Raw genomic sequence first — 202,619 nt, 5'->3', positions numbered from 1 at the left:
GGGCGGCGGGTGGGGGGTTTTGTCCCCCCCCCCCTGGGGGGGTCCGTACCCTCAGGGGGCGTGTGCGGGGGGGGGGGGGGGGGGGGGGGGGCCGGGCGTGGACGCCCGGCCCCGCACGGTGCGCCGCCGCACCGGGACCGGTGTCAGGGCCGGCGGTTTCCGGTGCGGCGACGCGGCTCAGGAGGCGGGCTGGTGCCCGCCGTTGTCCGTGTACGCCTCTTCGCGGTGGAAGCCGAGGGAGCGCATGACGGGGAAATCGTTGAAGGAGAACAGGCAGGCGTCCTCGGACTGGTCGAGGTTGTGGTGCTCGTGCCAGGCCCAGGACGGGACGCAGAAGACGTCCCCCCGCTTCCACTCGAAGCGCTGCCCGGCGATCACCGACACCCCGCGCCCCTTGGCCGCCGTGTAGATCACCGACCCGGTGTGGCGGTGGGCCTTGGTGGCCTGGCCCGGGAGCAGCAGCTGCATGTGGGCGCTCATGGTGGGCATGACCGGGCCGCCGGTCACCGGGTTGGTGTACTCCGCGATGGTCCCGTCGTACGGGGAGCCCCCGGTCGCCCTGGCGAGACCGAGCAGGGCCTCGTACGTCTGCTCCCACGGGTAGGCCAGCAGCGGGGAGTAGGGCCGGGTCCACTTCTCGGCGCCGTACGGGAGCAGGTTCGCGGCGTAGGTCAGCACCGAGGAGTTGACCACCTTGCCGGGCTGTTGGTGCAGCTCGGGGTGGACCTCGTAGAAGCCGGCGTCCAGGGCGTTGACCAGGGGGATGTCCAGGCCGTCCTGCCAGATCACGGGGGCGTCCGTCCCGTCGTTGCCGTGCTCGTGCCAGGTGCCGTTGGGGGTGATGGCGAAGTCGCGGGGGCCGACCTCCAGCCTCTGGCCGTCCACGATCGTCCACGCACCGGTGCCCTCGTGGACGAAGCGCAGGGCCGCGGCCTGGTGGCGGTGTGCGGTCATGGCCTCGCCCGGGCCCATGATCTGCAGGCCGGTGTAGAGGAGTCCGGCGGCGGCGCTGACGTCCTTGCGGCCGGGGTTGACCAGCATCACGACACGGCGGCCCGCGTCGTCGGCCCGGACGAGCCCGAGGGCCTTGTGGACGAGGGGCCGCAGCTCCTCGTAACGCCACAGCGCCGGAACGGACTTGGGCTGCGGGTACCAGGGCTCGATGTCGTTGGCCACGGTCCACAGCGCGCCGGCCTCCAGGGCTTCGAGTTCGGCGTAGTAGTCGGCGAGCTCGGGCGTGTCGGCGACCCGGGCGCGGCCGAGCGCGGTGTCGTCCTGTTCGATGGTCATGAGTCCTCCTCGGGGACGGCGGGCAGCGGCCGGGACGGCGGAACGGTGAAAGTGACGGGCGGGCGCGGTCGGTTGTCGACTTCGAGGCGGAAGACGTCGAAGCGGTTGTAGTACCCGGTGATGTCGTGCATCTGCTTGGGCTGGATGCACCGGGCCAGGTCGATCTCGGCGTAGACGATGCCCTCGACGTCCACGAGCGGCTCCGTGACCGGACGGCCGTCGGGCCCGAAGATGCCGGACAGGGCACTGCGCGGCCGGCTGAACAGGGCCCGGACCTCCTCGTCGTCCCCGGCCACGGTGTCGACGATCTCGGGGGAGACCGTCGAGCAGGCGACGACCGAGAAGACCTTGCCCTCGAAGCTGTGCGCGGCCGTCCGCACGGCGATGGCGTCGGCCATGTCGTAGTCGGCGGGTGCCACCGGCAGGGAGATGTAGCAGGCGGCGTGGACGAGTTCGCCCTGCGCCAGGAGCGCGAAGCGGGCCAGGGTATTGGTGTTCTCCCCGCAGGCCAGAGCGCCGATCGGGCCGATGGCGGTCTGGTGGACCCGCAGCGAACTGCCGTCGCCGCCGGTCCAGGTGAGCTTCTCGGCCCAGGTGGGCACCAGTTTGCGGTGCACGCCGAGGAGTTCCCCGTCGGGGCCGATGGTGAGCAGGGTGTTGTAGAGCACGCCCAGGCTGTGCGGCGCGCGTTCGTTGACGCCGATGACGAGGACGACCCCGTACTGCCGGGCCGCCGCGCGCAGGGTGTCGACGTGCGGGCCGGGGACGTCGATGGAGGAGCGCTGCAGGCGCTCGAACCAGGGCGAGCCCTGGACCGGGTTCATCGTCCAGTTCCAGTACGGGTAACCGGGGACGAACGCCTCCGGGAAGACGACGAGTCCGGCGCCGTTCCCGGCGGCCTCGGCGATCAGTGAGACGGCCTTGTCGACGGTGGCGGCGGGGTCGAGGTAGACGGGGGCGGCCTGTACGGCGGCCGCGGTGAAGCGGGGCAGGTCGCGCTGGGGAGGGATCTCCATGGGTCTCGGCCGTTCCGTTCAGAGGGCAGGCGCGGTGACGCGCGGCAGCCATCGCTGGTGCACCGGTGCGACGGGCTGCCGCAGCAGTTCGAGGCGGGGCGCGACCCGGTCGGTGCGCGCTGCCGGCGGCCGCGCGCTGCCGGCCCGCCAGGACCGGGCCCAGGGAGCGGCCGGCCCCCGGTACCCCTGGGCGGCGGCAGCGTGCAGGGTCCACAAGGGGTCGTGGAGCTGTGCGCGGCCCACCGCGCACAGGTCGGCCCGGCCGGCCAGGATCACCGAGTTCACGTCGTCGTACGTGGAGAGCGCGCCGACGGCGACGGTCGGCACGCCGGTCGCGTTGCGGATCAGGTCGGCATAAGGGGTCTGGTAGCTGCGGCCGAAGCGGGGCCGCTCGTCCGCCACGACCTCGCCGGTCGAGACGTCGATCGCGTCGGCGCCCGCCGCGGCCAGGGCGCTGGCGATGTGCACGGCGTCCGCCTCCTCCAGGCCGCCCTCGGCCCAGTCGGCGGCCGAGATCCTGACCAGGAGCGCCTTCGAGGCCGGCCACACCGCCCTCACCGCTGCCAGCACTTCGACCGGGAAGCGCAACCGGCCGTCAACGGCCCCGCCGTATTCGTCGGTGCGCCGGTTGGTCAGCGGCGACAGGAACCCCGACATCAAATGGCCGTGGCCGTACTGGAGTTCCAGAACGTCGAAGCCGGCCCGGTCGGCGCGCTCGGTCGCGCGCACGAAGTCCCGTACGACCAGGTCCATATCGGTGCGGCTCGCCTCGTGGGGCACCGGGCTCCGCTCGTCCCACGGCAGCGCGGAGGCGGCCAGCAGCGGCCCCTCGGCCGCCCGGCGGCCGGCGTGGGTGAGCTGGATGCCGAGGCAGGCGTCCGACTGGCCGTGGGCGAAGCCGGTGATCCGCCGCCAGGCGGCCTCCTGCTCGTCGGTCCACAGCCCCGGGCAGCCCGCGTCGGTCCGGCCGCCGGCGCTGACCGCCGTCATGCCGGCGATGACCAGGGCCGCGCCGCCGAGGGCATGGGTACCCAGGTGCACGAGGTCGAAGTCGCCCGGGACCCCGTCGCGGGCCGTGGACAGTGCCATGGGGGGCACGACGATCCGGTTGCGCAGGCGCAGGCCGCCGAGCCGGAAGGGCCGGAACATCGGCGGGACCGGCGCCGAGGCGTTGACGGCCGTCGTGAACTCCTCGTCCCGTACCCGAAGGTTGTCGTAGGTGACCCGGCGGCTGCGCGTCAGCAGGTTGAATGCGAACTGGTGCGGGTCCTGGCCGGTGTACCGGTCGATGTTCTCGAACCATTCGAGGCTGGCCTGGGCCGCACGCTGGGTGGACTCCACGACCGGCTTGCGCTCGTCCTCGTAGGCGGCCAGCGCGCTCGTGACGTCGGGGTGCTCGTGCAGGCAGGCGGCCAGCGCGAGGGCGTCCTCCATGGCGAGCTTGGTGCCGGAGCCGATGGAGAAGTGGGCCGTGTGCGCGGCGTCCCCGAGCAGCACCGTGTTGGCGTGCCGCCAGGTGCGGTTGCGCACGGTGGTGAAGCGCAGCCACTTGGAGTTGTTGGGGATGAGCCGGTGCCCGTCCAGGTGCGCTGCGAGGATCTCCTCGCAGCGGCGGATCCCCTCCTCGTCACTGGCGCCGGGCGCCAGGTCGCGGCCGGCGGACTGCGCGAAGCCGCCCCGACGCCAGGTCTCCTCGTCCATCTCGACGATGAAGGTGGATCGGGTGGCGTCGTACGGGTACGCGTGCACCTGGAGGGTGCCGAAGTCCCGCTCCTCGACGATGAAGGTGAAGGCTTCGAAGACCTTGTCGGTACCGAGCCACATGTAGCGGCCGGAGCGCTCGTCGAGATCGGCGCCGAAGGTGTCGGCGTAGGCGGCCCGCGTGGCCGAGCGGACCCCGTCGCAGGCGACCACCAGGTCGTATTCGGCGGCCAGTCGCTCCGGAGAAGGGGCCTGCGTGCGGTAGCGGACGTCCACCTCCAGGGCGGCGCAGCGCTCCTGGAGGATCTCCAGCAGCCGGCGCCGGCCCAGGGCGGCGAAACCGTGCCCGCCGGAGGTCAGCGTCCGGCCCCGGTGACGGACGTCGATGTCGCTCCAACGGGCGAACTCCGCCGACATCGCGGCGTGTACGGCGGGATCGGCCTGGGCGATGCCGTCGAGGGTCTCGTCGGAGAAGACGACCCCGAAGCCGAAGGTGTCGTCGGGAGCGTTGCGCTCCCAGACGGTCACCTCCCAGTGCGGGGACAGCTGCTTGGCCAGGGCGGCGAAGTACAGGCCGCCCGGCCCGCCTCCGATGACTGCTATGCGCACGGGGCGCCTCCTCGGTTGTTCTCGATCAGTTCGGGGGCCTGCCGGCCGGCCTTCGTGAGGACCTCGCGGACCTCGGCCGGCCAGGGGGTCGTCCCCGTGGCGCGGGCGGCGGAGTGGGCGATGACCATGCGGCCGGTCGCGGCCTCCGCTCCCTCCTCGCCGTGGACGGTGAAGGCGTAGTGGAGGGAGCTCGTACCGACCTTCGTGACGCGCAGCTCGGTCCGCACGGCCTCGCCGAACCAGAGCCGAGCCCGGTAGTCGGCCTCGAAGTGGACGCGGGGCGTGCTGCCGAAGAGGTGAGACAGGCCCAGGCGGCGCAGGAGCACGGCCTCGGCCGACTCGACCCAGCGCACGACGGTGGAGTGGTGGTAGTGACCGGCGGCGTCGGTGTCGGTCCACTCGACGCGCCGTTCGACGACGACGCTGGGCAGGTCCGGCACCCGGGCCTCGGGGCACCCGGCGGCGCAGCCGCCGTCTTCGGCCGGCCCGGGTGCGGAGCCGACCGTGGCCGTCGTGGCCGTCACGGGCTCCGGCCCGGCCGTGGGCGCCGACTCCTGCCCCCGGGTGCGGAGTTCGGAGCGGCGGAGCTTGCCGGTCTCCGTCCGGGGGAGTTCGCTGACGAACTCCACGGCACGCGGGTACTTGAAGGGCGCGATCGCGGCCTTGACGTGGTCCTGGAGCTCGCGGACGGTCGCCGGGGAGGCCGGGACGCCGGCGCGCAGCACCACGTACGCCTTGACGAGCATGCCGCGCCGCTCGTCGGGGACGCCGACGACGCCGCAGTCCGCCACGTACGGATGGCCGGTCAGCGCCTTCTCGACCTCGGGCCCCGCGATGTTGTAGCCCGAGGAGACGATCATGTCGTCGCTGCGGGCCACGTACCAGAAGTAGCCGTCGGCATCCCGGATGTAGGTGTCACCGGTGATGTTCCACCCGCTCCGGACGTACGTGGACTGGCGCGGGTCGTCCAGGTAGCGGCAGCCCGTGGGCCCGGTGACGGCCAGCAGACCGGGCTGCCCGTCGGGGACGGGTGACCCGTTCTCGTCGACCACGGCGGCGCGGTAGCCGGGGACGGGCCGTCCGGTGGAGCCGGGTCGGATGTCCTCGTCGGCCGCGGAGATGAACACGTGCAGCATCTCGGTGGCGCCGATGCCGTCGATGATGCGCAGCCCGGTGGCGGCGTGGAACTCCTCCCACACGGAGGCGGGCAGGGGTTCACCCGCCGATACGCAGCGCCGCAGGCCGGCCAGGCGGCCGACCGCTCCCGCGGCCATGATCGCGCGGTAGGCGGTGGGCGCGGTGAACAGGACGGTCACCCCGTGTGCGGCGACGAGGTCGGCGAGCTGCCCCGGCGTCGCCGCCTCGACGAGCAGGGTGGCGGCACCGACCCGCAGCGGGAAGACCACCAGACCACCGAGTCCGAAGGTGAACGCGAGCGGCGGCGTACCGGTGAACACGTCGTCGCAGCGCGGCTGCAGGACGTGCCGGGAGAAGGTGTCGGCGTTGGCGAGCACGTCGCGGTGGAAGTGCAGGGTCGCCTTGGGGCGCCCGGTCGTGCCGGACGTGAAGGCGATCAGCGCAACGTCGTCCGCGGCCGTGTCCACGGTGGTGAAGACGCCGTCCTTGGCGGAGCAGCGGGCGGTGAGATCGTCCTCGCCGGGCCCGCCGTAAGCGATCACCCGGGCGCCGGGGACCCCGGTGGGAGCGGCGCCGCCCGTGGTGGCGGCTTCGAGTTCATCGAGGTAGCGGTGGTCGCACAGGGCGACGACGGGCCGGCTGATCTCGCACAGGCCGGTGAGCTCGGCGGCGCGCAGCAGCGGCACCGTCGTGACGGCCACACCGCCCGCCTTGAGCACGCCGAACCAGGCGGCGACGAGCCAGGGGTTGTTGGGACCGCGCAGCAGTACGCGGTTCCCGGGGCGCAGGCCTACGTCCTCGGTGAGTACCTGGGCGATCTGGTTGGCGCGCTGCAGCAGTTCGCCGTACGTCCAGCGCTCGTCCTGGGTCAACAGGCAGGGGCGGTCGGGGCCCCAGCGCTCGACGGCGTCGTCGAGGAGGCTGCGGGCGCAGTTGAGCCGGTCCGGATAGTTCAACTCGGGCAGGTCGAAGTGGAGTTCGGGCCAGAGGTCGAAGGGCGGGAGCCGGTCGCGGCAGAAGGTATCGGCGTGCGCCGAAGGGGAGAGCTCCATGGGGCGGCACCTCAATCAGGGAGCAGCGGGGGAGATGGGGCAAGTATCTCGATAAATTGGCGGCCGTCAATTCCTCGCGATATTTTTGTGAGGCGATCGTCTCTCTCGGCATCGCGTCCGGCGCCCGCTCCGGCGGGGTCCGGGCCCTCTGTGGAGCCCTGGGAGTGCGCTTCGCCGCGCGTCAGGCGGCCGGTACGCGCACCCGCACGCATTTCCCGAACTCGTCCGCCTCGACGCTGAGCCGGCCCCCGCTCTCGGCCGCCATCAGCTGCACGATCAGCAGGCCGCGCCCGTCCTCGGCGTCCGGGTCCACCTCGCTCCGGGGGTGCGGCAGCCGGGGCAGCGCGGCGGCTCCGTCGGCGACCTCGAGCTGCAGCCAGCCGGCCCGGAGGGAGATCGCGACGCGCAGTCGACCGGCGTCGGCGGCGTGCACGACGACGTTCCCGACCAGCTCGCTGACGGCCAGCAGCAGGACGTCCGCGATCTCGGCGGCGATCCGCCAGCCGGCGAGCGTGGTGCGGACGCGGGACCGGAGCAGGGGGACGGCCGCCGCTGTGGGCTCCGCGGCCCAGTGGCCGAAGCCGCGGACGCCGGAGACGGCCGGGGTGACCGGGCCGACGACGGGCGGTGTGGGGGTCGGGACTGAGGTGAGCATGACGTGCTCCCGGAGGGGGAAGGTGACGACGTCCGCGCTGTATCTCGTGTAACTCGCGGGAAAGTGGGACTGCCCGTGCTCTTGTGGTCTGCGGAAATGCGTCGCTAGAGTCGTGATTACACGTGTAACACGCTAAGCCTCCGCCGCGGCTCGCGCAAGCATTTCGGACATACGTTACGAAGCCTTGTCCGTAGTCGTGGCCGCAGCGGGACACTCGCGTGCAGGTGCACGTGAACCCCGAAGACATTGGAAGGGCCGCAATGACACAACCGCTCCCCGCCGCGATCGACCTGGCGGACATGACCTGGCCGCCTCCGCCGTTCCGCACCCCCGTGCCCGCGGTGGTGGACGCGGACGGCGTCCGCCGCCTCGACGGGGTCACCTACGCCACGTCACCCGGCTACCGACCGCGGCTGCTCGACGTACTGGTGCCGGCGGGCGAGGGGCCCTTCCCGGCGGTGGTCTGGATCCACGGCGGCGGCTGGCTGGACGGCGACCGGCGCTATCCCCCGCCGACCGTGCCCGTGGAACTGCTGCACGGGTCGGTGCTGGCGGCGGGCCTGGCGCTCGTCTCGATCGACTACCGGCACAGCCTGGAGGCCCCGTTCCCGGCCCAGTTGCACGACGTGAAGGCCGCCATCCGCTACGTCCGGCAGTTCGCCTCCGTGCTGGGCATAGACCCCGACCGGATCGGCGTCTGGGGCGAGTCCGCCGGAGGCCACCTCGCGGCCCTCGCCGGAGTCGTCGGCGCCGACACCCCGGACGCGGAGGCGCTGGAGGGCGTGCAGGGCGTGGGCGCCGGGAACACCGCCGTACGGGCCGTCGTGGACTGGTACGGCGTCCACGACCTGGTCACCCTCGCCGGGCACCCCATGCCGGCGATGCCGGCGATGCCCGCCGGAGCCGAGTTTCCCGACCCCTACGAGGCCCTGCTCGGCGCGTCCGTCGCCGAACGCCCGGAGCTGGCGCGGGCCGCGAGCCCCGTCACGTACGCCGTCGAGGGCTCGGACCCGCCGCCGTTCCTGCTGATCCACGGAACGCGGGACGGTCTGGTGCCCTACAGCCAGAGCGAACAGCTCGCCGCGGCCCTCGCGAAGGCCGGGGGCGAGGTCGTCCTGACGCCCGTGGAGGACGCCGACCACATCTTCCTCGGCTCTCCCGACATCGACCGGATCGTCGCCGACAGCGTCGCCTTCCTCGCCCGCCACCTAGCGCAGTGACCGGAAAGGTCCACCGGATCGCGGCGCCCGGCACGGCACCTCGCCGCGTTGTCGGACCCCGCAAGTACGTCCGGTACGAGCCGCGGCCCTCCGCCTTGCGATGCACCGCACCGGACACCGCGACCGGGGGCGCCTGACATCCCGCGGCCGGGCGAGCGGCCCGCCGCCGTGGTGGGCGCCGCGCCCGCTGTCGGCGCCGGTCCGCTTCCGGCGGGGTGCGACCGAGGTGCCCGTCCCATGAGTGATCACTGATGCGATGCTGGTGGGGGCGTCTGTCGCCCACGCCGGCCGGAGGGCCCGTGTGCCCTCGGGGACCAGGACGGTCTGGTCCTAGACGAGGCCCTCTCCCACACCGCTGCCGGGCGGTCCGTGCGCTGCCGGCCGACCTCGCCGACTTCGGCGGCACTGCGGCCTGCGGCGCGCAGCCGTCCCGGGAGGGGTGGCGGGTGTGGGCGCCGCTGGAGACCCGGCTGCCCGTCCGCCGCACAGCGGGGTGACCCAAACCGGCCGCCGCTTCCGTACTCAAGCCGCACGGCGGCGGGCGGCAGGAGGCCGGGATGCCACCGGCATCTCGTGGGCGTCGCCGATCTCCCCGACGGTGGCCTCGCCGCTTGGTTGGCCACCGCTTCCGTCCCCACGGCGTACGCACGTCGCGCGGGACGTGCCGCAGGACCGCCTCGCCGGCACGGTCCGTGCTCCGGCGCCGCCTGCCGTGCGCGCGGCGGCCCGGCAACCCGCAGCCGCGCGCCGCGGGCCCGGCAGGATCCGGAAGGGACGGCTGACCGGCCGCCGCCCTACGAGGTCTCGCGGTGGACGAGGACCGCCTCGACGTCGGGCATGGGCGGCGTCGTCCCCGTCTCGATCAGCTCGTGCACCGCGTCGGCGACGAGGGAGGGCGCGAGGAGTTCCAGGCGGATCGAGGTCAGCGGGGGCTGCTGCAGGGCTGCGAGGACCAGGTCGTCGGAGCCCACGACGGCCACGTCCCGCGGCACCTCGATGCCCTCGGCCCGGAGCGCGTGGAGCAGCAGCGCGGCGTACTCGTCGTTGTAGGCGAACACGGAGTCCAGGCCGAGGCTCGGCCAGCGTCGTGCCAGCGCGGTCGCGGACTCCCGGGTGTAGGACAGCTCCACCGGGGTTACGGTGGCCATGTGCCGGGCGGCGACCGACTCGGCGCCGGCGAGCCGCGGCGCGGCGAGCGTGCCGAGGCCGCGCTCCTGCGGCATGACCACACCGATACGGGTCCTGCCGCGGGCGATCAGGTGCTCGGCGGCGATGGCGCCGATCCGGGCGTGGTCGAAGCCGATGGTGTGTACGCCCGGCACGGGGTGGGCCGCGAAGGCGAGCACGCCGCGCACCCCGGCGCGCCGCAGCACGTCGGCGGCCTGCGCGGTGAGCCGGTCGCCGTCGAGGGCGATGACGGCCGCCGGCCGCAGCTCGGCCCAGGCGCGGGCGGCGTCGAGGGGGTCGGCGAAGCGCCCGGCGTGCAGGACGGCGGTGTAGCCGTGCCGCTCGAGCTCGCTGTGCAGTTCGTCGACCCAGTCGCTGACGAGCCGGCCGACCGCGGAGATCGACGAGGGCATCAGGACGAGGTTGCTGCGGCCGGCCCGCAAGGACCGGGCTGCGGCGTGCGGTACGTATCCGAGCTGTCGGGCGGCGTCGAGGACGCGGGCCCGGGCGGCCTCGCCGACACGGTGGCCCTGGGTGTCGTTGAGGACGAAGGAGACCGTGGCGCGGGACACGCCCGCGAGGCGGGCCACGTCGGCGCTGGTGGGGGACGCCGGAACGGGAGTGTCTTTGGCCATGACGTCGATCGACGCTCCTTGTGATCGGCTTGGTGCCTGCCCTTCCGAGGTTACACGAGTTAGATCAAGGGAGCGCGGGCCCGCCCGGATGTGCGGAGCCCCCAGGAGGCCAGGGGAGCGCCGGCGCGGGCCGGACGGGCCGTAGGGCGCCGCGGGAGGGCCCGGCGGGACGCCGCGGGAGGGCCCGGCGGGACGCCGTGGGACGGACCGGGGGAGACCTGCGGGAGCCCGGGGCCGGGAGGCCGGGGCCGGGAGGTCGCGGGCCGGCGGGACGTGGGACACCCGCCCTCACGCGGGCCGGTCGAGGGCCCTTTCGTGCAGCCGCAGCGAGTCCCCGGCGAGATCGCCGAGCGCGGTGACGACGGAGTCGAAGCGCATCGTCGTGCGGGATTCTTTCTCGTACGGGTTCCACGTCGGCATGCCCGGATGGTTCGGGTCGCCGGTGCGGGCGAAGGCGATCCAGGCCTCGTGCATCGTGTGCGCGAGCCCGTCCCGTACGGCGGGGTTCAGCCCGGCCGTCAGGGGCGCGTGGGCCCACTGGTCGAAGTTGGCGAAGGCGAAGGGCAGTTCGAGGCAGTGCGCGGCGCCGAGCCGTCCGTCGTAGGCGGCCGCGGGGAGGTCGAACTGGTAGGCCCACACCGGGCTGCCCGACGCGGCCCGGGCCTCGGCCAGTCGAAGCGCGGGGACGCGGAAGAGCTCGTCCGTGATGAGGTCCATCAGGACGTCGGCCGGCCGTGCGCCCGGCCGGGCGCGCTCGTACGCCGCGTACACGCCGGGGGCGGCCTCGGGGCCGAAGGTGTCCGCGATCCGGGCGGTCACCTGGTCCCGGTCGGCCGCGGCGTACACCTCGTTGAGGGCGAACCCGAAGTTGGCCTCCTCCCGGGTCCAGCCGATCATCACCTCGATGCCGGCCGTGGCCCCGTGCAGCAGGGCCTCGGCCGGGTGTCGGCGGAGGCTGACGCCGTCGACCACGGGCAGGAACGGCGTGGGCCAGTAACCCCAGCGCGTCGTCCGCGCGAAGAGACCGCCGACGGCGCCGATCAACTCGGGCCAGGGGACTGCTCGCGCCTCGGCCGGGGTTCTGGCCCCGGTGGGCTCCAGGTACGCGGCGGTGCGTTCCAGGGCGGCGCCGGGCTCCGGGAGGTCCAGCCCGAAGGGCGGGCTCATCAGGATGACCCGCTTGATCAGGCCCTGGGTTTCGGGGAGTCCGGCGAGGGCGGCGGTGGACACCGCGCCGCCCGACTGTCCGGCGACGGTGATCGTGTCCGGGTCGCCGCCGAAGGCGGCGATGTTGTCGTGCACCCAGCGCAGGGCGGCGAGCTGGTCGGTCAGCCAGTGGTTGGCGCCGGAGCCCGCCGCGTCGTCCTCGGGGTCGTAGTAGAGGTAACCCAGGGGCCCGATACGGTAGTTGATGCTGACGACGACCAAATCGCCGTCGCGGGAGAAGGGCGCGCCCGAGTAGTTCGGCAGGGAACCGGAGCCGGACACGAAGCCGCCTCCGTGGATCCAGACGAGGACCGGCCGCCGGGCGTTGTCGGCCGCGGGCGTCCAGACGTCGAGGGTCAGGCAGTCCTCGTCGAAGGGCGGCTCGCCGTGCCCGCCGAGGACCGGGTCGCCGCCCTCCATGTACATCTGCGGTGCGCTGGGGCCGTCGGCGGTCGCGTCCCGCGTGCCGCTCCAGCCGGGGTGCGGCCGCGCGGGACGCCAGCGCAGTTCGCCGACCGGAGGCGCGGCGTAGGGCACGGCCCGGAAGACGGCGAGCCCGTCCTCGAACGCGCCGTGCAACCGGCCCGCCGGCGGGTGCGCCACGGGCTGACCGGGTCTTGGGGTGGGTGCCATGAGTCGATCCTTCCTGGGCCGCGCGCCGAACGCGCGCCGACCTTTCGAGAGTATGGCGTGAATTCGGCGACCGTCAATCTTGCTCGATATCCTGAGCGTGCGGCGCGCCGTACCGGCCGGGAAGGCCGTCAGAGCCAGAGGGTGTCGGCAGCCATCCGTTCCGCCTCCTTCTCCAGCAGGGGCGCGAAGGCCCGCCACAGGAGCAGGCAGGCCCCCGCGGCGGCCATGGCGCCGGCGAAGGTGTCGCTCAGCCACTGGGCGTGCTGCCAGGTGCGGCTCCACATCATGGCGCCGGTGTACCCCGCGCCGACGAGCCACCACCAGCGCCGGCCGCCCGGCGGGAACAGCACCACCGCGGCCGCGATCACCAGGGCCACCGCGCTGAAGACCTGGCCGGAGGGGTACGAGCCGTCGTTGACGAGGACCCAGGTGTGCGGTGGCCGCGGCCGGTCGGCCAACTGCTTGAGGGGCAGCACGACGAGCACGTTGGCCAGGACGGCGGTGGTGAAGACGAAGAGCGCCGAGCGCCAGCGCCCGTACATGCACAGGCAGCCCATCAGCATCAGCGGCACGATCGTGCCCAGGGGGCCGCCGAGGCGGTCGAGCACGGTGGCGAACCCTGTGGCCGAGTCGGCGGGCGAGCCGTTGAGCGAAGCGGCCCAGGCGTCGTCGAGGCCCTGGAAGAAGGGCCGTTCGTTCACCCGCAGGAGCAGGCCGAGCAGCACGGACAGCAGCGTCAGTGCCGCCCCCCAGGCGAGGGCGTGGCGGGGCGGGGCCGCGGGCACCGGGCGCCGGGGCGGCCGGGCGGGGAACTGTGGCGACGAGGGGGCGGGGACGGGAGCGGGAGCGGGGAGTCGAGGCATGGCAGGACCTTTCGCGGTCGCCTCCCGGGCGGTGGGGCGTGCGGGGGCGGTGTGCGGGCACGGGGCGCGGAAATGCGCGGAGGGTCGGAGCGGGCCGGAGTGGGCCGGAGTGGGCCGGCATGGCCGGAGCGAGCCGGAGCGGGCCGGGCGTGTGAGGCGGGGGAGCCCGTAGGGGATGTGAGGGGGAACCGCAGAGGTGGGAGGGTCGCACGGGTGGGAGAGCCGCAGGGGTGGGCGGGCCGCACGGGTGGGAGGGCCGCAGAGGTGGGGGGCCGCACGGGTGCGAGAGCCGCAGGGGTGGGTGGGCTCTTCGGGGGCGCGGGGCGTGGGGCGCGGACGTGCGTGGAGGGGGGCCGGGGCGAGCCGGGGTGACGGGGAGCCGGCAGGGGTGGGTGGGGTCTTCCGGTGCGCCGCGGAGGAGCCGTCGCGGTGCGGCACGGAGTATTGCGGAAGCGTGACCGTCGCCACAAGAGCAAGAGGCTTTTAGGACGGTGCAGGCCTGTCCTGTGGCCGCATCCAGGTGGTTACACGTGATCGAGCTGCCGTTCGTCCCTCGGTCACGATCTGGGCGGAGACCTGCCCCAACCCTTGGCGAGACCCGGGAACGGGTGCTACACAGTGTCCAGGCACCGCGAGTGACACGTGTAACAACATAGGTCGTCCGCACTGCACCGGCCTTCCCCTGCTCCCCCCGGAATCCCCGCATCCACCGCGGGCCCTGCCCTGAGCAACCGCACCGCAGGCCCCGCACCGACGCACCGAACCGAGCAACCGCACCGAGAACCCGCACCGCGTCATCCGCGTCGCGCTCGGCGCGGCACTTCCGGCGACGCCCCGTGCACGACAGCACCCTCGGCGTCTCCGTCCCCCGCGCACCGCACCCCGGCGGTCCCCCACGCCACCTCCCCGCTCCGTCCCCCGAGGAGTCGTCATGGCCACGAACGAGATCACCGACCCGCCCGCCCTGGCGGACCCCCAACCTGCCCGCGGACGCGGGCTCCTGTTCCTCCTGCTGGTCGCGAACTCCGCGATGATGGCCGTCTACATGGGTGTCGGCTCCGTCCTGCTGCCCACCCAGATCGCCGCGATCGCCGGCGACGACAAAGTCGCCGTCCTGGGCCTCATCGGCGGCATCAGCGCGATCTTCGCGACCGCCTTCAACCCGATAGCCGGCGCCCTGTCCGACCGCAGCGGACGCCGCAACCCCTGGGTGCTCGGCGGCGCCCTCGCCTCGCTCGGCGGCCTCGCGCTCCTCGGCAGCGTCAGTACCGCCCTGCTCGTCGGGATCGGCTGGTGCCTGGTCCAGGCGACCATGAACGTCTACCAGGCCGCCGTCACGGCGATCGTGCCCGACCGGGTCCCCGCCGCCCGGCGCGGCACCGCGTCCGCGCTGGTGGGACTGGGCCTGCCCATCGGCGGCACGGTCGGCGTACTGATCGCCTCCCAGACCGCGGACCACCTGCGCACCGGCTACCTCGTCTTCGGCGCGGTCCTCGCCGGGGCCGCGCTGCTGCTCACCACCTTCTGCCGGGACGTACCGCGCTCCGAGCCCGCCCCGGGCACGTCCGCCCCGGACGCGCCCGCCGCCCCCAAGGGGGCCCAGGTCAAGGCCTTCCTCTCGGCGCTCGGCAACCACGACTTCCGGTGGGCCTTCATCGGGAGGGCGCTGATGGTCCTCGGCTACTTCTCGGTCGTCGGCTACCAGCTCTACATCCTGGACGACCACATCGCGCTCCCCGAGGGGCTGACCCCGCCCGCCGCGATGGCGGTGCTCACCCCCGTCTCGATGGTCGCGATGGCCGTCTCCACGGTTCTCGGCGGACTGCTGTCCGACCGCTGGAACCGGCGCAAGGTGTTCGTCGGCGTCTCGGCGGCCCTCGCCGGGCTGGTCATGGTGGTTCCCGTGGTCAGCCCGACCTGGACGGGCATGCTCGTCTTCAGCGCGCTCAACGGCCTCGCCTTCGGGTGTTTCATGGCCGTCGACACCGCGCTCGTGACCCTGGTGCTGCCCCGGGCCGAGGACGCCGCCCGCGACATGGGCGTCCTGAACATCGCGAACGCCGGGCCGCAGATCATCGCCCCGTTCGTCGCCTCCGCCGTCGTCACCGCCCTGGGGGGATACACCCCGCTGTTCCTGGTCGGCGGCGCCCTCTCGCTGATCGGCGCCCTGGCGATCCTCCCGATCCGCAGCGTGCGCTGACCCGCAGTCGGCGCACCGTCGCCGGGCCGCCCCCTGCCAGCCCCGGGCGGCGGCCCCCACCGCACTCCGGCGGGCCCGTGCCGAGGGTCGCGCGCCCGCCGGTAACCACCCTCACCTGCCCTCATCCCGTCCCGACCCCACTCCCTTTCCGAAGGAGCGTTCTGTGCGACGCAAGCGAGTTATGCCGTTGGCCGCCCTGCTGCTGTGCGCGCCCGCCCTCGCCGGTACGGTGCCCGCCGCCGCGGCGGCCGAGCCGCACGCCGGGCCGGCGCCCGCACCGGTGCCCGCGGGCCCGCTGCGGATCCTGCTCACCAACGACGACGGCTACAACGCGCCCGGCATCCGTATCGCCTTCGAGCGGCTGACCGCCGCCGGACACGACGTCACCATCGTCGCCCCGCTCACCAACCAGAGCGGCACCGGTACGAAGATGATGAGCGCCCCCTCGGTGACGGTCCGCCACCCCGAGCCGAAGGTGTGGGCCGTCGACGGAACGCCCGGTGACTCGGTGGCCTTCGGGCTCTCCGAGGTGTTCGAGGGCCGCGCCCCCGACCTGGTGGTGTCGGGGACCAACTTCGGACCGAACGTGGCCGGCCTCGCCACTCACTCCGGAACGGTCGGCGGCGCCGTCACCGCCCTGGAGGCCGGTGTACCCGCCATCGCCCTGAGCACCGGCGGCGTCACGGCTCCGGATCCCGTGACCACGGTCAACGCCATGGGGCCGACTCTCGACTTCGCCGTCAAGCTGATCGACCGGCTGCGCACCCGGGCGAGGTCCGGGCCCCTGCTGCCCGAGGGTGTCGGACTGAACGTCAACCACCCGGTCGTCGGAGCCGACGGCAAGGGCGCGCCGGCGGGGGTGGCCACCACCTTCCAGGACGCGCAGGTACTGCTGAAGGCCGACTTCACCGACGCCGGCGACGGCACCTGGAAGGTCGGTGTGAAGGTCGACCTGCGGACACCGGCCCGGGGCAGCGACGTGGAGGCCGTGAGCGCCGGGAAGATCGCCGTCAGCCCGATGAACGCCGACTGGAACACGGGACCGGCGGACCACGCCGTCACCGCCGCCCTCATCGCCGGGCTGCGCCCGTAAGCCCTGCGCACTTCCGCTTGCGGGGCGGGGCGCGCGGCGCCGCGCCCCGCCCCCGGATCGCCTTCAACCCAGGAGTAAGGATGCAACGGCAGCGGCTCTCGAGCCTGATCGCCCGGTTTTCCACGGCAAGGGCCTTACTCGGTACGGCACTCGCTCTGACCGTCCTGGCCGCCACGGTGCTCCCGGCGGCAGCCGCTCCCGCGGGCGGGACCCCCGGCCCGGCCGGTTCGCCCCGCCCCGTGGTCTCCGTCGCGCAGGGCGCGCTGCGGGGCCGTGTCCACGACGGGGCGCAGGAGTTCCTCGGCGTCCCCTACGCGGCGGCGCCGATCGGGGAGGACCGGTTGCGCGCTCCCCGGGAGCCGCGGCGTTGGAACGGCGTGCGCGAGGCCGCCGAACAGGGTCCCGCCTGCCTCCAGTTCTCGCCGTTCGGGCTGCGGGACCCCCTGGCCGTCAGCGAGGACTGCCTCTACCTCGACGTGTACCGGTCGCGGGGCGCCCGTGCGGGGGCCCGGCTGCCGGTGATCCTCTGGATGCACGGGGGCGCTTACAGCCAGGGCACCGGTACCCAGTTCGGCGGGCGCACGATGGCGGAGCTGACCGGCAGCATCGTGATCAGCATCAACTACCGGCTCGGTCAGCTGGGTTATCTGGGCCTTCCCGAACTGGGCCGCGAGAACGCGCTGCGCTCCGGATCCTTCGGCCTGATGGACCAGATCCGGGCATTGCGCTGGACGCGGGAGAACATCGCTGCCTTCGGCGGGGATCCGGGCAACGTCACGGTGTCCGGCCAGTCGGCGGGCAGCGGTTCGGTGTGCGGGCTGCTGGCCGCCCCGTCCGCGGCGGGCCTGTTCCACCGGGCCGTGCTGCAGAGCGGGCCGTGCACGCTGCTGCGTACTCCGGACGCCGCACGCGCCGAGTCCGAGGCGCGGGCCTTCGCGGCGAGCGCGGGCTGCGCCGATCCGGCCGCGCTCGCGGTCTGCCTGCGGGCCGCCTCGGGGCCGGCGCTGGTGCAGGCGGCCCGTACGCACCCGACCTCGGGCCCGGCGTCGGGCGACGGGCTGCTCCCGGTGGATCCTGCGGCCGCGATCTCGGCGGGGAACTGGAACAAGGTCCCGGTCCTGATCGGGAGCACCCGCTCCGAGGCGCGCTTCTTCGTCGCGCTGACCCAGCCGGGCCTGACCGCCGAGCAGTACGCGGAGCAGGTCCTGTCGGGCTACGGCGCGGCCGGCCCGGAGGTCCTCCTGCGCTACCCGGTCTCCGCGCACGGGTCCCCGTACCTGGCGCTGTCGGCCCTCATGACGGATTCGGGCTTCGCCTGCCAGACCGCTTGGACGGGGCAGCTGTTCGCCCGGCAGGTTCCCACCTTCGCCTACGAGTTCGACGACCCGGACTCGCCCACCCTGGCGGGCGCACAGGTCCCGGGCCTCGACGAGTCGAACGCGCACAGCGCCGAACTGGCCTATCTGCACGACTTCACGATGGGCGAGCGGCCCCTGACCCCCGTCCAGGTCGCGCTGGCGACGCGGATGAAGCGCTACTGGGGTTCCTTCGCGCGCTACGGGACTCCCGCGGCGGGCGGCCAGACCCGGTGGCCGGCGACCGGCCCGGGCGGAGCGGTACTCGAACTCAGCCCCACGGGGGACCGGCTCGACCAGGAGTTCGCGGCGGAGCACCAGTGCGGGTTCTGGCGGACCCAGCCGGCCCGGCCCCTCTGACGGGCGAGGAGACCCGGTGATCCGAACCGGGGTGATCCGGGCTCCCGCCAAGGCGGGAGCCCCGGCGCTCATCCTTCGGTGATCACCGAAATGGCGGCGGCCCGGGGGGTGCCGCCACGCCGCCGGGTGCCCCGCGGACCACGGTCCACCGGGCATCCGGCGGTTCACCACGCCCGCGCCGCGGGGGCGGGGCGCGGGAGGCCGGTCCGGTCCGGCTACCGCACGCCCGCGGAGGCACGGGCCGGCGGCGCGGAGCCCGCGGCCGCCGTCGCCCGCGCCGCGGAACCGAGCTGCGCCTCCATGTCGTCGAGCGCTCCGCGCACCGCCGCGATCCGCAGGAGGAGTTCGTCGGCGGCGTCCGCGGCGGCTTCCACCCCCTGCTCCGCGCGCAGGTTCTGCTCCTCCATCTCCCTTGCTTCCTCCAAAGCGTTGAGTACGACCCCGATCAGTACGTTGACCAGGACGAACGAGGCCAGGAGCACGTAGGAGGCGTAGAAGAGGATGCTGAAGGGGGACACGGCGAGCCCGGCGTGGACGGCGTCCCCGAGTCCTTCCAGCGTGATCAAGAGGAAGAGCGTCAGGCCGGCCCGGCCGATCGAGCCGTAGTGCCCCGGGTCGTGGCCGGAGAAGCAGATCCACCCGATCATCGCGTACACGTAGAGGATCAGTGCGCCGACGAACAGGAAGCTGACGGTCCCGGGCAGGCTGCGGCCCACGGCCACAAGGAGGACCCGCAGCTGGGGCATGAACCGTGCGGTGCGCAGCACGCGCGCGAGGCGCAGCAGGCGCAGCAAGGTGGTGTTCTCCCGCAGGAACGGAATGAAGGCCGAGGAGACGACCAGCAGGTCGAAGATGTTCCACGGGTCCCGGAAGAAAGCTTTCGGCCGATCGGCGTAGGCGCCCAGGCGGATCAGCATCTCCAGGGTGAAGGCGATCACGCAGAAGCGCTCGGTCATCCCGAGGAGCCGGCCGTACTCGGTGCTCAGGCCGCTGTACGTCTCGACGCCCAGGAGTAGGGCGTTGAAGAGGATCACCGCGAAAACGGCGAGCGAGAAGGCGGGCGCCTCGCACACGTCACGGCAGTGCGCGGCCAGCCTTCCACGCCTGGTGTCCACCGCGGTCGGGTCGGTCATCGTGCTCCCTCGTACGGGCCGCCGGCCTCCCCGTTCCGCACGCGCCGGCGTGCGCCGCTACGGAAGACGAGGCTGCCGAGGCGGTGTTCATGTTCCGCGTCGTGTAACGCGGGGCGGCGCGTATCGAGACGCTTTGGAGCGCGACATCGCCCGATCGGGTAACGGCGCGCACCAGGTCATCGGGGGTGCGCGGCCGCGGTCGCGGAGGACCGGGCCGTGACGGGTCGCGACGCTGGTACGGCGCGGGCACGGGCCGGGACGACGAAATGCCCCCCGGGCGACCGAAGTCGCCCGGGGGGCACGGGGCCCGTCGGTCAGACCGCCGGAGCCGGGTAGGTCGGGTACTCCACCCCGGAGACGTACTGGACGACCCGGATCACCTGGCACGAGTAGCCGAACTCGTTGTCGTACCAGAGGTAGAGGATCGCGTTGTCCCCGTCGACCTTGGTCGCGCCGGCGTCGACGATCGAGGCGTGGCGCGAGCCGATGAAGTCGCTGGAGACCGCGTCGGGCGCGGTGGTGAAGTCGATCTGGCGCTTGAGCGGCGAGGTCAGCGACACGTCGCGGAGGTACTCGAGGACCTCGTCGCGGGTGGTCTCGCGGCCCAGGCGCAGGCTGAGGATCGCGATCGAGACGTCCGGCACCGGGACGCGGATCGAGCTGCCGCTGATCGGAGCCTTGAGGTCCGGAAGCGCCTTGGCGACGGCGGACGCGGCACCGGTCTCGGTCATGACCATGTTGAGCGGCGCGGAGCGGCCGCGCCGGTCGGCGCTGTGGTAGTTGTCCAGCAGGTTCTGGTCGTTGGTGAACGAGTGGACGGTCTCCACGTGGCCGCGCAGAACGCCGTACTCGTCCGCCATCGCCTTCAGCGGCGGGACGATCGCGTTGGTGGTGCAGGAGGCGCAGGACAGGATCTGCTCGTCCGGCTTGATCGTGTCGTGGTTGACGCCGTGCACGATGTTCGGGACGTCGCCCTTGCCGGGAGCCGTCAGGACGACCTTGTCGACACCGGGGCGCAGGTGCTTGGACAGACCCTCGCGGTCGCGCCACTTGCCGGTGTTGTCGATCAGGATGGCGTCCTTGATGCCGTACGCCGTGTAGTCGACCTCGGACGGGTCGTTGGCGTAGATCACCTTGATCGCGTTGCCGTTGGCGATGATCGTGCTGGTCGCCTCGTCCACGGTGATGGTGCCCTGGAACTGGCCGTGGATCGAGTCGCGGCGCAGCAGCGAGGCGCGCTTGACGATGTCCTGCTCGCCGCCCTGGCGGACGACGATGGCGCGCAGGCGCAGGCCGTTGCCGGAACCGGCCTTCTCGATGAGCAGGCGGGCGACGAGGCGGCCGATGCGGCCGAAGCCGTAGAGGACGACGTCGCGGCCCTCGCCGCGCTCGATCTTGTTGGCGCCCGTGGCGCCGGAGACGGCACCGGCGGTGAACTCCTCCACCGACAGACCGCGGTCGTCGGCGGCGTACGTCGCGGCGAGCATGCCGATGTCGATCTGGGAGGGACCGAGGTCGAGCGAGGTGAGGGCCTGCAGGAACGGCAGCGTCTCGGTGACCGAGAGCTCCTCACCGGCGATCTGACGGGCGAATCGGTGGGTCTTGAGGATGCTGACCACCGACTTGTTCACCAAGGAGCGGCTGTGGAGGAGGATCGTGACGTCCCGCTCCCTGTGCAGCTTCCCGATGATCGGGATCATCGACTCCGCGATCTTCTCGCGGTTCTTCCACTCGGTGAACGAGTCGTCATTGACAGTCACAGATTTGTCTTTCGAGCTAGGCGGCGCTCATATGCTAACCCGGGGTCGCGTTGACCCTTCAAGCACCCCCTGAGCAGGCCTCACCCCTCGGCACGCTGAGTGACCGGGGCGCTGCTCTCGTCGCCGAGGAACTCGTACCAGCGGCGCTGGAGGCACAGGTAGCGGGTGTCGGCCTCGGCCAGGGCCAGGAAGGAGTCGACCGTGTCGCCCAGCCGCTCGCGCAGGCCCGGCTCGGTCAGCTCGCCGTCCTCGCCGAAGGCGGCGTGCGCCATGGCGAGGCTGAACATGTCGGGGTAGACCCGGGCTCCCAGGTGTTCCAGCGGCACGCGCAGGGCCCACAGCCCGCGGTTCCCCCCGACCATCGACGGGGAGGCGGACACCAGCAGCGTCTGCTTGTCCTTGAAGGGCTGCGGCCGGAACCGCGAGACCCAGTCGATGGCGTTCTTCACCACGCCGGGCACCGATGCGTTGTACTCGGGCGAGGCGATGACGAGGGCCTGCGCGGCCAGCAGCCGTTCGCGCAGCGAGGCCGCCCCCTCCGGCGGGCCCTCCGCCGCCTCGGCGTCGCCGTCGTACGTGGGCATCGTGAAGTCCCCGATCCGGGCGAGGTCCACGACGGCTCCCGAGCGTTCCACCTGCCCGGCGACGAGGGCGGCGAGCCGGGTGTTCACGGAGCCCTCGCGGGAGGACCCCGACAGGACGAGGACCTGGAGCGCTCCCGGTCCGTTGGTGATGTTCAAGTTGTCCGGGTCGGCGGGCCCGGCCGGGTCGTTCGCGTCGTTCGCGTTGGTCGCATCGGTCACGAGCGGGACCGTACGGGACGGTGCGGGGCCCCGGCCGTCCGCCCGCGCCGGGGCGCACGGGCTGTCACCCGGACGGGGTCAGTTGGCGCCCCAGCCGCCGTCCAGGGGGAGGGAGGAGCCGGTGACGTAGCCCGTGTGCGGCCCGCACAGCCAGACGGCGGCCGCGGCGACCTCGTCGGGCTCGATGAGCCGCTTGATGGGCGAGCGGGTCAGCAGCACCTCGGAGAGGACGTCGCCCGCGGCGATCCCGTGCGCGGCGGCCTGGTCCAGGATCTGCCCCTCGACCAGCGGGGTGCGGACGTACCCCGGATTGATGCAGTTGCTGGTCACGCCGTAGGGAGCCCCCTCGATCGCGGCGACCTTGCTCAGCCCCTCCAGCCCGTGCTTGGCCGCCACGTAAGCCGATTTGTACGCGCTGGCGCGCAGCCCGTGGACGCTGGAGATGTTGACCACCCGGCCCCAGCCGGCGGCGTACATGTGCGGCAGGACGTGGCGCAGCAGGAGGAAGGGCGCGGTGACCATCACCTGCTGGATCAGGGCGAAGCGCTCCGGCGGGAACTCGGTGATGGGGGCCACGTGCTGGAGTCCGGCGCTGTTGACCAGGATGTCGACGGCTCCGGGCAGCTCTTCGATGGCGGTGGGATCGGCCAGGTCGGCGACGTGGGCGTGCCCGCCGACGAGTCCGGCGACGGCCTTGGCCGCCGCCGCGTCGATGTCGACCACGTGCACGGTGGCCCCGGCCTCGGCCAGGGCCACGGCGCACGCCCGGCCGATGCCGCTGCCGCCGCCCGTCACCAGGGCGACGCGCTCCCGAAGCGGCGCGGGGGAAGGAAGTTCGCTCGTCATGGCTCGAAGCGTAGGGAGGGGCCGGGGCGGCGCCCACGGTGTCGCGCTCCATACTCGCCGCCGCGGGTATGGAGGCGAGCACCATGCGGCCGCACGGGGGCCACGGTCGCCCGGAGCCGTCAGGCGTCGAGCGGACAGCTGGTCAGCAACGTCGCCGGGTCGGCCGCGGGATCCCGGGGGACGGTGTGGCCGAGCGGTGGCCGCACACCGCGGCCGATCCAGTCCTCCAGCGCGGTGAACGCGGCGCGGTGGCAGGGCGTGAGGGGGCGCAGCCGGTCGGGGAAGGCGTCGACGAGCGAGTCCACGTGGGTGCCGCCCTCGACGCGGTAGTAGCGCAGCAGTGCGCCCCGGCCGGAGCGCCGCACCATGTCGGCGTAGACGTCGGAGTCCTGGCTGATGGGGAGCAGGACGTCGAGGGTGCCGTGCAGGGTGATCAGGGGTTTGCCGATGCGGCCGGTGAGCGCGGTCCTCGCGACGGCGCGGCGGACTTCGGCGGGCCGCTGCGCGTAGGCGTAGTCCGCGTCGCAGGCGGGAGCGCCCGGCGTACAGAAGGGGGTACCGGCCTCGACGGGACCGTCGAAGCCCGGATCGAACTCCTCGCGGTAGATCCGCTGGGTGAGGTCCCAGTAGTAGGCGTGGTGGAAGGGCCACAGGAACTCCGACCCGGCCGGATAGCCGGCGGCGAGCAGCTGCGCGTGGGCCTGCTCCGCGTCCGGGCCGCCGGCCGCGTAGCGGGGGTAGGCGGCCAGCGCGGGCGGCAGGAAGGTGAGCAGGTTCGGGCCGTCGGCCCGCCACAGGGTGCCCTCCCAGTCGACCCCGCCGTCGTACAGCTCCGGGTGGTTCTCCAGCTGCCAGCGCACCAGGTAGCCGCCGTTGGACATGCCGGTGGCGAGCGTGCGGGACGGCGCCCGGTGGTAGCGCTGCGCGACGACCGCGCGGGCGGCGCGGGTGAGCTGGGTGACCCGGGTGTTCCACTCGGCGACGGCGTCGCCGGGCGCCTGCCCGTCCCGGTGGAAGGCGGTCCCGGTGTTGCCCTTGTCCGTTGCGGCGAACGCGTAGCCGCGCGAGAGCACCCAGTCGCCGATGGCCCGGTCGTTGGCGTACTGCTCGCGCACGCCGGGGGATCCGGCGACGACGAGACCGCCGTTCCAGTGGTCGGGCAGCCGGATCACGAACTGCGCGTCGTGGTTCCAGCCGTGGTTGGAGTTGCCGGGGGCGCCGGCGGCCGGGGTGTCGGGGAAGTAGCCGTCGATCTGGATGCCCGGCACCCCGGTGGGGACGGCGAGGTCCTTGGGGGTGAGGCCGGCCCAGTCGGCGGGGTCCGTGTGGCCCGAGGCGACCGTCCCGGCGGTCGTCAGCTCCTGCAGGCAGTCGGCCCGCTGGAGTTCGGCCCCCGGTACGCGCAGGTGGGCGCGACGGGCGCAGTGCGCGTCGGCCGCGGCGGCGCCGGCCGGGGGCGCGGTGGCGGTGAGCAGGGCCGATACGACGGCTGCGGCGGCGACGGCGCAGGTGGCGGCTTTGGCGCGGGTGGTCGCGGAACGGGTGGCCGGTGGCATCGAGGAGCCTCCAGAGAACGGCGGGACGGGGGACTGGCCGGAGGCTACGGGCGCCCGCCCCGGCGCCGACACGGCTGCGCCCGCCATGTTCGCGGCCGCCCCGGTGGGGGCGGCCGCCATGGCGGGCGCGCGAAGGAGGAGCGGGCCGGTCCCTACGGGCAGCCGGCGTCGGCGATGACGAAGTAGCCCGCCGGCGCCTCCTTCAGCGTGTGCGTGACGAAGACGTTGTAGAGGCCCATGTCCTGCTGCGAGCCCTTGGCGCGGACACGGCTGCCGTCGGTCGTGGCCCGTCCCGCGAGCACCTGCTGGTAGTTGTTCGCCGTCCAGCACACCGCGGCCGCACCGGTCGTGCTCACCGAGACCGCGCCGGAGCGGGCGCCCGCCGTGCCCGCGCCGTCGCGGGCCGCCACGGTGTAGGTGTGGCGCGTCCCGGGAGCGAGCCCGGCGTCCCTGTACGCGGGCGCGGCGGGCGTGGCCACCTGGGTCCCGTCCCGGTACAGCACGTAGTCGGCGGCGCCCGCCACCGCCGTCCAGGACAGGGTGACGCTCGTGTCGTCGGCGCCGGTCGCGATGAGGCCGGCGGGAGCCGGCAGGGTCCCGGGGCCCGGCCCGGGACCGGCCGCGTCGAGGCCGAAGAACCGCGTGATCCAGTCACTGGAGCAGATCGAGGCGATGAAGTTGGCGGTCCCGGTACGGCCGCACTGGCCGGGACCGGTCCCGGGGTCGACCGGGGTGCCGTGGCCGATGCCCGGAACCCGGTTCACCTCGACGGCCACCGTGCCGTCCCCGGAGAGGTACTCCTCGTGGCGGGTGGCGTCCGGACCGATGGAGGTCGTGCGGTCCGGGACCGTGGTCAGGCCGTGCAGCGCGGTCCACTGGTCGCGCAGCTCGTCGGCGTTGCGCGGCACCACCTTCGGGTCCTGGTCGCCGTGCCAGACGGCCAGCCGCGGCCAGGGGCCGGTCCACGACGGGTACGCGTCGCGCACGCGCTGCGCCCACACCGCCGGGCTCCGGTCCACGCCCGGGCTCATACAGGCGAGGGCGCCGGTGTCCCTGGTGCAGTCGTAGGGGAGTCCGGCGATCACGGCCCCCGCCGCGAACACGTCCGGGTAGGCCGCCAGCATCACCGAGGTCATGGCGCCGCCGGCCGACAGGCCGGTGACGAACGTGCGGGCGGGGTCGGCGCCGTAGGCAGAAGCCGCGTGGACGGCCATCTGCCGGATCGAGGCGGCCTCGCCCTGGCCGCGCCGGTTGTCCGTCGACTGGAACCAGTTGAAGCACTGGCTGATGTTGTTCGCCGACGTCGTCTCCGCGAACACCAGCAGGAATCCCCGCCGGTCGGCGAGCTCCGTCAGCCCCGAGTTGTCGGCGTAGACCCGGGCGCTCTGGGTGCATCCGTGCAGCGCGACCACCACGGGCGGCCGGGCCGGGAGCGCCGCGGGCCGGTACACGTACATGTTCAGCGCGCCGGGATTGGCCCCGAAGTCGCCGACGCGCTCCAGGGAGACGGCGGCCCCGGCGGGTGAGGCGGGCCCGGCCAGGACCCCGCCGACGGCCAGGAGTACGAGCGCGAGCAGCCGTACGAGGGCCCGGCGCGGGCGCGCGGGTCGGCGGCGGGATTCACGCGGCACGGCGGCCGGGGCTTCGGACGGTCTGCGGTGCGATGACATGGCGGCTCCACGGGGTGACGGCCACCGCGGGCCGGCGGCTCCACGGTGGCCGTCACCGTAGGAGGGCCGCCACCAGCGGGGACATGGCGCGGACCGACACAATCGAGCCGTCCGTTGGCGGATCGGCCAGGGTTGCGCGGAGGTCCCCGGGTTGCTAACCGGAAACCGTCGCGCCCGGCCCGGCACCCGGCGCCACGCCCGGTCCCACGCTCAGTCCCCGCCCCGGACCGGAGGACACGCTCAGCTCGGCACCCGTCGCCGCGCGGACCTCGTCCACCGAGACACCCGGGGCGAGTTCGCGGAGCACGAAGCCCTCCGGGGCGATGTCGAGGACCGCGAGGTCGGTGATCACCCGCTGGACGACGGCCCGGCCGGTCAGCGGCAGCGAGCACCGTTCCACGAGCTTGGGCGTGCCGTCCTTCGCCGTGTGCTCCATGAGCACGATCACCCTGCGGGCGCCGTGCACCAGATCCATCGCGCCCCCCATCCCCTTGACCATCTTTCCCGGGATCATCCAGTTGGCGAGGTCGCCCGAGGCGGACACCTGCATCGCGCCCAGCACGGCGGCGTCGATGTGCCCGCCGCGGATCATGCCGAAGGACAGCGCGGAGTCGAAGAACGACGCCCCCGCCCGGACCGTGACCGTCTCCTTGCCCGCGTTGATCAGGTCCGGGTCGACCTCGGAGGCCACCGGGTACGGGCCCACCCCGAGGATCCCGTTCTCCGACTGGAGCACCACCTCGACCCCCGGCGGAAGGTGGTTGGGGATCAGGGTCGGCAACCCGATCCCCAGGTTCACGTACGTACCGTCCGCCAGCTCGCGGGCGGCGCGGGCCGCCATCTGCTCACGCGTCAGAGCCATGTCACACGCCGCCTTGCTGCTCGGGGAGGAGGGGACGGACGGTGCGGCGCTCGACGCGCCGCTCCGCCGCGGGGTCACCGGGGTGCACGCGGACCACGCGCTGGACGAAGACGCCCGGCAGGTGCACGGAGTCCGGATCGAGCTCTCCCGGCTCGACCAGCTCCTCCACCTCGGCGATGGTGATCCTGCCCGCCATCGCCGCCAGCGGATTGAAGTTGCGCGCCGAGGAGTGGAAGACGAGGTTGCCGTGCCGGTCCCCGGCCGCCGCCCGCACCAGGGCGAAGTCGGTGGTGATGCCCTCCTCCAGCAGGTACTCCCGGCCCGCCCAGCTGCGCAGCTCCTTGGGCGGCGAGGCCACGGCGATTCCCCCGTCGGCCCGGTAGCGCCACGGCAGGCCGCCCTGCGCGACCTGCGTACCGGCCCCGGCCGGCGTGTAGAACGCCGGGATGCCCGCGCCGCCCGCCCGCAGCCGTTCCGCGAGCGTGCCCTGCGCGACCAGCTCGACCTCCAGCTCGCCGCTCAGGTACTGCCGCGCGAACTCCTTGTTCTCGCCCACGTACGAGCTGGTCATCCGGGCGATCCTGCCCTCGCGCAGCAGCAGCCCGAGCCCCCAGTCGTCCACCCCGCAGTTGTTGGAGACCACCTCCAACGCGACCGCCTCCGCCCGCTCCAGCAGCGCGCCGATCAGCACGCCGGGAACCCCGCACAGCCCGAAGCCGCCCACCGCGAGCGAGGCCCCGGCGGAAATGTCCGCCACCGCCCCGGCCGCGGTCGCGACCTCCTTGTCCAGTCCCATCACATGCTCCTTCGCCCGACCCGTGGCCGCCGGCCACCTGACGGGTCGGTGCGGCGGGGCCGACCCGAACGACCCTAGGAACCGCCGGTGCGCCCTGGCCATGGCGCCCGCGCACACACCCGGCCGGGCAGCTGTGTGGCCCCGGCGGCCCGGGAACCGGGGGTCCGCCCGGCGCGTCCCAGCGGAGCCGGTCCGGCAGCGGAGCATGAGGAGGCAGCCCGTGAGGAATCGAACGCGCCAGATGTTGAAGGGCGTTGGGAGAAGGGTGGCGTCAGTGCCGGTGGTCGGGGCGGTGGGCGCCGCCGTACTGCTCACCGGCTGCGGCGACGCAGCGCCGAGTGACCTGGTAGGGCCCGGCGTGAGCGTCCGGCCCCCGGCCGCTCTGCCGTGCCCCGTGCCGGACCCCGCCGCGCCGCAGGCGCCGCCGACGCTGATCGACGCAACCCCCGCCAACACCCCCGAGGCCGCGAGGCTCTCCCAGGCCGTCGGCGCGCAGGGCGACGGGGCCTTCGCCGACGTCTACGCGACCCAGATCACCGACCACCCGGCGGGCCGGGTGGCCCTGTGCGTCACCGATCCGGTCCGCGGCCGCCTCCTGGTGGAGGCGGCGCACGCGGCGGATCCGGGCGCGGACCCGACCCGGGCGGACGTGTACGTGAGCACCTACTCCCGCCGGACCCTCGACGCCGCCGCTGCCAAGATCATCGCGCTGAGGGCGGACTTCCCGCTCTACAGCGTCTCCGGCGGGCACGGATCGTCGGTCGAGGTGACCACCAGCCAGGAGGGCGTACGGTCCGCGGAGTTCAGGACTCGGCTGGAGAAGGCCGCCGGGGGCGTTCCGGTCACGGTCAGGAAGGGCGAGGCCGCCCGGCCGCTGGTCGGGGACATGCCGATGAGCCCCCCGCCCTGAGCGCACCCTAAGCCGCCTGCGCGCAGCGCGTGGTGACCGGCGCGGCACGGGCCGCGAACGGCCGCGCCACGCACCGGCACTACTCCGGGCTGTCGCTGCCGCTGTCGCTGTCGTCGGCTCGGCCGTGGGCCGCGCGCGCGATCAAGTCCTCCATCGCCGCCCGCGGCAAGGAGGGGTTGGCCGCCGCGGCCTCGGCGATCTCCGGGGAGTCGTGGGTGAGGAGTTCCACGAGGACCGGTCCGGACAGTGCGGGGTGGCGCGCGGCGTCCGGACCGGCCTTGTGGTCGACCAGGCACGGCAGCAGCGCCGTCTCCGTGGCGTTCGCGTGCACGGCGATCGCGCGCCAGGCACGCAGCGCCGGCGGATCGTGCCGGGCCAGTTCCTCCAACAGGCCGGCCGGTGCGTCCGGGTTGGCCGCCACCTGCGCGTGGACCTGTACGCCGTGCCGCGCGACCATCGCGCGCAGCCGGTCCCCGGACAGGCCCGTGTGCGGGGCGACCGCGTTGGCCACCACCGCGTCCGCGTCGTCGGCCAGTGCGTCGCGCAGCTCGGGCGGAAGGGCGCGGCTGCGGGCCGCGAGCTTGCGTACGGCCGCGTGCGGGGAGACGGCCAGCTCCGCGAGCTCCCCCGGGGTGGCGGACGCGATGCGGGGCACGGGCTCCGGACGGATCCGGACCCTGCGGGCCAGGTCCGCCAGGACGTCGAGGGGTACCCGGGGCTGGTGGGCCAGTCGCCGGAGCAGGTCCGCCTCGCGGCCCGCGGCGAGCGAGCGGATCAGCGGTGCCTCGAGAGCGGTGTTCGCGGCGGCGTCCAGTCGGACCACCGACTCCGGGTCGGAGGCGAGCAGCGCGTACGTCTCCTGCGGCAGGTCGGACCGTTCGGTCAGGGCCCACCGGATCATCTTCGACGGGTGGCCGGCGAGGGTGGCCGCGACGTCGGGCGGTGTGGAGGGGTTGCGCGCGGCCCGTTCCAGGGTGGAGAGCACGGTCGTCTCGTGGCCGCCCGCGCAGGCGTCGCTGCCGAACAGTTCGCAGTCCTCGCGCTCGCAGTAGGGGTCGTGCGTGAAGGGGATCTCCTCTTGGTCGCAGACCAGGCACGAGAGGGCCGGTTCGAGCCCCTCACCGGTGATCAGCGCCGCCAGCGCGACGCCGGGCACCGCCTCGTTGACGGCGGCCGCCATCCGCACCTGGGCGTGCGGGTGCGTCGCGAGGCGGGCGGCGAGTTCCGGTTCGGCGGTCCAGATGCCGAGCTCCGCCACCACTGACACGTCCGGGTCGGCGGCGAGGGTCTCCTGGACGTCGAGCGGCAGGCCGGGCCGGGAAGCGAGGTCCCAGCGGACCTGCTGCTCGGGGTGGGTGGCGAGCGCCCGCGCCCACTCGGCCGGCCCGAAGCCCTCGTCGAGCATGGCGAGTGCCACCGACGGCCGGGCGAGGGGGTCCACGTCGGCGGGGTCGAGGCAACCCGCGCGCCCCAGCAGGCCCGCGGCGAGCTCGTCGGCGGCCGCGAGCGCGCGTGCCTGGCCGGGGGAGAGGTCCGGGCGGTCGCTCAGTTCCCAGGCGAGATGCCCGTCCGGATCGTGCACCGAGCCGTGCAGGGCGATCAGCCGGTCCAAGAGCCCGGGCGGCAGGGCCGGGTTGGCGGCGAGGCCGCGGAGCAGGTGGTCGATCACGAGGCCGGCGGGCTCGTCCGGGCCGGCGGGCTCGGGCACGGCCCGCGGTAGGAGAGGCGGCCGTACATCGGTCATAGGGCTTCCTCACGGGTGGTCGGCCGCACGGGGTGTGGCGGGCTTGCGCAGGGCCGCGGCCCGGTAGGACCGGCGCCCGCGCCGGGACGCTACAGCGGTGAGGCCCCGCCCGCGAACGATTTCCGGCGGACGCCGTCGGGCGGGGCGGGGCGGGGTTCCTCCCCGCCCCGCCCCAGCAGCCGGGCGCTCGTCGCAGGTGCCGGACAGGCGCGTGGTGCCGCCAGATCGCCCCGGTCCCCGCCCATCGCCACCGCGCCGGTCCGGCCCCGGAGCCCCTCCCGCCAGGTCCCTCGCACTGCGCTGCCGCGGCGGTCCGCCACGCGGTCCCTCACCCTCGTGGCGGCTCGGTCCGTGCCGCTTCGGAGTCGGCCGGCTCCTTGCCGAGGAGGCAGCAGACCATGCCGCCATCCGCGACGGCGACGCTCTCGTACCAGCCCTCCGGCGAGGCCGGCAGGACGACTCGGCGGGGCAAGTCGAAGGGCCCGCTCCTTCTTCCGCCGTTTGGCCGGGTGGCCCTCCAACCGGGCGGGACGGACGGTCGGGGGACGGGACGGGACGGGACGGGACGGACGGGACGGGATGGGCGGGACGGGGCGGGGCGGGACGGACGGGACGGGATGGGCGGGACGGGGCGGGGCGGGACGGACGGGACGGGATGGGCGGGACGGGGCGGGGCGGGACGCAACGGGGCGCGGGCCGGGCCACCGAGGCCGAGGGTGCCGGAGGGTTGGCACCGGCGGCGCCGTGCGCGGCCGCGGGCCGGGCCACCGAGGCCGAGAGTGCCGGAGGGTTGGCACCGGCGGCGCCGTGCGCGGCCCGGCCGAGCGACGGGGGTGGGGCCGCCGGTCGCGGACTCGGTCGGTCGCGCCGTCGGTCGGTCGCGGGGTCAGTCGGTCAGGTCGAGGAGCCGCAGGATGCCCTCCACGTACGCCGCCGAAACGGAGCCGGGTGCGCCCGTCGAGCGGCGCAGGCCCGGAAGGCCCGCACGGATGTGGGCCGCGCACTGGCCGTACAGACCGGCCTCGTGCGAGGTGCCGTCGTCCTCGGCGCCCAGCAGCCGCAGCAAGGCCCACAGCAGCGCCTCACGGGTGGCCTGCCGGGGCGGCCCGGCGGACCACACGGCCATCAGCGCGCCGCACACCGCCGGTGCGGGCGCCCGCAGCCGGCCGTTGTGGAAGGCATGGCCCTCCATCGCGTGGAAGGCGGCCGGGTGTCCCTCGGCCGCGTCCCACAAAGTGTCCACGAGGTGCCCGGCCGGGCGGCCGCAGCCGCACGTGAAGGCGTCCCAGTCGTGCCGGGAGATCTCGCGGGCGACCGCGTCGGGCACCAGCGGACTGGTGCGGGGCTGCTTATCCGTCGTTCTCACGGGAGAAGTATGGGATCAGGCCGGTGGCCGGTCCAGAGCGGCCCTCCCCGCGGGGACCGAGGGCGTCGACCCGACAGGCGTCGACCCGGCGGGCGGCGGACCGGCGGGCGGCGGACCGGCGGACGTCGAACAGGTGGGCGGAACCGGATCGGGGGCGCCGCCGTCCATAACCGCATGTGGACGAAGCCGCGGAACAGACGAAGGGCCGGCGTACTGGTGTGCGCGCTGCTCGCTACCCAGCTGGGGTCCCTGATCAGCCCTGCCTACGCCTGTGGCTGCGGGGCGATGGTCCCCGACGCCGCCTCCCGGATCGGGGTGTCCCGGGAGGCGTCCGTCGTGCGGTGGGACGGCCGGACCGAGCAGATCGCCATGCGGTTCACCGTCGGCGGCGACGCCAAGCGGGCCGCGTGGATCATGCCGGTGCCGGGGCGGGCCACGGTGCGCCTCGGTGACGCCGGGCTGTTCCCGCAGCTGGCGGACATGACCGGGCCCGAGTACCGGACCCGTGGCTACTTCTGGCCCCGCCGGGGCGATTGGCCCCTCACCTCCGACAGGGGGGACACCGCCGGAGCCCCGCTGCCCGGAAGCCGCGAGGCGGGGGTCGGCGTCGTGGGCCGTGAGCGGCTCGGCGACTTCGACGTCGCCCGCCTCACGGCGACCGACCCCGAGGCCCTGCGCGGCTGGTTGGACGCCAACGGGTTCGAACTGCCCGACGGCCTCTCCGCCGAACTGCAGCCGTACGTCGACCAGCACTGGGAGTACGTCGCCGTACGCCTCGCCCCCCGGGAGCCCGGCGCGGTCCTGCGGGGCACCCTGGACCCGCTCCTGATCCGCTTCGAGAGCGAACGCCTCGTCTACCCCATGCGGCTGTCCAGGCTGGCCAAATCCGCGCAGTCCCTCGGCCTGTACGTGCTGGCCGACCACCGGATGGAGCCCGCCTCCCCGATCGGCGGGAGCACCCCGAAGGTGACCTTCGCCGGACGGATCACCCCGACGGGCTCGGTCGCCGAACTCGCCGGCAGCGCACCGGTGTTCCTGACGGCGATCGACCAGAGCTTCCCCGTGCCGTCCCGGATCGACGCCGACCACGAACTGCGCGCCGCCGCCGCGGACACCCCCTACCGCCGGGTCGAATACCGAGACGAACTGCGCACGGCCGCCGGCGTCCCGGTCTGGATGCTGACGGTGGCGGGCGTGCTCGCGGCGGCGGGCCTGGCGGTGCTGCGGCTGCGCGGCCGGCGACGGGCGGTACGGGAGCGCGCGCACGGGTGAGCGCGGGGCGAGGGGACACCGCCCGGACCACGGGCCCCGCCCGGATCTCGGGCCCCGCCCTGACCTCTGGGGCCGCCCCGGATTCCGGCCCCGCCCGAGCGGGGACCCGTACCGTCACCCTGCGGCGGGTACCCGTTCCTCCGCCTCCCGGCGTCCGCGCGTCCGCGCCGCCTCCCGGGCCAGTGCCGGAGCGCAGATCCACCACGCCAGCAGCCCGGCCCCCGCGCCGGCCAGCGCCCCGGCGGCGGTGTCGCTGAGCCAGTGGGCGTGCAGCCAGGTGCGGCTCCACATCATCGCCAGCGTGAAGACGGCCCCGCCGGTCCACCAGGCCCGGCGCCGGGCGGCCGGCACGAGGAGCACGCCGACGAGGACGACGAGGAGCGCGGCGCCGGCCGCGTGCCCGGACGGGAAGGAACCGTGGTCGACCCGGACCAGCGGGTCGGCCGGGCGCGGCCGGTCCACCAGGTGCTTGAGCCCCTGGACGACGAGCATGTTGCCGATCGCGTAGACGCCGAGGAGGAACCCGGCCGCCACCCAGCGGCGGCGGACGAGCAGGAAGCACAGCAGGGCGAGCGGGACGACGGCGCCCAGGGGGCCGCCGAACCAGTTCAGTCCCGCCGCGACCGCCGAGTAGAGCCCCTCGTGCGGCCCGCCCATCCACGACAGCCAGCGCTCGTCCAGGTCTTGGAAGGGCGGACGCGCGACGTCCCGCCGTACGACGGCGCCGAGCACGGCGGCGGCCCCGAGGAGCCCGGCTCCGAGGGCGAGCGTGCCGGTACGCCGACGCCCCTCGTCCGGTACGGGCGCGCGGCGCGCGTCGGGTCTGGCGGGCGGGGCGGCGTGGATCGTGGACATGGCTGTGCCTCTCGCGGCTCGGGGAGGTGAGGGTGGCGGTGGGAAGGGGGCACACCGGGGCGAAGGGCGAGGGGCGCGCGCGAGCGGGCGGGCGATCCGGACCCCGGCGTGGAAGCCACTTCTTGCTTACACGTGTAATCAGGGACTGTAGCGACGCACTTCCGCCCACCACAAGCCTTCGGCCTGCGGGCTTTACCGAGGGATCCTGGTCCGCCTCGCGGTGCCGGGCCATCGCGTGCGCCGACGACTCAGGCCGTCGCCCCGGACGGATGACCGTGACCCGCTACTGGGGGCCGTGTCCAGCGCGGCCGGCGCCGCCCGGGTCGTGTCCACGGCCATCACCCGGGCTCCCGCGGCGGCCATCGCGACCATCACGGCCGACGGGCCCCCGCCGTCACGGCCGTGCACCCGCGACCCACTCGCCCGCCGCCGCCCGTCCCCGGGCGACGACCGCCCGGAACGCCGTCGCGAAGCGGCACGCCAGCCGGTTCGTGGCCCGGCACGTGCGGCAGCGTGATGTCGGGGTCGTGTCCCATCCACCCGTGCCAGTCGCTGCGGCACAGCCCGGTCGCCTCGACCCGTACCACCACCCCGCCGACGGCCGGGGCCGGATCGGCCACCTTCCGTACACTCGCTCGTCCGGTCCCGTCCCGGCCCCGCCGGGCCCCGTCAGCGGCGAGGCCGCGTCACGCGACGGCGGTCCCCTCGAGCTCGACCATCTGGCCGGGGACCGCCAGCCGTGTCACTCCGAGCATCGTGGTGGTCGGCGCCACCCCGGCGGCGCCCAAGCGCGCCCCCAGTACGCCGTAGTGCCGCAAGAGCAGATCGACGTCGGTCGTGTAGACGTTGAGCCGGACGAGGTTCGCCGGCGACATGCCGGCCCCGGCGAGCACGGCCTCCAGGTTGCCGATGCTCAGCGCCAACTGCGCAGCCATGTCACCGTCATGCAGGGGCTTGCCGTCGCCGCTCATCGCGGTCTGCCCCGAGATGTACAAGGTCCGGGTGTGCCCGGAGACGACCTCACCTTGGTTGAATCCCATCTCCACCGACCACGTCACAGGGTTGATCGCCGTTCGTTCCATCGCCACGTCAGCTCCATTCGATCCATGGGGAGTACGCACGTCCGTCCGTCGGCTCGGGAGCCGCCGGCTTCGACGTCGCGTTGACGAGCCTCGCAACGAATCACGACATCCTCGGTCAGGTATTGCCGATAAAGTTCCCGCATGCGCGCCGACCGGTTGGTCTCGCTGGTGTTGCTCCTGCGTCAGCGCGGTCGGCTGACCGCGGACACGCTGGCCCGCGAGCTGGAGGTATCCACCCGTACCGTGCTGCGCGACATCGAGGCGCTGTCGGCGGCTGGCGTCCCGGTCTACGCCGAACGCGGCCGGCACGGCGGTTTCGCGTTGTCGCCCGGTTTCCGGACCGAGCTCACCGGTCTGAACCACGAGGAGACCCTCGCCTTGCTGACCGCCGGACCGGGGCGCGGCGAGCGGGTGTTCGGCCTCGGCCCTGCGCTCGCTTCGGCCCTGCGGAAGGTGGTCGACGCGCTGCCCGAAGGCCACCGGGTCACCGCGAACGACGCGGCCCGGCGGTTCCTCGTCGACCCGGAGACCGACCTGCTCTCGCGTCGGCTGGTCACCGAGGACGTACCCGACACCACGATGATCGAGGTCCGGCGCGCGGTGCTCGCCGGACACAAGCTGCGCATCCACTACGCGGCCACGGGCCAGACGCCGCAGTGGCGCACGGTGGACCCGATCGGTCTGGTCACCGTGCGCGACCGGGGCTACCTGCTGGCCACGAGGGCCGGCGCGGACCGCACCTACCGGCTGTCGCGGGTGTCGGCCGCCGAGGAACTCCCCGAAACGGCAGAGCGGCCCACCGGGGTCGATCTGGACCGGATCTGGCGGGAACGCTCCGCGCGGTTCCTCTCCGACGGCGACCACATCACCGTGCTGCTACGGGTGGACCCGGCGCGGCGGGAGGAACTGCTGGACACGGCGCTGGCCGTCCGCGCGGAGGAGCCCGACGCGGACGGCCGGCTGCGGCTGGAGGTGACCTTCCAAGACGCACGTCACGCCGAGTGGGCGCTGTGGCAGCTCAGCACGGACGCGGAAGCCCTGGCCCCGCAGTCGTTGCGCACCGCCCTGCGCGACCGCGCCGCCGCGATCGCCACCCGCTACGGAGCCCCGTCCGAGGTCGACGTCCTGGCCGCGCGCGCCGAGTCGTAGGCCGGTGCGTCTCTGCCGGCCGGCCGCATGTGTGCCGAAACCGGAGGGCGGGCGGGTGCGTCGGCGGCCCTCAGCGGCCCCGCGCCCGGCGCAGGGCCAGGGCCGCCAAGGCCTCTGGGGCGCCCTGCTGTTCGCGGATGCCGGGGAAGGCGTTGACGTCGACGATCAGGGGGGACCCGTCGGCGGTCTCGATGACGTCCACGCCGTAGACGTCCAGGGAGAAGACCTCGCCGACCCGGCGGGCCAGGCCGGCCCAGCCGGCGGGGAGCCGCGGCAGCGGCAGGGTCGGGCCACGGCCCTCGGGGGAGAGCTCGGAGCGGCGCAGGGCCGCGAAGACCCGTTCGCCGATCGCCCAGATCTTGTGGTCCCAGCCGCTGTTCGGGGCGAAGTCCTGTACCACCACCGGCTCGTCGGGCCACGCGCCCGCCAGCTCCTTCAGCTCCTCGGCCCCGTCGACCACGGACACGAGGTCCTCCCGGCGGCTGTGCCGGCTCTTGACGACGACGGGCGCGCGCAGGGTCGCTCCGTCGGCCCACCGCGCGAGCGCGTCGAAGGTACGGGTCGCGGCGAACGGCAGCCCGGCGCGTACGGCGAGCTCCGCCATCAGCGTCCGGTCCTGGCAGAGCGTCGTCGCCGCGGCCGAGTTCACCACGGGCGCCCCGCGACGCTCCAGGCTCCGGGCCAGGTCCAGCCCCTGCGGGGTGTGCGCCTTGAGCAGGTAGACGTCGGCCGGTGGTGCGGCGGCCGGGTCCGGCGCGCCCGGGTCCAGCACCTCGATCCCGTGGCCGGCGTCCCGCAGCAGCCCGGCGGCCGCCGAGAGCAGCGGGTGCCCGGGCTTGTCCGTGATCAGGCCGATCCTCATCCGGCGTCCCCCGCCGTCGCGGCGGCGGGGGCGACCGCGGCGGCGACCGTGGCGGCGGAGGCCTGGGCCGGGATCGACACGGGCAGCCCGGCCCGCCGGGGGAGTCCATCGCCGGAGCGGGCCCCGGCGACCGTACCGGCTCCGGTACCCGTGCCGGTCGCGGGCCCGGGCACGATTGCGCCGGCCGCCCCCGCTCCGGAGGCGCCCTCGCGTGCGAGGTCCAGTACCGCACGCGCCACCCGGGCCGCCGCGTCCGGGACCTGACGGAAACTCGGGAAATCGTTGACGTCGACGACCACCGGCCCGTCGGGGCCCAGCAGCACGTCCACTCCGTACAGATCGAGCCCGTACACCGCCCCGACCCGCGCACCGATCTCCGCGATCTCCGACGACAGGGGGACGAGCCGCTCGGGAACCGGGCTCTGCGGGTGCAGGGGGGAGCGGCGCTCGGTGGCGAAGAGTTCCCCGCCGACCGCGTACACCTTGATGTCGGTGCCGGAGTTCGGCACGTACGGCTGGGCGATGAGCATGCCCTCGCCGGTGAGTGCGGGGAGCAGCGCCGCCAGCCGCTCCGGCGAGGAGACCAGGTGTACGGCCCGCCCCGAACTGCCGTCGGCGGGTTTGACGACGAGCGGGTACTGCGATGCCGGGATCTCCGCCAGCAGTTCGGGCCGGGCGGCGGCGTACGTCGGGGGCAGGGGCAGCCCGCGTCCCCGGCCGATGGCGGCGGCGAGCGCCTTGTCCCGTACGCCCCGGATCGCGCGGGCGTCGTTGACCGTGGTCATCCCGGCCGCGGCGGCGGCTTCGAGCAGGGTCAGCCCGGGGCCGCCCGACACCGTTTTGAGGACCCAGGCGTCATGGGCGCCGGCATCCACCGCCTCGCTCATCCTCAGGAGCGAACCGCCCGGCCGCAGCACATCCACGCGGTGGCCCCAGGAGCTGAGTTGCCGGACCACCTCGTTCGGCATGCCGTCGTGGCGGTAGTGCTCCTCCACCAGGAAGCAGAGCCTCATGGACCTTCCCCATATTCCCCGGACGTCCGCCGATCCCGTCCGGCGAGTTGTGACGTCACAGGATGTCATGGACCGCAATGTGATGATCGGTCCGTGTGGGTGGCATCCGGCAACAGGCCCCGCGTCCCCGTCGGCGGTCCGTCCGACCTGCCTCGCGGCAGCTCCGAGTGTGCGATGAACCCGTACGTAGAACGTTCCAAAAGGACCCTTAACGGTCACAGTTGACTGGAAAATTTGTCAGGAGCTGTCCAAAGCGATCAACAACTCTCCTATAGTGATGCCTCGTTGCCAGGAACCTTCTCCTCCATTTACGCCCGGTATGAGGCTTTGATTGATGACGGCGCCGCCCTCCCCCCTTCGCCCCTCCGCGCTGGCCCTGCTGATCACAGCAGCGGCCGGCGGCGCGCTCACCACGGCGGCGGTGGCCGCGGCCCCGTCGTCCATCGGCGCTCCCCTCGCCTGGTTCTCCGGCGCGGGCGTACTGCTCCTCGCGGTCGCCGCCTTCGCGGTCACCTGGACGTCGCGCACCGCGCGCACCCAGCGGAGCCGGATCTCCGGCCTGACCGCCGAACTCGCCGCCCGTGACGGGCGCATCGCGCACCTGATCGCCGACGCGGCCCGTGACGCGGCCGCCCGCACGGCCGAACACACCCGCCTGGCCCACGACCACGCCGCCGTGCTGGAACGCATGGCCGCCGCCCACGCCGCCGAACTCGACGGCCTCGCCGCCGCCCAGAACGCCTCCCGCGAGCGGCTCGGCGGCGAACTGCGCCGAGCCGAGTCGGGCCGGGCCGCCGCCATGGCCGCCGCGGCCAACGCCGCCGGCCGGATGCAGGCCCTGGCCACCGGGATGCTCGCCGACCTCCGCGAGATGGAACACCGGCACGCCGACGAGGACGTCCTGACCGACCTCCTCCACCTCGACCACCGCACCGCCCAGGCGGGCCGCCTCGCGGACTCCATCGCCGTCCTGACCGGAGCCCGGTCGGGCCGCCGCTGGGCCAAGCCGATCGTCATGGAGTCGATCCTGCGCGGGGCCATGGGCCGCATCGGCGGCTACCAGCGGATCCGGCTGCACTCCACCTGCGACGCCGCCGTCGCCGGGCACGCCGCCGAGGGCGTCATGCACGCCCTCGCGGAACTCCTCGACAACGCGGCGAACTTCTCCCCGCCGACCGCCGAAGTCCACGTATACGTGGAGGAGGTGCCGTCCGGCATCATCGTCACCGTCGAGGACAGCGGCCTCGTCATGAGCGAGGTCCAACTGCGCCGCGCCGAACAGGCCGTGAGCGCCGAGTCCTTGGACCTCGCCGGGCTGTCCGGCACCCGGCTCGGCCTCGCGGTCGTCGGCCGGCTCGCCCGCAAGCACGGGCTGACGGTGTCCTTCCGGCCCTCCGCCCGCGGCGGCACGGGCGCACTGATGATGCTCCCGCAGGAGCTGATCAGCCGTACGCCCGCCGAAGCCCCCGCCCCGGCCCCGGCGGCCGTGATCCCGGCGCGCCAGACAGCGCCCTCCACGGCCCCCGCCGCCGCTCCCGGGCACGCCGCCGGCGAGCCCGACGCCGTCCACGACAGCGCCGCCGGGCCCCTCGACTCGGCCCGGGCGAAGGACCGTACGCCCGTGCCCGACACCGACGGCCCGCACGCCTCCGGGTCCGGATCCACCGGCGGGCACTCCGACCCGGGTGACAGCGGCCTGCCCCAGCGCCGCCGCGGCCGGACCCTGGCCGCCGCGCACCCCGAGGGACCGGACGCCGCGGGCACGCAGCCTCGTATGACGGCCCCGCCCACCGGGGCGTCCCGGTCGGCCGCGCGCTTCGGCAGCTTCCGCCAGGCCGTCCGCGGCTCAGGGGCCCCGAGCGGCGCAGGCGGACCCGACGACGAGCAGCAGCCCGCGCACACCACAGACCCGGAAGGCAACACGCGATCATGACCGGCTTCACCACCGACGAGACGCTCAACTGGCTCCTGGAAGGCCTCCTGGAGCGCACACCGGGCGCCCGCCACGCCCTCGTGCTCTCCCGCGACGGCCTCAAGCTGTGCCGGACGCCCGAGCTGTCCGTCGACCAGGCCGACCAGCTCGCCGCCATCGCCGCCGGCATCCAGAGCCTGTCCCACGGCGCGTCCATCGAGTTCGGCGACGGGACCGGCGGCGTCCGCTCGGCCATGGCCGAGTTCTACGGCGGCATCCTCTTCATCGTCGAGGCGGGGGAGGGCGCCCACCTCGCGCTCGTCGCCAACGAGGACGCGGACGCCGGCCTCGTCGGCCACAACATGTCCGAACTGGTCGAGCAGCTCGGCGAACACCTCATCGCCAGGCCCCGGGGATGAGCCGGTCCAGGCCGGGCCGGGACGACTCCCCGGACCGGCTCTACACCCTCACCGGTGGCCGCACCCGCTCCGGATCCGACGTCTTCGACCTGGTCACCCTGGTCATCGCCGAATGCGATCCGGTACCCGGCATGCAGTCCGAGCACGCCGCGATCCTGCGGATGTGCCGTTTCCCGACAGCGGTCGTGGAGATCGCGGCCGAGCTCGGGCTGCCGGTGTCGATCGTACGGATCCTGCTGGCCGACATGCTCGGCACCGGACGGATCAGTGCCCGCCACCCGCGAACCGCGAGCTCGGCGTACAGCCTTCCCGACCCCGACATCCTGGAGCAGGTGCTCGTTGGACTCCGCAATCTCTGACGCGACGACCCCCGACGCCGCGTCCACGCACGCGTCCGAACCGCTCCGGCCCCGCAGGGCACTGCACAGCACCGCCGACAACGGACTGAAGATCGTCATCGTGGGCGGTTTCGGCGTCGGCAAGACAACCATGGTCCGCTCGGTCAGCGAGATCCGCCCGCTGAACACCGAAGAGACCATGACCAAGGCCGGCGAGGCCGTCGACGACGTCGACGGGATCGCGGGGGTCGCCGGGAAGAGCGCCACCACCGTGGCCTTCGACTTCGGTCGCATCACCCTCGACGCCCGCAACGTGCTCTACCTGTTCGGCGCCCCCGGCCAGGAACGGTTCTGGTTCCTGTGGGACCGGCTCTTCTCCGGCACCCTCGGCGCCGTCGTCCTCGTCGACACCCGGCGCCTCGCCGACTCCTGGTACGCCATCGACCGGCTCGAACACCACGGCACGCCCTTCGTCGTGGCCTGCAACGACTTCGGCGGACCCGAGCACACCCCCGAGCAGATCCGCGCCGCCCTCGACCTGCCGGCCGCCGTCCCGCTGGTGTTCTGCGACGCCCGCTCCCGCGAGTCGAGCAAGCACGTCCTGATCTCCCTCGTCCAGCACCTCCAGACGGCCGCCCCGCACCGGCCCGCGTCGAGCCCTCTGCCGAGCCCCCCGTCCCAGACCCCGGAGCCCACCCCGTGACCTGCCCCGCCGCCCCCGAGCACCAGCCCGTCTACCTCGGCGGCCCCCGGTTCCAGACCGACCCCGTCGAGCTGTACCGGGACATGCGCCGCGACCACGGCGCCGTCGCCCCGGTCCTCCTCGACGGCGACGTACCGGCCTGGCTGGTCCTCGGCTACCGCGAGCTGCACCAGGTCACCAGCGACCCGGTGCTCTTCTCCCGGGACTCCGAACTGTGGAACCAGTGGGACCGCATCCCCGCCGACTGGCCGCTGCTCCCCATGATCGGCCGCAAGCAGCCCTCGATCCTCTACACCGTCGGCGAACGCCACCGCGAGCGGGCCGGCGTCATCTCCGACGCCCTCGAATCCGTCGACCCCTTCGAACTCAAGGGCCACGCCGAGCGGTTCGCGGACGAACTGATCGACCAGCTGTGCGGCAGGGGCTCCTGCGACATCGTCGGCGAGTACGCCATGCTCCTGCCGCTGCGCGTCCTCGCCCGCCTCTACGGGTTCTCCGACGCACAGGGCCCCGGCCTCGTCACGGCCATGAACGACATGATCAACGGGCGGGAGGGCGCCCTGGAGGGCCAGCGCCACCTCGCCGAGTCGATGTTCGGGCTCCTCTCCGCCAAGCTCGCCGACCCCGGCCACGACGTCGTCTCCCGGATGCTCGCCAACCGGGCCGGCTTCACCGTCGAGGAGGTCGCCCAGGACCTCATGGTGATGATGGCCGCGGGCCACCAGCCCACCGCCGACTGGATCGGCAACTCGCTGCGCCTCATGCTCACCGACGACCGCTTCGCCGCCTCCCTCGCCGGCGGCCGCCACAGCGTCGGCGAAGCCATGAACGAGGTCCTGTGGGAGGACACCCCCACCCAGAACGTCGCCGGCCGCTGGGCCTCCCGCGACACCCATCTCGGCGGCCAACGCATCGGCAGCGGCGACCTGCTCCTGCTCGGCCTCGCCGCCGCCAACGGCGACCCGCACGTCCGCACCGACGCCGGCGCCCTCACCGGCGGCAACAACGCCTTCTTCTCCTTCGGACACGGCGATCACCGCTGCCCCTTCCCCGCCCAGGAGGTCGCCGAGGTCATCGCGCGCACCGGCATCGAGGTGCTCCTCGACCGGCTCCCCGACGTCGACCTCGCCGTCCCCGCCGGAGAACTGACCCGCCGCCCCTCGCCCTGGCTGCGCGGCCTCGCCGCCCTCCCCGTGACCTACACCCCGACCCCCGCCCTTGGAGCCACCCGATGACGTGCCCGATCGACCACAGCGGCCCCGCGGCCATCACTCTCGACCCCTTCGTCGCGGACCTCGACGCCGAGAGCGCCGCCCTGCGCGCCGCCGGCCCGCTGGTACGGGTGGTCCTGCCCGGCGGTGTCGGCGTGTACGCAGTCACCCGCCACGCCGAGGCCCGCAAGCTGCTGACCGACCCTCGGATCGTCAAGGACATCAACGTCTGGGGCGCCTGGCAGCGCGGCGAGATCCCGCTGGACTGGCCGCTGATCGGCCTCGCCAACCCCGGCCGCTCGATGCTGACCGTGGACGGAGACGAGCACCGCCGCCTGCGCACCCTGGTCGCGCAGGCACTGACCGTACGCCGGGTGGAGAAGCTGCGCTCCGGCATCGAGGCACTGACCACCGGCATGCTGGACGAGCTCGCCGCGCTGCCGGCCGGCGAGACGGTGGACCTCAAGGCGCGTTTCGCCTACCCGCTCCCGATGAACGTCATCAGCGACCTGATGGGCGTCGACACCGAGGAACACCCCCGCCTGAAGGCCCTGTTCGAGAAGTTCTTCTCGACGCAGACGCTGCCCGAGGAGGTGCCGCAGATGATGGCGGACCTCGGCGCGCTGTTCTCCCGCATCGTCGAGTCCAAGCGCGAGAACCCGGGCGACGACCTCACCAGCGCGCTCATCGAAGCCTCGCAGGACGGCGACCACCTCACCACCGAGGAGATCACCAACACCCTCCAGCTGATGGTCGCCGCCGGCCACGAGACCACCATCAGCCTGATCGTCAACGCGGTCGTCGCCCTGGAGAGCCACCCCGAGCAGCGTGACCTCGTCCTCAAGGGCGAGGTCTCCTGGGAGAACGTCATCGAGGAGACGCTGCGCTGGTCCACCCCGACCTCGCACGTGCTGATCCGCTTCGCCGCCGAGGACGTGGAGGTCGGCGACCGCACCCTGCCCCGGGGCGAGGGCCTGATCGTCTCCTTCGGCGCCATCGGCCGCGACGAGGCCCAGCACGGCGAGACGGCGGGCGAGTTCGACGTCACCCGCACCCCGAACCGGCACATCTCCTTCGGCCACGGCCCCCACGTCTGCCCCGGCGCGGCCCTCTCCCGCCTGGAGGCCCTGGTCGCCCTCCCGGCGCTGTACGCCCGCTTCCCCGGCCTCGCGCTGGCCGTCGCCCCGCAGGACCTGCGCAACAAGCCGATCCTCACCCAGAACGACCTCTACGACCTCCCGGTCCGCCTGTCCTGACCCCTCGCCGCGCCCCCGGCCCGGCGGGGGCGCGGCGTCCGAATAAATCGGATGTGCCCGCGCCGACGGGTTGTTAGGTTCGCGGTGTGCCGAAGCTGAATCAGATCATCGCAGTGGAAAAGGGCGTCAAGTCCAAAGCCCTCCAGGAGCTCACCCAGGCTCACCAGGACGTGCAGAAGCCCGCCCTGCTGGCCGGCATCTCCCGGACCTACCAGCCCAAGGACGAGGAGGGCGAGCAGCTGCCTCCCGAGTCGACGCGGGTGCAGGTCAAGGCGGAGGACGCCCTGAGGGCGACCGCCGGGACGCTGACGCGGCTCTTCGACGTGACGGCGACGAAGGACTGGGCGAACCGCTCCGCGGTCGCGGACGTGGTGGTCGACGGCACGGTGCTCCTGCCGCAGGTGCCGGTCCCGTACCTGCTGTTCCTGGAGAAGCAGCTCACCGACCTGCACACCTTCGTGCGCAAGCTCCCGGTGCTCGACGCCTCCGAGTCGTGGAACCTGGACCCCTCGACGGACTCCTGGAAGACGGAGCCGGTGCGGACCATCCGCACGAAGAAGGTCCCGCGCAACCACGTGAAGGCCGAGGCGACGGAGAAGCACCCGGCGCAGGTCGAGGTCTACTACGAGGACGTTCCGGTCGGCTACTGGACCACCGTGAAGTTCTCCGGAGCGCTGCCCGCCCGCCGGGTCAACGAGCTCCTCGACCGGGTCGAGAAGCTCCAGCAGGCCGTCAAGTTCGCCCGAGAGGAAGCGAACAACACCGAGGTCACCGACCAGCGGATCGGCGACGCGGTATTCGGCTACCTCTTCAGGTAGCCCCACATTCGCCCCCCGTCGCGAGCGGGGGGTGCGCGATGAGCGCAAGCTGAAACTGATGTTGAAGCTGATGAAGGGGTGTCAGGTGGGGGTTCGAATCCCTCCCCCCGCACACGTGCGGGGGTGGCCCAAGTCCGGTAGAGGCGGCCCCGTCAAACTCAGATTCTCGCTCCAGTCTCAGTATTCGCCGCCGAACACCGGATCGACCGGGCGCGGGCGATCACCGTCGGATGGGGGTTCAAGTCCCCTCGGCGCCTCTCTCGTGGCGCTGTAGTTCAAAGGCAGAACACGTCGGTCTCAAAATGATCCGCGGCTCTTAAACGCCGCCGGTGTGCGCAAATGGGTGGCAAGCTGGAGCCCGGGAGCTGGACATGCTCCCGGGCTCCGTCACGTTCCGGCTCCGGACCCGGCGCGCCCGGCGGCCACGGGGCCGCCGCCCCCGACGGCCACGCGGCCGGGTTACGCGGGCACCGGGACCGACACGTAGGTCGTGCCCGACTCGTTCTCCACCAGGACCGTCCGGACGTCCGCAGGGTCCACAGCCGCCGAGCCGTCCAGCGCCGCGCCCTTGCCCTCGCCGTGCGCCGCCGCGCCTACCACCCAGCCGCCCGCCGTGGTGCGCGTACCGTCCCGCGCGACCACCACGAGGCGGCACCGCTCACCCGGAGGCACACCCGTCACCGCCGCGTGCACCCGTACCCACTTCGCCGCGGGCGTCACCTGTACGGTCATCCGCGCGCCCGTGCCCACGTCCGTCGCGGAGGCCACCTTGGTCCCCTTCACAGGCGGCGACGGCTGCGCCGAGACCGTCGGTGTCGGATTCGGCGGCAGCGCGACGGGTCCGCCGTCTCCGCCGCCCACCTGGGTCCCGGCCCAGAACACCGCGGCCAGCGAGGCCGCCGCCGCCAGTCCCGCGAGGGCGGTGCGCCGGCGACGGGCCCCGGCCACCTCCTGGCGCATCTGCCGCAGGGTGCGCTGGAGCAGCAGGTCCCCGCCGTGCGGCGGACCGTCGAGGAACGCCTCGGCCGGCACCTCGCCCAGCGCCGCCTCCATCTCGCGCAAAGCGGTCACCTCCTGACGGCACTGCACGCAGCCGTCCACGTGTTCCTCGACCCGGTGGAAGTCCGCGTCGTCCAGGACGCCGAGGACGTACGGGCCGAGCAGTTCCTCCTCGTGCCGCTGCCGGTTCACGCCACCACCTCCTGAAGTCCGCCGGGCCGCTGGGACGCCCCGCCCGTTCGTCTGTCTTCCCCGAAGACCTCTCGGAGTGCCTTGAGCGCGTAGTGCGAGCGCGATTTCACCGTGCCGGCGGGAATGCCGAGGGTGTCGGCGGCCTCGGCGACGCTGCGCTGGCGGTAGTACAACTCCGTGAGCACGTCGCGGTGTTCCGGTGAGAGCCGGTCGAGGGCGCCCAATACCGTCATCGTGTCCACCACCGCGTCGGCGTGGTCGGCCTCCACCGGCGGATGCGCCGGCGAGCCCGAGACCTCCGGCGGCCTGGCCGCCTTGGCCCGGAACCGGTCGGTGATGATGTTGCGGGCCACCGTGAGCAGCCAGCCGCGTACCGAACCCTTCCCGTTGACCAGGACGTCCGAGTGGCGCCAGGCCCGGATGAGGGTCTCCTGGACCACGTCCTCGGCCGCGGCCCGGTCGCCGGTCAGCCGCGTGGCGTAGGCGAGCAGGGCGTGGCCGTGCTCCTCGTACACCGACTTGATCAGTGCTTCGTCCGCCCCGCCCCGCCGAGCGCGGGGCCACAGTGGTCCGGCCATCTCACCCTCTCCGTCTTCCTCGGTTGCGTGGTGCGGTCACAACACGGCCTGCGCGGAGGGCCGGTTCACGTGACCTGCGTCACGTGGCACCTGTCGCGGGCGGCCCCCGGCCGGTCACGCACGGCAGGAACGGCCCTGGTTGAGGCAGTCCACGACCTCCGCCATCCGCTGCCCGGTCATCACGTTCACGAACATCGCGTGGTCCGTCTTCGGGCTGTGCCGCTGCTCGGGAAAGGAGTCGAGGGCGAGCGGGGCCCCCGGCGGCACGTCGTAGGCGAGGAAGATCCGCAGCCGGGGCACCGGGAAGGTGTCCCGCGGGCACACACCCCGCGCCGTCGGGAAGAGCAGGTGGGAGCGGTGCCCGGCGCTGGTCGTGTCCAGGCCGTTCCAGCAGCTCGGGAAGGTGAGCGTACGGGTGAGGCGCTCGCCCGCCGGGCAGCGCGGATAGCGGGTGGTGGAGCGGTCGGGGGAGCCGGAGCAGCCCCAGCGGGCCCGCACGTCCTCGTCGGTGCCCGCGGTGAAGGCCACCGCGTCCCCGGTCATCGCGTGCAGGAACCGGGGCATCGCCACCACCTTGCCGACGGGGCTGCCGAGGAACTCGACCGTGACCGCGGCCTCCGGCAGGATCCGTCCCGCGTTGGTGTGGCCGGCGGAGTCCTCGTGTGCGCCGGTGCCCGGCAGGTCCGTGCGGCGCAGCACCGGCCAGTAGTACGCGGAACGGTCGCCGCCGGCGCAACTGGTGGCGGCCGCGTCCAGGGAGGCGTCGGTGGAGAAGGCGTCCGTCGACCGGTTCCCGACGTAGGCGTGCGTATGGTGCGCGCCGGAGCGCAACCCCGGCGAGACCACCAGGTTGTCCTCGTTGTAGTGGCCCTCGGCGTTGCGACCGCACTCGACCGACATCCGGCCCGTCGAGGCGTCGGGGCCGCTCGTACGGGGCTCGACGGGTCCCGGCGGGACCTCGCGGATGTCGACGAAGTCGCCGGGCCCGGAGCCCGCGCCCCGACCCGCCGGGAGGGGGCCGCCCGCCCGCGCGGCCCCCAGTACGGCGGCGGTCAGTGCGCCGCCGAGCACCAGGCAGATCAGCAGCGTGAGCAGTCGGTGTCCGTTCGCCATGCGGTCACGGTTGTCGCCCGCGGCCGCCCCGTCAAGGCACGCCTTCGACGGCTTCTGCTCGACGAGGACGAACCGGTCCGGATCGCCGCCCGCTCGGTGCACGCCGTAGCGCGCGGGCAGGCGGAAGGCACCCCTGCCCGCCACCGCATGGCCGGTCCGGTCCTTGTCCGGAGCGCGCCGACCGCGCACAGTACGCGGTATGACTCCCGATGATCTCCTCCGGGCCCTCGCCCGCACCCGTGCGTCCCTCGACGGCGCCGAGGTCACCTTCTGGTGGACGGGCGACGTCTACTCCTCGGCCCCCGGCGAGCCGTACCGGCGCCTGTTCGGCTTCGAGGGCGTCAACGTGGCCCGTCTGGTCGGGGAGGAGACGCCCGGGTCCTATCAGCTCCTCACCCGGGAAGCCGCGTTCTACCTCGATCCGCTGACCCGCGAGATCCTGGAGACCTGGCAGGACAAGCCGGTGATCCACGTCTGGAACGACCCCGCGAACCAGAAGTGGCGACCCTTCCCGGTCCCCATGACCGAGCTGGGCGACCAGGTGTGCTTCAGCCTGGAGGTCCCGCTGGCCTACCCCTCCCCGCTGCCGGTCGCGCAGTATCCGCGGCACTCGGCGGACGACACCTACCGGGCCCTGGAACTCTTCCAGTTCTTCGCCCCGGCCTCGGTGCTCACCACCGATGCGCCCGGCGTCCCGTCCACCATGTCCTGGACGCGTTCGTCCCCCTGGCTGCCCTGGATGGAACAGGGACCCCGCCCCGGAGGGCTCACCTTCCACTGCCGGGGCCGCAAACTGGCCGCCTACGCCGAGGTCCCGGACCGCACCCGCGCGTACATCGAGGCACACCACCCGGAGTTCGCGCACGCCCCGGAGAAGTGGACCGAGCCGAACGAGACGAGCTGGACGTACTTCCGGCGCCTGCACCCCCCTCAGGCCTGACGGGCGGGGCCGGGGCCGTAGCCGCCCGACCTGCTACCGGTTCCCGTTCGCGAACCGGTCGAGGGCGCGCAGTACGTGGTCGCGGGTCGTCGCGTCGCCCAGGTGTCCCGCCTCCTCGACCACGGTCAGTTCGGCGCCGGGCCAGGCGCGGCGCAGTTCCCACGCGGTGTCGAGCGGTCCGCCCATGTCGAGCCGGCCGTGGATCAGGACGCCCGGGACGCCGGCCAGCCGGTGTGCCCCGCGCAGCAGCTCGCCCTCCTCCAGCCACGCACCGTGGGAGAAGTAGTGCGAGCAGATGCGGACGAGGGCGAGCCGGGCCGCCGGCGGCCGGCCGCTGTAGGGGAGGGAGGCGCCCCGCGTCTCCCCGGAGAGCACCGCGTCCTCCCAGGCGCACCAGTCGGCCGTCGCCTTCGCGCGGACCGCTTCGTCCGGATGCCCCGCGAGGCGGGCGTAAGCACCGACGAGGTCGCCGTCGCGCGGTGTGCCGCCGGCTCCGGCGACGAAGTGCTCCCACTGCTCGGGGAAATACCGGCCGACCCCCCGGTAGAGCCAGTCGATCTCCGAGCGCCGGGTGGTGGTGACGCTCGGGATGACGATCTCGGACACCCGCTCCGAATGCCGCTGCGCGTAGGCCAGGATCAGCGTGGATCCCCACGAGCCGCCGTACAGCAGCCAGCGGTCGATGCCGAGGTGGGATCGCAGCCGCTCCATGTCGGCGATCAGGTGCGCCGTGGTGTTGTGCCGCATGTCGGTCGCCGGATCGCTCGCGTGCGGGGTGCTGCGTCCGCAGCCGCGCTGGTCGAAGAGGACGACCCGGTAGCGGGCCGGGTCGAAGAACCGGCGCGCCTGCGGTCCGCATCCCGATCCCGGACCGCCGTGGACGACGAGTGCGGGCTTTCCGTCCGGATTGCCGCAGACCTCCCAGTGGACGAGGTTGCCGTCACCGACGTCGAGCATGCCCTCGTCGTAGGGCTCGATCGGCGGGTGGAGCTCGCCCATGTCCTCATCCCCTCATCTGCTCGTGCCGCAGGTCCAGCCAGCCTACGCCGCCGGTCGGCGGGCCGACGGCACTGGGACGAGGGGGCCGCCGGGGGAGCGGCAGGGGGCGGACAAGGGTTTTCCCCGTATCGCGTTCATCCCCCCGTTGCCTACTGTCTGCCCACCGGCGATCCTCCCCGTCCGAACAGCCCCCGCGCCCACCCCACATGGCGTGAAGCTATAGGGTCGGCTCTTCGCCGGTGCCACCGTTGCCCTGCCCCGACGTCGTGGCGGGGCAACACAGTGGTGAGCAGCGGTGGCCGGGCGGGTTCGACCAGCCCGTCCCGGTCCCGCGGCCGCCGGTTCACCTCCCACACTGCACCAACCGGCCGTTGCGGCGCGCCTTGCGACGGCTCGCGAAAGGGAACACCGTGCACGCATCCAGACGTAGGCTCATATCCGTGGTGGCGATGTCCGTCACTCTGCTCGCCGGCTCCGCCACCACCGCGGTGGCGCTGTCCCCCGCGGATCCCGCCCCGGCCGCCGCCACCGCGACCGCACCGGTAGAAAACCTCATCGTCGGGTACAAATCCACCGCCGCCGAGGCCAGTTCCAACACCGCGGCAGCCACCGACGCGGCCGTCAAGGGCAAGAAGGCCTCGAAGAAGGCCAAGTTCGAGCGCCGCCTCGGTACCGGCGCCGCCCTCGTCAACCTGGGTGGTGCGACCGCCCCGTCCGACGCGGCCGCCGTGATCGCCCAGTTCCGCGCAGACCCCGACGTCGCCTACGTCGAGCCCGACTCCCGTGCGTACGCCCTGGCCGTCGCCCCCAACGACACCGAGTACGCCAAGCAGTGGGACCTCTTCGAGGCCACCGCCGGCATGAACGTCCAGGCCGCCTGGGACAAGTCCACCGGCTCCGGCGTCACCGTCGCCGTGATCGACACCGGCTACGTCGCCCACTCCGACGTCGCCCCCAACGTCGTCGCCGGTTACGACTTCATCTCCAGCTCCACCGCCGCCCGCGACGGCGGCGGCCGCGACAGCAACCCCGCCGACGAGGGCGACTGGAGCGCGGCCGGCGAGTGCGGCACCGGCTCCCTGGCCAGCGGCTCCTCCTGGCACGGCACCCACGTGGCCGGCACCATCGCCGCCGCCACCAACAACTCCAAGGGTGTCGCGGGCATCGCGTACGGCGCGAAGATCCAGCCCGTGCGCGTGCTCGGCAAGTGCGGCGGCGCCACCTCGGACATCGTCGACGCCATCACCTGGGCCTCCGGCGGCACCGTCCCCGGCATCCCGGCGAACGCCACCCCCGCCAAGGTCATCAACATGTCCCTCGGCGGCTCCGGTGCCTGCACCAGCAGCTACCAGAACGCGATCAACGCGGCCGTCGGCCGCGGCACGACCGTCGTCGTCGCCGCGGGCAACAGCAACGCGGACGCGGCCGGCTTCACCCCGGCCAGCTGCAACAACGTGATCAACGTCGCCGCCAGCAACCGCGCCGGAGACCGCTCGTACTACTCCAACTACGGCTCGATCATCGACATCGCCGCCCCGGGCGGTGAGACCCGCCGCGCCACCGACACGCCCGGCACCGTCACCACCCCCGAGAACGCCATCCTCTCCACCCTGAACAGCGGCGCCACCACGCCGGGTGCCGAGACCTACAAGCCCTACCAGGGCACCAGCATGGCCGCCCCGCACGTCGCGGGCCTCGCCGCGCTCCTCGTCTCCGCCAAGTCCTCGCTGACCCCGGCGCAGATCGAGTCGGCCATCAAGACGAACGCCCGCCCGCTCGCCGGCACCTGCACCGGCGGCTGCGGCGCCGGTCTCGCCGACGCGGCCAAGACGGTGACGGCCGTGACCTCCACGCCCACCACCCCGTCGTTCACGAACACCACGGACTTCGTCGTCGGCGACAACACCACCGTGGAGAGCCCGATCACCGTCAGCGGTGTCGCGGGCAACGCCCCGGCCACCCTCAAGGTCGGCGTGAACATCGCGCACACCTACATCGGTGACCTCAAGGTCGACCTGGTCGCGCCCGACGGCACCGTCTACACGGTCCACAACCGTGCCGGCGGCAGCACCGACAACATCAACCAGACCTACACCGTCAACGCCTCCTCCGAGGTGGCGAACGGCACCTGGAAGCTGCGCGTCAACGACAACGCCGGCGGCGACACCGGGAAGATCGACTCCTGGAGCCTCGGCTTCTGAGCCGGATCCCCAAGAGGCTCCAACTCGCTCTGACGGAGCGATAGTACGGACCAACAAAGCCCGTCGGACCTGCTGATACACCGCGTATCGGCAGGTCCGAAGGGTTTTCCTGCCACGTGACTGATTTCTGCGTCACAATCCGGGCCCGCCGGGCATCCGACCTCGTATTGTCGCGTCTCACAGGAAGGGCACAGGAGCGCGGACCGAGAGGCTGGTGGCTGTGCGTGGTGGCGGCTACGGGGAACGCCGACGCGACCGTCGGACACGGAGAACTGATCAAGGCGGTCGACCGGGCGCTGACCGCGCACGGACGCGCCCTGCTCACCGGTCCCGCCGGCTCGGGCAAGACCGAGGTGCTGCGCGCCCTCACCGAAGCCGCCGCGCTCCGCCACGAGACCGTCCTGCACCTGGCCCCCGAAGCCACGGACCGCTGGATACCCGAAGCCTCCGCCGCCGCCCTCCTCGCCTCCGTCCCCGCCCTCGCCCTGGAACGGCTCTCCGGACCCCAGCGCACCGCCATCGCCCTCCTGCGCCGCGAGACCGACGCGCCCCGCGCCGGCCGCGACCACGTCGCCCTGCGCCTCGCCGTCGTCGAAGTGCTGCGCACCCTCGCCGCCCGCGGCCCCGTCCTGCTCGCGCTCGACAACGCCCAGTGGCTCGACGCCGAGAGCACCGACCTGCTGCGCTTCGCACTGCGCCTCACCCCACCGCACGTACGGGTCCTGGTCGCCGAGTGCGTCCACGGCGGAGCCCCGCTCGCCGAACCCCTCTGCGGACCGGACACCCCCCAGATACGGGTTCCCCCCCTCGGCACCGACGAGATCGCCGAACTGCTGGTCCGCCGCGGCCTGCCCGCCCGCCTCGCCGGCCGGATCCACCAGGCCAGCGGCGGCAACCCGCGCCTGGCCCTCGCGCTCGGCCACTCCCTCGCGGAAGCCGCCGGGGCCCGCGACGGCTGCGCCCACCACGCCGATCCGCTCCCCGTCTCCGGCCAGGCCCGCGAGGTGGCCCGCCGGCTCCTCGGGGTCCTCCCCGTCCAGGCCCGCCGCACCCTGCTGCTCGCCGCCCTCGCCGCGCGCCCCACCACCGCGCTGCTGCGCAGGGCCGGCCGGCCGGGCGCCGAGGCCGAGCTCGCGCTGGCCGAACGGGCCGCACTGGTCACCGTGGAAGAGGACGGCGCGGTCCGGTTCACGGCCGGCGCCCTGCCGACCGCGCTCGCCGCCGACGCGGGCTGGCCCGAGCGTGCCGCCGGACACGCCGCGCTCGCCGACGCCGTGGACGACCCCGTCCAGGCCGTACGCCACCGGGCGCTGGCCGTGGACACCCCCGATCAGTGGCTCGCCGCCGAGATCACCGAGGCCGCCGCGTCGTGCCGGCGCCGCGGCCAGCGGGCGCTCGCCGCCGAGTTGGGCCTCCTCGCGGCCGAGCGCACCCCCTCCCACCTGCCCGGAGAGGAACTCGCCCGGCTCGTGGCCGCCGCCGAGGACGCCGGCTGGGCGGGCCGCGCGGACCTCGCCCGCCGAGCCAGCCGAGCCGTCCTCGCCCGCGACTCCTCGCCCGGCGACCGGGTCCGCGCCCGCCTCGCCGTCATCGACGCGGCGGGCCAGGCCCTCGCGGACCTCGACGAGACCTTCGCCTACGCCATGGCCGACGCCGAGGGCGATCCCGCGCTCCAGGCGGCCGTCCGGCTGCGGACCGCCTGGAAGCACAACCTCAGCGACGGCGACCCCGTCCGCTCCCGGGACGCCGCGGCCCGGGCCGGAGTGCTGGCACGCAGCGGAGGGGACCAGGTGGCCGAGGCGATGGCGCTGACCGTGCGGGCCCGTATGGGCCGCATCCTCGGGGATCCGGACGCCGAGGAGATCCTCGCCGAAGCGCTCGCCCTGCCGGCCCCCGAAGTGCCGCTCGGCATGCGCAACGCCCCGCAGTACCTCGCCGTACGCCACGCCCTCTTCGACGACCGGGTCGACGACGCCCGGCGCCAGCTGCTCGTCCTGCTGCCCGCCGTGCGGCGCACCGGCTCCGCCGAGGACGTCTTCGAGGTGCTGCGCAGCCTCACCGAGGTCGAACTGCGCCGGGGCAGGTGCGCGGCCGCCACCGCGTACGCCCGCGACGCCTTGGAGCTGACGGTCGAGGCCGGACTCTCTCCCGGCCCCGCCTGGTACCTCGCCGCGGTGGCGGAGGCCATGGGCGGAAGCTTTCCGCGCGCCGCCGGGTACGCCCGACGCGGCATCCAGGCCTCCGAGGAGGAACACGACCAGGTCTTCCTCTCCCGCGGCCTGTACGCGCTCGGCCTCGTGGAACTCGCCACGGGCGAGGCCGCCAAGGCCGTCGCCACCCTGCGCCGTGTCGCCGAACTGGAGGCCGCCCAGCAGGTGGTGGACCCCTCGATCCTGCGCTGGCACGGGGAGCTCGCCGAGGCCCTGGTCGCAGCCGACGCACCCGACGAGGCCGCCGAGCTCCAGGCCGGCGTCCGTACGACGGCCCTGGCGCTCGGCCGCACCAGCGTGATCGCCGCCCTCGACCGAGCCCGCGGCCTGTGCCTCTCCGCGCACGGCGACCCCGAGGCGGCGGTGGCCCTGTTGGAGGACACCACCGAGCGCTTCGCGCTCCTCGGACTCCCGCTGGAGCGGGCCCGCACCCTGCTCGCGCTCGCCCGGGTGGAACGCCGCCGGCGCCGGCGCGCACCCGCCCGCGCCGCGCTCCAGGCCGCCGCCGAGGCCTTCGCGGCGGCCGGAGCCGCTCCTTGGACCGAGCTCGCGCGCGAGCCGTCCGCCGGCGAGGGGGGCGGTGCGGACGGGGCACGCGCCCTGGCCGCGCTCACGGAGGCGGAGACCCGCCTCGCCGTGCTCGTGGCCGAGGGCGCCAGCAACCAGGAGGCGGCGGCGAAACTCTTCGTCAGCGTGAAGACCGTGGAAGCCCGCCTGACGAGGATCTATCAGAAGCTCGACGTCCGCTCCCGGGCCCAGCTGGCCACGACGCTGCGTACCCGCTGACCTTCGGCCTCAGCAGCTCAGGTTGTTCCCCGGGCTGACGCCCAGGATCTGGGTGAAGCTCTGGTAGGCGTTCACCCGGCTCTGCACCTGGGCCGGGTTGCCGCCGTTGCACTCCAGGGAGCCGTTGATGGAGCGGATGGTCTCGCCGAAGCCCGCGCCGTTGACCATGGCCGCGTGGGCCGTCATGGTGCCCGGTCCGTTCTGCGTGTTCCAGTACCAGAGAGCCGTCTTCATCGCGACGGCCGGGTCCTGTTCCACCAGGTAGGGGTTGGCGAGCAGGTTGATGCCGAGCGCGTCCCCTGCGGCCTTGTAGTTGAAGTTCCAGCTCAGCTGGATGGGTCCGCGCCCGTAGTAGGCGGCCTGCCCGGCCGGACAGCCGTACGGCTGACCGGCGTCACAGTAGTGGGGGTAGTTGGCGGTGTTCTGCTCGACGATGTGGACGAGGCCGCCCGTCTCGTGCGAGACGTTGGCCAGGAAGGCGGCCGCTTCGCGCCGCTTGACGGTGTCGTCACCGGTATGGGCGAAGCCGGGGTACGCCGACAGAGCCGCGACCAGGCCGTTGTAGGTGTAGAAGGGGTTCCGGTTCGGGAACATCTGGTTGAACTGGGCCTCGCTGACCACGAATCCGGAGGGGTTGCCGGTCCCCGGGTCCGGGTCGACGGGGCCTGCGCCGCCGCAGACGCCCTGGTCGGACCAGACGCCCCACTGGCCGGTGGTGCCGGGCGTCTCGCCCTGGGTCCACCACTTCGCCTGCCAGTTGTGTCCGCCGAGAGAGGCGCTCATGCCGTTGGTGTAGACGGCGGACGCGGCCCACGCACCGGCGCAGGCGGGAGCCGCGGCGGCGGGTGAGGAGGGCAGGGCGATTGCCAGGCCGAGTGTGACGGCAGCGGCGGCGGCCAGCGAGAGGGCGCGGCGGCGCAGGGTGGATTTCACGGAAGTGCTCCTTCAGTGGGGGGAGTTGCCGTGGGGGGCAGCTACGGCCACTGAATCGAAAATGGTCTGAACCTGTCAAGGTCTAGACCAAAAGAACGCGCCGATGCCAGGCCCCGGAGGGCGGCACCGGCGCGGTCGCGCGGGGTATCAGCTGCCGACGGTGCCGTTGCCCGACAGGACCGGGATGTTGTCCACGATGTGCGAGAGCGACTCGTCGCCCTTGGCCTGGGTGGAGTTCTCGGCGCACTGCTGGTTCTGCGGGTTCGACAGGACGTTGATGTCCTGCACGCCGACGTTGATCGCGGCCAGGATCGACTGGGCGTTGATCTTCGCCGGCAGGCCGACGCAGAGCTTGTTGAGCGAGCCCTGAACGGCGGACAGCTGCGGGCTCATCGCGCCGCTGGTCTCCTGGTTGCCGTAGATCTGCGAGGCGCCGTTGCCGTTGACCGTGTTGACACCGTTGTCGTTGCCGATCGCCATCGCCGGGGAGGCTACGGCGGCACCGGCACCCAGAACGGCGGCGGTGGCGGCGGCGGTGGCCATGAACTTCTTGAGCATGTGGGGGATCCTTCTTCAGTCGCACGGTCGCGTGAGATAGCTGCCCTCGGCGGGACGAGCTGCTCAACTGCCGTGGACACCGGGGGTTATCGCCCATCACCCGACTGGAGCAACATGCCACCCCGCAGGTGACGTCCGACGTCGGCCGGTTGACCCGGGCCGTCCGTCGGCGGATCCCCATCCCCGTACGTGCAACCTGGTTGCCGCCCTCGACCGGATCGGGACCCGTGCGGGTTCCTGACCCCGTCGAGGCCGGCCGGTGCGGGGTCGCGCTGCCGCGACCGCGCCGAGGTCAGCCGGTCTTGCGGCGGACCTTCTTGTTCTTGCCGCCGGGGTTGCCGCCGGCACCCTGGATCTTCGCCCGGCTCTGGTGCGCCTGCTGCGACTGGGCATTGGCGGCGTTGCGCTCCAGGGCCTCCTTGAACTTTCGCTTGGCTTCCTCGGCCGGCGACTCGTTCTGCGGGGTGTCTGATTCTTCTGCCATGTGTGTCCTCCTGGAATGTCTGAAGCCGTTGCAGTCTGTCAGGTGGTGTTTCCCCTGGCCAGCGCGTTCCGGCGGAGCGACCTCAGGCGTCCTTCTCCAAGGTCGGGCGCAGTCGCTCCAAAAGGGCGTAGAGCGTCGCGCTCTCGGCGTCGTCCAGGGTGTCGAGCGCGCCGTGCGTGGCCTGCATCTCCTCGCGCACGCGGCGCATCACCTCGCGGCCCGCGTCCGTGGCCACCACGTTCTTGACCCGCCGGTCCGTGGGGTCGGGCTCGCGGCGCACGAGCTCGCGGGCCTCCAGCCGGTCCACGATCCCGGTCACGTTGGACGCGTCGCACACCAGGAGGGCGGCCAGGCCGCGCATCGGCAGGGGGCCGTTCAGCTGGGCGAGGACCTTGGCCTGGGTGGAGGTGAGGCCGTGACCGGCGGCGGCCGAGGCGAAATCCCGCCACTGGGCGGTGCCGATCGCGGCGAGCAGCTCCAGGAGCTCCAGCTTGGTGGGGGTGGCGTGGGGGGTGGTGGCGCTCATGCCGGGAGCGTACTCAAGGTGCTTCACATTATCAACCTTTTACTTGACCACCTTAACTATTGACGTCTACCGTCTGGTGGAGTCGAAATACTTGATGACGTCAAACATCTGCGATCTGAAGCACTGAGAAGGTCTCCTCACTCATGAGTCCCACCCCCTCCGCCACCGCCCCGGACAGCGGCTACCGGAACGAGACGGTCATCGTCTTCGCCCTGAGCCTCGCCGCCATGGTCGTGTCGATGATGCAGACGCTGCCCGTCCCGATCCTCGGGCTGATCCGCAGCGATCTCGGCACCACCACCGCCAATGTCAGCTGGGTGACCACCGCGACCCTGCTGTCCGCCGCCGTCTTCACCCCGCTGCTCGGCCGCTTCGGCGACCAGCACGGCAAGAAGCCGACACTGGTGGCCGTACTGGGCGTCATGGTCGCGGGCTCCGTCATCGCCGCGCTGGCCTCCTCGCTGCCCCTGCTGATCCTCGGCCGGGTCCTGCAGGGCGCCGCCACCGCGATCTTCCCGCTGGCCCTCTCCGTCCTGCGCGAAGAGGTCCGCCCGCACAAGCTCCCCGGCGCGATGGCCCTGGTCAGCGGCACGCTCGCGTTCGGCAGCGGCCTCGCGCTCGTCGCCACCGGCCTGCTGACCTCGGGCGCCGACGCCGACTACCGCAACGCCTTCTGGATGGCCACCGGCTTCGCGGTGCTCGCCCTGCTCGCCGTGCTCTTCCTGGTCCCCGCGACCCGGCACAAGACGGGCGGCCGCACCGACGTCCTCGGCGCGCTCACCCTCGGCATAGCCCTGCTGCTGCTCCTGCTGCCGATCTCCCAGGGTCACGAGTGGGGCTGGGCCTCCGGCCGCACGCTGGGCAGCTTCGCGGGCGCCGCCCTCATGACCGCCGTGTGGGTGATCACCGAGCTGAAGGTCCGCGAGCCCCTCGTCGACATGCGGATGTTCGTCCACCGCCCGGTGCTCATGGCCAACCTGGCCGGCATCCTCGTCGGCTTCGGCATGTTCGCGAACTTCCTGGGCGTCTCCTACCTCGTCCAGATGCCCGAGGCCCTGACCGGCTACGGCTTCGACGCGTCCATCCTGCGCGCCTCCGTGGAGTTCCTGCTGCCCGGCGCGATCGTCTCGCTCCTCGCCTCTCCGGTCGGCGGCCAGCTGGTCCGCCACCGCGGCCCGCGCGTCGCGCTGGCGATGGCGGCGGGCCTCGGCGCCGTCGGCTTCGGCTGGCTGGCCCTCGACCACGGTCACAGCGCCTCGGTGATCGGCGCCGGTCTCGTCGTCGGCGCGGCCGTGAGCTTCGGCTACGCCGCCATGCCCGCCGTCATCATGGCGAGCGTTCCGCCCCACCAGAGCGGCATCGCCAACGGCATCAACTCGATCTCCCGCTCCACCGGCAGTGCGATCGGCAGCGCGATCGTCACCACCATCCTGGCGTCGAAGACGATCGAGCACCTTCCCGCCGGAGTGCCCGCGCTGCCGGCCGAATCGGGCTTCACCCTCACCTTCGCCATCGGCGCCGTGGCCTTCGGCCTCGTCGCGGTGATCAGCGGCTTCGGCCTGCGAGGAGCGAGCGGTCCTCGGACCGCCCCGGCGCAGACCGTCCCCGTCGCCGCCGGCCCGGCGGACTCGGGCGCGGCGGACTCCGCCGCGGCGCCCGTCGTGAAGGCGCCCGCGAAGCCGGTCGAGAAGGCCGACGCCTGATCCGTCCCGCGCACCGACGAGCCGCCCCCGGGTCTGCACACCGCAGCCGCCCGGGGGCGCTTTCGCGTACCGGTGGTGCGCACCGGCCCGGCCGGTCAGGCGTCCAGGGGTCGCCAGGCCGGGCCGGCTCCGTCCTGCCGGACGTGTCCGAACACCACATCGGCGAAGTGGACGCCGAAGCCGATCGTGCCGGGCTCCGCCAATTCGGCGACGAGGCGCCGGCGGTGGTCGGCGGTCCTGGCCGGGTCGTGGTCGAAGGCCGAGGACCACTCCGGGTGGTCGATCTGGATCGGCGAGTGCACGGCGTCACCGAAGGCGATCAGGCGCCGCCCGCCCCCCGTGATGACGTACTCGGCGTGGCCCACGGTGTGACCCGGGCTGATCCGCACGCGTACGCCGGGGAAGACCTCCTGTCCGTCCGTGACCGTCCGTACGCGCGGGGCGAGGGCTGCGACCTGCTCGGTCATGCCCTGTGCCTCCAGGAGGTCGCGCCGGTCCCATTCCGGCTCGGAGACCAGGTACTCCGCATGGGCGAACACGGGCCCGTCACCGCCCGGGGCGGGATGGCAGGCCCAGCCGAGGTGGTCGGAGTGGAGGTGCGTGAAGGCCACCGCCTCGATGCCCCGGGGGCCGCGACCGAGCTCGGCCAGGCCGCGGACGAGCGCGCCTCCGTGGACCGTGCTGATGGGGCCGTCCGGGGCCTCGTGCGCCTGCGGGCCGAAGCCCGCGTCGATCAGCAGTGCCCGCTCTCCGTGCTCCACCAGCAGAGCGCCGACGCTGCCCACGAGGTGGCCCGTGGCGTCCAGGTACTCCGGGTGTGCGGCCCACACCTCCTCGGTGGTGTCCGGGAGCATGCGCAGCGGCCGGAGGCGGACGTCGCCGTCCGGTACGTACGACACCTTCGTCTCGCCCAGCCGTATCGAGCGGATGCCCGCCGGCCGGCGCAGTCGTGCGTCCTGGTCCACCGTCAAGTCAGCCATGTGTTCTCTCCTGTGAGTCGTCGTCAGGCCGTCGCCCTGGTGTCGCGGCGACAACGCCACCATAAACATCAAGTTCGAATGATTCAAGCTGTAAATATGTTGGCTTGACGGACTTGCTAGGGTGGTGGCATGACGACGTCCCCCGACTCGCAAGCCATCGCCGAGCGGCAGCTGTGCGGTCTGGTGAACGGGCTGGCCCAGCGGATCGCCGAGCACGTGCGGGACCGCGCCGCCACCCTGGGCCTCACCGCGGCGCAGGCGACCGCGCTGCGGGAGATGAGCGGGCCGATGACCATGCGGGAGCTCGCCGAGCGCATGAGCTGCGAGCCCTCCAACACCACCTTCGTCATCGACAAGCTGGAGAAGCAGGGCCTCGTCGAGCGGCACCCGCACCCCACCGACCGCCGCGCCAAACGCCTCGTCCTCACCGCCGAGGGCGCCGCGCTGCGCGCACGGCTCCTCGGACTCCTCGCGGTGGACTCCCCGCTGTCCGGCCTCACCCCGCAGGATCAGCGCGTCCTGCACGGCCTCCTGGAACGGGCCGTCGCCTCGCCTTGAGCGGCGCCGGACCGGTCACCGGGTCATCGGCCGCGGCCACCACCCGGAACTCCCGCGCCGCCTTGCGGATAGGCTCGTCCGGGGCCGGGAGGTACCTACCCGGGGCCGGAAGGGTGTCATGACCAGCGAAGCAGCGATCCGGATCCTGAGGGCCGCCGACCGTCCGGCCGCTGCATGGAAGAACGGCGGAGGCGTCACCCGCGAGATCGCCGCCGGACCCGAGGGTGCCGGCATGGACGACTTCGCGTGGCGGGTCAGCCTCGCCGAGGTGACGGCCGGCGGCCCCTTCTCCGTCTTCCCCGGCGTCGACCGCACGCTCACCCTTGCCGAGGGCGCCGGCATGGACCTCCGCACCGGGGGAGTACGGCGCCTCGTGGACCGGCGGCTTGAACCCCAGCGGTTCCCCGGAGACGAGCCCACCGACTGCCGGCTGCTGGGCGGCCCCGTGGTGAACTTCAACGTCATGCACCGCCGCGGCGCCGTGACCGCCGGGACCGCCGTGGTGCGGGGCGACCTCGCACTCACCGTCCGGCCCGGCGAGACGGTGCTGGTCGTCGCCCTGGAGGGCGACGTCGCGCTGGGAGGTGCCGGCGAACTGGGCCCGTACGACGCCGCCTTGATGACCGGACCGCGCGAGCTCGGGCTGCGATGCTCCGGGTGCGCGGCGGTGGTCCGGCTGGCTCGGCCGGAGTAGCGGCTCTCGCTCCACCAGGATCCGGGGCGAGCCGGCGCGAAGCGCCCCGCGGGCCGCGGACGTCGCCCCAAGGGTGCCGGGACCGCCGCCGGCCCGAGGGTCGATCCCTCGTCTTGTCGCCCGCCCGATCCGGCATCTGATCCGGCGCCTGCTCCGCTGCCCTCCAACGGCCTTACGTGTGCGGAGCGTTGACAAAGTCGCCATCTTCTAGAAACCTGTGCCGCGATGGCCGCATATTTGAGATGAGATCACTCAAAAACCAGAGAATGGTCTGCAAGTTCGCGGCAGGCACGCCATCCGCCTGCTGAAGTTCCACGCTCGGCCCCTCCGCCCCGTGCATCACCACCGGGCGGGTCCCCCCATGGAACAGAGGACAGCATGAGATGGAAGCAAGGCGGCCGGCTGCTGCTGGCCGGCACCGTGGCAGCCGGACTGATGACCGTCGGACTCCTGCCCGTCACCGTCGCCGCCGCCGCGGGCGGACCGAACCTCGCACTCGGCAAGGCGGTCACCGCGAGCGGATCCCTCGGCGGCTACGGGGCTCCGGCAGTCACCGACGGCAACCAGGGCTCGTACTGGGAGGGTCCCTCGGGGACCTTCCCGCAGTGGGTGCAGGTGGACCTCGGCGCGAGCACGGCCGTCGACCAGGTCGTGCTGAAGCTGCCCGCCTCGTGGGAGACGCGCACCGAGACGCTGACCGTCCAGGGCAGCTCCGACGGAAACTCCTTCAGCACCCTGTCCGCCTCCGCCGGGCACCTGTTCAACCCGTCCCGTTCCAACGCGGTGACCATCGGCTTCCCGGCCGCGACCGCCCGCTACGTGCGGGTGAGCGTCACCTCCAACACCGGCTGGCAGGCCGCGCAGATATCCGAGCTCGAGGTGTACTCCGCCGACGGCGGCGGGTCTCCCGGAGATCCGGGAGACCCGGGGACTCCGCCCCCCGTCGGCGTGAACCTGGCCAAGGGGAAGCCGATCGAAGCCTCCTCCACCACCCAGGCGTTCGTCGCGGCCAACGCCAACGACGACAGCGTCACCAGCTACTGGGAGGCGGGCGGCCAGCAGTCCACGCTGACGGTGAAGCTCGGCTCCAACGCCGACGTCACCGGGATCGTCCTCAAGCTCAACCCCGACCCCCTCTGGTCCGCCCGCACCCAGAGCTTCGAGGTCCTGGGCCGCGAGCAGTCGGCGAGCGGGTTCACCTCTCTGAAGGCCCGTGCCGACTACGCCTTCAGCCCGGCCGGCAACCAGAACACCGTGACCGTCCCCGTGACCGGCCGGCTCGCCGACGTCCAGCTGAAGTTCTCCGGCAACACCGGGGCCGGCGGCGGCCAGGCCGCCGAGTTCCAGGTGATCGGCGCCGCCGCGCCGAACCCGGACCTGACCGTCACGGACCTCTCCTGGTCCCCGTCCGCCCCGTCCGAGAGCGACGCCGTCACCCTTGGCGTCACCGTGCGCAACACCGGTACGGTCGCCTCCGCCGCTACCGCGGTGGCCGTCAGCCTGGAAGGCGCGGCGGCCGGCACGGCTCCGGCGGGCGCCCTCGCAGCCGGCGCCTCCGCCACCGTCCCGGTCTCCGTCGGCAAGCGCCCGATGGGCGTCTACACCGTGTCGGCCGTCGTCGACCCGGCGGACACCGTGCCCGAGCAGGACAACACCAACAACAGCCGCACCGCCGCGGCGAAACTCGTCGTCGGCCAGGCCCCCGGACCCGACCTCGAGGCCCTCTCCATCACCACCAGCCCGGCCGATCCCGCCGTCGGCGCCCCGGTCTCCTTCACCGTGGCCGTACGCAACCGGGGCACGACCGCCGTGGGCGCGGGCACCGTCACCCGGCTGGTCGCGGGAGGCACCACCCTGAACGGCCCCACCCCGGCGATCGCCGCCGGCGAGACCGTCAACGTGGCGGTCAACGGCACCTGGACGGCGGTCAGCGGCGGAGCCACCCTGACCGCCACCGCCGACGGGACGGCGCTCGTCGCCGAGACCAACGAGAACAACAACAGCTTCTCCCGGGCCGTCGTCGTCGGCCGGGGAGCGGCGCTCCCGTACACCGAATACGAGGCGGAGGCCGGCGTGCACACCGGCACACTGCTGCGGAGCGATGCCCGGCGCACCTTCGGGCACACCAACTTCGCCACGGAGTCATCGGGCCGCGAGTCGGTCCGCCTCGACTCGACCGGCCAGTACGTGCAGTTCACGTCGACCGGCGCGACGAACTCGATCGTCGTGCGCAACTCCGTCCCCGACTCCCCGAACGGCGGCGGCGCGGACGCCACCATCAGCCTCTACATCAACGGCGGTTTCGCCCAGAAGCTCAACCTGTCCTCCAAGTACAGCTGGCTCTACGGCAGTACGGACAGCCCCGAGGGGCTCACCAACACCCCCGGCGGTGATGCCCGCCGGCTCTTCGACGAGTCCCACGCCCTGCTCGCGCGGAGCTACCCGGCCGGCACCACCTTCCGCCTCCAGCGCGACGCGGGCGACACCGCCGCCTTCTACGTCATCGACCTGGTCGACCTGGAGCAGGTGGCCCCTCCGGCGTCCAAGCCGGCCGCGTGCACCTCCATCACGGACTACGGCGCGATCCCGAACGACGGCGTCGACGACACGGCGGCGATCCAGCGGGCGGTGACGGCGGACCAGAACGGTCAGATCGCCTGCGTCTGGATCCCGCAGGGCCAGTGGCGCCAGGAACAGAAGATCCTCACCGATGACCCCCTGAACCGGGGGCAGTTCAACCAGGTGGGCATCAGCAACGTCTCCATCCGCGGTGCGGGCATGTGGTATTCGCAGCTCTACACGCTGACCGCCCCGCAGAACGCGGGCGGAATCAACCACCCGCACGAGGGCAACTTCGGCTTCGACATCGACGACAACACCCAGATCTCCGACATCGCCATCTTCGGCTCGGGGACCATCCGCGGCGGCGACGGCAACGCCGAGGGCGGAGTGGGTCTGAACGGCCGCTTCGGCAAGAACACGAAGATCGCCAACGTGTGGATCGAGCACGCCAACGTCGGCGTCTGGGTCGGCCGCGACTACGACAACATCCCGGCCCTGTGGGGTCCCGGCGACGGCGTCGAGTTCACCGGCATGCGGATCCGCGACCTCTACGCCGACGGCATCAACTTCGCGAACGGCACGCACGACTCGACCGTCTTCAACTCCTCCTTCCGCACGACCGGCGACGACGCCCTAGCGGTGTGGTCCAGCAAGTACGTCAAGGACCAATCGGTTGACATCGGGCACGACAACCACTTCCGCAACAACACCATCCAGCTTCCGTGGCGGGCCAACGGCATCGCGGTCTACGGCGGTTACGGCAACACCATCGAGAACAACCTGGTCTACGACACCATGAACTACCCCGGCATCATGCTGGCGACCGACCACGACCCGCTGCCCTTCTCCGGGCAGACCCTGATCGCGGGCAACGGCCTCTTCCGCACGGGCGGCGCCTTCTGGGGCGAGGCCCAGGAGTTCGGGGCGATCACGCTCTTCGCGGCGAACCAGCCCATCCCGGGCGTCGTCATCCGCGACACCGACATCCACGACTCGACCTACGACGGGATCCAGTTCAAGACCGGCGGCGGCGCCGTACCCGACGCGAAGGTCACGAACGTGCGCATCGACAAGTCCAACAACGGGGCCGGAATCCGCGCCCACGGCGGGGCGCGCGGCAGCGCGACCCTGTCGCACGTCACCATCACGGGCTCGGCCGCCGGGAACGTCGTGGTCGAACCGGGTTCGCAGTTCGTGATCAACGGAGGCTGGTGAAAGGGCGGTTCACCGCCTGCCGAGCTTGACCCACTTCGCCGTACTGGGAACGCCCTTCGCGTCGAGGAGGAAGAGCATGTAGTAACCGGGCGGGGCGTCGGCCGAGGTGGCCGGCGCCCGCAGTCCGATCGCGCGGCCGCGGACGCCGGTCATCCGCAGCTCCAGGTGGCGCTGGCTGGTGTTCACCGCGTGGGTGACGGTGGTCGGCGCCAGCAGCACGGCGCGCCGTACGCCGGCGGCCGTCGGGCTCTGGACGGAGAACTCCGCGCCGTGGGCGATCTCGCCCGCGGGAACCCGGTCGAGGACCGGCCGGACACCCCGGTGCAGGTAGGAGGGCTCGTAGATCTCGATGGAGCCGTCCATGTCGTCCCTGATGTCGGGATCGTTGGCGATCTGCTGCAGCTCGTCCCCGGTGACCATGACCCGGCCGTCCGGCAGGACCAGGGCATTGGAGTGGTAGCCGCGGGGCAGTCGCTGGGCCGGTCCCAGCCGCCAGTGCCCGTCCGCACCCCGCAGTTCGGTCTGCCGGTACTTGAGGTCGGCCTTCGGGTTGAACGGCCCGAAGCCGTAGTCCCGGGTGTCCAGCGCCCCGTTGACCGTCAGCAGCGTGCCGTCCGGCATGATCAGCGTGTCGTCCTGGGTCCGCCCGAAGGCCCGCGGCTCCTCGGTGGTCCAGGTGCCGCCCGCCCCGCCCGACAGCCGGTAGGTGTTCGGGTCGCGCGGGTCGCCGCCGAGTACGAGCACCGAGTCGGGGCCCCGCAGGCCGGCCGGGAGCGGCACGGCGGAGCCGTAGCCCCGGAAGTCGGCGGGCCGTCGGGGCAGGTCCGTACGCGTCTGCGCGCGCGGGTCGAAGAGCCACTGCTGGTCGGCGTCGCGGCCCAGACCGTAGATCATGCCGTCCCGCAGCGAGAACAGGTGCGGATAGTCGTTGCGGAACGGCGCGTCCGACCGCAGCCGTTGCGAGGCGATGTCCAACGGGATGTCGAACGGCCGCCAGGGCACCCGCTGCCCGAGTGCGGGGAACCGTTCCACCACCGGGGTGGGCGTCCCCGTCCCGCGTTCGGACTGGCCGGACATGATGATCTGCCGGCCGTCGGCGCCGGTCACCACCGAGGGGTACCAGCGGCCCACGGCCATGTCGCGGTTGCGGTACCAGCCCTCCGTCCACGGGTCGAAGACGAAGGACAGCTTCGCGCCACTGCCGCCCTTGCCGCCCGTGTTGCCCCCGAAGACCCCCAGCATCCCGTTGGGGAGGAAGGAGTGCCCGGCGCAGAAGAACGGCGCGGGCCGCGGCGTGTGCGTGCCGTCGGGCATCAGCACGACGGGCGGCGTGACCTTCTTGAACGCCCGCGCCCCGGTTCCCCGGGCCGGGTCCCACAGGTACGCGCGGCCCGCGTTCGTCGGGCCGATCCGGTCCGTGGGCCCGGTCTCCTTGGTGGGATCGGTCTCCACCCGCGAGAAGGAGAAGAGCAGTACCTTGCCGGTCGGCAGCTGGGCGACGTGCACGCCGAAGTCGGGAGACGGGAAGTAGTCGGTGAACCGGCCCGAAACCGCCGTGTCGAAAGCGGAGTTGGCCTCGCGCTGTGAGGCGGCGAGCGCCGCCAGGCTGGTGGTGCGCCGTGCCTGGGGATACGCGCCGGCACCCTCGGCCGCCCGGCGCAGCTCGGCGTGGGCCCGTGCGTGGCCGGCGCCGACGACGGCGGCCTCGGCCCTCTCGCTCCCGCCGTCCGCGTCGTGCACGGGGGCCGCGGCGGCGGCGGGCGTGGCCGCGAGGACCAAGGCGCAGACGATTGCGGCGGCGGACAACACGGCGGACCGTTGCAGGCGGCGCATGGGACTCCTCGGCGCGGGCGGCTCCCTCGAGGCGCTCATCATAAGAAATGCCCGCATAGATCCCCGGCGTGACGCGGCCCGCGCCTCACCCGTGCGCCATTCGGCCGTCCCGTTCGCGCTGCCCGAACGTTTCTGCGGTGAACGGGCCCGGCCATCGGAGTGAGGCCGCGCATCCGGTCACGGGCAGGCTCCCCATGGACGGCTTCCATGGCGGGGTGATCAAAACACTGCGCACCGCGCTCGGCGCCGCTGCCGTGACGGGCGGCCTCCTCGCCCTTCTGCCCGCCTCCGCGGGGGCCGCCGCCGGCCCCGCCACCGTCGCCGCACCATCGGACAAGGTGACCGTGGACGTCGCCACGGTCAACGGCTCGGGCTGCCGCCCGGGCAGCGCCGCCGTCGCCGTGGCCGAGGACAACTCGGCCTTCACCGTCACCTACAGCGAGTACCTGGCCGCCGCCGGCGGCAACACCTCACCGACCGACAGCCGCAAGAACTGTCTGCTCTCCCTGCTCGTACACGTCCCGCAGGGGTTCACCTACGCCGTGGCCCAGGTCGACTACCGGGGCTTCGGCAGCCTCCAGCAGGGGGCGATCGGCACCCAGAAGGCCAGCTACTACTTCCAGGGCATGAAGCAGACCCAGTACCGCACGCACAAGTTCCACGGCGCGCTCGACGACAACTGGCAGGCTTCCGACACCACGGACGTCGAAGCCCTCGTCTTCGCCCCCTGCGGCGAGCTGCGCAACTTCAACATCAATACGGAGCTGCGCGCCGAGGTCGGCACCTCGGACCCCTCGAAGACCAGCTACATGGCGCTCGACTCGACGGACGGCAGCATCAACAGCGTCTACCACTTCTCCTGGAAGAAGTGCCCGGCCCGCTGAACCCGGCCGGTGCCAGAGGCGCGAGGCGGCCGTGCGAGGCTCCCCTCAGGAGGTTCCCCGCGCGGCCGCCTGCCGCTGCCGTTTGGCGAGCGGAGCCAGCGAGAGGTCCTGGGCCGTCGAGGTGAGCCGCTTGAAGCCGTACCCGCGCTCCGTCAGCCACGTCTCTGCCGCCAGCTCGGCACGGGCCGTCGCGTCCAGGATGTCCTCCTCGGCCTCGCCCTCCGCCAGGAAGCGGAAGGTGAAGAAGGGCCGGGCGGCCACGTCGTACGTGAGGTGTCCCTCGGGGGTGAACGTCGCGTTCAGCATGTCGTGGCCCGCAGCGTCCGCGAGGAGCACGGCGCGCTGCTCGTCGGTGAGGCCGTCGAAGGACCCCCGGACGGTGATGCGGAAGATGCGGTTGCTCATCCGGTCAGCCTAGGTCGCGCTCCCGGCCCCCCGCACCGGGTTTTCCGGGCGGCCGGCCACTCGGACGGCCCAATGCCCGCCCGCCGCCGCGACCCCGCCGCCGCCCGGGTCGTCCCTCTCTGACCTGGGCGATCGAGCATTCGCCCGGCATGCCGGGCGAGTTGCCCGCCGCTAGCGTCGGCAGCGTCCGGAGTCCCCTGGATTCCGGGAGGGGGGTCCGTCATCCGCCTGTGCGAGAGGCCGAGCCGATGCTGAAGGACGCTCCGATAGCCCCGATAGCCAGCCTGCTCCGAGTGGAGAAGGGCGTGGCCGCCCCAGAGGAACTCGCCGCCATCGCGGTGGTGGTCGCCTGCTTCGCACGCCGGAACTCCGGAGAAGCACCGCAGACGACCGCCGGGACCGCCCGCCGACGGCGCCCCCCGCACCACGGCTCCGGCTGCTGGGCGGGCTGCTGGACCTGCGGCTGACGGCCGCCCGGAACGCCCCCGGCGGGGCGCGGGGAACGCTCGCGGGCTCTGTTGCATTGCTCCTGCGAGCACCACGGAACACCGCTGCGGACACCCCGAAACGCCCCTGCCCCCGGCCCGCTTACGGGCCGGCGGCAGGGGGACCATCCGGTGGGCGGGCCCGTCAGGCCCGGTGCAGCAGCTCCGACATCGCCGCCGACAGTGCGGCCCGCGGATCGGCCGCCGCGCCGTGCGAGCGCCACGCCACGAACCCGTCCGGCCGCACCAGCAGCGCGCCCGCCTCCGTCAGACCGTGCACCTCGGTCCAGTCGACGCCCGCCTCCTGCACCAGATCGGCTTCCGGATCCGATCCGATCGCATAGGCGTCCAGCTTCGCCGACAGCCGTTCGGCCACCGCTCCGGCCGCCGCGCTCCACGGCGTGCCCGCGCCGCTGAGCAGCACGAACGAGCGCTCGTACAGATCCAGCGTGGAGATGCGCTCGCCGTCGGGCCGGGTCAGCCACATGTGCGGGGCTCGGGTGCCGACGTCACCCCTCATCCGCAGCCCTTCGGGGATGATCGGGCGGTCCGGGTCGGCACCGACGACCGCGCCGCGCGGATACGCGTACGCCATCGCCGTCGTCAGGACCCCGCTGCCCGGTCCGCCGCCCATGGTCGGCGGCGGCACGTACCCCGGGTGGCTGTGCTCCGCCGAGCGGGCCGAGGCTCGCTCGCTCGTCGCCCGCGCCACCGGCAGCCGCTCGGCCTCGTAGGTGTCGAGCAGCTCGATGCCCGCCGACCCGTCGAGGACCGCCGCGATCTTCCAGGCCAGGTTGTGCGCGTCCTGGATACCGGTGTTGGAGCCGAAGGCCCCGGTGGGGGACATCTCGTGGGCAGCGTCCCCGGCCAGGAACACCCGACCGGACGAGTACCGCTCCGCGACCCGTTCGGCCGCGTGCCAGGGAGCCTTGCCGCCGATCTCCACGTCCAGGTCCGGTACGCCGATCGCGGCGCGGATCTGCGCGATGCAGCGCTCCTCGGTGAAGTCCTCCAGGGTCTCGCCCCGGTCCGGGTGCCACGGCGCGTGGAAGACCCACTGGGAGTCGTTGTCCACCGGCAGCAGCGCCCCGTCCGCGCCCGGCTTCATCAGGTAGCAGACGATGAAGCGCAGATCGCCCAGCACCTCGACGAGCCGCCGCGAGCGGAACGTGATGCTGACGTTGTGGAACAGCTCGCCGCTGCCCGTCTGCGGGATGCGCAACTGCTCGCGTACGGGGCTGCGCGGCCCGTCGGCCGCGATCAGGAAGTCGGCGCGCACGGTGAGGTGCTCACCCGTCTCCCGGTCCTTGACCAGGGCGCTCACCCCGGTGGAGTCCTGGTCGAAGCTCATCAGCTCGGTGGAGAAGCGCACGTCGGCGCCCTGTGCGCGGCTCTGCGCGGCAAGGATCGGCTCGATGTTGTTCTGGCTGCACACGCACCACCCGGTCGGGCTGAACTTGCTCAGTGCACCGGACGGGTCGATGGCCTTGACCAGCCATTTGTGGTCCCCGCCCAACAGGGACTGCGTCTGCAGGATGCCCATGTTGTTCTCCAGAGCGGAGGCCGCCTGCCGGATCGCGGTCTCGGCCCGCGCGACCCGGAACAGCTCCATCGTCCGGGCGTTGATGCCCCGGCCGCGCGGGTGTTCCGAGGTGCCGGCGTGCTTCTCGACGAGCATGTGTCTGACGCCGTGGCGGCTCAGGAACAGTGAGGTGGACAGACCCACGAGGGAGCCACCCACGACGAGAACCGGTACGCGGACATCTGCGGTGTCTTCCATCAGCTGCGAGCTCCTGATTTCTGTGTGGGGGAGTGGACTCTTCTATGCCCCCGATCGACAGCCGAGCCCGGGAGATACGCCGGTTGTCACCCACTTGATCCGGAGATGTAGCGGTACATCCCCACCCGGATGACGATGAGCGACAGCGGTTCCCCCGAAGACGCCCCGGCGTGTCCGACCGAGACGGCCGCCGGGCCGGGCGGCCACCGCCGACGACGGACCAGGGTCCGTACGCGATGGAACTCCACGCCCTCACGAAGGGCCCTCACCAAGGAGTGAGCAGATGACGACCACCCTGTCCGAACGGGTGTCACAGTCCGCCTTCGACGGCTCCATGCTCCGCGTCGTCCTGCTGATGGACCTCCACGAAGGGGCCCAGCAGAAGTTCTTCGAGGCGTACGAGCAGTTGCGACACGACATCGCGTCGGAACCCGGACACATCAGCGACCAGCTCTGCCAGTCCTTCGAGAACCCCTCGCAGTGGCTCATCACCAGCGAGTGGGAGAGCGCCCCGCAGTACCTCGCCTGGGTCAACAGCGAGCACCACGCCGAACAGGTGCGCCCGCTCGGCGCCTGCGCACGCGCCATGCGCCCGCTGAAGTACACCGTCCTGCGCGAGACCGGCCGTGGCTACCAGGAGGCACGGCGGCCCACGAGCGCCCGACTCCAGGCAGCGCCCCGGCTCGGAGCCGGCATCGTCCGCCACGCCCTGACCTTCACGGTCAAGCCCGGCAGCGAGAAGGAGGTCGCCGCCATCCTCTCCAGCTACGCCTCCCCGGCAGCCGACGTCGACGGCCACACACGGCTCCTGCGAACCTCGCTGTTCATGCACGGCAACCGCGTCGTACGTACGGTGGAGGTGCGCGGCGACCTGACGGCCGCCCTGCGCCACGTCTCCGAACAGCCCGAGGTGCGCGCCGTCGAAGAGGCCATCAACCCGTACCTCGAACAGGACCGCGACCTCGGCGACCCCGAGTCCGCACGGATGTTCTTCATGCGGGCCGCCCTCCCCGCCGTCCACCACGTCGCCGCCCGCGAAGCCGGCGCCGCCGACCACTCCGACGTGCGAAGGCACGCGCTGTTCTACCCGGCCAAGCCCGGCTGCGGGCCGGCACTGGCCCGGTTCCTGGCCCGGCAGGACGAGGACGCGGCCCACCGGGCCGACACCGCCACGGTCAGCAGCAGCATCTTCCAGCGCGACGACACCGTCGTACGCCTCATCGACGTGCGCGGCCCCGAGCGCGCCGGACTGGAGACCGCCTTCGGGGTGCGCGGCCCGCGCAAGGCGGCCGTCCTCGCCCGCCTGATGGCCCCTTCCGAAGACGGCGCCGCCGCGTCGGCGGTCCGGCACACCATGAGCCTGATCACCGACCGCCGGGCACCCGCCGAGAGCTGACCGCAGCCACCCGCAACCCCGCCCCACCGCCAGGAGGAACCCCCGCCATGACCAGACAACGCCCACCGCACATCGTGGACCTCAGCGAGACGCAGCCCAACACCAGGCGCGGCGGCGACCTGAGGGCCGTACTCACCCCGACCTCGGTGGGCTGCACCAGCGGCTTCATGGGCCTGGCCGTCATGGCGCCGGGCGAGCACATCGCCGAGCACTACCACCCGTACTCCGAGGAGTTCGTGTACGTGGTCAGCGGGACGCTGGAGGTCGACCTCGACGGCGAGGCCCACCCGCTGCGCACCGACCAGGGACTGCTCGTTCCCCTGAACGTGCGCCACCGGTTCCGCAACGTCGGCGACACCGAGGCCCGGATGGTCTTCCACCTCGGACCGCTCGCCCCGCGTCCCGAACTCGGCCACGTCGACACCGAGGAGGCCGTCCACCCGGAGGGCTCCGCGTGGGAGCGGCCCCCGGACCGCACGGGGGTGGTGTCATGACCCGCCGTCGGGTGGCCGTCACCGGGGTCGGCGTCGTCGCACCCGGTGGCATCGGCGCCGCCGCCTTCTGGGACCTGCTGTCCAACGGCCGCACGGCGACGCGCGGCATCACCCTCTTCGACCCGACCGGCTTCCGCTCCCGGATAGCCGCGGAGGTCGACTTCGACCCCGCCGAGTACGGCCTCGACGCCGACGAGGTGGCCCGCGCGGACCGGTACATCCAGTTCGCCCTGGTCGCCGCGGGCGAAGCGGTACGCGACGCGGGCCTCGACCTCACCACCGACGAGGCGTGGCGCACCGGAGTATCGCTCGGCACCGCCGTGGGCGGCACCACCCGCCTGGAACACGACTACGTCGCCGTCAGCCAGTCGGGCGCCTGGTGGGACGTGGACCACCGGCTCGCCGGACGCCACCTGCACCGGGCGTTCACCCCGGCCACCCTGGCCTCCGCCGTGGCGGAGAAGACGGGAGCGCGCGGACCGGTCCAGACCGTCTCCACCGGATGCACCTCCGGACTCGACGCCATCGGATACGCCGTCCACTCCATCGCCGAAGGCCGCATGGACGTGTGCATCGCCGGCGCCTCGGACTCACCCGTCTCGCCCATCACCGTGGCCTGCTTCGACGCCATCAAGGCCACCTCGCCGAACAACGACGACCCCGCCCACGCGTCCCGGCCCTTCGACGCCGACCGCGACGGCTTCGTCCTCGGCGAGGGCGGTGCCGTCCTCGTACTGGAGGAGCTGGAACACGCCCGCGCCCGCGGGGCCACCGTCTACTGCGAGATCGACGGCTACGCCACCTTCGGCAACGCCCACCACATGACCGGGCTGACCACCGAGGGCCTGGAAATGGCCCGGGCGATAGAGACGGCCCTGGCGCAGGCCCGGATCGGCGCCCACGAGATCGACTACGTCAACGCACACGGCTCCGGGACCAAGCAGAACGACCGCCACGAGACCGCCGCGGTCAAGCGGGTCCTGGGCGACCACGCCTACAAGACGCCGATGACATCCATCAAATCCATGGTGGGGCACTCCCTCGGCGCGATCGGGGCGATCGAACTGGCCGCCTGTGTGCTGGCGATGACCCATCAGGTCGTACCGCCGACGGCCAACTACGAGACGCCCGACCCCGAATGCGACCTGGACTACGTCCCGCGCGTCGCCCGCGAGCGGACCCTGCGCAGCGTGCTCTCCGTCGGCAGTGGCTTCGGCGGCTTCCAGTCCGCGGTCGTCATGACCCGGCACGAGGAGTCCAAGGGATCCAGGAAGTCCCAAGGGTCCAAGGAGTCCAAGAGGGCGAAGGAATCCAAGGAGGTGGTGGTCTCGTGAGCGGACGCACGGTCATCACGGGCATCGGGGTCGTCGCACCCAACGGCATCGGCGCCGAGGCCTTCTGGAAGGCGACCCAGGCGGGCACCGCCGTCCTGGGCCGGGTCACCCGCCAGGGCTGCGAGCACCTCCCCCTGCGCGTCGCGGGCGAGGTACGGGGCTTCGAGCCGGCCTCGATGGTCGAGGAGCGCTTTCTCGTCCAGACCGACCGATACACCCACCACGCCCTCGCCGCGGCCGACCTCGCCCTGGAGGACGCCCGGCTCGGTCGGGCCGACTACGAGGACGACCCCTTCTCGGTCGGCGTGGTCACCGCGGCCGGCTCCGGCGGCGGTGAATTCGGCCAGCGCGAACTGCAGCATCTGTGGGAGCAAGGACCGCGGTATGTCGGCCCCTACCAGTCGATCGCCTGGTTCTACGCCGCCAGCACCGGCCAGATCTCCATCCGCCGCGGCCTCAAGGGCCCGTGCGGGGTCGTGGCCGCCGACGAGGCGGGCGGGCTCGACGCCTTCGCGCACGCCGCCCGGGCGATCCGCCAGGGCAGCCGGGCCATGCTCGTCGGCGCCACCGAGGCGCCCCTGGCCCCGTACTCCATCGTCTGCCAGCTCGGCTACGAGGCGCTGAGCACGCACGACGATCCACAGCGGGCGTACCGGCCGTTCACGGACAAGGCCTGCGGCTACGTACCCGCCGAAGGCGGCGCGATGTTCCTGGTCGAGGACGAGCGGACGGCCCTGCGCCGTGGCGCGTCCGTCCGGGCCGTCCTGGCCGGGCACGCCGCGACCTTCACCGGACCGCACCGCCCTGAGACGGCCGAGACGGCCGGCGAAGGGCTGGCCCACGCCATCCGGGGCGCTCTGCGGGACGCCGGCTGTGAACCGGAAGAGGTCGACGTGGTCTTCGCCGACGCGCTCGGCACGCCGCAGGCCGACCGGGCCGAGGCGGCCGCGATCCTCTCCGCCCTCGGGGCGCACGGCCGCAAGGTACCGGTGACCGCCCCCAAGTCCGGTACGGGCAGGGCATATTGCGCGGCTCCCGCCCTCGATACCGCCGCAGCGGTCCTCGCCCTGGAGCACGGCCTCGTCCCGCCCACGCCGAACGTCTTCGACGTGTGCCACGACCTCGACGTGGTGACCGGCAGCGCCCGCACCGCGGAGCTGCGCACCGCGCTCGTCCTGAGCCGGGGCCTCATGGGCTCCAACGCCGCGCTCATCCTCCGTATCCCCTCCTAGAGACAGAAGGAGCCGCTCATGTCCGAACGACTGACCGTCGAGGAGCTGGCCGCTCTGATGAAGTCCGGCGCCGGCATCACCGTCGACCCGGCCGACATGAAGAACCGTCCGGACTCCCTGTTCGACGACTACGGCCTCGACTCGCTGGGCCTGCTCGGCATCGTGGGCCTGCTGGAGAACCAGCGCGGCCGGGCGCTGCCCACCGACGCGGACCGCTGCAAGACGCCGAGGGAGTTCCTCGACCTCGTCAACGCCAGCCTGATGACAGGAGCTTGAGATGGCAGGACACACGGAGAACGAGATCACCATCGGTGCGCCGATGAACGTGGTCTGGGAGATGACCAACGACCTCCCCACCTGGCCCGAACTCTTCAGCGAGTACGCCTCGGTGGAGATCCTGGAGGAGGACGGGCTCACCACCCGCTTCCGGCTGACCATGCACCCCGACGAGAACGGCACGGTGTGGAGCTGGGTCTCCGAGCGCACCCCGGACCCCGTCACCCGTACCGTGCGCGCACGCCGCGTCGAGACCGGGCCGTTCGAGCACATGGACATCCACTGGCAGTACTTCGAGGTGCCCGGCGGCACCCGGATGGTGTGGACCCAGGACTTCGCGATGAAGCCCCAGGCGCCGGTGGACGACGCGGGCATGACCGCACGCATCAACCAGAACTCGAAGATCCAGCTGGAACTCATCCGGGACAAGATCGAACAACGCGAACGCGAGAGCCGCACGCCCGCGGTCAGCCGCGTCTGAGACGAAAGGCACTCCTTCGGATGCACCGCGCTCTCATCGTCGCCCGCATGGCGCCCCAGTCCGCCCCCGACATCGCCGAGCTCTTCGCGGCCTCGGACGCGGGCGAGCTGCCCCACCTCGTCGGCGTCACCCGCCGCAGCCTCTTCCAGTTCGGTGACGTCTACATGCACCTCATCGAATCCGACCGCCCCCCGGGCCCGGCCATCGCCGAAGTGACCGGACACCCGGAGTTCCGGGACCTCAGCGACCGGCTCACCGCCTACATCAGCCCGCACAATCCGGAGACCTGGCGCAGCCCCAAGGACGCCATGGCCAAGGAGTTCTACCGCTGGGAGAGCCCGGGCCGCTCCCGTACCCCCTGACCGTACGAGGCGCCCCGCGCGACCGGCAGGCCCCGGGCCCCGCACCCACCTGGTGCGGGGCCCGCCACGGTTCCCGCACCCACCGCGTACCCGCGCCCACTTCCGGGCGCTCACCACCGCCTCCACGCCACCGCCGCGCAGACCACCGTCAGCGGCAACTCCGCCCCGGCCGCCAGGAGCAGCGCCAGGGTCTGCTCGCCCCCGGCCGAGGTCGTGACATCGAACCAGGCGTCGGCAACGAGCAGCGCCGCCGTCGCCGCCGCCACGGCCACCACCCGCGAGTCCTGCCGGCGCAGCAGCAGACCCGTCCCCGTGAGACCCGCCGCCAGCATCACGTCCAGGCCTATCCACGCGGTCGCCCAGTTCGACACCTCGGCGCTCTGCGGCAGCGTCTTGGCCAGCACCAGCATCCACGGCACCAGGGCCAGCCCGGCGCCCGTGAGCACCGCGGCCGTCCGGGGAGCGGTCCGGACACGCGCGAGGGCCGGCACACGGGACTGCGTACGGAGGCGGTACTGAGGGGCGACGAGGGCCATGGCGGAATCTCCTTCGGCCCGCCGGTCCTTCCGCCGGGCTCCTCAAGACTCGCTCCGCGGGCCCCCGGAATCAGTAACCCCACTGTCCGAACCGGTGGTGGTGCCAGCTACACCCCAGACCGGGCACCAGGGTGGTGGAATCGCTCTGGCCAGGGCGATTACCGTACGTACATGGCAAGTTCCGGCGCGCTGAGGCGTGCACTCGGCTGGACCATGGCGCATGGGCCCTGGTCCGCTTGGGCATGGCGCAACACCGCCTTCACGGTGGCCGCCATCCCGCCCGCCCTGCCCCTCACCCTCGGCTTCCTCCTCCTCTTCACCCTCCCCGGCCACAGCCCCGTCCCGCTGCTGCTCGTCATCGCACTGGCACCGCTGCTCACCGTCCTCCAGCGCAGCCGCTGCTGGTCGCTGCTCGGCGTCGACATACCGCCCGTGGTCCGCGCCCATCCGTGGCTGAGTGTCCGCGGCCTGATCGAGCGGCTGCGCTCCGAGGCGACCTGGCGGCAGTACGGCTACCACATCCTCGTCAGCCCGATCGTCGCCCTCGGCGGCGGCCTGCTGGTCCTCACCTGGGTCGCCGGCGTCGTCTGCGCCAGCGTCTACGGCTGGGGCTGGGCCCTGCCCGAGACCTCCGGGCCCGGCTGGACCCGCGAGTACGACCTGCTCACCACGGTCGGCGCCCTGCTCCTGCTCGCCGCGCCCTGGTTCGCCGCCCTCCTCGGCCGGCTCGACACCGGCGCTGCCGTCGCGCTCCTGGGCCCCAACCGGGCCCGCGAACTCGAACGCCGCGTCGAGGACCTCGCCGAGAGCCGGGCCGGCGTCCTGGACGCCGCCGACCTCGAACGCCGCCGCATCGAGCGGGACCTGCACGACGGAGCCCAGCAGCGCCTGGTCGCCCTCGCCATGAACCTCGGCATAGCCCGCGCGACCCTCCCCGGGCTGCCTCCCGAGGCGAAGGCCGTCATCGACGAGGCCCACCGCGAGGCGAAGGAGGCCATCGAGGAACTCAACAGCCTCGTCCGGGGCCTGCACCCGGCCGTCCTGGAGGACCGCGGACTCGATGCCGCGCTCTCGGGGATCGCCGCCCGCGCGCCCCTGCCCGTCGAACTGTCCGTGGACCTCGCCGTCCGCCCCGGCCCCACCGTGGAGGCCGTCGCCTACTTCGTCGTCTCCGAAGCCCTCGCCAACGTCGCCAAACACGCCCGCGCCAAGCGCTGTTCGGTCGACGTCGCCCGGACGGCCGACGGCCTGCTGCGGCTCACCGTCACCGACGACGGGATGGGCGGTGCCGACCCGGCGGGGGGCACCGGACTGACCGGACTGCGCAAGCGCGTAGGGTCCGTGGACGGAAGCATCGTGATCGACAGCCCCGCCGGGGGCCCGACCACCCTGACCGTGGAGCTGCCGTGCGCGCCGTGATCGCCGAGGACTCGGTCCTGCTGCGCATCGGGCTGGTCAAAGTCCTCGAGATGGCCGGCTTCGAGGTGGCCGCCGAGACCGGAGACGCCGAGAGCCTCCTCGCCGCCGTCGAGGAGCACCATCCCGACCTCGCCCTCGTCGACGTGCGGATGCCGCCCGGTTACACCGACGAAGGCGTCCGCGCGGCCCTCATGATCCGCCGCCAGAGCCCCGACACGGCCGTCCTGCTCCTCTCCCAGTACGTAGAGGAGCGCTACGCCGCAGACCTGCTGGCCACCCAGAGCGGCGCCGGCATCGGCTACCTCCTCAAACAACGCGTCGCGGACGTCGAGGAGTTCATCGACGCGCTGCGCCGGGTCGCCGGCGGCGGCACCGCGCTCGACCCGCAGGTCGTCGCCCAGCTCCTGCTGCGCCGGGGCGGCGGACCGGACCCGCTCGAACGCCTCACCCCGCGCGAGCGCGACGTCCTGGCCCTCATGGCGGAAGGGCGCTCCAACGCCGGGATCGCCGCCGAACTGGTCGTGAGCGAGAGCGCCGTGGCCAAGCACATCAACAACATCTTCGCCAAGCTCGACCTGCCCGTCGCCGACGGCGACCACCGCCGGGTCCTGGCCGTCCTGCGCTTCCTGGACGGCGCCCCGTGACGCCCACCCGAGCCGCGGCCCCCGCACCCGCCGGCTCCACCGGTGTCGCCGGTGCCGCCACCCCGCCACGCCCCAGGCACCGTCTCGCCTGGATCCTCGCGGCCCTGCTCGGCGCGGTCTTCGTCGCGCTCCCCGCGGCCTGGCAGGCCGGGGCCTACGGAGCCACCCGCACCGGCACCCTGCACGGCAGCAGCGAAGGCCGCCCGGTGACCGCCCTGCACATCGAGGGCGGCGGCGCGAACATCACCGTCTCCCCGCGCGGGGACGAGCAGGTCGGCTACCGGGCCGAACTCAGCTGGTCGCGTGCCAGGCCCGTCATCGCGGAGAGCTGGCAGGACGGCGCCCTGACGCTCACTCCGCGCTGCCCCGACGACGATTCCTGGCTGACGGGCGCCCTCTCCTGCTCGATCCTGCTGAGGGTGACCGTGCCCGCCGGCCTCCCTGTCACCGTCACCGCGGCCGCGGGCCGCGTCGACATCAGCGGACTCGGTGGCGCCGTCGACGCGCGGGTCGAATCCGGCCGGATCAACCTCACCGGCTTGCGCGGCACCGTGCGCGCCCGGGTCGGCTCCGGCTTGCTGAACGCCACCGTCCTCACCTCGCCCGAGGCCGAGTTCCACGTCGGATCAGGCCGCGCCGTCGTCGGCTTCACCACCCCGCCCGACCGTGTCCGCGCCGACATCGGCGACGGGCGCCTCGCCCTCACCGTCCCCGAGGCCACCCGCTTCCGCGTCACCACGAGCACCGGCTGGGGCCGCAACGAGGTCGAGCCCGAGCTGTCCGACCCGGCCTCCGCGCGCACTCTGGAGCTCGCGGTCGGCTCCGGCCGCATCGCGGCCGGCTATCCGCGGCCGACGCCCTGACCTGCCGCCCACCGGCTACGGCGCCAGGCCGCCGCGGGCGATGACGTCCGCGTACCAGTGCGCGCTGTCCTTGGGCGTACGGCGCTGCGTGGCGAAGTCGACGTGAACGATGCCGAACCGCTTGCTGTAGCCGTAGGTCCACTCGAAGTTGTCCAGCAGCGACCAGACGAAGTACCCGCGCACGTCCGCCCCGTCCTCGATGGCCCGGTGCACGGATTCCAGATGGCTCCGCAGATAGTCGATCCGCTCCGGATCGTGCACCGCCCCCTCGGGATCCGCGTAGTCCCCGTAGGCCGCGCCGTTCTCGGTGACCAGCAGCTGCACGTCGGGCAGCTCGTCACGCAGCCGCGTCAGCAGTTCGTAGAGGCCGCCGGCGTCGACCGGCCAGTCCATCGCCGTACGGGGGCCGGGGGCGGGCAGGAACCGCACCAGTTGCTCGGTCCCCGGCCAAGGTGACGGCGGTGACGGTGCCGAGGGCGTGCCGTCGGACGTTCCCGGCCCGGCGGCCGCGACCACGGTGGGGGAGTAGTAGTTCAGGCCGAGCCAGTCGATCGGCTCGGAGGCCGCCGACAGGTCGCCGTCCCGGACGAACGACCAGTCCGTGAGCGCGGCCGTGTCCCGGACGAGGTCGTGCGGAAGCCGACCGTGGAAGACCGGGTCGAGGAAGACCCGGTTGCCCACCGCATCGATCCTCCGCGCCGCGTCCAGATCCGCGGCCGAGTCCGTCAGCGGCCGGACCGCGTGCAGGTTGAGCGTCAGCGAGACCTCCGCGGACCGGGGCAGCACCGCGCGCAGCGCCCGTACTCCCAGTCCGTGGGCCAGGTTGAAGTGGTGCGCCGCCCGCAGCGCGGCCGCCGGTTCCGTACGGCCCGGGGCGTGCATCCCGGACGCGTACCCGAGGAAGGCGGCGCACCAGGGCTCGTTGAAGGTGGTCCAGCTCGCCACGCGGTCCCCGAGTGCCACGGCGACGTGCCCGGCGTACTCGGCGAACCGCTCGGCCGTATCGCGGTGCGGCCAGCCGCCGTCGTCTTCCAGTTCCTGTGGCAGATCCCAGTGGTAGAGCGTGGCGACCGGCCGGATCCCGGCCTCCAGCAGCGCGTCCACCAGCCGCCGGTAGAAGTCGAGGCCCCGCTGCGCGGCGGGCCCGCGACCGGTCGGCTGCACCCGCGGCCAGGCCACCGAGAAGCGGTAGTCGCTCACGCCGAGCCGTTTCATCAGGGCGACGTCGTCGGCCAGCCGGTGGTAGTGGTCGGCGGCGGTGTCCCCGGTGTCTCCGTTGAGGACCTTGCCGGGCGTGCGGCTGAAGGTGTCCCAGATCGAGGGCGTACGCCCGTCCAGCGCGGCCGCGCCCTCGATCTGATAGGCGGCCGTCGCGGTGCCCCACCGGAAGCCGGGGGGAAAGCGGAGCGCCGCCCCCGTCGCGGGGGAGGCGTCGACAGTGGTCATGGAAGGACTCCTGGAGGGAAGGTTGGGGGAGGAGGGCCGCTCAGCCCTTGACCGCGCCCTGCATGATGCCGCCGACGATCTGCCGGCCCAGCAGGCCGAAGACCAGCAGCACGGGCAGCGTCCCGAGCAGCGTGCCGGCCATGATCACGGACTGGTCGTGGACGTAGCCGCCGCCCAGCTGGCGCAGGGCGACCTGCACGGTCGGCTCCTGCGAGGACAGTGCGACCACCGGCCAGAAGAAGTCGTTCCAGGCCGTCATGAAGGTCAGCAGCCCGAGTACGGCCATGGCCGGCCGGGCCACCGGCACCACGATCGACCAGAACACGCGGCCGTACGAGGCTCCGTCGACGCGGGCCGCCTCGATCAGCTCGTCCGGCAATGACTGCGCGAGGAACTGCCGCATGAAGAAGACACCGAAGGCGGAGACGAGCCCGGGCAGGATGACGGCCTGGAGCTGGTTGACCCAGTGCAGCTTCACGATCAGCATGAACAGCGGGATCACTCCCAGCTGCGGTGGGATCATCATCGACGCCACGACGGCGCTCAGCAGCGCACCGCGCCCCCGGAACCGCAGCTTGGCGAAGGCGAAGCCGGCCAGTGTGGAACACAGCACCGTGCCGACGGTGATCGCGGTCGACACGATCAGGGAGTTGAGGAGGGCCTTTCCGATGTCGGCCTCGTCCAGCACCGACTGCAAGTTGACCAGCAGGCGTGGACCCGGCAGCAGCGAGGGCACCGGCCGCGCCAGATCGGCGTTGGAACTGCTCGCCGCGACCAGGGTCCAGTACAGCGGGAAGGCGGAGACGAGCACCGCGCAGACCAGTACCGCGTAAGTGAGGCGGCCTCCGCGGCGGGCACTCGGGGAGGAGCTCATCGGCCGGCCTCCTTGTGGGAACGGCGGCGCACGAGCAGGGCGTTGACCCCGACCAGCGCCACGATCAGCAGGAACATCACCCAGGCGATGGCGGCCGCCCGACCGAGGTGGAAGAAGCCCCAGCCCTGCTCGTACATGTACAGGCCGAGGGTTTGGTACTGGTGGGAGATGCCACCGGACATGGACCCCTCGAAGAGCAGGGGCTCTCCGAAGAGCTGGGTGGCGCCGATCGTGGAGACCACCACGGTGAAGACGATGGTGGGGCGCAGTCCGGGCAGCGTCACGTGGAGGAACTGGCGCCAATTCGAGGCCCCGTCCACCTCGGCGGCCTCGTACAGCTCACTCGGGATGGACTGCATGCCCGCCAGGTAGATCAGCGTGTTGTAGCCGGTCCAGCGCCACACCACGATGGTCGAGACGGCGATCTGCGAGGCCACCGTGCCGCTCTGCCAGTCCACCGGGTCGAGACCGGTCAGTCTGAGGAGCTGGTTGACGAGCCCGAAGTCCCGTCCGAAGAGCTGGGCGAAGATCAGCGAGGCGGCGGCGACCGAGGTGGCGTAGGGCAGCAGCAGGGCGGTGCGGAAGAAGGTCCTGGCCCGCAAGCGGTAGTTGAGGAGGTGGGCCAGGCCCAGGGCGACGAGCAACTGCGGCACGGTGGACAGGACGCCGATGGTGAAGGTGTTGCGCAGGGCCGTCCAGAAGAACGGATCGGTGAACAGGGCGGTGTAGTTGTCGAGGCCCCGCCACTTCATCTCCCCGGGGTTCTGGAGCTCGACGCGGTAGACGGAGACGTACGCCGTGTAGAGGAGCGGGAACAGGCCGAACGCGGCGAACAGGGTGAAGAAGGGGGCGACGAAGGCGTACGGGGCCATGGCCCGGCGCGGTCGCGCGGAGGGCGGCGCGAGTGCGGTCACGGTGGATCAGCCCAGGGCGTTCTTGACGGCCTTCTTGGCGTTCGACCAGGCGGTCTCGGGCGCTGTGCCCTTGCGCTCCACTTCGCTCAGCGCGTTGTCGATCTGGTCGGCGACGACCTTGTCGTGCACCCCCAGGACCTGGACGGGCGCCTGCTCGGCGGCGTCACCGAATATCCGGCCGATCGGCGCGTCCGAGAAGTAGGGGTCCGTGGCGTCGGCGACCTGGCCGATGGCCTTGACGGCGGAGGGGAAGTTTCCCTGCTTGCGGAAGAGCTTGGTCTGCTGCTCGGCGTCGGTCAGCCACTTGACCAGCTCGTACGCCTCCTTCTTGTGCTGGGCGGCGCGGGGAACGGCGAGGTAGGAGCCGCCCCAGTTCCCCGCCGCGCCGGGCAGCTTGGCCACGTCCCACTTGCCCTTGCCCGCGTCGCCGGCCTGCCCCTTGATGTAGCCGAGCATCCAGGCGGGGCAGGGCATGGTGGCGAAGGCGCCGGAGGAGAAGGCCTGGTTCCACGGCGGCGACCACTGGTCCAGCTTGGCGCTGAGCCCGTCCGCCGAGGCCTTGACCGAGGCCTCCCAGGCCGACTTCACCGCCGGGCTGTTCTCGTAGATCAGCGCTCCCGAGGCGTCGTAGTACCGCTCCTTGGCCTGGCCGACCATGACGGCGTTCAGGCTGCCGACGCTGTCCAGCCAGGTACTGCCGGCCGGTGCCTTGGCCTTGTACTGGAGCCCGAGTTCCAGATAGCCGTCCCAGGTGGCCCACTTCGTGGCCAGTTCCGTACGGTCGGTGGGCAGGCCGGCCGCCCTGAAGAGGTCGCTGCGGTAGCACATCGCCTCGGGTCCGACGTCGGTGCCGAGACCGAGCACCTTGCCGTCCTTGGTGGTCGCGGCCGCCCACTTGGCGGCGGCGAACTCGTTCTGGAGCGAGGCCGCCCCGAACTCCCGCAGATCCGTGAACTTGTCGGCCTGCTTCTGCGTCACCGACGCGATGCGGCCCACCTCGAGGCCTTGGACGTCCGCGAGTCCGCCGCCGCCGGCGAGGCGGGTCTGGAGCGACTTCCAGTAGTCCTGTTCGTCCTCGGTGTCCGTCTGCTTGATCTTCACGTTGGGGTGGAGCTGCTCGTACTCGGCGTAGAGCCCGGCCTCCTGGTAGCCGAAGGCGCCGAACAGGTCGACGGTGAGTGTGATCTTGTCGCCCGAGCCGGCGCCTTCGCCGGACTTCGCGTCGGATCCGGAACCGCAGGCGGCCAGGAGGGATCCGGCGAGGACGAGGGCGCCGAAGCGGAGCGGAGCTCTTCGGGCGGCTCGGGGAATGGACATGGTGCGGCCTCCTCGGCTGGGCGGATGCGTCGTGCGGACGTGGGGCGGGGGCGTGCGGTGTTCGGGGGCACCGCTTCGGGGGGAGCTGCCTTGAGAGCGCTCTCAGAACGCGACTGGAGCGTGCACCCCGCAGCCGTCCCACGTCAAGAGCCATGCGCGCGACGGCCGGGAATCGCCCCATTCACCCCGGGAGGAAAGGGCGTTGCGTCCCGCTCAGGCGGAGCCGCGCAGCACCAGCGAGGTCGCAGTGATCACCGAACCCGGAACGCCCCCCGTACCCTGCTCCTTGTCCAGGGTCCGCAGCAGCAGGCGCGCCATCAGCCGCCCCATCCCCTCGATGTCCTGGCGTACGGTCGTGAGCGGCGGATCGGCGCTCTCCGCCACCAGCTCCGCGTCGTCGAAGCCGACCAGCGCCACGTCCCCCGGCACGGACCGGCCCCGCTCGCGCAGCACGTCCAGCGCGCCGGTCGCCATCAGGTCGTTCGCGGCGAACACCGCGTCGAGGCCCGGGCAGCGCTCCAGCAGCTCCGCCATCGCCCGGGCCCCGCCCGCTGCCGTGAAGTCGCCCTCGGCGATCAGCACCGGACCGGCGTCGACCAGTACGTCCCGGTACCCGTCCAGCCGGTCGGTCGCCGAAGTCTGGTCCATCGGACCGGCGATGTGGGCGATCTGCCGCCGCCCTTGGGCCAGCAGGTACCGTACGGCCTCGCGCGCTCCCCCTCGATTGTCCGCGTCGACGTACGACACGGGCCCGTGCTCCCCGGCGCCGCCCGTCCAGCCGGGCCGGCCGCCGTAGACCGTGGGCATGCCGATGCGGCGGGTGATCGCCGGCAGCGGGTCGTCGGTGTGCAGGGAGAAGGCGAGCGCGCCGTCGACGTGGCCGCCCGCCAGATAGCGCTCGATGCGGTCGTAGTCGCCGCGGTCCTCCACCAGCAGCAGCACCAACTGGGTGTCACTGGCGGTCAGTTCTTTGCTTATGCCGCGGATCTGGAGGGAGAAGAAGGGGTCGGAGAAGATTCGGATCTCCGGCTCGGCGATGATCACGGCGACGGCACCGGTGCGCCGGGTCACCAGCGTGCGCGCCGCGTGGTTGGGCACGTACCCCAGCTCCCGGATGGCCGCCTGGACCTTCTCCACCAGCGGCGGCCGGACGCCATCGCCGCCGTTCACGACGCGCGAGGCGGTGGCCCGGGACACCCCGGCACGCGCCGCGACCGCCTCCAGCGTGGGCCGGCCGGCGGGAAGCTGTTCGGCCACGGGCGCTCCTCATGCGTGTCCGGGGGCGGCGTCCCGGGCCCTGCCGGCCCGGGCTGTCGAACAGCAGGGTAACCCGTACCGCCGGGCCGCTGAGAGCGCTTCCCGACGGTACGGCCCGCGGGCCTACCGGCCGATGCCGACGGTGAGTCCGGTCGGCGGGTTCGCGTGGTGCGCGGACGTGTGAGCGGCCGGGTCCGTAGCCGGATCCGCGGCCGGGTCCAGAGGTCCGCTCAGGGATGTGTTCACGGGGCTTCCGCGGGCGCGTTCCTCTGTCCCCTCAGTGCCCGAACTCGAACCAGTTGAGGTTCACGAAGTCGGCCGGCTGGCCGCTGGTGAAGGTCACGTACACGTCGTGCCTGCCCGTGACGCCCGTGATGTTCGCCGGCACGGTCTTCCAACTCTGCCAGCCCCCGGTGCCGGCCACGGCGAAGCTGCCGATCGGTGGGCTGGTGCGGCTGTCCAGGCGGACCTCCACGAGTCCGCTGACCCCGCCGGCCGCCCCGCTGGCGACACGCCCGCGGAACTGCGTGGCTGCCCCGGCGCCACCGAAGTCGACGCCCCGGTACAGGGCCCAGTCGCCGTTGCCGATCGTGGTCAGGTCCTGGCCGCCGCCGGTGTCCGCGGTGGTCTCCTTGGCCGTACCGCCCTGGCCGTCGTAGGACTCGGCCTGGATGGCCGAGTACGCGTCGCGGCCGCCGCCCGGCGGCGTGGTGGGAGGTGTGGTCGGCGGGGTGGTCGGCGGAGTCGTGGGGGGTGTGGTCGGCGGGCTGGGGGTGCCGCCCGCGGACTGGAGTACGGAGACGTAGTCCACGACCATCGGGTATCCGGGCTGGGTCCCCGCGTCGGGGCCGCCTCCGAAGGCCGCCGGGAACTCCCCGCCCATGGCCACGTTCAGGATGATGAAGTACCCGTGGTCGGTGGCGTTGGTCCAGGTGGCGGCGTCGACCTGACTGGCACGCACGGTGTGGTAATTGAACCCGTCGAGGTAGAAGCGCATCTCCTCCACGGCGGTGGACCGGTCCCACTCCACGGCGTAGGTGTGGAAGCCGCCCTGGCAGGTGGTGCCCGTGCAGACGCGCTGCCCGCCGATGCCCGACTTCTCGTTGCACGGGCCGCCGGGGCTCGTACCGCAGTGCATCGTGGCCCATACGTTGTCGATGCCCTGGACGTTCTCCAGGATGTCGAGCTCGCCGACGCCCGGCCAGTTCCACCAGTTGCCGCGGTAGGGCGCGCCCAGCATCCAGAAGGCCGGCCAGTACCCCTTGGCCGCCGCGCCCGTGACGTTCGGCATCTGGATGCGGGCCTCTGTGCGCAGGGTGCCGCCCGCCGGGGCCTGGAAGTCGGAGCGCTTGGTCTCCACGCGTCCGGAGGTCCAGTTGCCGGCGGCGTCCCGGCGCGGGGTGATGCGCAGGTGGCCGGCGCCGTCGAGGGAGACGTTGTCGGTGTTCGCGGTCATCGTCTCGACCTCGCCGGTCCCGAAGCCGGCCGGGCCGCCGGGGTAGCTCGTCCCGGTGGTGTACTGCCAGTCGGTGGTGTCGACGCCCGAGCCCGAAGGCCCGTCGAAGTCGTCCAGGAAGACCTGGGACCAGCTCGCGGGGACCGCCGGGGCGGCCGCGTTGGCGGGCAGGGTGACGACCGCGGCGGCCGCGGCCGCCACGGCCATGGTGCTCAGTGCGGCGATGACGGCCCGTCGTGCCGGCCGTCGTCTTCTGTCCGGTGTCAGACGCATGGGGGCCCTCTCCGAGGGGGGTGGGGGGAGTGGTGCAGGTTTTGAGAGCGCTCTCAAAGCCTGCCGGTGGCCACTGTGCTCCCCGCCCAGGAGGCCGTCAAGGGATGGCGCCGCAGACGCTGCCGGCCTACGGCCCGTCCCGCCGGGCCGGCTCTCCGCCCCTCTTATCCGCCGGTGGTCATCGTGGCAAGCCTGATTACGGACGTTTGCCGTCCTCTCGTCAACTGCGCAGGCCCTCTTGTGAGTTGAAGCCCACCTCTTAACAATGCGCATGACAACCGAAGGATCTTCGGTCGCATTGTCACCAGAGGGGAACCCCCACATGAACAAGCCTCTCGCCGGCGCCGTGTTCGCCCTGCTCCTCACCGGAGCGGCGGCGGCCCCGGCCGTGGCCCAGGCACCCCGGGACACGGCCGCGCAGGCCGTGGCGGTCAACTTCGCCGGCACGGTAGCGCTCAGCAACTGCTCCGGCTCGGTCGTCCGCGTGCCCGACTCGCTGCCGAGCGACCCCGCTCTCGTCCTGTCCAACGGCCACTGTCTGGAGTCCGGCATGCCGGCGGCCGGTCAGGTCGTCAAGGACAAGGCCTCCAGCCGCTCCTTCTCGCTGCTGAACGCCTCGGGCACCAAGGTCGCCACGCTGCGCGCGAGCAAGATCTCGTACGCGACGATGACGGACACGGACATCTCGATCTACCAGCTGACCAAGACCTACGCGCAGATCAGCAGCCAGTACGGGATCAGCGCCCTGACCCTGAATGACGCCCACCCGGTGCAGGGGACCGCGATCAAGGTGGTGTCCGGATACTGGAAGCGCACGTACAGCTGCAACGTCGACGGGTTCTCCTACCTCCTCAAGGAGGGGGCGTGGACCTGGAAGGACTCGCTGCGCTACACCTCGTCCTGCAACACCATCGGCGGCACCTCCGGCTCGCCCGTGATCGACACGACGACGGGCAAGGTCGTCGCCGTCAACAACACGGGCAACGAGGACGGCGGCCGCTGCACGATGAACAACCCGTGCGAGGTGGACCAGAGCGGAGCGGTGACGGTCCGCCAGGGCATCAACTACGCGCAGCAGACCTACACCATCGTTCCCTGCGTCGGCCCCGGCAACAAGATCGACCTCGCCCGCCCCGGCTGCACCCTCCCGAAGCCGTAGCGCTTTTCGTCACAGTGGCCGGCTCCACTGTGACGACAGGCCCTGGCGCAACGCGTCGGGGCCCGCCCGGAAACCGGACGGGCCCCGACGTTCACCGCGGGTCAGTTCTTGGGGACCGTGATGACGACGGTGTTGCACACCTTGTCGGCGAAGGTCTGCTTCTTGGCGTCCCACAGCGGCCACAGCCACCCGATGTAGCAGGCCAGGGAGTCCAGGAAGTGCGCCAGCTTGCGCACGAAGGCCATGCCGAAGCCGAGGGTTCTGCCGTCGGCCTCGCGGCGCAGGCTGATCCCGAGGACCTTCTTGCCGATCGTCTGACCGGTCGAGCCCTCCTTGAAGAGCTGGAAGAAGCCCATCGCCACGGCGTAGATCGCGCCGATGGCGAAGAACACGCCCGGCTCGGAGTTGGCCGGGTCGTCGCTCATCGCGAGGTCGATGAAACCGAGGGCGTACATCGGGCCCACGATGATGAGCGCGTCCAGGAGGTACGCACCGAAGCGCTGACCCCAGTGCGCCAGCGGCGGCATGCCGGCGCCCGGCATGCCCGGCATGCCGGCCTGCGGGTAGGCGCCGTACGGCTGCTGCGGGGGCATGCCCATGGGGGGCTGCTGCGGGTAGCCGTACTGCGGGGGAGCGTCCTGCGGGGGCTGCTGCGGGTAGCCGTACTGCGGGGGCACGCCCTGCGGAGCCTGCTGCGGGTAGCCGGGCTGACCCTGCGGGGGCTGCTGCTGGCCGTAGGGATTGTTCGGGTCGCCGAAGCTCATGGCGAAGTCTCTCCAGGGTGTGACGGGGACGAGCGGCCCGCGCGGAGGGACATGGCGATCTGGGCGGTTGACCCCCGGCGATTCCGCGAACTTGCGGCCCCATCGTGTTAGTAACATCGACCACTTGTCCAATCCGTTGTCCATGACCCGAACAGGTGGAGGGGTTTGCCTCCCAGGTGGGGGAAGGGACGGGTCCGGTGCCCGGAGCCGGCACCTGTCCGGGGCACCCGCGCGGCGACGGCACGGAGTCCCGGACCCTGACGACAGGTCCGGGACTCCCGGGGCCACTTCGCTGACCGCCTCTACAACGACCGGCGGCCCTCTCGGTCACCGGCGCGGCGCCACCGCGACGCCGGCTACTTCGGCATCAGGACGGTGTCCACGATGTAGACGGTCGCGTTGGCGGTCGGGACGCTGCCGCAGACGACGGTGGACGTGCCGTTGACCTTGTAGGCCTCACCGGAGCCTGCCGTGGTCACCTTGCCGGTCTGCAGGGTGGTGAAGGAACCGGTCTCCAGCTGCTTCGGGGTCAGCTTCTGACCGACCACGTGGTAGGTCAGGATCTTGGTGAGCGTGGCCTTGTCGGCGAGGACCTTGTCGAGGTCGGCCTTGGGGATCTTGGAGAAGGCGGCGTTGGTCGGCGCGAACACGGTGATGTCCTTGGCGTTGTTGAGGGTGTCGACCAAGCCCGCCTGCTTGACGGCGGCCACCAAGGTGGACAGCGCGGGGTTGTTGGACGCGGCGGTGGCGACCGGGTCCTTGGCCATGCCGTCGAAGCTGCCCGCGCCGGTCTCGGGGACGCCGGCGCACGCCGGGCCGAAGGGCCCCTCCGTAGTCTTCGACGCGGCGCCGTCCGTGGCGGGCGAGGAACCGTCCGTGCCCGTCCCGGCGGCCGGACCGGCGGCGGTGTCCGTACCGGAGTCGGAGTCGGAGCAGGCGGCGAGCGCGAAGGGCAGCACGGCGGCCGTGGCGACGGCGACGGCGGTACGGCGGAAACGAAGGGTGCTCATGGCGTGTTCTCCAGGGATGCGAGGGTGAGGCTCGGAAAAAGGGGTGTACGGGTGCGGACCGGTGGATGTCCGGTAGTGGTCCGGTCAGTCGGCGGTGACGAAGACGCTGTGCCGGCCGCTCGCGCCGTCCGGGACGGTGCGGGTGCGCTGCTCGGTCTGGACCTCGCCCGTGCCGTCCGTGGCACGGACGCTCAGGTGGTGTCCGCCGGGCGTCGTCCGCCAGGGGAAGGACCACTGGCGCCAGGTGTCGGTGGTGGCCTGCGCGGCGAGGCCCGCCTCCTGCCACGGACCGTCGTCGACGCGTACCTCGACCCGTTCGATGCCGCGGTGCTGGGCCCAGGCGACTCCGGCGACCGTCACCGTCCCGGCCGGAGTACGGGCGAAGGGCTTGGGAGTGTCGATGCGGGCCTGGGTCTTGACCGGCGCCCGGCGGGCCCAGCCGCGCTTGACCCAGTACGGGTCGTAGGCGTCGAAGGTGGTGAGCTCGATGTCCCGGACCCACTTGCAGGCCGATACGTAGCCGTAGAGCCCGGGAACGACCATCCGGACCGGGAAGCCGTGTTCGAAGGGGAGCGGCTCGCCGTTCATGGCGACGGCGAGCATCGCGTCCCGGCCGTCCATGACCTCCTCGACGGGGGTGCCCAGCGTCATCGCGTCCACCGAGCGCGCGATCAGCTGGTCGGCCGGGCCGCCCTGCGACGGCGCCGCGACACCCGCTTCCCGCAGGAGGTCCGACAGGCGTACGCCGAGCCAGCGCGCGGAGCCCGCGTACGGGCCGCCCACCTCGTTCGACACGCAGGTCAAGGTGATGTCCCGTTCGATCAGCGGGCGTTGGAGGAGGTCGGCGAAGGAGTAGGAGCGCGGGCGCGCGACGCCCTTGCCGTGGATGCGCAGACGCCAGGTGTCCGCGTCCACCTCGGGGACCACGAGAGCGGTATCGACACGGTAGAAGTCCTTGTTCGGTGTGGTGAAAGCACTGAGGCCGGGAACGCGCGGCGACGCCCCCGCCGGGATCGGCGCGGCCGCGGAGGCGGGCGCGGGCAGTCGTACGGCGGCGCGGGAAGCGGCGGCGCCCGCGCCGCGCCGGCCGGTGAGGGAACGGCCCAGGGTGCCCACCGCCGTGGAGGCGAGGGCGGTGGCGCCGGCCGCGACGAGGAAGCCGCGCCGGTTCCGGACGGCCGGCCCGTCGCCGTCCGGTGTGGCGGCCGCGGCGCCGCCCCCGCCCGAGGGGCGGGCAAGGGGGCCGACCGCCTTCCCCGCCAGGAGGAACAGCACCGGCGCGCCGGTCACCGCCCCCGCCAACGAAGGCAGGGCGTCGCCCACGCCGGCCGCGTCGGGCCGGCTGAGGGCCGCGGCCGCGCCGAGGGCGCCGAAGGCCAATACGCCCGCAGCACCCGCACGTCGGTGACGCAGGGCGAGCATCCCCAGCAGGGCCGCGAGGAGGCCGACCGTGGCGAGGATGCCGAGCCGCAGGACCAGCTTGTCGTTCTCGCCGAAGGTGCGGATGGCGAAGTCCTTGAGCGCCGCCGGCGTGCGGTCGACGGCCGCCCCGCCGATCACAATGACCGGCCCGGCCTGCGGACGCACCAAAGACGCGGTCAGCTCGGCGGCGGCCAGTGCGGCGTACCCGGCCAGCAGGCCGCTCGCCGCGGCGAGGGCGCCGCGCCCGAGGATCCTTCGGTTGATGCTCACGACCGTCATTCGGCGCGGGACCGCCGCTGGACGGGTCCGTCATCCCGATTCTTTTTCCGACCGCCCGCCCATCCGTGAGGCGTCCGGCTCCGAAGACAGGAAGAGAAGACAGGAAGAGACGGCAAGGCTCCGGAGCGCACCGGACACTCGGAGGACGAGGGCCCGGTACGCCTGCTACGAAGGATCGTTCATGCGATGGATGGACCGGCGAGACCCGCTCTCGGCCCCGGCGTGCGCACCCGGGCCCACCCGCACACGGGGGGCGCTCGAATGAACCCCGAAAGGCTGCGCTTCGCCGCAACGGGTCCCGGCTCCGGTCACGGCCCCGGTTCCGCCAGGACGGAGCCGGCGGAGCTGATGGCGCGCGTCGCGCAGGGAGACCAGGACGCCTTCTCCGCGCTGTACGACGTCGTGGCGGCAACCGTCTTCGGCATCGCCGTCAAGGTGCTGCGCGACCGCGCGCAGTCGGAGGAAGTCGCCCAGGAGGTGATGATCGACGTGTGGCGCCAAGCCGCCCGCTACCGCCCCGACCGGGGCAGCGTGATGACCTGGGTGGCCACGATCGCCCACCGCCGGGCGGTCGACCGGGTGCGCTCCGCCCAGGCGTCGGCCACCCGCGAGTACGACGTCGGCGTACGCGAACAGGTCCGGCCCTTCGACGAGGTGAGCGAGCAGGTGGAGAACCGCCTGGAGCGCGACCAGGTCAAGCGCTGCCTGCGCGGGCTCACCGAGCTCCAGCACCAGGCCGTCACCCTCGCCTACTACCAGGGGCTGACCTACCGGGAGGTCGCCGAGACCCTCCGGACGCCCCTTCCCACCATCAAGACCCGGATGCGCGACGGACTGATCCGGCTGCGCGACTGCATGGGGGTGACCACATGAAGCACGAAGACGAACTGCACACCCTCACCGCGGCCTACGTGCTCGACGCGCTCGGCCCGGGCGAACGCGACGCCTTCCGCGCGCACTTGACCCGCTGCGAGCCCTGCTCGCAGGACGTCGCCGGATTCTCCGCCACGGCCGGCAAACTGGCCGTCGCCGTCGCCCTCGCGCCCCCGCCGCACATCAAGGCCGCCGTCCTCGGCCGCATCGAGAACGTCCGCCGGCTGCCCCCGCGGATCGGCACCCGCCGGGCGGCAGGGTTCCTCGGCCGACTCCCGCGCAAGGCCGGTGCGTTCGCGGTCGCCGCGTCCCTGGCCGGAGCGGCGGTCTTCGGCGGCGCCGCGCTGTGGCAGGCCGGCCAGACGGACCGGGCCCGCCAGGACGCCCGGCAGGCCGTCGCGCGGAACCAGGAGCTGCGGGCCGTGGTCACGGCCCCGGACGCCCGTACCGTCCACGGCCGCACCAGCGGCGGAGCCGCCGCGACGGTGATCGCCTCCCCGGGCCGCGACCGGGCCGTGTTCCTCACCGACCGGCTGCCGCCCGCGGGCGAGGGAAGGACGTACCAGCTCTGGCTGGCCGACCGCGGCACGATGCGCCCGGCGGGCTTCCTCGCCGGTGACGGGGCCGCGGTGCTGAACGGCGGCCTCGGTACGGCCACGGCGGTCGGCCTGACCCTGGAGCCCGCCGGTGGCTCGCCCCGGCCGACGACCAGCCCGCTGGTCCTGCTCACCCTCCCCGCGTAGGGGGTGTCTACTCGAACGGGTGGCCGGGGGCGAGGGTCACGGCCAGCCGTTCGGCGATGTTCTGCGCCGCGTTGCCCTCGGGCGCGCCCGGCTCCACGGTCGCGGTGACCGCGATGGCCAGGCGCTCGGCGGGCAAGTACGCCTGGATCGCGGCGAATCCGCTGAACGACGGGTTCTGCAGGACCCAGCCCTTCGACACGATGAGGCCGAACCCGAAGTGCCTGTCCTCGACCTGGGCGCTGCACACGGTCGCCGGGCAGTCCTTCGTGGAATGCCCGAGACCCACGGTGCCGGGGTCGAGCTGGGTCGTGAAGGAGGCCGGCGAGAGCAGTTCGCCCGACCCGATGGCCTGCGCCGAGCGGGCCAGGTCGCAGATGTGCGTGGTCTGCACCGCGCCCGGGGCGGTGGTCCAGGAGGGGTCCCAGTACGTGGACTCCTCGTACGTGCCGCGCTCGGCGTCGTAGGAGTGCAGGACGGGGGCCGGGATCTGCGGGGTGAAGCCGTTGGCCGTGCCCTTGAGTCCGAGCGGCCCCATGACGCGCTGTTGGAGCAGTTCGTCGAGAGGGATGCCCGAGATCTTCTCCAGGGCGGCGCCCAGGAGGACGAAGTTGATGTGCGAGTAGCTCCAGTTGGTGCCCGGCTCGTACCACAGCGGGTGGGCGAGGGGATACGAGAGGAGGTCGCCGGTCGTCCAGTGCCGGAAGGGGGCGGCATAGAGAGCGGCGATGAACTTCGGGTCGCTCACGTAGTCGTGCAGGCCCGAGGTGGTGCTGCCGAGCATGCGCAGGGTGATCTTGTCCTTGCCCGGCAGGTCCGGCAGGTCGGGCAGCCAGCGCGTCACGGGATCGTCGAGACCGGCCTTTCCCTGCTCGACGAGCTGGAGCAGCACGGTGGCCATGTAGGCGATGGCGACCGAACCGGACCGGAAGCGCATGTCCGCGGTGACGGGTACGCCCGACATCGACTCGCCGAGCGCTCCGGTGACGACCTCCCGCCCGTCCCGGGTGACCCGGAGGATGACGGACTTGAGGGCGAGCTCGCCCTTCGCCCGCCGGGCGATGTCGAGGATCTCCCGGGCCTCCCCGCCGACGGGTCCGGAGGTGGCGGCGCAGCGCCCGGGAGCGGCGGGCGCGGCGGCGGCCGGGACGGTCTGGAGGGCCGTGGCCATCAGGGCGGCGGCGCACAGCAGCGCCGTGCGGCCACGCGTCGCAGGGCCACGGTTCGCACGAGCACTGCGACCGTGCGAACCGCCACGATCATCGGACATCGCATTCACCCGCCCACCGGGGTGCCGGCCGTGCCGAGCAGCGCGGTCGTGTGGTCACCCTTCGATGGAACGCCCTGCCCCGCGCGTCCGCGAATCGGGGGCCGCGACACCGTCACCCCCCGGGGTCTGGTCCCCGGCCCGGGCCGCGGGGATCATGAGGGGGCGCCGGCGCGAAGGGGCTCCGGCGCCCGCCACCGAGCCCAGGGGGTCCATGTGCCGTCCGTCGAGTCGAGCTACGCGTCGGGGGCGTGCGGGGTGCCGCTGCTGGGCGACACCATCGGGGACAACCTCGACCGCACCGTACGCAGGTTCCCCCGCCGGGACGCCCTCGTCGAGGTGGCGACAGGGCGCCGGTGGACGTACGCGGAGTTCGCCGCCGACGTCGACGCCCTCGCGCTCGGACTGCTGGGCCTGGGCATCGTCAAGGGGGACCGGGTCGGCATCTGGGCGCCCAACCGCGCCGAGTGGACGCTGGTGCAGTACGCGACCGCCAAGATCGGGGCGATCCTCGTCACCGTCAATCCGGCCTACCGCTCCCACGAGCTGGAATACGTCCTGTGCCAGTCCGGGATCCGGCTGCTGGTTGCGGCGGACCGGTTCAAGACCTCCGACTACGCCGCCATGATCGAGGAGGTCCGGCCGCGCTGCGCGGCGCTGGAGTTCGTGGCCCTGCTGGAGGGCACGCTCTGGAACTCCCTGCTGGAGCGCGGCCGTCAGGGAAATCCGGCCGAACTCGCGCGCGCCCAGGCGGCTTTGAGCCCCGACCAGCCCGTCAACATCCAGTACACCTCGGGGACCACCGGCTTCCCCAAGGGTGCGACCCTCTCGCACCACAACATCCTGAACAACGCCTACTTCGTCGGTGAGTCGTGCGGCTACACCGAGCTGGACCGGGTCTGCATCCCGGTCCCGTTCTACCACTGCTTCGGCATGGTCATGGGAAACCTCGCCTGTACCAGCCACGGCGCGGCCATGGTCATCCCCGCGCCCGCCTTCGAACCGGGCGCCACCCTGGCCGCCGTCCAGGCGGAGTCCTGCACCTCGCTCTACGGCGTCCCCACCATGTTCATCGCCGAACTGGCCCGCCCGGACTTCGCGTCCTACGACCTCTCCAGTCTGCGCACGGGGATCATGGCGGGCTCGCCCTGTCCGGTGGAGGTGATGAAGGAGGTCATCGACCGGATGGGCATGCGCGAGGTGTCCATCTGCTACGGGATGACGGAGACCTCGCCGGTCTCGACCCAGACCCGCGCGGACGACTCGCTCGAGCGGCGGGTCTCGACCGTGGGCCGTGTCGGACCGCACTTGGAGGTGAAGGTCGTCGATCCGGCCTCCGGCAGGACCGTCCCGCGAGGTGAACCGGGTGAACTGTGCACCCGGGGCTACTCGGTCATGCTCGGCTACTGGGACCAGCCCGAGCGCACCGCCGAGGCCGTCGACGCGGCGCGCTGGATGCACACCGGCGATCTCGCCGTCATGGACGGCGAGGGCTATCTGAGCATCACCGGCCGGATCAAGGACATGGTGATCCGCGGCGGCGAGAACCTGTACCCGCGTGAGATCGAGGAGTTCCTGCACGGGCACCCGGACGTCATGGACGTACAGGTGATCGGCGTGCCCGACCCGAAGTACGGGGAGGAGCTCATGGCGTGGGTACGGATGCGAGAAGGGGCGGAGCCGCTGACCGCGGAGGCCGTCCGCGCGTACTGCGACGGCCGGCTGGCCCACTTCAAGATCCCGCGCCACGTCCACGTCGTGGAGGAGTTCCCGATGACGGTGACGGGCAAGATCCGCAAGATCGAGATGCGGGAGATGGCGGCACGACTGCTGGACCCGCCCCCGGGCCCCTAGGCCGGCCGCGGTGGCGGACGCCGGTCCCCTCCGGTGGCCGCCCCGTCCGGTGTCCGACCCGCCCCTCGGCGGGCCGGACACCGGACGAGTGCCGGCATCGGCTCAGCGCCCTGCCCCGGCTCCCTTCCCCGCGACCACGTTGCCGGTGACCGTGCCGTCGCCGGCCAGGGTCACCGCGTGCCGGACCCCGTCGGAGCCGAGGACCACCACCCGCCACGCGCCTCCGCCGCCCTGCTGTGCGACCACCCGCAGCGATTCGGCCTTCCCGCCGGGCACCGCGGCCTGCGCCTTCTCCAAGGCCTGCGCCGCCGGCAACGCGGGAAGGGGCACGGGTGCCCGGTCGGCCCGGTCCACGACGGTTCCGTCGGGCCCGTCCGGCAGGGCGGGGCGGACCGCGCCGTCCTTCCGGTCGCCGCCCTTCTGGCCCTTCAGGCCCGGCTGTCCCGGCTGCCCGGGCTTCGCGGGGCGCACGGGCGGCGCCGCCATCGAACCCTCCGCCTGCCGCTCGACGTCGAACCGGTCCCAGAGGCGCTCCGCGCGGGTGCGCCGGACGTCGTGGTCGTGGTCCGCCACGGCCACGGCCGTGGCCCCCGCGCCGCCCGCCGCCACGACCACGAGCCCGAGCGCCACCCAGCGGCCCCGGCCCTCACGGGCGAACCGGGCGAGCCGGGCACCGCGTCCCGGCGCCTTGACGGTCGCGGCTGCGCCGCCCTCGCCCGGATCCGCCGGGTACTCGGGCTGCTGGGGTATGGACTCGGTCATCTGGATGCTCCTCGCGTTCTCCGGGCGACGCGCCCGGCTCGGCCGATCCTGCGGCCAGGACCCTGAAGCCCCGCTGAAGCGAGCTGAAGAACCCTTCAGCTAGCCCGCGACGCGACCTGAGAACCTTGCCCCATGCGCGTACTGGTAGTCGAGGACGAACGGCGGCTGGCCGCCGCCCTGCAACGCGGCCTGCGGGCCGAAGGCTTCACGGTGGACACGGCACACGACGGCCCGCAAGGCCTGTGGATGGCCGGCGAGCACGACTACGACGCCATCGTGCTCGACATCATGCTGCCCGGACTCAACGGCTACCGGGTCTGCGCCCGGCTGCGCGCGGCCGGCTGCGAGTCCGGCATCCTCATGCTCACCGCGAAGGACGGCGAGTACGACGAGGCCGAGGCCCTCGACACCGGAGCGGACGACTTCCTCTCCAAACCGTTCTCCTACGTCGTCCTCGTGGCCCGCCTGCGCGCCCTGATCCGGCGCACCGGCCGCCGCAGCCCGCAGGTCATGGAGTTCGGCGACCTCGTCGTCGACCCGGCACGCCGACGCTGCACGCGCGGCGGTGTCGAAGCCCGGCTGACCTCGCGCGAGTTCGCCGTCCTGGTGCACCTGGCGAGCCGGGCCGGGGAGGTCGTGCCCAAGCGGGAGATCCTGGACCACGTCTGGGACGCCGCGTACGAGGGCGACCTCAACGTCGTCGAGGTCCACGTCAGCGCGCTGCGCCGGAAGATAGACGCCCCCTTCGGGCGGGCCGCCGTGGAGACGGTCCGGGGCGCCGGCTACCGGCTGGCGGCCGACGGTGGCTGAGTCCTGTGACGGGGACCGGGCGGACCTCCCGCGCGACGACCGGGCGAAGGCCCCGCACCGCACCCCGGCCCGCCTGCGCGAAGCCGCGTACCGGCTGCGCGAAGCGGCGTACCGGCTGCGCGCAGCCGCGTACCGGCTGCGCCCGAGGTCGGTGCGTGCCCAGGCCACTCTCGGCGCTTCCGCCGTGGTGGCGCTGGCCCTCGGTGCGGCCGCCGTCGCGCTGCTGGGTGCGCTGGAGGCCAATCTGACGCGCGGTGCCCAGGCCGACGCCGAACGCCAGGCCGTCAACATCGCGGCGCTCGTGGCCGCGGGCCGACTGGACAACGGCCCCCTCCCGGGCCGCGGGACGGATTTCCTGCAGGTCGTCGACGCGCAGGGCCGGGTCCTCGCGGCCAGCCCCAACCTCGCCGGCCGCCCCGCCCTCGCCCCCGCCCCTCCCCGCACGCCCGGCACCGTCCGGGACACCTGGAAGGGCGTACGGGTACGCGAACAGCACCGCCAGCGCGTCGTGCAGGTCACCACCGTCACCTCGAAGGGCCTCGTCACCGTCTACGCCGGGACCTCGCTCAGGGACGCCGACACCGCCGACGACACCATCATGGCCGCGCTGTTCGTGGCGGTCCCCCTGCTCGTGCTGGTGGTGGCCGCGATCACCTGGCGGGTCACCGGCTGGGCGCTGCGCCCCGTAGAGGCCATCCGCGCCGAGGTCGCCGAGATCGGGGACCGCGAACTGCACCGCCGGGTGCCCGTCCCGCGCACCGGCGACGAGGTGGCCCGGCTCGCCGTCACGATGAACGCCACCCTGGACCGGCTGGAGGCCTCCGGCGTCCGCCAGCGCCGGTTCATCGCGGACGCCTCGCACGAGCTGCGCAGCCCGATCACCGTGCTCCGCACGCAGTTGGAGGTCGCGCAGGCCCACCCGGATCCGGCCCTGTGGGGCGAGCTGCTCAGCGGCGCGCTGGAGGACACCGTACGGCTCCAGGACCTCGCGGCGGACCTGCTCCTGCTGGCCCGCCTGGACACTTCGGAGCCGCCGCCCGACGCCACCGTCGACCTCACGGAGGTGGTGCGGGAGGCCGCCCGCCCGCGCACGGGCGAACGGGTTCCCGTACGGGCCGACGTCGCACCGGGGATCGTGGTGCGCGGCAGCACCGGCTGGCTGTCGCGGCTGGTCACCAATCTGCTGGACAACGCGCGGCGGCACGCCGAGGACCGGGTCGTGCTCGTCCTCGCCGTCGACGAGGTCCGCGGCGAAGCCGTACTGGAGGTCATCGACGACGGCGCGGGCATAGCCCCGGCCGACCGCGAACGCGTCTTCGAACGCTTCACCCGGCTCGACGACGCCCGCGCCCGCGACGAGGGCGGCACGGGGCTGGGCCTGGCCATCGCCCGCGACATCGCCCTCCGGCTGGGCGGAACCCTCGCCGTCCGGGACTCGCCGAAGGGCGCCCGGCTGGTGGCCACCCTCCCGCTGCGCTCCTGAGCCCAGGTCAGCAGACCGGCCGGCGGCCCGCGTCCCGGGCGGCCTCCTCCTCCGCCGCGACGGGCGTGGGCAGCGCCGGCACCGGATCGGCCGGCGTCGTCAGCAAGCCCTCCGCACCGGGCGCCAGGTGCGCCGCGCCCTTGGCGGTGACCCGGCCCGTGGAGACGGCTTCCAGAGTGCCGAGGGCCGTGACGTACGCGGGGAAGCCCTCCACGTCGCGCCGGTGGCGGGCCGGCTCCCGGTACGTGCCGAGAGCGGGGTAGCCGTCCTGTCCGGTCAGCGTGTACGAGGTGGTCACCACCCGGTACGCGGCCTCCGGGCGCAGCGCGGCGCCGCCGATGAGGACGTCGCCCGGCGCGACCCGGTCCCCGGCGGGCCGCGTGGCGTCGAAGGAGTAGCGGACGTTGTCCGACACCGCGAGCGGTGCGTAGGTCAGCTCGCCGGAGCCGTTGACGGCCCACTGCTGCTCCAGCGCGTCGTGGATCTGCCGGCCGCTCACCTCGGCGCTGACCAGCGGGCATCCGTAGCCGACGGACCTCCAGGCCCGCTCGAAGGCAACCGGGTCGTCCAGCGCGGGCCCGGCGAGCAGGTCCGTGTTGATGACGCTGCGGCCGACGCGCGGAGCGAGCGCGATGAGCGCCAGGTCCGCGCCGGAGCGGGCGGGGCGGGGGCTGGTGTCGAAGGAATCGGGTTCCTGCTCGGCCGCCCACAGCGCCCAGTCGGCGACGAGGTTGCCCATCGTGGACTCCCCGGCCGGCGAGAGGCGGCGGCTGAAGGAGGCGCGCTGGCGTCCGATGACCTCCGCCGCGTGCTGCCTCGCGTAGCCGTTCCAGTGGTCGACGACGTCCTGGAGCGCCGGATCGGGCGGCACGTCACGCGTGTTGGGATGGTTGACGGAGGTGGTGAGCTCGCGGACGACCGTACCCGTGTCGGCGTCGAGCCGCAGGACGATCTCGCCCACGATCTGTCCGTGGCAGCCGGCCTCCACGAACGGCCTCGGCCGCCCCTCCGGGTCCGGCAGCATCATGTTGAAAGCGCAGTGCCAGTGCCCCGTCACGATCGCGTCGATGTCCGGGGACACGCGCAGCGCCAGTTCGTACGCCGGACCGCTGGGCTCTTCGCCGGAGTCGAAGTCGCTTCCCGCCACGGCCCCGTCGTGCATGCTCAGGACGATGGCGCCGACCCCGAGCGCCTTGAGGCGGGCGGCGCAGAGGTTGGCGGCGGACAGCTCGTCGAGGGTGGTGAGGCCGGGTTGGAAGGAGTTCGTGAAGGATTCGCTGCCGACGGCCGTCAAATGGATGAAGCCGATGGGCAGGCGGCGCCCGCCCGGGGCGTCGACCCACTCGATGTTGTAGGGGGGAAGCACGGTTTCCCCGGTCGCGGTGGACACGGCGTTGGCGCTGTAGTAGCGGAAGTCGGCGCCGTGGAAGAGGGCGCCGCCCGAGTCCGGGAAGGTGTTGGTCCGCCCCGGCCCCTCGTAGGGGCGCCCCTGCTCCATGTGCCGGCGGAGGAAGCCGGGCGTACGGTCGAACTCGTGGTTGCCGGCCGTCGCGAAGTCCAGTCCGAGCCGGTTCAGGGCCTCGATCGTGGGCTCGTCGGCGAGGGTGAACGCGGGGAACTCCCAGCCTGAGAAGAGGTCGCCCGGTGCGAAGAAGAAGGAGTTGGCCCGGCCTTCCCGCAACCGCGCCAGGTGCGTGGCCATGTAGGCGACCCCGCCGACGGTGTACCTCCGGCCGCCCGCGCCGGTGATGACGGCATCGCGGGCCGGGGGCGCGGTGAGGTAGCCGTGCAGGTCGGTGATGTGGAGCAGCTGTACGTCGACGTACCCCGCCGCGCTCGCCGCGTCGCGCGCCGCTCCGGTGGCCGCCGCCGCGACGCCGGTGAGGGCTTTGACGCCGCTCGCCCCGGCCGCGCCGAGGGCCCCGGCCCCGCCGAGCGCGCCGGCGGCCCGGGCCAGGAACCGGCGACGGCCGAACTCTTCCATCCGAGACCCCGTCTCCACTGGTGGCGGGCCAACTCCCGCCCGTACGCGAGCAGTCTGCGGGCTCCGCGAGCCGTCCGTTGCGCGGTGTACGTCTCCCGCGCGAATGTCCGGGAAACTTCATCCCGTCGCCGTGTCCGTACGCGTCCCGCACGTCCCGGCGACCCTCCCGGCTCGACCCGGGGGCGTGCAAGGCATTTCCCCCGCGCTCCGTCGGGATCCGGCCGTTCTCGCCCCTCGGCGGGCACCGGACGGCCGCCCCCGGCCCCTCGCGCCGCCGCCCCCGCGGCTCCGGCACGAAGGCCGGTTCTCGTTACTCCTCCTTCCCGGCTCGGATGTACTCCCTCACTCACGGTTCCTCCAGGGCGCTTGGCGGCCCCGCTCCGCCATGGCGTGGCGGGGGTCCGCGGCAGGGGGCCGCCGTGGTTCGACGACGACGTGAAGGAGCTGCACGTGGCTGAGAAGACGCAACGGCCGACACGGGGAGCGGTGCCCGCGCCGCGCGGACATGCGGCCGGGGACCCGCCCGAGTTCACCTTCGCCTGGGGCACGCACAACCAGGCCATGGAGCAGCTCTCGCTCCGGGAGATGGCCGCGCGGCTGCCCGCCGCGCTCGCCCAGACCGCCCGGATGGCCTGGCGGATCGACCGCGCCTGCGTGACGTGGCTGCTGGCCGGCCAGGTCCTCGCCGGGGCCTGTACGGCGGCCACCCTCGCCGGGGTCGCCGACGCGATGGGCCCGCTGCTCGCCGCGGGCGACGCGGGCGAGCGCATCACGGCCGCTGCCTGGCCGCTGGCGATCGCGGCGGTGGCGGCCGGAGCCGGGACGACGGCCGAGATCGCCGCCGGCAGCGCCGCCCGCCGGCTGACCCCGCGCCTGAGCACGGCGGCCGACCTGGAGATGGTCGACGCGCACATGGACGTCGAGGTCTCGGCCTATGACGAGCCCGGGTTCTCCGACCGCTCGGAGGCCGCCGAGATCGGCGCCGCCCGCTCGTCCCTGCTCGTCAAGGACGCCATGGCCTTCACCAACGGCCTGATCAACCTCATCGCGGTCGCCGGCGTCCTCGCCGTCGTCCACCCCCTCCTGATGCCACTGCTCCTGCTCTGCGTCGTACCCCGCGGCGTGGGCGCCGTCATCGCCGCCCGCCTCGACCACGCCCTCCACAACGAGACGATCGCCTCGCGCAACATCCGGGGCATGATGCGCTGGTACCTGACCACCCACAAGCTCGGCGACGAACTGCGCTGCAACTCCATGCGCCCCTATGCCCACGCCTGGTACGCCGCCGTCTGCGGCCGCATCGACGCCAAACTCGTCGACTCCGCCCCCCGGTACCTGCGCGTCTCGCTCCTCGCCGCGGCCCTCGGCGGACTCTTCCAGGCCGGCACGTGGGCGGCGCTCGCCGCCCTCGTCCTCACGGGTTCCATGGCCCTCGCGGCGGCGGGCACCGCGATCGTCGCCATGCGGACCTCCGCGTCCGCGCTGTCCAGCCTCGTGGTGTACGGGGCGGCCATGTTCCAGCACGCCCTCTACCTGGAGGACTACCGCCTCTTCCTGGACCAGGCGCGCGAACTGGGCACCACCCGGGGCCGCGTGCGAGCGGCGCCGCCCCGCGACATCAGCCTGGAGAACGCCTCGTACACCTACCCGGGCAAGGACGCACCGGCGCTCGGGCCGGTCACCCTGTCGCTCACCCGCGGCGAGATCGTCGCCGTCGTCGGCGAGAACGGCGCCGGAAAGTCCACCCTCATCCGCCTGCTGACCGGCCTCACGGTACCGAGCGAGGGGGAGGCGCACTGGGACGGAGTCCCGACCCGGGACCACGACCAGCGGACCCTGTGGACGCATGTGGGCCTGGTCGCACAGTCCTACGCGCAGTGGCCCTTCACGGCCCGCGAGAACGTCACCCTCGGCCAGCCCGGCGAGCGCGGCGAAGCGGCCGTCTGGGAAGCACTCACGGCCGTCGGCCTGGGCGATGCGGTACGGGAGTACCCGCAGGGCCTCGACACGCTCCTGGCCCGCTCGCTGTGGGGCGGCCACGAACCCTCCGGCGGCCAGTGGCAACGCCTCGCTTGCGCCCGGGCCTTCCACCGCAGGCCCGCCCTCCTGATCATGGACGAGCCGACCTCGGCCATGGACGCGCGCGGGGAGCACCGGATCTTCACCGGGCTGCGGGAGATGAAGGACGACCGGATCACCATGATCGTCACGCACCGGCTGGAGAACTGCCGGCTGGCCGACCGCATCGTCGTCCTGGAGAAGGGCCGCATCACCGAGACCGGCACCTTCGCCGAACTGACCGCCCTCGGCGGCACTTTCGCCGAGCTGTACGGGCTCGCGCAGGACCGCTGATCACGGCCGCCGCCCCGGGCCCGCAAGCCGGGGGCGGCGGCCGGCGGCCGGCGGCGCTGGTCAGCCGGTGAGCTCGTCCACCGGGGCGGCGTACCGGGCGAGGAAAAGGTCCACGCCCGAGGTGACGACGCGGCTGAGCTCCGCCGGATCGGTCTCGGCGTCGGGCGCGAAGGTGTGGACGAGCTGCGGGACACCCACGGTGGCGGCGACGAGCTGCTGGACGGCGAGCGCGGGGTCGGGCATGTCGAGCCTCCCGCTGTGGTGGAGCGCGGTGAAGGCCTCGGTGAGGGGACCGTTGCACGTGTCGTACGTGACCCGGTACCAGAGCCGGCCGAGCTGCGGGAAGCGGTCGACCTCGCCGATGACCAGGCGGCGAAGCGACATGACGTCGGGACGCAGCAGCAACGTGGCCCAGTCGCGGGTCAGACCGATCAGGGCGGCGCGCAGGTCGTCGGCGTCCGCGAGTGTGGAGCCGTAGGGTGCGAGGCCCGCGTACGTGCGCCGCAGGATCCCTCCGATGACGGCGAGGAACAGCCGCTCCTTGGTGCCGAAGTGCTTGTAGACCGTGGCCTTGGAGACACCGGATCGGCTGGTGATCGCATCCATGGAAGCGGCGCAGTAGCCCTCCGCCAGGAACTCGGCGGCAGCCGCGTCCATGATCGCCTGCTGCTTGTGCCGCGCGGCGTCGGACGGGCCGGGGACGACCGGGATGCCGTAAGCGTCCGTGGCGTCGGCCGTCTCGGCTTCCATGGGGCGTCCTTCGCGTCTGCGCGGTGCGGTGAAGCGTGCCGTCCCAGTGTAGGAACCGAACCGTTCGGTGCGTGCCGCGCGCTCCCCACCCGGTGCCGGCCGGCCGGGCTCGCGCCGGCCGGCAGCCGCGTGGCTCAGCCCTGGCCCGCTTGGCCGTTCTTGATCATCTCGGTCATGTCGGCCGTGTCGTCCACCGGCGGGGCGGCGATGTCCTTCGCGACGCCGAAGGACTGGAACTCCACGTCGGCGCTGACGCTGCCGTAGGTCTGGCTCAGCCGCGCGGGCATGCCCTGGTCGTCGACCCAGACGTCGGCGACCAGCTCGTCGGCACTGCCGCCGCCCACCGCACCGAACAGGGAAGCGGCGTCGCCCAGCCGGTCCTTCGGAATCGTGGCGTGGTAGTGCACGGCGCTCTTGCCGTTGACGGTCTCCGTGCCGACCTTGGTGACGTCCTTGGCCCACTTGAGCGTCTTGAGGCCGGCCGTCGGGTCGCTGTTGCCCGTGTTCATGGCGGAGGCGCCCTTGTCGCCGAGGACGGCGGAGGCCTCCACCTTCAGCCAGCTCTTGCCCTTGAACGGGCCGTCCGGCGCCGGGTCGATGCCGTAGTAGTACGCGCCCTGCACGAGCCGCATCGTCACGGTGCCGTCCGCGACCATGTCCTCCATCTGGAGGTCCTTCGCCGGCATCTCGGCCTCCATCGCGAGGCCGTTGCCCCACGAGTAGACGCCTTCCATCGTCACCGGCTTGCCACCCGTGTCGGGCATCGTCACGGTCATCTTGACCTTGGCCGAGCCGGCCTTCGAGGCCTCGTCGGAAGCCTTCGTGAGCGTCGCGACCAGCGTCTCCGCGGTGTCGGCGGCCTGCTTGCCCACCGAACTGCCCGCGGTGCAGGCGCTCAGGCCCACCGTCACGATCAGTGCCGCGGTGATGCCCGCGGCGGCCTTCCCTGCCTTCATTCCCACCCCTTGGTCGTATGCCGACTCGGTCCGAGCCCGGTCCCCCCGGACAGGAAAACATCGTCGCACGCCCCGCTGACACTCCGGCCATGAGGCCGACTTCAGCCCGCCGGCAGTCCGCGACGCTTCCACGATGTTCCCCGCGACGAGCCATGAAAATCCTTTGGAGCCCGGGTGCGCGGCTCGTATACGCTCCGGACATGCTGCGACTCGAGAGGCTCCGGGCCGACCACGGAGACATCCTGCTGGCCTTCGAGCGGGAGAACAGGGAGTACTTCGCGCGGTCCGTGCCGGACCGGGGGGACGCGTACTTCACCGGGTTCGACGCGCGGCAGGGCGCGCTGCTCGCCGAACAGGACGCGGGCGCGTGCCACTTCCACATCGTGTTGGACGCGCACGGAGAACTGGTCGGCCGGGTCAACCTCGTCGACGTCGAGGACGGCTCCGCCGAACTCGGCTACCGGATCGGCGAACGCGCCGCGGGCCGTGGCACGGCTACGGCCGCCGTCGAGGAAGTCTGCCGGCTCGCCACGTCGCAGTACGGGCTCCACGTGCTCACCGCCGTCACCACCCTCGACAACGCGGCATCCGCGGGGGTCCTGCGCCGGACCGGGTTCACGGCGGTCGGCGACCTCACGGTCGACGGCCGCCCCGGGCGGAGCTACCGGCGCAAGCTCGCCGCCACCGGCTGACCCGCCCGGCCGGGCGCCGCGGCGCGCAAGTGCGGCGGGCACGGCCGGGACGGTCGGGAAGGCGCGGCCCGGAGGCGGGCGACGGATGCGGGCCCGTCACCCCATCGGTGCGCCCGGCGCGCGCGGGCGGCGGTGATCACGGAGGGTGTTGATCACTGGCAGCGCGCGCTGCCGGCCGGCCCCCGCACCGAGGAGTCCTCGACCCCATGGTTGTTGCCGCCGCCATCGCCGTCACCGCCGCGGCACTGATCGCCGTCTGCGCCCTGGCGGGCGCCTGCCAGGCGTACCGCACCAGGGCCGGCACCTTTATAGAGCGCTGCCCGGCTGCCGACGGGATGCCCGCGCGGGCGCGCGGCCGCTACCGAAAGCGTGTGCGCATGCGCGTCGGCTCTCGCCGCGAGTGGCCGGAGGTGCGCGAGTGGCCGGAGGTGCTGGACAGCGCCGCGGAGGACGCGACCCGGGCCGGGGCGTACCGACGCTGCGAGCCGGCCGCCGAAGTCCCGCCGCGGACACCGCCGAAGGCCGTACGGGACGTGGCGCCGGCGCCCACCGCCACCGCCGTGCACGCGCGTGGCCCCCGCCGGTGGCGGACACCGCCGAAGGCCGTACGGGACGTGGCGCCGGCGCCCACCGCCACCGCCGTGCACGCGCGTGGCCCCCGCCGGTGCCACGCGGACCTGCGCGTCGAGCGGCGCGCGGGCGGCGCCCTCACGCTCCAGGCGCCGCCGAACGCCACCGCCGCGCCGCCCCGTCACCGCGCGACCTTCCCCCTCGACGCCAAGGGAGATCCCGGCGTCGCTCGGCGGATCAGGCACGACGCGGGGTTCTCCGCCGCGCCCTTCCGCTGATCCTGCCCGACGACCCCTCCCGCTGATCGCGCCCGCCGACCCCGCGGCGGTGAGCCCGCTGCGGTGCCCCCGCTCCCTGAACCCGCTCCCTGAACCCGTCGGCTGGACCCGTCCGCCGAGTCCGTCCGCCGAGTCCGTCCGCCGAGTCCGTCCGCCGGGTCGTCCGCCGAATCCGCCGCGCCTTCGCCCGTCTTCGCGCCCGGCTCTGCCCGCTTGGACCGGCCCGAACCGCCTTCACCCCCGTTCCCGCGCCTCCCCGTACCCCCTTCCCCTTGGAGTAAGCCGATGGTCTTCGCCCCGTCGCCGTCCCCGGGCTGCCCCCACGCCGGACCCGCTCGCAGGACCGTGGTCCGGACGGCGGCCCTCGCCGCCGCCGGCATCACCGCGAGCCTCGCCCCGACGGCGTGGGCCGCGTCGGCGACCGCCTCCACGGCGGGGCCGGCGGTGGAGCCCGTACGGGCGGCGGCCGCCCCGGAGCCGCTCCCGCTGCGCACCGACCGCCACAGCCAGGGCGACATCCTCGCCGGCTTCCGCAAGGACCACGCCTGCCTGCTCTTCCTGCACTTCCGCGACGCCGCCAAGGCCCGCCAGTGGCTGAACCGCCTGCTGCCCTCCATCTCCACGACCGAGGAAGTGGCGCGCTTCAACAAGGCTTTCAGCAAGGCCCGTCGGCGTGCCGGCGGCATCGACCCCGCATCCATGTCCTGTCTGTGGACCGGGCTCGGCCTGACCCATCCGGGACTCCGCCTCTTCGCGGGCAAGGAACCCTTCCCGGCCGCCCCGGCCGGCTCGAACGCCGAGGCGTTCACCCAGGGCGCCGCAGCCCGCGCGCAGGACCTCGGGGACACTGGCGCCAGCGCCCCGCAGTCCTGGCTCTTCGGTGCCGAAGAGCCAGGGCGCGCGGTGCACGCCGTCCTCACCCTCGCCGCCGACGACCCCGAACGCCTCGCCACCGCCGTCGCCGAACACCGCGACGGCGCGGGCAAGGCCGGCGCGACCGTCCTCTTCCGGCAGGACGGCGCCACCCTCCCCGGCGCACTGCGCGGACACGAGCACTTCGGCTTCGCCGACTGCATCAGCCAGCCCGGCGTTCGGGGCTTCGACGAGCCCGACCCGGCCACCGGCACGACCGTCCTCGGCAAACCGGGCACCCGGCTGATCCCCGCCGGCGAGTTCGTCGTCGGACCCGAGCGGGTCGGGCAGCGGCCCACCGGCCTGCCCGCATGGGCCACCGGCGGAGCCTTCCAGGTCGTACGCCGCCTCGCGCAGGACGTGCCCGGCTGGTGGACGCAGGTCGCCCTGCGCCTCGCGGAACTCCAGCGCGCCGGCTCCGCGCCCGCCGACGCAGGCCGGGAGTGGCTCGGGGCCCGCATGATGGGCCGCTGGCCGGGCGGGATGCCCGTCGCCGTCTGTCCGGCCGCCGAACGGCTCCCCGGGCCCGGCGAGGACCCGGACGCCACGCTCGACTACAGCCAGGACCCCCAGGGCTGGCGCATGCCGCTGTTCGCCCACATCCGCAAGGGCAACCCCCGCGGCGGCCTCGTCCTCACCCCGGTCCGCCCTCCGCTGGCCCAGGCGGACCTCGACGGGCGCCGCCTGATGCGGCGCGGAATCCCGTACGGCCCCGTCTACGACTCCGACTCGGGGGCCGGCCACGGCGCCGAGGCCTCGCGCGGACTGCTCTTCGTATGCCATCAGGCGGACCTCGTCGGGCAGTTCGAGTTCGTGGCGCGCAAGTGGCTGAACGAGCCGGACTTCCCGCCCGGCCGCAACCCCCGCACGGGCGCCGACCCCGTACTCGGCCCGGACTCGCCCTGCGCCTTCGAGACCCCCTCGGCGAACGGCAGCCGGGCCGACACCCTCCATTTCGGCCGGTTCGTGCGCACGGAGGGAGCCGTCTACGCCTTCAGCCCCTCCCTGCCCGTCCTGCGCGGCCTGACCACCGGAGCGCTCGACGATTCCATCGAGTTCCACCCCGGCTCCGTCCTGCGCGCCGGCGACGTCCTCGACGCGGGCACGGTCCGCCTGACCCTCGACAGCGCGGGTGACCTCGTCCTACTCGACGCCCAGGGCCGCCGGACCTGGCACACCGACACCGGCGGCGCCGGCCGCGACGCCGTCTTCACCCGGGACGGCGAGCTGGTCCTGCGCACCGCCGAGGGCCGCCCGGCCTGGTCGAGCGGCACCACCGGCCACCCGGGCGCGCGGCTGCTGCTGCGCCCCGCCGGGGAGCTGGTGATCCGGGACGGCGACCGTGTGCTGTGGAAGGCGTCCGCCTCATAGGGTGAACGCATGACGACCACGGCATCTGTGACAGGCGACACCCGGTTGATCTACGGCTGTATGGCTCTCGGCGGCAGCTGGGAGCCCGGCCCGTACCGGCCCGAGGACATCGACGCCGCCGAGGCGGCGATCGAGGCCGCCCTCGACAGCGGCGTCACGATGTTCGACCACGCCGACATCTACCGGCACGGAAAGGCGGAAGCCGTCTTCGGCGAGGTGCTCGCCCGCACTCCCGGCCTGCGCGAGCGCGTCACGCTCCAGACCAAGTGCGGGATCCGCCTCGCCGACGGCGAGCGCCCCGGCATGTACGACCTGCGGGGCGCCACCATCACCCGCCGCGTCGAGGAGAGCCTCACCCGGCTGCGCACCGACGTCATCGACGTCCTGCTCCTGCACCGGCCCGACCCGCTGGCCGATCCGCGGGAGACGGCCGAGGCCCTCACCTCACTGCGCCGGCAAGGCCTCGTAAGGGAGTTCGGCGTCTCCAACATGAACGCGTCGCAGAGCGCGCAGCTGCAACGCCACCTGGACTTCCCGCTCGTCGCCAACCAGCTGGAAATGAGCCTGGACCGGCGCGACTGGCTCGAGGAGGGGGTCCTGGTGAACACCCCGGCCGCGGCGTCCGTCGGCTTCCCGGCCGGCACCGTCGAGTACTGCGTGACCAACGGAATGCGCATCCAGGCCTACGGCGCGATGGCCCAAGGCCGCTTCACCGGACGGCAGGAGAGCGTACGGGAGCGCGCGACCGCCGAGCTCCTGCAGACCCTCGCCAAGGCGAAGGACACGACGCCGGAGACGATCCTGCTGTGGTGGCTGCAGCGCCACCCGGCCCGGATCGCCCCCATCGTGGGCACCGGCCGCCCGGACCGCATCCGCGCCTGCCGCGACGCGGGGCTGCGCGCCCCCGACCTCAGCCACGAGGAGTGGTACTCGCTGTGGCTGACGGCCCGGGGCGCGCCGCTCCCGTAGCAGGCAGATTCGATACGGAGTAGGTGGAAGTAGCGGTTACGCGCGATTGCGGCTGAATCCAAGTCCACCTCCTCCGGCACATCTTCAAGCTGCTCTGAGGGAAACGGCCTGGGCGCTCCGGCCCCGGCAGCATCACGAGGCGACAGTAGGACCTGAAACCTCACTCCATTACCGCAGTCACTCTCTTCTCGTGCGGATTGGCCGGCAGATCCGTTCAAGAGAATTCGGTAGGGCCGATGCCTCTTGTGCGAAGCCCCGGGATGGCATTATCGGTCCACCGATATCTGACGTGCCGTAACACTGCGACGGGGGCAGTATGGACGTGCTGACGATAGCCAACGAGATCACGCCCTATGTCAGCGCCGCGGCCGGCGCCTACGGCACGGCCGTGTTCACCCGCGCGACCGATGCCACTGCGGACGCCACGCTCTCGCTCGGGCAGCGCATCCTGCAGCGCATCTGGCACCGGGAAGCCGACCGTCCCGCCATCCGGCAAGCTCTCGCCGACACGGTCGAATCGCCCGACGACCCCGACTTCCAGGCCGCACTGCGTGTCCAGATCAGGAGGGCCCTGGCCGCGGACCCCGGTCTGGTCAGCGACCTCGCCCGGCTCCTGGGCGGTGCGGGTGTGAACATCACAGCGTCCGGCGAACGCTCCGTGGCCGTCCGGGACAACTCAGGGGTCATCAGCACCGGCGACAACGCCCGCTTCCAGCCGTGACCAGCCCCGTTCCGGGGCTGGAGCCCCCCGCGCCCGCCCAGTCCGGCGGGGCCTCGGGCACGCGGTCCGTGGCCGTCGGCGTGAACGGCGGGGTCATCAGCACGGGTGACCGGGCGAGCATCGACGCGCGGACGCAGGTACTGCCGCGCGAGGCGTTCTTGTCACCTGCCGAAGTGGCGGCTTCCGCGGGACTGAACAACCTTCCCCTGCCTGCCAGCGCCCTCTTTTTCGGTCGAGATGACGCCATGAGGAAACTGTGGACGGCCATGCGGGGGACTGCCGCCGTCGTGACGCAGGCCGTCCACGGCCTCGGCGGGGTCGGAAAGAGTACTCTTGCCCTGCATTACGCCCATGCCCACCGTGACCAGTACACGGTCGTGTGGTGGCTCACCGCATCAAGCCCCGACACGATAGCCGCCGGGCTCGCGGAGCTGGCCCTACGGCTGCACCCGGCCCGGAGGAGTCTTCCCGACACCTCGACAGAGGACCACGCACAATGGGCCACGGGCTGGCTGCAGGCCCACCCCGGATGGCTGTTGATCGTGGACAATGCCGAACATCCCGACCACATTTCCCCACTCATCGGCCAGCTCGCCGGCGGCCACCATCTGATCACCACTCGTCGCGCTATTGGATGGCACCACTTGACCACCCACCCCATTGCCCTGGACGTGCTTGCTCCCGACGCCGCCGTGGAACTCCTGATCAACATCACCGGCCAGACCGGCGAACGAGATCGCCAGGACGCCGCGCATCTCGCAGCCGAACTCGGCTTCCTGCCTTTGGCCTTGGAACAGGCCGGCGCCTACATCCAGCACAACCAGACCACTCACGCCCGATACCTCGCCCAGCTCACCAGCCGCCCTGCCCGGATGTTCGCCACCCCCGCCGGAGGCGGTGCCCACGCCCGCACCATCGCCCGCATCTGGCGCATCACCCTGGACACCATCGCGGTCACCGATCCCTACGCCGTGGACCTGTTGCGCGTCCTGGCCTTCTTCGCCCCGGACCACGTCCCCCGCGACCTCCTCGAAAGCTCCGACGAAGAGGACTCCCCGACGGTCGACGAAGCCCTCGGGCTCCTGCACAGCTACAGCATGATCACCCTGGGTCCCGAGGCCATCGCCACGCACCGGCTCGTCCAGGCCGTCGCACGCACCCCGGACCCGCAGACCGGCCCCGGCGCCGATCCCCACCGCACTCCCGAAGCCACCGCCACCGCCCGAGGCCGAGCCACTGCCCTGCTCCTCGACGCACTGCCCGATGCCCCGACCACCAACGTGGGCGGGTGGTCCCGGTGGCAGACCCTCATTCCTCACGTCGATGCGCTGATGGCCGCGACCACCCCGGACCAGGACGATGAGAGGAGTGCCGTCCTCCTGTACGAGTCGTCCTGCTTCCTGAACGGTCAAGGCCGGCTCAACCGGGCCGTCCTGTACGCCAAGCGCGCACTGGCCGACAGGGAACGCCTACTGGGCCACGATCACCCCGACACCCTCGCGACCCGCAACCACCTCGCCTACGTCCACCGGTCGGCGGGGGATCTGGACCGGGCGGTGGAGCTGTTCGAGCGGACGCTGGCCGACCGGGGAACGGTGCTGGGCGACGACCACCCCGACACCCTCACCACCCGGCACTACCTCGCCTACACCCATCAGTTGGCGGGGGATCTGGACCGGGCGGTGGAGCTGTTCGAGCGGACGCTGGCCGACCGGGAGACGGTGCTCGGTGACGACCACCCCGACACCCTGCGCTCGCTGAACCACCTCGGCTACGCGTTGCAGACGGCGGGGGACTTCAGCCGGGCCATCCCGCTGCACGAGCGGGCGCTTGCCGACAGGGAACGGGTGCTGGGCGGCGATCACCCCGACACGCTCGCCACCCGCAACGACCTCGCGTACGCCTACCGGTCGACAGGCGATCTGGACCGGGTCATCGAGCTGTTCGAGCGGGCGCTCGCCGACAGGGAGCGCGTACTGGGCGGCGATCACCCCGACACGCTCGCCACCCGCAACGACCTCGCGCACGCATACGAGTCGGCAGGAGATCTGGACCGGGCCGTCCCGCTGTACGAACAGACCCTCGCCGACCGAGTACGGGTGCTGAGCGGCGACCACCCCGACATCATCGCCTCCCGCAACAACCTCGCGGGCGTTTACCAGATGGCGGGGGACCTGGACCGGGCCGTCCCGCTGTACGAGGAGACCCTTGCCAGTGCCCTCAGGTGCCTGGGCAGCGCCAGCCCGACCACCCGGACCGTTCGCAGCAACCTCGACGACGCCGAACTCGCCCGCAGCACGGGTTCGTCGCAGACCCGCCGGTACCGGCACTTGGCCTGACGCCGCGCGGGAGCGGGCCGGTGGTGCCCGGGGGCCGACACCACCGGAGACCGCTCAGCGGCGCAGGGCCTCCGCCGGTTCGATGCGGGCGGCCCGCCAGGCCGGGTAGAGGCCGGCCAGGACTCCGGTGACCAGGCCCAGCAGCGGGGCCGCCGCGACGGTGGCCGGGTGGATGACCGGGGTCCAGTCGCGCACGAGGGCCACCGCCACCACGGTGGCCGTGCCCAGCGAGGTGCCCACCAGGCCGCCGAGCGCACCCAACGCCCCTGATTCGACGAGGAACTGAAGGGTGATGTGGCGCCCCCGGGCGCCGAGCGCGCGCCGCAGGCCGATCTCCCCGGTGCGCTCCAGGACAGCGACGAGGGTGGTGTTGGCGATGCCGACGGCGCCGATCACCAGGCAGATCCCGGCCAGGACGAGGAAGAGCTGCTCCAGGTCCGAAGTGACCCCGGAGCGCAAGGTCTTGGGGTCGGGCGGCGGTACGGCCCTCAAGTACTCGGGGTGGTCGGGCCGGAGCGCGGTGGGCGCGAGCCGGGCCACCTGCTGGGCGGCTCCGGGCGCCGTCGCGATCAGCATCGTCGTGCCGGTCCCCTTGGGCGCCCCCCAGACCTCCTCCGCGGTGGTGCGGGGGACCACGACCGACAGGAGGAGGTCGGCCTTGCGCTCGACGTCCTCGATGACGCCGATGACGGTGAACGGCTCGTCGCCGATGAAGACCGCGGGCTGGGTGTCCAACGTGGTGATCCCGAGCCGGGCGGCCGTGCTCGCGCCGAGCAGGGCCACCCGCTGGCGGGTACCGGAGTGGTACTCGTCGTACAGGCGGCCCCTGGACAACCGGGGCCCGGCGGCGAGCAGCGCGCCGGGAGAGGCGGCGACGACGTCGATCCGCTCCGACCCCCCGGACCCGCCGACCGGCGCGGCCCGGACACCGGCAGTGCCGTCGAGGTGGACGGTGTGGTAGACGCCGGCGTGGCGGACACCGCCGAGGCGCCCGATCCGGGCGTCGGCGTCCGCGGGGAAGCCCGGCCCGGCGAACTCGTTCTGCGCGTACGCGACGTCCTCGACGGTGACCTCGGTCGCGGTGAGCAGGTTGAAGCGGCCGTCGATCTGCGACGAGGTCGTGACGGTCAGTCCGAGGACCGCGACGAAGGTGCCGACCCCGAGGACCGTGCCGAGGGCGGTCAGCGCGGAGCGGGCCGGCCGCTGGAGCACCCCCGCGAGGGATTCGCCGAAGGCGTCCCGGGGTGCGAGGCGCGAGGGCTCGACCCGCCGGCGCGCGTCCGGACTCCGCCTCGGCCCCCGCGGGAGCCGGAGCCTCATGCGCGCACCTGCTCGCGCAGTACGCCGTCGCGGATGGCGACGGTGCGGCCGCCGTGAGCGGCGACCTCCCGGTCGTGGGTGATCACCAGAACGCTCATTCCCTCCCCGTGGAGTTCGTCGAGGAGGGCGAGCACGGTCTCGGCGTTGACGGAGTCGAGGTTCCCGGTGGGCTCGTCGCACAGCAGCAGCGAGGGCCGGGCCACCAGGGCCCGGGCGATCGCGACCCGCTGCCGTTCACCACCGGAAAGGCGGCCCGGGACGGCGTCGACACGGTGGCCGAGGCCGACGCGGTCCAGGGCTTCGCGGGCGCGTCGGGGCCGTTCGCGCCGGGGTACGCCGTTGTAGAGCATGGCCAGGCTCACGTTCTCCAGGGCTGAGCGGTGCGGCAGCAGGTGGAAGGACTGGAACACGAAGCCGACTCGGCGGCCGCGCAGCGCGGTCCGGTCGCCGTCACCGAGCGCGCCGGTGTCGATGCCGTCCAGCAGGTAGCTGCCGCTGGTGGGGGCGTCGAGCAGCCCGACGATGTTCAGGAAGGTCGACTTCCCCGATCCGGAGGGGCCGACGACGGTGACGAACTCGCCCCGCCGCACGGTGAGGTCGCACGGCCGGAAGGCCGCCACGGGGGGCGGCCCGGGGTAGGTCAGGCCCACCTGGCGGAACTCGATGACGGGCGGCACGGGCGGCACGGATGGCACGGCGGACGCGGCAGCCCCGCCGGTCCCTCCGGACTCCAGGGCGTCGGCGGCGGTCACGAGTCCACGCCCGCCGTCGAGCCGTAGCGCACGGCGCCGGCGGCATTGCCGCGTACGCCCTTCGGGCCTCCGCTCCGCGAGCCGCCGGCCTTGTTTGCGCCGTCCTTGCCGTCGCCACCCTTGCCGGTCTTGCCCGCGACCCCCGGGTTGACTCCCGTGACCACGTTGTCGCCCTCCGCGAGCTGCCCGTCGCCTACCGGCTTGACCTCCACGTATCCGTCCCCGGTGGTGCCCGGCCGTACCTCGACCCGGCGCTGGGTCCCCGTACCGTCGACCACGGTCACCGTCGTACGGCCGTCCGCTCCGGCCGAGACGGCCGACACCGGGACGACCAGGGCGTCGCCGTCGGTCGCGGCGGCCTCCACCGTCAGCCGGACGTCCTGCCCGACGAGTTGCGCGTCGAGCGCCTGCAGCGGCCGCACGACCAGCGCGTACCCGGTCGCCGTCGCGGGCGCCTGCTGGTTCTGTCCGCCCGTGGTGGTTCCCGTACCGCTCTGGCCCGGCGGCGTCTGCGCCTGCGCGGTGTCCGCGACGGACAGCACCTCGGCGGCGGCGGCGAGCCCGCTGAGCTCCGACAGGATCTCCACCTTCTGGCCCGGGCGGACCAGCCCCCGCTGGTGCTCCTGGAGCTGTCCGCGGACGACGAGGGCACCCGCCGACAGGGACATCGCGCTGCCGCTGACGGGGGAACCGGGGTGCACGGAGACGGAGTCGGCGCGCCCGGGGAATGATTCCAGGAAGACCACCTCGCCGGCCGGCAGCATGGGCCCGGCGGCCGCCTTCGCGTCACCGCGCCGCTTCTGCGCCTTACGGAGGTCCTCCTGGGCCCGGGACACCGCGCGGGCCGCGTCCTGGCCGCCGGATCCGCCCGGCTTGCCGCCCGAGGTGCCGGCGGCCGCCTTGCCGTCCCCGGATCCTCCCTCCGTACCACCGGTGGACGTTCCCGGGGCCTCGCCGCGTGCCGCGGAGCTGCGGGCGTCCTCCAGGGAGCGCTCGGCCGCGGTGACGGCTTCCTCGGCGGATGCCACGGCCTCGCCCCGGTCCGCCACGGCCGGCAGCGGGTCGTAGCCGATCGAGGTGTAGAAGGCGGTGAGGGCGGTCTTGGTCCCGGACCCGAAGGTGCCGGCCGGGTCGCCGCCGACGGGGTGGCCCAGTGCGGCGAGGGCCTTCTGGAGCTGCTTCACGTCGTCGCCGGTCGCACCCGGTTTGAGATCGCGATAGACCGGCAGGCTGCCCGGGAGGGCGAACACCGGCCGACCGGAGACCTCCAGCAGGACCTTCCCGGCGTCTATCCGGTCGCCCTGTCGGACGGGAACCTTGGTGACCACGGGCGTGCTCGCCCCTTCCGCGCCCGTGACCGCCGGGACGACCTGGGTGCTCTGGGCGGCGCTGACGGTTCCCCGCACGATGACGGTGTCGCGCAGGACGCGCTTCTCCACGCGCGCGACGAGTACGTCGAGGGGTGGCGGGGCGGCGTCCGCGGCCTTCTGGGCCGGGGACTTGATCACCAGTGTCGCGGCCACCCCGGCGCCCGAGAGCAGCACGGCCCCGCCGACGACCGCGGCCACCCACTTGCGCCGCCGGGTCAGGCCGGCGGACGCGCCGCCGGTCGGTGACTGCGCGGACGGCTCGTCATGGCCGTCCGCCCCGTCCGCCCCGTCCGCCCTGTCCGTCCCGTCCGTCCCGTCCAGCGCGTCGGGACGGCTCCCGCTCGCGGAGCGCGTGGGAGCGCCGCTCATCCGCCGACCTGCCCGCCCGGCGTGCCACCGCACTTCTGGAGGGCGGCGGGACCCTGCGCGGAGCCCTTGACGTCGACCTCGCCCATGTCGTGCCGCGCCGTGCGCGGATCGGGATCGGGGAAGTCGGGGAAGCCGTTCTCGCGCATGCACGCCGTGAACTTCACTGCCTGCGCCATCTGTTCGTCGCCGACGGGCGGAACGACCCGGTGGCTCTCGCAGGACCGTTCGGCCTCCCGCACCTTCGCCGGGTCCGCTGCGGACTCGTCGACGACCCGCACTCCGGAGCCGGTGTCGCGCATCGGCACGCCCTGGTCCTCCATGCAGCGGAAGAAGGCCGCCTGCCGCGGATCGGCCTCGTCCTTCTTGCCGGGCGAGGACGGTTTCGCGGTCGGGGTGGAAACCCCGCTCGCCGCACCGCCGGAGGGTAAGTCGTCATCGCCCGAGCACCCGGCGAGGAGCAGGGTGAGGGACAGCAGCGCGGGGACGGCAACCACCGCGTGTGCGCGTCGAAGTGCCATGGCAAACTCCTTAACGATGCTCCAACCGGAATCCGGAACGGAGCCAGGGCAGGGCTTCGACCGTGCCTCGTTGGCACCATAGATCACCTTCGATCCTCGGCGCCCTGTCCCAAGGGACAGTTGTGGCAGGTCAGTTGAGATGGTTGATTCCTCGTCAGCTGGGGGGCTGAGGTTGCGAGCTGATGTCCTCCGGTCGACAGCACGCATCTGATGGCCAATGGAAAGGAATGCTCGATGAGCATCCGCAACTCTCTGCGTACCCTCGCGGCCGCCGGTCTGGTTCTGGCCGCCGTCGGAGTGGGCGCCGGAACGGCCTCCGCGGCGGGCAAGGACGGCTGGCTCACCTCCGGGGAGCTCGGCCTGTTCTGCCAGGGAGGCCAGAGCAACTCGGTCTTCGACCTCTACGTCACGGACGAGGGCTTCCAGGACGACTACTTCGTGGGCTCCCGCAGCTGCGCCGGGCACACCACGAACGACTACACCGAGTCCTTCTCGAACCAGGACAGCAAGCGCTGGACCGTGCACACCGACTGGTACGGCTACGGGTACGGCGCCTACATCAACGCGGGCACCAAGGGCGATCTGGCCTCCACCTACTGGAACCAGCTCTCCTCGGCGTACTACAACCGCTGATCCGGCCAAGTCCCGCACGTGAACATGGCTGCTCCGCCCGTAAGCGCCGGGCGGAGCAGCCATTCACGTATCGTAGTCGTTCCCGTAACGGAGTCACCATGTTCTCGCCACGTCCCGTGCCGACCGCAATGACCGTTTCCGCCATGATGCTCGTGCTGCTGCTCTCCGGCTGTTCGGACGCTGGTGACGGCGGGGGCGGGGGCGGCGGTGAGCCGGCCGCCGAAGCCGCTCTCACCCGGCTCGAAAGCAGGGACCTCGTCTTCCCGCTCGCCGCCTATCTGCCGACACCCCAGCAGCACGGCGTGCTCGACGGGGCGCAGGACGCGCTCATCGACCAGTGCATGAAGCGTTACGGACTGCGGTACGACCAGCGGCGGAAGGCGGATCCCGCAGCCGCGCCCGACGAGGCCCGCCGTTACGGCGTGTCCAGCGAGGCCGACGCCACGCGGTACGGGTACGCGAACCCGCAGCTCATCAGGGACAAGCCCGTGCAGCCGCCCATGGGACCCAACGAGCGGCTGATTTTCGCCGGTCCGGAGGCCGACATGTCCAAGCCGGGGCCGAAGAGCCAGGAGGAGGCGGAGAAGTCGCCCGGGGTTACGTCGACGGTCGCCGGCCAGACGGTGCCCGCGGGCGGTTGCCTGGGGGAGAGCGCCCGCAAGCTCCACGCGCCGACCAACGACACGGTGGACGTCATGGCCGTGCAGGGCTTCGGCCTGGACTCCTTCGCCCGCTCCCGGGAGGACAGCCGGGTCCGGGCGGTGCTGCGGGAATGGAGCGCGTGCATGGCCGAGCAGGGGCACAAGGTCGACGATCCGGTCAAGGCTCCGAGTCAACTCGGTCTGAAGCCAACCGACTTGAACGGTCCGCGCGCGATCGCCGCGGCGCAGCAGGACGTCGCCTGCAAGAAGAAGACCAACCTGGTCGGCGTCTGGTACAGCGTCGAGACGGCGTACCAGAAGCGGGTGATCGAGCAGAACGCCGAGATGCTGGGCCTGGCCAAGAGGCAGCACGAAGAGCGCATGCGGCTGGCGGCGACACTGGCCGGCTCCGGGGCCTGAGTGGCAGTGGATCCACTGAACACGGCCTGAGCGAACCGGACGCGAGCGGCTCCGGAGCCCGATCGACCGGCTCCGGAGCCGATGGGCTCAGCAGTGTCCGACGGGACAAGCCCCCATGCGCCGGTGAACCGAGAGGATGCAAATCTGGAGCCTCGAAAGGTCGCCCAATTTGATCCGGACGTTCTCCATGTGGAACTTCACGGTACGGATGGTGACTTGCAGCTGTTCGGCGATCTCCTGATTCGACGGCCCGCAGGCCATCAGCCCGAACAGCTCCTGCTCCTTCTCGGTCAGTTCCGGTAATCGGGAAAAACCGCGGCGCAACCATGAAGCGTACGCGTCGTGATTCCCGGCGCCGCTCAGCAGGCAGCAAGGACAGTAGCTCTGCATGGACCCCCCCATTTTGCAGTAACGCCCCGATTCTATCGGTTGGTTATGTCGTGTCCAGGGCATGATCGGCCGTCGGCCGGGGAAAGGATCAGTGCCCGCGACCCCCGGTGCGGCTCGGGCATATGCCGGAGAAGGCCATTCACCGTTTATCGGCTGCGCGTGTCCGACCGCCGGATAAAGATCATTCCTTTGAACCGGACCGAGGACCGCGAAATGCGCACGGACCCGCGCACGGGTCGCCGGCCGACCCGGCATCGATCCTCACGTAAGCGGACGCAGCCGGGACGGGCCGTGCGCAGGGGCCTGAGCCTGCGCCTTCGAGGGCGCCGACGCGAGCGGGGACTCCGCGGAGGCGTTCAGGGCGCTGCCGGCCCGCCATGCCGCCCAATCCAGGTTCCAGTCCCCGAAGCCGTTGTCGAAGGCGGTCATCTGCGCTCCTCCGCTGTTTACCACCGACACCAAGTCCCCCTCCCGCACCGTGTTGAAGAACCAGGCGGCGTCCGCCGTACTCATGCCCGTGCAGCCGTGGCTGACGTTCTCCTCGCCCTGCGACTCGACCGACCAGGGCGCGGCGTGTACGTACTCGCCGCTCCACGTCACCCGCGTCGCGTAGAAGACGGGCAGGTCGTAGAACTCGCTCGTCCCGCGCTTGATTCCGACGGTGTCCCCGCGCATCCGGACCTTGTACTCCTTGCCCAGGACGACCTTGACCCCGCTGCGCGTCAGGAAACCGGCCTTGCCCGTGGTCACCGGGATCGTCCGCAGTACCGTGCCGTTGCGCCGCACGGTCATCTCGTGCTCGGCGGCGTCGGTGACCGCCTCGATCCGTTCCCCGATGGAGAACCGCAGGGGCTCCGAGGCCCCGCCGTACTCGCGGTCCGCGACTTCGACCCCGTCGAGGCCGCTGATCACCTGCACCTCGGTGTGGGCGGGCCAGTACGCACGGGGCCGGTAGTGCAGCGTCGAGTCGTCGACCCAGTGCCAGGCCCCCTCGACCGCCGGCTCCGAGGTGACCTGCAGCGCCCGCTCCAGCCGGGTCCGCGCCGCCGGGTCGGTGGCGGGTACCGGGTGGCTGAGGGAGGCCGTCACGATCTGCCCCGCTCCGTAGGTACCGGGCTTCGGCCCGAACTCGACGGTGAGCCTGCCGTCTTCCGTGGCGGGCGCGGTCCGGAAGGCCATGGTCACACCGACCGGAGTGCCCGCCGCGTCCTGCGCGCCGACCCGCACCGTGTAGGTCTCACCGGCCCGCAACGGCTCGGTGTTCATCCAGCTGTGTCCCCTGGCTCCCAGCGCGCCGCCCACGTACCGCCCGTGACCGTCGTGGACGGTCACGTACGTGAGCAGGCCCGGGCCTGCGAGGGTGATCTCGAGGGGGCTGGCGGCGTCGGTGGGCAGCACGACCGTGTGCGCCGCCGCCCGGGCCGCGCCCCTTGACGCGGGATCGCGCACCACGGAACCGGCCCCGCGCGCGGTGGCCCGTACCAGCCGCTGATCCAGCCCGCCGCACCACTCGGCCCGGAAGGCCTCCACCGCGCACCGCCGGCCGCCCTTGTCCAGCACCCGGCCGACCAGCAGTTCCACGGAGGCCGTCCGCTCGGCTCCGGCCGGGGGCCCGCCGTCGGACTGCGGCGCGGCGGCGACGACGAGCAGCGCCCCGGCCACCGCCCCGGCCACGCTCCACGTCCTGCCCTGCCGCCGCAGTCGTACACGGTGTGTCGATGGCATCGTCGTCACGCAGCTCTCCCAGATCACCTACGGCCGATGGCAGCATCAAACGATTTCCGGCCATCATGATGATCATGAACGCGCCCCGTGGGGCCGAACGGGCACAGAAGAGAACTCGTACGGAGCACACACCCGGTCGGATAGGGGCGAGGCCCGCCGCCGCTCAGCCGCCTCCCGGCGCGAAGTCCAGTGACCGGCGGACCGTTTCGGGGCCGCGGACCCGGGTGCCGAAGACGACGAGCTCGCAGGCGCCCCGCGCGCGGCAGTCGACGGTACGGCCGTCGACGGAGGTAAAGGTCGCCGACAGGGCGACCTCCTCGTCGAGCCGTCCGCCGTCGGTGGTCGCCGGGGGCCTGCCGCGGGGCCGGCAGCCCCGGGTGTCGGCGGATCCGGCGGCGCACTGCATGATCAGGGAGTGGTAGCGCGGTTCGTAGCCCGTGCCCGTAGCCCGTACGGTCCGGCCGTCCACCAGCCCCCCGTCCGGCTTCACGCGCAGGGTGGGAGGCGCTTCCGGACCGCCGTGCGGACGGAAGCGCAGGGGGACGGCGGCTAGCACGGACCCGTCGTTGTCGGTGAGGGTCAGCGTGCAGGGGGCGGTGGCGGACGCCGTACGGCAGTCGAAGTCCCCCGCCGGGGTACCGAGTCGGGCGTACAGCTTCTTCGGCGAGAGCTGGTGGGTGCCGTCCGGAAGGACACGGAACTGGCGGCCGGTGGCATCGTCACAGGTGGCCGCCGACGCCGAGGGGCCGCACTGCTTGACCCAGACGAAGGCCTTGGGCGGACCGCCCGCGAGCGTGAACTCGACGATGTCTCCGTCCAGCAGCCCCGAGGTCCGCTCGACCTCCAGGCGCGCCGTGCCACCATGGGCGGCCCGCGGTCGTGCCACCGGATCCGACGGGAACCGGACCCCCTCCAGGTCCGGGGCCGGTGCAGGTCCGATCCTGTCGGTGGCGCTCCAGGCGCCGCCCGCGTGCACCGTGCGGCAGAGCGAGCCGCCTTCGGTGAACAGCACCTCCAGTTCGCCCCCCGTGTTCTCGAAGGCGATCGGGGAACGGCCTCCCGGATCGACGGCCGTGGCGCTCACCCGCCGCCATGGTCCGTACGGGCTGTCCGGCGCGTCCTGCTCCCGGTGCCAGACGAAGCCTGCCTCCGGGGCGGTGGCATCGGAGAAGACCTGCACCTGGCTGATCCGGCCGTCGGCGCGGTCCACCGGGACCAGGCTTCCCGGCACCGCCGCGCCCGCCGGACCGCGCGCACCGGCATCCACGCCGCACGCCACGGAGCCGGGACCGGCCGCCCGCGCCGCCACGGGTCCCGCCACCACCCCCGCACAGGCGAGCAGCAGCGTTGCCGCACCCCGTACGAGCACTCGGCCCCGGCCGCCCCGCGGCCCCCTGCGTCCTGACTCCATCGGCTCCCCGCCCTCCCCGCCCTCCCCGGCCGGCCCGCCCGGCCGGGGAGCATCCTCGTGCCGCAGGACCGCTCCCCGCCAGCGCGCCTTTCCGGCCGCGGGCCCTGAGCGGGGCTACGACACGGGGGGCGGCGATGTACGGTGCCCGGTGCGAACGCCGGGCACGTCCCGGTGGTCGTGCACCAGGTGGACGGATACGAGGCAAGAGGTGTGGGCGATGGACGACGCGGCCGTGGTGATCCGTGCGTTGCGGGAGCTGGCGCGGGAGCGGGCGGACGAGGTCGAACTGCTCGACGGGTTCACGGACGCCGAGCTGGACGCCTGGCCGGTGGAAGTGCCGGACGACCTGCGGACCCTACTGCGGGAGATCGGCGGGGTCGAGACCGGGGACGAGCGGTACGCGTTCGGGCCGCGCGGCCGGCAGGTCTTCGAGGACGGCTACTGGACGCTCGGCGACCTGGACTTCGGCGAGGGCTCGCTGATCGTCGGCGCCGGGACGGGCCGGTGGGGGCCGGTGGTTGCCGTCTATCCCTACCGACAGGACGATCGCGAAGTCACGGTGGAGGCACCGGAGTTCCTCGGATGGCTGGCCGCCTTCGCGGCCCGCCTGACCGCCTGCGCGCCGCCGACCGTGCCACGGGTCTTCGTCGAAGCGGTGCCGAGCGTCGCGGTCGCGGAGGGCGCGGACGCGGAGCTGGCGGCCCTCGTCGGACCCGGCGACCCGCTCACCGATGTGGTCGACCTGCGCGAGCTGCCGCACTACCCGTGCGGGGTCGCTTGGGAGCCCTGCTTCTCCACCGCCTACGACACGGCCGACACCAGTGGCAGCGAGATCCAGTTCCGCCTGGCCGGAGACGGCCGGGCGCTGCTCCTGCGTTCCGTCGTGAGCGGGGACTTCCTCGGCCGCCCCGTGCGCCGCCCCACCCCGCCCGAGGACGCATCGCACCGCGCGGTGGCGGAGCTGCGTGAACTGGCTTCCCGCTACCCGGACTTCGTCGTACTCGACGCGGGCTGCGAGGAATCCTCCCTCGACGCCTGGCCCGTCCCGGTCCCCGAGGACATCCGGGTGGTGCTCCGCGAGATCGGCGGGGTCACCGTCACCGGACTGCCCCCGCTGCGCCTGCTGCCGGGTGCTCCGGAACTCGCGGTGGACCCCGAGCTCCACCGGATCCTGGGCGGGGACGGCACGTACTGGCCGCTCGCCGAGATCCGCTACGGGCGCGGCCGCGCGCTCGCGCAGGTCCGTATCGATCCGGCGACGGGGCAGTGGGGGTACGTGGTCTGCGTTCCCTCCGAACCGGATCGGCTCCGCGAGCATCCCGAGCTCAAACTGGTCGCGGAGTCACTGCCGGCCCTGCTGCTCGCCTTCGCGCGGCGGGCCCGGCAGGCCGCCGGGGCGGGACCGGGCGCGGCCCTGCGGGTCGCGGGCGACGGGGGCTGGCTGTTCCCGAACACCGGCGAGCCGTGGCCGCGGCCGGTGCCCGTGAGCGCCTGGGCGTCCTCGGCCGATCCCCTGCTGGTGGCGACGGCCGCGGCACTGCCCGACGGCGCGCACGCGGCCGACCTGCGGGAGGTGCCGATCCCGAGCGACCTCTGCTTCCACCGGGTGCGCGAATGGCCGTACGCGGCCCGGCTGGACCGGCTGTACTTCCCGGCGGGCGGGCGACTGGCCGCGGCGGTGCCGCTGACGGGCTGAACAGGGCGGCGGGCGGGCCCGTGAGCCCGCCTGCCTGACGCCTCGCCCGGCCTGCCCGCCCGCCTGACGCCTCGCCCGGCCTGCCCGCCCGGCCTGCCGGAGCGGGGCCGCGGTCCGTCAGGGCGAGTCCCCTTCTGTGCCCTCACCCTCCGCGGGCTCTCCCTCCGCGGGCTCTCCCTCCGCGGGCTGCCGCTCGGCGGCCGCCGCCCGCTCCGCCGTCTCGGCGACGCGTTTGATGCCCGCCAGCCTGCGGTCCCAGTCGGCGGCGAGCGTGGCCATCCACCGCGCCGTCGTGTCCAGGGCCGCGGGCCGTACCGTGTACCGGACTTCGCGCCCTACCCGGCTGCCGCGGACCAGGCCGGCGGCGTCCAGGACGGCGAGGTGCTTGACCACCGCCTGCCGGGAGACGGGAAGGTCTTCGGCGAGCGTCGTCGCCGTGACCTCGCCCCGTGCGGCGAGCAGGTCGAGCAGCTTGCGCCGGGTCGGGTCGGCCAGTGCGGAGAGGACGTCGTCCACCGCCTGGCCGGTGCCCGATCGTTCCTCGGTCACGCGGGCGGCTGCTCGGCGCGCTTCTTGAAGGCGTCGAGCACCTGCGGCCATCCGCCGGTGTTGTCCTCCAGCGCCTTGCCGCGCAGTTCCGCGGACCCGGCCAGCGTCGCGAACCCGCTCTCGACGACACGCAGCCGCGTCTTGTCGCCCTCCTGGGTCAGGGTGAACTCCACCAGGGTGCTGTTGTCCTCGCGCAGCTCCTGACCGGGGAACGCGCTGGCCCAGCGGTAGGCCAGGTACGTCGGCGGTTCGACTTTCTCCACGCGCACCGGGAAGTCGCCGTACTCGGAGTTCCTCGCCACGATCGACTCTCCTTCCCTGGCCATGGTGCCGGACACGCTCGCTTCGTCGGCCACCCAGAAGCCCGGCTCGGCCACCAGGGACCAGACGCGCTCCAAGGATGCCTCGATCAGGGTTTCGCGTTCGATTCGATCCGTGCTCATCAGGTGACTCCTTCGTCGCCGCCATTGGATGCAACTCCAGAGTTGCACATCGATCGATCTCGCGCAACCGAGGGGTTGCACCAATGGGGGAGACGATGATTCCGCGTGTCCGGGCAAGAAGAAGCGGGCCGCCGCCGGGCCCGCGACGCGTTCGACCGGCTGCACTCGATGACCGGTCCGTGACGTGCGTCGGGTCGTGACGTGGGCGTGGTGAGCCGTCGTCAGAGGCCTACGGCTTGATGTTCTGGTTCAAGTGGAACAGGTTTCCCGCGTCGTACTTCCCCTTGACCTCGACGAGGCGGTCGTAGTTGGACTTGTAGTTGGCCCTGATCCGGTCCTGGTCGTCGTCGGCCATGAAGTTGACGTATCCGCCTTCCTCCGAGTGCGGGGCGGTCGCTTCGTAGTAGTCGCGCACCCACCCGATGTTGGCCTCGTTGTCGGCGGGCTCGGGCCACATCCCGGCGATGACGGTGGCGAACGAGGCGTCCCGGTAGGCGAAGGCCGTTGCCTCCGGCGCGACGCGGTGGCAGGCACCGTTGATGGGGTAGATGTGGACCGTCGAGTTCACGGCCGGCAGCCGTGGCCCGTGCTGCCCGTGCGCCGCGATCGCGGCGTCGCTCAGCTCGGTCACGAAGTTGGCCTTCCAGTAGTGCTGGAGACCGGGCGGTACCAGTGCGTCGAAGGCGCTGTTGAGCGCGGGGTACGGCATGGGTCCGACGTGCTCGGCGACCACCGGCGCGAAGTCGTGGAAGGCCTGGAGGGCGCGCTGCCCCTCCTCCAGCGGTCCCGCCCAGCACGACACGATCAGGACGAAGGGGTCGCCGTGCCGGTCCTCCGGGATGAACGGGAGCGGCGGCGCCAGCTGGAAGGCGGGGAAGGCGCCGAGTTCCTCCGGCGCATCGGCGATGTACTCGCTGAAGGAGCGCAGTACGGTGGCTGCGTCTTCCGGTTCGAAGAGCATCGGCCCGCCGTAGATGTCCTTGACGGGGCTGAGCCGGAACTCGAAGGAGGTCACCGCGCCGAAGTTCCCGCCGCCACCGCGAAGTGCCCAGAAGAGGTCGTCGTTCTCCTCCTCGCTGGCGACGAGCAGCCGGCCGTCCGCGGTCACCACGTCGGCGGAGATCAGGTTGTCGCAGCTCAGCCCGAGTCCGCGGGAGAGATAGCCGATGCCGCCGCCGAGGGTGAGCCCGCCGACACCCGTGGTCGAGATGATCCCCCCGGTCGTCGCCAGACCGAAGGCGTAGGTCGCCGCGTTGAAGTCACCCCAGGTCGCGCCGCCTTCGGCGCGTGCCGTCCGGCGCCCGGGGTCGACGCGCACGCCGCGCATCCCGGACAGGTCGGCTACGACGCCTCCGTCGCAGGTGCCGAAGCCGGGCACGCTGTGCCCGCCACCCCGCACCGCGAGGTCGAGTTCGTTCTCGCGCGCGAAATCGACCACGGCCATGACGTCGCCCGCGTTGACGCAGCGCACGACGGCAGCCGGCCGCCTGTCGATCATGGCGTTGTAGACCACGCGCGCCTCGTCGTAGGCATCGTCGTCAGGGGTGGTGACCACCCCGCGGACACGTTCACGCAACTGCTCGATCGAGAGCTTTCCCATAGCGATCGCTCCTCGTGCCTGTATGCCGCCACGCGCCTGTCACCGAGCTCGGCTCCCTTTCACGCTACGCCGATGGCGCGAGGCCTCAACCCGAGACCGTGGAGGGCCGTCCCGTCGGCCCGCCGGTCCGCGTGCGCGGCCTGTCGTGCGCGCGATGACCGGTCGGCGGAACGCGTGACGCCCCGGACCGGGCGGTCCGGGGCGTCATCGTGGGCGTCGTCCCCGTCAGTCGAGGACGTCGGGGATCGGCTCGGTGTCACCGCGCTGCAGGGCGGTCTTGGAGCCGGCCGCCGGGCCCAGGGCCCAGTCGGAGAGCTTCATCGCGTCCGCGTAGCGCTCCTCGTCGTTCAGCAGGACTCCGATGACCGTCTTGCCGTTGCGGGTCACGGAGAAGACGAGGCACTTGCCCGCGGCCGTGCCGGTGCCGGTCTTGACGCCGATCGCACCCGGGAACGCGTATCCGGTCGGGCGGGGCTGGACCAGCAGGTTGCTGTTCGTCCACCTGGCGTCGGTCGAGGTGCCGCCGCTACTGATCGAGGTGGTCTTCACGAGCTTCTGGAAGGTACTGCTGCCCATCGTGTACTTGGTGAGCTTCGCCAGGTCGCGGGGGGTGGTGAGGTTCTTGCCGGTGGGCGAGATGCCGTCGAAGGAGTCGTAGACCGTGTTGGTCAGGCCCAGCTTCTTCGCCTTGGCGTTCATCTTCGTGATGAAGTCCGCCGTGCGGGCTGCCGTGGTCGGGCCCGTGCCGAAGGTGTCCGCGATCGCGTACGCGGCGTCGCAGCCCGAAGGGAGCATCAGTGCGTACAGCAGTTGGCGGACCGTCGGTGTGGCGCCCACTTTGAGGTGGGCCGAGCTCGCACCCTCCCGGGTGACGTAGTCCAAGTACTCCTGCTTGACGGTGACCTTCTTGTTGAGGTCGGCGCCCGGTGTGGTGATCACCACGACGGCCGTCATGATCTTCGTGGTGCTCGCCATCTGGCGCTTGGTGTCAGCCGCCTTGGAGGAGAGCGTGGCCCCCGTGGTGCCGTCCATCAAGAACGCGCCCGAGGCGGTGACCGGCGGCGCGGCGGCGGCCTGGGCCGGCGCGGTCGCGGTGAGGAGGGCTCCGGTGGCGATGGTGACGGCGAGTACGCCGCGTCCGCGGCGCATCAGATTGCTTATCAAGTCAGTTCCCGTGTTGGCTGAAGAATCCCCGAAGGGGCGGGGACACCGAGGTGTCCCCGCCCCTTCGGGAGCTTATGCGGCCGCGCGCCGCCCTCGGCGCACGCCGCCGCAGCGGGGTGGGATTGACCTGATTTCCCATGGTCCGGGCGATGTTGGATGCGGAGCGGTGAGGTCGGCTCGGCGCGGTGGGGCGAGGGCGGTGGGGCGCGGTGCGGTCCGCCTCGGTTCAGGCCCGGGCCCGGCCGGAGTCCGGGTCGGATGCCGCGTCGGGCGCCACCCGGTCGAGAAGGGCCAGGTCGCGGCTCAAGCCGTCCAGCCAGGCCATCGCGGCGAAGAAGACGGGGGGCGCGACGGCGGTCGCGCCGCCCGTGCCGGTCGGGGCGGGCGGCGCGGAGCGAGCGGACGGACTCGTCGCGCCGGCCGGATCGACCGGCACGGTGGCGTACGGCGGTCCGGCGACGCGGGCCGTGTCGCGCAGGCCCGCCGCCACCCGGATCCCGTACTCCCGGACGGTGGCGTCCTCGCGCGGCCCGGGCCGAGGTCCGGCCTGGGCGCCGAGGAGCCGCAGGTTGCCCCAGAGCACGTGGTGGCCGGCCATCATCGCGGCGTGCCAGTCCCGGCCGGGTCCGGCCGGGCGCTGCCGCTCGGTCTGGTACTGGGCGTAGGCGGTCTCCGCCATGATCAGCGAGTGCCGCACCCGCTGGTCGGCGCCCTCGGGTCCGGTCCGTCCCACGGCGGCCGTGATCGCCTGGACGTCGTCCGCGGCGGCGCGCAGCAATTCGGAGACGGCGCGCCTCAGCTCGTCGTGCGCACCGCGAGGCCAGGCCAGCAGCCCGCACACGCTGCCGATCACGCTGCCGATCAGTACGTCCATGAACCGGACCTCGGCCAGCTTCCAGGTGACGGGCGCCAGTTGGGCGAACGCCATGGCGATGACCAGCGTGAACATCGCCTGCGCCCAGCCGACTCCGCGGACCGGCCCGACGCAGAAGGCAAACAGCATCAGGGGCGGCAGCACCATCTCGTACACGACGTTCGCCTCCCCGGCCAGCGCCAGGACCGAGCCGGCCGCGAGGGCGCCCGCGCCGGTGCCGATCAGGGCCAGGCGGACGGTGGCCCGGGTCTGCACGGCGGTGGTACGGGTCAGGCTGAGGACCGCGAGCATCGCCCAGAACCCGTGCGGCAGGGAGACGAGTCCGGCGACGGCCCGGGCGACGGAGAGGGCCAGGCCGAGCCGGACGGCGTTCTGGAAGTGCACGGACCTGGGCCCGCCGTGCGCGGAGAACCGGATCCACCAGAGCCGGAGCGTGCTCTGCCGGGCGTACCAGAACCGGTCGGGCGGCTGCGGGCCGGATGCCGATCCCGGTCCCCGTGCCGATCCCGGTCCCCGTGCCGATCCCGCTTTCCGTGCCGATCCCGTTCTCCGTGCGGTCGCCGTGCCCGGTTCCGCTCCCGTGCCCGTGCCCGTGCCCGCGTCCGGTGTCGGCACCGGTTCGGGCGGCAAGGTCGCCGCGCGCCCCCGTACGGCGATCTCCGCGGCCCCGCGAAGGACCAGCGCGGCGTCCGCCACCTCGACGAGCTTGGCGTGCCGCAGCCCCGAGCCGGGCTCCGTCACGGACGTCCGGGCGAGGGAGGCGCGCAGGCTCCGCAGGGTGGCGGAGCCGGTCGCAGGCGTACGCCCCGCCCCGAGCAGGGCGGCGGTCCCGGCCGCCGACTCGCGTACGGCCCGTACGAGGTCCAGCCCGGCCGGCTCGGCCCGCCGGCCCGCCGGTGGCGGTGGCAGGGCCTGGAGGCAGCTGAGCAGGGTTCGGGCCGCGAGCCCGGTGTGGGTCAGCGCGCGCTCCCGCAGACCGGGCCCGGCGGGCCGTTCCGCCTCCGGGACCCGGGAGGGGCGCAGGGCCTGGGCGAGCTCCGAGGCCCGGGCGGTCTCCCCGTCGGGAAGGGTGTGGGGCGGCTCCTCCAGTGCGGCGGCGCACCGGGCGGCTTCGGCCGCGGCTTCGGCGGCCCGGTCGCGGTATCGGGGGACGGGCGGGTCGGGAAGCAGGAACGTCTCGGCGAGGATCAGCAGCAGGATGCCGGTAACGGTGCCGGTCAGCCGTTCGCCGAGGGTGTCCGGGGCGTAGGGCGGGAAGCTGGGCAGGATGTACAGCAGCTGGAGTCCGGGCGCCGCGCCCGCCGGGCGGGGTCCGGCCACCGCGCTGAAGGCCACGCCGAAACCGATGACCAGCATTCCGGTCACGGCGGCCCAGGTCCGTACGGAGAGCAAGGTCCCCACGACGACGAGCGCGCAAGCGGCGGGGAGCAGGCGGGCGATGAGGGAGGCCCGCTGGCGGCCGGTGCCCGGTATCCGCGACAGACCGCCCAGCGAGACGGCCGAGAAGAGCGCGTAGGTGGCGGTGACGGGCTGGTCCAGCCCGTACAGGAACCCGTAGAAGCCGGCGCAGGCGGCGAGGGTGACCCGGACGGCCCGGCGCGCGGCCGCCGGCAGGGGGCCGGTGCCCGTCCGCAGCTCCATGAGGGCACGCACCATCTCAGCGTCCCACGCACCGCCCCGGCCGACCTGCGCGGGCGTTGTCGCCCACCCTTCCCTACGGCGGATCAGCGGGTGTCAACAGCAGGGCCGGCAGGCGCTTCGCCCCTTGTGCGCCGCGGATCCGGACCGTCAGGGCGCACTCGTGAAGGAACGGCGGTAGGAGCGGGGCGGTACGCCGCGGCGCCGCACGAACTGTTCGCGCAGTACGGCCGCGCTCCCGTAGCCGACCCGCCGAGCGATCTCCTCGACGGGCAGGTCCGTGGTCTCCAGGAGTTCCTCGGCGCCGCTCAGCCGCAGGTTCCGCAGCCAGGCGTGAGGGGTGGTGCCGGTCGCGGCGGTGAAGCGGCGGGCGAAGGATCGCTTGCTCATCATGGCGCGCCGGGCCAGTTCGGCGACGGGGAGCGGCTCGTGGAGGTGCTCCCGGGCCCAGGCGAGCACTTCGGCCAGGCGCTCGTCCTCGCAGTCCTCGGGGACGGGGGCGGCCAGGTACTGGGCCTGTCCGCCGTCGCGGTGGGAGGGCAGCACCATGTCCCGGGCGACGGCGTTGGCCAGCGCGGCCCCGTGCTCCCGCCTCAGCAGGTGCAGGCACAGATCGAAGCCGGCGGCGGCCCCCGCACCCGTGATGATGCGGCCCTCGTCGATGTACAGGGCGTCCGGTTCGACGGTGACGTCCGGGTGGCGCCCGGCCAGCAGTTCGGCGAACCTCCAGTGGGTGGTGGCCCGTCGCCCGTCGAGCAGCCCGGCTTCGGCGAGCGCGAACGTGCCGACGCAGTGGGCAGCGACCAGCGCGCCGCCCTCGTACGCGGCCTCCAGCGCGCCGAGTACCGACGGGCCGGGCGGAGTGCGGAAGCCGGCCCCCGGCAGGGCGATCACCAGGTCGGCGGCGGCCAGCCGGTCGAGTCCGTGCGCGATCGCGAGCGGCACGCCGATGTCGGTGGGGACCGGCCCGGGCCGTTCGGCGCACAGGGCGAAGTCGAAGCCGGGCACCCCCTGCCCGTGCGGTCCGAAGACCTCGGTGACGATGCCCACGGCGAGCATGCCGACACCGGGAGGAACGTACGCGGCGACGGTGGTGAAAGGAGGCACCGGAGCAGTGTGGCACGGCGGCGCGAACGATGGCACGAATCCTGCGATCACTGGCAAGTGTGCCACTCGTGAGCGCTCGGACGGGGCGGCAGGATGACAGCCATGACGAACACGAAGACCGACACCGCGACCGACACCGCGACCGACACCGCGACCGACACCGAGACGGCGACCACGATGAACACCACCACCAACACCCCTGCCGGAACCGACACCGAGACCGGCATCCGGACCGACGCACCGCTCGGCCGCAGCGCCGTGTTCACGATCCTGACCACCGGCTACGTCGGATCCACCGGCCCGGGCGTCGCCGCCACCGTCTCCTACGTGTCCGATGCCGGCCGCCACGTGATCTTCGACCCGGGCATGGTCTCCAGCCGCGAGGACATCCTCGGCCCGCTCGCGGAACTGGGGCTCGGCCCCGACGACATCACCGACGTGGTGCTCAGTCACCACCACCCGGACAACACCATGAACGTCGGCCTGTTCGGCAAGGCTCGTGTCCACGACCACAAGGTGGAGTACCTGGGCGACAAGTGGAACAACCGGGACGCCGAAGGCTACGAACTGACCCCGTCGCTGCGGCTGATCCGCACTCCGGGACACAGCCTCGAGGACATCACCCTGCTGGCCGGCACCGACTCGGGCGTGGTGGCGTTCGCCGGCGACCTGTGGTGGCACTCGGCCGGTCCCGCCGACGACCCGGTGGCTCCGGACCGCGAGGTACTGCGCGCTTCCCGGCGGCGGGTGCTGGCCGCGGCGGACCTGATCGTGCCCGGGCACGGCGGCGCGTTCGAGGCCGACGGCAGCGTGCCGCTGTAGTCCGGCCCCGCCGCACCCGCCACAGGGGTATCGCCGGATATCCGCGCGGCGATACGGATTTGCCTCAACTCTGGCTATTCGTCGCTGAGTTGTCGTTGTGCTGATCTATGTTCTCTGGGGTCAACCGTTCGCCCCAGGAGGTCAGATTGCAGTCCAGGCGCTCCCTCGCCTTTCCCCGCGTGTTACGCAGGTCCCGGTTGCTCATAGCCTTCGGCCTCGGCTCGCTGCTGCTCGGTCTCACGCCGTGGCTCGGGGTCGCGAGCCCGGTCGGGGCCGGCCGCGCCCCGGTGCCCCGGCCCACGCCCGCCGACGGCGGCGCGGCAGTACAGTCCCCGCACCACGGCATCGCACCGGCGAACGCCATGGAACCCACGGCCCCGGTTCTCGACCGGGCCGGATGGACGGCCGCGGCGAGCGACGAGGAGACCGTCGCGGAGGACGGCCGCGCGGCCAACGTGCTCGACGGCGACGCCAACACCATGTGGCACAGCCGGTATGCCGGGACTCTCCTCCCGCTGCCGCACACCCTCACCATCGACATGCACCGCACGGCGGTGGTCTCCGCGCTCGTCTACCGCCCCCGCGCGAGCGGGGCCAACGGCCGCGTCGGTGAGTACACGATCAGTGTCAGTACGAACGGACAGGACTGGGGGAGCCCGGTCGCCACCGGCACCCTCGCGGACGACGCCGCCACCAAGACGCTCGGGTTCGCCCCGCAGGGGGCCCGGTTCCTTCGGCTGACGGCGCTCACCGAAGCCGGCAACCGAGGGCCGTGGACCTCCGCCGCCGAGATCAACCTGCTCGGCGACCCCGGAACCCCGGCGGCCACCGTCGACCTGCCCCGGACCGGATGGACGGCCGCGGCGAGCGACGAGGAGACCGTCGCGGAGAACGGCCGCGCGGCCAACGTGCTCGACGGCGACGCCGGCACCATCTGGCACAGCCGATATGCCGGCACCCCCGTCCCGCTGCCGCACACCCTCACCATCGACATGCACCGCGAGGCGGCCGTCTCCGCGCTCGTCTACCACCCCCGCGCGAGCGGGCCCAACGGCCGGGCGGGCGCCTACACCATCACCACCAGCACGAACGGCACCACCTTCGGCGCGCCCGTGGCCGTGGGCACCTGGCGGGACGACGACACCGTCAAGACCGCCACGTTCATCCGGACCGAGAACGCCCGCTTCGTCCGTCTGACCGTGACCACCGAGGCCGGCAACCGCGGGCCGTGGACCTCCGCGTCCGAGATACGCCTGAGCGGCCCGGCCGGCCCGGCCGTCCACGGCTCCTGGGGCAAGATCACCGGCTTCCCGCTGGTTCCCGTGGCCACCGCCGTCCTGCCGGGCGACAAGTTGCTCGCCTGGTCCGCCTACGCGGTCGACCGCTTCGGCGGCAGCAACGGCTACACCCAGACCGCGATCCTGGACCTGAAGACGGGCAAGGTCACCCAGCGGCGCATCGACAACACCGGCCACGACATGTTCTGCCCCGGCATAGCCATGCTGGCCGACGGCCGCGTGCTCGTCACCGGGGGCAGCAACGCGGAGAAGGCCAGCATCTACGACCCGGCCACCGACCAGTGGTCCTCCACCACCAGCATGAACATCGCCCGCGGCTACCAGGCCATGACGCTGCTCTCCACCGGCGAGGCCTTCGTCCTCGGCGGATCCTGGAGCGGAACCCCGGGTGACAAGGCCGGCGAGGTCTGGTCGCCGGACACCCGCACCTGGCGGGGGCTCCCCGGCGTCTCCGCCCTGCCGGCGATGACGGCCGACCCCGCCGGCGCCTACCGCGCCGACAACCACATGTGGCTGCACGCCACCTCGGGCGGCAAGGTGCTGCAACTCGGCCCGAGCAAGCAGATGAACTGGATCACGACCGCCGGCCAGGGCGGTATCACCGCCGCCGGCACCCGGGCCGACAGCCCGGACGCCATGACCGGCAACGCCGTCGCCTACGACATCGGCAAACTGCTCACGCTGGGCGGCTCGCCCGCCTACGAGAACACGCCCGCCACGCGGCGCGCCTACACCGTGAGCTTCACGGGCAGCCAGGTGGAGGCCGCCCGCACCGGCGACATGGGGTACGCCCGGGCCTTCAGCAACAGCGTCGTCCTGCCCGACGGCAAGGTGATCGTCTTCGGCGGACAGTCCTACCCGGTGCCGTTCAGCGACGCGACGTCGGTCCTGACCCCCGAGCTGTGGGATCCGGCAACCGGCACCTTCACCCCGCTCGCCACCATGGCGATCCCGCGCAACTACCACAGCGTGGCCAACCTGTTGCCCGACGGGCGGGTCTTCTCCGGCGGCGGGGGCCTGTGCGGAGACTGCGCGACCAACCACGCCGACGGGGCCGTCTTCACGCCGCCGTACCTGCTCAACGCCGACGGATCTCCGAAGCCGCGTCCCGTCATCACCGGAGGCGTGCCCGCCACGACGGCCCCCGGCACCTCGCTCACGGTGACGACCCAGGGCCCGGTGGCGTCCTTCGTCCTGGTGCGGTCCGCGGCGGCGACCCACTCCACCGACAACGACCAGCGCCGGGTCCCCCTCGTGTCGACCCCCGCGGGAACCGGGGCGTACACCGTGTCCGTACCCGCCGACACCGGCGTGGTCCTGCCGGGGACCTACATGCTCTTCGCCCTCGACGCGCAGGGGGTGCCGAGCACCGCCCGGTTCGTCACCGTCTCCTGACCCGCGCCCCGGGCCGCCCGAGCGGTGTCCGGTGCCCGAGCCCGGTCCGGCATCCCGCCGGGCCGGGCTCGCCCCCGTTCCGGCGGCGAGGGGGCGCCCGGTGGTCCTTGTGCCATCGACATGCGACCTACGGCGTAGGTGCGGTTACACCGGAAAGATGACAAATCATCGCTTTCGTTCCGATTGGATGGAAACCGAGGCGCCCGACGGGGGCGCCCGGACGGAGTGGTGATGAGTGCTCGGTACGCGGCCTGCTGTGCGATACCACTGATCGTGGTCGCGATCGGCTTGGCGGCGCTCTTCGGGGCGGCCCGGGTCGGCGGCAACCTCGGCAAGGCCTGGGCGATCACCTACACGGCGGATGTGACCGGATCGAGCGCGTACGGCTTCACGTACCAGGACACCGAGGGCCGCTACCCGTGGAAGGGCACCGGCCTGCGCGAGCACACCGAGGCCGACGCGGTCGGGGAACGGCGGGCGGAGGTCGTGATCGCCGACGGGAAGAAGGCCAAGGTCACGGTCACTCCCGCCAAGGGCGCGGTCGCGACCTGCTCGATCCTCCTCGACGGCCGCAAAGTACTCGCGAAGGGCACCTCGCCCTCGCCCGGCCGGCCGGCCGTCTGCGAGAGCGCCATCAGCCCGTGATCCCGGACGGCGGCCCCACCTCGCCGTCCGCCGCCGATGACCCGTCTCGCGGAGGCCGGGGGAGGGGACGCAAGTCCCGCCCCGGTCAAAGGCGTTGCGCGGGCCGCGAGGCGCGTGCGCCGGCCGCGGAGGGAGGCGAGTGGTTGTGGGACTACGACGGGGAACCCTTCGACGTGGTCTTCGCGGACACCTGGCCCGGCACGTTCACGCACCTGGAGCGGGCCTTGGCACTCGTGGCCCCCGTCGGAACGCAGGGTCGCCGGGCGCCCGCAACGGACGGTCACGAGAACGTTCCCGCAGCAGGCGCAGCAGGCGCAGCAGGCGCAGCAGGCGCAGCAGGCGCAGCAGGCGCAGCAAGCGCGGCAGGAGCATCGGGCTGACGCGGCCGGCGGAGAACCTCAGCCACCCGCCGTGCGCCGGGCCAGGGCGCGGCTTCCGCCCGCGATCGCGAGCGCGACGAGGACCAGGACCGCGGCGACCGCGAAGGTGACGCGCATGCCCGTCGCGACGGCCGCGGAGGGCGCCGTGACGACGTCCGTCGTCCCCGAGCCGAGTGCGAACACCGCGCCCATGACCGACGTGCCGGTGATGAGCCCGAGGTTGCGTGACAGGTTGAGCAGGCCCGAGGTGACCCCCCGCCGGTCCGGGGCGACGTCCGTCATCACGGCGGTGTTGTTGGCCGTTTGGAAGACCGCGTAGCCCGCGGTGACCACGACGACGGGGACGAGGTAGCCGGCCGCGCCCGGCGTTCCCGACGCCATCGACAGGACGACCGTACCGACGGCCATCGCCACGAGCCCGGCGACGGTCGCGCGCGGTGCGCCGAAACGGTCCGCGAGGCGCCCCGCCGGGACACCGGTCAGTGCGGCGACCAGGGGACCGGCCGACAGGACCAGCCCGACGAGCGCCTCACCGAGGCCGAGCGCACGGGAGAGGTAGAACGGGCCGACGACCAGCGTCGCCATCATCACCGTCGAGACGAGCGTGCTCATGACGAGGCTCGCGCTCAGCGCCGGATCACGGAACGTCGCCGGCCGGATCAGGGGTGAGGCCGCTCGTGACTGGGCGCGTACGAAGAGGGCGACCCCGAGTGCGGCACCCGCCAGGAGGGCGGCGTTGAGCACGCCGGAACCGCCGCGCCCGACCGTCATGGCGAGGGCGTAGGCCCCGAGCGCCAGAGCGAGCAGCAGCGTGCCCACGAGGTCGAAGCGGGCCCGGCCGGCCTTCGCGGGTCCCTGCTCCTGCTCCCGCTCCCGGTCGGCGGGCAGGTGGCGGAGGGCGAGGACGAGGGTCAGGACGCCCAGGGGGGCGTTGACGAGGAACAGCGCCCGCCAGCCGGGTCCGGCGATCAGTACGCCTCCCAGTGACGGACCGAGAGCGGTTCCGATCGCCGACATCGTCGCGAGCAGCCCCATGGCCCTGCCGGTCCTCGCCTGCGGGACGGTCTCGCCCACGAAGGCCATGGTCAGGGCCATCATGACGGCAGCGCCGAGGCCCTGCGCCGCGCGGGCGGCGATCAGTAGCCACAGCGAGGGTGCGAGGCCGCACAGGACCGAGGCCACCGTGAACAGGAGGATGCCGCCCAGCAGCAGCCGGCGCCGTCCGATGAGGTCACCGAGCCTGCCGACGCCGACGATCAGGGTGGTGACGGCGAGGAGGTAGGAGAGGACGATCCACTGGACTTGCTGGAAGGAGGCCGAAAACGCCTCCGCCAGCGTCGGAAGGCCGACGTTGGCGATGCTGGTGCCGAGAGAGGACAACAGCATCGAGAGCGACAGGGCGCTGAGCGCCCACCGGACCGAAGCCGTCGGCCTTCCCCCGTCGCCGGCTGCCGCGGTTCCCCGCTGTCCGGCGGTGACGGGTCTGATGGGACTCATGGTGGACTCCGTTTCCTGGTGACTCCCGCGGATCCAGCCCCTGCTCCCGAGGTCTACGCCCCGGCCGCCGGATCCGCTGATGTCCGGGAGCGTGGACCCGGCGAACGGCAGCGGCAACTCTTGTTGCCATTTCCGGGACGGCGGGATGGAATGGCGGCATGGACGAAACACCGCCCTACCGAGCGGTACTCGACGAGGTGGCCCCCCGACTGCGGCGGCTCCGCGCCCAGCGAGGCCTCACCCTGGCGGCCCTCTCCGAGGCCACCGGCATCTCCAAAAGCACCCTCTCCCGGCTGGAGTCCGGGCAGCGCCGCCCCAGCCTGGAGCTGCTGCTCCCGCTCGCCGGTGCCTACCGGGTGGCCCTGGACGACCTGGTCGGGGCGCCGGAGGTGGGGGACCCCCGCGTGCGGCTGACCCCGCACGCCCTGCCGAGCGGCGGATCGTTCATCCCCCTGACACGGACCCCGGGCCCTCTCCAGGCGTACAAGATGATCATCACCGACAGGGGCGGCGAACCGGACCACCGCACGCACGAGGGCTACGAGTGGCTGTACGTGCTCAACGGCCGGCTGAGGCTCGTCCTCGCCGACCACGACCTGGTCCTCGGCCCGGGCGAGGCAGCCGAGTTCGACACGCGCCTGCCGCACTGGTTCAGCAGCGCCGACGGCCGGCCGGTCGAGATCCTCAGCCTCTTCGGCAGGCAGGGAGAGCGCATGCACGTCCGCGCGAAGCCCAGGAGCGGCACCAGCACCTGACCGGCACCCCGAGCCGGACGCCGGGCACCCCAGCGGCGATGCGAAGCCGCCGACCGGTCACGGCGATCACGGTGCGTCGCCGCCTGCGTGGCGGTCCTCCGAGCGCGCCGCGAGAATGGAGGGGCCGCAGAGCGGGCGGCCGGGCCACGTACGGCATGTCCACGCGTGGGCACCGGGACCCGCCGATCACGTGGAGGGTTGATGCGCCCTTATCCGCCCATCGCCGAGCACGGCCTGATCGGAGACTTGCAGACCTGCGCACTCGTCTCCTCCGAGGGGGTGCTCGACTGGTTCTGCTCGCCGCGCTTCGACTCGCCCAGCATCTTCGCGGGCCTGCTCGACCACGACCGCGGCGGCTACTTCGGCATCACCGTGGACGCCCCCGGAGTCCCTGACGCGCAGGGGCCGGCACGCGGGGACGCCGACGTCGTCACCCGTCAGCTGTACCTGGCCGACACCGCCATCCTCATCACCCGCTTCCTCACCGCGGACGGCGTCGGCGAGGTCGTCGACTTCATGCCCGTCCCCGAGCAGCACACCCCCACGGACCGGCACCAAGTGGTGCGGTACATGCGCGTGGTACGCGGCACCGTGCGCTTCACGCTGGAGTGCCGTCCCCGCTTCGACTACGGCCGGGCACCGCACGAGCTCGTCCTGGACGGCTCCACCGCACGCTTCGACGGGCCGGGCGTGAGCGCATGCCTGCAAGCCGTCGGCCCCGTGACCCTGGAGGGCGACGGGCAGGACGTGCGCGCGGCCATCACCCTGCACGCCGGTGAGCACGCGGCCGTCGTGCTGACGGTCTGCGACGCGGGGAGCGAGGCACCGCCACCCCTCGGCATGGCCGAGCCGGTGCAGCAGTTCGTGGACGTGCGCCGCTTCTGGCACGACTGGATCGGCCGCTGCACCTACCGCGGCCGCTGGCAGCACATGGTCAACCGCTCCGCCATCACCCTCAAGCTCCTCACGTACGCTCCCACCGGCGGGCCCATCGCCGCGGCCACCATGGGCCTGCCCGAGCAGCAAGGCGGGGAGCGCAACTGGGACTACCGCTACACGTGGGTCCGCGACGCCTCCCTGTCGGTACGCGCCATGCGCGACCTCGGCTTCACCGACGAGGCCCACGGGTTCCGCCGCTGGTTGCAGCAACGGCTGCAGGCCGGCGGCGCCCCCAACGGCGAACCCCTGCAGATCATGTACCGCGTCGACGGCGACCCGCACCTCACCGAAGAGATCCTCGACCACCTGGAAGGGTGGCGCGGCTCGTCTCCCGTCCGCGCCGGCAACGGGGCCGCCGACCAACTCCAGCTGGACATCTACGGCGAGGCCGTCTACGCCCTCGCCGAATCCGGTCAGACCAGTGACGTCGTCGGCTACGACGCCTGGCAGCGCTCCGCGGGCGTGCTCGACTGGCTGTGCGACAACTGGGACCGTCCCGACGAGGGCATCTGGGAGACCCGCGGCGGCCAGAAGGACTTCACCTACAGTCGCCTCATGTGCTGGGTCGCCTTCGACCGCGGCATCCGCCAAGCGGTGGCCAACGCCCGTCCGGCGGACCTGACCCGCTGGACCGCCGTCCGCGACGCCATCATGGAACAGATCATGACCCGTGGGTGGAGCGCGGAGCGGCAGGCGTTCGTCCAGCACTACGGCAGCACCGTCCTGGACGCCTCCCTGCTGCTGATGCCGCTCGTCGGCTTCATCGCCCCCAAAGACCCGCGCTGGCTCTCCACCCTCGACGCCATGGACGCCGAACTGGTTTCCGACAGCCTGGTGTACCGCTATGACCCGGAGGCTTCTCCCGACGGTCTGCTGGGCTCCGAAGGCACGTTCTCCCTCTGCAGCTTCCACTACGTGTACGCGCTCGCGCGGGCGGGACGGCTCGAACAGGCCCGCTACGCCTTCGACAAGATGCTGACGTACGCCAACCACGTCGGCCTGTTCGCCGAGGAGATCGGCCCCACGGGGGAGCAACTCGGCAACTTCCCCCAGGCCTTCACCCACCTCGCCCTCATCACCGCCGCCCTCGCGCTCGACAGCGAACTCGACCAGCTCGCGAGGCCCGCGCAGTGAGAGCGGCGCGGATGACGTCCCGGACCTTCCCGCTAGCGGCCGGGAAGCAGGGGTGCGGGGTGCGTGGCCATGGTGCTTGACCTGCTTCTCATCGGCTTGGCCGTCACGCTCTTCCCCTTGCCGATCATGGCCTTCGTGCTGGTCGTCTCCGCACCCCGCGGAGTGCGGAAGGGGCTGGTCTTCGTCCTCGCCTGGCTGGCCTGCCTCGTGGTCGTCATCGCCGTCGTTCTGCTCCTCACCGGCGGGCAGCCGCCCCCGCCCCGTTCCCCGCCCTCCATCGCAGCCCTCGCCGCCACGCTGGTCATCGGTGTGGGTCTGATCGTCTACGGCGAGCACCGTCGCCGGCGCCGCCGTACCGCGACGAACGGGGCGCCCTTGGAGGAGCGGCAGCCGACTGCTTCCGCGACCTCGCTGTCGTCACGCGTGGACGACACCACCGGATGGTCCGCGGCAGCTCTCGCCGTACTCCTCCAGCCCTGGGGGATGGTCGGTGCCGCTGCCGCAACCGTCGTGCAAGCCGACCTCTCCCACACCGCGTCCTATCTGGCCCTGATGGGCTTCTGCCTCCTGGCCACCTCCAGCCTGCTGGCCATGGAGCTGTACATGGTGTTCGCGCCCGAGAAGGCCCAGCTCGCCCTGGCCGGCCTGCGCGGATGGCTCGAACGCCACAAGGACCCGGCGATCGTGGTCACCTGCCTCGCCCTCGGCCTGTGGCTCGTCGGCAGGAGCCTCTACCAGCTCACGGGATGACGGGCCGGCCAAGGAGCCGGACACGACTCACACGAGGGCGGCGGCGACCTGGGCGCCGTAGGTGTCGAGGCCCTCGGCTCCGCTGCCCGGCAGGCCGGTCAGGCCGGGCAGCAGGTCGCCGAAGGCATTGACCTCCGCGACGGCGAACCGCCGCCAGCCGACGGCGGGCAGCAGGTCGACGCCGACGCACAGGGTGCCGGGGAAGCAGGCCGCGGCCCGTTCGCAGATGTCCAGGGCGTCGGCCCAGCGGGGGCCCGCGGCCTCGACCACGGCGGACAGGTCGCCCCGGCTCCCGCCGAGGTGGAGGTTGGTCATGGGCGAGCGGCTGGTGCGGACCACGGCGTGGGTGGCCCTGCCGGCCACGACGACCACGCGCAGGTCGGCGGCACGGCCCCCAAGGGAGGCCTTGGGCCACCAGCGCTCCACGTGCAGTCCGTCCGGGGCCAGCGCGTCGACCAGCGCGGCGGTCTCCCGTTCGCTCGTGAGGCGGCGCACCCTCAGGGAATTGTGCAGGCGTCCGTCCTCGGCGGTCTCGACCGAGGTGGTGGCACGGATACGGCCCCCGCCGGCCCTCTCGACGGCGACGATGCCGGACGCGGAGGAGCCGTGGGCGAGCTTCACGAACACGCGGGGCATGCCGTGATCGTCCATGAGGGTGCGCACGTCGTCCCAGCCGCGCACCGGTGCGCCGCCGCCCGAGGTCGGGGAGCGGGGCACGGGTACCCCGGCGTCGTCCAGGGTGCGGTGGCAGCTGCGCTTGTCGAAGAGGACGGCCAGCTCGGCGGGGTCGTCGAGGCGTACGCCGCCGGTGAGGCTCAGTACGGCCGCGTTGAACCGCGCGAACCAGCGGGCACCCCCCTCCACGCGGGTGGGATCGTCCAGTCCGCGCAGGGCCCGGTCCACCTCGGGATTCTCCCCCGGCGAGTCGAGGCGGACGAGCTCGTCGGGAGCGAACGCGGCACCGCCCTCGCGCAGGACGGAGATCCAGGGCACGACGCGGGGCGCGGGCAGCCCGGCGTCGAGGACGGCCCGGGTGAACAGGGCGACGCGGCGGTTCTCGGGGTTGCCGACGACGGCCCAGCGCGGCGTGTGCTCCGTCATGACGGCCGCGCTACTCGCCGACGGCGACGAAGCGCCAGACATGGCCGTCCCACTCGTCCTCGTCCGCGTTGCCCCGGTCGAGTTCCAGTCGCACGCCGGCGCTCTCCAGGGTGTCGCGCAGGCGCTGCTTCAGCGGCTCGCTGAGGTAGTTGTGGTGGAGGTCGAGTGCCGTGAGGTGGGTGAGGGGCTGGCCGCCGAGCAGCGCGGTGCCGCCCTGGTCGGTGAGGACTCCCATGGACAGGTCGAGGGTCTCCAGGCGGGCCACGACGGGCGCGGAGGCCATGGCGGTGGCGATCTCGTCCTGGATGTCGCTGTTGCACAGCCCGAGGTGACGCAGGCTCGGCAGCCGGCCGCCGTCCATGATGGGTTCGAGGTCGCTCAGCGCGCAGTCCCCGCCGTAGTTCGCCGTGCCCAGCCAGAGGTCGAGGCGGCGCAGGGCGGGCAGGTCGCAGGCGGCGACGTCGCGCACCGCCCGGGCGGGCAGGCCGCCGGTCTGAACCGTGAGGGAGCGCAGCCGCTGGTGGGTGAGGGGAGGGATGACGAGGCCGGTGCCGCCGCGGACCCCGAACTCCTCCAGCTCGGGGAAGCCGTCGAGGAGCGGTCCGACGTCGCCCTGGCTGATCCAGGAGATCTCGCACTCCTCGGACTCCATGTCCCCGAGGAACAGGGCCCGCAGGGCGGGCAGTCGGTCGCGGGCGCCGAGGAGCGCGGCCATGATCTCCTCCGGGCCGCTGTCGTACGCGTCCTCCCACGCGCCGACCACGATCGCGCGGACGCGGGTGGTGTCGACGGCCGCGGTGAACCGCGCGAACGCCTCGGGCCAGCTCTCCTTCGCGTCGTAGGTGTCGCTGGAGACCCGCCACGCGACGGAGTCCGCCTCGGGCAGCCGGCCCAGGCCCTTCTCGTCGTCGTGACCCGGGAAGTCGTAGACGGGCAGTCCGTACGACTCCCGCAGATGGCTCGCGTCCCTCATGTTCCCGCCGTTCCTCGCCTGTCGTGTCCGCCGCGTTGCCGTCCCCGGTGCGTGCCGGGTCCGGTGGTCCGCGCCGGTGTGCCGCGTCAGCGCCGCTCGCAAGTTGTAGCAAGCGGCGCTGACAACGGCCGCGGCAGGGGCGGTCGGAGAGCTGTTGTCAGACCCCCGCCCTAGCGTGGGAAACGACGCGGCGCACCGGGCGGCGCGCAGGAGGGGGACCGCATGTACCGGCAGGGAGACGTACTCATCGTGCCGCTCGAGGAACCGGCGGTGCCGTCCCGCGCCGCTGACACGCCCTCGGAGCCGCGGGACGGGCGCGGGCGGCTCGTCCTGGCGCTGGGCGAGGTGACGGGGCACGCGCACGCCGTACTGGGGCCGGGCCGACTGGTGCGGGAGCCGGGTCCGTTGGCGCCCCTGCTGCTGCATCTGCCCGACGGGGGGCGGGTGGTGCACGAGGAGCACGCCGCGATCGTCCTGCCGAAGGGCTGGTACCGGGTGGTGAGACAGCGGGAGTACGTGCCGGGCTCGGTGCGGATCGTGGCGGACTGACGCGTGGAGAGGGCTGGGGCGGCGGCGGGCATGACGGGGATGACGGAAGTGGCGGACATGGCTGAAGTGACGGAAGTGGTCGGCGCGTTCCACGGGGTGGACGTGTGGCGGGGGGTCGCGGCGGCGACCGGACCGGCGGACCGGGCGGCAGCGGAGGCGGGCGTACTACTCGGCTACCGCGCGGCTGGGCTGCCCGAACCCGAGCGGGTGGTGTGGGCCGACTCGCCCCTGGCCGCGATGGGCCTCCTGGGCGATCAGGACGGCCCGTGCGGGACGGACGTCCGGGGGCGGAGCGTGCGGGAGGAGGTCCGCAGCGCGCCGTGGGCGGCCGAGCGCGCCCGCTTGCACGAGGGGCTGGGCCCCCTGGGCTGGGGCCGGAGGTGGGCCCTGACGGGAGCCCGGCTGTGGGAGAACACCGAGCGGCTGGCCGGCCGCATCCGCACCGGCCTCGTCGAGGAGCTGGCCGAGGACGCCGCCGGGGAGGCGGAGGTCCGGCTTCTGCTCCTGGACGCCGTGCTGGGCCAGCACGACGCGGCGTGGCTGTCCGCCTTCGACACGGGCGCGGGAACGGAGCTGGAGGGGCTCGCCGAGGTGGCCCGGGCGGCGGGCTGGTGGTGGCCGTACGAGCGGCTGGCCGTCCTGTGCGAGCGCCCGTCGGTGCTGCACCGGGACGAGGCGGGACGCCTGGACCGCGGAGACGGCCCCGCCCTCGCGTTCCCGGACGGCTTCGCCCTGTACGCGTGGCGCGGGATGCCCGTGCCCGCGGATTTCCTCGCCGGGCTGGAGGCGCTGACGCCCGAGCGCATCCGGGACGAGGAGAACGCGGAGCTGCGCCGGGTGATGCTGGAGCACTACGGCTACGAGCGCTACCTCGCCGAATCGGGTGCCGAGCCGGTGCACCGGGACGCGACGGGCGTCCTGTGGCGGATGCCGCTTCCGGGTGACGAGGACGTCGTGATGGTGGAGGTGGTCAACTCCACGCCGGAACCGGACGGCACGAGCCGCACGTACTGGCTGCGGGTGCCGCCGGACACGCGGACCGCGAGGCAGGGGGTGGCGTGGACCTTCGGGCTCGACACGGAAGCGTACGCGCCGCTCCGGGAGACCTGACGGGCCCGGCCCCCGGCGCCGGCGCGCCGGCCATACGGCACCGCACGGCATCCAGGGCTCGCAGGGGTCGGCCGGGGCCGCACCCCGGCCGGGGTGCGGCCCCGTCGCAGCCTGGATGGCCAGACCGCACCCCGTACCAGGCTCCTACCCACGTTCGCGCCGTCCATGGCCGTGTGCGGGCACGGCCGGAGCGGAGCGGCCGCGGACGGACGCCGCGGCCGGCTCAGGGGCGGAAGCGGAGCGGGTGATCGGCCGGTACCTCGACGACGGCGATGTGCACGCCGTCCGGGTCGGCGAGCCACATCTCGATCAGGCCCCAGGGCTCGCGCAGCGGGGGCCGCAGCACCTCCGCGCCGCGGGCGCGCAGTTCCTCGTACGCCGCCTGCGCGTCGGCGACTTGGAGCCACAGCCGCATCCCGGGCGCGGGCGGTGCCTCGGCACGTCCCGAGAGCTCGAGGAAGCCGCCGCCGAGGAAGTAGACCGTGCCGCGCTCGGGGCCGGTGCCGAACTCGCGGTAGACGGCGAGGCCCAGGACGTCCCCGTAGAAGACGCGCGAGCGCTCGGGATCAGTGGGGCGCAGCAGAACCCTGCTGCCCAGTACGTGCACCATGGCCGGACCTTCCCTCACCCACGGCCCGAAGGCAACGGCACGCCGTCCTGCGCGGGAGCCGCGCCGGGGCCCGCGCCGCCCTCGTCCTGCCGGATCGCGGCGGTCCTCACCGGCGCGGGCCCGCTTCGAGGACCGCCAGGACCCGGTCCGGGGTGAGGGGGAGCTCGCGGATCCGGTGGCCGCTCGCGTGGTGGAAGGCGTTGCCGACGGCCGCCGCCGTACCGACGATCCCGATCTCGCCGATGCCCTTGCTGCCCATCGGATTGAGGTGCTTGTCGTGCTCGTCCACCCAGTGCACCTCGATGTCGGGCACGTCGGCGTGCGCGGGGATGTGGTAGGAGGCGAGGTCGTTCTCGGCGAAGTCCCCGAAGGCGGGGTCCACGGTGCTGTGTTCGGTGAGGGCCATGCCCAGTCCCATGATCATGCCGCCGACGAGCTGGGAGCGTGCGGTGAGCGGGTTGAGGATGCGGCCCGCGGCGAAGACGCCCAGGAGCCGCCGGACCCGGACCTCGCCGGTGACGGTGTCGGCCTGCACCTCAGCGAAGTGGGCGCCGAAGGCGTGCCGCGCGAACGGGGACTTCTGCTTGGCGGAGGCCGTCGTATCCGCCGGGACGGACACCCCGGCCTCCGGGAGCGGTCCGGTGCGCCGGGCGAGGAGGTCGAGGAGGCTCGTACAGGCGTCGTGGACCGCCCAGCCCCAGGAGGCGGTGCCCGCCGAGCCGCCGGCCACCGAGCCCTGCGGCAGCGCCGAGTGTCCGATCTCCACCGCCACCCGGTCCAGGGGGACCCGCAGCGCGTCGGCGGCGATCTGCGCGAGGACGGTACGGGCGCCGGTGCCGAGGTCGGTGGCGTTGGTCTGTACGAGGTACGTGCCGTCCGGGAGGGCGTGCGCCCGCGCGGAGGAGGGGGCGATGTACACCGGGTAGGTGGCGGAGGCCACCCCGGTGCCGATCAGCAGCGGGCCGTCCCGTCGGGGTGTGCGCCGGGCCTTCCAGTCGAAGCGGGCGGCGCCCTCGCGCAGGCACTGCACCAGATGGCGGCTGCTGAACGGGTGCCCGGAGTCCGGTTCGGCGTCGGGCTCGTTGCGGACGCGCAGCTCGACGGGGTCCATGCCGAGGGCGTCGGCCAGTTCGTCCATGGCCGATTCCAGGGCGTACATGCCGGGGCACTCGCCGGGTGCCCGCATCCAGGAGGGCGTGGGTACGTCGAGCGGGACGACGCGGTGGGTGGTGAGCAGGGCCGGGGTGGCGTACATGACGCGGGCGGGGACGGCGGCCTGTTCCACGAACTCGCGGACGCGGGAGGTGTGGGTGGTGGCCTCGTGGGCGAGGGCCGTGAGGGTGCCGTCCGTACGGGCCCCCAGGCGCACGCGGTGCAGGGTGGGCGCGCGGTGGCCGACCACGGCCGGGAGGTGGCGCCGGGGCAGGGCGACGGTGACGGGGCGGCCGGTGTGCCGGGCGGCCATCACGGCGAGGACGACGTGCGGGCGGGGGGTGCCCTTGCAGCCGAAGGCGCCTCCGACGTGCTCGGAGACCACCGTGACGCTGTCCTCGGGCAGTGCGAAGAGCGTGGCGAGGGTGGAGCGTACGAGTCCGGAGCCCTGGCTGGAGTCGTACACGGTGAGGGTGCCGTCGGCGTCGCCGTCCGCTCCCGGGGCGGTGCCGGGCTCCCAGAGCGCGGTGGCGGCGTGCGGCTCCATGGGGTGGTTGTGCAGCGGCGGCACGGTGTACGCGCAGTCCACCCGGACCGGCGACGCGGCGAAGGCGGCGGCCGCGTCGCCCCGTTCGCGGTGGGCGGGGTAGCCGCCGTTGACCTGTTCGGGGGTGTAGGCGTCCGGGTGGCCGGTGTGCAGGACCGCGTCGTGGGGCTCGGTGTCGTAGGTGACGCGGACGGCCGCCGCCGCGGCGCGGGCCGCCTCCGGGGTCTCGGCGACGGCCAGGGCCACGTACCAGCCGCGGTGGGGTACTTCGGGGTTCTGGAGCACGAGGAGGGTGGGGTCGTCCGCGGGGCCCAGCCTGGGCGCGTCGTACGGGGTGAGGACGGTGAGGGCGCCGGGCAGCGCGAGGGCTTCGGAGGTGTCGACGGCGGTGACGCGTCCGCGGGCGACGGTTGCCGGTACCGGCCATCCGTACACCCGCCCGGGCGGGGCGTGCTCGGCCGCGTAGAGCGCCCTTCCGGTGACCTTCTCCGGGCCCTCGCGGCGGGTGGCGGGGCTGCCGAGGGCGGGCGCCGGGGCGGCGGGGCTGGAGTCCATGGCGGGTCCTCGCGATCCGGGAGGGAGTGGGGCGGAGGGCTGGTCGGGAGGGGGCGCCCGGGAGGGCCGCCGCTCGCGGGCGCCGGGGAGGTTCAGGGGCCGGCGCCACGGGCGGGGGGTTGCGCCACGAGGGAGTTCAGCACGTCGCAGGCGAGATTGCGGGCGAGGACCACCTTGAAGGCGTTGTCGCGCAGCGGCTCCGCCGCGGCCAGCTCGGCCTCGACCGCCTCCCGTACGGCGCTCTCGGTGGGCTCGGCGCCCAGCAGCCGCTCCTCGGCGGCGGTGGCGCGCCAGGGCCGGTGGGCGAGCCCGCCGAAAGCGAGCGCGACATGGCGCACGCGTCCCTCGGCGATGTCGAGCACGGCGGCGACGGAGGCGAGCGCGAAGGCGTACGAGGCGCGGTCGCGGGCCTTGCGGTACCGCGAGGGCAGGCCGGCGCGCTCCGGGGGGAGCGTGAGCGCCGTGACGATCTCGCCGGGCTCCACCACGGTGTCCCGTTCGGGGTGGTCGCCCGGGAGCCGGTGGAACGCGGTCGCCGCTACGGAACGGACGCCGTTCGGGCCCTGGAGCTCGACGGCCGCGTCGAGCGCGGCGAGCGCCACCGCCATGTCGGAGGGGTGGGTGGCGACGCACCGCGCGGAGTGGCCGAGGACGGCGTGGTCGCGGTTGACCCCGTCGCGTGCGCCGCAGCCGGTGCCGGGCTCCCGCTTGTTGCACGGTTTGGCCACGTCCTGGAAGTAGGGGCAGCGGGTGCGCTGGAGCAGGTTGCCGCCGGTGGTGGCGACATTGCGCAGCTGGGCCGAGGCGCCGGCCAGGAGGGCCTGGGACAGGGCGGGGTAGCGGGCGCGGACGAGGGGATGGAGCGCGAGGTCGCTGTTGCGGACCCCGGAGCCGACGCGCAGGCCGCCGTCCGTGGTCTCCTCGACGGAACCGAGCGGCAGACCGGTGAGATCGACGAGGGTGTCGGGGACCTCGACCCCGAGCTTCATGAGGTCCACGAGGTTGGTGCCGCCGCCGAGGTAGCGGGAGCCGGGCCGCCCGCCGTGGGCGGTGACGGCCTCCGGGACGCTGCCGGCGCGCACGTAGGCGAACGGCTTCACGCGACCACCTGTCCGTTGCCGGGGCCCTTCGCAGGGGTGGCGTCCGCGGCCGGGGAGGAGTCCGCGGCCGGGTCGGCGCCTTCCGAGGCCGCCACCACGTCCCGGACGGCGTCCACGATGCGGGGGTACGCGCCGCAGCGGCACAGGTTGCCGCTCATCGCCTCGGCGATCCCGGTGCGGCTGAGGTCCGCGGCCGCCGGGTCGGCGGCGGCCTCGGCGAGCAGGCCGGCGGCGGAGCAGAGCTGTCCGGGCGTGCAGTAGCCGCACTGGTAGGCGTCCCGTTCCAGGAAGGCCTCCTGCAGGGGGTGGGGTCCCCGCGTGCCGTCGGCGAGTCCTTCGACGGTGGTGACCCGGGTGCCGTCGTGGGCGACGGCGAGCAGCAGGCAGCTGTTGGCGCGCCGCCCGTCGACGAGGACGGTGCAGGCGCCGCACTGGCCGTGGTCGCAGCCCTTCTTGGCGCCGGTCAGGCCGAGGTGCTCCCGCAGCAGGTCCAGGAGCGTGACGCGGTGGTCCACGTCGAGCTCGTACCGCCGGCCGTTCACATGCAGCCCGACGCGGGAGCGGGTCTCCTGGATGGGATGCGCCACGGTTTCCCCTTTGTCATGGAGTGTGGAGGTACCTCCTCTCGGATAACCGGTCGGAGCGGATCTCACACCTCATGTGTGCGGCAAGCGGGTGCCCGGGCCGGTCGTGCGGCCCGGCGGTGGCTCACCTCACCGGCCGCGTCACGGCTTCCGCGGGGGCCGGATCAGGCGGCGGACGGACTCCACCACCGTCTCGCGGTGGTGGGCCAGCCGCGCCGGGGGCCAGGTGGCGCCGGGCCCTCCCGGCGCCACGCCCCCCACCGCGCCCGTCCAGGCCCCGGCCAGGCCCATCACCAGCGTGAGCAGGTCCGCCGGATCGAGCGCCGGGTCGATCAGCCCCGCCTCCTGTGCCCGCTCCACCGCCGCGATCTTGCCCCGGTAGGCCTCCGCCTCGGCGTCGGTCGAGCCGGGCTGTTCCAGCTGCTTCCACTGCACCAGCCGCATCAGGTCCGGCCGTGCCACCAGGTGGTCGAAGACCGCGCCCGCGTATCCGGGCAGGTCCTCCGCGTCGAAGGGCACCGACTCCGAGCCCGTCTCCAGGGCGCGCCGGAGCACGGCGTCGAACAGCTGCTCCTTGTTGCCGTAGTAGACGTAGATGAGCCGCTTGTTCGCCTGGGCGGCCTCCGCGATGCGGTCGACGCGCGCCCCGGCGATGCCGTACGCGGCGAATTCGGAGAAGGCCGCGTCGAGGAGGCGTGCCTTCGTTGCGCTGGAATCCCGTGCCATACGTGGGAGCCTAGCAAGTAACTATCTAGTTATTGACAAGCTGTGCAGGCGTGGCGCAGACTCAAACTATCCAGTTAGTTACTTACTGACTCACCGCCCTTGAACCAATGGAGGACACCATGGAGATCCGCGCACTGGGCGCCCAGGGACTGAAGGTCGGCGCCGAGGGCCTCGGCCTCATGGGCATGAGCGCCCACTACGGAGCCACCGACGAGACCGAGTCCCTCGCCACCATCGACCGCGCCCTCGAACTGGGCGTGACCCTGCTCGACACCGCCGAGGGCTACGGGCCCTTCCACAACGAGCAGCTCCTCGGCAAGGCCCTCGCCGGCCGCCGCGACGCCGCCGTGATCGCCACGAAGACCGGCGTCGAATTCACAGACGACGGCGCCTTCCGGGGCCACAACGGCACCCCCGAGTACATCCGCCGCTCCGCCGACCGCTCCCTGCGCCACCTCGGCACCGACCGCATCGACCTGTACTACCTCCACCGCGTCGACCCGAACGTGCCGATCGAGGAGAGCATCGGCGCGATGGCCGAGCTGGTCGCCGCCGGCAAGGTCGCCCACATCGGGATCTGCGAGGCCGCCGCGTCCACCATCGCCCGGGCCCACGCCGTCCACCCGCTGGCCGCCGTACAGACCGAGTACAGCCTCTTCGAGCGCGGGATCGAGCACGACGGCGTCATGGACACCCTGCGCGAGCTCGGGATCGGGCTCGTCGCCTACTCGCCGCTCGGCCGCGGGTTCCTCTCCGGAGCGGTGACCAGCCCGGACGATTTCGCCGCCGACGACTTCCGTCGAACGGACCCCCGCTTCCAGGGCGAGAACTTCGACCGCAACCTGGCCGTCGTCGACCAGGTCCGCCGGCTCGCGGCGCAGAAGGGGGTCACCCCCTCGCAGCTCGCGCTCGCGTGGACCCTGGGCAAGGGCGCGGTTCCGATCCCCGGGACCAAGCGCCGCCGCTATCTGGAGGAGAACGTCGCCGCGACGGCGGTCACGCTCACCGACGCCGACCTGGCTTCCATCGACGCCGTCGCGCCGCACGGCGTGGTCTCCGGGGACCGGTACGCGCCCGAGCTCATGACGTCACTGAACGGCTGACGCCACCCGCCGCGGCATGCCGGGCACGCGGGGCGGCGCGGCCCGCACCGCCCGGCAGGGCCGGGGCTCAGCTCGGGGCGGGGGACAGCACCACGAAGTCGGCGTTCGACGGGTCGAGGCAGACGGCCAGCCGGCCGACGCCCTCGACGTCCTGGGGCCCCACCTGCACGCTGCCGCCGTTCCCGGTGACCTCGGCGACCGCGGCGTCGCAGTCGGCGACGGCGAAGACCGGATGCCAGTACGGCCGACCCTTCGCCAGGGCGAGGTGCTCCGCGGGCATCTCCATGACGCCGCCGTGCATCCGCTCCTCGGGCAGCCCGGCGGGGGCGACGAGAGCGTAGGAGCCTCCGGCGCCCGGCAGGTCCATGTCGCTGAACCGCCAGCCGAAGACACCACTGTAGAAGTCCTTGGCGGCCGCCGCGTCGCTCGTGTAGAGCTCCGTCCAGAACAGCGAACCCGGCTCGTCGACCAGTTCGACGCCCTTGCTCTCGCCCGGCTGCCACACGGCGAACTGGCCGCCCAGCGGGTCGCTGTACTGCGCCATGCGCCCCCAGGCGTCGAGGTCCCTCGGTGCCACCCGTACCGTGCCGCCGGCGCGCTCGACGGCCCGGGTCGTGGCGTCCGTGTCCGCGACGCTGTAATAGACCATCCAGGCCGGACGGGCTCCCTCCTCGGTGAGCTTGCCCAGTCCCGCGACGATCTTGCCGTCCTTGCGGAACATCCCGCCTTCCATGTCCTCCCCCTCGCCCATGGACTCGTAGTCCCACCCGAGTACCGCGCCGTAGAAGGCCGCGGCGGCCCGGACGTCGGGGGAACCGAGATCGATCCAGCAGGGGGAGCCGGGGACGAAGTCAGTGGTGATCATGGGTGTGCCCTTCCACGCGGCCAGTACGGCTCAGCGTGCCACCGGACGGCGGCGCCCGCCCCCCGACCGGTCCCGCCGCGCCATCGGGGTCCCGCGGCTCCGGACGGCGCCTGCGGCGGTACCCCACCCCGGGCCCGAGGTGCCCGGGCCCGTCGACGAGCGGGGCGCAGTGGGTACAGAGTGGTCGTCCGCACGTCCCCCGCATCCGACAGCACCACTGGACCCATGGAGTTCCGCTGTGGCCACGGCCTCTCAAGCACCGGGGACGGCGCCCGCCGACCCTTGCGCCGTCCGGATCGAACGCGACGGCCCCGTCTTCACGGTGATCCTCGGCCGCCCCGCCGTCCGCAACGCGGTCGACGGTCCGACGGCGGCCCGACTCGCCGGTGCCTTCCGCGAGTTCGAGGACGACCAGGACGCGTCCGTCGCCGTGCTGTGGGGCGAGGGCGGTACGTTCTGCGCGGGCGCGGACCTCAAGGCCGTCGGCACGGACCGCGGCAACCGGGTGCTGGCGGGGGGCGACGGGCCGATGGGCCCCACGCGGATGAACCTGACCAAACCGGTGATCGCCGCGATCAGCGGCCACGCGGTGGCCGGCGGGCTCGAACTGGCCCTGTGGTGCGATCTGCGGGTCGCCGAGGAGGACGCGACGCTCGGAGTGTTCTGCCGCCGCTGGGGGGTGCCGCTGATCGACGGCGGTACGGTGCGGCTGCCGCGCCTGATCGGCGAGAGCCGCGCGATGGACCTGATCCTCACCGGCCGACCGGTGTCCGCCGCCGAGGCCCACGCGATCGGCCTCGTCAACCGCCTCGTGCCGCCCGGGGAATCCCGTCGGGCGGCGGAGCGGCTCGCCCACGAGATCGCCGGGTTCCCGCAGTCGTGCCTGCGGCACGACAGGCTCTCCGTCCGGGAACAGCACGGTCTGGACGAGCGGGAGGCCCTGGCCGTCGAGTACCGGCACGGCCTCGTCCCGCTCACCGCGGGGGAGACCCAGGCCGGCGCCGACCGCTTCGCGGGCGGCGCCGGCCGCCACGGCTCCTTCACCGGCTGAGACGTGTCGCGGGGTCGTGCTCAGTCGACTTGCAGCTCACCCATCCGGCTCCAGCCGGTCGCGCCCTCGATGGTGGTGCTGACGATCTCCGGCGTACGGGTGACCAGGGGCCGCATGGTTTCCAAGGCGGCGCGGAAGTGGTCGGAGGAGACGTGCGCCTGCGCGGCGCCGTCCTGGAACGCCTCGACGAGGACGTAGGTGTCCGGCTCCTCCAGGCTGCGGGACCACTCGAACCACAGGTTGCCGGCTTCGGCGCGGGTGGCGTTCGTGAACTCCGCGACCTTCTCCGGCCACTGGTCGACGTACTCGGGCTTGACGGGGAATTTGACCACGATGAAGATCATTCGAACAGTGTAGGAGCCGCGTGGGCGCCCCGCCGGAGCCGCGTCCACCCGCTCCTTCGGTGTCGCCCGCGCAAAGTGTGTTCGAGGTCGCCCGGTTCCGGCTGGTGCGGTGGTGTGACGGGCTGTCGTGGGCATCGGGGTGCGAGACGCGCGCTGACGGGGTATGCCTTCGCCACGGATCGAGTGGGGTGGCCGGCTTGGGGGTGCCGTGGACGCTGAGAGTCGTGCTCACGCCGGACGGCGCGGTCCGGAGATCGTTGGTGTCGGGGCGCTGAACGTCGACTACATCGCGAGCGCTTCACGGCTGTCGGCGCACATGGCGGAGCAGGTCTCCGAGTCCACCGCGCGCTTCGAATGGAACACCGAGGGCCCCATCGACGAGGTCGCGATATCCAAGGCGATCGGCAGGCTCGGTGCCGCGTCGCTGGACGCTTCGCTGGGAGGCTCCGCCTGGCTGACCGTCTTCACGCTCGCCCAGATGCGTCTGGGCTTGTCCTTGGGCTACGTCGGAGTGGCCGGGCGCATCGAAACGCCCGGGCTCTCGTTCGTACGCCAGATGGACCTCTTCGGGATCGACCGGCGCTGGGTGGCGCGCAAGCCGCAACGGCTCGCGGGGGTGTGCCTGTCGTACCTGGAGGACGTCGAGCGGGTGATGCTCACCCATCCCGGGGCCAACTACCTGATGGCCGAGCACCTGACACAGAACGGCGAACAGATCGCCCGGTACCTCGCGCGGGCACGGATCGTGCACGTCACGTCGTTCCTGGACGACCTGACACCGCCGGTACTGCTCGAAGTGCTGTGCCGCGCACGCCGCATCAACCCCGCGCTGCTGCTGAGCTTCGACCCGGGCTTCGCCTGGGCCGAGAACCGGAGCGAGGCGGTGGACGGCATCCTCGCGCTCAGCGACCTGCTGTTCGTCAACCACAGGGAGTTCAAGGCCCTGGGTGAATACGCCCTCGGGGAATCGGACCAGGTCCTCTCCCAGCGGGTGCTGGCCAGGTGCAGCCCCAGTTGCGCCGTGTTCGTCACCAAGCGGTACGACAGCGTGGAAGTCTTCCGCACCGCGCCGACGGGAGTGCTCGCCCAGCGCTTCCAACTGCGCCGGCCGGTACGGGAGGGCGCCATCGAGGACGCGACCGGGGCCGGCGACGTGTTCTCGGCGTCCGTCATCGCCGCGCTCGCCTCCACCCGGCTCCAGGCGGAGCTCGGATCGTTCCTGGGGCTGAGCCTGTCACGCCTGCGGGCCGGACAGGCCCACACCGGCGCGCCCGTGCTGCCGGTGCTCGGCCGTGAGGGCTTCCTCCAGTCGACCGAGGCGCTGACCGGGCCCAGCACCCGTCCGGGGGCCGTTCTCGTCGCCCACGACGCGGACGCCGAGTGGGACGCCTTACGGACGTTCCTGGAGGACGACTGCCGTCTGACGGTGCACACCCTCGACCACCCGCGCGGCCAGGACGCCCGCTACCCGCAGCTGATGCGCGAGCAGCTGGGCCGCTGCGCCTTCGCGATCTGCGTCCTGTCGGCTTCCAGGGTGATGGCGGCCGGCCAGCGGCGCGCCAGCGAGAGTGCTGTTCACCAAGTCGGCGTCTTCCAGGGCTACTACGGTTTCGGCAAGGTCGCCATCCTGGCGGAGGAAGGGTGTGAGGCGTTCTCGAACAACGCCGGCCTGATCCGTCTGGACTTCCCTCCCGGCCGGATCAGCACGACCTTCGTGGAACTGGAACGCATGCTGGTCAGGGAACAGATCCTGGCCCGGGGAGGACACCCGCATGACCGCTGATCCGACGAACCGACCGCGGACCGGCTTCGCCCTGGACGTGGTCGGTATCGGGGCGCTCAACCTCGACTACATCACCCACGTCGACAGGACCGCGAGCCCGGACCGCCGGCCTCTCACCGCTCGCATCGCCGAGCTGCTCGACGGCGAGGCACCTGTCCCCGAGTGGGGTACGGAGACCGCGGTGGACGAGGCCACGGTCTTCGCGGCGCTCGAAGCGATCAACACGTCCACGCTGCAGACCTCTCTCGGCGGGTCCGCCTACAACGCGGTCAACGTCCTCGCCCAGCTGCAACTGGGCCTGAACCTGGGCTACGTCGGGGTCGCCGGCCGCGTGCCCGGACCGGGTCTGTCGGCGATCGACCAGCTGCGGAGCCTCGGTGTGGACCACCCGTTCGTCTTCAGGGACGACGACCACCTCTGCGGCATCTGCTTCTCCCTGACCGAGGACGGCGACCGGACCCTGCTCACCCACGCGGGCGCCAACAGCGCCATGGCCGACCACCTGGCGCGCTCCTTCGACGAAGTCGTCGCTTACCTCGCCACGGCCCGGGTCGTCCACGTCACCTCGTTCCTCGACGAGCGCACGCCGGCCGCCCTCCTCGCCACCCTGCGAGCGGTCAAGGAAGCCAGTCCCGCCACACTGATCAGCTTCGACCCCGGGCACGTCTGGAGCACCCGGCCGACCGACGAGATCCTCGGGATCTGCTCACTCACCGCGTACCTCATGCTCAACCACCGCGAGTTCCACGAGCTCGGCAGGCGGAGCGAGAGCGATACGGACGAGGACATCGCCGGGCACCTCCTCCAGTGTCTCGCCGACGACAGGAGCGTCATCGTCGTCAAACGACGCACCGGGATCCATGTCTGGCGCAGCGAGAACGGGAAGGCGGTGGAGGACTTCTATCCGCAGATCGTTCTCGCCGACGACCAGATCGAGGACGCCACCGGGGCGGGCGACGTCTTCGCGGCCGGCCTCCTCTCGGTCCTGACGAGCGACCGGCTGCAAGTGGAGCTCGGTTCGCTCCTCGGGATGACCCTGGCCCGGCACAAACTGCGTTACGTCGGCAGTCACGGGCACGGCCGGCTGGCCGCCGTCACCAAGGACTTCATCCGCTCCCACGATGCCGCCCGTCGCTCGGCGGCCTTGCCCGCGGGTGTCTTCATCGCGCACGGCCGCAGTCCCGAGTGGCTCGCGGTGAAGGCCTTCGTGGAGCGGCGCTTCGGTCTGCCCGTGTACTCGTTCGAGTCCGACTCCTGGGGGAGCCGGCCGGTGACCGAGGCACTGACCGACTACCTCCAGCGGTGCAGTTTCGCGATCTGCGTGATGACCGCCGAGGACGCGACGGGGGACGGCCAACTCGTCGCACGCCAGAACGTGATCCACGAGATCGGCCTGTTCCAGGGCCACTACGGGTTCGACCGCGTGCTCGTTCTGGCCGAGGACGGATGCGAGTCGGTCCCGCTCCCCGCCGAGCCGTACACGAGTACGTTCCCCCGGCACTCCATCGACCGCACGTTCTGGTACTTGGACCGGGCTCTTCAGAACCAGGGGTTCTCGCACATCTGACCCGCTCGGACGTCACTGGCGCGGGGGCGGCGCCGGCCTCACGCCCCCTCCGCGTCCCCCTTGGCGCGTTCGAGACCGTCGAGGAGGAGGCGCAGGCCGAACCGGAACTCCTCGTCCGGCGTCACGCCGGTGAGGTCGTCGGCCGCGGTGGTCGTGGCCGGGTAGGCGGCCGGGTCCAGGCTCCGGTAGTAGTCGCGCAGGCGCGGCTGCTCCTCGGGCCCCGGGGCGCCGGGGCCGTGCTGCTGGATCGCGAAACCGACGACGTAGTGCCCGAGGGCGGTGAAGGCGCGCGCGGCCAGGGGGGCGGTGAAGCCGTAGCCGAGGAGCATGCCGAGGGTCCGCTCGCGGTTGGCGAGGCCGTTGGGGCCGACGGGCACCTGGGCGACGAGCAGCGGCAGGGCGTTGGGGTGCCTGCGCAAGGTCCGGTGGAGGGCGTCGGCGGCGAGTTCGACGGCTGCCCGCCAGTCCAGCCCCTTGATCTCCTCGGGGGTGACGCGCACCTCGCCGAGGATCTTGTCGACCACGAGGGCCAGGAGCTCGTCCTTGCCGGCGAAGTGCCGGTAGAGCGTCGCCGTTCCGGACTGGAGTTCGTCGGCGAGCATGCGCAAGGTCAGGGCCTGGATCCCGACCCGGTCGATGAGTGTGAGGGCGGCATCGACCATGCGGCCGGAGTCGGCGGGAGGCCGCCCGCGCCGGGGGGTCGGTGCGGGTGGGCGGGCGGCCCACCACGCGGGGCTGCCGGGAAGGGCTGACGGGTCTCGGGTCATCGCTCGTCTCCCCGCAAATTACGGAGTCGGTGTATCCGAAAACTGCTTTTCGGTGTTAGCGTAGCCGTTATGCCCTCCCGTACCGCACCCACGCCACCGCTCCGCACCCGCGCTGCTCACATCGGCCGCTTCGGCGCCGCTCGGGACGTCTTCGAGCTGGTGGACGACGCGCCGACGCCCCTTCCCGGTGACGGAGAGGTCCTCGTCCGTCAGCGGGCCACCTCCGTCAATCCGATCGACTGCCGCCGCCGGGCCGGATACGGACACAAGCTCCTGAAGCTCCGCGGTGTCGGCGGTTTCCCCCTGGTGCTCGGCAACGACGTCTCGGGTGACGTCGTGATGGTCGGCCCCGGAGTGAGCGCCCTGCGCGTCGGCGATGCCGTCTTCGGCGCGAAGGGACCCTCCGCCCAGGGCACTTACGCCGAATACTGCGTCGTCAGGGCCGAGGACGTGGTCCACAAGCCCGACGCCCTGTCGTACGCACAGGCCGCCGCCCTCCCGTACGCCTTCCTGTCCGCCTGGGCCGCACTGGCGGACGCGGGCCTCGGCGCAGGGAACGCGGCCGGCAAGCGGATCTTCCTGCAAGGCGGCTCCGGCGGCACGGGAGTCGTCACCCTCCAGGTCTGCAAGGCGCTGGGCGCCTACGTGGCCACCACCGCCGGACCGGCGGGCGTCGACCTCTGCCGCTCCCTGGGCGCCGACGAGGTGATCAACTACCGCACGCAGGACTTCGGCCGGATCCTCAGCGGCTTCGACGCCGCGGTCTGCCTCGCCGACGACGCCGAGGAGGACAAGATGCTGTCGATCCTGCGCCCCGGCCCCGGCTCCGGCTACGGCACGCTGGTCCACCCGCTGATGCGGCTGGTGGACGAGAAGGGGCTGGTGCGCGGGGGCCTGCGAGCCGCCGCGACGCTCCACGGCAGACGGCTGGCGCAGGCGCGCAACCGCCGCAGCTACGGATGGAGCCTGTTCAAGCCGGACCGGCCGGCCCTGGCGATGCTGGCCGCACTGGCCGCCGAGGGGAAGGTGAAGGCCGTCATCGACACGACATACGCCCTCGACGACATCGCCGCCGCGCACGAGTACGTCGAGCGGGGCCGTTCGAAGGGGAAGGTCGTCGTCGACATCGGAACGACGCCGACGGCCGCGACCTCTACGGCCAGGCCGACTCCGTGACGCTGCCGCTGCCCGACGACCTCCACCCGGACGCCGCCGCCCACCGCCGCATCGGCGAACGCTTCGCGAAGCCGGCCCTCACCGCCGACGGCCCTGCGCGGCGACGGCGTGGACGGCTCGGAGACGGTGCACGGTGTGCAGCTTCCTCGCGTACGTCCCGGTGCCGTCGAGCAGTGAGGCGCGATCGCCACACACCCGAATCATGGAGAATCGCGAGGTGACCACACCACCGCAGGGCCCCCGTGAGCGCGGCATCGGACGCGGCGTCAGCACGCTCATCCCGCAGAGTGCCACCGATCAGGCGATGGCGGCCCTGACCGGTCTGGAGACCGTGCCGGTCCACGTCGGCCTCCTCCAAGCGGCGGCCCTGCTCCTGGAGGACGCCGCGCGGACGTCCGTCGACGAGCCGACGAGGGCCGCCATGGCCAGGACGGCTGGAATGCTGCGCTCCGCCATGTAGCGGCGAACGGCGAGCGCCCCTCCGCAGCGGGCGGGGATCGCCCGGGGGCGCGGGCGCCGGGCGTCACGGGCTGCCGTGCGGTCGGCCGGCCACCGTCCGCACCGCGGTGTGGACGAGCAGGCCCGCCACCGCACCGACCGCGTACCAGAACAGGTCCGGCGGGTTGAAGGTGGAACCGAGGACGAGGCGGGCGATGGCGCTGCGCCGGGAGAGCTCCGCCGGCACCGTGCCCAGCTGGAGGAACTCCACCGCGCAACTGAAGGCCAGCGCGCACGCGGCGGCCTTCAGGGGCGTGATCCGTGGCGCGACCAGCACGACGAGCGCCACGATCAGCACGGTGTACAGCGCGTCTCCGCCGTACTTGGCGACGCTCCCCCCGGTCACGGCCCTGAGGCCCAGCCCCGCGCCCACGGTCACCACCGCGGCCCCGGCGGCCGCCAGACGGGTCGGCGCCGTACCGGCGGCGCGGTCGAGGGGGCTCCGGGGGCGGGGTATGAGGATCACGGAGTCATACTGCCCGGCCGGCGCCGGGCTTCCGGCAGGGGCACGGTACGGACCCGGACGCTACGGGCGGCCCCGCCCCCCGCCATGACGCGGCCGCGGCTGGTCAGTTCTCCAGGCGGACCGGCATCAGCAGGGAAAAGGCCTCCTCGGTGTCGGGCCGGCGGACGGCCAGCGGCGCCGTAGGCGCGCCGAACTCCAGGATCAGCTGGTCGCGGGCTCCTGCGGCGAGGGCGTCCAGCAGGAAGTCGCGGTTCACGGCGACGGCGTCCTGGTCGTCCTCCCCGTCCTCGCAGACGGCCACCACACCGTCGGCCGTCATCGTGAGCACAGTGAGGTCGAAGGACACGCCGTCCTGCTCGCGCACCTCGTGGGCGCGGACGGGTCCGGTCTCCACCTCCTTGCGGAAGGCCGGAACGTCGACGAGCGCGCGGCGGCCCGCGGGCACGCGCACCAGGCGACGGTAATCCGGGAAGTCGTGAGCGAGGCGCTGACCGGCCGCCTCGAGCTCCCCCGCCTCCAGGGTGACGCGCTCACCCTCCACGGCGAGCCGGACGGGCGTGTCCCCGCCGAGCAGCGCCCGCATCGCGTCGACGAGCGGGGACGGCACGACGGCCTGTACCCGGGGTCCGCCGTGCCCGGTCGTACCGGCCTGCGCGACCGCCATCCGGTACCGGTCGGTGGCCACGACACGGAGCACTTCGCCCTCGATGTCGAACAGGACGCCGCCGAGCATCGGCAAGTGCGGGTCGGTGCCGGCGGCGAAGCGGACCGCGTCCAACGCGGCGGCCAGCTCCGGCGCGGCGACGGTCAACCGGACGGCGGTGGTGCTGGGCAGAGCCATGGGATTCTCCCTGAGGTCGAGTAGTGCCAGGACCGCGGAGAACTCGTTGCGGGCATCGGCCAGACCCCGTCCGAGACGGCGCAGATGAGCCTCGAGCAGCTCGCGCACGAGGCCGGTGTCGGCGCCGGACCAGCCGGCCAGTACCAGCCGGATGTCCGCCAACGGCATGGCCGCCCGGCGGAGCCGGGCCAGCAGTCGGGACTCCTCCAACTGCTCGGGTCCGTACCAGCGGTAGCCGCTCACGGGATCGACCCAGGCCGGAACCAGTACGCCGGCGCCGTCGTAGAACCGCAGGGCGCTCACGCTCAGTCCGCTCGCCCGGGCCATCTCACCTATACCGCGCATCTCGTTCTCCACACCGACAACCCTGGGCCCTCCACCAGGTCGAGGGTCAAACCCCGCCCACTACTCCTGCGCCAGCGCTCCCGCGGGGGACCGGAGGCGGGCGACGAGTTCCTCGACGAACACCTCCAGGTGCGGCGGGCGCGGGCCCGTCCGCGTGGCGCAGAACCAGGAGCGGGTCAGCGGTTTCGCGCCGATCCGGACCAGGGCGAGACCGTGCGAAGCCGCGTACGGGGCGACCACCCAGTTGGGCAGCACCGTCGCGCCCTGGCCGCCCGCCACCATCTCGACCACCAGGTCGGTCACCACCGGCATGGTGGTGATGCGGGCGGGCCGCGCTCCGGCGGGGATCGGCAGCGGCATCGAGGGGATGCGCTTTTGGTCGTAGAAGTCGTAGAGGACCAGATCCGCGCCGTCGAAATCGCGGGCGGTCAGGTGGGCGCGGGAGGCCCACGGGTGTCCGGCGGGCACCACGGCCACCATTTCGTCGTCGAACAACTTGGTCAGGGACACCCGGTCCATCTGCAGGTCCGGCTTGGTGACCAGGGCGACGTCGACCAGGTCGGCGAGCAGCGCCGGAATCGGCGCGTCGTCGGCGACGGTCTCGATCCGCACGTCGATGTCCGGCTCGCGCTCGCGGAAGGCGCGCAGGACGGGCGGCAGCCACGGGAAGGTGGTGCTGCACTGCGCGGCGAACCGGACCCGCCGGTCGCGACCGTCGCGGAGCTCCACCAAGTCGCGGGAGGCCGACTCCAGTTCGCCGATGACCTGGCGGGCGGCGATCAGCAGTCGGCGTCCCGCGGCGTTGGGGATCAGGCGGCGGCCCCTGCGGTCGAAGAGGGGCATGCCGAGGCGGCTCTCCAGGCGGGTGAGCCGCTGGCTGAGCGCGGGCTGGCTGACGTAGAGCCGCTCGGCGGCGGCAGTCAGGGAGCCGGCCTCGGCGGTGGCGTCCAGAAGCTCCAGGTCACGCAGATCCACATCCATAACGCTGGATTATCACACGCTCCAATTTCCGTCGTGGTGTTATGGGTTGGGGGCTCATAGGTTTCTGGTGTCAGGCGGTCGGAGTCCCCGGCCGCCGCCCCCGAAAGGCGCACACCTCATGACCGGCACCAGCATCACCGCGACCACGGCCCCCGTCACCACGGCCCCCGTCACCACCGCCCTCGTCACCGGCTCCTCCAGCGGCATCGGCCTCGACATCGCCCGCGCCTTCCTGGCGAGCGGCGCGAACGTCGTCCTCAACGGCCGGGACGCCGACCGCCTCGCCAAGGCCGCCGCCGGCCTCGGCCATCCGGAGCGGACCGCGTGGGTCGCCGGCAGCATCGCCGTGCCGGAGACCGGTGAAGCCCTCGTCCGTACGGCGCTGGAGCGCTTCGGGCGGATCGACGTACTGGTCAACAACGCGGGCACCTTCGCGCCGAAGCCCTTCACCGAAGTCACGGAGGACGAGCTCGACGGGTACCTGACGGGCAACCTCAAGGGCACCTACTTCACCACGCAGGCGGTCGTACGGGCCCTGCGCGCCCAAGGCCAGGGCGGCAGCATCGTCAACATCGGCACCACGCTGGTCGACCACGCGCTGGCGGGCTTCCCGGCCACCGCGCCGGTGGTCAGCAAGGCCGGTGTGCACGCGCTGACGACGGGCCTGGCCGCCGAACTCGCCGTCGACGGCATCCGCGTCAACCTGGTCGCCGCGGGCATCGTCCGCACCCCGCTGCACGCGGGCTCCGACGTGGACTCCTTCGGCGGACTCGCCCTGCTGAACCGGGTCGGTGAGGTGGCCGAGATCGCCGACGCCGTGCTGTACCTCGCGGGCGCCGGCTTCGTGACCGGACACGCCCTGCGCGTGGACGGCGGCCACGTCACCGGCCGCCAGATCTGACCGCCCCGAACCGCGCCCGCGCCCGCTGCGGAGGACGCGCGGCCGGGGGGTACCGCGGGAGGGGTGGCCCGGGCGCGGCCTCGCCGAAGTGGGAGTCGGCGAGGCCCGGGCGGACCCCCCTCCTCACCACCCGGCCGTCCGCCGAAGCCATGCGTCGAGTGCGTCGAAGTCCTGGTCGGTCAGGCCCCGGCGCGGATCGACACGGTGGAGGAGGGCACGGCCCCGATGGTGCGCGCGGATCCAGGCCCGGTCGGTGTCGGTCACCTCGTCGTCGACCCAGGCGAACGGCCGGCCCGCCGCCCAGGCGACGACGCCGCGGGTCTTCCAGTGCAGGCCGCTGCGCAGGTCCTGCTCGTCGACGTCGGACGGCTCCGGCCAGCTCACCACGGCCAACTCGGGCAGGCCGAGCCGCGGCCCGACGCACTCGTTCGCGTCGGCCGTCCACGTCGTGGCCCAGACCAGCTCGCACGGCATGGCTGCCAGCCGGGGCCCGTACTCCGGATTGATCCGGTCCAGAAGCGGATTCGAGCCGGCCTCCATTGACGAGGGGCCGATCCGGTACGTCGGAGACTCCTGCGACGCCGCGCCGAACGGAATGAGTGGGCCGTCGACATCGAGGAAGAGCAGCGGGTATTGCGCGGAACCGGTCACGGCTGCACGGTAGCGGCCCGTCCGGGCCGTCGTCGCCGGGGCTGTTATCGTCCGGTCATGCCCGAGCTGATCACCCCCACCCCCCGCTTGTACGACTCGTGGCTCGCCGCGCAGCGCGAGTGGGGGCCCGACGCGCACATGGACGGCGCCGGGCTCGGCTCGGACGACGACGTGGACAGCCGGGAGGGCTTCGCCGCCTGGACGGAGCGGCTGAGGAGCTACGGGGACCGCACGGTGCCGGTCGAGCACGGGCGCGTCCACGCCACCTACTGGTGGATCGCCGAGGGCGAGGAGTATCTGGGCGCCATCGACCTGCGGCACTATCTGAACGGATTCCTGCTCGACGCGGGCGGCCACATCGGCTACAGCGTCCGCCCCTCGGCCCGTGGCCGGGGCCTGGCCACCTGGGCGCTGGGCGAGGTCCTGCACGAGGCGCGGCTGCTGGGGATGGACCGGGTGCTGCTCACCTGTGACCCCGGCAACCGTGCCTCGATCCGTACGATCGAGAACAACGGCGGCGTGCTGGAAGACGTCCGCGAGACCCTGATCGGCCCCAAGCGGCGCTACTGGATCGACCTCTGAGGGGTGTCGCCCGCGGAGCGGGGGCGCAACGCCGGCGCCGCCGGTGCCGGGCCCAGGGTGGTGGTGCCGGGGGCCGCGCGGTGGCCCAGGCCGGTGCGGTACGCGTCCAGGGCCGCCTCGGTCCGTCCGGCCCGCCGCAGCAGGTCACCCAGGAGCCGGCACAGATCGGCGAGGTCGCCCGTCGCCCCGCTGCGCTCCAGCAGCGCCAAGGCCTGTACGTAGTGCTCCTCGGCGCGATCGCTCTCGCCGCGCTCCTCGGCCATGAGGCCGAGGAGCCGGTGCGCGCCGCCGGCGTGCACCGCGCCGTGGCTGTCACCCAGCTCCAGGAGCGCCGAGAGCAGCTCGGCGGCCTCCTCGTACCGGCCGAGCCGGCGCAGTACGTCGGCCAGTTCGACTTCCACTTGGGCGGTGTACAGGGCCGCGCGGCCGGCCGCGAGCATCTCCCGGGCCGTGCGCAGCTCCCGTTCGGCGGCGGCGAGGTCGCCGTTCTGGGCCTGTACGTAGCCGCGCATCCAGTGGCAGTGCGCCAGGTCGGTCCGCAGCCGCAACTGCCCGTAGATGGCCTGGGCCTTCGCGAGGGAGGCGTCGGCGTCGGCCACGCGTCCCTCGGTGAGGAACGTCCGCGCGACCTGCCGGTGCATGCCCGCTACCAGCGCGGGGTCGCTGACCTGCGGAGCCAGTGACAGGGCGAGCTCGGCCGCGTGGGCGGCCCGTGCGTGGGCGCCCATGTCGATGTAGGGCCCGATGACCGCCGCGTAGAGCAGTACCAGTGCCTCGGGGTCGGCCAGCCCGCTCGTGCCCAGCTCGTCGATGGTGGATTCGAGCAGGTAGCAGGCGTACCGCAGTTCACCGGCGAGCAGGTGCGCGACGGCGCGGCCGCGGATCGGGCGGGCGCGGCGGGGGAGCGGCTCGTCGGCCAGGAGCCGCTCGGCCGCCTCGAAGTGGCTCACCGCGTCCCGTAGTTCACCCGACTCCAGGGCGCAGTCGCCGAGCCCGAGCAGCGCCTCGGCCCGCAGGTCGGCGAGACCGAGGTGTTCCGCTTCGGCGAGCAGGCGCCGGTAGCGGACGGCTGCTTCGTCGGCGGCTCCGCCGGCCAGGATCTGCTGGGCGTCGCCGAGTGCGAGGCGCAGCTCGGTGGCCAGGTGGGCGGGGCGCCCGGTGGCCAGTTCCTCGTAGGAGGTGCCCAGTCGCCGGGCGAGGAAGCGCAGCGCCGTCTCGGAGGGGCGCACTTTGCCCGACTCCAGCGTCGAGATGTAGGCCGGAGTGTACGAGGGCTCCGCCAACTTGCGTTGAGTCAGGCCGAGTTCGGTGCGCATCCGCTGCACCCTGCGGCCGATCTCGGACGGTTCGTCCATGGAATCCCCCTGGTTGCTCGAACTCCCCAAGTATTCAGGGGGAGCGGGCCATTGCGCACCCGTCGCGCGCCACTTAGTTTAAGCAACCGATTCACTGTATTTACCTGCTTGCTTAACTTCCGTTACCGGGGGAGGACTTCATGCGCAACGTCAGACGTCCAGCCGTCCGATCGTTCCTGCGCGCAGCCGTCGCCGCGGCCTGCGCGACCACCGCGCTGCTGGCCGCCGGGCCCGTCCGCGCGGCCGACGCTCCGGAGGCCGCGTCGCGGGTGGAGGTGGAGGTACCGGGCCCGGAGCACGGGGGCGACGCCGGATCCGGCCACGTCCTCGTACCCGCCGCCGGCACGGCCACGGCCAAGACCGGCGCCCGGCTGTCCGAGGCCGAGCGGGCGGCCGACGGCGAGGTCGTCAAGCTCGTCGACAACGGCCCCACGGCCGACCGCCTCGACGTCGTCGTCATCGGCGACGGCTACACCGCGGCCGAGCTGGCCAAGTTCCGCGCGGACGCCCAGGCGAAGTGGGCCGAGGTGACGGCCGTCGAGCCGTACACCACCTACCGGAACCTCTTCAACGTCTGGACCGTCGACGCCGTCTCCCGCGAGTCGGGCGTCTCCGGCGACCCCGACCGGGCGACCGTCCGCGATACGGCCCTCGGCGCGTACTTCTGGTGCGAGGACATCGAGCGGCTCCTCTGCGTGGACCAGCCCAAGGTGGACGCCTACGTGGCCAAGGCGCCCGAGGCGGACCTCGTCATCGTCCTGGCCAACAGCGCCAAGTACGGCGGTGCCGGCTACAACGAGCCCAGCGCCACCCTCGGTTACGAGGGCATATCCACCGCCTCGGCGGACAACGCCAAGTCCGGCCAGGTCGCCATCCACGAGACCGGCCACTCGCTCGGCAAGCTCGCCGACGAGTACTTCTACCCCGGAGTCCCGGACTACGAGAAGTACACCGGCCCCGAGCCCGCCGACTCCAACGTCTCCACGCTGACCGCCGACCGGTTGGCCCGGCACCGGGCCAAGTGGTACCGCTGGCTGGGCGAGCCCTCGCCGGACGGCGGCACGGTCGGCGCGTACGAGGGGGGCGGCTACTTCGTCACCGGGCTCCACCGCCCCACCGACAACTCGCTCATGCGGGTCCTGGGCAAGCCCTTCAACCTCCCCGGTGTCGAATCGATGATCGCCGGCTTCTACAAGCACGCGAGGGCCGTCACCCCGGTCACCCCCACCGACCGCACCCTGCGCCGGCGCGACACCGTGACGGCCGCCGTGCCCCGGCTGACCGGCGCGGACGGCCGGCAGCTCGTGGTCCGCTGGTACCTCGACGGCCGCGAGCTGAAGCACCTGGAGGGCCGGACGCAGGTGCCGGTCGCGGACCTGCGGCTGTACGACCTGAGGACCCACAAGCTGTCGGTCACCGCCGAGGACCGCACCCCCTCGGTCCGTGACCCGAAGATCGCCCGCACCCTGCGCACCACCGTCGTCTGGAGCGTCCGCCGGTAGGCGGCGTGGAGACCCGCCGGGTTCCGGTAGGCGGCGTGGAGACCCCCGGCCGGGTGAAGGAAGGGGCCCGGACGGGGTGCGGCGCGGAGTGGTGTCCGGTGGGACGGCGTGCGCGCGGGCGCAGATGGTGCCCATGGAACCGCTCCCGCGCCGCAGCCGCGACGTGCTGCCGGACCCCGGCACGGAGGGCGCCCGCCCCACCCGTGACCGGATCTCCGCGGACGTCGCCCCCGACCGCCCCGCGGCCCGGTGAGCGGGCCCGCGGCGGCCTGGCCCCCCGACGGCTGGGACGCACGGGTCAGGCTCGGCGTGCTGGTCCCGCAGGGTGACGTGGGGCCGGAGTCCGAACTGCGCGCGATGGCACCGGCCGACGTCGGCCTGCACGGCGCGCGCGTACCCTTCGGCGCCATGCGCAAGGGCGGCGCGATGGACCCGACGATCCCGCTCGCCCCGGTACGGGACTTCGCCGCGCCGCCCCATGTGGACGAGGCGGCCGAGCAGTTGGCCAACGCACCCCTGGAGGCGATCGCGTACGCCTTCACCAGCTCCGCGTACGTGATCGGCGCGCGCGGGGAGGCGGAGATGACGGCCCGATTGAGCGCCCGCGCGAACGGGCTCCCCGTGGTGGCCACTTGTGCCGCGACCGTCGACGCGCTGCGCGCGTCGGGAGCCACCCGCGTCTGCCTGATCGATCCGCCGTGGTTCGACGCCGCCCTGAACGACCTCGGCCGGGCCTACTACGAGGCGGCGGGCTTCGACGTACGGTTCTGCGCGCCGTGCGACCTGCCCAGCGGCCAGGCCCTGATCCGGCCGGGTGACCTGCACGACTGGGCGGCCGGGCACGTTCCCGACGAGGCCGAGGCCGTCGTCTTCGGCGGCAACGGACTGCGCGCGGTCGGCGTGATCGAGGCCCTCGAGGCCACCCTCGACCGGCCCGTGCTCACCGCGAACCAGGTCCTCCTGTGGTCGGCCCTGCACGCGGCCGGCACGTACTCGCACGACATCACCGGCTACGGACGGCTCTTCGCGCTGCCCGCGCGCTGAGGCGGGACGGATAATGTCACCGTCCCGATGTATGCCGATCCGAGAGATGAAGAAGCGATGACGCTGAGAGAAGGCGGGCGGGTGAGGCTCGCGGCGGACACCAGGCTGACCGAGTGGGTCGCGACAACCTGGGATCCCTCGTCCGCCACGGAATCCGTCGCCGGGTCGCTGTCCCTGGCAGCGGGGACCGAGGGCACCGTCGAGCGGGTGGTCGAGCACGACCGGCAGAGCCAGGAGGCCCGCGAGTACGAGAGGCTAAAATCGCTCCTCGACGCCTTCGGCCACGAGATGCCCGTGGAGAGCAAGTCGCAGCTCGAGGAGAAGGTCGCGGGCCTGGAGCCCGACTGGATCGCTTACCAGGAGCAGCGCAACCGCGTGACCGTCCGGGTCCGCTTCGACAACGGATTCATCCTCGACGACGCGCGCGAAGAGGTCTTCACGCCCGCCTGACCGGCCCCGCCGCGGGCGCGGCCACCCAGCCCGACGGGACGGTCTGTCATGAGGCCGGCGGCCCGGTCCCTTACCCGTGCGGTGCCGCCCTGCGGCGGCGGTGCGTCAGTTCTGCGCGGTGTCGTCGCCCGTCTGCCCGGCGCCCTCGGCTGCGCCTGCCTTCTCGCGCATCTTGCGCAGCAGCTCCGCCTTCTGGTCGGCTGCGCCCCGGCGGTCGAGGTTGCGGTGCGGACCGTTGTTCTGCCGTTCGGCGCGGGACAGCCTCTTGCGCTGGCCGCCGCCCATGCCCACGGGGTTGTTGATGTTCTTGCTCACGGTCACGGGTTCTCCCGGTAATGATGTGAAGTGATCTACGGATCCATCGGCGGGCGACGGGCGGTGACGTCGAGGACGTCAGCAGGCGCCCATCACGCTCTCACTCGTAAATCGGCGTCTGGAAGAACATGACAAAGACGTTACCCGCTTCCGTCGGCCCCGCACACCAACCCCTTCGCCGCCCCGGCCCTCGGCCGGGCCTTCGGGGAGCGCCCAGGTCAAGCCGCGCGTGCTAATTTGTGAGCGATCGTTCAACTACGGGGAGCGCGGATGGGTCGTCAACAGGTCTGGGACGAGGCAGAGGTACTGGCCTGCGCCATGCGGCTGTTCCGCCGGCGCGGATACCTCGGCGCCTCGCTGCGCGACCTCGAAGAGGCGACCGGCATGCACCCGGGCAGCCTGTACCGGGCATTCCAGAGCAAGGAGGGACTGTTCAGCGCCGCACTGGACGCCTACAACGAGCAGGTGGTCGAGGCCCGCGTCCGCGTGCACCTGCGCGACACCCCCGACCCGGTGGCCGGCATCCGCTCCTTCTTCACCTCGGCGTTCGACGCGCACATCGGCCCCGAGCCCGATCCGGGGTGCCTGCTCACCAACACCGCCGTGGAGTCGTTCACCGTTCCGGGTGCCACGGCCGGCGTGCGCCGGGGGCTGGAGACGATCGAGTCCGGATTCGTGGACGCTCTGACGCGTGGCCGCGCCCAGCACCTCCTGCCCGCGGAACTCGACGTCGAGACATCGGCCGCCCAGCTCCTGGCCCTCTACCAAGGCCTCCTGGTCCTCGTCCGCTCCGGCTCGGCGACCGCCAAACTCCGCGCCGTCACGGACGGCGCCCTGACCTCGATCGGGGCCGGCTGAGCCGGCCGACGCGCCCACCAGCCCACCCGAGACACCACCGACCCCCACGGCCCGACCGACCCGAACAAGAGGAACAGCGACGATGAGTGACCAACAGCAGCTCTGGAACGACTACGCCGCGTGCTGGTCGGCCGACCCCGCGGTCCGGCTGTCCGCGCTGGGTGACGTCGCGGTGGACGACATCACCTACCGCGACCCGGGAACGGAGGTCGGCGGTCTGGCCGAACTGGACGCGTACATGAACGGCTTCGCCGGCGCGTTCCCCGGACACCGCTTCCGCATCGACGAGGTCCTCGACCACCACGGCCGCTCACTGGCCCGCTGGACCCAGATCGGTCCGGACGGCGAGGCCTTCATGACGGGCGTGAGCAGCGCCGTTCACCGCGACGGCCTGCTCGCCGACGTGACGGGGTACTTCCTGTCCGCCTGAGTCATCGAGGCGCCGGGGCGTCCCGCCGCCCCCGCCCGCCGGCCCGCAGGCCGAACACCCGCCCGCCGGTCCTGCTCGGGCCGGCGGGCGGGGGCGGCCGTGCCGCGGGCGCCCCCGCCGTCAACCCCGTACGACGGCGCGCACGTTCTCGACGCTGCCGCAGTCGGCCGCGAGCTGCCGCTCCCGCTCGCGCAGGAACGCGGCACCCAGCTCGGCCCGTCGCCCGTCAGGTACGTTCTCCCTGGCGCCGTTGAGGATCGTCCGCTCCTCCTCGTCGATGTGGTGGGAGATGGCCTTGACCAGGTCCTCCAGCCGGGAGTCCCATTCCTCGGAACCGACCTCGGACACCTCGAGCAGGGCCAGCAGCGCCTCGTTGCCCTCGGCGTGCTCCTCGGCCCCGTGCTCGACCTCCTCGTCGTCGACGTCCCTGAACCTCTTCAGGGCGCCGTACACCTCGGCCTCCTCGGCCTCGGCGTGCGCGATCAGCAGCGCGGACAACTGTGCGAGAGCGCCCTCGCGGTCCGCCTCGACACTGCGCATCCGACGGAAGAGGTCCTCCATCGTGCGGTGGTCCTTCAGGATCACTGCGACGACGTCCTGGTTCTGCTGCTTTTCCGCGGCCATGCGGGGTCCCTTCTCTTCTCCGGCTTGCGATGAGCGCCTGCTCGATGGCGGTGCGTTCAAACCCGCCTTCCGGACGAACCCCGAAGCGGGACGAAGACGGGGCCGGACGAAGACGGGGCGGCACGAAGACGGGACGGGACGAACGGGCCGTCCGACTCGTACGGGTTTGCGCGGCGTCTGCCAGGGCAGCCGCGTCACCGGAGGCGAGGACCAGGTAGCCCCCGGACGGAGGCCGGAGATGTCGAACAACACATTGATAGCCGTCATCGTCGTGGCGGCGGTCGTCGTGATCTTGCTCACCGTACTGATGCGGATGCTCGCCCGGCGGCGCCACCTGCGTGAACGGTTCGGCCCGGAATACGACCGCGCCGTGGAGGAGAAGGGTGACAAGCGGACCGCCGAGCGGGACCTGCGCGCCCGCGAGGAGCGGCACGACCAACTGGACATCAAGGAACTTCCGCCCGAGCGCCGCCAGGAGTACGCGGACGCGTGGACCGGCGTGCAGGAGCAGTTCGTGGACCGGCCGGAGGGCTCCGTGGCCGAGGCCGACGATCTGGTGACCCGGCTGATGGGCGAGCGCGGCTATCCCACGGACGGATACAGCGGGCAGGTACGGGACCTGTCGGTCGACCACGGGCGCACGCTGGAGGAGTACCGGGCCGCACACGAGGTCAAGGTGCGCAGTGGTGACGGTGAGGCGACGACGGAGGAGCTGCGCGAGGCGATGGTCCACTACCGCGCCCTGTTCGAAGACCTGCTCTCCGACCGCACGAGCCGATGAGCGCGCTACGGGTGCGGTAGGCGTTCAGCCGAGGGCCTCGGCGGCGGGCACGACGCGGGCGGACATGTTGATCTCCATCATGCGCAGGGCGGCGTCGGCCAGGTCCTCGTGGATGTGGGCGACGGCGTCCCGGGCGACCGTGATCGACAGGTGGCGGATGTGCGCGTCCAGGGCCGAATAGAGCACGCACTGCTCCGTCACCTGCCCGCACAGGACGAGGTGGTCCACGTCCAGGGTGCCGAGCAGGTAGGCGAGCGGCGTCTCGTAGAACACGGAGTGGCGGGCCTTGACGATGAAGTAGGAGTCCTCGTCCGGCCTGACCGGGTCGACGAGGCCGGCGTGCGGGCCCGCGAGGGCCGCGTCCAGGATCTCCCCGTGGTGGGACCGCCACTTCCCGAAGTTGTCGTTGGCGTAGATCACGGGAATCCGCCGGTCGCGCGCCCGCTCCAGCAGACCCATTACCGCGGGAAGCACCCTCGAGACGGAAGGGGTGAGGAGCTCGGCGTCCTCGTGCTCGTAGGTGTTGAGCATGTCGATGATGACAAGAGCGGTCGTCGCCATGCGCCCCAACCTCCCAGACCCGGCCCGCGGGAGACCGGCGACCCGGCCGAACGGGGTCACCCGCCCCACCTGCGCAGGGGCATCGGCGGGGCGTGGTGCGAGCCTCGCGGGCCGGCGCCGCCGACGGGTCTACGGTGGAGAAGTCCTGTCTGAAACCTGCGGCGGAGGAGGTGGCCGGTCGTGTCGACGTGGACGTCGAGTCACGAGGTGTCGGGTGCGCCGTGCTGGGTGAGTCTCACGGCCCGGGACCTCGCCGGCGCCGAGCGGTTCTACGCGGCCGTGCTGGGCTGGGAATTCCGCCGTACCCGCTTGGGGGAAGGCTTCTCGGTCGCCTACCGGGACGGGGCCACCGTCGCGGGCATCGGCGCGCTCGCCGGGCGCCTGGGCATGCCGGTGGCGTGGACGCCGTACTTCGCGGTGGAGGACGCGGACGTCACCGCCGCACGGATCCGGGAGCGGGGCGCCACCATGGCGGTCGGCCCCCTCGGCTTCGTCACCGGCCGGGCCGGTCTCGCCGCGGACCCCGCGGGGGCCGCCTTCGGGTTCTGGCAGGGCGAGGTCATCCCCGACTGGACGGTGGGCCGCGACGGCGCACCGGCGTGGCTGGAGCTGCGGACGCGCGACGCGTTCGCGGCGGCCATCTTCTACGGTGAGGTGCTCGGCTGGGCCGACGACGGGCCGGGCTGCTGCACCGTCTCCTACGAGCACGACCACGTCGTCCTGCGCCACCGCCGGGCCACCGTCGCCCGCATCAGCGGGGGAGCCCTCGAGGAGGACCCCGACCCGCAGGTCCGTCCCCGCTGGCACGTCCACTTCGCCGTGCCCGACCTGGAGGCGGCCGCCGAGGCCGCGACCCGCATGGGGGGCAGGACCGCCTCCCCCGTCCAGACGTCCCCGGTCAGCCGCGAACTCGTGCTGGCCGACCCGGACGGGGCACTCTTCACCATCGTCACGTCCCAGGACGCACCGGGCTGAGGGCGGGTCCCGTACGCCTCAGGACGAGTCACCCCGACCGGCCCGGATTCCGCGTGCGCGGACGATCCGGAGCATGAGGCGGGTCCCGCGGGGTAGACGCCGCGAGACGAGACTCAGGGAGGCGTTCATGCCGGGTGGTACCGGGGAGGGGCGGAACGAGACCGCGGAGGAGCGTGCGGACCGGCAGTGGCAGGAGCTCATCCAGGAGATCCGCGTCGCCCAGACGGGCGTTCAGATCCTGTTCGGATTCCTGCTGACGGTCGTCTTCACCCCGGTCTTCGCAGGGCTCCCGCAGACCGAGAAGACGATCTACATCGTGACGGTGGTACTGGGATCGCTGGCGACCGGCGCGCTGATAGGGCCCGTCGCGTTCCACCGCCTCGTCACGGGCCGCCGCATCAAGCCCGAGGCGGTCGCGTGGGCCTCGCGGCTGACCGGCGTGGGCCTGGTCCTGCTCCTGGCCACCTGTACCGCCGCACTCTTCCTCGTCCTGCGGGTGGCGACCCACGACAGTCTCGTGCCGTGGCTCGTGGGCGGAGTGCTGGCCTGGTACCTGCTCTGCTGGTTCGTGCTGCCCCTGTGGGCGCGGATCCGCTACACGTCGGAGCGCTGACCCCCGGACCAGGACCCGGCCGCGTCGTCGCGGGCCGGCTCAGCCGCGGTGGATCCGGTCGACTCCGTACCACTTCGACACGCAGGCGGAGACCCAGTCCCGTTCGTAGTTCCGCGTGAAGAAGGGCTCGGCGAGCGCGCCGATGTACAAGGGGCGGTAGGCGACGTCCGTGGCGCCCCGCGCGGCCTCGCCGCGGATCCGGGAGTTCTGGGCGTCCCATGCCAGGGAACGGGCGACCGTGGCGGTCGTGAGGTCTTGCACGGCCGGTACGAGCACGGCCACCGAGGCCAGCGCCAGACCGCCCGCCACCACGGCGCCGGTCACGAGGACCGCGGAGGACCGGGGGCGGCCGGAGAGCCACCGTCCGCCCCACGCGCCCAGCAGGGCCCCGTACCCGCAGAGCGCCAGCTCCATCGGTACGAGAAAGCTCGTCCAGGTACGCGCGTACGTCCACCCGGTCGGGCCGTAGCCGCTGCGCAGGCCCACCACCACCGCGAGCGAGCCCAGCACCACCACCGGAACCGGGAGCAGCAGCAGGGGGACCAGCACCTTGCGGGGAATCGCCCGCCGGGGCTCCAGAGTCCGGGGCGCGGGCCCGCGGAACACGCTCGCCAGGCCCAGCAGTACGCCGACGGCGGCGGCCCCGAGGTAGGCCCACTGGCCGGTGACGGAGTCCCACATGTGCAGCCAGTCCCTGAGGGTGCCCTTGAGCTCGCCCGCGGAGAGCAGTGACTCCTTCGCCGGCTGCTGGGCCCGGCGCCACCGGGCACCCGGTGAGGTGTAGAGCACGACGAGACCGCAGACGAGGCCGGAGCACCACAGCAGGCACCAGGTGAACGGGCGCCAGGTCCGCGCCAGGCCGAGCCGCGGCAGGCAGAGCAGGCCGAGCGCGCCGACGAGGAGCCCGCTGACGAGGGAGAACGGCTCACTGAGGGTGCCGAGTGCGAAGGCGATGAGGAACGCCGAGACGAAGCCGGCCACGCGGACTGCGTGACGGGGATCGCGGACGGTCCGCACGGCCAGCAGGAGCGCCCACAGCCCGATGACGCTCGGAACGGTGTGGGAGATCGTCGCCGGGGCCCAGAGCAGCACCTGGTAGCTGCGGGTGCCCGCGAAGTAGATCAGGGCCTGGACCACCAGGGCGCAGGCGGTCAGGATCAGCAGCCGGGGTCTGCCTCCGAGGAACCGGACGAAGTCACGCCCCAGCAGGACCAGTACGACGGTGAAGGCGACGGCGATGGCGCTCGGCAGGATCTTGGTCCCGGCCAGTCCGTCGCCGTAGACGACGCCGCTCAGGAAGGCGTTGGCGATCCGGCCGTTCTGGGTCATGTAGAAGTCGGACGTGATGCCGAAGACGCCCATGTCGCGGGATTTCCACGCGGCGCACCAGTCGTCGGACGTCGGCCGTACGTAGAGCCCGAGGAAGCATCCGACGGCGACCAGCGCTCCGGCCGCCGCGACGAGCGTCGCCCCGGCCGCGGGCAGGAGCCCGCGCAGGAGGGCGCGGCCGGATCCCCGGCCCGCCCCGGAGGAAGGGGGCCGCGCGTCCTCGCCCTCGGCCGCAGCAGTGCTCATCTACCAGCCCTTCGCAGCGGTGCCGGGCAGGAGAGGCGGCCGGTGCGCCCGCCGCGTGCGGTGACCGCACGGCCCGCGAACACCCATGATGTGCACGGCTCACCGCCACCGGCATCCCGGGTGCGCCAGTACGGTCACGGGCCCGCGAAGCCCCGTGGATGCCCCTCTCACCCGCGCGGACGTGTGCCGTGGCAGCCTCCGCACGGCTCTCCCAGGATGGGGATCCGGGTCCGCGCCACGCGGACCCTCCGGAGGGAGGGCCATGCCCGGTGTCCTGCTCGGCCGCTGGGCGGTCGTCGCGGTGGCCCTGGCGGGCCTCGCCGTTCCCCTGTGTGCCGGTGGCGGACACGCCCGGCGGCACACGGGCGAGGCGCGGCCGGTGATCGAGGTGGGGTCCGCGGGCCATTGGAGCCGGGGCGGGGCGGCGCCCCGGTACGCGGCCCTGGCGACGCTCGCCGTCCCCAGCGCGGGTCTCCTGTCCAACACGACCTCCACCGAAGGCGTTCCGCCGTCCCTCGCCAGGGGGGCGCGGTACGTCGAGGGCAGCAACGTCCTGCGGTTGCCGACCGGCCGGTGGATGTACCTTCCCGCCGCCGCGACATCCCCGGCCGTGGTCGTCGCCGGTCATCCGCCGGCAGGGCGGCAGATCGAGGAGAGCCGCGCCTGGCTGGCCTCCGGGCGGGTCCCCGGAAGGAGCCCGGGGCAGCGGGCGGCGGCCGAGCGGGCCCTCCTGGCCATGCGCGCCCTCCTCCGGCCCAACGGCGCCGTCGCGGCGGGGTGGAGCTTCGGCTGGCAGTACTCCTGGCCGCGCGACTCCGGCTTCGCCGCCGCCGCCTTCGCGCACACCGGACACGACAGCGAGGCCTACCGCATCCTGCGCTACTGCGCCGCGACCCAGCGCGCGGACGGCACCTGGGAGGCGCGGACGAAACTCGACGGCTCCGGACCGCCCGACGGCAGGCGCCGGCAACTGGACGCCAACGGCTGGGTCCCCTGGGCCACCTGGCAGTGGTACCGGACTGCTCCGCCACATACCCGCCGTGCCCGGCTGGCCCCGCTCTACCCGATGGTCCGCAAGGCGGCCGACCACGCGGCGGGCTCCCTGCGGGCCGACGGGCTGCCCCCGGCGTCCCCCGACTACTGGGAGCTCATGACGACCACGGCGAACATCGGCACGGCCGCGCCGCTGCTCGCGGGGCTCAACGCCGCCGCGGACCTCGCCCGTGAGGCGGACCGGCCGGACGACGCGGCGCGCTGGGCCCGGGCCGCGCGGCGGCTCTCCGCCGGGATCTCCGCGCGGTTCCGTCCGCTGGGCTACCCGCGCACCGCCGACGGACGGCAGGGGCGCGACAGCGCGGTCGCGTTCATGGCGCCCCCCTTCAACACGGCCCCCGCCGGCCTGGCCGGCGCGCTGGACGCCACCTACCGTGCGCTGCTCCTGCCCAACGGCGGGCTGACCCCCGGAAACGGTGCCGGGGCGCCCTGGGGCGGAAACGCCTGGACGCCCAGTACGGCGTTCTTCGCCCTCGCGTGGGCCGCCACGGGCAACCCGGCGAAGGCCGGACCGGTCCTGGACTGGGTGCTCTCCAAAAGGAATCCGCTCGGTGAACTGCCGGAGAAGGTGGACAAGGAGGGGAGGCCCTCCTCGGTCGCCCCCCTCGCGTGGACGGGCTCGATCGTCGTCCTGACCCTCGTGGCGCTCGACGGCACGGCGCTGCCCACGCCACCCTCGCGGTTCTAGGTTGTCCCTTGGTCCCCGCGGTGCTCAGACCGGGTCCGTCCCGTCACCGGGCGGCGGAGCGGTGCGGAGCCGCTCCAGCGCGGCCAGCAGCCGGCGGTGGGCGAGCCTTTCGGCCTCCACCGCGCGTCCGAGGTGGTCCGGATCAAGGGGGGAGCGCGCCGCGGCGGCGAGGCGGAGCTCCCTCGCCCGGGCCACCCCGTTCCTCGCGGCGACGTACCCGTCGTCGAGGAGCCGGTGGTCGAGGACCTCGGACAGCGCGCGCTCCTCCAGGACTCCGAGCCGGTCGAGACCCTCGGCGCAGCTCTCGGGGGGCGCGCCGGCGCAGCCTTCCGCCAGGGCCCGGTAGAGCGATTCCAGGGTCGCCCCGAGCTCCGGGTACCCCCAGGCCGGTGCCGCGTCGTTCCTGCACCCGGTGGTGAGGAGGACCAGCAGGGCTGCGGAGGTCATGGCGCGGACCGTCCCCGTCACCGCCGCGCGCCCGCGCGCGGCGGTGACGGGGACGGGGACGCAGGAGGATTTGCGCACGGTGGAGCAAGGGGTCATGGGAGCCCCGATCGCCGGTGGTCAGGTGGGTCGGGCGCCGGTTCCGGCCGGGCCCCGATGTGGTGCGCCGCCATCGTCGCCCGCACCGGTCAGCGCTGCCACCCGGAATCCGCGCCGCCGGCCTGCGCGATCGTCGGGGGCCGGACCGCCCGGTGCCAGGGGGAGGAGGGCGGGCGGCTGCCGGCCGGCTCGGTTCCGGTCCGGGGAGCCGTGGTGACGTGCAGCCCGGCGTCCAGGCCGAGGGCCGCGGCGACGGCCGTTCCGTCGGACCCGGTCACGGCGGCCGGAGCGCCCGTGTAGAGCATCTGGGACTCGTACCAGGACGGCGCACCGTCCGGGCCCGACACGCCGACGGTGCCCGCGCCCGCGCGGCCCGCGAGCAGGCGGCCCGTGACGCCGACGGCGCCGTAACCGCCCTCGCCGCCCGTCTCGGTGACCGGGGAGAACTCCGGGGCGCTCGCTCCCGCGGTGGTAAGGCTCGTACCGACGGTGCCCGTGCCGGGGCGGCGGAAGTACAGGCGCACTCCGTCGTCCTGGGGGCTCGCCGAGAGCGGCCCGGTGGTCGCCGGCAGCCCGGTCGTGAGGGGGCCGCCGACCGGGGCGTCCGGATCCGGCTGGATCCAGGCGAGCACGGTCTTGGCCGTGGCCGCGTAGACGTGGCGCCGCCCCGCCGCGTCGGTCGCGGTGACGGGGTCGCCCTGGAGGCCGGCGCCGCCCAGGTTCTGCCACGCGCCGAAGTCGCCGTCCGGGGCCGTTTGCGCGCGGGCGCGCAGGGTGCGCCGGGAATCGCGTACGTAGACGGTCGCCCGGCCCGAGCGGTCCACGGCGACGGACGGCGCACTGATCGCGGAGGTGCCGGATGGGTCGGCCGTGTCCGGGGTGCCCAGCGACCGCCACGGGCCGAAGGAACCGTCGGGCGCGCCCTGGACGGCGTACACGATCTCGCGCCCGTACTCCAGCGGCGTGTCGCCCAGGGTGGTGCGGGTCCCGTAGACCGAGACCCGGCCGTCGGGGAGGCGGACCGCCGTCGCGCCCGCGTCGATCCCGGCTCCGGGGAGGAACTCGGGCCCCTGCCAGGCGGCCTCGGGGCCGCCGCGCGACCAGTACGCCATCCGGCCGTCCAGGACGGCGAAGGCCCAGAGCCGGCCGGCGACGCCCTCGGTCATCCAGGAGGTGCCGTCGCCACGGCTGTAGCGGATGGTCCGGTTCCATCCGGCGCCGGTGGGCCGGGTCGCGGTCTTGCGGTCACCGCATCCGGCGGGGCTGCCGCACCAGTCCTGGTGGTCCGTCCAGGCGTAGGTCTTGAGGTAGCCGAGCTTCTCCTCGGCCGCCTGCGGGTCGAGCGTCGGGGGCAGGGAGCTGTTGGGGTAGCTCACGTAGTTCTGGACCGAGAAGTGCGGCCGGTCCGCGGACTTCGCGTAGCGCTCGGCCGCGGCCTGCACGAAGCGGGCGCCGTACATGTGGTCCTGGTGGTCGAGGAAGGCGCCGCCGACCTGCGACCGGCCGGGCGTCGGGTCCTGCGTCCGTATCGTCGTCGGCCGGTACATCGCGAAGACGTCCGCGATGGCCTGCACGGCCTGCTCCCTGGTGTAGGAGAACGCGGTCTTGACCGGCGTTCCGGAGGCCGGCTGCGCGCCCAGGGCGGTGATCCTGCCGTCCCACAGGCCCCGGAGGCTGTCCGGATTGTCACCGGAGATGCTGCGGGCCTCGCGCAGCTGCATCCACACCAGGTTGACCTCGGGCCGGGCGACGAGCACGTCCCGCTCGACGCGTCCCCCACCGGCGGTGGTCACGGCTTCGCGCTGCCAGGCGCTGGTGCGGTTGCCGGTGGCCATCTGCGCGTACGCGGCACGTATGCCGTTCTGCCGTGCCTCCGCGTACGCGGCGTGGTCGGCGGGCCCGGCGGGGTCCTCCAGCTGCGGGCTGTGGGCCTCGTTCCTGCCGTCGGACTCGCCGGACGTCAGGTAGACGGTGGTGACCTTGACGCCCGTCGATATGGAGCGGCTCAGGTCGGGGTTCATGAAGAAGAGGTCGTCGTCGGGATGCGCGACGACTTGGAGGACGGTGCCCTCGGTCACGCTCGGACGCAGGACCGTCTCGGAGGCCGCCGGCTCCTGCGGGTTCCCCTGTCCGTAGGCCCAGGTCGTCACCCCGGCGCCGCCGACGGCGAGCGTGGCGAGCAGGGCCGCGAGGCGGGTGCGGCTGGCCAGGGACATCTGAACGCCTTGAGGGTCGGTCCGGGTGCGGAATTCCGCCGTGGGGGTGGGGTGGTGCTCGATGGCCCCACCGCTTCCGGAGACGACCGGGCCCGATTATGCCTCGCGCGTTTGCGACTGACACACCCTCAAGAGGCTTATGGGAGCAAACAGAACGAGATGCGAGATATGGGCGAGATGTCTTATTTGGCATGGGGGTGCGGGGTGGCTACTAGTGACACACCTCACCTGTGAGCGGGCCCGACCGGCTCGGGCGTTGCCGTCGCCGCGCATCGCCTCCGCCGCCTCGAAGGGGTCCGCGCAGGAGAAGCGGCGGGATCCTCCATGGTGGAGGCCGGGGCGGCCGACGGCCCGACCCGGCACGCTCGATGGCGTCGCGGGTGATGTACGTCTCGGCTGTGCTGTCGCTCACCCGCTCCGGAAGTCGGCCGAATGGCGCGTGGCTCGGGTGGGAGCCGGCCGAGGCTGCTCGACGTGACGAGTGCCACTTCGCAGCGGGGTGAGGGCGCCGGGCAGGACGCGCCGTCCCGAGCGCGCCGCCTGAAGGGAAATCAGTCGATCTTCGGGCTGCGGCGTTCCAGCAGGACGACGTCGCGCCACACGCCGTGGTGGCGGCCGACGCGCTCGCGCGTGCCGATGATCCGGAAGCCGGCCCGCTGGTGCAGCGCGAGGCTCGCGGTGTTCTCCGGGAAGATCCCGGACTGGATCGTCCAGATGCCCGCCGCCTCGGTCGAGGCGATCAGTGCGTCGAGGAGGGCGCGGGCCACCCCGCGCCCCCGGGCTCCGGGGTGCACGTAGACGGAGTGCTCGACCACGCCCGCGTACGCGCAGCGGTCGGAGACCTTTGAAGCGGCCACCCAGCCGAGGAGGCTGCCGTCGGGGTCGACCGCACCGAAACGGTGCTCGGGCAGCCTCGCGGCGTCGAACTCCGCCCAGCTGGGGGCGGAGGTCTCGAAGGTGGCGTTCCGCTCCTCGATGCCGGCTTGGTAGATCGCGAGGACGCACTCCGCGTGCGCCGGGGTGAGTGGCTCGACGCGCATGCTCATGCCCCGCCGGACCGCGTCAGGAGGGCGCCCATGACGGCGAGTACGGCAGGCTCCACCCGGTAGTACACCCAGGTCCCGCGCCGCTCGGAGGACAGCAGGCCGGCGTCCTTCAGCTTCTTCAGGTGGTGGGAGACCGTCGGCTGGGACACGCCCACGTCGGAGATGTCGCACACGCAGGCCTCGCCGCCCTCGTGCGAGGCCACGAGTGAGAACAGTCGCAGCCGCACCGGGTCACCCAGGGCCTTGAACATCACTGCGGCCCGCACGGCCTCGTCGGCCGTCAGCGGGCGCTCGGACAATGGCGGGCAGCACGGGGCTGCGGAGTCCGGCTCCAGCAGGGGCAAGGCCTTCGTGGTCGACATGCCCCCATCATCCCCGAAGATTAGATGGATGTCTATGTTGACGAACGTCGATGCAGGCTCGGGGTTCGCTGTCCGGCCAAGGGCGGCAGCGACCGCCGCGCAGTCGTGCGGCAGGGTCTCAAGGTGAAGATCCAGGAACTGCTTCCCGGCCGCTCCGCTCGCTCCGGCGCGCAGGGGGGAGGGCCCGGCGCCGGCCTTCGTCCCCGACACCCGGACGGCCCAGCCCGGGCGGGTGTCCCGGTCCGTTGTCCGGCGGGTCGCGGGCCAAGTATCCCCCGAGCGGTCAGGATGACCCCGGCCCGATGGTGCCGTCCATGGAGTAGAGGAGTGCCGCATGCTGGAACGACAGCGACGCAAGAACGCCACCGATGTCACTTTCGTACTGCCCGAGGGTGACCCGCCCGGCCCCGTCAGCGTGGTGGGCACCTTCAACGGCTGGCAGCCCGGCGCCCATGTGCTCGAACCCCGGCCCGACGGTACGCGCGCGGTGACCGTCGCGCTCCCCGCCAAGGTGACGCACACCTTCCGGTACCTGGCCGCCGGGGACTACTGGTTCAACGACGAGGGCGCCGACGGCCGCGAAGGCCCCAACAGCTGCCTGCACACCTGAGAGTTCACGGGTGCCCCGAGGCCGCCGGGCGCCGAACCGGCGCCGCTCAGCGCGGCAGGGCGGGACCGAGGGGGAAGAGGTCGGCCGTATCGCTCAGCTCCAGAAGCCGCAGCATCTGGTGACTGGGCGCGGCGAGTCCGAGGACGTGGCCCGACTCCAGCGCCCGACGCCGGGCGGTCAGCAGGGCGTTGAGGCCCGATGAGTCACAGAAGGACGAGTTCCGCAGGTCGACGGTGATGGCGGCGCGTGCCGGCGCGCTGTCGATGGCGAGGAGCAGGGCGGAGCGCAGCTCGTCCGCGTGGTCGACGTCCATGTCGCCCCTCACGTGCACCACGCAGGGCTGCGACATGTCATCGGCGGGCACCGGCTCGGCATCGGGGGCCTCGTTCGTGGCGATCATGGCGAACCTCCTCGTACACGGGGCGCCTGCCCGCCGACGTACACCGCATGCGCGCACCACGGCGCACCGCGACCGTCCCGCCGCAAGAGCCCGGGGAGCCGACGGCGGTCCGGGCATCCGCCCGTGACCCGGACGTCGGGATTGACGGGCGGTGTGCCGGGCAGGCGCGGCGGAGACGGCGGGGGACGTGCTCGGAAAGCACCGTGGCGCCCGCGTCGACGGCCGGCGCGGCCGGATCAGCCCCGCGGACGCGGGTGCGACTCCCTCCGCCTCGACCGGGATTCCCGGCAGCGCCACCCCGCGGCGCGGTGCACCGGGGCCGCCGGGACACACGGCCCCGGGGCGCGCCCCCGGCCCCTTCGTCGACCCGGACGACATGCGGCACGGCTGACGCCACGGCGGGCGTCCCGCGCGGGGAGCGGGACACCGGTGAAGCCCTGAAGATCCGGCCCCATGGGGGTTTCAGGTGGATCGAACGCGGCAAGGCGCCACGCATGGTGCGAATCGGATACACGATGATGACCGAGCAGGCCGGACCGCGTGAGCTGGTGTCCCACGTGGTGGGAGCGGAGGAGGCGGGGTTCGACTTCTCGGTCATCTCCGACCACTCCTTCCCCTGGCTGCGATCACAAGGGCACGCGCCGTACGCGTGGAGCGTGCTGGGAGCGGCCGCGCAGGCCACCTCCCGGATCCCGCTCATGACATACGTGACCTGCCCCACCTTCCGCTACCACCCCGCGGTCGTCGCGCAGAAAGCGGCGACGATGCAGATCCTGTCGCAGGGCAGGTTCCGGCTGGGGCTGGGCTCGGGGGAGAACCTCAACGAGCACATCATCGGCGCAGGTTGGCCCGCCGCCCACGTGCGCCTGGAGATGCTGGAGGAAGCCGTCGAGATCATCCGCGGGATGTTCACCGGCGAGTACGTGAGCCACCACGGCGCCCACTTCGACGTCGAGAACGCCAGGCTCTGGGACGTCCCCGACGAGACCACACCGATCGGTATCGCCGTCTCGGGACCCCGCTCGTGCGAAATCGCCGGCCGGCACGGCGACCTCGTGATCGCCACGGAACCCGAGCGCGAACTCCTGGACCGGTTCGACGCCCACGGCGGCGCCGGCAAGCCCCGCGTCGGACAGCTCCCCGTCTGCTACGACACCGACCGCGACGCGGCCGTGGCCCGCGCCCACGACCAGTTCCGCTGGGCCCTCGGCGGCTGGAAGGTCAACTCCGAACTCCCCGGCCCCGCCGGCTTCGAGCAGGCGTCGCAGCACACCCGCCCCGAGGACGTCGCCGAATCGATCGCGTGCGGCGACGACGTGGACGCGTTCGTCGAGGCCGTACGTCCTTACGCGGAAGCGGGGTTCACGGAAGTCGCCCTCGTCCAGATCGGAGGCGACCGGCAGGCACCCTTCCTGGAATGGGCCGAGTCGAAACTGCTGCCCGCGCTCCGCGAGCTGTGAGGAGGCCGCCGCCATGGACCGCGCTGCCCTCTTCGACGTCGACGGAACCCTCGCGGACACCAACCACCTCCACGTGACGTCCTGGTGGGAAGCGCTGCGCCAGTCCGGCCACCGGGTACCCATGCACGCCATCCACCGGGCCATCGGCCTGCCCGGCGAAGACCTCCTCGACCACCTCCTCGACGAGGACCGCGACCGCGATGACGACGAGCGGCTCAGCACCGCCCACGACACCCTGTACGCCACGTACTTCGACAGGCTCCCCGCCCTGGACGCGGCCGCCGACCTCCTGCGGACGCTCTCGCGGGCCGGATGGAAGGTACTGCTCGTCACCTCCGCGACGGACCGGGAGCTGGAGGCCCTGCGCCGGGCCGTCGACGCCGACGACGCCATCACCGACACGGCCACCTCCGACGACGTGGAGACGGGCAAGCCCGCACCGGACCCCCTGCTCCACGCCCTCGAACTGGTGGGGGTGCCGCCCGGTAGGGCGGTGTTCGTCGGCGACACCGTCTGGGACATGCAGGCCGCCGTCCGTGCCGGCGTCCCCGGAGTCGGCCTGCTGTGCGGCGGAATTCCCCGCTCCGACCTGCGCGAAGCGGGAGCCGCCGCCGTGTACGGGGACCCCGCCGACCTCCTGGCGGGCCTCGGCCGCAGCCCCTTCTCGCAGGTGCCCGCCGAGTGAGTCCCCGACGAATGCGCGGGGCGGGCACGGGTAGGCGCTGGACATGCTTCCAATGATCGACAGCACGGTTCCGCTGCTGCTGAGGGGCTACGGATGGCTCCCCGACCTGCGCCGGCGCCACCAGGACGCCACCGTCGTGCGCACGCGGCTCGGCGGCCACCGGGCCGTCGCGCCGCACGGACCCGAAGCGGTGGAGTTCTTCTACGACGAGCGCCACGCGGTACGCGGAGGCCTGGCCGCAGCGGCCCGAGAAGAAGGACGAAGCCATGAGCAGGACCACACCGTACGGCGATGACGTCTACCAGCCCATCGACCCGGACGACCCGGCCGAGGCGCAGCCCGACATGGAGAACGCCCTGGACGAACCGGGCCTCGACGACAACCTGGACACCGGGTACTCGCCGCCCGAGAAGCCCTTCGCCGTCAACGACCACGGCACCACGGCGGAGGAGGTGCGCGCCGGGGAGAGCCTCGACCGGCGGCTCGCCCGTGAGGTCCCCGAGGTCGACGCCGAAGACGACGACCGGACCTGGGACGACGTCGGCGCCGAGACGGGAGAATCCGCCCAGGCGGGTCCCGTACGGGCGGGACGGCTGGCCCCCGCCGGGGAGACCGGGTCCGGCCACCACCACTCCGTCCGGGCCCACGACGTGGGTGTGAACGGAGGCGCCGCGTCGGCGGAGGAAGCCGCCGTCCACCTCATCGAGGAAGAGGACGAGGACCGCACCGGGGAAGAGGACGGGGACCGCGGAGGCGGCGCGTGACCCGAGGCGTCAGCCGTGAGGGTCAACGGCGGGGGCCGTGAGCCTCACATCGTAGGACCCGTTCATCCGGCTGCCGCGTGTACACACGGCGGCCGGGCGGCGAGATGTTAGACAGCGGCTTCACCCATAGCGGAGCCCGAGGAGCGGTCGGATGAACCAGACCCCAGCACCCCACCGCCCCCCGGCCGGGGCGGACGCGGTACCGGAGGCCGAGGCCCCCTCGGGCGGGGCGCCGGACGCGGCCGAGGACACGCTGGGCCGCGCGGTCGGGATCCTGATGGCACTGGTCCCCTGCACCTCCGAGACCGCCCGCCGCATCCTCGCCGACGCGGGCCGGGCGGCTGGCGCCACGCCCCGGCTCATGGCGCAGACGGCCATCGCCGGTCGCGCCCACCCCGGGCAGGGCGACCCGGTGCTCGAACGGGCCCTGCGCACCGTGATCGCCCACGCCCGGACCAGCTCCTCCGCACCGGGACCCGCGGCCGCGGGCATGCTCCCGGCACCCTTCGTGCTGCGCCAGCACCTGAACCACCTGCGCGCCGCGCGCCGCCGCACCCTGGCCGCGCCGGACGACCCCGCCCTGCGCGCCGAACTCGACAACGCCACGTACACGCTGTGCGTCCTGATGGGCCGCAACAGTGCCCACGGGGCACTCCGGGCGGCCGAGGAAGTGGTGGCCGCCCACCGTCTGCCTCCGTCCCAGGACCCCGCCCGGCCCACCGCGAGCGGCCCCGCCTGACGGCGCCCGCCCGGCGGCGAGGAGTGCGGCCGGGCCCCGCGGGTAGGCGCCACACGGCAACCGACCGGGGGAGCCGTGCCTCGCGGGTCCGGTCCCGAGCGGGAACACGGGCCGCGGCACCGTTCGTGGGAAGGAACCGAGCAGATGACACCGCACCCAGCGGCCGGGCAGGATCCGGGCGCCACGCGCGTCGTGGTCGTCGGAGCCACCGGCAACGTGGGCACCAGCGTCGTGCAGGCCCTGTCCGACGACCCGGCCGTCGCCTCCGTGCTCGGCCTGGCCCGGCGCGTACCCCGCTGGCGGCCGCCGAAGACCCACTGGCAGGCGATCGACATCGAACCGGGCGGCGGCGACCTCGTACCGCTCTTCACCGGCGCCGACGCCGTCATCCACCTCGCCTGGAAGTTCCAGCCCACCCACCACCCGGAAGAGACCTGGCGCACCAACGTCCTCGGCAGCCTCCGGGTCTTCGACGCCGTGGCCGCCGCGGGCGTACCCGCCCTCGTTCACGCTTCCTCGGTCGGAGCGTACTCACCCGGCCCCAAGGACCGGGCGGTCGACGAGTCCTGGCCGACCCACGGCTGGCCGCAGGCCGCGTACACGCGGGAGAAGGCCTACCTCGAACGGGTGCTCGACGCGTACGAGCGGGCGCACCCCGCCATCCGCGTCGTCCGGATGCGCCCCGCCTTCCTCTTCAAGCGGGAGTCGGCCTCCGAGCAGCGCCGCATCTTCGCCGGCCGGCTGCTGCCCGGTCGCCTCGTACGCCCCGAACTCGTCCCCGTCGTGCCCGACCTGCCGGGGCTGCGCTTCCAGGCGCTGCACACCGACGACGCGGCCGCCGCCTACCGGGCGGCCGTCACCCGTCCGGTGCGCGGCCCCTTCAACCTGGCGGCCGAGCCGCCCCTGGACGCCGGGGTCCTCGCCCGCGTCTTCGACGCGCGGAGCCTGCCGATGCCCGCCGGTCCGGCACGGGCCGCCCTCGCCGCGGCGTGGCGGCTCCACCTGGTACCCGCCTCTCCGGACCTCTTCGACGCCGTGCTGCGCCTGCCGCTGATGGACTGCGCCCGTGCGCGGGAGGAACTCCTCTGGGAGCCGCGGCGCACGTCCGTGGAGGCCTTCGAGGAGTTCCTCGCCGGACTGCGGGGCGGAGCGGGCATGGACACCGCGCCACTGGCCCCCGACCGGGCCTACGCCTCCTCCTCGCTCCTGGCAGGTGCCTGACCGTGGGCGCGCCCCGGCCGGAGGTCAAGGAGGTGGTGTGCGGGGCCTCCGGGCGGGTAGCCGCCCCCCATGGACACACGACGCCCCCCTCGCCCCCTGGCCGTCGTCACCGGCGCCTCGAGCGGCATCGGCTTCGAACTCGCGGGTGAGTGTGCGCGCCACGGGTACGACCTCGTGATCGCGGCCGAGAACGAGCTCCTCGATGACGCCGCGGACCGGCTGGGCGTGCACGGCGGCTCCGTGCGCGCGGTGACCACCGACCTCGCCACCTACGACGGTGTGGAGGTCCTGATGGGCGAGCTGCGCGCGGACGGCCGGCCGGTGGGCCTCGCCGTCCTCAACGCGGGCATCGGCCGGGGCGGCGCCTTCCTGGACACGGATCTCGCGGACCTGGCCCGGGTGATCGACGTCAACGTCTCCTCGACGGTGCACCTGGCGAGGCGCCTGCTGGCGGACATGGCAGCGCGCGGCCAGGGCCGCATGCTGATCACCTCGTCGGTCGCCGCAGAGATGCCGGGCCCCTACAACGCCGTCTACAACGCCTCGGAGGCCTTCCTCCAGTCCTTCGCCCAGGCCGTGCACAGGGAGCTGCGGAGGACCGGCGTGACGGTCACGGCCCTGATGCCCGGGGCGACCGACACCAGGTTCTTCGTCCGGGCCGGGCTGCTGGACACCCGCGTCGGCCGGTCGAAGAAGGACGACCCCTCGCTCGTCGCCCACCAGGGGTACCGCGCGCTCGTGACCGGCCGGCCCAGAAGGGTGGCGGGCTCCCTGCGCACCAGGGCGCAGGAGCAGATGGTCCGCCGGCTTCCCGTCCCCGCCCGGACCGCTCTGCACTCCCACTGGGCGCGGCCCCACGGAAGCGGCAGCCACCTGTAGGAGGTACCACCTAGGCGGCCACCAGGGGCTTCTCGCCGATCGGCGCACGGTGGGCAAGGCGCTGGGCTGAGGCCGAGGGCCATCAGGCGGCGCCCGAGCGCCGTCGGGCGGCACCGGGCCCGGCTTCAGCGCAGTGCGTCCGCGAGGAGCTGGATCGCGAGCGCGGAAGCCGCCCGTGCCGCCGTCGGGTCACCGCCCTCCAGCGCCTGCCTGGCGATCTCGACCGCCGCGCGAGCGCGCTCCGCCACGTCCGCGGGGTAGGTGTTGGAGTTGAGCGAGACCTCCGCTCGCCTGATGTCGACCAGAGCCGCGTCTTCGTCGGACCCGGACGGGTAAGGGGTGTCGCTCTGCACCGGCGCCTTCCTTCGGTCGTTGCCCGCTTTCCCGCCGCGGACCCTAGGAGTCCCCCAGGAGTTCCCTAAGAGTCCTTTCCGCGGCCGCTCATCACGTCGCGCAGGCGGTCGACGAGGCCGACTCCCGGCGTGAGCAGCTTGTTCGCCGGCGGCTTGTGCGGAGCCGAGGGGTGGGGCCGGGTCGGCGCACTCTTCTTCGCGGTGCGCACCTTGTCGCCGAGCGCGTCGAGCGTCTCGGCGGAGCACATCGAGCGGAGCCGCGGGAAGAGGTTGCCCTCCTCGTCGGCCACGTGTTCGCGGACGTCGCCCATGAGCTCGCTGATCAAGGGATCGAACCGGGGGTCGGCGGCGCCGCAACCCTCCAGATCCTTCATGGTCCGCTCCGCGGCGGCATGGTCCTCCAGCTCCTTGTCCGCGAGGGCGTCGCCGCCGGGCAGGTGCTCGCGGACGGCCGGATACAGGTACGCCTCCTCCGCGACGGAGTGCCGGACCAGCTCCATCGTGGCCTTGTCCGCGAACACCTTCCTGCGGGCGTCCCCGGACGGAAGCCCTTCGATCTTCGTGAAGAGCTCCTCCACCTCGCGGTGGTCGGTGATCAGCTCTTCGATGACGTCACCGCCGTGTCCCATGGGGTCCTCCTCGTTCGAACGCGGGGGTCCTTGCTCGGCCGGCCGTCGGGTCCGTGTTCTGCACCACCATCCGCTGCCACCATTCCAATACGGGGGATATCGCCGATATCGTGGCGTTCTCCTCTCCCGCGAGCCGGACGGTCCATCGTGCCCACAGACCTCTCCCTGTCACCGCTCATAGCGGCGACGACGCGCTGGCTGACCCGCGCCTACCCGTCGGGTGGCGGCGTATTCCAGAGCAGCCTCGTCGAGGCCCAAGCCCGCCAGGCCGTGACGGCCGCGGCCTGGCTGCGGTACCCGACGGACCTCGACGCGCAGCTCGTCGCCCTGTCGGGGCCGGGCGGCACCGACCGGCTCGACCGGATCACCGGAGAGGACGCCGCCCCCGCCGTCCTGGAGGGGGAAGCGCAGGGTCGCGCCTGGCGTACCTGGGTGGACGAGGTCCTCGTCAGCTGGGCGGCGTGCCTGCTGAGCGATCCGGCCCTCGCCGCGGCCGCGGCCCGAGCCCTGGCCTCCACGGAGCACGCCCGCGACATCGCGGTCGCCTTCCACCGCTTGACCGCTCCGGGGGAGGACGACCGGCGCGCGGCCGCGCTGCTGCGCCATCCCGACCTGGTGGAGCCCGTCGCCGAGCTGTACCGCGCGGAGCTCCTGCGGTGTCTGGGCGCCCATCCCGCACCGACCGGCTGACCGGCTGCCCCGCCCCGCGGCGGGGACATCGGCGGGCGCCCGGCGGGTAGCAGCGTAAGACCGGTACCGGCTCGACATCGCCTACGACACCGTCCGCGAGGTACTCGACGTCGACCTGATCGGCTCCTTCCTCTGTTCCCAGCACGCGGCGTGCCGCATGATCGCCCAGGGCGACGGAGGCATGCTCCGCATGGGCCCGATGGCCGGCTCCCATCTGGAGGACGACGGCTGGCGGCGCCCGTGAATCCCGCAGCGCCGTGGACGTCCCCGGTCTGTGAGGGAGGCGGCCACCGGGCGGAGGCGCGCCGGGGCGGGGCGGTGGTCAGGGGCTGAAGAGGATCTTCACGGCCCCGTCCTGCTTCTTCTGGAACATCTCGTACGCCTCCGGCGCCTCCGTCAGGGGCAACCGGTGCGTCGCGAAATCCTCGACGCCCAGCGGATCGGCGTCGGTGAGGAGGGGAAGCAGGTCGTCCACCCACCGCCAGACGTTGGCCTGGCCCATGCGCAGCTGCACCTGCTTGTCGAACATGGTCAGCAGGGGCATCGGGTCGGCCATGCCGCCGTAGACGCCCGACACGGAGATGGTGCCGCCCCGGCGGACGAGCTCGATGGCGAGGTGGAGGGCGGACAGGCGGTCGATGCCGGCGCGCCGCATCAACCTCGCGGCCAATGCGTCCGGCAACAGCCCGGTCAACTGCTGCAAGCCCCTGGCCAAGGGCGCGCCGTGGGCTTCCAGGCCGACGGCGTCGATGACGGAGTCGGGGCCGCGCCCGTCCGTGGCCTCGTACACGGCCTCCTTGATCCGGTCGCCGTACTCGTCGAGGTCGAAGGTCCGCACCCCGTGGGCCCGCGCGCGTCGCAAGCGGTCCGGTACGAGATCGATGCCGATGACCTCGGCCGCGCCGCGGTGGGCGGCGATGCGGGTCGCCATGTCTCCGATCGGACCGAGCCCCAGCACGGCGACGGAGCCCCCCGGCGGGACGGCCGCGTACTCGACCGCCTGCCACGCGGTGGGCAACACGTCGGAGAGGTAGACGAACCGGTCGTCCGGGGGACCGGGCGGAACCGCGATGGGCAGGGTGTTCCCGAAGGGCACGCGCAGGTACTCCGCCTGCCCGCCCGGAACCTGGCCGTAGAGCTTGGTGTAGCCGAAGAGCGACGCGCCGTTGCCGTACTCGCGCACCTGTGTCGTCTCGCACTGGGACTGCAGGCCCTGCCGGCACATGAAGCAGGTACCGCACGAGATGTTGAACGGAACCACGACCCGGTCGCCGGGCCGCAGCGCGGTCACCCCGGGGCCGGCCTCCTCCACGACGCCCATCGGCTCGTGGCCCAGGATGTCGCCGGCGTCCAGGAAGGGGCCGAAGGCCTCGTACAGGTGCAGGTCCGATCCGCACAGGCCGGTCGTCGTCACTTTGACGATGACGTCCGTGGGGTCCTGGATGCCGGGCTCCGGAACGGTGTCGATGCGCACGTCGCGTTTGCCGTGCCAGGTCAGTGCCTTCACGAGATCACCTTCAACGGTTCGAGGCGGAACCCCGGGATCCGGGTTCGGCCATCTTCCGGTGCATTTCGGCCTTCACCCGGTCGGGCAGCACCTTGTTGGCCAGGCCTTGCACCTTGGTCTTCAGGGACCCGGCGACGACCTTGTCCCTACCGGCGAAGAGGGCGTCCAGCCCCTGCCGGGCCACCTGTGCGGCGTCGTCCTTCGGTTGCCGGGCGACTTCCGTGTCGCCCATGTCGGCGCGGCGGAAGAAGTCGGTCTCCGTCGGGCCGGGCATCAGCGCCGTGACGGACACGCCCGTGTCCTTCAACTCGTTCTGCAGCGCCTGGGCGAAGGACTGCAGGAACGACTTCGAAGCGTTGTACACGGCTTGGAAGGAGCCCGGCATCGTCGAGGCGATGGAGGAGGTGACCAGGAGGTACCCCTCCTCGGCGGCGACCATGTCGCGCAGGAACCGCTGGGCCAGGTGCACTGTTGAGCGGACGTTGAGGTCGACGATCTCCAGCTGATCGGCGAGATCGCCCTCGACGAACCGTCCCCCCTGCCCGACGCCCGCGTTGAGCACCGCTACCGCCACGGGGCGCCGCGTCGCCGTGACGGCCGCGTAGAAGCGTTCGGCCTCCTCGTACTCGCGCAGGTCCGCCTGGACGGCCCGCACCGTCACACCGGTCCGCTCGATGTGCTGGGCCGCTCTCCGCAGGCGCTCGTGGTCCTCGGCGTTGATCACGAGGTCGAATCCGCGTTCGGCGAGCTGCCGGGCAAGTTCGAATCCGATGCCGCTCGATGCGCCGGTCACCACGGCGAGGGGTCTGATGTCGTTCATGACCCGCGCCTACCCCCGTCCCGGAAAACAGTCACACGCCCGCTCGGCGCAGTGTGCCGGGTGAAGCCGGGCCATTCCGGCCGGGTGCGCGTTCACGGGAGCTGCCGGCGGTACCAGCGGCGCAGCATCAGGGCGGCGAGGAGCAGCGTGGCCGGCCAGGCCAGGACGAAAACCGTGATCCACGCGGGGGAGCCGGTGGCGACGGCGAGGGCCGGCAGCACCAGGCAGGCCAGACGCAGGCGAGGAGCAGAAGACGGCCCAGCCCGCTCCGGGGGCCCCGCCGGCCGGCCAGGCCGTGCCCGAGGCTCCCGCGCATGCCGCGCAGGATTTCGGCCCCGTGCCGGTTCACGCGCTCGCGCGCGCTCTCGGGAGGCCCGTCCTCGGGAAGGTCGCGCCCGCGGGACTCGGCGGGCTTCGTCAACTCCTCCGGCGCGACCACGCGCACACCGTGCAGCCGCAGTTCGGCGGCGGCCGGCGGCCTCTTCTCCCTGTCGTCCGCCGCGGGCTCCGGCCGGGTTCTGCTTCTTGTCGGCTACGGCTTGTTGGCTATGGCGCCGAGGTACTGGTTCAGCCGTTTCAAGCGGGTGTCGACGCTCTGCGAGGAGCGCGTCAGGGCTTGGAGCTCCTTCAACACCGCGAGGCCGGCGAGCAGGGCCGATCGCGCCACCGGGTCGGTGATGTCGCCCAGGGCCGCCCGGACCTCCTCGGCGAGCTGTGCGGAGGAAGGGCCTGCGGGGGAAGGGCTTGCGGGGGAGGGGTCTGCGGAGGAAGGGTCTGCGGAGGAAGGGGCTGGGCCTGTTGCCGAATCCATGGTGTTCTCCCTTTCAAGGCGGCTGATGAGGCTCCGTAGATGACTGCTTGCCCGGGGTGCCGTCCTTCCCGGCGTTCTCGGCGTCGCTGGCCGCCCTCGTGGTTCCGCAGAGGGGGACCACCGGCATGCGGCCCTGCTGCCGCTGCCGCATCACTCCTGCTGGTCGGCCAGCTCGAGGGCGACGAGCTGGAGAACCTCCTGCGCCGCGCCCTGCCGCCCGGATTCCGAGTCGTAGGCGTCGGCCACCGCGTCGAAGGCCAGCATGAATCCGTTGACCAGTTCGCTCCAGGGGCCGGACAGCTGCTCCAGCGTCGCCCGGGCGACCTCGTTCGCACCGGCTCCAGCCGGGACGCGGAACGTCGAGGGCGTCACCTCGGCGCACAGGCTGGACACGTACTCCGGGGCGACGCCGCTGCGCATACCCGTGAGTACCGCGATGGCTTTCAGTCTGATCTCGTTGTCGCCGGCGATCACGGCGCCTCCTCGGACGGGCTTCTCCCAGCTCGCTAGCGCCTTCCCGCGCCCCGCCCCGCCAAACAGGCTCCTGCGCCGTCCTGCGCCGTCCTGCACCATCCTGCGCCGTCCTCGGCCGGCCGCGTCGATGGGCGGACGTCTCGGAGGCTTCGTACTCTGACTGAATGAGCGGTCCCTACCGGGGCAGGTGCAGAGCGCATCCCGTGGATGTCTCGTGGTCCGTACCGAACGCGATCGCCGGTGCGAGCCCTGTCTTCCGTCCCGGCCGTGAAGTGGAGGCGAACTTCGCATGACCGAGAGCGCGGCTCCGTACCTCTCCCCGGCGCGGGTCACCGTCCTGGGCGTGCACCCCGGCGACCCGCCGTTCCGCATCGTGGAGATCGACGGTGAGTTCGTCAGCACCGCCAGGTCCATGACGGACGTGATCCTGACCGCAGCGGCCTCGGGCATCACGATCCACGACCTGGACGACCCCGACGAGGTCCGCTGGGTCGGCGGTGGAAGGTTCCACTGGAGTAGGCCGTGATGCGGCGGGCCAGGACGGCCGCGAGACCAGAGGAGACGACCGTGAACGACAAGGGACGGGCAGCGGACCGGCCGGCGGAGCGGCGGGTCGCCGAACTGCCCGACATGGGTGCCATGGTGGACGAACACGGCCGGCCGCCCGGGGTGCCGTCGCGCACGGGTACCGGATCGACCGCGCCGCCCGCCGATCCGGAGCGTGTGGAGCGGGCCGTCGGAGACCCGCCTGCCGAGGCGCGGCCTTCCGGGCGCGGCGGGGAACGGAGGGGTGAGCGGTGACGGTGAACGCACACAACCCGTCCGTGGAAACAGGCCTGCCCGCGTCGTTCGATGCGGCAGCCGTCGGGTGGCTCAAGGCCCTGGACCGCATGGAGCGAACCACGGTCGCGGATCCGGTACTTCGGGTGCTGCAACGGGGCATCCGGGCCCTTCCGCTGGGCGGAGCACGTGATCTCCTGCGCGGCAGGCCGCTGGGGCACCCCCTGCACCCTGTGCTGGTACAGGTGCCGATCGGCTGCTGGCTGTCGGCCGGCGTACTGGACGTCGTACCCGGAGGGGGGCCCGCGGCCACGACGCTCACAGCCGTCGGACTGGCCGGGGCGGGGCCGGCGGCCGTGGCCGGCTGGCTGGACTGGGCGGACCTGCCGCCGCAGCAGGCCCGGGTCGGGCTGGCCCATGCGGTGTCGAACGTGGCCGTGATCGCCTGTTATGCGTCCTCCCTCGCGGCGCGGGTCCGTGGTCAGGCGGTCAAGGGCAGGATCTGGTCCCTCGCCGGGCTGGCGTCGCTCGCCCTGAGCGGCGCGCTGGGCGGACACGTGGCGTACCGGCAGGCCGTCGGCGCGGATGCCGTGCCGTAGGGCGGAGGGGAACAGAGCCGTGGGGCAGCGCAGAGCGGGCGGAGGCCGTGATCGGGGTGGCCGAGGCCCTGGTCGCCGCGGCCCGCGTCGGGGCCGAGGAATCCAGCCGGCTCCTGCGGGAGGCCATCCAGGGGGCGAGGGCGGCGGGTCACAGCTGGGACAGTGTGGGCGGAGTGCTGGGACGCGTGCCGCGCGAGCGGACTCGGCCCGGCGGTCGAGAGGCTCCGGCACGGCCGGCTGGAGATGCGCATCCGCGGCAAGGTCAGTGGTCCGCGATCCGACGCGATCAAGGGCGGATGTCCTTGGCGACGAAGCGGCCGGCGCCGAGCACGAGGACGAAGGTGACCTGCTGGTCGACGGAGAGACCCGTGAACGAGGCCTCGAGGTCCGCCTGCTCGAAGTAGACCGGCTCTTCGTGGCCCAGGGGGACGAGGAAGCCGTAACCGGCCTGCCGGTTGTAGGACTGGATGAATCCGGTGCAGCGCTCTGTCATGGGTCACCGTCCTCCGCAGGGGTCCACGACGTCTCCTGGCCGGGCGCGACGTGTGCGACACCTTCCTGCCGGAATCCGCGGACGGGCGTCGCCCTCTCCGGCCCTGCCGTGGCTTTGTCCGGCACACAGGACGAATCGTTTCTTCTGTCGGTATCACCGCTCCATCTGCCGAATATGCGTAAAACCACCCACATGCGTGGTTTTCCGCTACGGCCAGGGTGCCCGCCGACGGCACGGATGAGGCGCATCCGCAGCGGAACCGATTCTTCCCCTGCTCGTTAGCCGTGGGTGCGTCCGTCCATCTGACCGGCTGCCGAGCCCCGGCCAGACCCCGCTCCGCCGCGCGGGCCGGATGTGACTGCTGTGGGTGCCCTCGTCGGCGGGGGCACCCACCCCCCCAGGTGAGATCCGGCTTCGCCGAAGGCCTCAGGCCGTCACCCCCGGATCGGCCGTCGACGGCCCCGCCCGTCGGCCTGCCGGGGCGTCGCCGGACTGCGAGGGAGACCCGAGGCGCGCTGCGCAGGGGGCCGCGCCCCGCCTGGGCTTCCGTTCGTCGGAGCGGCCGGGACGGGCAGCGTCTTCGACGACGCGTGGATCGAGCCGCCCGCCTCCTGCGATCCCCGCGCCCAGGTCGACGTACTCCTGCCCACGGCAAGAGGCGTGACGCCGGAGCTCCCCGACGGCGAAGCCGGTTTCACCGCGGCGCCGGGGGGCGTCGCCCCGAGGGCGCCGCGGGAACCGGCATGTCCGGATCTGAGACAACCTCGTCATTGCGGACATGGGCGTGTGCCGAAAGGATCTCCCCATGCCCGCACCGCACCGCATCGTCATCGTCGCCTTCCCCGGCGTGGAACTCCTGGACGTCACCGGCCCGGGCGAGGTGTTCTCGGTCGCCTCCCGCGTGGCCGGTTCGGCTCGACCCGGCTACCGCCTGCAGATCGCGACGGCCGACGGTGGCCCGGTCACCACGTCCAGCGGCATCCGGCTGCTGGCCGACCTGCGGCTGGACGAGGTGGAGGGACGGGTGGACACCCTGCTCGTGTCAGGCGCGGTCACCCACTACGAGGGCGGCGGCGCCGAAGCGGTCGTCGATCCGACGGTCACCGACTGGCTGCGCGAGGCCGCACCCCGGGCCGGTCGCACCGGATCCGTCTGTGCCGGCGCGCACCTCTTGGCCGCGGCCGGGCTGCTGGACGGAAGGCCGGCCACGACCCACTGGCTCACCGCCGCTCAACTGGCGGCCGAACACCCCGGGATCAAGGTCGATCCGGACCCGATCTTCATCCGGTCCGGGCGGGTGTGGACGTGCGCCGGGGTCACCTCGGGGATGGACATGGCGCTCGCGATGGTGGCCGAGGACCACGGCCAGGCCGTCGCGCTGGCCACGGCGCGCCTGATGGTCATGTACGTCAAACGCTCCGGCGGGCAGAGCCAGTTCAGTGTTCCGCTCTCCGTGCAGGCGCCGACCAGCGACCGGATCGACGAACTGCGCCAGTGGATCACCGAGCACCCGGAAGAGGACCTCTCGGCCGAGGCGCTCGCCGAGCGCGTCAACCTCGGCGCACGCCACTTCTCCCGCCTTTTCGCGCAGCGCACCGGTACGACACCGGCCGCCTACGTCGAGTCCACCCGTCTGGAAGCCGCCCGGCGCCTCCTCGAGGAGACCGACGGCAGCCTGCCGCAGGTTGCCGCCGCCAGCGGCCTCGGCTCCGTGAAGACCTTGCACCGCAGCTTCCGCCGCCGGCTGGGAACCACTCCGGCCGAGTACCGCCGCCGCTTCCGCTAGCCCTACCTGCCCTACCTGCCCGACCGCACCCGTCAGAGCCCGGGGGCCTGCAAAGCATGCCCGCACCCACCTCACATGCGAGGGAAGAACCCATGTCCCGCACGAAGATCATCCCGATTCCGGTCCTCGGCAAGCACGCCGTCAACGCCTACCTGCTGCTGGGGCGCCGTCCGGTCGTCGTGGACGCCGGCACTCCCGGCAGTGCCCGTACGATCAGCGCCCACATGGCCCGGCACGGGGTCGACCCCGCAGACCTCGCGCTGATCGTCATCACCCACGGCCACATCGACCACTTCGGTTCGGCCGCGGAACTGCACCGGCTCACCGGAGCCCCCGTCGCCGGGCACGTCGCCGACCTCGGTCCCTACCGGTCGGGCCGGGTCCGCGAGCCGTACCTCCCGACCGGACCCATGGGCCGCCTCATGGCCAAGAACAGGAAGTTGCACGTCCGGGTCGACCCCTTCGAGCCCGACGTCCTGATCACCGGGGAGACGGATCTGACGGACTTCGGCATCGCCGCCCGCGTCATGCCCACTCCGGGGCACACCGCCGGCTCCGTCTCCGTCCTCACCGACGACGGGGACCTCGTCGCGGGTGACCTCGTCGCCAACTCCTTCATGGGCCTCATCCCCGGAAGGCCGGCCAACCCTCCCTTCCACGACGATCCCCAACGCAATCTCGCCAGCCTGCGAGCCATGCTCGCCCTGAACCCCGCGAGCCTCCACGTCGGCCACGGCACACCGCTCGATCCCGACCGCGTGCGCCGCTGGGCGGAACGCGAGCAGCGACGCCTGGACCGGCTCGCCTCCCGAGGCCGCCTCCGCGCCCGGCCGCGGGAAGAGGAGTCCTCGGGCGATCTCCGCTAAGCGACTCCCGGCCCGCGATGTGACAGGGCCGGGGGGAGGTGGCCGGGAAGCCCGCTCCGCCCGGACAGAGGGACGGCCGGGCGGACCCGATGACGCGGCCGGACCGCGGACGTAAGCCTTTCGTCACCACGACGGAGCTGGCGCCACGGACCTTCGCCGCATTGAATGCGGTGGACGGATCCGCGAGGAGAGGCAACGGCGAAGATGGCAGAGACAAAGCGGCACGGGCGAGCGAGGCTGCTCGTCGGCGTGGTCGTCGCGGCGGCGCTGGCGCTCGGCGCCGGCCTGTACTGGTTCCAGCCGTGGAAGCTGTGGCAGGACGACACCGTCCGCGAGGCCCTGCCGACCGCACCGTCACCGTCACCGTCGGCCCCGGCCCCGGCCGCATCCGGGGCCGCTGCCCCGGCCGGCTCGCCGACCCCGGCTGCTCCCGCCGGGCCCACGACGGTGGCCCGGGGCTCGCTGATCAGCCACGAGCACACCACCACGGGCACGGTCAGGGTGGTCCGGCTCCCCGACGGCTCCCTCACCCTGCGCCTGGAGAACCTCGACACCAGCAATGGCCCCGACCTGCGGGTGTGGCTGACCGACGCGCCCGTGAAGGAGGGCACGGCGGGCTGGCGGGTCTTCGACGACGGCAAGTACGTGAGCCTGGGCAAGCTCAAGGGCAACAAGGGCGACCAGAACTACGCGATCCCGGCCGGCGTGAACACGTCCGACTACAGCAGCGTCACCATCTGGTGCGACCGTTTCGACGTCTCCTTCGGCGCGGCGGCACTCGGAGCCGTGTGAGCGGCCACTGGACGGGTCTTTCACCTCCAGTCCGCGCCCCGCTCGGCCCGATCGGTCGACCGGGCCTGCTCGCCGCTCCGCGGCAGGCGGCTCACAGCAAGGGCCGTGACGACCACCGCGTACGCGCACAGCACGGCGGTCCCGGCCCACCACGGAAGCGGGAAGTACCCGGCGGACGGCGCGTAATGGGCCACGACCTGCGGATACTCGACGAGGGTCTGCTGGGCGGTGAAGCCGGCGGCCGGAGTGGTCCGCAGCAGCCACTGCGACAGGCCGTCGGGCAGCAGCGGGAGCGTCGTCACGGCGTAGGGCACCACGATGGCCGCGACGGCGACGAGGATCGCGGGCACGCCGCGCCGCAGGATGGTGCCGAGCGCGAAGGCGAGTACGGCCGAGAGGGCGAGCGCCGCGGCGACACCCGTCGTGACCCGCACTCCGGTGAGCGTGGTCATCCCGATGACGGCGACCCCGTTCCCCTGGAGGATCATCCTGCCGACCAGGATCACGGTGGCCACGGAGAGGAGCCCCGTAACGAACGTCGCCGCTCCGACGATGGCCGCCCTCACCACGAATACCCGGCGTTCGAGCGCCGCGCCGCCCGCCGGCTCGCGGCGGTAGCGGCTCGTGGCGAACCGCACCGCGACCACGATCACGATGAGCAGGGTGATGCTCAGGCCGCCGAGGGCGCGCTCCGCGGGGCGGGCCCCCGAGGTGGCGCCGGGACCGATGTCGCCGATTCCGGCGACGGTGATCGTTCCGCCTTGCTCGATCGCCCCGGACGCCTTGTGGTGCTTCTCCCAGTCGGAGCGGTTCATCTCGCCGACGGCATCGCCCTTCCACCCCCCGGCGCCGGACGCGCCGTCCAGGCTGATGTTGTCGAAGGAACCGACGGCCTGCGTGAAGCGCACCTGTTCCGTGGCTCCGCCGAGACCGGTGCGCCGTAGCGTCAGGTCGCCGGGCGAGGTCGCGAACAGGCCCACCTGCACGGTCCCGGGCAGTCCGGGCAGCTTCGCCGTGCCGACCTTCGCCCAGTGCTCGCCGTCGGCGGACTCGAAACCCGTGACGGTGTCGCCCGACCGCGCCAGCCGCAGCCACCGTGGCGACTGTGCCGAGACCCCGCGGTGGCCGCTGCCGGCGATGTCGTGGTCGTAGGCGTACTGCATCCGCACCCCGTGGCCGCCGGTGAGCATCAGAGCCGCGTACGAGGATCCTTGGCGGACACCGTCCTTGATGATGATCCCCGCCTTCGCCCACGGCACCAGGCCGGGGACGATCTGGTCGTGGTGGGGCGGCGGGTAGGTGATGGTGCCCGTCATCGACGTCAACCGGACCGTGATGCTGCCGTTCTCCGGCAGATCACGGTGCACGAAGTAGAACTGGTCGCTGACGGGCGAGCCGTTCGGTCCGATCGGATCGGTCGCGCACGGGCCGGCGCAGGAGGCATGGTTGCCGAACGCGTAGAGGAGACCGAGGGCGAGGAGGACCAGCGCCGCCGACGCCATCGCCACCAGCCTGCCCGGACGTCGGAAGCCGGTCCATTCCTGCCGGAGCAGTTCGTTGGTTGTGAGCATGGTCCGGTTCTACGCAGACGCCGGTAACGGGGTCCGAACGGCCGCTGTCATGACGCTGTTAGGTGCGTCGCGGCATGCTGGGTCCCGTCGGACCCGACAGGGAGAGGAAACATGGGCGAGCCGCGCAGCAGGACCGTCGGACGGCGCTTCACGATTCTGTACGCCACGGTCTTCCTCCTGTCGGGGATCGGGCTGCTCGCCCTGACCTACCTGCTGTCGGGCAGCGACTCGTCGAGCGTCGCTCCCGTGCAGCTCCCCTCCGGTGGGCCGAGCCCGGGAGGCGAGCAGCACATCCGCGATCTGGAGGAGCAGCTTGCGACCGTGCACGCGCGGCAGTCACGCCAACTGCTGTTCGGATCGCTGATCGCGACGGCGGTGATGGCCGTCGTCTCGCTCCTGCTCGGAAGGCTCCTCGCCGGCCGCGTCCTACGCCCGTTGCGGCTGATCACCACGGCGACGCGGCGGATCTCCGCGGAGAACCTGCACCAGCGGCTCGACGTGACCGGACCCGCTGACGAGGTAAAAGAGCTCGCCGACACGATCGACGGCCTCCTGGCGCGGCTGGAGGCCTCCTTCGCCGCGCAGCGCCGGTTCGTCGCCAATGCCTCGCACGAACTGCGTACGCCGCTGGCGACGATGCGGGCGTCGCTGGACGTGGCCGTCGCCAAACCGGAGCCGGCGGTCCAGACCGTCGTACTCGCCGACCGTTTGCGGCCCCAACTCGACCGAGTGGACGGCTTGTTGGACGGCTTCCTCGTTCTGGCCAGGGCGCAGCACGGTGTACCGCCCGATCGGGTTCGCGTATCGCTCGGCGAGCTGGCGAGGGAGGCGCTGACCGCACGGGACACCGACATCGCGGCGAAGGCCCTGGTCGTGGACGACGGGGTACGGCCGAACACCGCCTGGACGCGGGGCAGTCCGGCCCTGCTGTCCCGCATGGTGCAGAACCTGATCGACAACGCGATCACGCACAACCAGGAGGGCGGTTGGATCCGGATCGTCACCGAGGGCGGCGGCGCCGTATCCCGCCTCGTCGTGGAGACCGGCGGGAGCGTCCTCGACCAGCGCCAAGTAGACCGGCTGACGCAGCCGTTCGAGCGGCTCGAAGCCGACCGGACCGGCTCGGAGGAGAGTTCCGGCCTGGGGCTTTCGATCGTCGCCGCGATCGTCGCCGCGCACGGCGGCCACCTCGACCTCCGAGTCCGGCCGGAAGGCGGCCTGAGGGTGACCGCCGCGATGCCGTCGACGGCCGGCTCCCGGGGCGAGGGAGGAACGGCACCTTGAGGATCCTGGTCGTCGAGGACGCGCGCTCACTCGCGGAGGTCGTCGCCGAAGGGCTGCGGGATCAAGGGATGGCCGTCGACGTCGCGCACGACGGGCTGGCCGCGGCCGCCAGGCTCGACGTCAACGCGTACGACGTGGTGGTCCTGGACCGGGACCTGCCCGGTATCCACGGCGACACGCTCTGCCAGATGATCACCGAGCGGGACGATCGCGCGATGGTGCTGATGCTGACCGCGGCCGGGTCGCCCGGCGACCGCGTCAGCGGTCTCACGCTCGGCGCCGACGATTACCTCGCCAAGCCCTTTCACTTCCCGGAACTGATCCTGCGCATAAGGTCGTTGGCCCGCCGTAGGCCGGTGGCCCTGGCCCGTACGCTGCGTGCGGGCGGCCTCGAACTCGATCCGGCACGCCGCATCGCCCTGCGCGAGGGCAGTCGGCTCGACCTCTCCGTCAAGGAGTTCGCGGTCCTGGAGGCGCTGCTGCGGGCCTGTCCCGGCTTCCTGAGCGCCGAGGACCTGCTGGAGCAGGTGTGGGACGAGTACGCCGATCCGTTCACCAACACCGTGGCCGTCACCGTGGGCCGGCTGCGCCGCAAGCTGGGCAGTCCGCAGGTCATCACGACGACGCCCGGGGTGGGTTACCGCATCCCCGGAGATCCGTCCGACGGTTAGAGCGGGGTGGGCCCCCACCCCCATGTGGTGGGGGTGGGGGCCGTTGTTCGCTGCGGGGTGCTCAGAACTGCGTGGAGATGGTGACGCCGGCGAAGTCCTGGACCGCGTTCAGGCTGATGTAGACGTAGCCGGTCGGCGGGTTGTTGATGGTCAGGGTCTCGGTGTTGCCGCTCTGGGCCGAGCGCGTCGTGTAGTTGTTCGTGGTGGCCCAGGTGGTGGGGCTGTAGTAGAGGTCGGCGTTGCCGGTGCCGCCCGAGACGGTGATCTTCAGCGAGGAGGTGCCGGCGGGGACGTTGAGGTAGAAGTAGCGGTAGTCCCCGGTCTTGGCGGAGACGTTGGAGCGCGCGCAGTCCGCGGCCAGGATCCGGGTGTCGGCGGCCGTGCACTCGGCCGGGGCCGAACCGAACCGGGTCGAGACGGTGACGCCGGCGAAGTCCTGGACGGCGTACAGGCTGATGTAGACGTAGCCGGTCGGCGGGTTGTTGATGGTCAGGGTCTCGGTGTTGCCGCTCTGGGCCGAGCGCGTCGTGTAGTTGTTCGTGGT

The 202,619-nt window shown here is 72.9% G+C and carries 188 protein-coding genes and 4 pseudogenes; 92 read left to right on the top strand and 100 right to left on the bottom strand.

Translation table 11 applies throughout. The features are described 5' to 3' along the window. Positions 1-177 precede the first annotated feature (177 nt). The 6 genes and pseudogenes from ACFWBY_RS15590 to ACFWBY_RS15565 all read right to left on the bottom strand — a co-directional run bounded on the left by ACFWBY_RS15590 (position 178) and on the right by ACFWBY_RS15565 (position 7,460). A complete protein-coding gene (locus ACFWBY_RS15590) occupies positions 178-1,290 on the bottom strand; it encodes a cupin domain-containing protein (protein WP_385331504.1) in 1,113 nt (370 codons plus the stop codon). Continuing rightward, positions 1,287-2,306: a carbon-nitrogen hydrolase family protein gene (locus tag ACFWBY_RS15585; protein WP_385331507.1), complete on the bottom strand. Its 1,020-nt coding sequence runs from the start codon at positions 2,304-2,306 to the stop codon at positions 1,287-1,289. The genes ACFWBY_RS15590 and ACFWBY_RS15585 overlap by 4 nt, the downstream gene beginning before the upstream one ends. 18 nt (positions 2,307-2,324) lie before the next feature. Further along, the gene (locus ACFWBY_RS15580; RefSeq protein WP_385331510.1) at positions 2,325-4,616 is read right to left on the bottom strand and encodes an FAD-dependent monooxygenase; all 2,292 of its coding nucleotides are present in this window, start codon (positions 4,614-4,616) and stop codon (positions 2,325-2,327) included. Continuing rightward, positions 4,607-4,960, bottom strand: a pseudogene (locus ACFWBY_RS15575) (acyl-CoA thioesterase); the annotation flags it as partial. The gene ACFWBY_RS15580 and the pseudogene ACFWBY_RS15575, both read right to left, overlap by 10 nt. 198 nt (positions 4,961-5,158) lie before the next feature. Then, positions 5,159-6,805, bottom strand: a pseudogene (locus tag ACFWBY_RS15570) (AMP-binding protein); the annotation flags it as partial. 181 nt (positions 6,806-6,986) lie between these two features. Continuing rightward, positions 6,987-7,460, bottom strand: coding sequence for an ATP-binding protein (locus tag ACFWBY_RS15565; RefSeq protein WP_385331513.1), 474 nt, complete (start codon positions 7,458-7,460; stop codon positions 6,987-6,989). A gap of 260 nt (positions 7,461-7,720) precedes the next feature. Between ACFWBY_RS15565 and ACFWBY_RS15560 the strand changes: the two genes are divergently transcribed. Next, complete coding sequence (locus ACFWBY_RS15560) at positions 7,721-8,680, top strand: alpha/beta hydrolase fold domain-containing protein (RefSeq protein ID WP_385331516.1); 960 nt, start codon at positions 7,721-7,723, stop codon at positions 8,678-8,680. A gap of 794 nt (positions 8,681-9,474) precedes the next feature. Here ACFWBY_RS15560 and ACFWBY_RS15555 read toward each other — a convergent pair. The 3 genes from ACFWBY_RS15555 to ACFWBY_RS15545 form a co-directional block, all read right to left on the bottom strand. Next, a complete protein-coding gene (locus tag ACFWBY_RS15555; protein ID WP_385331517.1) occupies positions 9,475-10,482 on the bottom strand; it encodes a LacI family DNA-binding transcriptional regulator in 1,008 nt (335 codons plus the stop codon). A gap of 288 nt (positions 10,483-10,770) precedes the next feature. Next, a complete protein-coding gene (locus tag ACFWBY_RS15550; RefSeq protein WP_385331520.1) occupies positions 10,771-12,321 on the bottom strand; it encodes a carboxylesterase/lipase family protein in 1,551 nt (516 codons plus the stop codon). A gap of 128 nt (positions 12,322-12,449) precedes the next feature. Beyond that, complete coding sequence (locus tag ACFWBY_RS15545; RefSeq protein WP_385331522.1) at positions 12,450-13,184, bottom strand: phosphatase PAP2 family protein; 735 nt, start codon at positions 13,182-13,184, stop codon at positions 12,450-12,452. 931 nt (positions 13,185-14,115) lie between these two features. Here ACFWBY_RS15545 and ACFWBY_RS15540 point away from each other — a divergent pair. The 3 genes from ACFWBY_RS15540 to ACFWBY_RS15530 all read left to right on the top strand — a co-directional run bounded on the left by ACFWBY_RS15540 (position 14,116) and on the right by ACFWBY_RS15530 (position 18,192). Further along, entirely contained in the window at positions 14,116-15,384 is a 1,269-nt protein-coding gene (locus ACFWBY_RS15540; protein WP_385331524.1) for an MFS transporter, read from the top strand. Between the two features lie 163 nt (positions 15,385-15,547). Continuing rightward, on the top strand, positions 15,548-16,477 hold the full coding sequence (gene surE / locus ACFWBY_RS15535; RefSeq protein WP_385331526.1) for a 5'/3'-nucleotidase SurE: 930 nt from the start codon (positions 15,548-15,550) through the stop codon (positions 16,475-16,477). 80 nt (positions 16,478-16,557) lie between these two features. Beyond that, the gene (locus ACFWBY_RS15530; protein WP_385331529.1) at positions 16,558-18,192 is read left to right on the top strand and encodes a carboxylesterase/lipase family protein; all 1,635 of its coding nucleotides are present in this window, start codon (positions 16,558-16,560) and stop codon (positions 18,190-18,192) included. Between the two features lie 215 nt (positions 18,193-18,407). Here ACFWBY_RS15530 and ACFWBY_RS15525 read toward each other — a convergent pair whose 3' ends face one another. The 8 genes from ACFWBY_RS15525 to ACFWBY_RS15490 form a co-directional block, all read right to left on the bottom strand. Beyond that, on the bottom strand, positions 18,408-19,325 hold the full coding sequence (locus tag ACFWBY_RS15525) for an ion transporter (RefSeq protein WP_385331531.1): 918 nt from the start codon (positions 19,323-19,325) through the stop codon (positions 18,408-18,410). A 314-nt stretch (positions 19,326-19,639) separates the two neighbouring features. Next, on the bottom strand, positions 19,640-21,085 hold the full coding sequence (locus ACFWBY_RS15520) for a glyceraldehyde-3-phosphate dehydrogenase (RefSeq protein ID WP_385331533.1): 1,446 nt from the start codon (positions 21,083-21,085) through the stop codon (positions 19,640-19,642). Positions 21,086-21,165: 80 nt separating this feature from the next. Continuing rightward, positions 21,166-21,888 (bottom strand): NADPH-dependent FMN reductase, encoded by a 723-nt coding sequence (locus ACFWBY_RS15515; RefSeq protein ID WP_385331535.1) that lies wholly within the window; start codon positions 21,886-21,888, stop codon positions 21,166-21,168. A 78-nt stretch (positions 21,889-21,966) separates the two neighbouring features. Then, positions 21,967-22,734: a 3-hydroxybutyrate dehydrogenase gene (locus tag ACFWBY_RS15510; RefSeq protein WP_385331537.1), complete on the bottom strand. Its 768-nt coding sequence runs from the start codon at positions 22,732-22,734 to the stop codon at positions 21,967-21,969. 119 nt (positions 22,735-22,853) lie between these two features. Beyond that, positions 22,854-24,290 (bottom strand): tannase/feruloyl esterase family alpha/beta hydrolase, encoded by a 1,437-nt coding sequence (locus ACFWBY_RS15505; protein WP_385331540.1) that lies wholly within the window; start codon positions 24,288-24,290, stop codon positions 22,854-22,856. 152 nt (positions 24,291-24,442) lie between these two features. Further along, the gene (locus tag ACFWBY_RS15500) at positions 24,443-25,960 is read right to left on the bottom strand and encodes a PHB depolymerase family esterase (protein WP_385331543.1); all 1,518 of its coding nucleotides are present in this window, start codon (positions 25,958-25,960) and stop codon (positions 24,443-24,445) included. A 154-nt stretch (positions 25,961-26,114) separates the two neighbouring features. Then, entirely contained in the window at positions 26,115-26,822 is a 708-nt protein-coding gene (locus ACFWBY_RS15495; protein WP_385331546.1) for a CoA transferase subunit B, read from the bottom strand. Between the two features lies 1 nt (position 26,823). Beyond that, positions 26,824-27,618 (bottom strand): CoA transferase subunit A, encoded by a 795-nt coding sequence (locus tag ACFWBY_RS15490; protein WP_385331549.1) that lies wholly within the window; start codon positions 27,616-27,618, stop codon positions 26,824-26,826. A 265-nt stretch (positions 27,619-27,883) separates the two neighbouring features. On the opposite strand from ACFWBY_RS15490, the gene ACFWBY_RS15485 reads away from it, so the two are divergent. Beyond that, positions 27,884-28,528: a hypothetical protein gene (locus ACFWBY_RS15485; protein ID WP_385331552.1), complete on the top strand. Its 645-nt coding sequence runs from the start codon at positions 27,884-27,886 to the stop codon at positions 28,526-28,528. A gap of 79 nt (positions 28,529-28,607) precedes the next feature. On the opposite strand, the gene ACFWBY_RS15480 is transcribed toward ACFWBY_RS15485, so the two are convergent. From ACFWBY_RS15480 to ACFWBY_RS15470, 3 genes are all read right to left on the bottom strand, one after another. Next, positions 28,608-30,272, bottom strand: coding sequence for a hypothetical protein (locus ACFWBY_RS15480; protein ID WP_385331554.1), 1,665 nt, complete (start codon positions 30,270-30,272; stop codon positions 28,608-28,610). Between the two features lie 328 nt (positions 30,273-30,600). Then, positions 30,601-30,744 carry a hypothetical protein gene (locus ACFWBY_RS15475; RefSeq protein WP_385331557.1) on the bottom strand — a complete coding sequence of 48 codons (144 nt, stop codon included), beginning with the start codon at positions 30,742-30,744 and terminating at the stop codon, positions 30,601-30,603. Between the two features lie 414 nt (positions 30,745-31,158). Next, positions 31,159-31,638 (bottom strand): hypothetical protein, encoded by a 480-nt coding sequence (locus tag ACFWBY_RS15470; protein ID WP_385331559.1) that lies wholly within the window; start codon positions 31,636-31,638, stop codon positions 31,159-31,161. Between the two features lie 174 nt (positions 31,639-31,812). On the opposite strand from ACFWBY_RS15470, the gene ACFWBY_RS15465 reads away from it, so the two are divergent. Beyond that, positions 31,813-32,910 carry a DUF2330 domain-containing protein gene (locus tag ACFWBY_RS15465; RefSeq protein WP_385331561.1) on the top strand — a complete coding sequence of 366 codons (1,098 nt, stop codon included), beginning with the start codon at positions 31,813-31,815 and terminating at the stop codon, positions 32,908-32,910. Between the two features lie 114 nt (positions 32,911-33,024). On the opposite strand, the gene ACFWBY_RS15460 is transcribed toward ACFWBY_RS15465, so the two are convergent. The 3 genes and pseudogenes from ACFWBY_RS15460 to ACFWBY_RS15450 all read right to left on the bottom strand — a co-directional run bounded on the left by ACFWBY_RS15460 (position 33,025) and on the right by ACFWBY_RS15450 (position 34,847). Then, the gene (locus tag ACFWBY_RS15460; RefSeq protein WP_385331564.1) at positions 33,025-33,765 is read right to left on the bottom strand and encodes a phosphatase PAP2 family protein; all 741 of its coding nucleotides are present in this window, start codon (positions 33,763-33,765) and stop codon (positions 33,025-33,027) included. Positions 33,766-34,029: 264 nt separating this feature from the next. Continuing rightward, a pseudogene (locus tag ACFWBY_RS15455) lies at positions 34,030-34,385 on the bottom strand (alcohol dehydrogenase catalytic domain-containing protein); the annotation flags it as partial. 66 nt (positions 34,386-34,451) lie between these two features. Then, the gene (locus ACFWBY_RS15450; RefSeq protein ID WP_385331729.1) at positions 34,452-34,847 is read right to left on the bottom strand and encodes a RidA family protein; all 396 of its coding nucleotides are present in this window, start codon (positions 34,845-34,847) and stop codon (positions 34,452-34,454) included. 141 nt (positions 34,848-34,988) lie between these two features. On the opposite strand from ACFWBY_RS15450, the gene ACFWBY_RS15445 reads away from it, so the two are divergent. After that, positions 34,989-35,996 carry a helix-turn-helix transcriptional regulator gene (locus ACFWBY_RS15445; RefSeq protein ID WP_385331567.1) on the top strand — a complete coding sequence of 336 codons (1,008 nt, stop codon included), beginning with the start codon at positions 34,989-34,991 and terminating at the stop codon, positions 35,994-35,996. Between the two features lie 70 nt (positions 35,997-36,066). Here ACFWBY_RS15445 and ACFWBY_RS15440 read toward each other — a convergent pair whose 3' ends face one another. Both ACFWBY_RS15440 and ACFWBY_RS15435 read right to left on the bottom strand, forming a co-directional pair. Further along, positions 36,067-36,858, bottom strand: a complete 792-nt coding sequence (locus ACFWBY_RS15440) for a RimK family alpha-L-glutamate ligase (RefSeq protein WP_385331570.1) — start codon at positions 36,856-36,858, stop codon at positions 36,067-36,069. Continuing rightward, on the bottom strand, positions 36,855-37,871 hold the full coding sequence (locus ACFWBY_RS15435; protein WP_385331573.1) for a RimK family alpha-L-glutamate ligase: 1,017 nt from the start codon (positions 37,869-37,871) through the stop codon (positions 36,855-36,857). The genes ACFWBY_RS15440 and ACFWBY_RS15435 overlap by 4 nt, the downstream gene beginning before the upstream one ends. Before the next feature lie 334 nt (positions 37,872-38,205). On the opposite strand from ACFWBY_RS15435, the gene ACFWBY_RS15430 reads away from it, so the two are divergent. The 7 genes from ACFWBY_RS15430 to ACFWBY_RS15400 all read left to right on the top strand — a co-directional run bounded on the left by ACFWBY_RS15430 (position 38,206) and on the right by ACFWBY_RS15400 (position 44,528). Beyond that, the gene (locus ACFWBY_RS15430; RefSeq protein ID WP_385331576.1) at positions 38,206-39,804 is read left to right on the top strand and encodes a sensor histidine kinase; all 1,599 of its coding nucleotides are present in this window, start codon (positions 38,206-38,208) and stop codon (positions 39,802-39,804) included. Continuing rightward, complete coding sequence (locus ACFWBY_RS15425) at positions 39,801-40,202, top strand: roadblock/LC7 domain-containing protein (protein WP_112451677.1); 402 nt, start codon at positions 39,801-39,803, stop codon at positions 40,200-40,202. Before ACFWBY_RS15430 ends, ACFWBY_RS15425 begins: the two co-directional genes overlap by 4 nt. Beyond that, positions 40,199-40,561 carry a DUF742 domain-containing protein gene (locus ACFWBY_RS15420; RefSeq protein WP_385331580.1) on the top strand — a complete coding sequence of 121 codons (363 nt, stop codon included), beginning with the start codon at positions 40,199-40,201 and terminating at the stop codon, positions 40,559-40,561. Before ACFWBY_RS15425 ends, ACFWBY_RS15420 begins: the two co-directional genes overlap by 4 nt. Then, positions 40,542-41,243, top strand: a complete 702-nt coding sequence (locus tag ACFWBY_RS15415) for an ATP/GTP-binding protein (protein ID WP_385331582.1) — start codon at positions 40,542-40,544, stop codon at positions 41,241-41,243. The genes ACFWBY_RS15420 and ACFWBY_RS15415 overlap by 20 nt, the downstream gene beginning before the upstream one ends. After that, positions 41,240-42,478: a cytochrome P450 gene (locus tag ACFWBY_RS15410; RefSeq protein ID WP_385331585.1), complete on the top strand. Its 1,239-nt coding sequence runs from the start codon at positions 41,240-41,242 to the stop codon at positions 42,476-42,478. The genes ACFWBY_RS15415 and ACFWBY_RS15410 overlap by 4 nt, the downstream gene beginning before the upstream one ends. Continuing rightward, complete coding sequence (locus ACFWBY_RS15405; protein ID WP_385331588.1) at positions 42,475-43,710, top strand: cytochrome P450; 1,236 nt, start codon at positions 42,475-42,477, stop codon at positions 43,708-43,710. The genes ACFWBY_RS15410 and ACFWBY_RS15405 overlap by 4 nt, the downstream gene beginning before the upstream one ends. 86 nt (positions 43,711-43,796) lie before the next feature. Beyond that, positions 43,797-44,528, top strand: coding sequence for a hypothetical protein (locus ACFWBY_RS15400; protein WP_385331590.1), 732 nt, complete (start codon positions 43,797-43,799; stop codon positions 44,526-44,528). Between the two features lie 459 nt (positions 44,529-44,987). Here the strand turns inward: ACFWBY_RS15400 and ACFWBY_RS15395 are convergent, their stop codons facing one another. From ACFWBY_RS15395 to ACFWBY_RS15385, 3 genes are all read right to left on the bottom strand, one after another. After that, positions 44,988-45,719 carry an anti-sigma factor family protein gene (locus tag ACFWBY_RS15395; protein WP_385331593.1) on the bottom strand — a complete coding sequence of 244 codons (732 nt, stop codon included), beginning with the start codon at positions 45,717-45,719 and terminating at the stop codon, positions 44,988-44,990. Beyond that, positions 45,716-46,297, bottom strand: a complete 582-nt coding sequence (locus tag ACFWBY_RS15390) for a sigma-70 family RNA polymerase sigma factor (protein WP_385331595.1) — start codon at positions 46,295-46,297, stop codon at positions 45,716-45,718. Before ACFWBY_RS15390 ends, ACFWBY_RS15395 begins: the two co-directional genes overlap by 4 nt. A gap of 114 nt (positions 46,298-46,411) precedes the next feature. Next, complete coding sequence (locus tag ACFWBY_RS15385; protein WP_385331598.1) at positions 46,412-47,599, bottom strand: DUF1996 domain-containing protein; 1,188 nt, start codon at positions 47,597-47,599, stop codon at positions 46,412-46,414. Positions 47,600-47,609: 10 nt separating this feature from the next. Between ACFWBY_RS15385 and ACFWBY_RS15380 the strand changes: the two genes are divergently transcribed. Further along, positions 47,610-48,350, top strand: a complete 741-nt coding sequence (locus ACFWBY_RS15380) for a DUF1838 family protein (RefSeq protein WP_385331600.1) — start codon at positions 47,610-47,612, stop codon at positions 48,348-48,350. Between the two features lie 33 nt (positions 48,351-48,383). Here the strand turns inward: ACFWBY_RS15380 and pip are convergent, their stop codons facing one another. Then, a complete protein-coding gene (gene pip, locus ACFWBY_RS15375) occupies positions 48,384-49,349 on the bottom strand; it encodes a prolyl aminopeptidase (RefSeq protein WP_385331602.1) in 966 nt (321 codons plus the stop codon). 449 nt (positions 49,350-49,798) lie between these two features. Between pip and ACFWBY_RS15370 the strand changes: the two genes are divergently transcribed. Together ACFWBY_RS15370 and ACFWBY_RS15365 are read left to right on the top strand one after the other, a co-directional pair. After that, positions 49,799-51,550 (top strand): S8 family serine peptidase, encoded by a 1,752-nt coding sequence (locus tag ACFWBY_RS15370; protein ID WP_385331732.1) that lies wholly within the window; start codon positions 49,799-49,801, stop codon positions 51,548-51,550. 224 nt (positions 51,551-51,774) lie between these two features. After that, on the top strand, positions 51,775-54,546 hold the full coding sequence (locus ACFWBY_RS15365; protein ID WP_385331605.1) for an AAA family ATPase: 2,772 nt from the start codon (positions 51,775-51,777) through the stop codon (positions 54,544-54,546). A 9-nt stretch (positions 54,547-54,555) separates the two neighbouring features. On the opposite strand, the gene ACFWBY_RS15360 is transcribed toward ACFWBY_RS15365, so the two are convergent. The 4 genes from ACFWBY_RS15360 to ACFWBY_RS15345 form a co-directional block, all read right to left on the bottom strand. Continuing rightward, positions 54,556-55,467, bottom strand: a complete 912-nt coding sequence (locus ACFWBY_RS15360; protein WP_385331735.1) for a glycoside hydrolase family 19 protein — start codon at positions 55,465-55,467, stop codon at positions 54,556-54,558. A gap of 159 nt (positions 55,468-55,626) precedes the next feature. Further along, complete coding sequence (locus tag ACFWBY_RS15355) at positions 55,627-56,037, bottom strand: rodlin (RefSeq protein ID WP_385331607.1); 411 nt, start codon at positions 56,035-56,037, stop codon at positions 55,627-55,629. Between the two features lie 292 nt (positions 56,038-56,329). Then, on the bottom strand, positions 56,330-56,521 hold the full coding sequence (locus ACFWBY_RS15350) for a DUF5302 domain-containing protein (RefSeq protein WP_214948637.1): 192 nt from the start codon (positions 56,519-56,521) through the stop codon (positions 56,330-56,332). 82 nt (positions 56,522-56,603) lie between these two features. Continuing rightward, positions 56,604-57,047, bottom strand: coding sequence for a MarR family winged helix-turn-helix transcriptional regulator (locus tag ACFWBY_RS15345; RefSeq protein WP_385331611.1), 444 nt, complete (start codon positions 57,045-57,047; stop codon positions 56,604-56,606). Positions 57,048-57,190: 143 nt separating this feature from the next. Here ACFWBY_RS15345 and ACFWBY_RS15340 point away from each other — a divergent pair, with 143 nt between their 5' ends. Beyond that, positions 57,191-58,750: an MFS transporter gene (locus tag ACFWBY_RS15340; RefSeq protein ID WP_385331614.1), complete on the top strand. Its 1,560-nt coding sequence runs from the start codon at positions 57,191-57,193 to the stop codon at positions 58,748-58,750. A gap of 95 nt (positions 58,751-58,845) precedes the next feature. Here ACFWBY_RS15340 and ACFWBY_RS15335 read toward each other — a convergent pair whose 3' ends face one another. After that, positions 58,846-59,730 carry an MBL fold metallo-hydrolase gene (locus tag ACFWBY_RS15335; protein WP_385331617.1) on the bottom strand — a complete coding sequence of 295 codons (885 nt, stop codon included), beginning with the start codon at positions 59,728-59,730 and terminating at the stop codon, positions 58,846-58,848. Positions 59,731-59,859: 129 nt separating this feature from the next. Between ACFWBY_RS15335 and ACFWBY_RS15330 the strand changes: the two genes are divergently transcribed. The 3 genes from ACFWBY_RS15330 (at position 59,860) to ACFWBY_RS15320 (ending at position 64,759) form a co-directional block, all read left to right on the top strand. Beyond that, positions 59,860-60,288: a MarR family winged helix-turn-helix transcriptional regulator gene (locus ACFWBY_RS15330; protein WP_385331619.1), complete on the top strand. Its 429-nt coding sequence runs from the start codon at positions 59,860-59,862 to the stop codon at positions 60,286-60,288. 118 nt (positions 60,289-60,406) lie between these two features. Then, positions 60,407-60,982 (top strand): HutD family protein, encoded by a 576-nt coding sequence (locus ACFWBY_RS15325; protein ID WP_385331622.1) that lies wholly within the window; start codon positions 60,407-60,409, stop codon positions 60,980-60,982. A 378-nt stretch (positions 60,983-61,360) separates the two neighbouring features. Beyond that, positions 61,361-64,759, top strand: a complete 3,399-nt coding sequence (locus tag ACFWBY_RS15320; RefSeq protein ID WP_385331625.1) for a CARDB domain-containing protein — start codon at positions 61,361-61,363, stop codon at positions 64,757-64,759. A gap of 9 nt (positions 64,760-64,768) precedes the next feature. Here the strand turns inward: ACFWBY_RS15320 and ACFWBY_RS15315 are convergent, their stop codons facing one another. Next, positions 64,769-66,592 carry a galactose oxidase-like domain-containing protein gene (locus ACFWBY_RS15315; RefSeq protein ID WP_385331628.1) on the bottom strand — a complete coding sequence of 608 codons (1,824 nt, stop codon included), beginning with the start codon at positions 66,590-66,592 and terminating at the stop codon, positions 64,769-64,771. A 227-nt stretch (positions 66,593-66,819) separates the two neighbouring features. Between ACFWBY_RS15315 and ACFWBY_RS15310 the strand changes: the two genes are divergently transcribed. Next, positions 66,820-67,476, top strand: coding sequence for a DUF4360 domain-containing protein (locus tag ACFWBY_RS15310; RefSeq protein ID WP_385331738.1), 657 nt, complete (start codon positions 66,820-66,822; stop codon positions 67,474-67,476). 45 nt (positions 67,477-67,521) lie between these two features. Here ACFWBY_RS15310 and ACFWBY_RS15305 read toward each other — a convergent pair whose 3' ends face one another. Beyond that, positions 67,522-67,881, bottom strand: a complete 360-nt coding sequence (locus ACFWBY_RS15305) for a DUF6204 family protein (RefSeq protein WP_385331630.1) — start codon at positions 67,879-67,881, stop codon at positions 67,522-67,524. A 248-nt stretch (positions 67,882-68,129) separates the two neighbouring features. Between ACFWBY_RS15305 and ACFWBY_RS15300 the strand changes: the two genes are divergently transcribed. Then, positions 68,130-68,348, top strand: coding sequence for an acyl-CoA carboxylase subunit epsilon (locus tag ACFWBY_RS15300; RefSeq protein ID WP_385331633.1), 219 nt, complete (start codon positions 68,130-68,132; stop codon positions 68,346-68,348). A 163-nt stretch (positions 68,349-68,511) separates the two neighbouring features. Here the strand turns inward: ACFWBY_RS15300 and ACFWBY_RS15295 are convergent, their stop codons facing one another. Then, entirely contained in the window at positions 68,512-70,146 is a 1,635-nt protein-coding gene (locus ACFWBY_RS15295; RefSeq protein ID WP_385331636.1) for an FAD-dependent oxidoreductase, read from the bottom strand. Positions 70,147-70,429: 283 nt separating this feature from the next. Here ACFWBY_RS15295 and ACFWBY_RS15290 point away from each other — a divergent pair, with 283 nt between their 5' ends. The 7 genes from ACFWBY_RS15290 to ACFWBY_RS15260 are packed head-to-tail and all read left to right on the top strand — an operon-like array spanning position 70,430 to position 75,721. Beyond that, the gene (locus ACFWBY_RS15290; protein ID WP_385331640.1) at positions 70,430-71,542 is read left to right on the top strand and encodes a SchA/CurD-like domain-containing protein; all 1,113 of its coding nucleotides are present in this window, start codon (positions 70,430-70,432) and stop codon (positions 71,540-71,542) included. A 47-nt stretch (positions 71,543-71,589) separates the two neighbouring features. After that, a complete protein-coding gene (locus ACFWBY_RS15285; protein ID WP_385331643.1) occupies positions 71,590-72,036 on the top strand; it encodes a cupin domain-containing protein in 447 nt (148 codons plus the stop codon). Then, on the top strand, positions 72,033-73,370 hold the full coding sequence (locus ACFWBY_RS15280; protein WP_385331645.1) for a beta-ketoacyl-[acyl-carrier-protein] synthase family protein: 1,338 nt from the start codon (positions 72,033-72,035) through the stop codon (positions 73,368-73,370). Before ACFWBY_RS15285 ends, ACFWBY_RS15280 begins: the two co-directional genes overlap by 4 nt. Then, positions 73,367-74,602, top strand: a complete 1,236-nt coding sequence (locus ACFWBY_RS15275; protein WP_385331648.1) for a beta-ketoacyl synthase N-terminal-like domain-containing protein — start codon at positions 73,367-73,369, stop codon at positions 74,600-74,602. Before ACFWBY_RS15280 ends, ACFWBY_RS15275 begins: the two co-directional genes overlap by 4 nt. Positions 74,603-74,620: 18 nt before the next feature. Next, positions 74,621-74,878 carry a phosphopantetheine-binding protein gene (locus ACFWBY_RS15270; protein WP_385331651.1) on the top strand — a complete coding sequence of 86 codons (258 nt, stop codon included), beginning with the start codon at positions 74,621-74,623 and terminating at the stop codon, positions 74,876-74,878. A gap of 1 nt (position 74,879) precedes the next feature. Continuing rightward, positions 74,880-75,359 (top strand): SRPBCC family protein, encoded by a 480-nt coding sequence (locus ACFWBY_RS15265; RefSeq protein ID WP_385331654.1) that lies wholly within the window; start codon positions 74,880-74,882, stop codon positions 75,357-75,359. A 20-nt stretch (positions 75,360-75,379) separates the two neighbouring features. Beyond that, entirely contained in the window at positions 75,380-75,721 is a 342-nt protein-coding gene (locus ACFWBY_RS15260) for a TcmI family type II polyketide cyclase (RefSeq protein ID WP_385331657.1), read from the top strand. 110 nt (positions 75,722-75,831) lie between these two features. Here ACFWBY_RS15260 and ACFWBY_RS15255 read toward each other — a convergent pair whose 3' ends face one another. After that, positions 75,832-76,257, bottom strand: a complete 426-nt coding sequence (locus tag ACFWBY_RS15255; RefSeq protein WP_385331660.1) for a hypothetical protein — start codon at positions 76,255-76,257, stop codon at positions 75,832-75,834. A 171-nt stretch (positions 76,258-76,428) separates the two neighbouring features. Here ACFWBY_RS15255 and ACFWBY_RS15250 point away from each other — a divergent pair, with 171 nt between their 5' ends. From ACFWBY_RS15250 to ACFWBY_RS15240, 3 genes are read left to right on the top strand one after another with little or no spacing between them, the layout of a single operon-like run. Continuing rightward, the gene (locus ACFWBY_RS15250; protein ID WP_385331662.1) at positions 76,429-77,676 is read left to right on the top strand and encodes a histidine kinase; all 1,248 of its coding nucleotides are present in this window, start codon (positions 76,429-76,431) and stop codon (positions 77,674-77,676) included. Continuing rightward, positions 77,664-78,320 (top strand): response regulator, encoded by a 657-nt coding sequence (locus ACFWBY_RS15245; RefSeq protein ID WP_385331664.1) that lies wholly within the window; start codon positions 77,664-77,666, stop codon positions 78,318-78,320. Before ACFWBY_RS15250 ends, ACFWBY_RS15245 begins: the two co-directional genes overlap by 13 nt. Continuing rightward, positions 78,317-79,183, top strand: coding sequence for a hypothetical protein (locus ACFWBY_RS15240; protein WP_385331667.1), 867 nt, complete (start codon positions 78,317-78,319; stop codon positions 79,181-79,183). The genes ACFWBY_RS15245 and ACFWBY_RS15240 overlap by 4 nt, the downstream gene beginning before the upstream one ends. Before the next feature lie 15 nt (positions 79,184-79,198). On the opposite strand, the gene ACFWBY_RS15235 is transcribed toward ACFWBY_RS15240, so the two are convergent. The 6 genes from ACFWBY_RS15235 to ACFWBY_RS15210 all read right to left on the bottom strand — a co-directional run bounded on the left by ACFWBY_RS15235 (position 79,199) and on the right by ACFWBY_RS15210 (position 86,720). Continuing rightward, positions 79,199-80,629: a GH1 family beta-glucosidase gene (locus ACFWBY_RS15235; protein ID WP_385331670.1), complete on the bottom strand. Its 1,431-nt coding sequence runs from the start codon at positions 80,627-80,629 to the stop codon at positions 79,199-79,201. Positions 80,630-80,669: 40 nt separating this feature from the next. Continuing rightward, positions 80,670-81,503, bottom strand: a complete 834-nt coding sequence (locus ACFWBY_RS15230; protein WP_385331673.1) for a carbohydrate ABC transporter permease — start codon at positions 81,501-81,503, stop codon at positions 80,670-80,672. Further along, the gene (locus ACFWBY_RS15225) at positions 81,500-82,375 is read right to left on the bottom strand and encodes a carbohydrate ABC transporter permease (protein WP_385331741.1); all 876 of its coding nucleotides are present in this window, start codon (positions 82,373-82,375) and stop codon (positions 81,500-81,502) included. The genes ACFWBY_RS15230 and ACFWBY_RS15225 overlap by 4 nt, the downstream gene beginning before the upstream one ends. A gap of 48 nt (positions 82,376-82,423) precedes the next feature. Next, positions 82,424-83,734: an extracellular solute-binding protein gene (locus ACFWBY_RS15220; RefSeq protein WP_385331675.1), complete on the bottom strand. Its 1,311-nt coding sequence runs from the start codon at positions 83,732-83,734 to the stop codon at positions 82,424-82,426. Between the two features lie 213 nt (positions 83,735-83,947). After that, a complete protein-coding gene (locus ACFWBY_RS15215; protein WP_385331678.1) occupies positions 83,948-84,991 on the bottom strand; it encodes a LacI family DNA-binding transcriptional regulator in 1,044 nt (347 codons plus the stop codon). Positions 84,992-85,268: 277 nt separating this feature from the next. Further along, a complete protein-coding gene (locus tag ACFWBY_RS15210) occupies positions 85,269-86,720 on the bottom strand; it encodes a glycoside hydrolase family 16 protein (protein WP_385331681.1) in 1,452 nt (483 codons plus the stop codon). Positions 86,721-87,042: 322 nt separating this feature from the next. On the opposite strand from ACFWBY_RS15210, the gene ACFWBY_RS15205 reads away from it, so the two are divergent. Beyond that, complete coding sequence (locus ACFWBY_RS15205) at positions 87,043-87,879, top strand: serine protease (RefSeq protein ID WP_385331683.1); 837 nt, start codon at positions 87,043-87,045, stop codon at positions 87,877-87,879. A 101-nt stretch (positions 87,880-87,980) separates the two neighbouring features. Here ACFWBY_RS15205 and ACFWBY_RS15200 read toward each other — a convergent pair whose 3' ends face one another. The 3 genes from ACFWBY_RS15200 to ACFWBY_RS15190 all read right to left on the bottom strand — a co-directional run bounded on the left by ACFWBY_RS15200 (position 87,981) and on the right by ACFWBY_RS15190 (position 91,354). After that, positions 87,981-88,643, bottom strand: a complete 663-nt coding sequence (locus ACFWBY_RS15200; protein ID WP_385331685.1) for an RDD family protein — start codon at positions 88,641-88,643, stop codon at positions 87,981-87,983. A gap of 356 nt (positions 88,644-88,999) precedes the next feature. After that, positions 89,000-89,653 carry a fasciclin domain-containing protein gene (locus tag ACFWBY_RS15195; RefSeq protein WP_385331688.1) on the bottom strand — a complete coding sequence of 218 codons (654 nt, stop codon included), beginning with the start codon at positions 89,651-89,653 and terminating at the stop codon, positions 89,000-89,002. An 84-nt stretch (positions 89,654-89,737) separates the two neighbouring features. After that, entirely contained in the window at positions 89,738-91,354 is a 1,617-nt protein-coding gene (locus tag ACFWBY_RS15190) for a molybdopterin-dependent oxidoreductase (RefSeq protein WP_385331690.1), read from the bottom strand. A gap of 348 nt (positions 91,355-91,702) precedes the next feature. On the opposite strand from ACFWBY_RS15190, the gene sigK reads away from it, so the two are divergent. Together sigK and ACFWBY_RS15180 are read left to right on the top strand one after the other, a co-directional pair. Further along, positions 91,703-92,227, top strand: coding sequence for an ECF RNA polymerase sigma factor SigK (gene sigK / locus ACFWBY_RS15185; protein WP_385331744.1), 525 nt, complete (start codon positions 91,703-91,705; stop codon positions 92,225-92,227). Continuing rightward, the gene (locus ACFWBY_RS15180; protein ID WP_385331693.1) at positions 92,224-92,970 is read left to right on the top strand and encodes an anti-sigma factor domain-containing protein; all 747 of its coding nucleotides are present in this window, start codon (positions 92,224-92,226) and stop codon (positions 92,968-92,970) included. The genes sigK and ACFWBY_RS15180 overlap by 4 nt, the downstream gene beginning before the upstream one ends. 7 nt (positions 92,971-92,977) lie before the next feature. Here ACFWBY_RS15180 and ACFWBY_RS15175 read toward each other — a convergent pair whose 3' ends face one another. Then, positions 92,978-94,237 carry a serine hydrolase domain-containing protein gene (locus tag ACFWBY_RS15175; RefSeq protein WP_385409665.1) on the bottom strand — a complete coding sequence of 420 codons (1,260 nt, stop codon included), beginning with the start codon at positions 94,235-94,237 and terminating at the stop codon, positions 92,978-92,980. A gap of 213 nt (positions 94,238-94,450) precedes the next feature. Between ACFWBY_RS15175 and ACFWBY_RS15170 the strand changes: the two genes are divergently transcribed. Further along, the gene (locus ACFWBY_RS15170; protein ID WP_385331699.1) at positions 94,451-96,088 is read left to right on the top strand and encodes an AMP-binding protein; all 1,638 of its coding nucleotides are present in this window, start codon (positions 94,451-94,453) and stop codon (positions 96,086-96,088) included. Positions 96,089-96,190: 102 nt separating this feature from the next. Here the strand turns inward: ACFWBY_RS15170 and ACFWBY_RS15165 are convergent, their stop codons facing one another. After that, positions 96,191-96,850, bottom strand: coding sequence for a hypothetical protein (locus tag ACFWBY_RS15165; protein WP_385331702.1), 660 nt, complete (start codon positions 96,848-96,850; stop codon positions 96,191-96,193). Positions 96,851-96,982: 132 nt separating this feature from the next. Between ACFWBY_RS15165 and ACFWBY_RS15160 the strand changes: the two genes are divergently transcribed. Together ACFWBY_RS15160 and ACFWBY_RS15155 are read left to right on the top strand one after the other, a co-directional pair. Continuing rightward, positions 96,983-97,660: a response regulator transcription factor gene (locus ACFWBY_RS15160; RefSeq protein ID WP_214953049.1), complete on the top strand. Its 678-nt coding sequence runs from the start codon at positions 96,983-96,985 to the stop codon at positions 97,658-97,660. Continuing rightward, positions 97,653-99,143, top strand: coding sequence for an ATP-binding protein (locus ACFWBY_RS15155; RefSeq protein WP_385331705.1), 1,491 nt, complete (start codon positions 97,653-97,655; stop codon positions 99,141-99,143). The genes ACFWBY_RS15160 and ACFWBY_RS15155 overlap by 8 nt, the downstream gene beginning before the upstream one ends. Positions 99,144-99,150: 7 nt before the next feature. On the opposite strand, the gene ACFWBY_RS15150 is transcribed toward ACFWBY_RS15155, so the two are convergent. After that, a complete protein-coding gene (locus ACFWBY_RS15150; protein ID WP_385331708.1) occupies positions 99,151-101,127 on the bottom strand; it encodes a bifunctional metallophosphatase/5'-nucleotidase in 1,977 nt (658 codons plus the stop codon). 450 nt (positions 101,128-101,577) lie between these two features. Here ACFWBY_RS15150 and ACFWBY_RS15145 point away from each other — a divergent pair, with 450 nt between their 5' ends. Next, positions 101,578-103,479, top strand: coding sequence for an ATP-binding cassette domain-containing protein (locus ACFWBY_RS15145; RefSeq protein WP_385331711.1), 1,902 nt, complete (start codon positions 101,578-101,580; stop codon positions 103,477-103,479). A gap of 60 nt (positions 103,480-103,539) precedes the next feature. Here ACFWBY_RS15145 and ACFWBY_RS15140 read toward each other — a convergent pair whose 3' ends face one another. Beyond that, a complete protein-coding gene (locus tag ACFWBY_RS15140; protein ID WP_385343025.1) occupies positions 103,540-104,229 on the bottom strand; it encodes a TetR/AcrR family transcriptional regulator in 690 nt (229 codons plus the stop codon). A gap of 134 nt (positions 104,230-104,363) precedes the next feature. Continuing rightward, positions 104,364-105,185 carry a hypothetical protein gene (locus ACFWBY_RS15135; RefSeq protein ID WP_385343022.1) on the bottom strand — a complete coding sequence of 274 codons (822 nt, stop codon included), beginning with the start codon at positions 105,183-105,185 and terminating at the stop codon, positions 104,364-104,366. Positions 105,186-105,385: 200 nt separating this feature from the next. On the opposite strand from ACFWBY_RS15135, the gene ACFWBY_RS15130 reads away from it, so the two are divergent. The 6 genes from ACFWBY_RS15130 to ACFWBY_RS15105 all read left to right on the top strand — a co-directional run bounded on the left by ACFWBY_RS15130 (position 105,386) and on the right by ACFWBY_RS15105 (position 113,037). After that, complete coding sequence (locus ACFWBY_RS15130) at positions 105,386-105,877, top strand: GNAT family N-acetyltransferase (protein ID WP_385343019.1); 492 nt, start codon at positions 105,386-105,388, stop codon at positions 105,875-105,877. Positions 105,878-106,083: 206 nt separating this feature from the next. After that, the gene (locus tag ACFWBY_RS15125) at positions 106,084-106,725 is read left to right on the top strand and encodes a hypothetical protein (RefSeq protein ID WP_385343016.1); all 642 of its coding nucleotides are present in this window, start codon (positions 106,084-106,086) and stop codon (positions 106,723-106,725) included. Positions 106,726-107,010: 285 nt separating this feature from the next. Further along, on the top strand, positions 107,011-109,008 hold the full coding sequence (locus tag ACFWBY_RS15120) for a peroxidase (protein ID WP_385343013.1): 1,998 nt from the start codon (positions 107,011-107,013) through the stop codon (positions 109,006-109,008). A 9-nt stretch (positions 109,009-109,017) separates the two neighbouring features. Continuing rightward, positions 109,018-109,977, top strand: a complete 960-nt coding sequence (locus ACFWBY_RS15115; RefSeq protein WP_385343010.1) for an aldo/keto reductase family oxidoreductase — start codon at positions 109,018-109,020, stop codon at positions 109,975-109,977. 316 nt (positions 109,978-110,293) lie between these two features. Beyond that, positions 110,294-110,698: a hypothetical protein gene (locus tag ACFWBY_RS15110; RefSeq protein ID WP_385343007.1), complete on the top strand. Its 405-nt coding sequence runs from the start codon at positions 110,294-110,296 to the stop codon at positions 110,696-110,698. Next, positions 110,695-113,037: a tetratricopeptide repeat protein gene (locus ACFWBY_RS15105; protein WP_385343005.1), complete on the top strand. Its 2,343-nt coding sequence runs from the start codon at positions 110,695-110,697 to the stop codon at positions 113,035-113,037. Before ACFWBY_RS15110 ends, ACFWBY_RS15105 begins: the two co-directional genes overlap by 4 nt. A 54-nt stretch (positions 113,038-113,091) precedes the next feature. On the opposite strand, the gene ACFWBY_RS15100 is transcribed toward ACFWBY_RS15105, so the two are convergent. The 4 genes from ACFWBY_RS15100 to ACFWBY_RS15085 all read right to left on the bottom strand — a co-directional run bounded on the left by ACFWBY_RS15100 (position 113,092) and on the right by ACFWBY_RS15085 (position 117,366). Beyond that, positions 113,092-114,357: an ABC transporter permease gene (locus ACFWBY_RS15100; protein ID WP_385343003.1), complete on the bottom strand. Its 1,266-nt coding sequence runs from the start codon at positions 114,355-114,357 to the stop codon at positions 113,092-113,094. Beyond that, on the bottom strand, positions 114,354-115,043 hold the full coding sequence (locus tag ACFWBY_RS15095) for an ABC transporter ATP-binding protein (RefSeq protein ID WP_385343028.1): 690 nt from the start codon (positions 115,041-115,043) through the stop codon (positions 114,354-114,356). Before ACFWBY_RS15095 ends, ACFWBY_RS15100 begins: the two co-directional genes overlap by 4 nt. 62 nt (positions 115,044-115,105) lie before the next feature. Further along, positions 115,106-116,848 carry a peptidoglycan-binding protein gene (locus tag ACFWBY_RS15090; RefSeq protein WP_385343001.1) on the bottom strand — a complete coding sequence of 581 codons (1,743 nt, stop codon included), beginning with the start codon at positions 116,846-116,848 and terminating at the stop codon, positions 115,106-115,108. After that, complete coding sequence (locus ACFWBY_RS15085) at positions 116,845-117,366, bottom strand: hypothetical protein (protein WP_385342999.1); 522 nt, start codon at positions 117,364-117,366, stop codon at positions 116,845-116,847. Before ACFWBY_RS15085 ends, ACFWBY_RS15090 begins: the two co-directional genes overlap by 4 nt. A gap of 234 nt (positions 117,367-117,600) precedes the next feature. Here ACFWBY_RS15085 and ACFWBY_RS15080 point away from each other — a divergent pair, with 234 nt between their 5' ends. Both ACFWBY_RS15080 and ACFWBY_RS15075 read left to right on the top strand, forming a co-directional pair. Then, positions 117,601-117,999, top strand: coding sequence for a hypothetical protein (locus tag ACFWBY_RS15080; RefSeq protein ID WP_385342997.1), 399 nt, complete (start codon positions 117,601-117,603; stop codon positions 117,997-117,999). A gap of 128 nt (positions 118,000-118,127) precedes the next feature. After that, positions 118,128-119,060 carry a hypothetical protein gene (locus ACFWBY_RS15075; protein WP_385342993.1) on the top strand — a complete coding sequence of 311 codons (933 nt, stop codon included), beginning with the start codon at positions 118,128-118,130 and terminating at the stop codon, positions 119,058-119,060. Positions 119,061-119,147: 87 nt separating this feature from the next. On the opposite strand, the gene ACFWBY_RS15070 is transcribed toward ACFWBY_RS15075, so the two are convergent. From ACFWBY_RS15070 to ACFWBY_RS15060, 3 genes are all read right to left on the bottom strand, one after another. Next, positions 119,148-119,450: a helix-turn-helix transcriptional regulator gene (locus ACFWBY_RS15070; RefSeq protein ID WP_385342991.1), complete on the bottom strand. Its 303-nt coding sequence runs from the start codon at positions 119,448-119,450 to the stop codon at positions 119,148-119,150. Between the two features lie 261 nt (positions 119,451-119,711). Continuing rightward, on the bottom strand, positions 119,712-121,184 hold the full coding sequence (locus tag ACFWBY_RS15065) for an Ig-like domain-containing protein (RefSeq protein WP_385342989.1): 1,473 nt from the start codon (positions 121,182-121,184) through the stop codon (positions 119,712-119,714). Positions 121,185-121,338: 154 nt separating this feature from the next. Next, positions 121,339-122,586, bottom strand: a complete 1,248-nt coding sequence (locus ACFWBY_RS15060; protein WP_385342987.1) for a neocarzinostatin apoprotein domain-containing protein — start codon at positions 122,584-122,586, stop codon at positions 121,339-121,341. A 217-nt stretch (positions 122,587-122,803) separates the two neighbouring features. On the opposite strand from ACFWBY_RS15060, the gene ACFWBY_RS15055 reads away from it, so the two are divergent. Then, on the top strand, positions 122,804-124,282 hold the full coding sequence (locus ACFWBY_RS15055) for a hypothetical protein (protein ID WP_385342985.1): 1,479 nt from the start codon (positions 122,804-122,806) through the stop codon (positions 124,280-124,282). A 117-nt stretch (positions 124,283-124,399) separates the two neighbouring features. Here the strand turns inward: ACFWBY_RS15055 and ACFWBY_RS15050 are convergent, their stop codons facing one another. From ACFWBY_RS15050 to ACFWBY_RS15025, 6 genes are all read right to left on the bottom strand, one after another. Continuing rightward, positions 124,400-124,831, bottom strand: a complete 432-nt coding sequence (locus ACFWBY_RS15050) for an ArsR/SmtB family transcription factor (RefSeq protein WP_385342983.1) — start codon at positions 124,829-124,831, stop codon at positions 124,400-124,402. Continuing rightward, entirely contained in the window at positions 124,828-125,274 is a 447-nt protein-coding gene (locus ACFWBY_RS15045) for an SRPBCC domain-containing protein (protein ID WP_385342981.1), read from the bottom strand. The genes ACFWBY_RS15050 and ACFWBY_RS15045 overlap by 4 nt, the downstream gene beginning before the upstream one ends. 229 nt (positions 125,275-125,503) lie before the next feature. Then, complete coding sequence (locus ACFWBY_RS15040; RefSeq protein WP_385342979.1) at positions 125,504-126,874, bottom strand: FAD-binding oxidoreductase; 1,371 nt, start codon at positions 126,872-126,874, stop codon at positions 125,504-125,506. A gap of 225 nt (positions 126,875-127,099) precedes the next feature. Further along, positions 127,100-128,023: a D-alanyl-D-alanine carboxypeptidase family protein gene (locus ACFWBY_RS15035; RefSeq protein WP_385342977.1), complete on the bottom strand. Its 924-nt coding sequence runs from the start codon at positions 128,021-128,023 to the stop codon at positions 127,100-127,102. 241 nt (positions 128,024-128,264) lie between these two features. Then, a complete protein-coding gene (locus ACFWBY_RS15030) occupies positions 128,265-130,568 on the bottom strand; it encodes an FUSC family protein (RefSeq protein WP_385342917.1) in 2,304 nt (767 codons plus the stop codon). A 132-nt stretch (positions 130,569-130,700) separates the two neighbouring features. Beyond that, entirely contained in the window at positions 130,701-131,609 is a 909-nt protein-coding gene (locus ACFWBY_RS15025) for a GlxA family transcriptional regulator (RefSeq protein WP_385342922.1), read from the bottom strand. A gap of 225 nt (positions 131,610-131,834) precedes the next feature. Here ACFWBY_RS15025 and ACFWBY_RS15020 point away from each other — a divergent pair, with 225 nt between their 5' ends. The 3 genes from ACFWBY_RS15020 to ACFWBY_RS15010 all read left to right on the top strand — a co-directional run bounded on the left by ACFWBY_RS15020 (position 131,835) and on the right by ACFWBY_RS15010 (position 135,817). Next, on the top strand, positions 131,835-132,479 hold the full coding sequence (locus ACFWBY_RS15020) for an MBL fold metallo-hydrolase (protein WP_385342920.1): 645 nt from the start codon (positions 131,835-131,837) through the stop codon (positions 132,477-132,479). Between the two features lie 179 nt (positions 132,480-132,658). Continuing rightward, positions 132,659-135,172, top strand: coding sequence for a discoidin domain-containing protein (locus ACFWBY_RS15015; RefSeq protein ID WP_385409664.1), 2,514 nt, complete (start codon positions 132,659-132,661; stop codon positions 135,170-135,172). A gap of 231 nt (positions 135,173-135,403) precedes the next feature. Beyond that, positions 135,404-135,817, top strand: coding sequence for a hypothetical protein (locus tag ACFWBY_RS15010; RefSeq protein WP_385342913.1), 414 nt, complete (start codon positions 135,404-135,406; stop codon positions 135,815-135,817). Between the two features lie 398 nt (positions 135,818-136,215). Here ACFWBY_RS15010 and ACFWBY_RS15005 read toward each other — a convergent pair whose 3' ends face one another. Further along, positions 136,216-137,694: an MFS transporter gene (locus ACFWBY_RS15005; protein WP_385342912.1), complete on the bottom strand. Its 1,479-nt coding sequence runs from the start codon at positions 137,692-137,694 to the stop codon at positions 136,216-136,218. 158 nt (positions 137,695-137,852) lie between these two features. Between ACFWBY_RS15005 and ACFWBY_RS15000 the strand changes: the two genes are divergently transcribed. The 3 genes from ACFWBY_RS15000 to ACFWBY_RS14990 all read left to right on the top strand — a co-directional run bounded on the left by ACFWBY_RS15000 (position 137,853) and on the right by ACFWBY_RS14990 (position 141,272). Continuing rightward, positions 137,853-138,449 carry a helix-turn-helix domain-containing protein gene (locus ACFWBY_RS15000; protein ID WP_385342910.1) on the top strand — a complete coding sequence of 199 codons (597 nt, stop codon included), beginning with the start codon at positions 137,853-137,855 and terminating at the stop codon, positions 138,447-138,449. A 201-nt stretch (positions 138,450-138,650) separates the two neighbouring features. Beyond that, positions 138,651-140,522, top strand: coding sequence for a glycoside hydrolase family 15 protein (locus ACFWBY_RS14995; protein ID WP_385342908.1), 1,872 nt, complete (start codon positions 138,651-138,653; stop codon positions 140,520-140,522). A gap of 69 nt (positions 140,523-140,591) precedes the next feature. Beyond that, positions 140,592-141,272 (top strand): GAP family protein, encoded by a 681-nt coding sequence (locus ACFWBY_RS14990; protein ID WP_385342906.1) that lies wholly within the window; start codon positions 140,592-140,594, stop codon positions 141,270-141,272. Positions 141,273-141,299: 27 nt separating this feature from the next. Here ACFWBY_RS14990 and ACFWBY_RS14985 read toward each other — a convergent pair whose 3' ends face one another. Both ACFWBY_RS14985 and ACFWBY_RS14980 read right to left on the bottom strand, forming a co-directional pair. Then, positions 141,300-142,373, bottom strand: coding sequence for an STM4014 family protein (locus ACFWBY_RS14985; protein ID WP_385342904.1), 1,074 nt, complete (start codon positions 142,371-142,373; stop codon positions 141,300-141,302). 10 nt (positions 142,374-142,383) lie between these two features. Then, positions 142,384-143,346 carry an STM4015 family protein gene (locus ACFWBY_RS14980; protein WP_385342902.1) on the bottom strand — a complete coding sequence of 321 codons (963 nt, stop codon included), beginning with the start codon at positions 143,344-143,346 and terminating at the stop codon, positions 142,384-142,386. 222 nt (positions 143,347-143,568) lie between these two features. On the opposite strand from ACFWBY_RS14980, the gene ACFWBY_RS14975 reads away from it, so the two are divergent. Both ACFWBY_RS14975 and ACFWBY_RS14970 read left to right on the top strand, forming a co-directional pair. Next, positions 143,569-143,895: a hypothetical protein gene (locus tag ACFWBY_RS14975; RefSeq protein ID WP_385342900.1), complete on the top strand. Its 327-nt coding sequence runs from the start codon at positions 143,569-143,571 to the stop codon at positions 143,893-143,895. 57 nt (positions 143,896-143,952) lie between these two features. Next, positions 143,953-145,005: a DUF6745 domain-containing protein gene (locus tag ACFWBY_RS14970; RefSeq protein WP_385342898.1), complete on the top strand. Its 1,053-nt coding sequence runs from the start codon at positions 143,953-143,955 to the stop codon at positions 145,003-145,005. A 223-nt stretch (positions 145,006-145,228) separates the two neighbouring features. Here ACFWBY_RS14970 and ACFWBY_RS14965 read toward each other — a convergent pair whose 3' ends face one another. The 5 genes from ACFWBY_RS14965 to ACFWBY_RS14945 all read right to left on the bottom strand — a co-directional run bounded on the left by ACFWBY_RS14965 (position 145,229) and on the right by ACFWBY_RS14945 (position 150,279). Further along, positions 145,229-145,615 carry a VOC family protein gene (locus ACFWBY_RS14965; protein WP_385342896.1) on the bottom strand — a complete coding sequence of 129 codons (387 nt, stop codon included), beginning with the start codon at positions 145,613-145,615 and terminating at the stop codon, positions 145,229-145,231. A 106-nt stretch (positions 145,616-145,721) separates the two neighbouring features. Then, positions 145,722-147,869, bottom strand: a complete 2,148-nt coding sequence (locus ACFWBY_RS14960) for a xanthine dehydrogenase family protein molybdopterin-binding subunit (RefSeq protein WP_385342894.1) — start codon at positions 147,867-147,869, stop codon at positions 145,722-145,724. Between the two features lie 92 nt (positions 147,870-147,961). Next, positions 147,962-148,969, bottom strand: a complete 1,008-nt coding sequence (locus ACFWBY_RS14955) for an FAD binding domain-containing protein (RefSeq protein WP_385342892.1) — start codon at positions 148,967-148,969, stop codon at positions 147,962-147,964. Further along, on the bottom strand, positions 148,966-149,544 hold the full coding sequence (locus tag ACFWBY_RS14950) for a (2Fe-2S)-binding protein (RefSeq protein ID WP_385342919.1): 579 nt from the start codon (positions 149,542-149,544) through the stop codon (positions 148,966-148,968). Before ACFWBY_RS14950 ends, ACFWBY_RS14955 begins: the two co-directional genes overlap by 4 nt. A gap of 150 nt (positions 149,545-149,694) precedes the next feature. After that, a complete protein-coding gene (locus tag ACFWBY_RS14945; protein WP_385342890.1) occupies positions 149,695-150,279 on the bottom strand; it encodes a TetR family transcriptional regulator in 585 nt (194 codons plus the stop codon). 119 nt (positions 150,280-150,398) lie between these two features. Between ACFWBY_RS14945 and ACFWBY_RS14940 the strand changes: the two genes are divergently transcribed. Beyond that, a complete protein-coding gene (locus ACFWBY_RS14940; protein ID WP_385342888.1) occupies positions 150,399-151,382 on the top strand; it encodes an aldo/keto reductase in 984 nt (327 codons plus the stop codon). 67 nt (positions 151,383-151,449) lie between these two features. Here the strand turns inward: ACFWBY_RS14940 and ACFWBY_RS14935 are convergent, their stop codons facing one another. Continuing rightward, complete coding sequence (locus ACFWBY_RS14935) at positions 151,450-152,247, bottom strand: VOC family protein (RefSeq protein WP_385342886.1); 798 nt, start codon at positions 152,245-152,247, stop codon at positions 151,450-151,452. A gap of 238 nt (positions 152,248-152,485) precedes the next feature. On the opposite strand from ACFWBY_RS14935, the gene ACFWBY_RS14930 reads away from it, so the two are divergent. After that, positions 152,486-153,298, top strand: coding sequence for a crotonase/enoyl-CoA hydratase family protein (locus tag ACFWBY_RS14930; protein ID WP_385409663.1), 813 nt, complete (start codon positions 152,486-152,488; stop codon positions 153,296-153,298). A gap of 20 nt (positions 153,299-153,318) precedes the next feature. On the opposite strand, the gene ACFWBY_RS14925 is transcribed toward ACFWBY_RS14930, so the two are convergent. After that, complete coding sequence (locus ACFWBY_RS14925; RefSeq protein ID WP_385338047.1) at positions 153,319-153,642, bottom strand: putative quinol monooxygenase; 324 nt, start codon at positions 153,640-153,642, stop codon at positions 153,319-153,321. 208 nt (positions 153,643-153,850) lie between these two features. Here ACFWBY_RS14925 and ACFWBY_RS14920 point away from each other — a divergent pair, with 208 nt between their 5' ends. Then, complete coding sequence (locus ACFWBY_RS14920) at positions 153,851-155,425, top strand: carbohydrate kinase family protein (protein ID WP_385338050.1); 1,575 nt, start codon at positions 153,851-153,853, stop codon at positions 155,423-155,425. Then, on the top strand, positions 155,415-156,992 hold the full coding sequence (locus ACFWBY_RS14915) for a PfkB family carbohydrate kinase (protein ID WP_385338053.1): 1,578 nt from the start codon (positions 155,415-155,417) through the stop codon (positions 156,990-156,992). The genes ACFWBY_RS14920 and ACFWBY_RS14915 overlap by 11 nt, the downstream gene beginning before the upstream one ends. 38 nt (positions 156,993-157,030) lie before the next feature. On the opposite strand, the gene ACFWBY_RS14910 is transcribed toward ACFWBY_RS14915, so the two are convergent. Beyond that, positions 157,031-157,654 carry a TetR/AcrR family transcriptional regulator gene (locus ACFWBY_RS14910; RefSeq protein WP_385338056.1) on the bottom strand — a complete coding sequence of 208 codons (624 nt, stop codon included), beginning with the start codon at positions 157,652-157,654 and terminating at the stop codon, positions 157,031-157,033. Between the two features lie 174 nt (positions 157,655-157,828). On the opposite strand from ACFWBY_RS14910, the gene ACFWBY_RS14905 reads away from it, so the two are divergent. From ACFWBY_RS14905 to ACFWBY_RS14895, 3 genes and pseudogenes are all read left to right on the top strand, one after another. Beyond that, on the top strand, positions 157,829-158,935 hold the full coding sequence (locus ACFWBY_RS14905) for a zinc-binding dehydrogenase (protein WP_385338059.1): 1,107 nt from the start codon (positions 157,829-157,831) through the stop codon (positions 158,933-158,935). Then, positions 158,884-159,042, top strand: a pseudogene (locus tag ACFWBY_RS14900) (lipase); the annotation flags it as partial. The gene ACFWBY_RS14905 and the pseudogene ACFWBY_RS14900, both read left to right, overlap by 52 nt. Before the next feature lie 95 nt (positions 159,043-159,137). Beyond that, positions 159,138-159,395, top strand: a complete 258-nt coding sequence (locus ACFWBY_RS14895; RefSeq protein WP_385338061.1) for a hypothetical protein — start codon at positions 159,138-159,140, stop codon at positions 159,393-159,395. A gap of 63 nt (positions 159,396-159,458) precedes the next feature. Here the strand turns inward: ACFWBY_RS14895 and ACFWBY_RS14890 are convergent, their stop codons facing one another. The 3 genes from ACFWBY_RS14890 to ACFWBY_RS14880 all read right to left on the bottom strand — a co-directional run bounded on the left by ACFWBY_RS14890 (position 159,459) and on the right by ACFWBY_RS14880 (position 162,066). After that, entirely contained in the window at positions 159,459-159,890 is a 432-nt protein-coding gene (locus tag ACFWBY_RS14890; protein WP_385338272.1) for a DUF2809 domain-containing protein, read from the bottom strand. Between the two features lie 112 nt (positions 159,891-160,002). Continuing rightward, complete coding sequence (locus ACFWBY_RS14885) at positions 160,003-161,085, bottom strand: MerR family transcriptional regulator (RefSeq protein WP_385338064.1); 1,083 nt, start codon at positions 161,083-161,085, stop codon at positions 160,003-160,005. 60 nt (positions 161,086-161,145) lie between these two features. After that, a complete protein-coding gene (locus ACFWBY_RS14880) occupies positions 161,146-162,066 on the bottom strand; it encodes a LysR family transcriptional regulator (protein WP_385338068.1) in 921 nt (306 codons plus the stop codon). Between the two features lie 118 nt (positions 162,067-162,184). Here ACFWBY_RS14880 and ACFWBY_RS14875 point away from each other — a divergent pair, with 118 nt between their 5' ends. Then, positions 162,185-162,967 carry an SDR family NAD(P)-dependent oxidoreductase gene (locus ACFWBY_RS14875; protein ID WP_385338071.1) on the top strand — a complete coding sequence of 261 codons (783 nt, stop codon included), beginning with the start codon at positions 162,185-162,187 and terminating at the stop codon, positions 162,965-162,967. A gap of 123 nt (positions 162,968-163,090) precedes the next feature. Here the strand turns inward: ACFWBY_RS14875 and ACFWBY_RS14870 are convergent, their stop codons facing one another. Continuing rightward, the gene (locus tag ACFWBY_RS14870; protein ID WP_385338074.1) at positions 163,091-163,618 is read right to left on the bottom strand and encodes an HAD domain-containing protein; all 528 of its coding nucleotides are present in this window, start codon (positions 163,616-163,618) and stop codon (positions 163,091-163,093) included. A gap of 57 nt (positions 163,619-163,675) precedes the next feature. On the opposite strand from ACFWBY_RS14870, the gene ACFWBY_RS14865 reads away from it, so the two are divergent. After that, on the top strand, positions 163,676-164,200 hold the full coding sequence (locus ACFWBY_RS14865; RefSeq protein ID WP_385338077.1) for a GNAT family N-acetyltransferase: 525 nt from the start codon (positions 163,676-163,678) through the stop codon (positions 164,198-164,200). Here the strand turns inward: ACFWBY_RS14865 and ACFWBY_RS14860 are convergent. Next, a complete protein-coding gene (locus tag ACFWBY_RS14860) occupies positions 164,182-165,555 on the bottom strand; it encodes a tetratricopeptide repeat protein (RefSeq protein WP_385338080.1) in 1,374 nt (457 codons plus the stop codon). The two genes, ACFWBY_RS14865 and ACFWBY_RS14860, sit on opposite strands and share 19 nt — an antisense overlap. Before the next feature lie 140 nt (positions 165,556-165,695). Between ACFWBY_RS14860 and ACFWBY_RS14855 the strand changes: the two genes are divergently transcribed. The 3 genes from ACFWBY_RS14855 to ACFWBY_RS14845 all read left to right on the top strand — a co-directional run bounded on the left by ACFWBY_RS14855 (position 165,696) and on the right by ACFWBY_RS14845 (position 168,551). After that, the gene (locus tag ACFWBY_RS14855) at positions 165,696-167,057 is read left to right on the top strand and encodes a M64 family metallopeptidase (protein WP_385338083.1); all 1,362 of its coding nucleotides are present in this window, start codon (positions 165,696-165,698) and stop codon (positions 167,055-167,057) included. Positions 167,058-167,306: 249 nt separating this feature from the next. Further along, entirely contained in the window at positions 167,307-168,101 is a 795-nt protein-coding gene (locus tag ACFWBY_RS14850) for a maleate cis-trans isomerase (protein ID WP_385338086.1), read from the top strand. A 57-nt stretch (positions 168,102-168,158) separates the two neighbouring features. Further along, positions 168,159-168,551 carry a hypothetical protein gene (locus tag ACFWBY_RS14845; protein ID WP_385338089.1) on the top strand — a complete coding sequence of 131 codons (393 nt, stop codon included), beginning with the start codon at positions 168,159-168,161 and terminating at the stop codon, positions 168,549-168,551. Positions 168,552-168,656: 105 nt separating this feature from the next. On the opposite strand, the gene ACFWBY_RS14840 is transcribed toward ACFWBY_RS14845, so the two are convergent. After that, positions 168,657-168,872, bottom strand: coding sequence for a DUF6243 family protein (locus ACFWBY_RS14840; RefSeq protein ID WP_385338092.1), 216 nt, complete (start codon positions 168,870-168,872; stop codon positions 168,657-168,659). Positions 168,873-169,136: 264 nt separating this feature from the next. On the opposite strand from ACFWBY_RS14840, the gene ACFWBY_RS14835 reads away from it, so the two are divergent. Together ACFWBY_RS14835 and ACFWBY_RS14830 are read left to right on the top strand one after the other, a co-directional pair. After that, on the top strand, positions 169,137-169,724 hold the full coding sequence (locus ACFWBY_RS14835) for a TetR/AcrR family transcriptional regulator (protein WP_385338094.1): 588 nt from the start codon (positions 169,137-169,139) through the stop codon (positions 169,722-169,724). Positions 169,725-169,806: 82 nt separating this feature from the next. Beyond that, complete coding sequence (locus tag ACFWBY_RS14830) at positions 169,807-170,154, top strand: nuclear transport factor 2 family protein (protein WP_385338097.1); 348 nt, start codon at positions 169,807-169,809, stop codon at positions 170,152-170,154. Positions 170,155-170,274: 120 nt separating this feature from the next. On the opposite strand, the gene ACFWBY_RS14825 is transcribed toward ACFWBY_RS14830, so the two are convergent. Next, on the bottom strand, positions 170,275-170,778 hold the full coding sequence (locus tag ACFWBY_RS14825; protein ID WP_385338100.1) for a hemerythrin domain-containing protein: 504 nt from the start codon (positions 170,776-170,778) through the stop codon (positions 170,275-170,277). 238 nt (positions 170,779-171,016) lie between these two features. Here ACFWBY_RS14825 and ACFWBY_RS14820 point away from each other — a divergent pair, with 238 nt between their 5' ends. Continuing rightward, on the top strand, positions 171,017-171,559 hold the full coding sequence (locus ACFWBY_RS14820) for a hypothetical protein (protein WP_385338103.1): 543 nt from the start codon (positions 171,017-171,019) through the stop codon (positions 171,557-171,559). 24 nt (positions 171,560-171,583) lie between these two features. Here ACFWBY_RS14820 and ACFWBY_RS14815 read toward each other — a convergent pair whose 3' ends face one another. Further along, entirely contained in the window at positions 171,584-172,120 is a 537-nt protein-coding gene (locus ACFWBY_RS14815) for an isochorismatase family cysteine hydrolase (protein ID WP_385338106.1), read from the bottom strand. 228 nt (positions 172,121-172,348) lie between these two features. Here ACFWBY_RS14815 and ACFWBY_RS14810 point away from each other — a divergent pair, with 228 nt between their 5' ends. Together ACFWBY_RS14810 and ACFWBY_RS14805 are read left to right on the top strand one after the other, a co-directional pair. After that, on the top strand, positions 172,349-173,095 hold the full coding sequence (locus ACFWBY_RS14810; RefSeq protein ID WP_385338109.1) for a VOC family protein: 747 nt from the start codon (positions 172,349-172,351) through the stop codon (positions 173,093-173,095). Between the two features lie 127 nt (positions 173,096-173,222). Next, complete coding sequence (locus ACFWBY_RS14805; RefSeq protein WP_385338112.1) at positions 173,223-173,708, top strand: DUF6328 family protein; 486 nt, start codon at positions 173,223-173,225, stop codon at positions 173,706-173,708. 39 nt (positions 173,709-173,747) lie between these two features. Here the strand turns inward: ACFWBY_RS14805 and ACFWBY_RS14800 are convergent, their stop codons facing one another. Next, a complete protein-coding gene (locus tag ACFWBY_RS14800) occupies positions 173,748-175,283 on the bottom strand; it encodes a DUF6056 family protein (protein ID WP_385338115.1) in 1,536 nt (511 codons plus the stop codon). Positions 175,284-175,545: 262 nt separating this feature from the next. On the opposite strand from ACFWBY_RS14800, the gene ACFWBY_RS14795 reads away from it, so the two are divergent. Further along, positions 175,546-177,024 carry a hypothetical protein gene (locus tag ACFWBY_RS14795; RefSeq protein ID WP_385338118.1) on the top strand — a complete coding sequence of 493 codons (1,479 nt, stop codon included), beginning with the start codon at positions 175,546-175,548 and terminating at the stop codon, positions 177,022-177,024. Positions 177,025-177,048: 24 nt separating this feature from the next. On the opposite strand, the gene ACFWBY_RS14790 is transcribed toward ACFWBY_RS14795, so the two are convergent. The 4 genes from ACFWBY_RS14790 to ACFWBY_RS14775 all read right to left on the bottom strand — a co-directional run bounded on the left by ACFWBY_RS14790 (position 177,049) and on the right by ACFWBY_RS14775 (position 181,191). After that, complete coding sequence (locus ACFWBY_RS14790) at positions 177,049-177,471, bottom strand: hypothetical protein (protein WP_385338121.1); 423 nt, start codon at positions 177,469-177,471, stop codon at positions 177,049-177,051. A 185-nt stretch (positions 177,472-177,656) separates the two neighbouring features. Continuing rightward, positions 177,657-179,783 (bottom strand): PIG-L family deacetylase, encoded by a 2,127-nt coding sequence (locus ACFWBY_RS14785; protein WP_385338123.1) that lies wholly within the window; start codon positions 179,781-179,783, stop codon positions 177,657-177,659. 551 nt (positions 179,784-180,334) lie between these two features. After that, positions 180,335-180,829 carry a GNAT family N-acetyltransferase gene (locus tag ACFWBY_RS14780; RefSeq protein ID WP_385338126.1) on the bottom strand — a complete coding sequence of 165 codons (495 nt, stop codon included), beginning with the start codon at positions 180,827-180,829 and terminating at the stop codon, positions 180,335-180,337. Continuing rightward, complete coding sequence (locus ACFWBY_RS14775) at positions 180,826-181,191, bottom strand: ArsR/SmtB family transcription factor (RefSeq protein WP_385338129.1); 366 nt, start codon at positions 181,189-181,191, stop codon at positions 180,826-180,828. The genes ACFWBY_RS14780 and ACFWBY_RS14775 overlap by 4 nt, the downstream gene beginning before the upstream one ends. 334 nt (positions 181,192-181,525) lie before the next feature. Between ACFWBY_RS14775 and ACFWBY_RS14770 the strand changes: the two genes are divergently transcribed. Continuing rightward, complete coding sequence (locus ACFWBY_RS14770; protein ID WP_385338132.1) at positions 181,526-181,801, top strand: isoamylase early set domain-containing protein; 276 nt, start codon at positions 181,526-181,528, stop codon at positions 181,799-181,801. Positions 181,802-181,847: 46 nt separating this feature from the next. Here the strand turns inward: ACFWBY_RS14770 and ACFWBY_RS14765 are convergent, their stop codons facing one another. Further along, positions 181,848-182,201, bottom strand: coding sequence for an STAS domain-containing protein (locus tag ACFWBY_RS14765; RefSeq protein ID WP_385338135.1), 354 nt, complete (start codon positions 182,199-182,201; stop codon positions 181,848-181,850). A 494-nt stretch (positions 182,202-182,695) separates the two neighbouring features. Here ACFWBY_RS14765 and ACFWBY_RS14760 point away from each other — a divergent pair, with 494 nt between their 5' ends. The 7 genes from ACFWBY_RS14760 (at position 182,696) to ACFWBY_RS14730 (ending at position 187,949) form a co-directional block, all read left to right on the top strand. Continuing rightward, positions 182,696-183,661 (top strand): LLM class F420-dependent oxidoreductase, encoded by a 966-nt coding sequence (locus ACFWBY_RS14760; protein ID WP_385338137.1) that lies wholly within the window; start codon positions 182,696-182,698, stop codon positions 183,659-183,661. 13 nt (positions 183,662-183,674) lie between these two features. Then, positions 183,675-184,346: an HAD family hydrolase gene (locus ACFWBY_RS14755; protein ID WP_385338140.1), complete on the top strand. Its 672-nt coding sequence runs from the start codon at positions 183,675-183,677 to the stop codon at positions 184,344-184,346. Positions 184,347-184,389: 43 nt separating this feature from the next. Beyond that, complete coding sequence (locus tag ACFWBY_RS14750; RefSeq protein WP_385338143.1) at positions 184,390-184,641, top strand: hypothetical protein; 252 nt, start codon at positions 184,390-184,392, stop codon at positions 184,639-184,641. After that, positions 184,613-185,110: a DUF5709 domain-containing protein gene (locus ACFWBY_RS14745; RefSeq protein ID WP_385338146.1), complete on the top strand. Its 498-nt coding sequence runs from the start codon at positions 184,613-184,615 to the stop codon at positions 185,108-185,110. The genes ACFWBY_RS14750 and ACFWBY_RS14745 overlap by 29 nt, the downstream gene beginning before the upstream one ends. 151 nt (positions 185,111-185,261) lie before the next feature. Then, positions 185,262-185,849, top strand: a complete 588-nt coding sequence (locus tag ACFWBY_RS14740; protein WP_385338149.1) for a DUF5133 domain-containing protein — start codon at positions 185,262-185,264, stop codon at positions 185,847-185,849. Between the two features lie 144 nt (positions 185,850-185,993). Next, entirely contained in the window at positions 185,994-187,070 is a 1,077-nt protein-coding gene (locus tag ACFWBY_RS14735) for an NAD-dependent epimerase/dehydratase family protein (protein WP_385338152.1), read from the top strand. 69 nt (positions 187,071-187,139) lie between these two features. Next, on the top strand, positions 187,140-187,949 hold the full coding sequence (locus ACFWBY_RS14730) for an SDR family NAD(P)-dependent oxidoreductase (RefSeq protein WP_385338155.1): 810 nt from the start codon (positions 187,140-187,142) through the stop codon (positions 187,947-187,949). Positions 187,950-188,074: 125 nt separating this feature from the next. Here ACFWBY_RS14730 and ACFWBY_RS14725 read toward each other — a convergent pair whose 3' ends face one another. Both ACFWBY_RS14725 and ACFWBY_RS14720 read right to left on the bottom strand, forming a co-directional pair. Next, positions 188,075-188,302, bottom strand: coding sequence for a hypothetical protein (locus tag ACFWBY_RS14725; protein ID WP_385338159.1), 228 nt, complete (start codon positions 188,300-188,302; stop codon positions 188,075-188,077). Between the two features lie 65 nt (positions 188,303-188,367). Further along, positions 188,368-188,931, bottom strand: coding sequence for a hemerythrin domain-containing protein (locus tag ACFWBY_RS14720; RefSeq protein ID WP_385338162.1), 564 nt, complete (start codon positions 188,929-188,931; stop codon positions 188,368-188,370). Between the two features lie 147 nt (positions 188,932-189,078). On the opposite strand from ACFWBY_RS14720, the gene ACFWBY_RS14715 reads away from it, so the two are divergent. Next, positions 189,079-189,621: a hypothetical protein gene (locus tag ACFWBY_RS14715; protein WP_385338165.1), complete on the top strand. Its 543-nt coding sequence runs from the start codon at positions 189,079-189,081 to the stop codon at positions 189,619-189,621. A 322-nt stretch (positions 189,622-189,943) separates the two neighbouring features. Here the strand turns inward: ACFWBY_RS14715 and ACFWBY_RS14710 are convergent, their stop codons facing one another. From ACFWBY_RS14710 to ACFWBY_RS14690, 5 genes are all read right to left on the bottom strand, one after another. Beyond that, positions 189,944-191,128: a zinc-dependent alcohol dehydrogenase gene (locus ACFWBY_RS14710; protein ID WP_385338168.1), complete on the bottom strand. Its 1,185-nt coding sequence runs from the start codon at positions 191,126-191,128 to the stop codon at positions 189,944-189,946. A gap of 10 nt (positions 191,129-191,138) precedes the next feature. Next, entirely contained in the window at positions 191,139-191,948 is an 810-nt protein-coding gene (locus ACFWBY_RS14705; RefSeq protein ID WP_385338171.1) for an SDR family NAD(P)-dependent oxidoreductase, read from the bottom strand. Positions 191,949-192,040: 92 nt separating this feature from the next. After that, positions 192,041-192,169 carry a hypothetical protein gene (locus ACFWBY_RS14700; protein WP_385338174.1) on the bottom strand — a complete coding sequence of 43 codons (129 nt, stop codon included), beginning with the start codon at positions 192,167-192,169 and terminating at the stop codon, positions 192,041-192,043. A gap of 311 nt (positions 192,170-192,480) precedes the next feature. Further along, positions 192,481-192,759: a hypothetical protein gene (locus ACFWBY_RS14695; protein WP_385338176.1), complete on the bottom strand. Its 279-nt coding sequence runs from the start codon at positions 192,757-192,759 to the stop codon at positions 192,481-192,483. Positions 192,760-192,909: 150 nt separating this feature from the next. Then, positions 192,910-193,233: a hypothetical protein gene (locus ACFWBY_RS14690; RefSeq protein ID WP_385338179.1), complete on the bottom strand. Its 324-nt coding sequence runs from the start codon at positions 193,231-193,233 to the stop codon at positions 192,910-192,912. A gap of 289 nt (positions 193,234-193,522) precedes the next feature. On the opposite strand from ACFWBY_RS14690, the gene ACFWBY_RS14685 reads away from it, so the two are divergent. Genes ACFWBY_RS14685 through ACFWBY_RS14675 form a run of 3 tightly spaced genes read left to right on the top strand, consistent with a single transcriptional unit; the run spans position 193,523 to position 194,612 of the window. After that, positions 193,523-193,759 (top strand): hypothetical protein, encoded by a 237-nt coding sequence (locus ACFWBY_RS14685; RefSeq protein ID WP_385338182.1) that lies wholly within the window; start codon positions 193,523-193,525, stop codon positions 193,757-193,759. 41 nt (positions 193,760-193,800) lie between these two features. Further along, complete coding sequence (locus ACFWBY_RS14680) at positions 193,801-194,034, top strand: hypothetical protein (RefSeq protein WP_385338185.1); 234 nt, start codon at positions 193,801-193,803, stop codon at positions 194,032-194,034. Continuing rightward, positions 194,031-194,612, top strand: a complete 582-nt coding sequence (locus tag ACFWBY_RS14675) for a DUF2231 domain-containing protein (RefSeq protein ID WP_385338188.1) — start codon at positions 194,031-194,033, stop codon at positions 194,610-194,612. The genes ACFWBY_RS14680 and ACFWBY_RS14675 overlap by 4 nt, the downstream gene beginning before the upstream one ends. Positions 194,613-194,898: 286 nt before the next feature. Here the strand turns inward: ACFWBY_RS14675 and ACFWBY_RS14670 are convergent, their stop codons facing one another. Then, positions 194,899-195,105, bottom strand: a complete 207-nt coding sequence (locus ACFWBY_RS14670; protein ID WP_385338191.1) for a cold shock domain-containing protein — start codon at positions 195,103-195,105, stop codon at positions 194,899-194,901. Between the two features lie 805 nt (positions 195,106-195,910). Between ACFWBY_RS14670 and ACFWBY_RS14665 the strand changes: the two genes are divergently transcribed. The 3 genes from ACFWBY_RS14665 (at position 195,911) to ACFWBY_RS14655 (ending at position 198,549) form a co-directional block, all read left to right on the top strand. Then, positions 195,911-196,891 (top strand): GlxA family transcriptional regulator, encoded by a 981-nt coding sequence (locus tag ACFWBY_RS14665; protein ID WP_385338194.1) that lies wholly within the window; start codon positions 195,911-195,913, stop codon positions 196,889-196,891. A 92-nt stretch (positions 196,892-196,983) separates the two neighbouring features. Continuing rightward, positions 196,984-197,757: an MBL fold metallo-hydrolase gene (locus ACFWBY_RS14660; RefSeq protein WP_385338196.1), complete on the top strand. Its 774-nt coding sequence runs from the start codon at positions 196,984-196,986 to the stop codon at positions 197,755-197,757. 204 nt (positions 197,758-197,961) lie between these two features. Then, positions 197,962-198,549, top strand: a complete 588-nt coding sequence (locus tag ACFWBY_RS14655) for a DM13 domain-containing protein (protein WP_385338199.1) — start codon at positions 197,962-197,964, stop codon at positions 198,547-198,549. A gap of 20 nt (positions 198,550-198,569) precedes the next feature. Here ACFWBY_RS14655 and ACFWBY_RS14650 read toward each other — a convergent pair whose 3' ends face one another. Further along, positions 198,570-200,120 carry a hypothetical protein gene (locus tag ACFWBY_RS14650; RefSeq protein WP_385338202.1) on the bottom strand — a complete coding sequence of 517 codons (1,551 nt, stop codon included), beginning with the start codon at positions 200,118-200,120 and terminating at the stop codon, positions 198,570-198,572. Positions 200,121-200,231: 111 nt separating this feature from the next. Here ACFWBY_RS14650 and ACFWBY_RS14645 point away from each other — a divergent pair, with 111 nt between their 5' ends. Together ACFWBY_RS14645 and ACFWBY_RS14640 are read left to right on the top strand one after the other, a co-directional pair. Further along, complete coding sequence (locus tag ACFWBY_RS14645) at positions 200,232-201,404, top strand: sensor histidine kinase (protein ID WP_385338206.1); 1,173 nt, start codon at positions 200,232-200,234, stop codon at positions 201,402-201,404. Beyond that, positions 201,401-202,075 (top strand): response regulator transcription factor, encoded by a 675-nt coding sequence (locus tag ACFWBY_RS14640; protein ID WP_385338210.1) that lies wholly within the window; start codon positions 201,401-201,403, stop codon positions 202,073-202,075. Before ACFWBY_RS14645 ends, ACFWBY_RS14640 begins: the two co-directional genes overlap by 4 nt. A 61-nt stretch (positions 202,076-202,136) precedes the next feature. Here ACFWBY_RS14640 and ACFWBY_RS14635 read toward each other — a convergent pair. Continuing rightward, on the bottom strand, positions 202,137-202,619 hold a 483-nt coding region (locus tag ACFWBY_RS14635; RefSeq protein ID WP_385409662.1), incomplete at its 5' end, for a PPC domain-containing protein.

Origin of the sequence: Streptomyces sp. NPDC060049 (genome assembly GCF_042736715.1) — a bacterium.
Classification (GTDB): Bacteria; Actinomycetota; Actinomycetes; order Streptomycetales; family Streptomycetaceae; genus Streptomyces.
The sequence above is the reverse complement of the archived record's forward strand: the minus strand, read 5'-3'. Positions and strand labels throughout refer to the sequence as shown.

What these genes read in the sequence shown, in the direction of transcription:
- ACFWBY_RS15590 (WP_385331504.1), bottom strand. Translation starts at nt 1,290, where the DNA reads ATGACCATCGAACAGGACGACACCGCGCTCGGCCGCGCCCGGGTCGCC.
- ACFWBY_RS15585 (WP_385331507.1), bottom strand. Translation starts at nt 2,306, where the DNA reads ATGGAGATCCCTCCCCAGCGCGACCTGCCCCGCTTCACCGCGGCCGCC.
- ACFWBY_RS15565 (WP_385331513.1), bottom strand. Translation starts at nt 7,460, where the DNA reads ATGCTCACCTCAGTCCCGACCCCCACACCGCCCGTCGTCGGCCCGGTC.
- ACFWBY_RS15560 (WP_385331516.1), top strand. Translation starts at nt 7,721, where the DNA reads ATGACACAACCGCTCCCCGCCGCGATCGACCTGGCGGACATGACCTGG.
- ACFWBY_RS15555 (WP_385331517.1), bottom strand. Translation starts at nt 10,482, where the DNA reads ATGGCCAAAGACACTCCCGTTCCGGCGTCCCCCACCAGCGCCGACGTG.
- ACFWBY_RS15550 (WP_385331520.1), bottom strand. Translation starts at nt 12,321, where the DNA reads ATGGCACCCACCCCAAGACCCGGTCAGCCCGTGGCGCACCCGCCGGCG.
- ACFWBY_RS15545 (WP_385331522.1), bottom strand. Translation starts at nt 13,184, where the DNA reads ATGCCTCGACTCCCCGCTCCCGCTCCCGTCCCCGCCCCCTCGTCGCCA.
- ACFWBY_RS15540 (WP_385331524.1), top strand. Translation starts at nt 14,116, where the DNA reads ATGGCCACGAACGAGATCACCGACCCGCCCGCCCTGGCGGACCCCCAA.
- ACFWBY_RS15530 (WP_385331529.1), top strand. Translation starts at nt 16,558, where the DNA reads ATGCAACGGCAGCGGCTCTCGAGCCTGATCGCCCGGTTTTCCACGGCA.
- ACFWBY_RS15525 (WP_385331531.1), bottom strand. Translation starts at nt 19,325, where the DNA reads ATGACCGACCCGACCGCGGTGGACACCAGGCGTGGAAGGCTGGCCGCG.
- ACFWBY_RS15510 (WP_385331537.1), bottom strand. Translation starts at nt 22,734, where the DNA reads ATGACGAGCGAACTTCCTTCCCCCGCGCCGCTTCGGGAGCGCGTCGCC.
- ACFWBY_RS15505 (WP_385331540.1), bottom strand. Translation starts at nt 24,290, where the DNA reads ATGCCACCGGCCACCCGTTCCGCGACCACCCGCGCCAAAGCCGCCACC.
- ACFWBY_RS15500 (WP_385331543.1), bottom strand. Translation starts at nt 25,960, where the DNA reads ATGTCATCGCACCGCAGACCGTCCGAAGCCCCGGCCGCCGTGCCGCGT.
- ACFWBY_RS15495 (WP_385331546.1), bottom strand. Translation starts at nt 26,822, where the DNA reads ATGGCTCTGACGCGTGAGCAGATGGCGGCCCGCGCCGCCCGCGAGCTG.
- ACFWBY_RS15490 (WP_385331549.1), bottom strand. Translation starts at nt 27,618, where the DNA reads ATGGGACTGGACAAGGAGGTCGCGACCGCGGCCGGGGCGGTGGCGGAC.
- ACFWBY_RS15480 (WP_385331554.1), bottom strand. Translation starts at nt 30,272, where the DNA reads ATGACCGATGTACGGCCGCCTCTCCTACCGCGGGCCGTGCCCGAGCCC.
- ACFWBY_RS15465 (WP_385331561.1), top strand. Translation starts at nt 31,813, where the DNA reads ATGTGGACGAAGCCGCGGAACAGACGAAGGGCCGGCGTACTGGTGTGC.
- ACFWBY_RS15460 (WP_385331564.1), bottom strand. Translation starts at nt 33,765, where the DNA reads ATGTCCACGATCCACGCCGCCCCGCCCGCCAGACCCGACGCGCGCCGC.
- ACFWBY_RS15450 (WP_385331729.1), bottom strand. Translation starts at nt 34,847, where the DNA reads ATGGAACGAACGGCGATCAACCCTGTGACGTGGTCGGTGGAGATGGGA.
- ACFWBY_RS15445 (WP_385331567.1), top strand. Translation starts at nt 34,989, where the DNA reads ATGCGCGCCGACCGGTTGGTCTCGCTGGTGTTGCTCCTGCGTCAGCGC.
- ACFWBY_RS15440 (WP_385331570.1), bottom strand. Translation starts at nt 36,858, where the DNA reads ATGAGGATCGGCCTGATCACGGACAAGCCCGGGCACCCGCTGCTCTCG.
- ACFWBY_RS15435 (WP_385331573.1), bottom strand. Translation starts at nt 37,871, where the DNA reads ATGAGGCTCTGCTTCCTGGTGGAGGAGCACTACCGCCACGACGGCATG.
- ACFWBY_RS15430 (WP_385331576.1), top strand. Translation starts at nt 38,206, where the DNA reads ATGACGGCGCCGCCCTCCCCCCTTCGCCCCTCCGCGCTGGCCCTGCTG.
- ACFWBY_RS15425 (WP_112451677.1), top strand. Translation starts at nt 39,801, where the DNA reads ATGACCGGCTTCACCACCGACGAGACGCTCAACTGGCTCCTGGAAGGC.
- ACFWBY_RS15420 (WP_385331580.1), top strand. Translation starts at nt 40,199, where the DNA reads ATGAGCCGGTCCAGGCCGGGCCGGGACGACTCCCCGGACCGGCTCTAC.
- ACFWBY_RS15405 (WP_385331588.1), top strand. Translation starts at nt 42,475, where the DNA reads ATGACGTGCCCGATCGACCACAGCGGCCCCGCGGCCATCACTCTCGAC.
- ACFWBY_RS15390 (WP_385331595.1), bottom strand. Translation starts at nt 46,297, where the DNA reads ATGGCCGGACCACTGTGGCCCCGCGCTCGGCGGGGCGGGGCGGACGAA.
- ACFWBY_RS15380 (WP_385331600.1), top strand. Translation starts at nt 47,610, where the DNA reads ATGACTCCCGATGATCTCCTCCGGGCCCTCGCCCGCACCCGTGCGTCC.
- pip (WP_385331602.1), bottom strand. Translation starts at nt 49,349, where the DNA reads ATGGGCGAGCTCCACCCGCCGATCGAGCCCTACGACGAGGGCATGCTC.
- ACFWBY_RS15370 (WP_385331732.1), top strand. Translation starts at nt 49,799, where the DNA reads ATGTCCGTCACTCTGCTCGCCGGCTCCGCCACCACCGCGGTGGCGCTG.
- ACFWBY_RS15355 (WP_385331607.1), bottom strand. Translation starts at nt 56,037, where the DNA reads ATGCTCAAGAAGTTCATGGCCACCGCCGCCGCCACCGCCGCCGTTCTG.
- ACFWBY_RS15350 (WP_214948637.1), bottom strand. Translation starts at nt 56,521, where the DNA reads ATGGCAGAAGAATCAGACACCCCGCAGAACGAGTCGCCGGCCGAGGAA.
- ACFWBY_RS15345 (WP_385331611.1), bottom strand. Translation starts at nt 57,047, where the DNA reads ATGAGCGCCACCACCCCCCACGCCACCCCCACCAAGCTGGAGCTCCTG.
- ACFWBY_RS15340 (WP_385331614.1), top strand. Translation starts at nt 57,191, where the DNA reads ATGAGTCCCACCCCCTCCGCCACCGCCCCGGACAGCGGCTACCGGAAC.
- ACFWBY_RS15335 (WP_385331617.1), bottom strand. Translation starts at nt 59,730, where the DNA reads ATGGCTGACTTGACGGTGGACCAGGACGCACGACTGCGCCGGCCGGCG.
- ACFWBY_RS15330 (WP_385331619.1), top strand. Translation starts at nt 59,860, where the DNA reads ATGACGACGTCCCCCGACTCGCAAGCCATCGCCGAGCGGCAGCTGTGC.
- ACFWBY_RS15325 (WP_385331622.1), top strand. Translation starts at nt 60,407, where the DNA reads ATGACCAGCGAAGCAGCGATCCGGATCCTGAGGGCCGCCGACCGTCCG.
- ACFWBY_RS15320 (WP_385331625.1), top strand. Translation starts at nt 61,361, where the DNA reads ATGAGATGGAAGCAAGGCGGCCGGCTGCTGCTGGCCGGCACCGTGGCA.
- ACFWBY_RS15315 (WP_385331628.1), bottom strand. Translation starts at nt 66,592, where the DNA reads ATGCGCCGCCTGCAACGGTCCGCCGTGTTGTCCGCCGCCGCAATCGTC.
- ACFWBY_RS15305 (WP_385331630.1), bottom strand. Translation starts at nt 67,881, where the DNA reads ATGAGCAACCGCATCTTCCGCATCACCGTCCGGGGGTCCTTCGACGGC.
- ACFWBY_RS15300 (WP_385331633.1), top strand. Translation starts at nt 68,130, where the DNA reads ATGCTGAAGGACGCTCCGATAGCCCCGATAGCCAGCCTGCTCCGAGTG.
- ACFWBY_RS15295 (WP_385331636.1), bottom strand. Translation starts at nt 70,146, where the DNA reads ATGGAAGACACCGCAGATGTCCGCGTACCGGTTCTCGTCGTGGGTGGC.
- ACFWBY_RS15290 (WP_385331640.1), top strand. Translation starts at nt 70,430, where the DNA reads ATGACGACCACCCTGTCCGAACGGGTGTCACAGTCCGCCTTCGACGGC.
- ACFWBY_RS15285 (WP_385331643.1), top strand. Translation starts at nt 71,590, where the DNA reads ATGACCAGACAACGCCCACCGCACATCGTGGACCTCAGCGAGACGCAG.
- ACFWBY_RS15280 (WP_385331645.1), top strand. Translation starts at nt 72,033, where the DNA reads ATGACCCGCCGTCGGGTGGCCGTCACCGGGGTCGGCGTCGTCGCACCC.
- ACFWBY_RS15270 (WP_385331651.1), top strand. Translation starts at nt 74,621, where the DNA reads ATGTCCGAACGACTGACCGTCGAGGAGCTGGCCGCTCTGATGAAGTCC.
- ACFWBY_RS15265 (WP_385331654.1), top strand. Translation starts at nt 74,880, where the DNA reads ATGGCAGGACACACGGAGAACGAGATCACCATCGGTGCGCCGATGAAC.
- ACFWBY_RS15260 (WP_385331657.1), top strand. Translation starts at nt 75,380, where the DNA reads ATGCACCGCGCTCTCATCGTCGCCCGCATGGCGCCCCAGTCCGCCCCC.
- ACFWBY_RS15255 (WP_385331660.1), bottom strand. Translation starts at nt 76,257, where the DNA reads ATGGCCCTCGTCGCCCCTCAGTACCGCCTCCGTACGCAGTCCCGTGTG.
- ACFWBY_RS15250 (WP_385331662.1), top strand. Translation starts at nt 76,429, where the DNA reads ATGGCAAGTTCCGGCGCGCTGAGGCGTGCACTCGGCTGGACCATGGCG.
- ACFWBY_RS15235 (WP_385331670.1), bottom strand. Translation starts at nt 80,629, where the DNA reads ATGACCACTGTCGACGCCTCCCCCGCGACGGGGGCGGCGCTCCGCTTT.
- ACFWBY_RS15230 (WP_385331673.1), bottom strand. Translation starts at nt 81,503, where the DNA reads ATGAGCTCCTCCCCGAGTGCCCGCCGCGGAGGCCGCCTCACTTACGCG.
- ACFWBY_RS15225 (WP_385331741.1), bottom strand. Translation starts at nt 82,375, where the DNA reads ATGGCCCCGTACGCCTTCGTCGCCCCCTTCTTCACCCTGTTCGCCGCG.
- ACFWBY_RS15220 (WP_385331675.1), bottom strand. Translation starts at nt 83,734, where the DNA reads ATGTCCATTCCCCGAGCCGCCCGAAGAGCTCCGCTCCGCTTCGGCGCC.
- ACFWBY_RS15210 (WP_385331681.1), bottom strand. Translation starts at nt 86,720, where the DNA reads ATGCGTCTGACACCGGACAGAAGACGACGGCCGGCACGACGGGCCGTC.
- ACFWBY_RS15205 (WP_385331683.1), top strand. Translation starts at nt 87,043, where the DNA reads ATGAACAAGCCTCTCGCCGGCGCCGTGTTCGCCCTGCTCCTCACCGGA.
- ACFWBY_RS15200 (WP_385331685.1), bottom strand. Translation starts at nt 88,643, where the DNA reads ATGAGCTTCGGCGACCCGAACAATCCCTACGGCCAGCAGCAGCCCCCG.
- ACFWBY_RS15195 (WP_385331688.1), bottom strand. Translation starts at nt 89,653, where the DNA reads ATGAGCACCCTTCGTTTCCGCCGTACCGCCGTCGCCGTCGCCACGGCC.
- ACFWBY_RS15190 (WP_385331690.1), bottom strand. Translation starts at nt 91,354, where the DNA reads ATGACGGTCGTGAGCATCAACCGAAGGATCCTCGGGCGCGGCGCCCTC.
- sigK (WP_385331744.1), top strand. Translation starts at nt 91,703, where the DNA reads ATGGCGCGCGTCGCGCAGGGAGACCAGGACGCCTTCTCCGCGCTGTAC.
- ACFWBY_RS15180 (WP_385331693.1), top strand. Translation starts at nt 92,224, where the DNA reads ATGAAGCACGAAGACGAACTGCACACCCTCACCGCGGCCTACGTGCTC.
- ACFWBY_RS15175 (WP_385409665.1), bottom strand. Translation starts at nt 94,237, where the DNA reads ATGTCCGATGATCGTGGCGGTTCGCACGGTCGCAGTGCTCGTGCGAAC.
- ACFWBY_RS15165 (WP_385331702.1), bottom strand. Translation starts at nt 96,850, where the DNA reads ATGACCGAGTCCATACCCCAGCAGCCCGAGTACCCGGCGGATCCGGGC.
- ACFWBY_RS15160 (WP_214953049.1), top strand. Translation starts at nt 96,983, where the DNA reads ATGCGCGTACTGGTAGTCGAGGACGAACGGCGGCTGGCCGCCGCCCTG.
- ACFWBY_RS15150 (WP_385331708.1), bottom strand. Translation starts at nt 101,127, where the DNA reads ATGGAAGAGTTCGGCCGTCGCCGGTTCCTGGCCCGGGCCGCCGGCGCG.
- ACFWBY_RS15140 (WP_385343025.1), bottom strand. Translation starts at nt 104,229, where the DNA reads ATGGAAGCCGAGACGGCCGACGCCACGGACGCTTACGGCATCCCGGTC.
- ACFWBY_RS15135 (WP_385343022.1), bottom strand. Translation starts at nt 105,185, where the DNA reads ATGAAGGCAGGGAAGGCCGCCGCGGGCATCACCGCGGCACTGATCGTG.
- ACFWBY_RS15130 (WP_385343019.1), top strand. Translation starts at nt 105,386, where the DNA reads ATGCTGCGACTCGAGAGGCTCCGGGCCGACCACGGAGACATCCTGCTG.
- ACFWBY_RS15125 (WP_385343016.1), top strand. Translation starts at nt 106,084, where the DNA reads ATGGTTGTTGCCGCCGCCATCGCCGTCACCGCCGCGGCACTGATCGCC.
- ACFWBY_RS15120 (WP_385343013.1), top strand. Translation starts at nt 107,011, where the DNA reads ATGGTCTTCGCCCCGTCGCCGTCCCCGGGCTGCCCCCACGCCGGACCC.
- ACFWBY_RS15115 (WP_385343010.1), top strand. Translation starts at nt 109,018, where the DNA reads ATGACGACCACGGCATCTGTGACAGGCGACACCCGGTTGATCTACGGC.
- ACFWBY_RS15110 (WP_385343007.1), top strand. Translation starts at nt 110,294, where the DNA reads ATGGACGTGCTGACGATAGCCAACGAGATCACGCCCTATGTCAGCGCC.
- ACFWBY_RS15100 (WP_385343003.1), bottom strand. Translation starts at nt 114,357, where the DNA reads ATGAGGCTCCGGCTCCCGCGGGGGCCGAGGCGGAGTCCGGACGCGCGC.
- ACFWBY_RS15090 (WP_385343001.1), bottom strand. Translation starts at nt 116,848, where the DNA reads ATGAGCGGCGCTCCCACGCGCTCCGCGAGCGGGAGCCGTCCCGACGCG.
- ACFWBY_RS15085 (WP_385342999.1), bottom strand. Translation starts at nt 117,366, where the DNA reads ATGGCACTTCGACGCGCACACGCGGTGGTTGCCGTCCCCGCGCTGCTG.
- ACFWBY_RS15080 (WP_385342997.1), top strand. Translation starts at nt 117,601, where the DNA reads ATGAGCATCCGCAACTCTCTGCGTACCCTCGCGGCCGCCGGTCTGGTT.
- ACFWBY_RS15075 (WP_385342993.1), top strand. Translation starts at nt 118,128, where the DNA reads ATGACCGTTTCCGCCATGATGCTCGTGCTGCTGCTCTCCGGCTGTTCG.
- ACFWBY_RS15070 (WP_385342991.1), bottom strand. Translation starts at nt 119,450, where the DNA reads ATGCAGAGCTACTGTCCTTGCTGCCTGCTGAGCGGCGCCGGGAATCAC.
- ACFWBY_RS15060 (WP_385342987.1), bottom strand. Translation starts at nt 122,586, where the DNA reads ATGGAGTCAGGACGCAGGGGGCCGCGGGGCGGCCGGGGCCGAGTGCTC.
- ACFWBY_RS15055 (WP_385342985.1), top strand. Translation starts at nt 122,804, where the DNA reads ATGGACGACGCGGCCGTGGTGATCCGTGCGTTGCGGGAGCTGGCGCGG.
- ACFWBY_RS15045 (WP_385342981.1), bottom strand. Translation starts at nt 125,274, where the DNA reads ATGAGCACGGATCGAATCGAACGCGAAACCCTGATCGAGGCATCCTTG.
- ACFWBY_RS15040 (WP_385342979.1), bottom strand. Translation starts at nt 126,874, where the DNA reads ATGGGAAAGCTCTCGATCGAGCAGTTGCGTGAACGTGTCCGCGGGGTG.
- ACFWBY_RS15035 (WP_385342977.1), bottom strand. Translation starts at nt 128,023, where the DNA reads ATGCGCCGCGGACGCGGCGTACTCGCCGTCACCATCGCCACCGGAGCC.
- ACFWBY_RS15030 (WP_385342917.1), bottom strand. Translation starts at nt 130,568, where the DNA reads ATGGTGCGTGCCCTCATGGAGCTGCGGACGGGCACCGGCCCCCTGCCG.
- ACFWBY_RS15025 (WP_385342922.1), bottom strand. Translation starts at nt 131,609, where the DNA reads ATGCTCGCCGTGGGCATCGTCACCGAGGTCTTCGGACCGCACGGGCAG.
- ACFWBY_RS15020 (WP_385342920.1), top strand. Translation starts at nt 131,835, where the DNA reads ATGAACACCACCACCAACACCCCTGCCGGAACCGACACCGAGACCGGC.
- ACFWBY_RS15010 (WP_385342913.1), top strand. Translation starts at nt 135,404, where the DNA reads ATGAGTGCTCGGTACGCGGCCTGCTGTGCGATACCACTGATCGTGGTC.
- ACFWBY_RS15005 (WP_385342912.1), bottom strand. Translation starts at nt 137,694, where the DNA reads ATGAGTCCCATCAGACCCGTCACCGCCGGACAGCGGGGAACCGCGGCA.
- ACFWBY_RS15000 (WP_385342910.1), top strand. Translation starts at nt 137,853, where the DNA reads ATGGACGAAACACCGCCCTACCGAGCGGTACTCGACGAGGTGGCCCCC.
- ACFWBY_RS14995 (WP_385342908.1), top strand. Translation starts at nt 138,651, where the DNA reads ATGCGCCCTTATCCGCCCATCGCCGAGCACGGCCTGATCGGAGACTTG.
- ACFWBY_RS14990 (WP_385342906.1), top strand. Translation starts at nt 140,592, where the DNA reads ATGGTGCTTGACCTGCTTCTCATCGGCTTGGCCGTCACGCTCTTCCCC.
- ACFWBY_RS14985 (WP_385342904.1), bottom strand. Translation starts at nt 142,373, where the DNA reads ATGACGGAGCACACGCCGCGCTGGGCCGTCGTCGGCAACCCCGAGAAC.
- ACFWBY_RS14980 (WP_385342902.1), bottom strand. Translation starts at nt 143,346, where the DNA reads ATGAGGGACGCGAGCCATCTGCGGGAGTCGTACGGACTGCCCGTCTAC.
- ACFWBY_RS14975 (WP_385342900.1), top strand. Translation starts at nt 143,569, where the DNA reads ATGTACCGGCAGGGAGACGTACTCATCGTGCCGCTCGAGGAACCGGCG.
- ACFWBY_RS14970 (WP_385342898.1), top strand. Translation starts at nt 143,953, where the DNA reads ATGGCTGAAGTGACGGAAGTGGTCGGCGCGTTCCACGGGGTGGACGTG.
- ACFWBY_RS14965 (WP_385342896.1), bottom strand. Translation starts at nt 145,615, where the DNA reads ATGGTGCACGTACTGGGCAGCAGGGTTCTGCTGCGCCCCACTGATCCC.
- ACFWBY_RS14960 (WP_385342894.1), bottom strand. Translation starts at nt 147,869, where the DNA reads ATGGACTCCAGCCCCGCCGCCCCGGCGCCCGCCCTCGGCAGCCCCGCC.
- ACFWBY_RS14945 (WP_385342890.1), bottom strand. Translation starts at nt 150,279, where the DNA reads ATGGCACGGGATTCCAGCGCAACGAAGGCACGCCTCCTCGACGCGGCC.
- ACFWBY_RS14940 (WP_385342888.1), top strand. Translation starts at nt 150,399, where the DNA reads ATGGAGATCCGCGCACTGGGCGCCCAGGGACTGAAGGTCGGCGCCGAG.
- ACFWBY_RS14935 (WP_385342886.1), bottom strand. Translation starts at nt 152,247, where the DNA reads ATGATCACCACTGACTTCGTCCCCGGCTCCCCCTGCTGGATCGATCTC.
- ACFWBY_RS14925 (WP_385338047.1), bottom strand. Translation starts at nt 153,642, where the DNA reads ATGATCTTCATCGTGGTCAAATTCCCCGTCAAGCCCGAGTACGTCGAC.
- ACFWBY_RS14915 (WP_385338053.1), top strand. Translation starts at nt 155,415, where the DNA reads ATGACCGCTGATCCGACGAACCGACCGCGGACCGGCTTCGCCCTGGAC.
- ACFWBY_RS14910 (WP_385338056.1), bottom strand. Translation starts at nt 157,654, where the DNA reads ATGGTCGATGCCGCCCTCACACTCATCGACCGGGTCGGGATCCAGGCC.
- ACFWBY_RS14905 (WP_385338059.1), top strand. Translation starts at nt 157,829, where the DNA reads ATGCCCTCCCGTACCGCACCCACGCCACCGCTCCGCACCCGCGCTGCT.
- ACFWBY_RS14895 (WP_385338061.1), top strand. Translation starts at nt 159,138, where the DNA reads ATGGAGAATCGCGAGGTGACCACACCACCGCAGGGCCCCCGTGAGCGC.
- ACFWBY_RS14885 (WP_385338064.1), bottom strand. Translation starts at nt 161,085, where the DNA reads ATGCGCGGTATAGGTGAGATGGCCCGGGCGAGCGGACTGAGCGTGAGC.
- ACFWBY_RS14880 (WP_385338068.1), bottom strand. Translation starts at nt 162,066, where the DNA reads ATGGATGTGGATCTGCGTGACCTGGAGCTTCTGGACGCCACCGCCGAG.
- ACFWBY_RS14875 (WP_385338071.1), top strand. Translation starts at nt 162,185, where the DNA reads ATGACCGGCACCAGCATCACCGCGACCACGGCCCCCGTCACCACGGCC.
- ACFWBY_RS14865 (WP_385338077.1), top strand. Translation starts at nt 163,676, where the DNA reads ATGCCCGAGCTGATCACCCCCACCCCCCGCTTGTACGACTCGTGGCTC.
- ACFWBY_RS14860 (WP_385338080.1), bottom strand. Translation starts at nt 165,555, where the DNA reads ATGGACGAACCGTCCGAGATCGGCCGCAGGGTGCAGCGGATGCGCACC.
- ACFWBY_RS14855 (WP_385338083.1), top strand. Translation starts at nt 165,696, where the DNA reads ATGCGCAACGTCAGACGTCCAGCCGTCCGATCGTTCCTGCGCGCAGCC.
- ACFWBY_RS14845 (WP_385338089.1), top strand. Translation starts at nt 168,159, where the DNA reads ATGACGCTGAGAGAAGGCGGGCGGGTGAGGCTCGCGGCGGACACCAGG.
- ACFWBY_RS14835 (WP_385338094.1), top strand. Translation starts at nt 169,137, where the DNA reads ATGGGTCGTCAACAGGTCTGGGACGAGGCAGAGGTACTGGCCTGCGCC.
- ACFWBY_RS14830 (WP_385338097.1), top strand. Translation starts at nt 169,807, where the DNA reads ATGAGTGACCAACAGCAGCTCTGGAACGACTACGCCGCGTGCTGGTCG.
- ACFWBY_RS14825 (WP_385338100.1), bottom strand. Translation starts at nt 170,778, where the DNA reads ATGGCCGCGGAAAAGCAGCAGAACCAGGACGTCGTCGCAGTGATCCTG.
- ACFWBY_RS14820 (WP_385338103.1), top strand. Translation starts at nt 171,017, where the DNA reads ATGTCGAACAACACATTGATAGCCGTCATCGTCGTGGCGGCGGTCGTC.
- ACFWBY_RS14815 (WP_385338106.1), bottom strand. Translation starts at nt 172,120, where the DNA reads ATGGCGACGACCGCTCTTGTCATCATCGACATGCTCAACACCTACGAG.
- ACFWBY_RS14805 (WP_385338112.1), top strand. Translation starts at nt 173,223, where the DNA reads ATGCCGGGTGGTACCGGGGAGGGGCGGAACGAGACCGCGGAGGAGCGT.
- ACFWBY_RS14800 (WP_385338115.1), bottom strand. Translation starts at nt 175,283, where the DNA reads ATGAGCACTGCTGCGGCCGAGGGCGAGGACGCGCGGCCCCCTTCCTCC.
- ACFWBY_RS14795 (WP_385338118.1), top strand. Translation starts at nt 175,546, where the DNA reads ATGCCCGGTGTCCTGCTCGGCCGCTGGGCGGTCGTCGCGGTGGCCCTG.
- ACFWBY_RS14790 (WP_385338121.1), bottom strand. Translation starts at nt 177,471, where the DNA reads ATGACCTCCGCAGCCCTGCTGGTCCTCCTCACCACCGGGTGCAGGAAC.
- ACFWBY_RS14785 (WP_385338123.1), bottom strand. Translation starts at nt 179,783, where the DNA reads ATGTCCCTGGCCAGCCGCACCCGCCTCGCGGCCCTGCTCGCCACGCTC.
- ACFWBY_RS14780 (WP_385338126.1), bottom strand. Translation starts at nt 180,829, where the DNA reads ATGAGCATGCGCGTCGAGCCACTCACCCCGGCGCACGCGGAGTGCGTC.
- ACFWBY_RS14775 (WP_385338129.1), bottom strand. Translation starts at nt 181,191, where the DNA reads ATGTCGACCACGAAGGCCTTGCCCCTGCTGGAGCCGGACTCCGCAGCC.
- ACFWBY_RS14770 (WP_385338132.1), top strand. Translation starts at nt 181,526, where the DNA reads ATGCTGGAACGACAGCGACGCAAGAACGCCACCGATGTCACTTTCGTA.
- ACFWBY_RS14765 (WP_385338135.1), bottom strand. Translation starts at nt 182,201, where the DNA reads ATGATCGCCACGAACGAGGCCCCCGATGCCGAGCCGGTGCCCGCCGAT.
- ACFWBY_RS14760 (WP_385338137.1), top strand. Translation starts at nt 182,696, where the DNA reads ATGGTGCGAATCGGATACACGATGATGACCGAGCAGGCCGGACCGCGT.
- ACFWBY_RS14755 (WP_385338140.1), top strand. Translation starts at nt 183,675, where the DNA reads ATGGACCGCGCTGCCCTCTTCGACGTCGACGGAACCCTCGCGGACACC.
- ACFWBY_RS14750 (WP_385338143.1), top strand. Translation starts at nt 184,390, where the DNA reads ATGCTTCCAATGATCGACAGCACGGTTCCGCTGCTGCTGAGGGGCTAC.
- ACFWBY_RS14745 (WP_385338146.1), top strand. Translation starts at nt 184,613, where the DNA reads ATGAGCAGGACCACACCGTACGGCGATGACGTCTACCAGCCCATCGAC.
- ACFWBY_RS14740 (WP_385338149.1), top strand. Translation starts at nt 185,262, where the DNA reads ATGAACCAGACCCCAGCACCCCACCGCCCCCCGGCCGGGGCGGACGCG.
- ACFWBY_RS14735 (WP_385338152.1), top strand. Translation starts at nt 185,994, where the DNA reads ATGACACCGCACCCAGCGGCCGGGCAGGATCCGGGCGCCACGCGCGTC.
- ACFWBY_RS14730 (WP_385338155.1), top strand. Translation starts at nt 187,140, where the DNA reads ATGGACACACGACGCCCCCCTCGCCCCCTGGCCGTCGTCACCGGCGCC.
- ACFWBY_RS14720 (WP_385338162.1), bottom strand. Translation starts at nt 188,931, where the DNA reads ATGGGACACGGCGGTGACGTCATCGAAGAGCTGATCACCGACCACCGC.
- ACFWBY_RS14705 (WP_385338171.1), bottom strand. Translation starts at nt 191,948, where the DNA reads ATGAACGACATCAGACCCCTCGCCGTGGTGACCGGCGCATCGAGCGGC.
- ACFWBY_RS14695 (WP_385338176.1), bottom strand. Translation starts at nt 192,759, where the DNA reads ATGGATTCGGCAACAGGCCCAGCCCCTTCCTCCGCAGACCCTTCCTCC.
- ACFWBY_RS14685 (WP_385338182.1), top strand. Translation starts at nt 193,523, where the DNA reads ATGACCGAGAGCGCGGCTCCGTACCTCTCCCCGGCGCGGGTCACCGTC.
- ACFWBY_RS14670 (WP_385338191.1), bottom strand. Translation starts at nt 195,105, where the DNA reads ATGACAGAGCGCTGCACCGGATTCATCCAGTCCTACAACCGGCAGGCC.
- ACFWBY_RS14665 (WP_385338194.1), top strand. Translation starts at nt 195,911, where the DNA reads ATGCCCGCACCGCACCGCATCGTCATCGTCGCCTTCCCCGGCGTGGAA.
- ACFWBY_RS14660 (WP_385338196.1), top strand. Translation starts at nt 196,984, where the DNA reads ATGTCCCGCACGAAGATCATCCCGATTCCGGTCCTCGGCAAGCACGCC.
- ACFWBY_RS14655 (WP_385338199.1), top strand. Translation starts at nt 197,962, where the DNA reads ATGGCAGAGACAAAGCGGCACGGGCGAGCGAGGCTGCTCGTCGGCGTG.
- ACFWBY_RS14650 (WP_385338202.1), bottom strand. Translation starts at nt 200,120, where the DNA reads ATGCTCACAACCAACGAACTGCTCCGGCAGGAATGGACCGGCTTCCGA.
- ACFWBY_RS14645 (WP_385338206.1), top strand. Translation starts at nt 200,232, where the DNA reads ATGGGCGAGCCGCGCAGCAGGACCGTCGGACGGCGCTTCACGATTCTG.